General features: G+C 39.0%; 214 protein-coding genes, 2 tRNA genes and 1 pseudogene (2 of these 217 running past the window's edge). 115 read left to right on the top strand and 102 right to left on the bottom strand.

The genetic code is table 11. The annotated features are described in order from the left end of the window. Positions 1 to 665, top strand: partial view of a carbonic anhydrase family protein gene (locus AAY42_RS10920; RefSeq protein WP_055397888.1) — the 3' portion only. Its footprint begins 85 nt before the window's first position; 665 of the gene's 750 nt are visible here — the last part of the coding sequence; the start codon falls outside the window, past its left edge; it ends in the stop codon at positions 663 to 665. A gap of 108 nt (positions 666 to 773) precedes the next feature. Here the strand turns inward: AAY42_RS10920 and AAY42_RS10915 are convergent, their stop codons facing one another. Beyond that, positions 774 to 1,268 (bottom strand): DUF2391 family protein, encoded by a 495-nt coding sequence (locus AAY42_RS10915; protein ID WP_055395112.1) that lies wholly within the window; start codon positions 1,266 to 1,268, stop codon positions 774 to 776. Between the two features lie 580 nt (positions 1,269 to 1,848). Between AAY42_RS10915 and AAY42_RS10905 the strand changes: the two genes are divergently transcribed. Beyond that, complete coding sequence (locus AAY42_RS10905) at positions 1,849 to 2,124, top strand: hypothetical protein (RefSeq protein WP_055395108.1); 276 nt, start codon at positions 1,849 to 1,851, stop codon at positions 2,122 to 2,124. Positions 2,125 to 2,880: 756 nt separating this feature from the next. On the opposite strand, the gene AAY42_RS18315 is transcribed toward AAY42_RS10905, so the two are convergent. Further along, the gene (locus AAY42_RS18315) at positions 2,881 to 3,036 is read right to left on the bottom strand and encodes a hypothetical protein (protein ID WP_175288758.1); all 156 of its coding nucleotides are present in this window, start codon (positions 3,034 to 3,036) and stop codon (positions 2,881 to 2,883) included. 290 nt (positions 3,037 to 3,326) lie between these two features. Between AAY42_RS18315 and AAY42_RS10895 the strand changes: the two genes are divergently transcribed. The 4 genes from AAY42_RS10895 (at position 3,327) to AAY42_RS10880 (ending at position 5,576) form a co-directional block, all read left to right on the top strand. Then, positions 3,327 to 4,265 carry an IS1595 family transposase gene (locus AAY42_RS10895; RefSeq protein ID WP_055395104.1) on the top strand — a complete coding sequence of 313 codons (939 nt, stop codon included), beginning with the start codon at positions 3,327 to 3,329 and terminating at the stop codon, positions 4,263 to 4,265. A 181-nt stretch (positions 4,266 to 4,446) separates the two neighbouring features. Next, positions 4,447 to 4,764: a hypothetical protein gene (locus AAY42_RS10885; RefSeq protein WP_139063717.1), complete on the top strand. Its 318-nt coding sequence runs from the start codon at positions 4,447 to 4,449 to the stop codon at positions 4,762 to 4,764. A gap of 9 nt (positions 4,765 to 4,773) precedes the next feature. After that, complete coding sequence (locus AAY42_RS18570) at positions 4,774 to 4,902, top strand: hypothetical protein (RefSeq protein WP_262491954.1); 129 nt, start codon at positions 4,774 to 4,776, stop codon at positions 4,900 to 4,902. A 341-nt stretch (positions 4,903 to 5,243) separates the two neighbouring features. Then, on the top strand, positions 5,244 to 5,576 hold the full coding sequence (locus AAY42_RS10880) for a single-stranded DNA-binding protein (protein ID WP_055395097.1): 333 nt from the start codon (positions 5,244 to 5,246) through the stop codon (positions 5,574 to 5,576). Positions 5,577 to 5,848: 272 nt separating this feature from the next. Here the strand turns inward: AAY42_RS10880 and AAY42_RS10875 are convergent, their stop codons facing one another. From AAY42_RS10875 to AAY42_RS10855, 5 genes are all read right to left on the bottom strand, one after another. Continuing rightward, the gene (locus AAY42_RS10875; RefSeq protein WP_055395096.1) at positions 5,849 to 6,370 is read right to left on the bottom strand and encodes a ferritin; all 522 of its coding nucleotides are present in this window, start codon (positions 6,368 to 6,370) and stop codon (positions 5,849 to 5,851) included. 166 nt (positions 6,371 to 6,536) lie between these two features. Continuing rightward, entirely contained in the window at positions 6,537 to 7,439 is a 903-nt protein-coding gene (locus tag AAY42_RS10870; RefSeq protein ID WP_055397887.1) for a histone deacetylase family protein, read from the bottom strand. A gap of 7 nt (positions 7,440 to 7,446) precedes the next feature. After that, positions 7,447 to 9,576 (bottom strand): Tex family protein, encoded by a 2,130-nt coding sequence (locus AAY42_RS10865; protein ID WP_055397886.1) that lies wholly within the window; start codon positions 9,574 to 9,576, stop codon positions 7,447 to 7,449. A 64-nt stretch (positions 9,577 to 9,640) separates the two neighbouring features. Then, the gene (gene metG / locus AAY42_RS10860; RefSeq protein WP_055395094.1) at positions 9,641 to 11,719 is read right to left on the bottom strand and encodes a methionine--tRNA ligase; all 2,079 of its coding nucleotides are present in this window, start codon (positions 11,717 to 11,719) and stop codon (positions 9,641 to 9,643) included. A 78-nt stretch (positions 11,720 to 11,797) separates the two neighbouring features. After that, complete coding sequence (locus tag AAY42_RS10855; RefSeq protein ID WP_055395092.1) at positions 11,798 to 12,670, bottom strand: glycoside hydrolase family 16 protein; 873 nt, start codon at positions 12,668 to 12,670, stop codon at positions 11,798 to 11,800. A 152-nt stretch (positions 12,671 to 12,822) separates the two neighbouring features. On the opposite strand from AAY42_RS10855, the gene AAY42_RS18310 reads away from it, so the two are divergent. Continuing rightward, positions 12,823 to 12,987 (top strand): hypothetical protein, encoded by a 165-nt coding sequence (locus tag AAY42_RS18310; RefSeq protein WP_175288757.1) that lies wholly within the window; start codon positions 12,823 to 12,825, stop codon positions 12,985 to 12,987. 86 nt (positions 12,988 to 13,073) lie between these two features. Here the strand turns inward: AAY42_RS18310 and AAY42_RS10850 are convergent, their stop codons facing one another. Both AAY42_RS10850 and AAY42_RS10845 read right to left on the bottom strand, forming a co-directional pair. Next, positions 13,074 to 14,786, bottom strand: a complete 1,713-nt coding sequence (locus AAY42_RS10850; RefSeq protein WP_055395090.1) for a DUF1501 domain-containing protein — start codon at positions 14,784 to 14,786, stop codon at positions 13,074 to 13,076. Positions 14,787 to 14,797: 11 nt separating this feature from the next. Continuing rightward, on the bottom strand, positions 14,798 to 16,291 hold the full coding sequence (locus AAY42_RS10845) for a DUF1800 domain-containing protein (protein ID WP_055395088.1): 1,494 nt from the start codon (positions 16,289 to 16,291) through the stop codon (positions 14,798 to 14,800). A gap of 169 nt (positions 16,292 to 16,460) precedes the next feature. On the opposite strand from AAY42_RS10845, the gene AAY42_RS10840 reads away from it, so the two are divergent. From AAY42_RS10840 to AAY42_RS10830, 3 genes are all read left to right on the top strand, one after another. Beyond that, positions 16,461 to 16,820 (top strand): YraN family protein, encoded by a 360-nt coding sequence (locus AAY42_RS10840; RefSeq protein WP_055395086.1) that lies wholly within the window; start codon positions 16,461 to 16,463, stop codon positions 16,818 to 16,820. A gap of 52 nt (positions 16,821 to 16,872) precedes the next feature. Next, a complete protein-coding gene (locus AAY42_RS10835) occupies positions 16,873 to 17,532 on the top strand; it encodes an aspartate kinase (RefSeq protein WP_055395084.1) in 660 nt (219 codons plus the stop codon). Positions 17,533 to 17,594: 62 nt separating this feature from the next. Further along, on the top strand, positions 17,595 to 19,574 hold the full coding sequence (locus tag AAY42_RS10830) for a DUF3352 domain-containing protein (protein ID WP_245625615.1): 1,980 nt from the start codon (positions 17,595 to 17,597) through the stop codon (positions 19,572 to 19,574). On the opposite strand, the gene AAY42_RS10825 is transcribed toward AAY42_RS10830, so the two are convergent. Continuing rightward, complete coding sequence (locus tag AAY42_RS10825) at positions 19,555 to 20,271, bottom strand: Dph6-related ATP pyrophosphatase (protein ID WP_055395081.1); 717 nt, start codon at positions 20,269 to 20,271, stop codon at positions 19,555 to 19,557. The genes AAY42_RS10830 and AAY42_RS10825 overlap by 20 nt on opposite strands. Positions 20,272 to 20,489: 218 nt before the next feature. Between AAY42_RS10825 and AAY42_RS10820 the strand changes: the two genes are divergently transcribed. Beyond that, complete coding sequence (locus AAY42_RS10820; protein WP_055395079.1) at positions 20,490 to 21,914, top strand: hypothetical protein; 1,425 nt, start codon at positions 20,490 to 20,492, stop codon at positions 21,912 to 21,914. An 18-nt stretch (positions 21,915 to 21,932) separates the two neighbouring features. On the opposite strand, the gene mfd is transcribed toward AAY42_RS10820, so the two are convergent. Next, positions 21,933 to 25,301 carry a transcription-repair coupling factor gene (gene mfd, locus AAY42_RS10815; protein WP_055395077.1) on the bottom strand — a complete coding sequence of 1,123 codons (3,369 nt, stop codon included), beginning with the start codon at positions 25,299 to 25,301 and terminating at the stop codon, positions 21,933 to 21,935. Between the two features lie 91 nt (positions 25,302 to 25,392). Here mfd and AAY42_RS10810 point away from each other — a divergent pair, with 91 nt between their 5' ends. Next, complete coding sequence (locus AAY42_RS10810) at positions 25,393 to 25,809, top strand: hypothetical protein (protein ID WP_055395074.1); 417 nt, start codon at positions 25,393 to 25,395, stop codon at positions 25,807 to 25,809. Positions 25,810 to 25,826: 17 nt separating this feature from the next. Here AAY42_RS10810 and pdeM read toward each other — a convergent pair whose 3' ends face one another. Together pdeM and AAY42_RS10800 are read right to left on the bottom strand one after the other, a co-directional pair. Further along, entirely contained in the window at positions 25,827 to 26,459 is a 633-nt protein-coding gene (gene pdeM, locus AAY42_RS10805) for a ligase-associated DNA damage response endonuclease PdeM (protein ID WP_055395072.1), read from the bottom strand. Continuing rightward, the gene (locus AAY42_RS10800; RefSeq protein WP_055395070.1) at positions 26,456 to 28,918 is read right to left on the bottom strand and encodes a ligase-associated DNA damage response DEXH box helicase; all 2,463 of its coding nucleotides are present in this window, start codon (positions 28,916 to 28,918) and stop codon (positions 26,456 to 26,458) included. The genes pdeM and AAY42_RS10800 overlap by 4 nt, the downstream gene beginning before the upstream one ends. 107 nt (positions 28,919 to 29,025) lie before the next feature. Here AAY42_RS10800 and AAY42_RS10795 point away from each other — a divergent pair, with 107 nt between their 5' ends. Then, complete coding sequence (locus AAY42_RS10795; RefSeq protein ID WP_055395068.1) at positions 29,026 to 29,448, top strand: tellurite resistance TerB family protein; 423 nt, start codon at positions 29,026 to 29,028, stop codon at positions 29,446 to 29,448. Here AAY42_RS10795 and fbp read toward each other — a convergent pair whose 3' ends face one another. Then, a complete protein-coding gene (fbp, locus tag AAY42_RS10790; RefSeq protein WP_055395066.1) occupies positions 29,449 to 30,450 on the bottom strand; it encodes a class 1 fructose-bisphosphatase in 1,002 nt (333 codons plus the stop codon). A gap of 112 nt (positions 30,451 to 30,562) precedes the next feature. Between fbp and AAY42_RS10785 the strand changes: the two genes are divergently transcribed. The 4 genes from AAY42_RS10785 (at position 30,563) to AAY42_RS10770 (ending at position 35,201) form a co-directional block, all read left to right on the top strand. Continuing rightward, positions 30,563 to 31,045 carry a GNAT family N-acetyltransferase gene (locus tag AAY42_RS10785; RefSeq protein WP_055395064.1) on the top strand — a complete coding sequence of 161 codons (483 nt, stop codon included), beginning with the start codon at positions 30,563 to 30,565 and terminating at the stop codon, positions 31,043 to 31,045. Positions 31,046 to 31,056: 11 nt separating this feature from the next. Next, entirely contained in the window at positions 31,057 to 32,307 is a 1,251-nt protein-coding gene (locus AAY42_RS10780; protein ID WP_055395062.1) for an aspartate kinase, read from the top strand. Between the two features lie 80 nt (positions 32,308 to 32,387). After that, complete coding sequence (locus tag AAY42_RS10775; protein ID WP_055395060.1) at positions 32,388 to 34,190, top strand: GNAT family N-acyltransferase; 1,803 nt, start codon at positions 32,388 to 32,390, stop codon at positions 34,188 to 34,190. After that, on the top strand, positions 34,191 to 35,201 hold the full coding sequence (locus AAY42_RS10770; RefSeq protein WP_055395058.1) for a carboxypeptidase-like regulatory domain-containing protein: 1,011 nt from the start codon (positions 34,191 to 34,193) through the stop codon (positions 35,199 to 35,201). 91 nt (positions 35,202 to 35,292) lie between these two features. Here the strand turns inward: AAY42_RS10770 and AAY42_RS10765 are convergent, their stop codons facing one another. From AAY42_RS10765 to AAY42_RS10655, 23 genes are all read right to left on the bottom strand, one after another. Beyond that, entirely contained in the window at positions 35,293 to 35,928 is a 636-nt protein-coding gene (locus tag AAY42_RS10765) for a low molecular weight phosphatase family protein (protein WP_055395056.1), read from the bottom strand. Positions 35,929 to 35,931: 3 nt separating this feature from the next. Continuing rightward, the gene (locus AAY42_RS10760; RefSeq protein WP_055395054.1) at positions 35,932 to 36,423 is read right to left on the bottom strand and encodes a GNAT family N-acetyltransferase; all 492 of its coding nucleotides are present in this window, start codon (positions 36,421 to 36,423) and stop codon (positions 35,932 to 35,934) included. Between the two features lie 9 nt (positions 36,424 to 36,432). Next, complete coding sequence (locus AAY42_RS10755; RefSeq protein WP_055395052.1) at positions 36,433 to 36,930, bottom strand: DUF6428 family protein; 498 nt, start codon at positions 36,928 to 36,930, stop codon at positions 36,433 to 36,435. 2 nt (positions 36,931 to 36,932) lie between these two features. Continuing rightward, entirely contained in the window at positions 36,933 to 37,256 is a 324-nt protein-coding gene (locus tag AAY42_RS10750) for an ArsR/SmtB family transcription factor (RefSeq protein WP_055395050.1), read from the bottom strand. A gap of 92 nt (positions 37,257 to 37,348) precedes the next feature. Then, positions 37,349 to 37,750: an NINE protein gene (locus AAY42_RS10745; protein ID WP_055395048.1), complete on the bottom strand. Its 402-nt coding sequence runs from the start codon at positions 37,748 to 37,750 to the stop codon at positions 37,349 to 37,351. Positions 37,751 to 37,802: 52 nt separating this feature from the next. Beyond that, positions 37,803 to 38,189 carry a VOC family protein gene (locus AAY42_RS10740; protein WP_055395046.1) on the bottom strand — a complete coding sequence of 129 codons (387 nt, stop codon included), beginning with the start codon at positions 38,187 to 38,189 and terminating at the stop codon, positions 37,803 to 37,805. A 5-nt stretch (positions 38,190 to 38,194) separates the two neighbouring features. After that, entirely contained in the window at positions 38,195 to 38,653 is a 459-nt protein-coding gene (locus AAY42_RS10735) for a DUF1801 domain-containing protein (RefSeq protein ID WP_055395044.1), read from the bottom strand. A gap of 7 nt (positions 38,654 to 38,660) precedes the next feature. Continuing rightward, complete coding sequence (locus AAY42_RS10730; protein ID WP_055395042.1) at positions 38,661 to 39,167, bottom strand: DUF4199 domain-containing protein; 507 nt, start codon at positions 39,165 to 39,167, stop codon at positions 38,661 to 38,663. Positions 39,168 to 39,438: 271 nt separating this feature from the next. Continuing rightward, complete coding sequence (locus AAY42_RS10725) at positions 39,439 to 41,460, bottom strand: PepSY-associated TM helix domain-containing protein (protein WP_055395040.1); 2,022 nt, start codon at positions 41,458 to 41,460, stop codon at positions 39,439 to 39,441. Continuing rightward, complete coding sequence (locus tag AAY42_RS10720; RefSeq protein WP_055395038.1) at positions 41,457 to 41,768, bottom strand: hypothetical protein; 312 nt, start codon at positions 41,766 to 41,768, stop codon at positions 41,457 to 41,459. Before AAY42_RS10720 ends, AAY42_RS10725 begins: the two co-directional genes overlap by 4 nt. A gap of 3 nt (positions 41,769 to 41,771) precedes the next feature. After that, positions 41,772 to 42,086, bottom strand: a complete 315-nt coding sequence (locus tag AAY42_RS10715; RefSeq protein ID WP_139063716.1) for a hypothetical protein — start codon at positions 42,084 to 42,086, stop codon at positions 41,772 to 41,774. Between the two features lie 82 nt (positions 42,087 to 42,168). Next, complete coding sequence (locus AAY42_RS10710) at positions 42,169 to 44,592, bottom strand: TonB-dependent receptor (RefSeq protein ID WP_055395033.1); 2,424 nt, start codon at positions 44,590 to 44,592, stop codon at positions 42,169 to 42,171. Between the two features lie 174 nt (positions 44,593 to 44,766). Then, entirely contained in the window at positions 44,767 to 45,183 is a 417-nt protein-coding gene (locus tag AAY42_RS18605) for a response regulator transcription factor (RefSeq protein ID WP_055395031.1), read from the bottom strand. A 9-nt stretch (positions 45,184 to 45,192) separates the two neighbouring features. Next, positions 45,193 to 46,125 carry a 2-hydroxyacid dehydrogenase gene (locus AAY42_RS10700; protein WP_055395028.1) on the bottom strand — a complete coding sequence of 311 codons (933 nt, stop codon included), beginning with the start codon at positions 46,123 to 46,125 and terminating at the stop codon, positions 45,193 to 45,195. Between the two features lie 14 nt (positions 46,126 to 46,139). Further along, complete coding sequence (locus tag AAY42_RS10695; protein WP_055395026.1) at positions 46,140 to 46,505, bottom strand: cupin domain-containing protein; 366 nt, start codon at positions 46,503 to 46,505, stop codon at positions 46,140 to 46,142. 12 nt (positions 46,506 to 46,517) lie between these two features. Continuing rightward, on the bottom strand, positions 46,518 to 47,873 hold the full coding sequence (gene mgtE, locus AAY42_RS10690) for a magnesium transporter (protein WP_055395024.1): 1,356 nt from the start codon (positions 47,871 to 47,873) through the stop codon (positions 46,518 to 46,520). Continuing rightward, the gene (rsmA, locus tag AAY42_RS10685; RefSeq protein ID WP_055395022.1) at positions 47,860 to 48,732 is read right to left on the bottom strand and encodes a 16S rRNA (adenine(1518)-N(6)/adenine(1519)-N(6))-dimethyltransferase RsmA; all 873 of its coding nucleotides are present in this window, start codon (positions 48,730 to 48,732) and stop codon (positions 47,860 to 47,862) included. The genes mgtE and rsmA overlap by 14 nt, the downstream gene beginning before the upstream one ends. An 18-nt stretch (positions 48,733 to 48,750) precedes the next feature. Continuing rightward, the gene (locus tag AAY42_RS10680) at positions 48,751 to 49,059 is read right to left on the bottom strand and encodes a gamma-glutamylcyclotransferase family protein (protein ID WP_055395020.1); all 309 of its coding nucleotides are present in this window, start codon (positions 49,057 to 49,059) and stop codon (positions 48,751 to 48,753) included. Between the two features lie 4 nt (positions 49,060 to 49,063). Continuing rightward, positions 49,064 to 49,381, bottom strand: coding sequence for a DUF4286 family protein (locus AAY42_RS10675; RefSeq protein WP_055395018.1), 318 nt, complete (start codon positions 49,379 to 49,381; stop codon positions 49,064 to 49,066). Positions 49,382 to 49,417: 36 nt separating this feature from the next. Next, positions 49,418 to 51,202 (bottom strand): tetratricopeptide repeat protein, encoded by a 1,785-nt coding sequence (locus tag AAY42_RS10670; protein WP_055395016.1) that lies wholly within the window; start codon positions 51,200 to 51,202, stop codon positions 49,418 to 49,420. A 78-nt stretch (positions 51,203 to 51,280) separates the two neighbouring features. Beyond that, the gene (gene serS, locus AAY42_RS10665; RefSeq protein WP_055395014.1) at positions 51,281 to 52,552 is read right to left on the bottom strand and encodes a serine--tRNA ligase; all 1,272 of its coding nucleotides are present in this window, start codon (positions 52,550 to 52,552) and stop codon (positions 51,281 to 51,283) included. A 52-nt stretch (positions 52,553 to 52,604) separates the two neighbouring features. Further along, positions 52,605 to 53,921: an HTTM domain-containing protein gene (locus AAY42_RS10660; RefSeq protein ID WP_055395012.1), complete on the bottom strand. Its 1,317-nt coding sequence runs from the start codon at positions 53,919 to 53,921 to the stop codon at positions 52,605 to 52,607. 1 nt (position 53,922) lies between these two features. Continuing rightward, positions 53,923 to 54,852: a bifunctional riboflavin kinase/FAD synthetase gene (locus AAY42_RS10655; protein WP_055395010.1), complete on the bottom strand. Its 930-nt coding sequence runs from the start codon at positions 54,850 to 54,852 to the stop codon at positions 53,923 to 53,925. Positions 54,853 to 55,035: 183 nt separating this feature from the next. On the opposite strand from AAY42_RS10655, the gene AAY42_RS10650 reads away from it, so the two are divergent. Both AAY42_RS10650 and AAY42_RS10645 read left to right on the top strand, forming a co-directional pair. After that, positions 55,036 to 58,677 (top strand): reprolysin-like metallopeptidase, encoded by a 3,642-nt coding sequence (locus AAY42_RS10650; protein WP_245625614.1) that lies wholly within the window; start codon positions 55,036 to 55,038, stop codon positions 58,675 to 58,677. Next, positions 58,674 to 59,360, top strand: coding sequence for a hypothetical protein (locus AAY42_RS10645; RefSeq protein ID WP_055395007.1), 687 nt, complete (start codon positions 58,674 to 58,676; stop codon positions 59,358 to 59,360). The genes AAY42_RS10650 and AAY42_RS10645 overlap by 4 nt, the downstream gene beginning before the upstream one ends. Before the next feature lie 3 nt (positions 59,361 to 59,363). On the opposite strand, the gene pth is transcribed toward AAY42_RS10645, so the two are convergent. The 3 genes from pth to AAY42_RS10630 form a co-directional block, all read right to left on the bottom strand. After that, positions 59,364 to 59,993, bottom strand: a complete 630-nt coding sequence (gene pth, locus AAY42_RS10640) for an aminoacyl-tRNA hydrolase (protein WP_055395005.1) — start codon at positions 59,991 to 59,993, stop codon at positions 59,364 to 59,366. A gap of 90 nt (positions 59,994 to 60,083) precedes the next feature. After that, complete coding sequence (locus AAY42_RS10635; RefSeq protein WP_055395003.1) at positions 60,084 to 60,731, bottom strand: 50S ribosomal protein L25/general stress protein Ctc; 648 nt, start codon at positions 60,729 to 60,731, stop codon at positions 60,084 to 60,086. An 18-nt stretch (positions 60,732 to 60,749) separates the two neighbouring features. Then, positions 60,750 to 61,691: a ribose-phosphate pyrophosphokinase gene (locus tag AAY42_RS10630; protein WP_055395001.1), complete on the bottom strand. Its 942-nt coding sequence runs from the start codon at positions 61,689 to 61,691 to the stop codon at positions 60,750 to 60,752. Between the two features lie 152 nt (positions 61,692 to 61,843). Between AAY42_RS10630 and AAY42_RS10625 the strand changes: the two genes are divergently transcribed. The 12 genes from AAY42_RS10625 to AAY42_RS10575 all read left to right on the top strand — a co-directional run bounded on the left by AAY42_RS10625 (position 61,844) and on the right by AAY42_RS10575 (position 82,460). After that, a tRNA-Leu gene (locus AAY42_RS10625) sits at positions 61,844 to 61,924 on the top strand. A gap of 319 nt (positions 61,925 to 62,243) precedes the next feature. Next, complete coding sequence (locus tag AAY42_RS10620) at positions 62,244 to 72,803, top strand: PKD domain-containing protein (protein ID WP_082433399.1); 10,560 nt, start codon at positions 62,244 to 62,246, stop codon at positions 72,801 to 72,803. 37 nt (positions 72,804 to 72,840) lie between these two features. Continuing rightward, the gene (locus AAY42_RS10615) at positions 72,841 to 73,761 is read left to right on the top strand and encodes a PorP/SprF family type IX secretion system membrane protein (protein WP_055394997.1); all 921 of its coding nucleotides are present in this window, start codon (positions 72,841 to 72,843) and stop codon (positions 73,759 to 73,761) included. A 1-nt stretch (position 73,762) separates the two neighbouring features. Continuing rightward, on the top strand, positions 73,763 to 75,712 hold the full coding sequence (locus AAY42_RS10610; RefSeq protein ID WP_055394995.1) for an OmpA family protein: 1,950 nt from the start codon (positions 73,763 to 73,765) through the stop codon (positions 75,710 to 75,712). Positions 75,713 to 75,872: 160 nt separating this feature from the next. Continuing rightward, the gene (locus AAY42_RS10605) at positions 75,873 to 76,412 is read left to right on the top strand and encodes an RNA polymerase sigma factor (RefSeq protein ID WP_082433578.1); all 540 of its coding nucleotides are present in this window, start codon (positions 75,873 to 75,875) and stop codon (positions 76,410 to 76,412) included. Further along, the gene (locus AAY42_RS10600) at positions 76,412 to 76,954 is read left to right on the top strand and encodes a hypothetical protein (RefSeq protein WP_055394993.1); all 543 of its coding nucleotides are present in this window, start codon (positions 76,412 to 76,414) and stop codon (positions 76,952 to 76,954) included. The genes AAY42_RS10605 and AAY42_RS10600 overlap by 1 nt, the downstream gene beginning before the upstream one ends. Then, on the top strand, positions 76,923 to 78,023 hold the full coding sequence (locus AAY42_RS10595; protein WP_175288756.1) for a hypothetical protein: 1,101 nt from the start codon (positions 76,923 to 76,925) through the stop codon (positions 78,021 to 78,023). The genes AAY42_RS10600 and AAY42_RS10595 overlap by 32 nt, the downstream gene beginning before the upstream one ends. Positions 78,024 to 78,113: 90 nt before the next feature. Next, complete coding sequence (locus AAY42_RS10590; RefSeq protein WP_139063714.1) at positions 78,114 to 78,773, top strand: hypothetical protein; 660 nt, start codon at positions 78,114 to 78,116, stop codon at positions 78,771 to 78,773. Beyond that, entirely contained in the window at positions 78,766 to 78,927 is a 162-nt protein-coding gene (locus AAY42_RS18305) for a hypothetical protein (RefSeq protein WP_175288755.1), read from the top strand. Before AAY42_RS10590 ends, AAY42_RS18305 begins: the two co-directional genes overlap by 8 nt. Before the next feature lie 16 nt (positions 78,928 to 78,943). Beyond that, positions 78,944 to 81,286 (top strand): TonB-dependent receptor, encoded by a 2,343-nt coding sequence (locus tag AAY42_RS10585; protein ID WP_055394986.1) that lies wholly within the window; start codon positions 78,944 to 78,946, stop codon positions 81,284 to 81,286. A 16-nt stretch (positions 81,287 to 81,302) separates the two neighbouring features. Then, complete coding sequence (locus AAY42_RS10580) at positions 81,303 to 82,136, top strand: GIN domain-containing protein (RefSeq protein ID WP_139063713.1); 834 nt, start codon at positions 81,303 to 81,305, stop codon at positions 82,134 to 82,136. A gap of 36 nt (positions 82,137 to 82,172) precedes the next feature. Then, positions 82,173 to 82,460, top strand: coding sequence for a DUF6958 family protein (locus AAY42_RS10575; protein WP_055394982.1), 288 nt, complete (start codon positions 82,173 to 82,175; stop codon positions 82,458 to 82,460). Between the two features lie 5 nt (positions 82,461 to 82,465). On the opposite strand, the gene AAY42_RS10570 is transcribed toward AAY42_RS10575, so the two are convergent. The 11 genes from AAY42_RS10570 to cobA form a co-directional block, all read right to left on the bottom strand. Further along, positions 82,466 to 83,902 (bottom strand): rubredoxin, encoded by a 1,437-nt coding sequence (locus AAY42_RS10570; protein ID WP_055394980.1) that lies wholly within the window; start codon positions 83,900 to 83,902, stop codon positions 82,466 to 82,468. A gap of 11 nt (positions 83,903 to 83,913) precedes the next feature. Further along, complete coding sequence (locus tag AAY42_RS10565; protein WP_055394978.1) at positions 83,914 to 87,447, bottom strand: nitrate reductase; 3,534 nt, start codon at positions 87,445 to 87,447, stop codon at positions 83,914 to 83,916. A gap of 144 nt (positions 87,448 to 87,591) precedes the next feature. Then, positions 87,592 to 88,278: a response regulator transcription factor gene (locus tag AAY42_RS10560; protein WP_055394976.1), complete on the bottom strand. Its 687-nt coding sequence runs from the start codon at positions 88,276 to 88,278 to the stop codon at positions 87,592 to 87,594. A 104-nt stretch (positions 88,279 to 88,382) separates the two neighbouring features. Next, a complete protein-coding gene (locus tag AAY42_RS10555; RefSeq protein WP_055394973.1) occupies positions 88,383 to 89,666 on the bottom strand; it encodes an alginate export family protein in 1,284 nt (427 codons plus the stop codon). Between the two features lie 29 nt (positions 89,667 to 89,695). Then, a complete protein-coding gene (locus tag AAY42_RS10550; protein ID WP_055394971.1) occupies positions 89,696 to 90,520 on the bottom strand; it encodes an ABC transporter ATP-binding protein in 825 nt (274 codons plus the stop codon). A gap of 16 nt (positions 90,521 to 90,536) precedes the next feature. Continuing rightward, positions 90,537 to 91,376: an ABC transporter ATP-binding protein gene (locus AAY42_RS10545; protein WP_055394965.1), complete on the bottom strand. Its 840-nt coding sequence runs from the start codon at positions 91,374 to 91,376 to the stop codon at positions 90,537 to 90,539. Positions 91,377 to 91,386: 10 nt separating this feature from the next. Beyond that, a complete protein-coding gene (locus AAY42_RS10540; protein ID WP_055394964.1) occupies positions 91,387 to 92,496 on the bottom strand; it encodes an ABC transporter permease in 1,110 nt (369 codons plus the stop codon). Positions 92,497 to 92,508: 12 nt separating this feature from the next. Further along, the gene (locus AAY42_RS10535; protein WP_055394963.1) at positions 92,509 to 93,897 is read right to left on the bottom strand and encodes a CmpA/NrtA family ABC transporter substrate-binding protein; all 1,389 of its coding nucleotides are present in this window, start codon (positions 93,895 to 93,897) and stop codon (positions 92,509 to 92,511) included. Positions 93,898 to 94,172: 275 nt separating this feature from the next. After that, positions 94,173 to 94,943 (bottom strand): Crp/Fnr family transcriptional regulator, encoded by a 771-nt coding sequence (locus AAY42_RS10530; protein ID WP_082433397.1) that lies wholly within the window; start codon positions 94,941 to 94,943, stop codon positions 94,173 to 94,175. A gap of 329 nt (positions 94,944 to 95,272) precedes the next feature. Then, on the bottom strand, positions 95,273 to 95,638 hold the full coding sequence (locus AAY42_RS10525; protein WP_055394962.1) for a group I truncated hemoglobin: 366 nt from the start codon (positions 95,636 to 95,638) through the stop codon (positions 95,273 to 95,275). A gap of 195 nt (positions 95,639 to 95,833) precedes the next feature. Continuing rightward, positions 95,834 to 96,610 carry a uroporphyrinogen-III C-methyltransferase gene (gene cobA / locus AAY42_RS10520; RefSeq protein ID WP_055394961.1) on the bottom strand — a complete coding sequence of 259 codons (777 nt, stop codon included), beginning with the start codon at positions 96,608 to 96,610 and terminating at the stop codon, positions 95,834 to 95,836. Between the two features lie 121 nt (positions 96,611 to 96,731). Here cobA and nirB point away from each other — a divergent pair, with 121 nt between their 5' ends. Genes nirB through AAY42_RS10490 form a run of 6 tightly spaced genes read left to right on the top strand, consistent with a single transcriptional unit; the run spans position 96,732 to position 103,075 of the window. Continuing rightward, positions 96,732 to 99,233: a nitrite reductase large subunit NirB gene (nirB, locus tag AAY42_RS10515; protein WP_055394955.1), complete on the top strand. Its 2,502-nt coding sequence runs from the start codon at positions 96,732 to 96,734 to the stop codon at positions 99,231 to 99,233. Between the two features lie 25 nt (positions 99,234 to 99,258). After that, on the top strand, positions 99,259 to 99,639 hold the full coding sequence (nirD, locus tag AAY42_RS10510) for a nitrite reductase small subunit NirD (RefSeq protein WP_055394953.1): 381 nt from the start codon (positions 99,259 to 99,261) through the stop codon (positions 99,637 to 99,639). Positions 99,640 to 99,660: 21 nt separating this feature from the next. Next, on the top strand, positions 99,661 to 100,251 hold the full coding sequence (locus tag AAY42_RS10505) for a DUF4202 domain-containing protein (protein WP_055394950.1): 591 nt from the start codon (positions 99,661 to 99,663) through the stop codon (positions 100,249 to 100,251). A gap of 24 nt (positions 100,252 to 100,275) precedes the next feature. After that, positions 100,276 to 102,102, top strand: a complete 1,827-nt coding sequence (locus tag AAY42_RS10500; protein WP_055394948.1) for a sensor histidine kinase — start codon at positions 100,276 to 100,278, stop codon at positions 102,100 to 102,102. Positions 102,103 to 102,108: 6 nt separating this feature from the next. After that, on the top strand, positions 102,109 to 102,723 hold the full coding sequence (locus AAY42_RS10495; RefSeq protein WP_055394946.1) for a precorrin-2 dehydrogenase/sirohydrochlorin ferrochelatase family protein: 615 nt from the start codon (positions 102,109 to 102,111) through the stop codon (positions 102,721 to 102,723). Next, positions 102,713 to 103,075: a DUF7009 family protein gene (locus AAY42_RS10490; protein ID WP_055394944.1), complete on the top strand. Its 363-nt coding sequence runs from the start codon at positions 102,713 to 102,715 to the stop codon at positions 103,073 to 103,075. Before AAY42_RS10495 ends, AAY42_RS10490 begins: the two co-directional genes overlap by 11 nt. Positions 103,076 to 103,153: 78 nt before the next feature. On the opposite strand, the gene AAY42_RS10485 is transcribed toward AAY42_RS10490, so the two are convergent. The 13 genes from AAY42_RS10485 to AAY42_RS10430 all read right to left on the bottom strand — a co-directional run bounded on the left by AAY42_RS10485 (position 103,154) and on the right by AAY42_RS10430 (position 130,495). Then, a complete protein-coding gene (locus AAY42_RS10485; RefSeq protein ID WP_055394943.1) occupies positions 103,154 to 103,906 on the bottom strand; it encodes a LytR/AlgR family response regulator transcription factor in 753 nt (250 codons plus the stop codon). A gap of 802 nt (positions 103,907 to 104,708) precedes the next feature. Then, positions 104,709 to 104,840, bottom strand: coding sequence for a hypothetical protein (locus AAY42_RS18565; protein ID WP_262491953.1), 132 nt, complete (start codon positions 104,838 to 104,840; stop codon positions 104,709 to 104,711). 167 nt (positions 104,841 to 105,007) lie between these two features. Then, on the bottom strand, positions 105,008 to 105,673 hold the full coding sequence (locus AAY42_RS10480) for a hypothetical protein (protein ID WP_055394941.1): 666 nt from the start codon (positions 105,671 to 105,673) through the stop codon (positions 105,008 to 105,010). A 327-nt stretch (positions 105,674 to 106,000) separates the two neighbouring features. Next, positions 106,001 to 106,387 (bottom strand): hypothetical protein, encoded by a 387-nt coding sequence (locus tag AAY42_RS10475; protein ID WP_055394939.1) that lies wholly within the window; start codon positions 106,385 to 106,387, stop codon positions 106,001 to 106,003. Positions 106,388 to 106,586: 199 nt separating this feature from the next. Then, a complete protein-coding gene (locus tag AAY42_RS10470) occupies positions 106,587 to 107,597 on the bottom strand; it encodes a dienelactone hydrolase family protein (protein WP_055394937.1) in 1,011 nt (336 codons plus the stop codon). A 23-nt stretch (positions 107,598 to 107,620) separates the two neighbouring features. Beyond that, complete coding sequence (locus AAY42_RS10465) at positions 107,621 to 108,565, bottom strand: PorP/SprF family type IX secretion system membrane protein (protein ID WP_055394935.1); 945 nt, start codon at positions 108,563 to 108,565, stop codon at positions 107,621 to 107,623. A 12-nt stretch (positions 108,566 to 108,577) separates the two neighbouring features. Further along, a complete protein-coding gene (locus tag AAY42_RS10460; RefSeq protein WP_139063712.1) occupies positions 108,578 to 118,771 on the bottom strand; it encodes a T9SS type B sorting domain-containing protein in 10,194 nt (3,397 codons plus the stop codon). A 335-nt stretch (positions 118,772 to 119,106) separates the two neighbouring features. Then, positions 119,107 to 121,245: a DUF5723 family protein gene (locus tag AAY42_RS10455; protein ID WP_055394930.1), complete on the bottom strand. Its 2,139-nt coding sequence runs from the start codon at positions 121,243 to 121,245 to the stop codon at positions 119,107 to 119,109. Between the two features lie 703 nt (positions 121,246 to 121,948). Beyond that, entirely contained in the window at positions 121,949 to 125,170 is a 3,222-nt protein-coding gene (locus AAY42_RS10450) for a CHAT domain-containing protein (protein WP_055394928.1), read from the bottom strand. Next, positions 125,167 to 125,904 carry a tetratricopeptide repeat protein gene (locus AAY42_RS10445; protein ID WP_055394926.1) on the bottom strand — a complete coding sequence of 246 codons (738 nt, stop codon included), beginning with the start codon at positions 125,902 to 125,904 and terminating at the stop codon, positions 125,167 to 125,169. Before AAY42_RS10445 ends, AAY42_RS10450 begins: the two co-directional genes overlap by 4 nt. Further along, positions 125,897 to 126,469, bottom strand: coding sequence for an RNA polymerase sigma factor (locus AAY42_RS10440; RefSeq protein WP_055394924.1), 573 nt, complete (start codon positions 126,467 to 126,469; stop codon positions 125,897 to 125,899). Before AAY42_RS10440 ends, AAY42_RS10445 begins: the two co-directional genes overlap by 8 nt. A gap of 81 nt (positions 126,470 to 126,550) precedes the next feature. Further along, complete coding sequence (locus tag AAY42_RS10435) at positions 126,551 to 129,163, bottom strand: hypothetical protein (RefSeq protein WP_055394922.1); 2,613 nt, start codon at positions 129,161 to 129,163, stop codon at positions 126,551 to 126,553. Between the two features lie 66 nt (positions 129,164 to 129,229). Then, positions 129,230 to 130,495 (bottom strand): hypothetical protein, encoded by a 1,266-nt coding sequence (locus AAY42_RS10430; RefSeq protein ID WP_055394920.1) that lies wholly within the window; start codon positions 130,493 to 130,495, stop codon positions 129,230 to 129,232. 31 nt (positions 130,496 to 130,526) lie between these two features. On the opposite strand from AAY42_RS10430, the gene AAY42_RS10425 reads away from it, so the two are divergent. The 9 genes and pseudogenes from AAY42_RS10425 to AAY42_RS10390 all read left to right on the top strand — a co-directional run bounded on the left by AAY42_RS10425 (position 130,527) and on the right by AAY42_RS10390 (position 136,545). Further along, a complete protein-coding gene (locus AAY42_RS10425; protein ID WP_055394918.1) occupies positions 130,527 to 130,832 on the top strand; it encodes a hypothetical protein in 306 nt (101 codons plus the stop codon). A gap of 266 nt (positions 130,833 to 131,098) precedes the next feature. Continuing rightward, positions 131,099 to 131,182 (top strand): annotated as a pseudogene (locus AAY42_RS18485) (single-stranded DNA-binding protein); the annotation flags it as partial. A gap of 196 nt (positions 131,183 to 131,378) precedes the next feature. After that, positions 131,379 to 131,936, top strand: a complete 558-nt coding sequence (locus AAY42_RS10420) for a TetR/AcrR family transcriptional regulator (RefSeq protein WP_055394916.1) — start codon at positions 131,379 to 131,381, stop codon at positions 131,934 to 131,936. 1 nt (position 131,937) lies between these two features. Then, a complete protein-coding gene (locus AAY42_RS10415) occupies positions 131,938 to 132,366 on the top strand; it encodes a GNAT family N-acetyltransferase (RefSeq protein ID WP_055394914.1) in 429 nt (142 codons plus the stop codon). After that, a complete protein-coding gene (rsgA, locus tag AAY42_RS10410; protein WP_055394912.1) occupies positions 132,363 to 133,430 on the top strand; it encodes a ribosome small subunit-dependent GTPase A in 1,068 nt (355 codons plus the stop codon). The genes AAY42_RS10415 and rsgA overlap by 4 nt, the downstream gene beginning before the upstream one ends. Positions 133,431 to 133,454: 24 nt before the next feature. Beyond that, positions 133,455 to 134,204: an amidohydrolase family protein gene (locus tag AAY42_RS10405; RefSeq protein ID WP_055394910.1), complete on the top strand. Its 750-nt coding sequence runs from the start codon at positions 133,455 to 133,457 to the stop codon at positions 134,202 to 134,204. Further along, the gene (locus tag AAY42_RS10400) at positions 134,205 to 135,332 is read left to right on the top strand and encodes a helix-turn-helix domain-containing protein (RefSeq protein WP_055394908.1); all 1,128 of its coding nucleotides are present in this window, start codon (positions 134,205 to 134,207) and stop codon (positions 135,330 to 135,332) included. It abuts the gene before it with no gap. A gap of 107 nt (positions 135,333 to 135,439) precedes the next feature. After that, positions 135,440 to 136,009 carry a hypothetical protein gene (locus AAY42_RS10395; protein ID WP_055394906.1) on the top strand — a complete coding sequence of 190 codons (570 nt, stop codon included), beginning with the start codon at positions 135,440 to 135,442 and terminating at the stop codon, positions 136,007 to 136,009. A gap of 2 nt (positions 136,010 to 136,011) precedes the next feature. Further along, a complete protein-coding gene (locus AAY42_RS10390; RefSeq protein ID WP_055394904.1) occupies positions 136,012 to 136,545 on the top strand; it encodes a hypothetical protein in 534 nt (177 codons plus the stop codon). Between the two features lie 27 nt (positions 136,546 to 136,572). On the opposite strand, the gene AAY42_RS10385 is transcribed toward AAY42_RS10390, so the two are convergent. Further along, positions 136,573 to 137,001, bottom strand: a complete 429-nt coding sequence (locus AAY42_RS10385; protein ID WP_055394902.1) for a winged helix-turn-helix transcriptional regulator — start codon at positions 136,999 to 137,001, stop codon at positions 136,573 to 136,575. Positions 137,002 to 137,093: 92 nt separating this feature from the next. Between AAY42_RS10385 and AAY42_RS10380 the strand changes: the two genes are divergently transcribed. The 7 genes from AAY42_RS10380 (at position 137,094) to AAY42_RS10350 (ending at position 143,085) form a co-directional block, all read left to right on the top strand. Next, a complete protein-coding gene (locus AAY42_RS10380; protein ID WP_055394900.1) occupies positions 137,094 to 137,456 on the top strand; it encodes a nuclear transport factor 2 family protein in 363 nt (120 codons plus the stop codon). Between the two features lie 11 nt (positions 137,457 to 137,467). Next, a complete protein-coding gene (locus tag AAY42_RS10375; protein ID WP_055394898.1) occupies positions 137,468 to 137,929 on the top strand; it encodes a nuclear transport factor 2 family protein in 462 nt (153 codons plus the stop codon). 367 nt (positions 137,930 to 138,296) lie between these two features. Beyond that, the gene (locus tag AAY42_RS10370) at positions 138,297 to 139,334 is read left to right on the top strand and encodes a hypothetical protein (protein WP_055394896.1); all 1,038 of its coding nucleotides are present in this window, start codon (positions 138,297 to 138,299) and stop codon (positions 139,332 to 139,334) included. A gap of 97 nt (positions 139,335 to 139,431) precedes the next feature. Beyond that, entirely contained in the window at positions 139,432 to 140,382 is a 951-nt protein-coding gene (locus AAY42_RS10365; protein WP_139063711.1) for a hypothetical protein, read from the top strand. Between the two features lie 35 nt (positions 140,383 to 140,417). Continuing rightward, positions 140,418 to 141,260 (top strand): DJ-1/PfpI family protein, encoded by an 843-nt coding sequence (locus AAY42_RS10360; RefSeq protein ID WP_055394892.1) that lies wholly within the window; start codon positions 140,418 to 140,420, stop codon positions 141,258 to 141,260. Positions 141,261 to 141,368: 108 nt separating this feature from the next. Next, positions 141,369 to 142,130 (top strand): DUF2268 domain-containing putative Zn-dependent protease, encoded by a 762-nt coding sequence (locus AAY42_RS10355; RefSeq protein WP_055394890.1) that lies wholly within the window; start codon positions 141,369 to 141,371, stop codon positions 142,128 to 142,130. Between the two features lie 79 nt (positions 142,131 to 142,209). Then, positions 142,210 to 143,085 carry a TolB-like translocation protein gene (locus AAY42_RS10350; protein ID WP_055394888.1) on the top strand — a complete coding sequence of 292 codons (876 nt, stop codon included), beginning with the start codon at positions 142,210 to 142,212 and terminating at the stop codon, positions 143,083 to 143,085. 824 nt (positions 143,086 to 143,909) lie between these two features. Here the strand turns inward: AAY42_RS10350 and AAY42_RS10345 are convergent. Beyond that, positions 143,910 to 146,303 (bottom strand): PIG-L deacetylase family protein, encoded by a 2,394-nt coding sequence (locus AAY42_RS10345; RefSeq protein ID WP_055394886.1) that lies wholly within the window; start codon positions 146,301 to 146,303, stop codon positions 143,910 to 143,912. A gap of 184 nt (positions 146,304 to 146,487) precedes the next feature. Beyond that, on the bottom strand, positions 146,488 to 147,498 hold the full coding sequence (locus AAY42_RS10340) for an ATP-grasp domain-containing protein (RefSeq protein WP_055394884.1): 1,011 nt from the start codon (positions 147,496 to 147,498) through the stop codon (positions 146,488 to 146,490). 279 nt (positions 147,499 to 147,777) lie between these two features. On the opposite strand from AAY42_RS10340, the gene AAY42_RS10335 reads away from it, so the two are divergent. The 5 genes from AAY42_RS10335 to AAY42_RS10315 all read left to right on the top strand — a co-directional run bounded on the left by AAY42_RS10335 (position 147,778) and on the right by AAY42_RS10315 (position 152,055). Beyond that, complete coding sequence (locus tag AAY42_RS10335; protein WP_055394882.1) at positions 147,778 to 148,494, top strand: hypothetical protein; 717 nt, start codon at positions 147,778 to 147,780, stop codon at positions 148,492 to 148,494. Further along, complete coding sequence (locus tag AAY42_RS10330; RefSeq protein WP_055394880.1) at positions 148,491 to 149,303, top strand: hypothetical protein; 813 nt, start codon at positions 148,491 to 148,493, stop codon at positions 149,301 to 149,303. Before AAY42_RS10335 ends, AAY42_RS10330 begins: the two co-directional genes overlap by 4 nt. A 623-nt stretch (positions 149,304 to 149,926) precedes the next feature. After that, a complete protein-coding gene (locus AAY42_RS10325) occupies positions 149,927 to 150,763 on the top strand; it encodes a phospholipase D family protein (protein WP_055394877.1) in 837 nt (278 codons plus the stop codon). A 247-nt stretch (positions 150,764 to 151,010) separates the two neighbouring features. After that, positions 151,011 to 151,712: a hypothetical protein gene (locus AAY42_RS10320; protein WP_055394875.1), complete on the top strand. Its 702-nt coding sequence runs from the start codon at positions 151,011 to 151,013 to the stop codon at positions 151,710 to 151,712. 19 nt (positions 151,713 to 151,731) lie between these two features. Then, a complete protein-coding gene (locus tag AAY42_RS10315) occupies positions 151,732 to 152,055 on the top strand; it encodes a hypothetical protein (protein ID WP_055394873.1) in 324 nt (107 codons plus the stop codon). Between the two features lie 129 nt (positions 152,056 to 152,184). Here AAY42_RS10315 and AAY42_RS10310 read toward each other — a convergent pair whose 3' ends face one another. Both AAY42_RS10310 and AAY42_RS10305 read right to left on the bottom strand, forming a co-directional pair. Next, positions 152,185 to 152,481, bottom strand: coding sequence for a hypothetical protein (locus AAY42_RS10310; protein WP_055394871.1), 297 nt, complete (start codon positions 152,479 to 152,481; stop codon positions 152,185 to 152,187). Between the two features lie 172 nt (positions 152,482 to 152,653). Further along, positions 152,654 to 153,199: a hypothetical protein gene (locus AAY42_RS10305; RefSeq protein WP_139063710.1), complete on the bottom strand. Its 546-nt coding sequence runs from the start codon at positions 153,197 to 153,199 to the stop codon at positions 152,654 to 152,656. Positions 153,200 to 153,617: 418 nt separating this feature from the next. Between AAY42_RS10305 and AAY42_RS10295 the strand changes: the two genes are divergently transcribed. After that, a complete protein-coding gene (locus tag AAY42_RS10295) occupies positions 153,618 to 156,095 on the top strand; it encodes a P-loop NTPase family protein (protein WP_055394865.1) in 2,478 nt (825 codons plus the stop codon). Positions 156,096 to 156,440: 345 nt separating this feature from the next. On the opposite strand, the gene AAY42_RS10290 is transcribed toward AAY42_RS10295, so the two are convergent. The 9 genes from AAY42_RS10290 to dnaE all read right to left on the bottom strand — a co-directional run bounded on the left by AAY42_RS10290 (position 156,441) and on the right by dnaE (position 169,023). Next, positions 156,441 to 157,694, bottom strand: coding sequence for a site-specific integrase (locus tag AAY42_RS10290; protein ID WP_055394863.1), 1,254 nt, complete (start codon positions 157,692 to 157,694; stop codon positions 156,441 to 156,443). A gap of 81 nt (positions 157,695 to 157,775) precedes the next feature. Beyond that, complete coding sequence (locus AAY42_RS10285; protein ID WP_055394861.1) at positions 157,776 to 160,256, bottom strand: DUF3987 domain-containing protein; 2,481 nt, start codon at positions 160,254 to 160,256, stop codon at positions 157,776 to 157,778. Then, positions 160,253 to 160,558 carry a helix-turn-helix domain-containing protein gene (locus AAY42_RS10280; protein ID WP_055394859.1) on the bottom strand — a complete coding sequence of 102 codons (306 nt, stop codon included), beginning with the start codon at positions 160,556 to 160,558 and terminating at the stop codon, positions 160,253 to 160,255. The genes AAY42_RS10285 and AAY42_RS10280 overlap by 4 nt, the downstream gene beginning before the upstream one ends. A gap of 155 nt (positions 160,559 to 160,713) precedes the next feature. Beyond that, entirely contained in the window at positions 160,714 to 161,640 is a 927-nt protein-coding gene (locus tag AAY42_RS10275) for a hypothetical protein (protein ID WP_055394857.1), read from the bottom strand. A gap of 148 nt (positions 161,641 to 161,788) precedes the next feature. Continuing rightward, a tRNA-Asp gene (locus tag AAY42_RS10270) sits at positions 161,789 to 161,862 on the bottom strand. A gap of 118 nt (positions 161,863 to 161,980) precedes the next feature. Further along, entirely contained in the window at positions 161,981 to 162,910 is a 930-nt protein-coding gene (locus AAY42_RS10265; protein WP_055397883.1) for a DUF58 domain-containing protein, read from the bottom strand. Positions 162,911 to 162,984: 74 nt separating this feature from the next. Then, a complete protein-coding gene (gene trxA / locus AAY42_RS10260) occupies positions 162,985 to 163,302 on the bottom strand; it encodes a thioredoxin (protein WP_055394855.1) in 318 nt (105 codons plus the stop codon). Between the two features lie 94 nt (positions 163,303 to 163,396). After that, positions 163,397 to 164,623 (bottom strand): cytochrome c3 family protein, encoded by a 1,227-nt coding sequence (locus tag AAY42_RS10255; RefSeq protein ID WP_055394853.1) that lies wholly within the window; start codon positions 164,621 to 164,623, stop codon positions 163,397 to 163,399. 14 nt (positions 164,624 to 164,637) lie between these two features. Next, positions 164,638 to 169,023 carry a DNA polymerase III subunit alpha gene (gene dnaE, locus AAY42_RS10250; protein WP_055394851.1) on the bottom strand — a complete coding sequence of 1,462 codons (4,386 nt, stop codon included), beginning with the start codon at positions 169,021 to 169,023 and terminating at the stop codon, positions 164,638 to 164,640. Positions 169,024 to 169,233: 210 nt separating this feature from the next. Between dnaE and AAY42_RS10245 the strand changes: the two genes are divergently transcribed. Both AAY42_RS10245 and rimM read left to right on the top strand, forming a co-directional pair. After that, positions 169,234 to 169,875 carry a 30S ribosomal protein S16 gene (locus tag AAY42_RS10245; RefSeq protein ID WP_055394849.1) on the top strand — a complete coding sequence of 214 codons (642 nt, stop codon included), beginning with the start codon at positions 169,234 to 169,236 and terminating at the stop codon, positions 169,873 to 169,875. 11 nt (positions 169,876 to 169,886) lie between these two features. Further along, positions 169,887 to 170,414, top strand: a complete 528-nt coding sequence (gene rimM, locus AAY42_RS10240; RefSeq protein ID WP_055394847.1) for a ribosome maturation factor RimM — start codon at positions 169,887 to 169,889, stop codon at positions 170,412 to 170,414. A 57-nt stretch (positions 170,415 to 170,471) separates the two neighbouring features. Here the strand turns inward: rimM and AAY42_RS10235 are convergent, their stop codons facing one another. Both AAY42_RS10235 and AAY42_RS10230 read right to left on the bottom strand, forming a co-directional pair. After that, positions 170,472 to 170,684: a hypothetical protein gene (locus tag AAY42_RS10235; RefSeq protein WP_055394845.1), complete on the bottom strand. Its 213-nt coding sequence runs from the start codon at positions 170,682 to 170,684 to the stop codon at positions 170,472 to 170,474. A 52-nt stretch (positions 170,685 to 170,736) separates the two neighbouring features. Next, positions 170,737 to 171,009, bottom strand: coding sequence for a Bor family protein (locus AAY42_RS10230; protein WP_245625613.1), 273 nt, complete (start codon positions 171,007 to 171,009; stop codon positions 170,737 to 170,739). Positions 171,010 to 171,285: 276 nt separating this feature from the next. On the opposite strand from AAY42_RS10230, the gene AAY42_RS10225 reads away from it, so the two are divergent. Next, positions 171,286 to 171,996, top strand: coding sequence for a tRNA1(Val) (adenine(37)-N6)-methyltransferase (locus AAY42_RS10225; protein WP_055394841.1), 711 nt, complete (start codon positions 171,286 to 171,288; stop codon positions 171,994 to 171,996). A 55-nt stretch (positions 171,997 to 172,051) separates the two neighbouring features. Further along, the gene (locus AAY42_RS10220) at positions 172,052 to 173,230 is read left to right on the top strand and encodes an acyl-CoA dehydrogenase family protein (protein WP_055394839.1); all 1,179 of its coding nucleotides are present in this window, start codon (positions 172,052 to 172,054) and stop codon (positions 173,228 to 173,230) included. On the opposite strand, the gene AAY42_RS10215 is transcribed toward AAY42_RS10220, so the two are convergent. Further along, entirely contained in the window at positions 173,183 to 176,209 is a 3,027-nt protein-coding gene (locus AAY42_RS10215; RefSeq protein WP_055394837.1) for a DNA polymerase III subunit alpha, read from the bottom strand. The two genes, AAY42_RS10220 and AAY42_RS10215, sit on opposite strands and share 48 nt — an antisense overlap. Before the next feature lie 117 nt (positions 176,210 to 176,326). Further along, entirely contained in the window at positions 176,327 to 177,559 is a 1,233-nt protein-coding gene (gene dinB / locus AAY42_RS10210) for a DNA polymerase IV (RefSeq protein WP_055394836.1), read from the bottom strand. Between the two features lie 760 nt (positions 177,560 to 178,319). Between dinB and AAY42_RS18300 the strand changes: the two genes are divergently transcribed. Genes AAY42_RS18300 through AAY42_RS18295 form a run of 3 tightly spaced genes read left to right on the top strand, consistent with a single transcriptional unit; the run spans position 178,320 to position 178,988 of the window. Next, complete coding sequence (locus AAY42_RS18300) at positions 178,320 to 178,457, top strand: hypothetical protein (protein ID WP_175288754.1); 138 nt, start codon at positions 178,320 to 178,322, stop codon at positions 178,455 to 178,457. 7 nt (positions 178,458 to 178,464) lie between these two features. Further along, a complete protein-coding gene (locus AAY42_RS10205) occupies positions 178,465 to 178,821 on the top strand; it encodes a hypothetical protein (protein ID WP_139063709.1) in 357 nt (118 codons plus the stop codon). Continuing rightward, on the top strand, positions 178,818 to 178,988 hold the full coding sequence (locus tag AAY42_RS18295) for a hypothetical protein (RefSeq protein WP_175288753.1): 171 nt from the start codon (positions 178,818 to 178,820) through the stop codon (positions 178,986 to 178,988). The genes AAY42_RS10205 and AAY42_RS18295 overlap by 4 nt, the downstream gene beginning before the upstream one ends. On the opposite strand, the gene AAY42_RS10200 is transcribed toward AAY42_RS18295, so the two are convergent. Next, positions 178,989 to 179,456 (bottom strand): hypothetical protein, encoded by a 468-nt coding sequence (locus tag AAY42_RS10200; protein ID WP_055394832.1) that lies wholly within the window; start codon positions 179,454 to 179,456, stop codon positions 178,989 to 178,991. A gap of 80 nt (positions 179,457 to 179,536) precedes the next feature. On the opposite strand from AAY42_RS10200, the gene AAY42_RS10195 reads away from it, so the two are divergent. From AAY42_RS10195 to AAY42_RS10115, 21 genes are all read left to right on the top strand, one after another. Further along, on the top strand, positions 179,537 to 179,731 hold the full coding sequence (locus AAY42_RS10195; RefSeq protein WP_055394829.1) for a hypothetical protein: 195 nt from the start codon (positions 179,537 to 179,539) through the stop codon (positions 179,729 to 179,731). 4 nt (positions 179,732 to 179,735) lie between these two features. Then, entirely contained in the window at positions 179,736 to 181,727 is a 1,992-nt protein-coding gene (locus AAY42_RS10190) for a hypothetical protein (RefSeq protein ID WP_055394827.1), read from the top strand. 11 nt (positions 181,728 to 181,738) lie between these two features. Then, positions 181,739 to 182,635: an AAA family ATPase gene (locus AAY42_RS10185; RefSeq protein WP_055394825.1), complete on the top strand. Its 897-nt coding sequence runs from the start codon at positions 181,739 to 181,741 to the stop codon at positions 182,633 to 182,635. A gap of 183 nt (positions 182,636 to 182,818) precedes the next feature. Continuing rightward, positions 182,819 to 183,292: a hypothetical protein gene (locus AAY42_RS10180; protein ID WP_139063708.1), complete on the top strand. Its 474-nt coding sequence runs from the start codon at positions 182,819 to 182,821 to the stop codon at positions 183,290 to 183,292. A 12-nt stretch (positions 183,293 to 183,304) separates the two neighbouring features. Then, positions 183,305 to 183,436: a hypothetical protein gene (locus AAY42_RS18560; protein WP_262491952.1), complete on the top strand. Its 132-nt coding sequence runs from the start codon at positions 183,305 to 183,307 to the stop codon at positions 183,434 to 183,436. Positions 183,437 to 183,457: 21 nt separating this feature from the next. After that, the gene (locus AAY42_RS10175) at positions 183,458 to 183,856 is read left to right on the top strand and encodes a hypothetical protein (protein WP_055394821.1); all 399 of its coding nucleotides are present in this window, start codon (positions 183,458 to 183,460) and stop codon (positions 183,854 to 183,856) included. Continuing rightward, complete coding sequence (locus AAY42_RS10170; RefSeq protein ID WP_055394820.1) at positions 183,843 to 184,028, top strand: hypothetical protein; 186 nt, start codon at positions 183,843 to 183,845, stop codon at positions 184,026 to 184,028. Before AAY42_RS10175 ends, AAY42_RS10170 begins: the two co-directional genes overlap by 14 nt. A 62-nt stretch (positions 184,029 to 184,090) precedes the next feature. Beyond that, a complete protein-coding gene (locus AAY42_RS10165) occupies positions 184,091 to 184,735 on the top strand; it encodes a DUF3164 family protein (RefSeq protein ID WP_055394818.1) in 645 nt (214 codons plus the stop codon). Between the two features lies 1 nt (position 184,736). Continuing rightward, positions 184,737 to 184,964 (top strand): hypothetical protein, encoded by a 228-nt coding sequence (locus AAY42_RS10160; RefSeq protein ID WP_055394816.1) that lies wholly within the window; start codon positions 184,737 to 184,739, stop codon positions 184,962 to 184,964. Next, positions 184,951 to 185,106, top strand: coding sequence for a hypothetical protein (locus tag AAY42_RS18290; protein ID WP_175288752.1), 156 nt, complete (start codon positions 184,951 to 184,953; stop codon positions 185,104 to 185,106). The genes AAY42_RS10160 and AAY42_RS18290 overlap by 14 nt, the downstream gene beginning before the upstream one ends. Before the next feature lie 225 nt (positions 185,107 to 185,331). Then, positions 185,332 to 185,790, top strand: coding sequence for a hypothetical protein (locus AAY42_RS10155; RefSeq protein ID WP_055394814.1), 459 nt, complete (start codon positions 185,332 to 185,334; stop codon positions 185,788 to 185,790). Between the two features lie 311 nt (positions 185,791 to 186,101). Further along, positions 186,102 to 186,461 (top strand): hypothetical protein, encoded by a 360-nt coding sequence (locus AAY42_RS10150; protein WP_139063707.1) that lies wholly within the window; start codon positions 186,102 to 186,104, stop codon positions 186,459 to 186,461. Position 186,462: 1 nt separating this feature from the next. After that, positions 186,463 to 186,597: a hypothetical protein gene (locus AAY42_RS18555; protein WP_262491951.1), complete on the top strand. Its 135-nt coding sequence runs from the start codon at positions 186,463 to 186,465 to the stop codon at positions 186,595 to 186,597. A gap of 130 nt (positions 186,598 to 186,727) precedes the next feature. Next, on the top strand, positions 186,728 to 186,907 hold the full coding sequence (locus AAY42_RS18155) for a hypothetical protein (protein ID WP_139063706.1): 180 nt from the start codon (positions 186,728 to 186,730) through the stop codon (positions 186,905 to 186,907). Continuing rightward, positions 186,904 to 187,230 (top strand): hypothetical protein, encoded by a 327-nt coding sequence (locus AAY42_RS10145; protein ID WP_139063705.1) that lies wholly within the window; start codon positions 186,904 to 186,906, stop codon positions 187,228 to 187,230. Before AAY42_RS18155 ends, AAY42_RS10145 begins: the two co-directional genes overlap by 4 nt. After that, positions 187,218 to 187,538: a hypothetical protein gene (locus tag AAY42_RS10140; protein ID WP_055394808.1), complete on the top strand. Its 321-nt coding sequence runs from the start codon at positions 187,218 to 187,220 to the stop codon at positions 187,536 to 187,538. Before AAY42_RS10145 ends, AAY42_RS10140 begins: the two co-directional genes overlap by 13 nt. Then, positions 187,538 to 187,930: a hypothetical protein gene (locus AAY42_RS10135; RefSeq protein ID WP_055394806.1), complete on the top strand. Its 393-nt coding sequence runs from the start codon at positions 187,538 to 187,540 to the stop codon at positions 187,928 to 187,930. Before AAY42_RS10140 ends, AAY42_RS10135 begins: the two co-directional genes overlap by 1 nt. Before the next feature lies 1 nt (position 187,931). Next, positions 187,932 to 188,381 (top strand): hypothetical protein, encoded by a 450-nt coding sequence (locus AAY42_RS10130; protein ID WP_055394804.1) that lies wholly within the window; start codon positions 187,932 to 187,934, stop codon positions 188,379 to 188,381. Positions 188,382 to 188,385: 4 nt separating this feature from the next. Then, positions 188,386 to 189,120: a DNA cytosine methyltransferase gene (locus AAY42_RS10125; RefSeq protein WP_175288751.1), complete on the top strand. Its 735-nt coding sequence runs from the start codon at positions 188,386 to 188,388 to the stop codon at positions 189,118 to 189,120. A 5-nt stretch (positions 189,121 to 189,125) separates the two neighbouring features. Then, a complete protein-coding gene (locus AAY42_RS10120) occupies positions 189,126 to 189,317 on the top strand; it encodes a hypothetical protein (RefSeq protein ID WP_055394801.1) in 192 nt (63 codons plus the stop codon). A gap of 72 nt (positions 189,318 to 189,389) precedes the next feature. Next, complete coding sequence (locus AAY42_RS10115) at positions 189,390 to 189,821, top strand: tetratricopeptide repeat protein (RefSeq protein WP_055394799.1); 432 nt, start codon at positions 189,390 to 189,392, stop codon at positions 189,819 to 189,821. 268 nt (positions 189,822 to 190,089) lie between these two features. On the opposite strand, the gene AAY42_RS10110 is transcribed toward AAY42_RS10115, so the two are convergent. The 9 genes from AAY42_RS10110 to AAY42_RS10070 are packed head-to-tail and all read right to left on the bottom strand — an operon-like array spanning position 190,090 to position 196,179. Then, positions 190,090 to 190,635, bottom strand: coding sequence for a hypothetical protein (locus tag AAY42_RS10110; RefSeq protein ID WP_055394797.1), 546 nt, complete (start codon positions 190,633 to 190,635; stop codon positions 190,090 to 190,092). Beyond that, the gene (locus AAY42_RS10105; RefSeq protein ID WP_055394795.1) at positions 190,635 to 191,153 is read right to left on the bottom strand and encodes a phage virion morphogenesis family protein; all 519 of its coding nucleotides are present in this window, start codon (positions 191,151 to 191,153) and stop codon (positions 190,635 to 190,637) included. The genes AAY42_RS10110 and AAY42_RS10105 overlap by 1 nt, the downstream gene beginning before the upstream one ends. Next, positions 191,137 to 191,943 (bottom strand): phage head morphogenesis protein, encoded by an 807-nt coding sequence (locus tag AAY42_RS10100; RefSeq protein ID WP_082433394.1) that lies wholly within the window; start codon positions 191,941 to 191,943, stop codon positions 191,137 to 191,139. Before AAY42_RS10100 ends, AAY42_RS10105 begins: the two co-directional genes overlap by 17 nt. 8 nt (positions 191,944 to 191,951) lie before the next feature. Next, positions 191,952 to 193,223, bottom strand: a complete 1,272-nt coding sequence (locus AAY42_RS10095) for a phage portal protein family protein (RefSeq protein WP_055394790.1) — start codon at positions 193,221 to 193,223, stop codon at positions 191,952 to 191,954. A gap of 11 nt (positions 193,224 to 193,234) precedes the next feature. Next, a complete protein-coding gene (locus AAY42_RS10090) occupies positions 193,235 to 193,666 on the bottom strand; it encodes a phage protein Gp36 family protein (protein ID WP_055394788.1) in 432 nt (143 codons plus the stop codon). Next, on the bottom strand, positions 193,666 to 195,183 hold the full coding sequence (locus AAY42_RS10085; RefSeq protein WP_055394786.1) for a hypothetical protein: 1,518 nt from the start codon (positions 195,181 to 195,183) through the stop codon (positions 193,666 to 193,668). The genes AAY42_RS10090 and AAY42_RS10085 overlap by 1 nt, the downstream gene beginning before the upstream one ends. Then, a complete protein-coding gene (locus AAY42_RS10080) occupies positions 195,180 to 195,467 on the bottom strand; it encodes a hypothetical protein (RefSeq protein ID WP_055394783.1) in 288 nt (95 codons plus the stop codon). Before AAY42_RS10080 ends, AAY42_RS10085 begins: the two co-directional genes overlap by 4 nt. A gap of 2 nt (positions 195,468 to 195,469) precedes the next feature. After that, positions 195,470 to 195,685, bottom strand: a complete 216-nt coding sequence (locus tag AAY42_RS10075; protein WP_055394781.1) for a hypothetical protein — start codon at positions 195,683 to 195,685, stop codon at positions 195,470 to 195,472. Continuing rightward, positions 195,685 to 196,179 (bottom strand): terminase gpP N-terminus-related DNA-binding protein, encoded by a 495-nt coding sequence (locus AAY42_RS10070; protein WP_055394779.1) that lies wholly within the window; start codon positions 196,177 to 196,179, stop codon positions 195,685 to 195,687. Before AAY42_RS10070 ends, AAY42_RS10075 begins: the two co-directional genes overlap by 1 nt. A gap of 147 nt (positions 196,180 to 196,326) precedes the next feature. Between AAY42_RS10070 and AAY42_RS10065 the strand changes: the two genes are divergently transcribed. From AAY42_RS10065 to AAY42_RS09990, 16 genes are all read left to right on the top strand, one after another. After that, positions 196,327 to 197,508 (top strand): Clp protease ClpP, encoded by a 1,182-nt coding sequence (locus AAY42_RS10065; protein WP_175288750.1) that lies wholly within the window; start codon positions 196,327 to 196,329, stop codon positions 197,506 to 197,508. 85 nt (positions 197,509 to 197,593) lie between these two features. Then, the gene (locus AAY42_RS10060) at positions 197,594 to 198,571 is read left to right on the top strand and encodes a hypothetical protein (protein ID WP_055394775.1); all 978 of its coding nucleotides are present in this window, start codon (positions 197,594 to 197,596) and stop codon (positions 198,569 to 198,571) included. A gap of 63 nt (positions 198,572 to 198,634) precedes the next feature. Continuing rightward, positions 198,635 to 199,069: a TIGR02594 family protein gene (locus AAY42_RS10055; RefSeq protein WP_055394773.1), complete on the top strand. Its 435-nt coding sequence runs from the start codon at positions 198,635 to 198,637 to the stop codon at positions 199,067 to 199,069. Beyond that, entirely contained in the window at positions 199,054 to 199,365 is a 312-nt protein-coding gene (locus AAY42_RS10050; RefSeq protein ID WP_139063704.1) for a hypothetical protein, read from the top strand. The genes AAY42_RS10055 and AAY42_RS10050 overlap by 16 nt, the downstream gene beginning before the upstream one ends. A gap of 19 nt (positions 199,366 to 199,384) precedes the next feature. Beyond that, positions 199,385 to 199,735, top strand: coding sequence for a hypothetical protein (locus AAY42_RS10045; RefSeq protein ID WP_055394769.1), 351 nt, complete (start codon positions 199,385 to 199,387; stop codon positions 199,733 to 199,735). 11 nt (positions 199,736 to 199,746) lie between these two features. Beyond that, on the top strand, positions 199,747 to 200,964 hold the full coding sequence (locus AAY42_RS10040; protein ID WP_055394767.1) for a DUF2586 family protein: 1,218 nt from the start codon (positions 199,747 to 199,749) through the stop codon (positions 200,962 to 200,964). After that, complete coding sequence (locus AAY42_RS10035) at positions 200,965 to 201,396, top strand: hypothetical protein (protein ID WP_055394765.1); 432 nt, start codon at positions 200,965 to 200,967, stop codon at positions 201,394 to 201,396. An 18-nt stretch (positions 201,397 to 201,414) separates the two neighbouring features. Then, the gene (locus tag AAY42_RS10030) at positions 201,415 to 201,759 is read left to right on the top strand and encodes a hypothetical protein (protein WP_055394763.1); all 345 of its coding nucleotides are present in this window, start codon (positions 201,415 to 201,417) and stop codon (positions 201,757 to 201,759) included. 230 nt (positions 201,760 to 201,989) lie between these two features. Next, the gene (locus AAY42_RS10025; RefSeq protein ID WP_055394760.1) at positions 201,990 to 204,080 is read left to right on the top strand and encodes a phage tail tape measure protein; all 2,091 of its coding nucleotides are present in this window, start codon (positions 201,990 to 201,992) and stop codon (positions 204,078 to 204,080) included. 39 nt (positions 204,081 to 204,119) lie between these two features. Continuing rightward, positions 204,120 to 204,785, top strand: a complete 666-nt coding sequence (locus tag AAY42_RS10020; protein ID WP_055394758.1) for a DUF6046 domain-containing protein — start codon at positions 204,120 to 204,122, stop codon at positions 204,783 to 204,785. Continuing rightward, positions 204,782 to 205,750: a hypothetical protein gene (locus AAY42_RS10015; protein ID WP_055394756.1), complete on the top strand. Its 969-nt coding sequence runs from the start codon at positions 204,782 to 204,784 to the stop codon at positions 205,748 to 205,750. Before AAY42_RS10020 ends, AAY42_RS10015 begins: the two co-directional genes overlap by 4 nt. Then, on the top strand, positions 205,750 to 206,223 hold the full coding sequence (locus AAY42_RS10010; protein ID WP_055394754.1) for a hypothetical protein: 474 nt from the start codon (positions 205,750 to 205,752) through the stop codon (positions 206,221 to 206,223). The genes AAY42_RS10015 and AAY42_RS10010 overlap by 1 nt, the downstream gene beginning before the upstream one ends. A 5-nt stretch (positions 206,224 to 206,228) precedes the next feature. After that, positions 206,229 to 206,432: a hypothetical protein gene (locus AAY42_RS10005; RefSeq protein WP_055394753.1), complete on the top strand. Its 204-nt coding sequence runs from the start codon at positions 206,229 to 206,231 to the stop codon at positions 206,430 to 206,432. Between the two features lies 1 nt (position 206,433). Further along, positions 206,434 to 206,712, top strand: a complete 279-nt coding sequence (locus tag AAY42_RS10000; protein ID WP_055394750.1) for a hypothetical protein — start codon at positions 206,434 to 206,436, stop codon at positions 206,710 to 206,712. Continuing rightward, on the top strand, positions 206,705 to 206,992 hold the full coding sequence (locus tag AAY42_RS09995) for a hypothetical protein (RefSeq protein WP_055394748.1): 288 nt from the start codon (positions 206,705 to 206,707) through the stop codon (positions 206,990 to 206,992). The genes AAY42_RS10000 and AAY42_RS09995 overlap by 8 nt, the downstream gene beginning before the upstream one ends. Then, entirely contained in the window at positions 206,993 to 207,664 is a 672-nt protein-coding gene (locus AAY42_RS09990) for a hypothetical protein (protein ID WP_055394746.1), read from the top strand. On the opposite strand, the gene AAY42_RS18660 is transcribed toward AAY42_RS09990, so the two are convergent. Continuing rightward, positions 207,648 to 207,881, bottom strand: a complete 234-nt coding sequence (locus AAY42_RS18660) for a hypothetical protein (protein WP_417935085.1) — start codon at positions 207,879 to 207,881, stop codon at positions 207,648 to 207,650. The two genes, AAY42_RS09990 and AAY42_RS18660, sit on opposite strands and share 17 nt — an antisense overlap. Before the next feature lie 72 nt (positions 207,882 to 207,953). On the opposite strand from AAY42_RS18660, the gene AAY42_RS09980 reads away from it, so the two are divergent. The 7 genes from AAY42_RS09980 to AAY42_RS09950 are packed head-to-tail and all read left to right on the top strand — an operon-like array spanning position 207,954 to position 214,027. Continuing rightward, positions 207,954 to 209,882, top strand: a complete 1,929-nt coding sequence (locus AAY42_RS09980; protein WP_139063703.1) for a hypothetical protein — start codon at positions 207,954 to 207,956, stop codon at positions 209,880 to 209,882. Further along, positions 209,882 to 211,174, top strand: coding sequence for a hypothetical protein (locus AAY42_RS09975; RefSeq protein ID WP_055394740.1), 1,293 nt, complete (start codon positions 209,882 to 209,884; stop codon positions 211,172 to 211,174). The genes AAY42_RS09980 and AAY42_RS09975 overlap by 1 nt, the downstream gene beginning before the upstream one ends. Before the next feature lie 10 nt (positions 211,175 to 211,184). Next, complete coding sequence (locus AAY42_RS09970) at positions 211,185 to 211,598, top strand: hypothetical protein (RefSeq protein ID WP_175288749.1); 414 nt, start codon at positions 211,185 to 211,187, stop codon at positions 211,596 to 211,598. A gap of 10 nt (positions 211,599 to 211,608) precedes the next feature. Further along, on the top strand, positions 211,609 to 211,827 hold the full coding sequence (locus AAY42_RS09965; protein WP_055394736.1) for a hypothetical protein: 219 nt from the start codon (positions 211,609 to 211,611) through the stop codon (positions 211,825 to 211,827). Next, on the top strand, positions 211,808 to 212,677 hold the full coding sequence (locus tag AAY42_RS09960; RefSeq protein ID WP_055394734.1) for a hypothetical protein: 870 nt from the start codon (positions 211,808 to 211,810) through the stop codon (positions 212,675 to 212,677). Before AAY42_RS09965 ends, AAY42_RS09960 begins: the two co-directional genes overlap by 20 nt. Next, entirely contained in the window at positions 212,677 to 213,174 is a 498-nt protein-coding gene (locus tag AAY42_RS09955; RefSeq protein WP_055394732.1) for a hypothetical protein, read from the top strand. Before AAY42_RS09960 ends, AAY42_RS09955 begins: the two co-directional genes overlap by 1 nt. Continuing rightward, positions 213,167 to 214,027, top strand: a complete 861-nt coding sequence (locus tag AAY42_RS09950; protein WP_055394730.1) for a phage baseplate protein — start codon at positions 213,167 to 213,169, stop codon at positions 214,025 to 214,027. Before AAY42_RS09955 ends, AAY42_RS09950 begins: the two co-directional genes overlap by 8 nt. 209 nt (positions 214,028 to 214,236) lie before the next feature. On the opposite strand, the gene AAY42_RS09945 is transcribed toward AAY42_RS09950, so the two are convergent. The 8 genes from AAY42_RS09945 to hutH all read right to left on the bottom strand — a co-directional run bounded on the left by AAY42_RS09945 (position 214,237) and on the right by hutH (position 225,919). After that, entirely contained in the window at positions 214,237 to 215,259 is a 1,023-nt protein-coding gene (locus tag AAY42_RS09945) for a LacI family DNA-binding transcriptional regulator (protein ID WP_055394727.1), read from the bottom strand. A 41-nt stretch (positions 215,260 to 215,300) separates the two neighbouring features. Beyond that, the gene (locus tag AAY42_RS09940; protein ID WP_055394725.1) at positions 215,301 to 216,917 is read right to left on the bottom strand and encodes a sodium:solute symporter; all 1,617 of its coding nucleotides are present in this window, start codon (positions 216,915 to 216,917) and stop codon (positions 215,301 to 215,303) included. Positions 216,918 to 216,926: 9 nt separating this feature from the next. Then, positions 216,927 to 218,252 (bottom strand): xylose isomerase, encoded by a 1,326-nt coding sequence (gene xylA / locus AAY42_RS09935; protein ID WP_055394723.1) that lies wholly within the window; start codon positions 218,250 to 218,252, stop codon positions 216,927 to 216,929. 10 nt (positions 218,253 to 218,262) lie between these two features. Beyond that, a complete protein-coding gene (locus AAY42_RS09930) occupies positions 218,263 to 219,744 on the bottom strand; it encodes a xylulokinase (RefSeq protein WP_055394721.1) in 1,482 nt (493 codons plus the stop codon). Positions 219,745 to 220,116: 372 nt separating this feature from the next. After that, on the bottom strand, positions 220,117 to 221,082 hold the full coding sequence (hutG, locus tag AAY42_RS09925; RefSeq protein ID WP_055394719.1) for a formimidoylglutamase: 966 nt from the start codon (positions 221,080 to 221,082) through the stop codon (positions 220,117 to 220,119). Further along, positions 221,079 to 223,127 carry a urocanate hydratase gene (locus tag AAY42_RS09920; RefSeq protein ID WP_245625612.1) on the bottom strand — a complete coding sequence of 683 codons (2,049 nt, stop codon included), beginning with the start codon at positions 223,125 to 223,127 and terminating at the stop codon, positions 221,079 to 221,081. The genes hutG and AAY42_RS09920 overlap by 4 nt, the downstream gene beginning before the upstream one ends. After that, complete coding sequence (gene hutI / locus AAY42_RS09915; protein WP_055394715.1) at positions 223,099 to 224,334, bottom strand: imidazolonepropionase; 1,236 nt, start codon at positions 224,332 to 224,334, stop codon at positions 223,099 to 223,101. The genes AAY42_RS09920 and hutI overlap by 29 nt, the downstream gene beginning before the upstream one ends. A 7-nt stretch (positions 224,335 to 224,341) precedes the next feature. After that, complete coding sequence (gene hutH / locus AAY42_RS09910; protein WP_055394713.1) at positions 224,342 to 225,919, bottom strand: histidine ammonia-lyase; 1,578 nt, start codon at positions 225,917 to 225,919, stop codon at positions 224,342 to 224,344. A 78-nt stretch (positions 225,920 to 225,997) separates the two neighbouring features. Here hutH and AAY42_RS09905 point away from each other — a divergent pair, with 78 nt between their 5' ends. Together AAY42_RS09905 and AAY42_RS09900 are read left to right on the top strand one after the other, a co-directional pair. Next, entirely contained in the window at positions 225,998 to 226,885 is an 888-nt protein-coding gene (locus AAY42_RS09905) for a LysR family transcriptional regulator (protein ID WP_055394711.1), read from the top strand. Positions 226,886 to 226,935: 50 nt separating this feature from the next. Next, positions 226,936 to 227,490 (top strand): nitroreductase family protein, encoded by a 555-nt coding sequence (locus tag AAY42_RS09900; protein ID WP_055394709.1) that lies wholly within the window; start codon positions 226,936 to 226,938, stop codon positions 227,488 to 227,490. Here the strand turns inward: AAY42_RS09900 and AAY42_RS09895 are convergent. Then, entirely contained in the window at positions 227,487 to 227,999 is a 513-nt protein-coding gene (locus AAY42_RS09895) for a DUF456 domain-containing protein (protein WP_055394707.1), read from the bottom strand. The two genes, AAY42_RS09900 and AAY42_RS09895, sit on opposite strands and share 4 nt — an antisense overlap. A gap of 151 nt (positions 228,000 to 228,150) precedes the next feature. On the opposite strand from AAY42_RS09895, the gene AAY42_RS09890 reads away from it, so the two are divergent. The 3 genes in view from AAY42_RS09890 to AAY42_RS09880 are tightly spaced (at most 6 nt apart) and all read left to right on the top strand, a layout consistent with a single transcriptional unit that may run on beyond the window. Beyond that, a complete protein-coding gene (locus tag AAY42_RS09890) occupies positions 228,151 to 228,513 on the top strand; it encodes a BlaI/MecI/CopY family transcriptional regulator (RefSeq protein WP_055394705.1) in 363 nt (120 codons plus the stop codon). After that, on the top strand, positions 228,510 to 229,889 hold the full coding sequence (locus AAY42_RS09885; RefSeq protein WP_055394703.1) for a M56 family metallopeptidase: 1,380 nt from the start codon (positions 228,510 to 228,512) through the stop codon (positions 229,887 to 229,889). The genes AAY42_RS09890 and AAY42_RS09885 overlap by 4 nt, the downstream gene beginning before the upstream one ends. A gap of 6 nt (positions 229,890 to 229,895) precedes the next feature. Beyond that, a protein-coding gene (locus AAY42_RS09880; protein ID WP_055394701.1) for a tetratricopeptide repeat protein crosses the window boundary here: on the top strand, positions 229,896 to 230,686 show its 5' portion. Its footprint extends 349 nt past the window's final position; only the first 791 of its 1,140 coding nucleotides appear in the window; its start codon is at positions 229,896 to 229,898; its stop codon lies off the right edge, out of view.

The raw sequence follows: 230,686 nt of genomic DNA, 5'->3' as shown, positions 1-230,686 counted from the left end.
CCAATGAGACCATAGAAATTGATAGAAGCAGCATTTTAGTGGAGAATGTGTTGAGCAAGGAAGAGCAATCTGCGCTTACACCTGACGAGGTATACAATAGTTTGGCCGCAGGCAACGAAAGGTTTGTTAGAAGTGACCTTACGGCAAGGGATCATTCCATACAGATACGGGAAAGTGCCACAGGCCAATACCCCAAAGCTATCATACTTTCATGTGTTGACAGTAGAATTCCGGTAGAGGATGTATTTGATAAGGGAATAGGTGACATTTTCGTTGCAAGGGTTGCAGGTAATTTTATCAATGATGATATTCTTGGAAGCATGGAATTTGCCACCAAGGTTGCAGGAGCAAAACTTATTCTGGTAATGGGGCATGAGAATTGCGGGGCTATTCATGCGGCGATTGATGGTGCTGAATTGGGACATATCACTAAAATGCTCAAGAACATTCAACCGGCAATTGAACAATCTACTAAGTCTGAGGGTCCAAAATCATCTAAAAATAGATTGTTTGTTCATGAAGTGAGTGAAAACAATGTTCGCCATGCCATGGAAATGGTAGTAAAAGAAAGTGATTTATTAAGGACAATGGTAGAAAATGGGGAGATTGGGATTAAAGGCGCCGTTTATGATATGGATACCGGAGTAGTGAACTTTATTCATTAGTCCCTGTATTGGAATCATATTGAGAATAATTGAAGCATGGTCCGGGATAATTTCTTGGACCATGCTTTTAGGGTCATATTCCTATCCATATACATTCTGGAACAGAAACTATTTTAGCACATCACTTATGGTTGCGCTCATTGAAGCGGGAAAGGCAACTACGATTATGCGTTTTATTGCCAACATAAAATCTGTTTCCCAAGGGCATCTTTGTATTATGGTAAGTAAAACTGCCACAACCACTATTGAGATAAGGTAAGTTGCGATTACTCTTTTAATATAGTTGAAAACATGTCCCTTAATATTAAAGCGATAGAAGTTAAAGAAAACGAAAAGGGCAATGAAAACAAGTGATATCATGGAAAGAAACCCAACGTTCAATAGAGGCAATTCTTCTCCCAATTTCCAGGCTTCCTCTGTGTAAGCTACTGGAAGTGCCAAAATTGTAGATCCAATGATAATCTGCATTACATCCCTGGGTTTTAGTTCTACCATTAAAGGTTTTGTCACATAATGAAGTAGTTTTCCACTAGCGTCTGTAACGGGAGTCATTTTATGTAGATAGCCCCCAATTCGTTTTGTAAATGTTTTTTGGCTTTCCATTGTTTTAAAGATAATCAATAAACCCTCCAGAACCTGAAAAAGAATCTAAGGGCTACTCTGGAATGTAGCCTCAAAATAGTATCTTACAGAAGATAAAAGATAAGTATGGAAGCTGAAACGAAATAACAGCGATAATAACGAGTGTGGTTTTGATTGCATTGGTCTTTACTGCTCTTTGGCTATACAGAAACTACCAATCCAAGAAAGAGACCAAAGAATAATTTAGGGGTTGATAGGGCAACTATCTATGATATCGGACAAGAATCTAAAATATCGATGCAACCCCATATACAAACAATATAATCCCTATAATAAATCTAACGAAGTCTCTTGGGGTTTTATAATTCCATTCTTTACGAGATTTGAAGATATATAGATTCCACCAAATCAAGATTATTCCACCTACAATGAAAAAAAAATTATAGCCCGTATTGGAATACCACAGATTCTTTATACTTTCTAACATTAGATAAATTTACTCAAAACCCTCCTGAACCAGAAAAAGAATCTAAAGGGTAATATGGGGCATCTATATACAAAGTGGGACAAACACCAAAGAAGTTTTTTTGAATGATTGAAAATGGATATTTTTAGCAAAGTGTCCAAAAGCCGCAAAGTTTTATATAGAATAATTGCTGCATTGCTTATTCTTCTGAGCATTGCAATTGGTATTTATCTTATTCCAAGTTTGATGCCCTTGATAAAAAGGACACCTTATCAATTGCTCCATCCTGAAGTACGTGTCAGAAATGAGTTAGGACTTGATTGGTTTTGGCAATACGTTGGTTGGTTTATAGCTTATATGATATTTAGAATAGGGAAATCATTCTATAAAGACAGTAAGAAACCCTCCTGAACCTGAAAAAGAATCTATGATTGATAGGGTGTGCTAAATCAATCTTTGCAATGACCATTCGTGTTTGAATGTATCGGTATGGTATATGATTTTTTCCTTACGAAATTTCTTGTCGTAATAAGAGAGACTTTTCAAGTTATTGATATGTTCTCTTAAGCCAGTAATAAATGCCGATAAATTGGATTCAAAATACACAACTTTATTTCCACGGACTGCCACGAAAAACTTAGGGATGCTCTTGTTCATAAAAAAATAAAAGTACGATATAAAATCATATATCATACATATTACGATATAATTACATATATCGTAAATTTATTATACTAATATAACTTTAGTATAAAATTATTTTTATATTTTTAGTGCATAAAAAAACGCCAGTACCGTAAATACTGACGTTTAAAAATTGAAATCTAGGTTGAAGTTTATTACAACTCAGCTAAGTTGGGCTAATGAGACCCAGTAAACGGCTAATGAGACCGACTTCGCCCCTAGGCTTCGTTTTTAACCCTAAACAAAAAAGTTGTTTAATTGATTAGGGCTCTGTAGCTACCACTTATAGGTGGTGGTTGTGGTCTTAACCTTTACAGGGACACTTTTTGTGCCTCTCGAGGTTCGGACGTTAACCCGTACAGTTCTTGTGGATGTCCTGCTAGACTTTCTCATAATGAACTTGTATTTAATTAAACAATGTCGGACTAGGACTTTCCTAATCCCAAAAAGGCTACTTCGTCACAAGTAGCCTTTTGCTTTTATCTATATCAAACTTCTATAATCATCTGGTTCAAATTTTAATAAAATGGTTTCCACCATATTGTTGAACGTCCTGTTATTGTCCTCAGCCAATTTGGCTACTTTTTGTACTACATCAGGTTTTAACCTAAGCGTCTTAACTGTAATTTCATTTCGCATGGTTGTAGAGTTTTAAATGGGAACTATCTCAAAACTACAACATTAACAAATTGGAAGTTAAAAGAATGCATTAGATTACATGTGAAGTTTTTAACACAATATGTTGAAATCTAGGTTCGTAAGTGATGAACAAAGGGATGCAAAGAAATTGTTTGTTGGATAAATTCCAATAAAATTATGGAAATAATCCAAAATTCGCTTAAGAAACGTATTAAAATTGAAATAAATGTTAATTAATATTAGGTATTTAATGGGACAAATCGTATATTTAAATATCTAATCAAACACCGATGCAATTCAAGTCACTACCACAACTTTTAGATTACTTCAAGGACGAGGCCACAGGAATAGCGTACTACGAAAACATTCGCTGGGGAAATGAGCCTGCCTGTCCACATTGTGGCTGTACCAATCCATATAAGACCAATAGGGGTTGGAAATGTCGTGATAAGGATTGCCACAAAAAGTTTACCGTTAGGGTAGGGACTATTTTTGAAAACTCAAAGATTCCTTTCCGTATATGGTTCGCTGCAATCTGGTTGGCAACGGAACACAAAAAAGGAATCTCTAGCGTACAACTTGCAATTGACTTGGGAATTACCCAGAAAACTGGATGGTTCGTTTTGCACCGCATTAGGGAAATGTTGAGAGATAAAGCTCCGCAAATGTTGGGTGAAAATAAGATGGTAGAAACCGATGCCACATATATCGGTGGTAAGGAATCAAACAAGCATTTACGCAAAAGACGTTCACAGGATGATAAAAACTTAACTAATGAAGGTAAACCTTATAAAGCTAAGAAAGCTATCATAGGAATCATTGAGCGTGACGGCAAGGTAGCTTTAAAGCACGTTTCGGGAGAAACCACCAACAATATGGTAGATTTTGTCAAAACCCACGTGCCTGCCGATAGCACCATCTATTCAGATGAAGCAGCAGCCTACAAGCAGTTGAAGAAAACGTATAAGCACGATAATGTTAAGCACTCTTTGAATATCTATGTTGAAGGTCAAGTGCATACCAATACAATAGAAAACTTTTGGAGTGTTTTAAAGCGTGGTCTGTATGGGGTTTACCATCAAGTGAGCGATAAGCACATTAGCCGCTACCTTGATGAATATGCTGCTAGGTTCAATAACAGGACTTTGACCTCTAACGAGCGTTTTAATCAGTTTTTGGAGGATTCGGAGAGTGTTTTGAGCTATAAGGAACTTACGGCATTATCATAAAAGGGAAGCTTTTTGATTATCTTTACTTTATGCAGGATAACTTTGATACAATTAATCTTGAATATGTAGAAACAAGAAGGGTTTCCCTTTTTGCCAAATTGATCGCAATATGGTTATCATTCATGTTTGTATGTGTGCCAATGTACGAATTCATATCTGGCCTTAAACAGGAATCATTTGTATGCACTTATGGAATAGTGAGTACTTGCGGATGTATTATTGGGTTTTAATGATGAGTGAAAAGAAGAAAGCCCCTAAGAAAAAAGCCAAGACATGGGCCTTAACGGGTTTCTTCGTAATGATAGCAGCTATTATAGGCGCTTACAAGTTTGTTTATGGCTATTTGATACAAATGACATGGAACGAGGATGGAACTGGTAAAGGGACATCGAAACCCCCGGACGAATTGGATGTAATTATGTTTCTGGGTATAGTCGCATTAGGTTTGGCAGGATTTACAATTTTGTTGTTTAACATTGTAAGGTTATTAAAAAAATGAAGTTGAATCATGAGCGAAAAGAAAACAGATAGAAACAAAAAACCCCGTGCCACCGAGTACGAGAAGAAATTGAAGATAGAGGGAACGCTAGATGATGTTTTGAAGGTGTCGGTTCCCAAAAAGAAGGACGGCAACTGACCAATGTTGGTAGAATTGGAAAAGTACCGTAACGCTCTTTAATGTCCGGATAGTGTTTTGCGCTCTGGTTCTTTGAATTAGCGGAGAACTAACCAAGATTCACGACTCCCGAAAAAAAATACTTCCCCAGTATATCCCAGAAAAATCATCTAATCCTGTCCCACTTTGTATATAGATGCCTAATATGGGACATCTATATAAGTTTGTAAACGACTACATCCGTTTACAAACGAAAACAAACGTTTCAATACCGATTCATGATTTTTTGTGCTAGTATGTTTGCCCTGTCGAATGATAAGAGTTCGATAGCATTAACTGTTTAACACGTAAAATTAAAAATCATGAATTCACTTAGAAACAAAGTACAGTTGATTGGAAACTTAGGAAATGACCCGGAAATGGTAATCTTGGAAAACGGTAATAAACTTGCCAAGTTTTCCATTGCTACCAATGAGACCTACAAAAACTCAGATGGGGAGAAGGTAACGGACACACAATGGCATAATGTGGTAGCTTGGGGAAAGACTGCTGAGATTGTAGAAAACTATTTGGTAAAAGGTAAAGAAGTGGCTATTGAAGGGAAGCTTACATCGCTATCGTATGAAACCAAAGAAGGGGAAAAGCGATATATCACAGAAATAAAATGTAATGAGCTTTTAATGTTAGGAAAGTAAGCGGGATTCTTACAGATAAACAAAAAAGGGGCAAACTGCCCCTTTTTTTATGCTACTTTTTTCAGTAGGTCAAAACATGGGCAGCGTTTGCAACGCTTATTTTCTCCTTTGCTATATTTCTTACAGCATTTGGTCTTACAATTAGTTGGGGTCAGTTCCTTAAGTAAGGCCTTGTTTTTTTTCTTTGAATTCTTCTTTTTTCCCATTGCGAACATGCAGATGGGTCAAAAATAGTTATTTTAAATTAATCTAAATAAAAGAATTATCAACAATTATTCCCCAGCGGTATCCGAAGCAGCACTTTCAACAATAAGTTGCTGAATGTCGCGATCAAAAAGATAAAGCCCACCCTTATCATCACCGATTAGATTGATTTTATCCAATACTGTTCGTGCCAATGCCTCTTCTTCCAACTGTTCAGCAACATACCACTGTAAAAAATTATGGGTGGCATAATCTTTTTCTTCCAAGGTTACATGTACCAATTCATTAATACTTTGTGAAACAAAAACCTCATGATCATACAATCGCTGTAACATTTTGGGCAACGTGCCAAATTCTGTTTCCGGCGCTTTTAAATCCGAAACTATGGCATGTCCTCCTCGTTCATTTACATACTTTACCAATTTGAGCATATGCATACGCTCCTCATCCGAATGTCCATACATAAACCCTGCAACTCCTTCCAAGCCCTTTACCTCTGCCCATGAAGCCATAGAAAGATAGACTTGAGATGATTCAGCTTCAATTCGTATTTGGTTGTTCAGGGCCTCTTCTAATTTTTTTGATAACATAGCTTGATTTGTGTTTAAGACATAAAATTACAAAATGAGTATCTGTAATCTTGATTTTTATTGAATTATTAAAACTGGACCAATGATTGCTTTTTCAAAACCACAACCAATAGGAGAAAAAGGAGTTTGAATACTTGAAAAGTATTGCCTAAAAAAGCCAACAAAACTAAGCATAAATATCCTGGGCTAACCTGAAGGTATTTGCATGTGCTTCAACAATTATTTTGATATTTGGGGAATACCCACCACCCATGCTGCATTGGACAGGAATTTTGGCCTCAAAACACGTTTGAAGTACATACTGGTCACGTTCCTTGCACCCCTGTAAGGACATGCCCAAGGTTCCCAACTTATCCGTCTCAAGAACATCCACTCCACATAAATAAAAGACAAAGTCTGGTCGTACTTTTTCAAGTAGTTCAGGAAGGGTTCCTTTTAAAATGGAAAGATATTTCCCATCTGTTGTTCCCTTTTCCAAAGGAATATCTAAATCTGATACTTCTTTTTTGAAGGGATAATTGCCACTACCGTGCATTGAAAAGGTGAAAACTGAGTCATCTTTCTGGAAGATTTCGGCAGTTCCGTTACCTTGATGAACGTCCAGGTCTATAATAAGAATTTTTTTCGCCAGTCCGCAGTTTTGAAGATATCGTGCGCCAATCGCTTGGTCATTTAGCATACAAAAGGCCTCACCTCTGTTGGAGTAAGCATGATGCGTGCCTCCAGCAATGTTCATGGCAATACCATGTTTCAAAGCAAATTCACATCCTTTTATGGTGCCATCCGCAATAATGCGTTCTCGTTTTACCAAAACCTCACTTAACGGAAAACCAATTTTGCGTGCCGCACTTGGTTTGATTTTTAGATTGACCAATTCATGATAATATGTTGAATCATGTATGGCCAGAATAGGTGCATCGCTGGGGAGTTCAGGGCGAAAAAAATTTGCTTCAGTGCAGGTGCCTTCATGGAGCAACTGTTCGGGCAAAAGTTCATATTTGATCATGGGAAACCGATGCCCATCAGGCAGGGGATGTTTATAGATGGGGTGATAGGCAATTTTCAGCATTATCCTATCAATTTTTCTTGTGCAAAGCCAATTGAATGCGCTTTCTTGGTACATCAACATCCAAAACCTTAACCACAATTTGCTGGTGCAAGCTTACATGGGCATTGACATCCTTCACAAACGAATCCGATAGGTTTGAAACATGGATTAGTCCACTTTCTTTAATGCCAATATCCACAAAACATCCAAAATTGGTAATATTATTTACAATTCCGGGGAGCAGTTGACCCGGTTGTAGATCTGTAATTTGTTTAATGTTTTGGTTGAAGGTAAATACCTTGGCTTTTTCCCTGCGATCCAATCCTGGTTTTTCCAATTCCTCAAGAATATCTTTCAAGGTGGGCAGTCCTATGGTTTCTGTGCAGTATGATTTTAGGTCAATACGTTCCAATACCGTTTTGTTTCTGATGATATCTGATAAGGGGATGCTTTTATCTTTTGCCATTTTTGTTACTATGGGATAGCTTTCGGGATGTACAGCAGAATCATCCAACGGATTTTCAGCATCTTTAATTCGTAAAAAACCAGCTCCTTGCTCAAATGCCTTTCCTCCCAAGCGAGGTACTTTTTTTATCTCTGCCCTACTTTTAAAAGCGCCATTTTCATTCCTATATGCCACTATGTTTTCAGCTAGTTTGGGACCAATGCCCGAAACGTAACTTAACAAAGGAATGCTTGCTGTGTTGATATTGACACCTACAGAGTTTACGCAACTTTCCACAACGGTGTCCAAAGAAGTTTTTAGTTTGGTCTGGTCCACATCGTGTTGGTATTGCCCCACGCCTATGGATTTGGCATCTATTTTCACCAATTCTGCCAAGGGGTCGGCCAAACGGCGACCAATGGAAACTGCACCTCTAACGGTAACATCGTAATTGGGAAATTCATCACGAGCAATTTTAGATGCCGAATAGATGGAAGCGCCGGCTTCACTCACCACAAAAACTTCGATTGGATTCTTAAAATGAATGCGTTTTACCAGTCGCTCAGTTTCCCGTGATGCTGTTCCATTACCTATGGCGATGGCTTCAATTTTATGTGCATCCACCAAAGAACTTATCTTTTTAATAGCGCCGGAGCTATCATTTTGGGGCGCATGTGGATATATGGTCTCGTTGTGTTTTAAATCACTCTGAGCATCCAAGCAAACCACTTTACAGCCCGTTCTAAAACCAGGGTCAATAGCCAATATTCGTTTTTCACCTAAAGGTGCACCAAGCAACAACTGTTTTAGGTTTTTGGAGAACACTTGAATGGCATCGGTATCAGCCTTGTCCTTGGCATTTTTTAAAAGCTCGTTGGACAATGAGGGAAATAAAAGCCGTTTGTAGGCATCGGCAATGGCCAATTCTATTTGAGCGGTACAGGCATTGTTTGATTTTATGATGCGTCTTTCGATATTGTCAAGTGCCCTATCGGTATCAATTTCAATTTTTATGCGGATGAAACCTTCTTTTTCTGCTCTCATAATGGCCAAAAACCTGTGGGAAGGGCAACGATTTAACGGTTCGCTCCAATCAAAATAGTCGCGGAACTTCTGTGCTTTCTCCTCATCTTTTTTGGTTTTGACAACTTTTGAAGTGATTTGGGCATGGCGCTCCAACTGATTTCTAAGCTGATTTCGAATGTCGGAACGTTCATTGATCCATTCCGCAATAATATGACGTGCACCTTCAAGGGCATCATCTTCATTTACGATTTCATTGTTGAGGTATTTGGAGGCGATGAACTCAATCTCATCACTCCGTTGGGCCATAATGATTTTGGCTAAGGGCTCCAAACCATTTTTACGAGCGACCTCTGCTTTTGTTTTCTTGCTTTTTTTGAAAGGGAGATATAAATCTTCCAGGCTTGTTAAATCTGCGCAATTTTGAAACTTTGATTGTAGCTCTGGGGTTAGGAGCCCTTGTTCTTCAACTGCTTTTATAATGCCCAATTTTCTTTTTTCCAAAGCTTCAAACTCAGCTTTGAATTTTACAATTTCACCTACCTGGACTTCATCAAGATTCCCTGTGCGCTCTTTTCTATAACGTGAAATAAAAGGAATGGTGCAATCCTCATTTAATAACGCAACGGTATTTTCAATGCTCTTTTCAGAAAGTTGCGTGTGCTTTTTTATGTAGGGAATGAGTTGCATTTGATGGATTTTTTCAGGTCTCAACTTTGTTCGACCAGCATTCAAAATAAAACGGGAGAATCGGTTAACTTATCCCTTCCCCATTTCCAACGCCATCTTCATCTGGGTTTACAAACACCAATTTTCCTTCTTGGTTTTCGGTCATTAGAATCATCCCCTCACTTTCCACCCCACGGAGTTTCCTGGGAGCTAGATTTACGAGCACAGTCACTTTTTTGCCCACAATTTCTTCAGCGGAAAAGCTTTCGGCAATGCCGGAAACAATGGTTCGGGTGTCCAGCCCAGTATCCACCTTTAGCACCAAAAGCTTATTGGCCTTTGGCATTTTTTCTGCTTCAACGATAGTTCCAACACGCATGTCGAGTTTTGTGAAGTCATCAAAGGTTATGGTTTCTTTTTGGGGTGTGATTTCTTTCTCCATGTGTTGGTTGGCTTTTTTTGTGGCTTCCAATTTGGCCAGCTGTGCTTCAATTTCTTTATCCTCAACCTTACGGAATAGGAGTTCACTTTTATTGATTTGATGACCCATGGGAAGGAGGGTATCGGTGGTGCTTATATCTTCCCAACTAATGGTCTCGACTGTGCTCGACCTGATATTTAGGATATTTTTGAGTTTTTTGGAGGTGAATGGTAAAAATGGCTCGCTTAATATGGCCAAACCTGTTGCAATCTGAAGTGCCACATATAGTATTGTTTTTACACGTTCTTCATCAGTTTTTATCAACTTCCAAGGCTCTTCATCTGCCAAATATTTATTCCCCAACCGAGCAAGGTTCATTAACTCTTGACCAGCTTCCCTAAAACGATAGCGGTCCAAAGAATCAGAAATGATTGTGGGAAACTGTTTTAAGGTTTCCAAGGTTTGTTTGTCAACTTGGGAAAACTCATCTGGTGTTGGGACAATTCCGTTATAATATTTATGGGTAAGTACGGTTACCCGGTTTATAAAATTACCAAAAATGGCTACCAACTCATTGTTATTCCGTGCTTGGAAATCTTTCCAGGTAAAGTCATTGTCTTTGGTTTCAGGAGCATTTGCCGTCAATGTATATCTGAGTACATCTTCCATACCTGGAAATTCTTCCAAATATTCATGTAACCAAACCGCCCAATTTTTGGAGGTGGAAAGCTTGTTACCTTCCAAATTCAAAAATTCATTGGCAGGTACGTTTTCCGGTAGCACAAAATCGCCATGTGCCTTGAGCATGCTTGGAAAGATGATGCAATGGAAAACAATATTGTCCTTTCCAATAAAATGGAGCAATTTGGTGTCCTTATCCTTCCAGTAGGGCTCCCAATCTTTTCCTTCTCGTGCTGCCCACTCTTTGGTAGAAGAGATATAACCAATTGGGGCATCAAACCATACGTATAATACCTTGCCTTCACCGCCCTCAACCGGCACAGGAATTCCCCAGTCCAAATCGCGGGTAACGGCACGCGGTCGTAAACCATCATCAATCCAAGACTTACATTGACCATAAACATTGGGCTTCCAGTCGTTTTTATGGCCTTTTATGATCCATTCTTTAAGAAACTCTTCGTAGCGATCTAAGGGTAAAAACCAATGCTTGGTTTTCTTTAATGTGGGCACACCGCCGGTAATGGTAGATTTTGGATTGATCAAGTCCGTGGCATTTAAAGAGGAACCGCAATTTTCACATTGATCCCCGTAGGCTTCCTCATAACCACATTTTGGACAGGTGCCAATTACAAAACGATCAGCTAAAAACTGCTGGGCCTCTTCATCATACAATTGTTCGGTTACTTCTTCAATGAAATCTCCCTGATCATATAGTTTCTCAAAAAATTCCGAGGCTGTTTTATGATGTATTTCTGCTGAGGTTCTGGAATAATTATCAAATGAAATTCCAAAATCAGCAAAAGACTTTTTAATAATACTGTGGTATTTGTCAATAATCTCTTTTGGGGAAACTCCTTCTTTTTTGGCCTTCATTGGAATGGCAACACCATGTTCATCGCTACCGCCAATAAAAGCAACATCATGTCCTTTTAATCGCAAATAGCGGGAATAGATATCCGCAGGCACGTAGACACCTGCCAAATGACCAATATGAATAGGGCCATTGGTATACGGTAATGCTGCCGTAATGGTATATCTAGAAGGATAGGTATTATGAGACATCAACTAAATTTTAGTAAGCCTCAAAAATACAGAATTTAACACTAGTGATTTTATTCTTTGGATGAACTTCAGGTTGATTTATTGAAATATTCGTATGTAATCAACCACCATTGGACTTTCAATAAAGTTTTGGTCAATTTCAGACTCTACCGCTATATTTAATATTAAATAATAGTCAGTATCATAGGGCCAAGTTTCCGTATTTTTTATGGATGGATTGTATGTAAAATGTGCAATTCCATCAATACTAAAAATCATTTTCTCACTGGTCCATTCCAGAGCATAAATGTGAAATTCAGTTGAAGCGTTTTTAATGGTTTGGCCACCAAGATTTTTCACCTTGTCACCATAACTTGATCCATTATGCACGGCACTCGACACGTAGTCCTGATTCTTTCCCCAATGCTCAAGGATATCTATCTCCCCACAATATGGCCATTTCACGGTTCCTAAACCTTGATTATCCCAATAGGCGCCATCTTCGTTAATATTTGTGTTCAGCATCCAAATGGCAGGCCATGTTCCTATTCCTTCTGGCATTTTGGCCCTAACTTCAACTTTCCCATGGGTAAAGGCAAATTTGGAATTAAGCCTGGCTGATGTGTACTGTTTAATCTCTCCCTGATCTTCATATTCTTCTTTTTTGGCTACAAGGTTTAGGAAACCATCCTTAACATAAGAATTATCATTACGATTTGTATAATGTTGTACCAAACCTCCCCACCAACTGCCTCCAGGTGGAAGTTGTGTTTGGCGGAACCATTTTTCAGGATTAATTGCTCCTTCGCCATCAAACTCATCTGCCCAAACCAATGTATTGAATTTAGAATCCTGAATGCTACTTGTAATTTTAGGAAGCGTTTTAGTATCAGAGGATGTGGATTTGAAAAAGGAACTTGAAAGCAACATCAAGCTAATGGCAACAGTTATATAAATTAGTGCTTGTTTCATTTTGTTGGATTAGAATTTTAAGTTACATGTATTATCTGCAACAAATACTTTTAAATATACTTATTTGAGAACTGATACTGGCAAGAACTACTTTGATATAATAAGTTAGCGGCAAAACAGTTATTTTTATAGGAATTTAACTACAAAAAATCATGAGTACAGGAAACCCTAAAAAATTTGATAAGCTAAAAAAAATGAAGCAAGCCCTAACTAAAGAGCAGAAAAACGAAGTAACCCGAGTCTATAAGGATAAAAACAGTGAAGTAAAAAAAGCACTCAATTTTAAAACAGACAAAGACAAATCTAAATTGACCTAAAAAGGAAACCTCCGAATAATGCAGTCCATAATTGGGGTTGGGAGTTGCACCATCGGAGGATTCTGGAATGTATACCTTAGTTAAGTTTACATGATCATTACAGATTTGCTCATTTTCTCTTCCCCAACCTGAATTCTATAAATATATTTTCCAGTGGACAAGGTATCCCTCATTTGTTCCCTGATGTTTATCTCAGTAGAACCTTCCAACATCATCTCATTGAAAACAGTTCCTACATTCTGACCTAAAATGTTGTAGAGTTGAATATCAACATGGGCAGCGAAAGGCATCTCTAGATGAATATGAGGTGCATTCTCCGTTGGATAATAGGGAGTATGTACAACGGTATTCAATATTTCTGGATCTGTTGGGTCTTCGCTTTCGCTAGGGGGTGTTTCCGGCAAAGTTGGGGGGTCATTATCCATAGCAATATCATCAAACGTTTCACCACTACAGTTGAAGCCTAAATCTATTGCTTGATATTGATAACCCAATAAATGTGCTTCAACATCTGCTCTTGGAACGCACAGCCATTCCGCCAACACAGTACCATAAAGGTTTCTGAAGTCCATGGTATACTCAAGGTTACCTCTATTGTTGGGACTATTTAAATCTGGGTGTTCACCAACAAATGCGCTCCCACTTAAACCAGAACCAAAGAAAAGGGTCGGGGCCGCTTTACCATGATCGGTTCCGGTTGAACCATTTTCGTAAATTCTTCGCCCAAATTCTGAGAATGTCATACTTAACACCTTATCATCCTGCTCGGTAAAGGCAATATCCTCATAGAAATTGTTAAGTGCAATGGACAGGTTGGACATCAATCGTTCATGAGCCAGAGGTTGGTTACCATGGGTATCAAATCCACCCAATGAAATCATATATACCTTGGTGCCCAAGTTTCCTTTAATCAAACGGGCCAATAATGCCAATTGTCGTGCAAATCCATTGTCTTGGTATTCCACTTGGTTTTGCCCTCTTTCGTAGGCATCATGTATGATTCCTGCATACTCATAGGTTGTATTGGCCACTCCTCTTAAAAATTTAAGCTGGTCACCGTACATACAATCTCCAAAAGGCGCATTTTCAATATCATAAAAGACCCCAGTCTCGGCAATTTCCTCTAATTGGTCGATATTGTTGGTCACAAAGGCGTAATTAGTTTCCTCACCTTGGAAAACGAGATTGGATAGATTGCCAATTTGAATGGCAGCTGGAGATGCAGGGGGGGTAATTAGATAATCAGGATAGATGTTCTCAAAATGCCTTCCCATCCAGCCCGTATTTAGGCCTGAAAAACCAGTAGTAGTCAAATCGGTATTGGCAAAAATATCCGAACCCGTAAAATGAGATAGACTTTGACCTTCATATCCAACTCCATGCACAGCTTTAAACTGGCCTTCTCCCCACATGGGTTCTAAAGAACCCATATAGGTTGGAATTCCAAAATCGTCTGTAAGTTTTAAAACCTTACTTTCTGGGATATAAATGTTTGGTCTTGCGTTGGCATAGGTATCGTATTGCTGAATTGGGATTACGGTACTTAGTCCGTCGTTACCTCCAGACAATCTAATCAATATTAGAATATTATCTGTTTCAGCTGCTGCAATTGCAGAAGTCAAAGGTGAGGGAGCAGATGCTGAGACCATGCTACTTCCCAAGAGCATTGAGCCCGATCCAGCAATACCCAATGCTTGGATAAAGGAACGACGGCTCCATGTTTTATGTTCTAAATCATGACCTTCATGTTCTAGGCCTTTATGGGGTGATGTATCGTGGGTATGATGAGTATCGCACATAGTAGTAGGGGTTATTTAAGTTGAAATTCAGGTTCTCTAGAAAGATGTCTTAATAAAAGATAAACTTGTGCAGGTGCAACAGGCCATGTGGACAATGTCCAATCAGGAGTAGCTCCACCTTCATAATAGGTTTCATCTACATCACTTCGAAAAGCTACTAGCGCTTTTTCATAATCACTGTCTGTAAGCAGACCTTTTGGCAACATCTTATCTATTATTGGCCTTGCAATAATGTCGGGGTTATTGCTGGTCAAACCATCATTTCCTGTTACCGCTAATCCAAAATCTCTAAATTGCTCCGGGTCAGCTGTATATAATTGGCTCAAGTAATCTTCTAAAGTCAACCAGCGCCCTATCATAAGATTGGAATTGATCCACTGTCTATCTCGCTGCCAACCAGCCACATCAAAAGGGTCAAAAAGCTCCTGTCCAAGTAGCGCGGCATCATTTATATATCGGAGCACAGTGGAGTCATCATAGGTGAAGCCTGTTTCTTTTAGAAAACCCATATAAAGGTCAAAAGGACTTTTTATAATCACTCCTATGGCATCTTCGTCAAAAAAGTGCTGACTCTTAAATAGTTGTCTCAATACAGGGGCAATCTCAAAATTATTAGCAGTGAAAGTAGCAGCCAAGCCATTGATTATGGTTTGGGCGTTTCCATCATCGTCATTAGCATCAGGATGTACAAAGAAAGTGTACAATTTCTGGCAGATGAACCAAGCTATTTCGTTGGCCCTTTCATTAAACAGAATATCGATAGTATCGTCATATCCCCAATTTCCAGTCTGTCCAAGAATGGTCTTGTTGTCTGTGTTAAAATCTTCGGGATTAAAAGTTACCTGGGTACAGCCTTCTTCGCCGCGCTCTGTATAACCTGACAATGATTTAGAGGTTTCTATGATATCTTCTTCCGTGTACCCATTGCCTTCACCTAAGGTGAACAGTTCATAAAGTTCACGGGCATAGTTCTCATTTGGATTATTACCCCTATTACGTACACCATCCAAATAATATAGCATAGCACTGGTCAATCCAATTTCACTTACAAAAGTCTTGAAGTTGCCAAGGGCATTTCGTTGCAGACAATTTATGTAGTAGTATAAAAAGGAATTACAATCATAAACGTCTAGTTCGGTAACAAAATGGTTGCTCCAAAAGAAACTCATTCGATCCCTTAGTTCATTGTTCAAGATTTCATTACCGTAAGCAATTCTGAATTCATTCCGTTGCGTATTTCTTAACGTACGAGCTAATTCGTCATCTTCTGGATAATTTGCGTTTGTCCAATCTGCCCATTCTGGAGCAGGAATTGGAGGTAAGGCAAGCGCTTGATCTACTAAATTGTCCACAAGGGTTCCAGCTGTTTGTCCAACAGCGGCATTAATAGTCTGTACCGAGGCACTAAAACCAAGTCTCCGGTACAAATGGGCAGCACGTAGCTCATCCAGGGGATCAGTGTACGGCGCCAAAGTTGAGGTATTACAATTAATGAAGTACTCCATAGCAATGTCTGGCGTTAATTAGGTCCATAGTTTTGGGGCAACTATATGTTTAGTTAACGTTGGGTGTGGTTCAATTCAGCCAACAAATTACAATCTTAACGCAGTTTTCACTTTGAACTACCAAATTTTTCGATGAACTGCACGTATTTTTTAATATTTTTCAAGATCTATGGGAAATCATAATGAATTTGGAAAGCTTGGAGAGCAAATGGCAACCGATTTTTTACTCGAGCATGGATATAAGATTTGTGTTCGGAATTATCGCTATTTAAAAGCCGAATTAGATATTATTGCAAGAAAGGAGAGAATATTGGCAATAGTTGAGGTAAAGTCCAGAAATAATAGGTTTCTTGAAGATGTTTCAGATGCAATCAACCAAAAAAAGATTAAGCTTTTGGTAATGGCAGCTGATCAATATGTAGTAGAGAATAATCTGGATGTGGAAGTTCGCTTTGATATTATAACCGTGATAAAAAAGGGTGGAAAATTGTCCGTTGAGCACCTAAAAGATGCTTTTTATTATTTTTAACCATTTGTTTGTTTTGTAACAATATGTTATTTTTGTTCAAAATCAATCACCAATGAAAACAATATCCGCTGTAGTTGAACACTACATCAAAAAAAAACCATTCTTACAGAGCGCCCTTGCGCAAGGTATTATAAACCTTACCTCACTGTCCCGACAAATAAAACCTGAAATTTCAGATGCGCTTGGCAAAGATGTCAAGGATGGGGCCATTGTCATGGCTCTTAAAAGGCTTTCAGATGATTTAGAATTCAGGGCCACCCATAGAATTGTAAAAGTTCTGAAGAATATTGGCGAGATTACCGTTCGTTCTTCCTTAACAGATTATACTTTTTTGGCCTCTGATTCCATTTTACAACAACAGGCAAGACTGTTGGAGGAGGTAAATGCCAATCAAGATGTGTTTTATACTTCTTCCCGAGGGGTGAATGAAATCAATATTGTGATTAGCAATCTTATGGATGGGGTGGTGGAAAAATACTTTAAACATGAACGCTGTACCCAAAAGGCAGAGAACCTATCCTCAATAACGGTTAAGCTACCAGCAGAAAATGTTTCCGTACCAGGGATTTACTATTTTATCTTTCAGCGATTGGCATGGGAGGGGATTGTATTGTACGAGGTAATATCCACAACCAATGAGTTTACCATTTTGGTGAATGAGGAACAGGTTGACGTGGCCTTTAAGACCATAAAGGATTTAAAAATGTTATAATATTCACTACAAACTAAAAAGGTCATTTTTTCGTTGTTAAGACAGAGACTTCTTAACCGCTGATGAAAAAAAGATTTCTTTTTGGCCTGTTGGCCCTATTCCTTATTTATATAGGTTACCTCCTTTATATATTGGTTTTATCACCCAAGACCAATTTGCAATCCATTTATCTAATTCCAAAGGATGCGGTTTTTATCATTGAATCTGAAAAACCCATTGAAAGTTGGAAGAAAATCAGCAAGAGCAATGCGTGGAGCCATTTGAACAAAAATGGCTACTTCGCGGAACTAACAGAGAACATTCAAAAGTTTGATACCATTTTCAACAACAACCATAAGTTGTTCGAGTTTTTTGATGGACGTTCGTTGTTCATTTCCATTCATATGGTCACCCAAAAAGACTATGGTATCTTTTATGTATTGGACTTAAAACGAATTGCAAAACTTAATTTGTTAAAGACCTATTTGAACACACTGCTCAATGAAAATTATACGTTGAGCAAGCGCAGCTACCACAACTATGAAATTATAGAGGTGTACGACCACAAAAATAAAGAGACCATGTACCTCTCGTTTGTCAAAAACCAATTGGTGGCCTCCTATACCCATACTTTGGTTGAAGCTTCTATTGACCAATACAAAGAACCTATTTTGGGTCGTGATTTGAATTTTATTGAGGTCAACCAAAAAGTGGGTTATGAAGATTTGTTTCGGCTGTATCTGCAGTACGATTTTTTAGATGACTACTACAAACGGTTTTCAGATAAGCCCACGGATTGGATGACCAATGTGAGCCAGAATTTTTTGTTCTCTGGTTTTAGTTTTGATCTGGATAAAAACAGCACCATAACAGCCAACGGATATACCAACATCAGTTTTGAAAACGAAAATTATCTGGAAGCCCTTCAAAAATCAGGAACTGCAAAGCGAACAATTCCAAAGATTGCACCTAAGCGAACCGCTTTATATGTGAGTTATGGGTTTAATAGCTTTTCTGAGTTCTATGAAAATTTTGAATTGGTGCAGGAATCCAGTAATTCAGAAGATTTTGAAAGCTATAAGGCCGGAATTGCAAAAGTGGAGCAATTTCTGAAGATTGATGTTAAGGAAAATTTTGTGAACTGGATCGGGGATGAAATTGCATTGCTACAGATTAAATCTGAAATTTCAAAGGGGAAAAACGATTTGGCCTTGGTATTAAATACAACGGACATTGACGATGCCAAAACCCATCTGGAATTTCTTCTGAAACAAATCAAAAAGAAAACCCCGGTAAAGTTCAAGGCGGTTACGTATAAAGAACATGAAATTAATTTTTTGTCCATAAAAGGTTTTTTTAAAATGCTATTGGGCAAACGATTTCAAGAATTTGACAAACCCTATTTCACATTGATTGATGATTATGTAGTCTTCAGTAATAATCCCAATACACTAAAAAGTATCATCGATGATTTTGTCGCCAAGGAAACACTGTCAACTTCGGAGGACTTTATAGATTTTGATAAAAAATTTGAAAGCACCAGTAGTCTGTTTGCCTATAGCAACATTCCTGTTTTGTATGATAATATGTATGCTTTGGCAGATGCGAGTACTAAAATTCAATTGCGGAAGAATAAAAATTTTATCATTTGCTTTCCCCAAATTGGGCTACAACTGACCCCAGAGGAAAATCTGTTTGAAAGTCGATTGGTGGTCAGCTATCAAGATGTGGAAGATGTAAAGAAAAGCGCTCAATTTCAAGAGAAGCAGCTTCAAAATATCAAAAAACAAACTTCAAGCCCCAACAACGACCCAGATGCCGTTTTTAATCTGAAGACTATCTATCCAACAGATTTAAACGCTAAATCTTTCGCCAAAAAATACAGTTCTGGTGCTATACGTTTTAAAGTGGAACTAAAGGACGGTCTTAAGCATGGCAGTTATACCGAATACTATACAAATGGAGCTGAAAAAATCACAGGCCGTTTTCGCAAAGATGAGCAAGTGGGTACTTGGCGCTATTTTGACAATGATGGGAAATTAGTCAGGAAGAAGCGGTTTTAAGCACGATATCACAAAACCCAAAACGGATTGAATTTTCTTTGTCAGAAGGGTTATCATACGTTTTAAAAACTTTTTCTCCCAACTCAAAGGCAATGGGATGCTTAAAAATAGGCCCATCAAAACAGAAGGTATGGAATTCACCGTTCTCACCACAAGGGTCAACATCTTTTGGGAGTCTATCTAGTAGTTCTGGCGATAGTTCCTGTCCCAAAAAAGAAGCGTCTAGTTTTGAATTGTTAATGCAAACAATCACCGCCCGAAACCCCAGATGAAAGAACTCTTTAAGTAGTTCCGAAGTGTCTCTTTTCCAAATGGGAAAAATGGTTTCGATACCCACCGAGGCTAACATTTGTTCCCGATAGACCTTTAGGTCTTCCAGAAAAATATCGCCAAAGGCGGCATGGGTAAATCCTTCGGATTTTAGCTGTTCCATTTTGGTTCCCATTAAATTATTGTAGTCTTCCATGGATGGATTTTCAGGAACCTCAAGAATGTCCAAGGGAATTCCAATCGACTTGACTTGCGCCTCTAAAACGTTTCTAGGCAAACCATGCATGGATACCCGATTGTAATGGGCATTGATGGTGGTCAACAATAGGTCTACCGCAAATTCGTTTTGTTGCAATAGGTAATACAGCGCCAAAGCGGAATCTTTTCCGGAGCTCCAGTTAAAATATGTTTTGGATTTTTTAGCCATAAGCCGAAGGTATTACATTGTAGAGTGTAATAAAAAACAGGGAGGTATTTCAAAGTCATTTCGAATCCACTAAAGGTGGTGAGAAATCTTTTTTCAATCTGATTTTGAGATTCCTCGTCGCTACGCTCTGTCGGAATGACATTTGGGTGGTTTGGCATTCTGGAAATAAAAAAGGAAGCTTCTACAAAAAGAAGTAGGTTTATTCTTATATTTTACGCATGAATATTATAAATGCAATTGAGCAAAACCTAGGCCTTTTTATGAAAGGCGTAAAACCATTCATTTTAAAGGATAACGAAAATGAAATAACAGAATTCCATTTTTCCATTGATGAACTCGGCTTTGATTTTCAGTTTGTTCTCAAAAACGCAGCAAAACCAATTGTAATTGAAATAAGCATAAAACCAAAACATAACAGTTTAAATGACAACTCTTTAATACTGACAAATGGAAATGAATTAAGTGTTTTTCTAGAGAATACCCTAGGTAGAGAAGTTTGTATTGAAAAAATATCTATTGAAGGGTTTATTCAACCACGTTCGAATCTAACAAATATTACAGCAGAGGGTGATGGTTCCTTTAAAAACTTAAATATTGATAATACGGAATCTCATAGTGTTGAAATAAAAAACTTAGATAGGGTAAATATTAGACAAGGGATTTTTGCGGTTGTTGGGATTCAAAATGTAAACAATATTAACCTGGGAACTATCTCAGGAAGGTCCGATACAAACAAAATTTCAATCCAATCTGGAAAAGTTTCAGAATTAATAATAAATGAGCTCAAAGGAAAAATAGAACTTAATTTTATTGAATTACTTGATGGAAAGATTATGAATTCAAATATAAAATCCTTTAAATCTAATCTTACTTCTTTCGATACAATTGAATATTTCAATAATAAAATCGACGTGCTTGAAATTAAAGAGCCTAATACATCAGGTGGGAAAGGGGAAATAAAATTTCATAAAACTCAAGTGAAAGATTTAATTCTCTTCAATATGATAGTAGATGGATTACAAGAATTTAAAATTTTTAAATCAAGTTTTTTATCAAAAAAAAGGCAAGTAAAAAAGCAAGTTAGCTTTTATGTTGAAGATTCTAATTTCAGACCTGAAAAGATAGATGTCACTGAGGTGGAGTGGAACTATAGGGGGTTGAAAATGAGTCCTGATTATCCAGAAGGGAAAAGAAGATTCATAAATATGCTTAAAAATTACTATCAAGAAAATGATGATGTCCTCAATACCCAACTGATGAACTCCTTTGAGAGAAAATGGTATTTTCAAAATTACAAGAAAAGCTTTCCATTAAGAATGGCTTCAATATCTAATAATTTTGGTCTTTCTATAACAAAGCCATTGTTATGGATTCTATTCTTGATCTTAATACAGTGCATTATTCTTTTGAGTCTTTCGGGAGATTGCTATCCTCATTTAATCGAAAAATGGGGCGTTTTTTTCAACCTTATTAATCCAGCGCATAAGACTTCAGTTTTTTTAGATGTATTTGATGGCAGGTGTACTCCCAACCTACTATATGAAAACATATTATATGCATTAGATAATTTAAATCGAATCTTGATAGGATATTTTATTTTCCAATTTGCAAGTGCTTTTAGGTATAAATATCGATTGAAGTGAAAAATGCTACTCTTGCTTTTAAGAGATCAATGGCTCCAAAACTCCCAAAGCCTTCTCAACAGAATCAATCCCATCAAAAACCAACAACAAGCGTAATCCATTTCGGGTTTGCTTTTCCTTAAGCTGGCAGGTATTGGGATTGGCCTGAACATATTGTAACACCATAGTAAAAGCTGGGCTTTGATAAAAATCGGATTGTTGGTCCGCAATAAAATACCCTAAGAACTTTCCTTTCTTTAGAATCACACGTTCCAAACCAATACCGTTGGCAATCCATTTAATACGAACAGAGTTCAACAAGTCCACTGCTTGGGTAGGAAGTTCTCCAAAGCGGTCAATCAATTCCTTTTCAAACTTGATCAGTGCCTCCTCATCGTCAACTGTGTTGAGTTGGGTGTAAAGGTTTAAGCGTTCCGTAATATTGTTAATGTAATCATCAGGGAAGAGTAATTCAAAATCGGTATCCAGTTGGGTGTCTTTGACATATATTTTTTCCTGTTTGCCTTCAACTTCTTCGTAGAGTTCTTTAAACTCATTTTCCTTGAGTTCTTCAATCGCCTCAGCCAATATTTTTTGATAGGTCTCAAAACCAATTTCATTAATAAACCCGCTTTGCTCACCACCCAATAGATCTCCTGCACCACGAATCTCCAAATCTTTCATGGCGATATTAAAACCACTTCCAAGTTCTGTAAACTGCTCAAGGGCCTCAATGCGTTTTCGGGCATCTGGAGTCATGACTTCATACGGTGGGGTGATGAAGAAACAGAACGCTTTTTTATTGCTTCGCCCTACGCGACCACGCATTTGGTGTAAATCGCTCAAACCAAAGTTATTGGCATTGTGGATAAAAATAGTGTTGGCATTGGTAACATCAAGACCACTCTCGACAATAGTGGTCGAAACCAATACATCAAATTCACCATTCATAAAAGCAAGCATTAATTGCTCCAGTTTTTTGCCTTCCATTTGCCCATGGCCAATACCAACCTTTGCATCCGGTACCAGACGCTGGATCATACCTGCAACTTCCTTAATGTTTTCAATGCGATTGTGAATAAAAAAGACCTGTCCGCCTCTTTGAATTTCATAAGAAACCGCATCACGGATAATTTCTTCATTAAATCGGATAACCCGACTTTCAATAGGGTAACGATTTGGTGGCGGGGTATTGATTACGGAAAGGTCACGCGCGGCCATCAAACTAAATTGTAAGGTCCGTGGAATGGGCGTAGCGGTCAAGGTAAGCACATCTACATTTTCCTTGATGGATTTGAGTTTGTCCTTTACGGCAACGCCAAACTTTTGCTCCTCATCAACAATAAGCAATCCCAAATCCTTGAATTGCACACTTTTATTCACCAATTGATGGGTACCTATAATAATGTCGATTTTCCCAGTTGCCAATCGTTCATGGATTTCTCGTTTTTCCTTGGCTGTTCGAAATCGGTTGAGGTAATCTACCGTAACCGGCATATCTTTCAATCGTTCTTTAAAAGTTCTGCTATGCTGAAAGGCCAAAATGGTAGTGGGAACCAATATTGCGACTTGCTTACCATTGTCCACGGCCTTAAAAGCAGCACGAATGGCTACTTCGGTCTTACCAAAACCAACATCCCCGCAGATCAGACGATCCATGGGGCGTTCACTTTCCATATCCTTCTTTACATCTTGAGTGGATTTCTCCTGATCAGGAGTATCCTCATAAATAAAGGAAGCCTCAAGTTCGTGTTGCAGATAACTGTCCGGGGCATACTGGAATCCTTTTTCCAACCGGCGTTTTGCATATACTTTAATAAGATCAAAGGCAATTTTTTTGACCCTACTTTTGGTCTTTTGTTTGAGTTTCTTCCAAGCTGCCGAACCAAGCTTATAGATTTTTGGAGGTGCGCCGTCCTTCCCATTAAACTTGGAGATTTTATGAAGGGAGTGAATACTTACATAAAGAATATCGCGTTCGCCGTACATTAATTTAATGGCTTCCTGCTTTTTGCCTTCTACATCTATTTTTTGTAGCCCGCCAAACTTCCCAATACCGTGATCAATGTGCGTAACGTAATCACCTATCTCTAATTTGTTGAGTTCCTTGAGCGTAATGGCCTGTTTTTTGGCGTACCCATTCTTTAGTTGAAATTTATGATAGCGCTCAAAAATTTGATGATCGGTATAACAAGCCAGTTTTAAATCATGGTCCACAAACCCTTGATACAATGGAAAAACAATGGTTTTGTAGTGTACGGTTTCCTCAACCTCTTCAAAAATATCGTGAAAACGTTTGGCCTGTTGTTCCGTGGAACAGAAAATATAATTGGTAAAACCAGCGGAATGATTCTCATTCAGGTTTTCAATCAACAAATCAAACTTTTTGTTGAATGCAGGTTGTGGTTTGGTGTTGAATTGTATAGGCTTCTCGACTATGCTCGAAGTGACGGACGAGTCCAACTCCACAAAACAAAAACCTACTAATTGTGATTTCAACAAAGTTGAACTCACAAAAAGTTCCTCTGGTTTGGCGTGTTTTATTTCTTCACTGAGTTTGGTGAAGTTTTCCTTGGCCTTGGCAAAATTGGAGTCGATTCGGTCAAAGACCAAATCCAGATTTTTTGAAAAGATGACGGTCTTGGGAGAAATATATTTTAAGAAACTTTCCCGTGATTCCTGTAAGAACTTATTTTCCACATTGGGAATGATGGTAATCTTCTTTACTTTATCCGTTGACAGTTGAGTTTCCACATCAAAGGTTCTGATGCTTTCCACTTCATCTCCAAAAAACTCGATTCGATAGGGTTCGTCATGCGAGAATGAAAACACATCCACAATACCTCCCCGAACGGAAAACTCCCCCGGTTCGGTTACAAAATCCACCCGTTTAAACTGGTATTCAAACAGCACCTCATTTAAAAAATCAAGCGAGAGGGTATCTTCCAATTTAATTTTTAGGGTGTTCTTATCCAGTTCTTTTCTGGTGACTACTTTTTCAAAAAGTGCATCAGGGTAGGTAACGATTACTGCCGGTTTCTTCCGAGAATTTATTCTGTTTAAGACTTCGGCTCGCAGCAATACATTGGCGTTGTCTGTTTCTTCAATTTGGTAGGGTCTGCGATAACTCCCTGGGTAAAAAAGCACTTCATTTTCACCGATTAATTGCTCCAGGTCATTAAGATAGTAGGCAGCTTCTTCCTTATCGTTCAACAAAACCAAAAAAGGAACTTCATTTTGCTTAAAAGTAGACGAGATGACAAAGGAAAGTGAGGATCCTGTTAAGCCTTTTAGATTGATTTTTTTGATGTCACCTCGAGCGGAGTCGAGAGGTTGGGCAATAGCATTTTGCAGTTTCCCAAGTTGTGGAGACTGTACAAAAAGTTCTGAAATGGAGGTTTTGGTCAACCTATAAACTTTGTGGCAAATATAGATTGAATTACAAACTTATCGAAGATGTTTTTAAATGATTTGGAATGATTATTGGTAAACATGTTTTATGAACAAACTTTTGTGTTTATCTATTATATCAATAATTGCTACTTATTTTGCCTATGGGCAAGAAAAAACCAAAGAATCTACTTTTTTTCATGGTTGTTGGACTGGTGTTTTATTTGACCATATAGATATCAACGCTTTTAGAAGATGTGAGGGAGGAAGTGGACCATTAACAGCGAGATTTAAAGATGATGGCACTTACTGGATTTATTCTAGCAATCTTAATATGCCTCAAAGATGTGGAAACTACCTAGTAAAAAAAATAAATTATTCAGGTAAATACAAATATGATTCTCAAACTAGAGTTATGAAAATTTTTAATTCCCAGGGTCGCTTAAAACATGAATGGGAATTATATGAACTTGAAGGAGAGGAAATCGGGATAAGAAAGAAAGATAATTACAAAAAGCAAAATTAATCAACGCGAAAAAATGATTAGACTTTTACTACTTCACCCTCTACAATTATAAAAACCTCATATCCTTTTTTCGGTTTTAAAGTATGGGTGCCTGTAAATGTTCCAAAAGCGGGAAATATCAATTGATTTTCTTTCTTAAAAAAACACGATAATCGAAGTTGCTGTCTTCCAAAGCCTTTCAATGTAATGGCTGGGTGTATATGACCACAAAAGTTGAACAAGTCTTTCCGTTCCTCGGGGTGGTGTGTCAATAAAAAACGGTCTAGTATCAACTCCTGAAAAATGGAAATATCCAAACCCTCGAATTTTTCAGGCGCTATGATATCATGGTTTCCGGCGATAAGAATTATTTCTGAGGGAGTCTTTTTCACCCAATTTTCAAAAAGTTGCCATTCCTTGTTTAGGGATGAATGGAACAGATCGCCCAAAAAACAAATCTGGAAGGGTTGAAAGTGATTTACAATTTCATCAAGCAATATGAAATTCTTATGGACTGCTTTTTGCGGAACGGCGGCTCCAAATTTTCTAAAATGGGCAACCTTGCCCAAATGGACATCGCTGATTAAAAGCATGGATTTTTCTACCCAGAAAATTCCGCCTAGTGGGTGCAGGATGAATTCCTGGTTTTGAAGTTTGATGGTTTGCGTCATCGGGTCAAAATCTTGGTCATACGCTTTATTCGGTCCGCCAGTTTTTCATTGGACAGTTTTTCACGTAGCCTATCCGTAATAATAGGGAATGAAAATGGCGTGGGATTCTGGCATTTTTTCCATACAATTTCCTGTTGGGCAATACGCTCCAAGGCCAACCTAAGTCGCCCTTCCTCCAATTGATGTTCAAAGGTTTCCGTAAAGGCTTGTTGGTACATGAGATTATCAGGCTCAAAATCCTTGAATACATCAAAAAGGAGTTGGGAACTACTTTGTAGATGTTTCATTTTAATGCCTTTGTGTGGATAGCCGGTAAACACCATTCCGCTGATAACGGCCACGTCCCTAAACTTTCGCTTTGCCATTTCGTTGGAGTTTAAACTTTTTTGAAGGTCGCTCAGCATATATTCAGAAGTAAATAGATTGTTGTCCAGCACCTCTTGGATATCAATTTCCTTGTCTGATAATAGTTCAAACCCATAATCGTTAAAGGCCAAAGAACAAGTTATTGGCGTTAACAAACTTATCCGATACGCCAACAAACTGCTCATTCCTTCATGGATTGCCCTACCCTCAAAGGGATAGAAAATATGATGGTAACCATCGTCGGATTTAAAGGTTTCAATGAGGAATTCGTTGGGTTTTGGAATTATACTTTCTTCACGCTGTTTGGTAAACATGGGCGCTAAAGATTTTATTTCTTTCGATTGTTTTTTAAAATCCAATTCAGCGGTATATAATTCCTGACGAAGCAGCTCGGACATTTGTGCCGAAAAGCTTAATCTGCCTCCCATCCAACTTGGCACCTTACTGGTTCTTTTTGAAGAGTTACGTACATGGGCTTGCATTCCCTTTATGCGAATAAATTCTAAATTTCTTCCTGCAAAGGTGAAAACATCACCAGGAGTGAGTTTTGAAATAAAATATTCTTCGATAGATCCAATATAAACTCCCTTTTGGTAGCGAACTGAAATAACGGCATCACCCACAATGGTCCCAATTTGAAAGCGATGACGCATGGCAATGGCACGGTTGTTCACCTTGAATTTTCCATCTTCCTCCACTTCTACCTTTTTATATTCATCATAGGTTTTTAGGCTTTGGCTGCCCATCACAATAAAATTTAACAACCATTGCCACTGCTCGTCAGAAATGGCTTGGTAACAAAAGGTCTGTTTTATTTCAGGGTAAATGGCATCAGGATAAAAACCATCGGATACGGCCAAAGTGGTCAAATATTGGACTAGTACATCAAAACTGTTCAGGTACGGAATTCTATCTTCCACCGCAGCGTTCCTTACCGCTTTTTGCATGGCAGATGCCTCAATAAGTTCCATGGCATGGGTGGGAAGAAAATGGATGACACTTTCCTTTCCAGGGCGGTGGCCACTTCGCCCTGCTCGTTGCAAAAATCGGGCTACTCCTTTTGGCCCACCAATTTGGACCACCGTTTCTACAGGAGCAAAATCGACCCCCAAATCCAGACTAGAGGTGCAAACAACAGCTTTTAAACTTTCGTTGCGGATGGCTTGCTCCACCCAGAGGCGTGTTTCCTTGTTTATACTGCCGTGGTGCATGGCTATCTCACCAGCATACTCAGGATGCTTTTCCAATATTTTCTGAAACCAAATTTCGCATTGACTTCGCGTGTTGGTAAAAAGTAATGTGGTCTTACTTTTGTTGATTATGGGAATCACATCTTCTAATAAATGAAGTCCTAAATGTCCGCGCCAAGGAAAAGTTTCCATTTGTTTGGGAATGATACTTTTCACCGTAATTTTCTTGTTCAGTTTGGCTTTGATCAAAATCGAATTTTCATGAGCTTTGGAAGTAGGACCCAAAAGAACCGAACGGGCCTGTTCTAAATTACCAATAGTTGCAGAAATCCCCCATATTCTCAAATCTGTGCAAATTGTTTTCAAGCGTGATAGTCCAAGTTCCATTTGAACCCCTCTTTTGGTGCCAAGCAATTCGTGCCATTCGTCAATCACAATCGCCGAACAATCCTTGAACACCTTCGCGTATCCTTTTGACGAAAGTAAAAGTTGAAGACTTTCGGGTGTGGTAATCAATAAATCGGGCATGGTTGTTTTCTGTCTGGCCCGTTCTTTTGTGGATGTATCCCCTGTTCTAATCCCAACGGTCATTTTGGTTTCCAAATCTTGGGTAATTCGTTCTGCCGATTGCTTTATTTCTTGGGACAAGGCCCGCAAAGGGGTAATCCAAATGGCTTTAAGGCCCTTTTTATGTTTGGTTTTATACTCTGGGCTGTTCTTTATGTAGTTCAACACAATGGGAAACCACAATGCATATGTTTTTCCGCTACCCGTTGGTGCGTTCAATAATCCATGTTTACCTTGTAAAAATGCTTTCCATGTTTCTTTTTGAAAAGGAAATGGTTTCCATTCTTGTTGGTGAAACCAGCTTTCTGCGATATGGAATAGTTCGGATTGTTGCAGTGGATTTTTTTTAAATCAAAATGGAATGAAATTTACAAATTTCTTTTGGTGATAATTTTACGGTCTTTCTAGTTTAAGATTTATATTTGCGCAGGAAAAATTGAAACATGCCAATAATTGATCTTTACGAGCACAGTGAACAACGACATAACCTGGCTCATTTTGCCACTTTAGCCACTTTGGCCTCGGTTGATGGAGTAATAAACGCTGAAGAAAAAGCAGTACTTGATAAATTTGCCTTTAAATTGAACATTACCGATGAAGAGTATAAGGAGGTAATGAAAAAGGAAAATAAGTATCCTATTCAAACACCCCACAGCGGTGAAAAGCGATTAAAACGTCTTTTTGAATTCTTCCAAATGGCGTTTGCAGATCAGGTTATAGAGGCCGGTCAAGAGAGACTTATTGAACGATATGCCATCGGGTTGGGCTATGCCCCAGACGTAGCCAAGAAAATAATTGAAAAATCATATGATATTTTCTGTGGTAGAATTGCTTTTGAGGACTACCAATATTTAATGGACAAGTAATTAGGCGTTCATAAATTCCTCGGCCTTCTCTACCATTTTTTTACTTCCACAAAAGAAGGGAACACGCTCATGCAATTCTGTGGGTTCAATTTCCATAATGGGCTGATGCCCATTACTGGCTTTTCCTTTTGCTTGTTCCGCTAAAAAAGCCATTGGATTACATTCATAGAGTAATCTTAATTTACCATTGGAGGCCTTACTACTTTTAGGGTACATATATATACCACCCTTAATCATATTTCTATGAAAATCTGATACAAGGGAACCTATATAACGTGAAGTATAGGGTCTATCCCCCTCTTCTTCCTGACAGTATTTGATATAATCCTTAACCCCTTGAGGAAAATGTACATAATTGCCCTCATTAACAGAATAAATTTTACCTGTTTCAGGGAATTCCATATTTGGATGGGAAAGATAAAAAGTTCCCAAAGCTGGGTTCAGGGTGAATCCATTTACACCATCACCAGTTGTGTATACCAACATAGTTGAAGTTCCATAGATAATATAACCAGCCGCGACCTGATTTCTTCCAGGTTGTAAAAAATCTTCAATGGCAACAGGTGTTCCTACAGGCGTAATTCTTCGATATATTGAAAATATGGTACCTACAGAAACATTTACATCAATATTGGAGGACCCGTCCAAAGGATCAATTAGAACAATGTATTTATTTTGATGTTGTTTATCAAAGCTATTGATACTGATGAAGTCATCCTCTTCTTCGGAAGCTATACCACAAACAATTTCGCGTTTGGACAACGTTTGGATAAACTTTTCATTAGCTAAAACATCTAATTTTTGTTGATTTTCCCCTTGAATATTTGTGTCGCCAGCAGCGCCGATAATATCCACAAGTCCAGCCTTGTTCACTTCATGATTCACAACTTTGGCAGCTAACCTAAGTCCATTTAAAAGCCTGGATAGTTCCCCGGAAGTATATTGAAATGAATCTTGGTTTTCAATAATAAACTCTCCGAGAGTTAGGTTTTTTTTATCCATTGATGGTGAGTGTTTTATTTGCTGACAAATATCGGGTATTTTGTGAAACTACAAGGTTTTCGTCAAGTGAAAATTTTAGATATTTATAACTTTGTGTTTTATTTGTAACAACATGAATTATTCTATAAGAGATTCTCGGGCAGAAGACATGGAACAGGTCATAGGGCTTGTTCAAGAATTGGCATTATTTGAGAAAGAGCCCCAAGCTGTTGAGGTTACCAGAGAAGATTTGGTAAAGGATGGTTTTGGAGAAAAGAAGCTGTTTCATTGTTTTGTGGCGGAATTGGATAACCAAATAGTTGGAATTGCACTTGTGTACCCTAGATATTCTACATGGAAAGGACCCGTAATCCATTTAGAGGACTTAATTGTTTCCCAAAAAATGAGGGGAAGTGGTCTTGGTACTGCACTTTTAAATGAAGTTGTAAAGTACGGGCACAAATTGGGTGTGAAAAGGATTTCATGGGAGGTGCTGGATTGGAATGAACCGGCAATTGAGTTTTATGAGAAAAAAGGAGCTAATGTAATGCGCGATTGGGATGTTGTTCAGTTGAATGAAGAGGCAATTGCGAACTACATTGAAAATATAAAATAGAAGAGTTTTAAATGAGAGTTTTTAAATTCGGAGGGGCATCCGTTAAAGATGCAAATGGAGTTAGGAATGTTGTAAAGGTATTGCAAGAGGTGGGTCATGAAGACACTTTTGTAATTATTTCTGCCATGGGTAAGACCACAAATGCCATGGAAAAAGTGATAGCTGCATATTTTAAGGATAAACAGTCTGTTTCAACTTCACTGCAAGAGGTTATAGATTATCACCAGAGTATAATATCAGATTTATTCCAAAACAAAAACCATGTAGTATATGGCAAGGTAAAAGCCCTTTTTGAGGAAGCCAAAAGTTTTTTGTTGAGGAACAAGTCACCAAAGAATGCCTTTGTATATGATCAAGTGGTGGGCTATGGTGAATTGGTTTCTACTACGATTGTGAGTGAGTATTTAATGGTAGTTGGAATACCCAATGTTTGGCAAGATGTGCGCGGTCTAATTAAAACGAACAACAGCTATAGGGATGCAAGTGTGAATTGGGATCGCACCCAAAAAGAAGTTTCCACTAAGGTGGATATGACAAAATTGAATATTTCCCAAGGCTTTTTGGGAAGCGATGATAATAATTTTACCACTACATTGGGAAGGGAAGGGTCCGATTATACAGCTGCAATTTTGGGATATTGTCTCAATGCTGACTCAGTAACCATTTGGAAAGATGTTCCTGGAGTTTTAAATGCCGACCCAAGAAACTTTGAGGAAACTCAATTGTTAGATTATATTTCCTATCGAGAAGCCATAGAATTGGCCTTTTACGGAGCTTCGGTAATTCACCCAAAAACGCTTCAACCACTTCAACGAAAAGAAATACCATTGCATGTAAAATCATTTATCAACCCTACTGGAGAAGGTACTACTGTTGGAAAAGGCATAGGGATATCTCCTAAGGTTCCCTGCTTTATTGTAAAAAAGAACCAAGTGCTTTTAAAACTATCCTCATTGGATTTTTCATTTATTGTGGAAAACAATATTAGTGAGATCTTTAAGATGTTCCATGATCATCGAATGAAGGTTGATCTAATTCAAAACTCGGCGATTAGTTTTTCAGTTTGTTTGGACAATAAATTTAACGGCTTGGAGACGATGCTAAATGAGTTGAAACGAAAATTCAAGGTCGTTTGCCATGAAAACGTATCACTTTATACTATTAGACATTTTGATGATAAAGCGGTAAAATCACTTCAAAACGGTAGGTCGGTTCTTGTGGAACAACATGGAAAAGAGACCGTTCAATTGGTAGTGAAATAGAGTTGCTTTAACAACATTGGGAATTAATTTCCCAATACCCGTAATTTTCTATCTTTACATCTACCTAAAAAGTAAAGTATATGGGGTTGGTTTCCGCGAAAGAGGTAGCAAAAGTCATTAATCTTGACAAGTATGGCTTTTTAGGGACTTTTATAGCGTGGCTTTTAATGGTAGCTACCAAGATTACATCCATAAATAGATTTTACGATAAAAATAAGGAGCTTACCGGATTAGATTTTCTAAACACTATTTTGGCATATTATGAAATTGATTTTGATATTCCCGAAGAGGATTTTAAAAGGCTTCCAAAATCCGGACCATACATTACCATAAGTAATCACCCGCTTGGCGGAATAGATGGTGTATTGTTGTTAAAACTTATGCTTAAGGAGCGTGATGACTTTAAAATAATCGCCAACTTTCTGTTGAATCGGATTGAACCCATGAAACCCTACATTATGCCGGTAAATCCTTTTGAGAGTCATAAGGATGCCAAAAGCAGCATAATGGGATTTAAAAATGCACTCTTGCATCTCAGGAATGGACATCCTTTGGGAATTTTCCCGGCTGGGGAGGTTTCAACGTATAAAGACGGAAAATTGGTAGTGGACAAACCTTGGGAAGAAGCTGCTATCAAACTCATACGCAAGGCCGAGGTACCCGTTGTACCTATTTATTTTCATGCCCGAAACAGCCGATTGTTTTATAGATTGTCCAAAATCAGTGATGTTTTTAGAACAGCCAAGTTGCCCTCCGAGGTAACCACACAAAGAAAGAGGCCCATTAAAGTCCGTATTGGTCAGCCCATTTCTGTGAATACCCAAAAAGAAGAGGAGACTTTGGAATCCTTTTCCGAATTATTACGAAAAAAAACGTATCTCTTAGCCAACGCCTTTGAGAAAGAAAGGCTGATAGATAAGGTACCAACAACTTTAAAGATTCCTAAACCTCCAAAAAAAATTGCTACGGCAGTTGGCTCGGAAGTATTGGAAGGTGAAATTGAAAAGTTGAGGGAAAAAGATTGCCGCATGTTGCAGAGTAAAAACTACGAAGTCTATTTGGCGCAGCAAAAAGATATGCCCTTTATATTGAATGAGATAGGTAGGCAACGGGAAATTACCTTTCGCGAAGTAGGCGAGGGGACTAATAACGCCATTGATCTTGACAAATTTGATTCGTATTACCATCATCTTTTCCTTTGGGACGATGAAGAAAAATGCATTGTGGGCGCCTATCGAATGGGGTTGGGCTCACAGATTTTTCAAGAATACGGTATAGATGGTTTTTATCTACAGGATCTGTTTCGTTTTGAACCAGAATTATACGGTATGATGGAGCGATCTATTGAAATGGGAAGGGCATATATAGTGAAAGAGTATCAACAAAAACCCATGCCTTTGTTTCTATTATGGAAAGGTATTGTACATACCACATTAAGGCATCCAGAACATAAATATTTAATTGGCGGGGTTAGTATAAGCAACCAGTTCTCAAACTTTTCAAAATCCTTAATGATTGAATTTATGAAATCCAATTATTGGGATCCCTATGTGGCACAATATGTAAGGCCCAAAAAGGAATTCAAGGTTCAATTAAAAGACGCTGACAAGGAATTTATTTTTGATGACACCCAAGCGGATTTGAACAAGTTTGATAAATTAATCAATGAAGTGGAGCCTGGAAGTCTTCGGCTACCTGTATTGATTAAAAAATACATCAAACAAAATGCAAAAGTGGTTGCATTCAATGTTGATCCTTTATTCAACAATTCAGTGGATGGATTGATGTACATCAAAATTGCCGATTTACCGGAAAGTACCGTTAAGCCCGTTATGGAAGAGTTTCAGGCCGAGCTGGAGCGGAAACACCTAAATCTTGATTAAATGTCAAGACCATGTTATTCTTTTCTTTTTCTTGTTTTCTTTCCACTGTTTTGTTTTTCCCAAAGTTACGTCGTTCAAGGTAAGGTGGTTTCCAAAATCAATGACGAACCCATTGTTGGAGCAGATGTATTCTATGATGGAACTTCGATAGGCACCCTAACCGATACCAATGGTTTTTTTGAATTGGATAGTAAAACCCCAATAAATAGCCCTCTCGTAATTCAATATATGGGTTATAAGACCGTATTAATCCAGAGCACGGAGACCTCCTTTAACCAAGTTTATCTTGAGGAGGCCGTAACCCAGTTGGAAGGCGTAGTTCTAGAACCAGATACGTGGTCAAGAGCTAAAAAGATGCGTATTTTTAAGAAAGAGTTTTTGGGAAGGACCAACCATAGAAGCAGTATACTAAATCCTGAGGTTATCCGACTTTATTATAAGGCATCCAACAAAACATTGTATGCATATGCTGATGTCCCCATTGAAATCACTAACAAAAAACTTGGGTATAAAATAAAATTCCACCTTATCGATTTTGAGGTTACATTTCACAATAGTGAAGGAGCTTTGGATGCTGTGCACAAATCATATTATGCAGGAACATCACAGTTTACAGATTTGGAAAAGGACCCTGATAAGAGAATGATTAAATTAAGGAATGAAACTTATTTGGGTTCATTATTGCATTTTTTCCGGTCAATGTATGAATCAAGACTTACAGAGGAAGGTTATCAGTTGTTTCAAAGAGGAAGTATAATTTCAGAAAATGTTGCGTACTCATACCAATTGGAAGAAGGTATGTTGGTGGCCGAGCAGAAAATCGAAAATTTAGGGGTTTTATACGAGGGAAAATCGTCACTTATAAAAGTGATAACGAATCCCATCTTTGTAGATTCATATGGTATTTTCTTGCCTCCAGATAGCATAGAGATAGGTGGAGTCATGGGGGTTCATCGAGTGGGAAGTATGCTGCCATCAGATTATGCGTACGGCAACAACAATATGGACTAGGTGTTTTTTGGTTTACCTAGTACAATATTTTAAGGGAAGATGTAATTTGAATTCCCAATCAAGAGTTTTGTTGGATTGCTGTACAATCAGTTCAATTAGAGCCTACTTGGGAAAATACATAAAACAATTCCGTGGCAATCTGCAGGCTTCTTTCCTTATATTTTTCTGCTTGCTGGGGTGTCCCATCAAAAGCTTTGGGATCTTCATAAGTAATTGGAAATCGTTTTTCTGCACCCATGACCATTGGGCATGCCTCATTTGCTGAATCGCAGGTCATTATAGCTCCAAAACCAAATTTGGGATTAAAAACATCATCATAAGTTTTTGAGAACCCTATAATCGGATGTTCGGTTTCAGCATATTTGATACTGTAAACAGGATTTTCAGTTTCTGAAAGTTTTCTTATTCGAAAACCTGTGCTTTCAAGTGTTTCAGCTGCTATTGGAAATAAGGCTGTAGCTTCCGTTCCTCCGGAATAGCATGTTACGTTCCCAATATCATGATAACTGGCCATGGTTTGGGCCCAAACTTGTGATAAATGACTCCTTCTTGAATTATGCGTACAGATAAAGTTTAAATTGATGGGCTGTTGATGTACAACCTTATCCTTGATATATAGAACCAATGGTTGAAGGATTTCTCTTCTGTTTTCAGAAATGCTTCCCATATCGAGTGATTCGATAGTAAATTCTATTTCAGCGTATAGTACTGATTTTTTTGTTTCCATTTTTTAGGCTCCTATTGTTTTACTCCGCTTTTCAAATAGCAGATTGTCCTTCCAAACACCATCATTTGTTTTTCCAATTCGTTCACGTTTTCCAATAAAGCGAAAACCAACTTTTTTATGCAACTCGATGCTAGCTTGGTTTTCAGGAAAAATACCCGATTGGATGGTCCAAAGACCAGCTTTTTCGCTTTCAAGTATAAGTTGTTCCAAAAGCGACCTACCGATACCTTTCCCCCTACTATTGGATGCAATATAAACACTCACTTCTCCAACTCCTCCATAAACACATCGGCTTGATACAGGGGACAACGCTGCCCAGCCTAGAACCTTACCATCTTCTTCAGCAATCAATCTACATTGTTGCAGATGTGCGGCATCCCAATCTTCAAAATTAGGAATGTTTTGCTCAAAGGTTGCAAAACCTGTTGATACGCCTTCGGCATATATTTTGGAAACTTCGTCCCAATCTGAAGCTTTCATTTCACGGACATTCATATGAACTTGTTAGCAGCAGCCACTTTCTGGAGTACAACAGGCTGCGGGTTGATTAATAGTTTCTTTGGAAGTATCAGTTATTCCACACGTTTCCTTTGCCTTGCAATCTGTTTTTTCCACAGATAGTTTTATGACCAAAGCTTGTTCATCCATGGCATAATCATTTACAAAGAGCTGAGCAGTGTGAAAAGCTGAATTGCTATATTCAAACTTTATTTCGGCATCTCGTACCATAGGCTTTATTCCATCAACTTTGTTTAGAATTGCCAAAGCTTTATAGGCAGACATAAATTCTCTTTTATCTTTTTCCGTTGGACTTTCCCATAATTGTACGATGGTTTCTTTCCAAAAATCAGTTCCAGCACCACAGTCAACAGAATCGACAATAATATTTTTAATTTCAGTGATATGATAATTTGCGCCTACAAATTTTCCGTCAGTATATTCAAAAAGCAAACTTTTGTTTTGATGCTGTTTTAAAAGTGATAAAAATTCTGAAGTATTCATGATTAACAACAATTATAATTAATATTAGTAAAAAAGGCATTGAAAGAATGTTGTAATTCTTCCCAACGTTCTTGATTTATACAATAGCAGAGGTTTTTGCCTTCAAAGGTTCCCTTTAGAAGACCTATTTTTTTTATTTCGTTTAAGTGTTGGGATATAGTAGGCTGCGCAAGACCAATTACATCCACTAAATCATTACAGATGCAGTTTTCTTGCCTACTTATATATTCCAGAATGGCAACTCGAGCGGGATGGGCCAAAACTTTGGCGATTTGTGCCAACTCATTATGAGTTGTAGAGAAGATATGTGTTTTGGATGCTCCCATTGTATGAACTAAACGTCATTTTAATTTTATATTGCAATATTACGATAATAATAGTAAATAAAAAAGCCAGAGCGAATTTCTCTGGCATTTTTTTAGAACCAAGGCTTTTTTCCTACTTGGTATGTGTTGTAAAATTCCTCGTCTGACTTGGTTAAATAGATAATACCTTCTATTAATCCTATTAAACCTGGAATCCAAACCAAAAAGGCTCCAATTACTAGACAAACCAGGATATATGCAACAATGGAAAACCCTAAGAGGATAAATCCTTCTTTATTATACCCTAAAATAAATTTATGCACGCCTAGAGAGCCCAATAAAATGGCAAGGACACCAGCAAGTACTTTTTTGTTGTCACCTCCTGCATTTTTGATTCCCTCGGCAAATTCATTGGCAGTTTTTTTGGCTTCATCAGCGAAATCGCCCGCTGCTTCTTTGGCATTGTCAAAGGCATCTTCCGCCTTATCTCCTAAGTCTTTGTTTTCTTCAGACATTGTTTTAATATGTTGGTTAAACTAGTCTTAAATGTAACAAATAATTTAATACCTAAAGAAAAGCTTTATCAACAGGTTCCCAAAGTTCCAATTTATTCCCTTCGGGGTCCAAGATCCAACCAAATTTCCCGTAGTCATATTCCTCTATTTCACCCACTACGGTTACTCCTTCTTTTTTGAGTACCTCTAAAAGTTCCACCAAATTTTCCACCCTAAAATTCATCATGAACTGCTTTTCGCTGGGTTTAAAATATTCGGTATCCTCTTTAAAAGGGCTCCATTGTGTCATACAATCGTTGCCGTCCTTATCTTTCCACCAAAAACTCCATCCATATTGATCCGTTGGTATTCCCAGTCGCTCCTTATACCATTTTTTAATGGCATCTGGATCTTTTGTTTTAAAGAAAAAACCGCCCAATCCTGTTACCCTGTTTTTCATGTAATCTATTTTCGTTTTATATTTTTCTCGTACAGTTCAACCCATGCTTGGGGTGTCATTTTTTGACATAGCTTAGCAATAAGGTCGTAAGGGATATGTTCCATTTTTTTAAACCGAATACAGCTTTTTCCCATATCCAATTTAGTTTTTACATGCTTGGAGTACTCTCCAACAAACCAATCATACAATGTTTTATCCGCATAAATACCTGAATGGTACAATGCCACAAAATTCTTTTGCGAAGCTATGTTTATAAAGGGAAGGGGTAATTTGGGGTCGCAGTGATATCCCTTTGGATAAAATGAGTGGGGAACAACATAGCCTATCATTTTATAGCTAATACATTCCTCAAACCCAGCTGGCAGATTCGATATGATAGTTTGTCGCAAATTAGCAACCGCAGCTTTTCGGTCTTCGGGTAGTTTGCTTATATATTCATCTGGAGTTTTGGCGTCAATTGTCATAACTAAACTATTTTCGTTGCAGAATTAGTGCTGAAATTAAGGAAATGATAAATCCGATTACGAAAACTGTCATTGCCATCAAAGCAAAAGAGAAAAGAGGGTTGGAAAACATTTCTTTTTGGGATTCAATCGTTGCCAATTGTTCTTCAAATTCATTGGGAGGTAATGAATTCCTCATATTCTCAACGGTAGCATTATAATATTCCACCATAAAATCTGGGTTAATTACCTCAGTATAGAAAACATCAAGTACTCCAAACGCAACAGCGGTGATGAGGCTGATGAGAATTCCAATGATTAAAGCTTTTTTAAAATTTACCTTTCCTCCGTTTTCTTTGTCCCTAAAATGCTTGATTCCAAAATAAACAAAACCCAAGGATAAAATCATGGATAAATAACCTAGAATTTCTTGGGTTGAAAATGGTAGGTCTGCCAATAGGAACCAACTGATTAGGAAGAGAATGCAAATGGTGATGGCACCATAAATTCCGAAACGAAATACTGTTTTTTTCATGACCGTTCGCTTTTTGATTGTTGTTCAAAATTAGAGAATGACCTAAAAATGGTAATCATACTAAAGTACCAAATCACCAGTATAAGATAGTCAAAAAGGAATAATTTGGAATTCTTTGGCCTTTTGAATGGGTTTTTATAGCTGTGGTTTGATGGTAGTTAGTGACAAAAGGAAATATTTAGAAAAACAAAAAGCCCAACTCTATTTAAGTAGATTGGACTTTAAAGTCAAACTTAGAAACTTGTTTACTAAACTCTATTGAACAATAGTATCACTCCAATTCTTTAATCCATTTATTGATGCTCATAATCAAAAATGTGTTTGCCACAACCATCATTAAGAGAATAAGCAACTCTGAAATGTTAGAAATCTCATAGAATAAAGAGGCTATAAAATGATACACATTAAAAAGACCTGCCAACAACGCCCAGGTAAAAGCTGTCCATTTAAACCAGTTTTTGGATACCTCCAAAGTCAACAAAGAAAATAGTAGTGCCAGTCCTTCAAGGATGATTCGCCAGATATGATGATTCAAGGGAACAACCCCATCGGAACCTTCTATCATAAGGCTTTCATTATAGTAGATACCAAAGAGTCCGTAAATATGGTGAACGATGTATCCAACTGCCAAAAACAGCCATAAAATTGAAATTTTTGTTCTCATAAACTTGATAGTATTAGTTGTTGTTAAATTGTTTTTTTGATATTCTTTAATCGCCTCTTCTTTAAGTGTGTCATGGTGTATTTTGGGGACAGGTCGTTTGATTTTTCTAACAATGAGCGCAGAAACTAGTCCCGAAATAATCCAAAACAAGTCAATACTCAAAATAGAATATTGTCCATCTTGATACATTTTCCAAAACCAATTTCCAGAAGCAATTCCATTGGCAATTGGAATTAACAAGGCAAAAATGCTTCCCAATACAAGACTGTACTTATTTATTTTATAATTGTCCCTTAGAAACCTGAAAAGAAGAGAGAGCAATATCCAGCTCAAAAAGAAAATACTGTATAAAATGGTTTGTCTAGAGGAATCCAAACTTCTGGGGATCAATTTGGCAATTATAAAGGTAAATGCCGTTATTGGGTACATGCTCAGGCATATGGCAAGATAGATATGACCTACTTTTCGATTGTAGAGCTTTTGTGAAGCCGGAATATTTTTCTTATTTCTAGCTTCAAGCCAAATTAATACTCCAGAGATAATGACAAAACAGGTGATAAACGCTAAAATAAGATAGACGAATTTTAAAGGCAGTCCGCCATAATCACCAAAATGCAAACGTCTTATGGTAAGCTCTACATCTTCCAAATAATCGTTTTTATATGGGTCTTTCTCTTCAATCAACTTTTTGGACAGTACATCGTAAACCAACCTACCATTACCTAAAAACTTTTTCTTGGTATCCAAGAGCCCATCTACTTGAAACTTCATATTGATAGCCCCGTAGTTTCTAATGTATACTTGAGCAGGCATAAAAGTTTCCCATTTTTCCAAGGCTTTATCTATAAAGGGGTTAATGGAAGGAATACTATCTGCTTCAGATTCCATGACGTAGGTCTTGGTCATAGGGCGTAATTCTTCCGATAGCTGCTTTGTATTATTGTTATATAAATAGTTTGCTGGCAGTAGTACCAATGCGGACAGGCATAGAAAACAACTTGTAACTGCAAATACGAACTGAAAGGGTAGCCCAATGATTCCCAAGGCAGTATGTGCATCAGTCCAAACTGTTTTTAATTTCTCTTTTGGACGGAAAACATAAAAATTACTGATTATTTTTTTCCAATGGACTATAACTCCCGTTACAATGGCAAAAAGAAAAAACAGTGCTATAAAACCAGCTAGATAAATCCCAAATGTGGGAATCTGACTAAAAAAGTGCAGTCGATACAGCAATTCCCCCAAACTGTAAAAGGCATAATATTCAGAACGCTTATATGTGTTGGCATTGATATTAAAATAATAATTCTTGTCAGGTTTATTTACAATGGTAGTATCTTGTGATTTGCTTAAAAGCACATAGATTTCCTGTTTTGCATCAGGCATTATCATCCGAATGTCCCTACCATGTAAATTGTATCCCTCTGCTTTAATTGAAGAAATCAACCTATCATAATCAATGTTCCCATTTTGTTCAATCTTTAGAGAATCCCCTTTCTCCCAAGCCGTGATTTCATCTTTTATCAATGCAAAGGCACCAGCAAAAAAAATAATATAAAGCGCAACACTTATGACTATGCCACTTACGGTATGCGTATGAAAAAAAACATTATAGTTTCTTTTGCTCATTGTACGGGATTTATAGGATAATAAACAGTACCATAATGAACCGCAATACCGAGAAGAAAAATAATAGCTACATAAATCAACCAAACCTTCCATCCGTTTTTTGCCAAGAACGGAAGTAGTATAAACACCATCCAAACTATAAAAATGCCGTAAGCCGATGTGATAAGAACTGTTTTATAGCCAGGCAGCCATAATGCAAGCATCATATGTATAAGAGCAGCAATGAGGTATCCGCCCAAAATGCCAGATGATAGCTTTGCAAAACGCTGCCAGCCAGAATGTGTTAAATATTTTTGGTTTGCTGGCATACTTTATAGTGTTAATTCAAGAATCCATAAACAGATAAAAACTAAAAGCATTCCCTTATAGCCAATCAGCTTTAAAGGGTTTAGTAAAACAACCAAACTTGCGATGGTCATAAGAAATATAACCCCCAAAAACATACCGGTACCAAAACCTTCAAAAATTCCGAGTAACACAAAGGCGCCAATTATAAGTACAGAACCGATTATTTTTAAGATAGTCCCTTTCTCTTCAATTGTGTCTTTAAAAAACTTCGGGTTATTCGACTTATTCCTTTTCGATGTAAGAGTTAGCAAAAAGAAACCTAAAAAGAAAAACGCCATTGTCATTGTTAGCATAGTGCAATGTTTTAAGCAACAGCCTTGAACTATTTGCCAAGGCTGTTGAAATTATTCAGATAATAAACTAGAACATGTAGGTGAAATTGGCATAAAGTGCTCTTGGAGTTTGTGGGGTAATTGTTGTCCAACCTTTGTAATATTCTTTGTTAAACGCATTGTTCAATTTCAAAGTGATTCTATATTTATCCACTTGATAAAAAATAGAGGCATTGGCTACTGTATAGCTAGGAAGAATAAACTCTCCTGTAGATAGATAGTTAATGGCGAAACGCTCACTGGCTCCGTTAAAGCCAAGACCAAAACCGAAACCATCTAATTTTCCTTGTTGAAATTCATAATTTGCCCATAGGTTGTACAAAGTTTCAGGGCCCGCCTCTAAGGGCCTTCTATTCAAAATTTCGGGATTATCGGATTCTGTAGTCTCACTATCATTATTACTGTAACCCGCTCTAATGTTTAATCCTTTAATCGGGTTGGCATTGATTTCAATTTCAAAACCACTACTTTCCACTTCTCCCCCCTGAATTCTATTAAATGGTGAAGCTGGGTCGGTAATTACACGGTCTTTTACCGTAATATCATAATAACTTATTGTGGCGTTGAGGCGATTATTGAATAGATTGGTCTTCATTCCGAACTCCAGCTGATTTGCTTGTTCAGGGTCAAAAGTCTTTAAAGTTTGGACACCGTTGCTTGGGTCTCCAACCAATTCAGGTGCCACATTGGTAAATCCATTCTGGTAGTTGGCAAAAACAGATAATTTATCTTGTATGGGTTGGTATAAGACCCCAAATTTAGGAGAGAAGGCAGTCTGGTCATAATCGTCTTCCTCATTAGCCAAATCCCCTTCATTGTCAAAAATGTCCATGCGAATTCCTGCCATTACGGAAAGCGAAGAAGTAATATTCAATACATCGGAAATGTAAGCACTATAGATATGGTTTTTTGATTTTACATTGGCCACTCCTTGAGATTCCAACACTGCGTCTACGGCTGAGGTAGATAATGGATACGTGTCGGTTTCCACATCTGCTGTAAAAGGATTGTCGCCACTGCTGCCCCCTTCAGGAGTTATATTTCCATAAAAGGCATAACCACTATCATTACTTGTCAATGTTGAATTGAAATAATCTATTCCAACAACAATTCTGTTTCGTAATGTTCCTAACTTAAAATCGCCAATAAAGTTCTGTTGAATATCCGTTGTTTGTGTGTTAGAGTTCTGCTTGCTTATAAAACGGGAAAAGGTATCATTGCCAAAGACACCAAAATCAAATAAATAGGAATAATATCCTTTGGTAGAAGTTGAGCTTTTTGAAAGTATAGTTTGAGATTGCCATGTATCGGAAAGCTTATAATCCATTTCCATGCGATAATTTTGGGTAGGATTTTCCAAAGTCAATTCATTGCTAGTAAAAGACAACTTGTTATTATAATTCAATTCATCCAAATTTGTTGATTGGGTGGGTGCACTTCTATTTAAGAACAAAAACATGGGATTGGTCTGTTCTGCCTGAGAAATTTCACCATAAAATGAAAAAGAAAGTTTATTGTTTACACGATACGAAAGAGATGGTGCAACAAAAAAAGATTTTCTAAAACCCGCATCTTGAAAGCTTTGTTCAGTTGCATAAGAGGTGTTTAATCTAAAATAGATATTATTATCCTTGTCCAACGAAGTGTTAAAGTCACCGCTTATTTGGTTAAAACCATAGGTGCCGGAAGTAAAAGATAGTTCGCCTCCTGAGCCAACATATGGTTTTTTCGTGACCACGTTGATAAGACCACCATAAGAAGTAACCGCACTTCCAAAGAGTGTGGCAGAGGGGCCTTTAATGACTTCAATACGTTCAATATTGGCGGCATTGATGGTTCCATTTGTTAAACCAGGAATGCCATTAACCAATTGAGGTTGAACAGAAAAACCACGAAGCGAGTAGTAACCAGCTCCATCGCCTCCACGTCCTGTTGACGACCATAATTTTTCTACACCAACAGCATTCTTAAGAGCATCCTCAAAATTTGTCACTACTTGTGATTCCAATAAATCAGAGGTTATAGTGCTATACACCTGCGTATTCTCCAAATCTTTAAGGGGTAATTTTGCTACATAAGCTGTTTTCTTTCTTGAAAATTTGTTTCTGCGTTCTCCTTCCACCACAACTTCTCTCAAAATTTCGTTCCCTTCATACAGAATAATAGGAGCTATTTTATTAGCCTTGCCATTGGCTATTGTAATTGCAATTTCCTTTGTCTTAAAACCAATGTAAGAAACTACCAAGTCATAATCTCCGTTTGAAATATTGGAAATTTCAAAATTTCCATTTTCATCGGTTTGTGTTCCTTGGCTTGTGTTTTTAATTAAAATATTAACGCCCATTAATGGGGTTTGGGCATTATCGGTGATTGTTCCTGAAACACTTCCAATCTGAGAAAAAGAGAATGAAAATGATGCTAAAATTAAGATTAAGGTTAATTGGCTCTTCATTTATTTTTATTTAGACTTAATTTAAATAATTTAATTGCAACAAAAATATATTTCGTATTTCACATGACAAAAATTATTTAGAATTATTTTAAATAATAATTTTTGAGTTGATTTAAGACCTAATAATTGGGAAATAAAAATGCATGATTTTAAAACACCTTGGGCTTAGATTTACTAAGCGGAAAGAATTTGATGGTCCTTGGCTTTTTGGATAGCCTGGGTACGTCTTTTTGCGTCCAATTTTACAAGTAGATTGGATACATGGGTCTTAATGGTACTTTCTGATATAAAAAGTGTATCCGCAATTTCCTTGTTGGATAATCCTTTTGAAATTTGAACCAGTACTTCGTATTCCCGTTTACTGATACCAAGCTGTTCTACCTTGTCAAAATCTATGGGATTAGAGGAATGCTTCTTTTTCCGGAGCGTTCTTTTGTTAATGTAAAGACCAATTATAAAAAATACAATAGCAATGATGGCTATTACTATTTCAATTGAAATATCCCCTGAAACGTAGGTGTATTTACTTAATTGAAAAAGCACAAGTAGTGCTACAATGAGTGCAGAAAAAACAAAGATGGTCTTTTTCACCTGCCTAAATTAGCAAAATCTAGCTTGGATTTTATCCACAATGGTCTGTGCCAATTTTTCCTTGCTTTCAACGGTCCAACCGGCCACATGCGGTGTTAGCAAAACGTTTTTGGCTTTTCGAAGGTATTTGAACGCCTTGGGTTTTTGGGCAAACATGTTTTCGAACGATTTTTTTTCATATTCCAACACATCCAATCCGGCGCCAAGAATTTTTTTAGCTTTCAAACCACTTACCAAATCTTTTGTTACCACACATTTTCCACGTGCAGTATTTAAAAGCCAAATAGGCTTGTGAAATGCGTTGATGAATTCTTCGTTTACCATTTCTGTGGTCAATTCGGTTTGAGGTACATGAAGGCTCACAATATCTGACCTTTGTTGAAATTCCATTATTCCCACTTGCCTTGCGCTATCATCACCCACGCCCCCAACAATATCATAACAAATTATTTCTACATCAAAACCCTTTAGTTTTTTTGCAAAGGCCTTGCCCATGTTTCCATAACCAATAATACCAACGGTTTTTCCGTCCAATTCTACACCTCTGTTACCTTCGCGATCCCATTTTCCCTTTTTTACTTCCTTATTGGCTTTTGTCATTTTATTGAGCAAAGACAATAACATTCCCAAAGTATGCTCTCCAACAGCGTTTCTGTTCCCTTCTGGAGCTGAAGCCAAGAAAATATCCTTTTGTTTGGCATATTGGGTATCTATGTTTTCTAAGCCAGCGCCAAGTCTGCCTATGAATTTTAGATTTTTTGCTTTGTCTAAAAACTGTTGGTCCAAGGTAAACCTGCTTCGAATAATGACCCCGTCGTACAAATGGATTTTTTTCTCTACCTCCTCTTTTGAGGAAGTATAATCTTCATGATTTTCAAAACCCAATTGGGTAAATTGTTCTAGAAGTAATGGATGGTTGGTATCAAGGTGGAGAACTTTCATGGGCTAAATATATCCTAAATTTTAGGGTACTCGGTTTGGGTCAATTCATGTTGCACAGTTCCAGTATGGGCCGTGTTTTGTTTTTCGAAAAGCAATAGATGGACTTCTTCACCATTCTTTGTCATGGGATTATGTTCAACGCCCTTTGGAACGACAATAATTTCACCCTCGTTAACCACTTCTGTTCTATCTCTAAACTGCATGTAAAGGGTTCCTTTGATAACCTGAAAGAGTTCGTCTTCATTTTCATGCGAATGCCAAACAAATTCACCTTGAATTTTAGCTAAAATTACTTGCATATCATCTACCGTAGCTATTTGATGTGGGTGCCATTGCCTGCTAAACTTGGTATGTTTTTGTTTTATGTTGATAGACTTCATAAGTAAATGAATTTAAATTCCTAAAACCAACTTAGCGATCCAAAAGTAAATTAAGATACCAAAAATGTCATTACTTGTAGTGATGAACGGACCGGTTGCAATCGCAGGGTCAATACCTCTTTTATCAAGGAAGAGAGGCACGAAAGTGCCTATGAGACCAGCAACTATAATCACCGCAACCAGTGATATGGAAATGGCCAGTGCCAATTGAGGTTCTTTGGTCCATAACCAAACAAATAGCAAGAGAAACATGGCAAGGACAATCCCATTTAAAGTGGCTAAGAGCATCTCCTTTACCAATCGCTTGTTAATACTCCCTTTTAAGTCGTCGTTTGCCAATCCTTGAACAATGATTGCGCTGGATTGTACACCAACATTCCCAGCCATGGCCGCAATAAGCGGAGTAAACAAAAATAATATGGCATAGCCTTGCGCAAGTATTTTTTCAAAACCTTCCATAATGATAAAAGCGCCGATACCGCCAATAAGCCCTAAAAAAAGCCAAGGGAGCCTTGCCCTTGTAAGCTCTATTATACTATCATCCGCTTCTACATCTTGTGTAATACCAGCAGCAAGTTGATAATCCTTATCCGCTTCTTCACGAATAACATCAACAATATCATCAATGGTAATCCGTCCAACCAATCTGCCAATCTCATCAACCACGGGAATTGCTTCCAAATCATATTTGGACATGATTTTGGCGACTTCTTCAGATTTCTCATTTACGGTTACGTAATCTACTTTTGAAATGTAGACATCCTTTATATGGGTCTTTGTGGAAGTGGTCAATAAATCTTTTAATGAAAGCCTGCCCTTTAATTTATCTTCATCATCAACTACATAAATGGAATGGACTCTTGTCACGTTCTCGGCTTGGGCCCGCATTTCTTTTACACAGGTAAGCACATTCCAATTTTCCTTGACTTTGACCAATTCCTTTGCCATAAGCCCACCAGCAGTATCCTCATCATAACGTAAAAGATCAACTATGTCCTTGGCATGTTCTTTATCCTCTATTTCTGAAATTACCTCTTGAACAATGTCTTTTGGAAGTTCACTTACAATATCCGCAGCATCATCTGTATCAAGTTCTTCCAGCTCCCCAGCAATCTCTTTGGCAGAAAGGTTCTTGAGTATGGATTCCCGTAAATCCTCGTCCATCTCGGCAAGAATATCTGAGGTCTTTTCACTATCCAGAAGTTTAATGAGATATGTGGCCTCATCTTTAGTGAGTTCTTCTGCGATTTCTGCAATATCAGCATAATGAAACTCCTTCATCATCAACCTAAGATCAGCGTTCTTTTTATCCGCTATCAGTTGTTGAATCTGTTCTAGTAGCTCGTCTGTGAGTTTAAACGGGATCATTGGCAATCTTCTGCGTTAACGCTATAAAATCAGATACACCCAGCTGTTCTGGGCGCAGGTCAAAGATAGTATCTTCTTTTAGATTATCTGACAGGCCAAAAGTCTTAAGGCTATTGCGAATGGTCTTTCTTCTTTGATTAAAGGCAGTTTTTACAACTTTGAAAAACAAATGTTCGTCACAGGGCAGTTTTAAGTTATCCCTTCTAGTTAATTTCAGTACTCCGGAATGTACTTTTGGAGGAGGGTCAAATACCTGGGGAGGTACGGTGAACAAATATTCTGCTTCATAAAATGCCTGAACCAACACGGATAAGATTCCATAGGTTTTATTTCCAGGTTTTCCACAAATGCGCTGTGCTACTTCTTTTTGGAACATCCCCGAAAACTCAGGAACCTGTTGCCGCATTTCAAGCATTTTAAAAACAATCTGGGTGGAGATATTATAAGGGAAATTTCCAGTTATGGCAAACTGCTCATCACCATATAATTGCTTTAAATCAAATTTTAAAAAATCTGCTTCTATAATGTTTAAGCGGCTGTTTTTTTCAAATATTTTTGGGTGTTCCAGACGAAAACTATGGTTAAGATACACTATGGACTCTTCATCCAGATCCATCGCAACCAAATCCATGTCTTTAAGTAATAGATATTTGGTGAGAACTCCCATGCCTGGGCCAATCTCTATAACATTGGTGTAGTTTTGAAGGGAAAGTGTGTCCGCAATTTGTTTTGCAATGTCTTCATCCTTGAGAAAGTGTTGCCCTAAATGCTTTTTGGCCTTAACAGCACTTTCTTCCTGCCCATGATTAAATTTCTTTGGCTTACCATTACCAAACTTCCTTTTATTTTTCTTAGACATGGGACGTTTTTTTGCAAGTTAATGTGAATTTTCGATATATAGCCAAGCTTCAATACCAGATTCTAACTTCACTTTTTTACGTCTATAGGCATCGGTTTCATATGCATCGGCCTTTTGTAAATCCAAGGTAGTCACTTCAAAGACTTTTCCCTGAACCATATGTTCAGGGTCTTGGGTTTGTACGACTAAGGGATATTTTTCATAAACTGCATTGTCCAATCGTTTGAATCCGGATAAAAAATCAATTTTCCCGTCTAGAATGCGGCCAAAAATAGATTGCTGCACATATAAATCTTGCAGTGTGCCATAGGTAAATAGATACTCCAAAATCTTAGGGAATCTGTTGACTTATTATTTCCAATTCTGTTCTAAAGGCAACAAATTTGTTGGGAAACAGCTTTGTTGCATCCGCTCTAAGCCGTTCGGCATATTCCTTATAATACAATTCCAAGGTTTGTCGGTCTTTGGTTGTGTATTGAACGGAATAAGTGACTCCACCCATATCTTCTTCAACCAATACCTTGGCCATTTTTGCATGCGAAAATTTTCCTGTGGCCAACATATCCGGTACATGTTTGTCCCGCATCCAAATTAGCCATTTGTCATGGGCACTTTCATCTATGTTTATGGTAACATTGTATATGAGCATTTATGCTAAGTTTTAATAGCCCAAATGTAGATAAGTTTAATTTATTGCATCGCCCCGAAGCTGTCGAAATTGTTTTCTGGCTTTTGGAAAGTAATAACTGTCCTGATAATTATAAATGATTTTTTCGTAGTGGTTCTTTGCCTTTTCTGGTTCGTTTAAAATGGACCTATACAATTCGCCCAATGCAAAATAGGCATCGTCCGCCAAAATACCATCGGCATAAAACTCTACTATTTTTTTATAATTAAATTCTGCGCTCTCATAAGATTTTTGGGCTTCCAAAAGCTGTGCTTGTTTTAGCAAAGCCTCATCTTCAATTTTCTCCCCTTTATGGTTCTGCAAAATATCTTCCAAAACTTCAATGGCCTGTTTATTTTTGTTTTGATAGGCTAGAAGGTCAGCCCTTGCATATTTTTTTAATGCAGTTTGGGTGGAATCTTCCAAGGAGTTATCAGAAATTAAGAGGCTCAATTGCATGGCATCGTTTGCAATAAGTTGCGATGTGGAACCCCTAAGTACTTTTAATTGCGTCAACGCCCAATCAAAATCACCTTTGTAAAAACTGGTCTGTGCCACCTTAAAACGAGCATCTTGACCTAAAACATCATTCTTTAGACTTTTCTGTATCTGTGTGAAATAGATTAAGGCCTGATTAAACTGTTGGTCGTAGACCAAAATATCGCCTAAGGCCAATTTTACATAGGCAATTCCCATGCGCCCCAAAGGCAACTCAAGACTTTCCTTAAGCATTGCAATTGCCGGTGCTGGATTTTCCTTTTTAAAAGTCAAAAAGTTTGCATAGGCAATTTGAAGCTGCAAAGTGCGACTTTGGTTTCCATATTCACCAACTAGTGCTTGAAACTTTTTTTCCACTGCATCCAGTTTTTTCCCATTAGCATTAACAAGCTCGATGTCTATCAAATGAAGCTCAGCGTTCAACTTGGAAACCGGGTTATTGCTATGGGCAACAATGTATTCAAAAACTGTAGTGGCGTTTTCGTAATCTTTGTCCTCCAAAGTAATCTGTCCAAGATTTTCCATCCGGTCCAGCGAGGTTTCATCGGTTCTTTTAAAAATTGCCTTTTCCTGGTTGAAAGCGCTGTTATATTGTTTTTGCTGAATAAAGAGCCAGCTCAATAACTCATTCCAAAGGATATCAGGGTTTTTTTGTGCATTTTTAAGAAGCACCTTTCTCAACAGAACATTATTTGGGTTTGAAGAATCTTCAGAAATAAAATCATCAATGTTTCTAAGAATATTGGAACGGGAAGTTTTTCCTTCATAAATCAGATTTAGGTAGGATTGATACATTTTTTCAATATCACCTTGTTCTCCGTAGATTCGGGCTAATTGAAAATCATAATTCAATTCTGGTTTAAGCACCATTGCCCGTTTGTAGGCTAAAATTGCTTGTTCTAATAGCGCGTATTTTTGAAACCTATAGCCTACACTATATCCAAAATTAGGATTCTCATCAATTTTTTGAATGGCCTTGTCATAATAGTCCGTTGCTTTTTCAGGCTGATTTTGCAACGTATAATTGTAGCCCAATTCGATAAAAAAAGTTGGGAAAGCATAGGAATCCTCAATCTTTGCCAGCAAAAATTTCTCTGCGTCCCCATAACGTTCCAATTGTTGGTAGCAGGCAACCAAACCTTCTGAATAATCTGTGCGTCTTGGGTTTTTCTTGACCAATTTTTCATAAAAAACCAAGGCTTTATCATAATCGCCATCATTGAAATACTGCTTTGCCAAGAAATCCTCTTGTGATTGCACAGAGGACAGGAATAGAAAAGAAATAAAAAATAAAATGTATCGCAATACCTTGTTTTATTTCAAATATAACGCAGAAAAATGCTGAAATCTGTTAAGTGATTCCAAATTAATGTTTGAATACGATTAATCAATCATATCAAACCCACAATACGGAACTAGAACTTCAGGTATTTTAATACCGATCTCGGTTTGATAGTTTTCCAAGATTCCAGCCAAAACTCTGGGCAATGCCAATGAACTACCATTTAAGGTATGCGCCAACTGACTTTTCCCATTTTCATCCTTAAAACGAAGTTTTAATCGATTTGCTTGAAAAGTTTCAAAATTGGATACGGAACTAATTTCCAACCATCTATCCTGAGCCGTTGAAAAAACTTCAAAATCAAACGTTAGGGCAGAGGTAAAGCCTAAATCTCCGCCACAAAGACGAAGCACTCGGTAGGGCAATTTCAGTTCTCGAAGAATATCCTTAACATGTTCTACCATCTCATCCAAAGCTTGGTATGAAGTGCTGGGATGTTCAATGCGGACCAATTCAACCTTATCAAACTGATGGAGCCTGTTCAATCCCCTAACATGTGCACCATAACTTCCGGCCTCTCTTCTAAAGCAGGGTGTATATCCGGTGTATTTGATTGGAAAATTTTCTTGCGGCACAATATCACCTCTGTGCAAATTCGTAATTGGCACTTCGGCGGTTGGAATAAGATATAGGTCATCTGTTTGAACATGATACATTTGTCCTTCCTTATCCGGTAATTGACCGGTACCATATCCTGAAGCTTCATTTACCAAATGGGGAGGCTGTACTTCAGTATATCCAGCATCGGTGTTCTTGTCCAGAAAATATGAGATTAAAGCGCGTTGTAGACGAGCTCCCTTACCTTTATAAATTGGAAACCCGGCACCTGTGACCTTTACTCCCAGTTCAAAATCGATGATGTCATACTTTTTGGCAAGTTCCCAATGGGGCAAAGCACCCTCAATAAGTGTTGGAATGTCTCCTTCACTAAAAATTTCTTCATTGTCGGCATCTGAATTTCCAGTAGGAACTGATGCATGTGGAATATTGGGTAATTGATACAATTGCTCCTGTAGGGCGGCACTTGTTGCGTTCAAATCCTCTCCCAATTGTTTTGATGCTTCTTTTAGACCGGAAGTTTGCTCTTTTAGTTGGTTAGCCTCTTGTGCCTTTCCAGATTTAAAAAGCATGCCAATTTCCTTGGAAAGCTTGTTGGATTCTGCCAAGGTTCCATCCAATTCAGTCTGGATGGAACGCCTTTTTTCATCCAAATCCAATATGGCGGATAAAATAGGTTCGGCATCAACATTTCGCTTTTTCAATGCGGTAATGATACTTTCCTTATTCTCCCTAATAGTCTGTAATTGAAGCATGACCTTGTTTTGAGCGGCAAATTTAAGCCAATCTACGGAAGTGAACCAACAATTATTCTTTTTGTGAGGGCCTTATCCATTCATTATGCGAAAAATGTTTCCAAGGAACGCTGGCTAAGTCTATTTTTGGGTCTATAAATTCATGGTACTTGCCTTTGTTTACTTTGACCTTATTTTGAACAAAAACTTGAATGTCTTCCCCATTTTTAGCGTATTCTTTTTTAAGGTGCTGGGCAAATTGCCATATAAAATCTGGATAACAGGCTACTTTTCTTCGTTGCTTTTTTGTGAGATAATCGTTTAGTTTAATATTGGTTATGGAATCAGTTTGTGTATTTACAACTTTATAGCGTATGGTGCCTGAGCGACTTCGCAACATCATTCGCCAACTCAATCGATGCCCTTCCTCGGTCCATAGTACATCATCTTTAAACGCATGATGTCTTAGCGGGAGTACTAGTTGAACTATAAAATAAATACCAAGAACAATGATAATCAGGTTTTGATTTTTAGGTGGACTTTGTGCGTTTTGTGATGGAATGCTCTTGGTTCTCAAAAAGATATTTCGAATGGTCTTTGGTTCAAAGAAAAATACAATGAAGGCCAATGAGAGGTATGGGAAGATTCCTATTTGAAAAACGATGCTGTTGAAAAGGTGAAAGAATATTGAAAAGATAAAACCCACTTTTCTGGTTGGTTTCCAGAGCAATGCTGGAACAATCAGCAAATCAAAGACAATCCCAAAAACCCCAACTATTTTATGAACCCATTTTTGCTGGAGGATTTCACCAATCAAGAAATAATCTTTTTTGGATTTCATCAATATTTCAATAATGCTAAAATCTAACCAATCACCATATAATTTTGCTACGGAAGCATAGGTGTATACAATGAACAACTGAAGAATAATGATCCATCGAATCCAATTGAACATTGTATGGGAACGAGACTTTGGATTTAATTTGGCATCTATTGAGAAATCTTTGGCTGCAGGTAAAAAGGCCATTATAAAAGCCAATAACATTAACAAATAGTAGTGGTTATTGTATGATGTTTTCTGCATTAAATACACTCCTGCCCACATGATGGCAAAAGCAAAAGCACTAAATCTATATTTATAGCCTAGAGTAATTAATATGCCAAGAGTTCCCATGATGGCAAAATAAATGTACATTCCATTTCCTGGGAGGGGCTGCAGCCATTCAAAACCTATAAATGAAAAAGTAAACTGGGGCTCTATTAAGGTTCTTCGTACCCAGCCAGTAGCAATTGCGCCATAACATTCCGCGCTTACTAAAAGGCCATAAAAAACCCTGAAAACAATGAGCTGGGCATTGTCTATTTTTTTAAAAAGAAATTGACGTAACATTTTACCCGGAAATTAATTCAAGTGATTGTTCCCTGTCTTTTTTCAGTTGCTTTTTTAGATCTTGAACAGAATCAAATTTATGTTCATCCCTAATACGGTGCAAAATACCAACCTGCACTTTTTTATTGTAAAGATTCCCTTCAAATTTAAAAAAGTTGACCTCTATACTTTTTTCGGTACCTGACACTGTTGGATTAAATCCAATGTTCATCATTCCATGATACTCCTTACCATTAATGATGCTTTTAACCACGTAAACTCCATTTTTTGGAATTAGTTTGTATCCTTCAGCTATATGTAGGTTTGCAGTTGGAAAGCCAAACTCTTTGCCCAAACCCTTACCTTTTTTAATGATTCCGGTAAGCATGTATGGGTAATTTAAATAGGTATTTGCGGTAATAATATCTCCATCCAACAATGCATTTCTAATTTTTGTGGAACTTACGGATACCTCATCTATTTCTTGTGCCGGAATTTCTTCAACCTCAAAATCCAATGTATTTCCAAAGGCAATCAAATCTTGAATATTGGCATTTCTATTTCTTCCAAATCGATGATCATACCCAATAATCACTTTTTTACTTTTTAAACTATTCACGAGGATGTCGCGCACAAATTCTGTTGCTGAAAGCCTTGAAAAGTCTTTTGTGAAGGGGTGTACAATAAGATAGTCCAACCCTAATGATTCTAAAATTTGTATTTTTTCCTCCAATGTGTTCAGCAATTTAATATCGGTGTCCTTTTGCAAAACCATCCTCGGATGGGGGAAAAATGTAAGCACTGTAGGTTTTAAATCGCCATTTTTGGCATTATTTATGAGGCGTTCCAATATTTTGCGGTGACCAAGATGTACTCCATCAAAAGTGCCAATGGTTATGGCTGTTTGAAAAGTTGTCTTGGTAAACTGTGTAATGCCTTGGATTGTTTCCACCTAATCAAGAAAATAAAAAAGGCTATTTTTGATAACGACTTATGCCCCTTTTGAATGAGAGCTAAATTACATCTTGTTTTTTCAATAACCATATTTTTTGTTTGCTTTTATGCTTCTGGACAGCAGGGTTATTGGAAATCTATTTCCGCAAAATCTAATTTTAAAAGTGCCTCGGTCAAAAATATGTCCAAAGCCAAAGCAGTTTTTTCTTTGGATAAAGAAGGTTTTTCAAAAGCGCTTGAATCTTCATCAGATTCCAAAAATGAAACACAACTTATTTACCTACCTAATTCTAATGGAAATATAACCGCCTTTTCAATAAAGGAAACTTCTGTTTTCCATCCAGATTTGGCTAATAAATACCCTAACATAAAATCATTTTCAGGTACAAGCTTAGATGGAAAGTACAAATTGAAACTCAGTAGCTCCCATAAGGGACTTCAGAGCATGATTGTTAATGTTCAAGACCAAAAAACTGCATTTATGGAGCAGTTGTCCAATAAGGAAAATTCATATGTGGTTTATGAAAAAGCTGATGGGGATTCCGGAAAAGATAGTTTTATATGTGATACTGATAAATTACAACAAACAGTTTCCAAAACAATCGTACCCCTGGTAGATGATCAACTCTTACGAAAGTTTAGAATAGCAATTTCGGTTTCTGGAGAATACACCGCTTTTCATGGAGGTACCGTTGCCGATGCGCTGGCTGCAATAAATGCTACCTTGACGAGGGTCAATGAAGTTTTTGAAACAGATTTAGGAGTTACTTTAGAACTTGTTGCCAACAATGACTTGGTCATATTTACAGATGAGGCTACCGATCCTTATGGAAACAATTTAAACAGTGAGGTGCAAAATACCTTGACGTCTACAATTGGTGAGGAAAATTATGATGTTGGTCACCTTCTAAACAAGGTCGATGAGGGTCAGGATAATGGAAATGCAGGTTTTATTGGATCAGTTTGTTCAGACAACAGAAAGGGTAGTGCCTTTTCATCTGCATTTGTTCCGGAAGGAGATGTATTTGATCTTGACTTTGTTTCCCATGAATTGGGCCATCAATTTGGAGCAAACCATACATGGTCCTTTGAATCTGAAGGAACCGGAGTACAGGCAGAACCAGCCAGCGGAACCACAATTATGGGTTATGCAGGTATTGTGCCAGGGAATAACGTTGCCGGCAATGGCGATGATTACTTTCATTACAATAGCATTCTTCAAATCTCAGATTACTTACAAACGGTTTCTTGTGCCCAGACCACTGCTTTAACCAATTCTCCACCAGTTTTAACCCCAATGGGAGATTATATTATTCCAAAAGGGACCGCTTTTGCTTTGGAAGGTATGGCTACTGATAGTGATGTTGGAGATGTATTGACCTATGCATGGGAACAAATTGACAATGGAGTGGTTACTACAAGTACTTTTGGCCCTGAAAATCCTAGTGGTGCTAATTTTAGATCATTGCCCCCAACTACGGATCCTACTCGATATTTTCCAAAACTGTCCAGTGTCGCTCTCGGAAATTTAACCCAGACCAGCCCTCCGTTCAATAGTGCTTGGGAAACAGTGTCTACGATAGAACGAGATTTGAAATTTGCCCTTACTGTAAGGGACAATGCCCTAGGAGGTGGACAAGTGGTTTCAGATGTTCTGGATGTGCAGGTTATAAATGCAGCCGGGCCGTTCGTTGTTACCTCTCAGGCTTCTAATGAGACTTATGCAGCCGGTTCTGTTCAACAGGTCACATGGGATGTGGCCAATACCAATATTTTACCGGTTGATGCCAAGACGGTGGATATTTTCTTATCCCTGGATGGTGGAAACAGCTTTCCCATTACTTTGGCAGAGGATGTTTTGAACTACGGTAGTGCAGATGTACAAATTCCAGGAAATGTTACCGGTGAAGCCCGAATAATGATAAAGGCCAGCAACAATATCTTTTTTGCAGTTAATTCCACAAATTTTTCCATTGAAGAATCGCAAGTAGTTTTAAGTTTTGAAGACTTGTCTTTTGATGTATGCCAGCCGAATGATATTGTAATTCCATTTACATACCAAGCTTTTTCCGGATTTAGTGAAACATCAACTTTTTCAGCAAATTTACCTGCTGGGTTAATAGCATCCTTTGCCCCAACACAAGCTGATGCCAATGATACCGATGTATTACTTACTATTTCCAATACCAATGGTGTGGCAACTGGGGAATACACAATTACTATCATATCTACGGCTACCTCAGAAACTAAAAATGTCCCATTGTCACTTACAATCAATGATGGAACATTTGTAGATGTAGTTTTAACATCGCCCTTGGACCTAGAATTAAATACACCTGTAAACCCCGAACTGAATTGGGAGGCTAACGAACTATATACTTCATATGATGTTGAGATTGCAACGGATTCAGGATTTACAACTATTGTGGAATCAGAAACTACACCCTATAACTTTTATCAACCAACAGGCCTAGCGCCTGAAATAGAATATTTTTGGAGGGTGAGACCGCAGAACAATTGTGGAGTTGGCACTTTTGGAACACCTTTTAGTTTTACTACCATACAAGTAGATTGTAAAAATGCGGAATCCAACGGGCTTCCTTTAGCCATTTCCAGTATAGGGACGCCAACAATTACGACAACGGTGCAGTTTTTTGAGGATTTACCCATTTCAGATATCAATGTGAGCTTAGAACTAACACATACGTATTTGGAAGACTTGACCATAAGTTTAATTTCACCATCAGGAACCAAGGTAGCCTTGATTTCCAATACATGTTCAGATTTAAATAACCTAAATGCTATTTTTGATGATGATGGGTCAACCATAGTATGCTCAGGAAACCCTGCAATTTCAGGAACGGTAAGCCCCTTAGGTTCCTTGGCGTCCTTAAATGGCGAATCTGTTTTGGGTGAGTGGACATTGGAAGTTCAGGATATTGCGAATGGAGATGGAGGGTCATTGGTGGCGTTTTCAATGGAAGTGTGTGTAGAAGGAATGTTTAGACCAGATGAAGATGAAGATGGGGTTTTTGATGATGGTGATGATCTATGCTTAGGAACTCCAAAAGGAGTTGAAGTTGATACAAACGGCTGTCCAATCAATAGATTTCCTTCGGACAATTTTACAGTACAAATACAGAGTGAAGCCTGCAGAAATAACAATGATGGATCCGTAGCGATAACTGCTGCCGATACTTCATTGACCTATACCGCTGTTTTGGATGGCGGGGGAACCCCCGTGAACGTGGATTTCACCGACACCCATACTTTTGAGAATTTAACGGCAGGAAATTATTCCTTGTGTATTACAGGAACAGATGGATCTATAACCTACCAAGAGGTATGTTTTAATATTATAATATCAGAACCAGCATTGTTAACGACAATTGCAGTCGCAAATGGGACCACATTGGAACTTTTATTGGATGGTAGTGATTTTTATAATGTGGAATTGAATGGGTTGGTTACACAAACCCAAGAATCGGAAATTAATCTAGAACTAAAAAACGGACTCAATTCGTTAAAAGTGTATACTGATTTGCCTTGTCAAGGAAGTTATGAGGAGACATTTTTTATATCCTCAAAACCCATAGTCTATCCTAACCCCATTGGTAGTGATACAAAAATCTTTCTAAATGGTTTAGTCGGAGAGGTAGATGTTCAAGTTTTTTCGGCTGATGGACGTTTGATCCTTAAAACTAACAGGAGGGTGAATGGAAATGAGCTTGAGATGGATTTTTCGTTATTGCCAATAGGAATATACTATTTGAATATTCAAGGTGCGGAAATACAGGAAGTATTTAAATTGATTAAAGAATGAAGCAATTTTTTCTAAGCTTAATAGCGCTCGCCCTGTTTTCTTCTTGTGGTGGAAATGATGACCCACCACCAGCTCCTGAAGGCGCAGATTTGATTTTTCCTTTGGAAAATTCTGAATGCACTACCGGAGTCAGCGTGAATGAAACTTTAAGCCAAGTTACGTTTGAGTGGCAGTCTTCGGCAAATACGGAGACCTATTCCCTAAACGTTGTGAATTTGGATACTAATATGCCACAGACAATTTCTACCGCTGCAACCTCCGCGAGTTTATCCATAGCCAAGGGAGCACCTTTTTCGTGGTCAGTCACATCAATCAATTCAGATTCCGATCAGATAGCTAGCAGTGAGACATGGCTATTTTACAATTCGGGAGCTCAAACCACATATGCCCCGTTTCCTGCACAATTGGTTAGTCCAATTTCTGGTTCAACGGTTCAAAAAAGCATTGCGAATGAGGTTGATTTAATATGGATTGGTGCAGATGTTGAAAATGATATTGAATCCTTCGAAGTGTTTTTCGCGGATCAAAACCCACCTCTCACATCACTTGGAACAACCAACTCTAGTATAATGGAGCTTGCCGCAAGTGTTGAATCCAATACCGTTTACTTTTGGAGAGTAATAACAACAGATTCCGAAGGAAATACATCAGATTCCGGAGTTTTTGAATTTAAAGTATTCTGATTATTAAGTGCCGTTAAATTGGTTCATGGTGTTTTTTATGCCTGAAAATACAAATGAGCGAACCAAGTTAGTAGATTGTTGTAAACGTTCTTTAAGTTGTTCCACCTCATCTGCATTCCATTTGCCCAGTACATAATCAACCTGTTTACCTTTACTGAACTCTGAACCAACTCCAAACCTAAAGCGATTGTATTTAGAAGTTTGTAGTACGGTTTGAATGTCTTTTAGACCATTATGTCCGCCATCACTACCCTTTGATTTAAGACGAATCGTGCCAAAAGGGAGGTTAAGGTCATCTGTAATGACCAGGATGTTTTCTAGGGGAATTTTTTCTTTTTCCATCCAGTATTTTAAGGCCTTGCCACTTAAGTTCATATATGTGGATGGCTTTAGGCACAAAATGCTCTTGCCTTTATGTTTAAATGTGGCAACAGTGCCCAGTTTTGCACTTTCAAAAACAAAACCTTCTTGTTCAGATAGGTAATCTAATATTTTAAAACCAATATTGTGTCTGGTCTCTTCATATTCAGATCCTATGTTTCCAAGACCGACAATAAGGAATTTTTTCATGATATCAGTATCTTCTAATAACGATTTTGGAGTGCTAAAAAGTGTTTTAATAAACTGGAACATAAAGAAGTTTCCGTTTTATCCAAAAATACAAAAGCATCCCAAAACTCTACAAGAATGTAAAGTAGGGATGCTTTAAGATTTATTGTGAAACTACTCAGTAGCTTCTGCGGCTGGCGCTTCAGCACCTTCAGCAGCACCTTCAACACCTTCAGCCCCTTCAGTTTCTTCTTCTTCCTCCTCATCATCAACAGATGTTCTGGAAGCTTTCACCTGTACAACAGCTGTACTGTCTGGGTGTAGAATCGTATAATCATCACTTAATAGTGTTTCCACGGCAATCGTGCCCCCAATTCTTAGATTTGAAATATCTATGGTGATAAAATCGGGAAGCAAATCTGGCAATGCCTTAATGGAAAGCTTTCTTTTTCTAAAAAGTAGACGACCACCATTACGTACACCAGGGGAATTTCCTTCCAAACGAATAGGGATATTTATGGTAACAGGCTTGTCCTTGAACAATTGATAAAAATCTATGTGAAGAATTTTATCCGTTACAGGATGAAATTGAATGTCCTGTAAAACAGCTTCCAATTTTTGTCCATCTTCCAACTCAATCACAGCCGTGTGTGCGTTAGGAGTGTGCACTAAATGTCTGAATGCTAGTTCATCAGCTGAAAAGTGCAATGGTTTATCCCCTCCGTACAGTACGCAAGGGACCTTTCCAGCATTACGTAAGGCCTTGGTCGATGCCTTGCCTACGCTTTCTCTTTGAGATCCTTTGATAGTAATTGACTTCATTATATATATTAAATTGATTTACATTAAAAATTTTGATGATATTGATGTGTTGTGATGAACCCTGTGCATAACATCTGCAAAAAGGTCGGCACATCCCAATACTTTTATTTTTTTTCGGTCCTGTTGAACTGGGATGGAATCAGTAACTATAAGCTCTGAAAGCTTTGATTTTTCTATTTTTTCATAGGCGTTCCCAGACAACAATCCATGTGTTGTGATGGCACGTACACTTTTTGCACCCCGTTCCATCATAAGATCAGCAGCTTTGGTCAGCGTTCCGGCAGTATCTACCATATCATCAACCAATACCACATTTTTACCATTTACATCACCAATTAGTTCCATATGTGAAATTACATTGGCCTTTGCGCGTTGTTTGTAGCAGATGACCACATCACTCTCCAATGCCTTGGAATATGCATAGGCTCTCTTAGACCCTCCCATATCTGGTGATGCAATACAAAGGTTGTCCAGATTTAGTTTTTTCAGATAGGGTAGAAATAGGGTAGAAGCGAACAGATGATCAACTGGTTTTTCAAAAAAACCTTGAATTTGATCTGCATGCAAATCCATGGTAATAATTCTTGTAGCTCCTGCGGTTTCCAACATCTTGGCAATTAGTTTTGCCGCTATAGGAACCCTTGGTTTGTCTTTTCTATCTTGTCTGGCCCAACCAAAGTAGGGCATAACTGCGGTAATATGTCTTGCCGATGCTCTTTTTGCAGCATCGATCATCAACAACATTTCCATCAGGTTCTCTGAACTTGGATTGGTAGATCCAATGATAAAAATACGTGCACCCCTTATGGATTCCTCAAAGGAAGGCTGAAACTCCCCATCGCTATATCTTGAAAAAAGAACTTTTCCCAAGTCCGCACCATACGAAGCTGCGATTTTCTCACCAAGTACCGTACTTTGGGTACAAGCGAAAATTTTTGGCTCTGGAACTTGGTATGACATTGCAATCTATTGTTAACTAGCTTTTTAAAGTGCCTTTTTATAAAAGAGGTGCAAATTTAAAAATTAATTCGGGTTGCTAAAGGATTAATGCAGGTATTTTTGGTGGTAAATGAAATTATTTTTTAGCTTTGCAGTCCTTTTGAAAAATTAATGCTCGAGTGGCGGAACTGGTAGACGCGCTGGATTCAAAATCCAGTTCCTTTGGAGTGTGGGTTCGATTCCCACCTCGAGTACTTCAACTAAAAGCCGAGATTTTAGATCTTGGCTTTTTTTGTTGACATAACCTGGCTATAATTTTCTTTGGTTTTAATCTTTTCATTTTCCAACTAACCTCCTTGTAATCAATACGTTTTGAATATATGTTTTACCTGATTTATGCAGGTTCATTGATTTTATTATTCGGAAAATGTTGATAATTGAGCTGAGCTTTCATCTATTATCCCATGTTTCACAACAAATGATCGTTTAAATACAACATATTTTCCCTTTAGTCGATGGTAGTAGATATGTTTGAATATTCTTACATCTTAAGAAAACCTCATTTTCTCGACTATGAATATGTTTTTACAAAACCTCAACAAGCATAAAAATCTTCTTTTCTTTTTCCTTTTATGCACTTCTTTTCAATTTGGTAAGGCACAGTGTACTATTAATGCGGGTATACCAGAAACTATTTGTAGTAACATAGGCACATTTAATTTATCAGGTACTGCAGGAGGTTCTATCTTGAGCGGTCCAACATGGTCACAAGTAGGAGGTCCATCGGTTTTGATCGATGATCCATCTGACCTTACAACAGAAATAACTGGATTGGTAGGAGGTAATACTTATATATTTAGGTTGACAGGTACTTGTTCTGACGGAAGTACACCATTTCAGGATGTTGAGATTACTGTAGAACCAATTACTATATCAAATGCAGGTAACGATATAGCATCCTGCCCAGACAATTCTGGAGCAATTGTAACCAATGCCAACACTCCCCTTAATGGAGGAGAGACTGGGCAGTGGAGTATAATAGGGAGCAATAATGCAGGTGTAACCATTAATTCACCTACATCACCTGCAACAAGCTTGACTTTACCAGAAAACAGTGCAGGAGTTACGACTTTACAATGGACAATTACAGGGCCTGATTACGCTCCTGGTCAGTTCTGTGAATCTTCATCTACAATAACCGTTACCAATTATGGAGGCGCATCAATTGTAAATGCTGGGGGAGATCAAAATTTGGACAATTGTTATGCTGTAACACAGTCCACAAACATGGGAGCAAGCTTTGGGGGTAATAATATTAATGGGCAAGTTGGAACATGGTCTTTTGTTAGTGGTCCAAGCGCACCCACAATCGCAAATGTTAACAACAACACTACCGGTGTTTCTGACCTTATTCAAGGAACCTATGTTTTTAGATGGTCAGTTAGCGGTCCTTGCGCCAATGGAGAAGATACAGTAACTATAACTGTAGATGAGGCCACACAAGATATATCCACAGCTTCTATAGAAGATAATAACATACGTTTTTGTGATACAGGTATTACTACGATCACATTGGTTGGTTCTGTACCTCAATTTACTGGAGAAACCGTTGCATGGACACAAACTGGAGGTTCTACTACTGGTATAAATATACTTAACCCAAACTCTAGTACCACTCAGATTAGTGGTTTGGATTCAAATGAGAGTTATGAGTTTACCTATACTATAGAAAACACAACAACATTATGTAGTGATGTAGCAACTGCCACTGTTCAATATTCCACGACTCCTACAATTACTGCAAATCCGGCCGAAGGAGGTGCAGATATAATTGCTGATTGTGGAATAACTAGTGTAGATATACCATTCAGTTCAACAGGAGATGGAACAAATGCCTATAGCATTGTAAGTGGCCCAAGTGGTTCTACTTTAATTGATGCCAGTACTTTTTTAAATACCGGGAGTACTCCTTTAAACATAGACTTTGATATAGAGGGAACATATACCATACTTTTTAGGAGTGCTTTGGATGGAACTATTCAAACTGGTTGTGATGTTGCCACTGATGCTATTAATGTTACCGTTGCTCTAACACCTACGGCTGCAAATGCAGGAACCGACATTCCCTTGAATTGTAACGATACGGATACAAGTTTGGCAGGGAATCCAGTAACTATAGGTAGTTCACTATGGTCGCAAATAAGTGGCCCTAATACAGCTAGTATAGATGATCCATATGCTCAAAATATTATGGTTTCGGGGCTTGTACCTGGAACTTATGTCTTTCAATATGCAATTTCGGGCGGGAATGCCTGCTCTCCTTCCTCCGAAGATACAGTCACTGTTAGTGTGGCATCAGATACAGCAGTAACAACGGATGCAGGTCTTGACCAATCAATATGTTATGGAGCACCCACACAATTGGACGCAAATACTCCGCCAACTTCGAATCTGGTAGGAACATGGACAGTAGATACTGCACCTGTAGGATCTACTATTGTATTTGAAGATGAAAATGACCCAAAAACTTTGGTATCTGGATTGGATGATCCAAACGAAACGTATATTTTCTTATGGACGATTGCAAACCCCAATAATGCCACTTGTCCATTGCCAGGTACAGATACCGTTACTATTTCGACTAATGCGAATCAAGGACCAACATTGGCAGATGCAGGTCCAGATCAATGCCTTGCCTCAGGATTAACTTCATCAACCTTAGCAGGAAATGAACCAGCAGTAGATGAAAATGGAACCTGGACAGCAGTTCCCGCTACGGGAATAACATTTGATGATGTAAACCAGGCTGATACTGATATAACCATAGCAATCGAACAGAGTTATCTGCTTACATGGACCATAGCGAAAAATGCTCCTGGATGTCAATCTACTTCGGATGAGGTTGAGATTACTATTGGTGACAATGCTGTTGCTAATGCAGGTCCAGATCAAACTGAATGTCAATCTGTGTTTACAATGGATGCAACTGCATCGGTAGGAAGTAGTGGCATATGGACCCAAGTCTCTGGACCGGGAGGGTATACTTTTGACGATGAAACCAGTCCTACTGCCCAAGTTACTTTTACATTTTCAGGACAATATATTTTTGAATGGACTGCAAACAATGGCAGTTGTTCCACAGATACGGACCAAGTAGTTTTAAATGTAGGTATTCCGCCAACCACGGCTTCTGTTACAACAGCTACAGAAACTATTTGTTCTGCAACTACTATAACGCTGGATGGTAATCCTTTTAACAGTGATATTGAAACCGGATATTGGACCCTGCTTTCTGGGGCGCCCAATACACCAACTTTTTCAGATATCAATGACCCAAATGCCATGATTGCCGGAATGGTATCAGGGACGTATACGTTTAGATGGACCATAGCTGGGGATAGCAATTGTCCTACTACTTTTGCCGATAAAACTGTTAATGTTTTTGTTCCAGCGGACGCTGGCGATGACTTAGAATTATGCCAAGTTCAAAACTTCTTACTGGAAGCCACTTTTGGCTCTACAGGAACATGGACACAAGTATTTGGACCCGGAGTACTAGGTGCTCCTGGAACACCAGCAACCATATCCCAAAACCCAGTGGGGAGTAATGTTGCTGAAGTAAGCGATATTGTATTTGGTAGTTTTTATATTTTTGAATTTACCACAAATTATCCAGGTTCAACTGGCTGTGGAAACACCTCAGATCAAGTACGTGTAGAATCAAGCGGACTGCCCACAGTATTACCTGATGCAGGTCCCGATCAAATCTTGTGTAGAGGGGATTTAGCCATTGCCAATCAAACCACTTTAGCTGGAAACACCCCTCCAGATGATGTGGACGAAGCTACATGGAGTTTCACGGAACAACCTGCAGGAAGTACAGCGGTAATTACCGATGTTAATGACCCTACATCAACACTTACAGGATTGACCATACCTGGCACCTATATCTTAGAATGGAATTTTGAATCAGGATTCTGTTTTAACACTTCCGATGTAGTCCGTATTGAAGTATATGATGTTCCAGTGGCCAATGCAGGTCTTAATCAGAACAATGCATGTGAACTAGATGCACAACTTGCGGCGGATCCACCATCAGGTATAGCCGTTGGTACATGGACACTTACTGGTTCACCCGTAGGTGAAACGTTAACAATAGACGATCCTAACTCTCCAACTTCAACCCTATCAAATGTAACCGCATTGGGAACATATGAATTAACATGGACTGTTGGATATGATGGAGTTACTTTCCCTTCACCACCTTCACCTTCAGCCTGTGAACCCGTTTCGGATACAATGGAAATAATATTTACCGCAAATCCTCCTTCCAATGCTGAAGCTGGACCGGATCAAGAATTTTGTGCTGCTACTCAAACCAATATGGCAGCATCAGTTATCGCTGTGGGTACAGGAACCTGGACACAGACTGCCGGACCTGGTTTTGGAGGTGCCCTAGGAACATTGGCCAATATCGTCACGCCAAATAGCGAAACAACTTTAATCGATACTTTAGAACCTGGAACATACGAATTCACATGGACCGTTATTAGTGGTGGATGTTCTGAAACTGATACAATGGAAGTGGTCATTTATGCCGACCCCATAAGCACAGATGCAGGACCTAATCAGTCATTAAATCAATTTTCAACAATTACTCTAGCTGCAGATGCCCCAATAGCTGGGATTGGTGTATGGACTCAGGTTTCTGGACCAACTACAGTTGGCTTTGTCAATGAAAATGATCCAAATACTGAAGTCTTTGGAGCAAATTCAGGTACTTATGTTTTTCAATGGACAGTTTCCAATGGTACCTGTACTCCAGTATCCGATACCGTTCAAATCTCCTTGATAGGGGTTGACTTAGAGCTAACTAAATCAGTTTTACCTACATCTGCCAATCCTGGAGATATAGTAACTTTTACTTTAGATGTGTTCAATAATGATGGCTCCAGTGCAGCGGATGCAACTGGGGTTGCGGTAAGAGATGTAATCCCATCTGGTTATACATTGGTGCCAGGGACCGTAAGTAACGCAGGAGTGTTTAATCCGGGAGATTTGTCAATCACATGGTCTAATCTTTCTATTTTAAACGGAGCAACAACAAGTTTGACTTTTGATGTCACTGTAAATATACCAACAGGCACAACCGATGAATATGTAAACATAGCTGAAATAACGGCTAATGATACTTTTGATATTGATTCAACAATTAACAATGGTTTGACTGGAGAAGATGATCAAGATTCTGCAGAAGTAAATGTGAACACTTCGGATTTGCGTCTTAGAAAAAGGGTAAGCTCTGCGTCCAGCACAACACCAAATGTGGGCGATACTGTGGTTTTTGAGTTAACAGTCTTTAATGCTGGTCCAGATGCAGCTACTAACATCACAGTGGAAGATATAGTACCTTCTGGATATACCATTACCACTATAAATGATGGAGGAATCGAATCCGGTGGAACAATTAGCTGGGATATTGCCTCGCTGATTAGTGGAAATACTACAGTGACCTATGAAGTTACAGTTGATGCCCCAACAGGAGCCTTAAATGAGTATGTAAATACAGCACAGATTACCTCATCTGATCAATATGATCCAGATAGTGAACCAAATAATGATGATGGAGATCAGAGTGAAGATGATGAAGCTTCAGTTACTATAACTACCCCGGAAACAACAGATGTTGAATTGGAATTTTTGGTAAGTGATACTTCGCCCAAAGTAGATGATGTAGTCACATTTACCATTAATTTAAGCAATCAACAAGGAGTTGATGCTACGGGAATTTCAGTCGTAAATACCTTACCCATAGGTTATGGAAGTATTACTGCAATAGACAATAGTGGAGTTTACAATGCTGGTAGTGGGACAATTACTTGGACTGGACTCGATGTAGATTTGGGAACCAATAGTACTGTGCTTACTTTTCAGGCTACCGTATTGGAACCTACTGGTGCCGCAGGGGAATATACCAATGTTTCTGAGGTAACTGCTAGTGACCAATTCGATATTGATAGTACACCAAATAACGATACAGGAAACCAGAGCGAGGATGATGAAGATGCTGTATCCATTGCCATTCCTGAAGTGGCTGATTTGAGCATTTCTAAAAGTATTATTGTGGGCACTGCCTCGCCAAACGTAGGAGATGTTTTAACTTTTGAACTTATTATTTCCAATTCCGGTACGGACAATGCCACAGGTGTTTCTGTTGAAGATATTTTGCCTGTAGGTTTTACCCTTACAACTGTTAATAGCGGCGGTTCAATCATTGGCAATAATGCTACTTGGTCAGGATTGTTTGTTCCTTCTTCCGGGAATATTGCTTTAACTTATCAGGCTTCAGTGAATACTCCAACGGGTGCTTCGGGAGAATACACTAACAGTGCCCAAATTACGGCAAGTGAACAGTTTGACCCGGACAGTGATCCAACAGTTGGTACAGGAACTGATGATTTAGGTGATACCATTGCTGATGATGATGAAACGAGTTTGACGATAACACCACAAATTGCCAACCTTTCAGTAGATAAATCGGTAAGTGATACAACTCCGGATGTAGGTGATACGGTTACGTTTACGGTTCAGGTCGATAATGCAGGACCGAGCATTGCAACCAATGTAAGTATTGAAGATCAGGTTCCATCTGGCTATACCATAGTTGGTGGCTCAGTATCCAATGGAGGGATATTTAATTTAGGAGGCTCTGAAGTTATCTGGAATTTAGCAAGTGTACCTTTGACCGGAACAACACTTACCTATCAAGTAACTGTAAATGCACCAACGGGGACAGTAGGAGAATATGAAAATGTTGCCCAAATTACGGCTGCGGATCAATACGATTCCAATAGTACGCCCAACAATGACGATGGAGATCAAAGTGAAGATGATGAAGATGTACAGACAGTTACACCTACTGTTTCAGACTTAAGTTTAGTAAAGGATATTAGTGCAGCTTCAAGTGCAACACCAAATGTTGGTGATACAGTTGTATTCGAATTGACTGTTACTAATGCAGGGCCTGATACCGCTACTAATATAGTTTTGGAAGACATTGTTCCTTCTGGTTATACTTTGGGTACAATCAATAACGGAGGATCTGCGATTGCAGGTACTTTTTTAACATGGAATATTACTTCATTGGCTGTAGGTTCAACAACCGTTTCTTATGAAGTAACAGTAAATGCACCAACGGGAACAACAGATGAATATCTGAATACAGCTGAGATAGCGGTAGTAGACCAATATGACCCAGATAGTGACCCAGGGAACGATGATGGTGACCAAGATGAAGATGATGAAGACTTTTTTGTTGTAATTCCCCAAGTTGCTGACTTAGAATTGGAAATATTGGCTAGCAATACAACACCAGAAGTTGGCGATGTAGTAACCTTTACAATTAATTTAAGCAATTTAGGAGATGATGCTGCCTCTGGAATCTCTATCGAAAACCTGGTACCTCCAGGATATGGAAACATCTCTGGAATAAGTAATGGAGGAACTTTTAGTTTAATTTCTGATATAATAACATGGTCAGGACTTACTGTTCCTTTGGGTACAAATACTACAATACTTACATTTAACGCAGAAGTATTGACCCCCACAGGTGCTTCAGGGGAGTTTACCCATATTGCTGAAGTAACGGCTAGTGACCAGTTTGATGTCGACAGTACGCCAAATAATGATGATGGCGACCAAAGTGAAGATGACGAGGATGCCATTACTGCAGCACCGATACAAGCAGACCTTTCCTTAACAAAAATAGTGGTCGATAATGATCTCACCCCTAGTGTGGGAGAAGAAATAAGTTTTGAAATAACCGTTTCCAATAGTGGCCCGGCTGATGCAACCAATGTAGTTGTAACTGACCAATTGCCAACTGGATTTGATTATGTATTGTATAGCGCAACGGAAGGGACTTATAATGAAACTACTGGGGCATGGCAAGTTGGAACGCTAGCAGGAGGTGCATCAGAAACCATAATTATTGATGCATTGGTAAATGATTCTGGCGTTTATACCAACACTGCCCAGATTACAGCATCTGATGCTTTTGATATTGATTCTACCCCAAGCAATGGAGTTTCTGCAGAGGATGATCAAGATGAGGTTACAATAACACCAGTAGCTTTAGTGGATATTTCTTTGACCAAGGATGTAGATAATTCAAATCCAGATGTAAATACCAATATAGTATTTACACTTACAGTTTCCAATGCGGGACCTAGTAATGCTACCTCTGTTCAAGTAACGGATTTACTTCCATCAGGATTTACCTATGTTTCCGATGATAGCGGGGGAGATTATACAAGCGGTACGGGAATTTGGGATGTAGGAGCCTTGGCAAGCGGAGTTATAGAAACATTGAACATTACAGCGACGGTGAATGTTACTGGTAGCTATATCAATGTCGCAGAAGTAACCGCTCAAGACCAAACAGATAGTGACTCTACGCCAAATAATAATGTGGCAGGGGAAGACGACCAAGATGAAATCATGGTCAATCCAAGACCTTTAGTTGATATTTCCGTTACCAAAACAGCCGATAATTTAACTCCAAATGTTGGAGAACAAATTGTGTTTACGGTTTCTGTATTCAATGATGGGCCAAGTGACGCTACCAATGTAGTAGTAACAGATTTCTTGGAATCTGGATACGAATTTGTAAGTGCTGTTCCATCCAATGGAGTATATGAGCCTTTAAATGGTTCTTGGACAATTGGAAATTTGGACAATGCAACCTCAGAAAACATTATAATCACGGCTAACGTTCTTCCCAATGGGGACTATACCAATATTGCTGAATTAACGGATTTAACAGAAACCGATATTGATTCGGAGCCAGCAAATAATGACGATACGGAGGATGATCAACAAACTATTGAACCTGTTCCAGTACTGGTTTCAGATCTTGTATTGCGAAAATCAGTGGATATTTTAAGTCCATTGGTAGGAGAAGAGGTCATTTTCAATATCAGCATTACCAATGAAGGGCCTAACGATGTCACTGGAGTGGAAGTTTTAGATTTATTGCCGGATGGGTATACCTATGTATCAAATAATAGAACAGCAGGAGTTTATACCCCAGGAACCGGTATTTGGGAATTGAATGGCGTAATTCCAAATGGAACTACGGAAACTATGAATATAGTGGCCATGGTTAATCCATCTGGAGATTACTTTAATGTTGTAGAAGTTCTCTCTTCCAGTAATTTTGATCCTAACTCAATCCCAAACAATAACAATGTATTTGAAAATGACCAAGATAGTGCCGGTACAACCCCTATTCCAGCAGCAGATTTGGCATTGGATAAAACCGTGGATAATGAATCTCCTGATGTTGGCTCAAATGTAACATTTACGGTGACCTTGACCAATGAGGGGCCAAGTGATGCAACAAGCGTTGTGGTTTCAGATGTATTGCCATCAGGATATACCTATCTATCGGATGATTCTGGAGGTACCTATTCAGATGCTAGCGGACTTTGGAATGTTGGAACTATTGTTGGCGGAAGCAGCATTGATTTAAATATTACTGCCCAGGTAAATGCAACTGGAGATTATGTAAATGTTGCGGAGGTAATTACATCCATTCAGCAAGACCCAGATTCAACACCTGGAAATAATATTCTTACTGAAGATGACCAAGACGAACAATCGGTCATACCTAGGTCTGTTACTGATATTTCAATTTCAAAGACAGCAGATAACTTGAGTCCATCAGTGGGTGATCAAATCGTATTTACCATAACTGTGAATAATGCTGGTCCTAATGATGCTTCAGGATTGGTCATAGAAGATCTATTGGCATCTGGATATAACTTTGTTTCAGCTATCACTTCTTCTGGGGTCTATGATAACATTACAGGAGCTTGGGCGTTGCCAACAATAACAAACGGAGCCTCAGAAACGTTACAAATAACCGCTTTGGTTTTATCAAGCGGAGATTACAGAAATACAGCGGAGTTGACAGCTTTGGACACTTTTGATCCAGACTCAACACCAGATAATAATTTAAATTCTGAAGATGATCAAGATACTATCGTTCCAGTACCTGATGGATTGTCAGACCTTTCACTGACCAAAACCGTGGACAACCCAACTCCTAATATTGGTGATGTAGTTGAGTTTACGGTCAGTGTTAGTAACGATGGTTTCAGTGATGCAACCGGAGTTGTAATTACCGACTTATTGCCATCAGGCTACACTTACCAATCCCATATAACCACAGCGGGGATTTATAGTTCCTCTACAGGCGTTTGGAGCATTAACGGAGCTATTTTTAATCAGACTACAGAAACATTGGTTGTCCTGGCCACGGTTAATGAACCAACAGGAACTACAGATGAATATTTAAACATAGCAGTCATATCCGCAAGTGATTTAGCTGATCCAGACAGTAATCCAAATCAAGGAGTTGATGTAGATGACCTCTCAGATGGGTTGGATGATGATGATGAGGCCATTGCCTTTGTAACTCCACAAACAACGGATATTGCTTTAACCAAGAATGTGGATAATACCTCTCCAAATATTGGCGATCAGGTTAATTTCACCATAACGGTAATCAACCAAGGTAATGTAACAGCAACCAACATAGGAATTGAAGAACAACTGCCACAAGGATATCGATTGATTACTTCCCAAGCTTCAATTGGGGTTTATGATGAGATTTCCGGTTTTTGGGAGCTTGATACCTTAGATGCTTTGGGAACAGCTAGTTTACAACTCACTGTTGAAGTTTTGGATATTAACGATTATACAAACACAGCTAGCTTGGCCTATGTGGATCAATTGGATACGGATAGTTCCAATGACTCGGATCAAGCATCGGTTGAACCTTCTTGTTTGATAATTTATAATGAGTTTTCACCCAATGGAGATGGTGTAAACGAGTTCTTTAAAATTGACTGTATTTCCAGATACCCTAACAATTTGCTTCAGGTCTATAATAGATGGGGCAATATTGTATACGAACAACGCTCCTACAATAATGATTGGGACGGAACATCTAATGGTCGCGCCACTGTACAAAAAGGAGATTTATTGCCAGTGGGTACCTATTATTATGTGCTGGATCTTGGAGATGGCTCAGAGCCAAGAACGGATTGGTTATATATAAATCGATAGTAAGATGGGTATTAGAAAAGTCAAAAAAATACAACGAATGAAAAAGCAATTACGATATACCTGTCTTGCAGCACTTGTACTAGGGACCTTTATGGTTTCTGGCCAGCAAGACCCTCAGTTTACACAGTACATGTACAATACCTTGAATGTAAACCCAGCTTATGCAGGTTCTCGTGGACATCTTACGGCGCTTTTAATGCATCGTTCCCAATGGGTGGGCGTGAATGGAGCACCAACTTCCCAAGTCTTGGCTGTTGATGGCCCAATGGGAAATAATGTTGGTTTGGGGCTTGTACTCTCCCACGATGCCCTTGGGCCATCTTCAGAGGTTTTTGTGGATGGAAATTTTTCATATACCGTAAAACTGGATGATGTAGACAAAAAACTATCCTTTGGTCTTAAGGCAGGAGGCAGACTGTTCAATGTTGACTTCACCAAAGGCTTATTTGAGAATCCAGATGTGGCTTTTCAGAGTAATATAGAGAACAAATTTTTTCCAACAATTGGTGCAGGAGTATACTACCATACCGCTAAGGGGTATCTAGGGCTTGCAGTTCCCAACTTTTTCTCCGAGGACCATTATGATGGACAGGAGCAGGAAATAGCCTCAGAACGTTTGCACTATTTTTTAATAGGTGGAAGGATTATTGATTTGACACCTGATATTAAGTTCAAACCAGCCTTTTTTGTAAAATGGGTGCCAGGTGCGCCGGTGATTGCAGATATTTCGGCAAATACCATGATTATGGAAACATTTACCGCTGGATTGGCATACCGCTGGGACGATTCCTTTTCTGCCCTTTTAGGATTACAGATATCACCAGATTTAAGCGTTGGGTATGCCTATGACCTTACCACATCAGATTTAAGAAGTTATACAAGTGGCACGCACGAAATATTCCTACGATACGAATTCAAAACCGTGGAAAAGCGACTTAAATCCCCAAGATTTTACTAAGATGAGAGCAATAAAAACAAACATAATCGTACTTTTTTCACTTTTGGCCTGTATAGCACAAGCCCAATTAAAGTACAATGATGCAGATATCAATTTTGAAAATCTACTTTATGTAAGGGCGGCAAAACAATATGAAACCATTGTTCAAAAAGGGGACGATTCACAACATGTGTTGGAACGCCTCGGAGATTGTTATTTCCTTAATACGGATATGGAAAACGCTGCCAAATGGTACGGACAGTTATTTTCCAAGTATGAAAAAGTGTTGGAACCTAAATATGCTTTCAGATATGTGCACTCCTTAAAAGGAATTGGAAATTACAAACTGGCAAAGGCTATTATGAAAATTTATAGTCAAAAACGCGATATGTCAGAGTATGAGGTAGCGCAATTGAAGAACAATGACGAAGCATTGGATGAGTTGTTGAACAGGCAACCCCAATTCTATATCTCAAATTTAGCTATCAATACGCCCGTAGCAGATTTTGGTCCGATGTATTACAAGGATAAAATTGTGTTCTCATCAAGTCGTGATTCATTACGATTTGAAACTAGTGTCTATGAATGGAATAAGCAACCTTATTTGGATTTCTTTATGGCGGACACCAATGATTTGGGTTCAGATTTAGCTGAAGTTGTCCAATTTTCCGAAATCTTGAATACAAGATATCATGAGGCAGTGGCCGCATTTATTCCAGAAGGAAATAAAATTTATTTTACAAGAAACAATTATTCCAATCAAAATTTAGGAAGGGATGGTGAAGGTACCAACCATTTGAAAATGTATACATCCCAACTTCAAGGAGGTGAGTGGACAGCTGCAACAGAGGTCTCTTTTAACAGTGAAGAATATTCCGTGGGTCAGCCCGCTTTAAGTCCAGATGGGCAATTCCTTTTCTTCGTTTCCGATATGCCGGGAAGTATAGGGAACACCGATATCTTTATGGTTGAAATCTACAAGGATGGAAGCTTTTCACAACCAAAGAACCTTGGCCCAACTATAAACACCAGTGGAAGGGAAATGTTCCCCTATGTAACAGATGAAAAACTATACTTTGCTTCTGATGGACATTTAGGACTGGGAGGTTTGGATGTTTTTGAAAGCGAATTGGGGCGAAACGGATTTGGTACACCAAATAATCTTGGGAAACCTTTGAACAGCAACCGGGACGACTTTGCATATATTGTAAATGAAGCTTCGGACAGAGGTTATTTCTCTTCCAATAGAGAAGGAGGCAAAGGAGATGATGATATTTATTCGTTCCAACGCTTGGAAGAAGCTTGCGAACAAACCGTAAAGGGTAGTGTTATTAGAAAGGCCAATGCGCAGCCCATAGTAAATGTAAATGTTGAACTTTTCTCGGTAGATGGAACGTCTTTGGGAAAAACAGCAACAGATCCATATGGAGCATTTAGTTTTGATGTGGTTTTGGATTGTGAGGCAGAGTACAACATCAAAATAAACAAACAAGGCTTTTTGCCAAATGAAAAAGCCTTTGGTACTACTACTGAAAAAGATTTTATAAATACAGTTCCTTTGGAGATTACAAAAGAATTGAATAAACTTATTGTTCGTGAAAATGGGGTGCTAAAAATTAAAATAGACAATATTTATTTTGATTTGAATAAGGCTGATATTCGTCCAGATGCTGCACAGGAGTTAAATAAGATTGTTGAGGTAATGAAGGAATACCCAAAAATGGTCATCAAAATTGAAGCGCATACGGACTCCAGAGGTAGTGATCGCTACAATGAAACCCTTTCCGATAAAAGAGCAAAGGCAACGGGAAATTATATTATCTCACAAGGTATTGAGTCAAACCGATTAGAAAGTGCAATTGGTTATGGAGAGAAGGTGTTATTGAACCAATGCGGCAATGGGGTTCGGTGCACCAATGAAGAGCACGATGTTAACCGAAGATCAGAATTTATCATAGTTAAAATGGAATAATAACCATCCAAAAACTAACTCAAGCTTAAAACCTTCAACGAAAGTTGAAGGTTTTTTTAGTTAAAATAAGTTTCAGTGCAACCTTTGCATTTTTCTATTGTCTTTGGAATAGATGAATAAGGATTATTTTTAGCCGTCATTGAATAACCGTCCAGAATTTTTGGAAGCAAACGTACGTTTTACGCATCAAGCTTTAATAGAGCAAAGCAAACAGGGAGACCGCAATGCCCAATATCAGTTGTATGGGCTCTATGTGGATGCTATGTTCAATGTTGCTATGCGTTTATTGACCATACGGGAAGATGCGGAGGACGTGTTGCAGGAGAGTTTTGTTGAGGCCTTTAAAAAAATGGATACGTTCAGGTTTGAAAGCACTTTCGGTGCCTGGTTAAAACGAATTGTAATCAATCGGAGCATCAACCATCTAAAAACAAAGCGATTGTTATTGTCTTCCTTGGAAAGTGAGGGAGAAGTTATAGAAGATGATGAGGTGAATGCAATTGAACCTTTGGAAATAGAGAAAATAAAAATTGGATTGGGTCAATTACCAGAGGGATATAGACAAATTATTACTCTCTATCTCATAGAGGGGTATGACCATGCGGAAATTGGAGAAATTTTGAGGATATCAACCTCAACCTCCAAGTCGCAATACCACAGGGCAAAAAAGAAACTAGTTAAAATTGTAAATGAGTTGTAATGGACAATTTTGAAAAACACATTAGGGAAAACAAAGAGGCATTTAATGTTCACAAAGTGGATAAGGATAAGCTATGGAAAGAAATAGCACCTCAATTGGATGATGAAAAGGGTAAGGTAATTCCTTTATGGAAATCTCGTAAACTTCGAGTGGCTGCCTCCATTATCCTGTTAATGGGATTATCATTAACGGCCTTTTTGTTAGTCGGCAATCCAGCTTCTCAAGTGGGTGAAGGTTATGCAAGCGAAGAGCTATTGGATATTGATATGTACTACAAGAACTTGGTACATCAACAGGTTCAATTGGTGAAAAATCATCCTGCCCTTGCCGCAAATGATAAAGAAGAGTTTTTGTCTTTTATGGATGAGTTAGATGATGAATATGAACAATTAAAACTGGAAATGCAGAACAATTTGGACAATGAGCTGGTATTGGAGGCCATTGTGAACAATTATAAAAAGCGTATTGAATTGATTGAGAATTTACTTAAACAGATCAATGCTTCTAAAAATGAAACGGATTATGAAGGCTACATACTATAAAAAAATAGTGCTCAGTGCACTACTATGCTTCAGCGCTTTTATGGCTATGGCTCAGAGCGAGCGTTCCAAACAATGGGAAAAGACGCATGAACTGCCCTCTACGGGAACATTGCAGATAGAGAATAAGTATGGCGATGTGGTTGTCAATGGATGGGCCAAAAACCAAATGAAGGTAGAGATTGCTATAAAAGTGACCCACAGAAAGGACGAAAATGCCAAGAAGTTATTGGATAGGATTCAGCCTAAAATTACAGCGGCAGGAGATTTTATTCGGGTTACGTCAGAAATAGCGGATCGCAGTACCAGTGTATTTTCTAGATATTTTAACAAGGCCAATCCGTTTGATTTTGATAAATCCAATATCCAAATTGATTATAAGGTTTACCTGCCCGTAAATGCAGAACTCGATATTACAAACAGGTTTGGAGATGTAATTATAGCCAACTGGAATGGAGATTTGGAAGCCAATGTACAACATGGTGATATCTGGATTAATGAAGATGTTTCAACCATAAAAATTGATATGCGCTTTGGAAAATTGAACTGTGGCAAAATAGGCTATGGAAATATTAAAATGAGCAATGGGAGTATTGATATAGAAGATGCCCAAAAATTGAAAATAATCAGTAATGGGAGCGATGTGAAATTGGATGAAGTAGCAAACCTAGAGCTGTATTCGAGTAAAGATGAGGTGAACCTGTTTAAAATTGGAAGTATGCGGGGCGACTTTAAATTTTCCAATGTTGATATTAATACCATTGGAGATGAAATGTTTTTAACCCTTCGAATTGCCGAAGTGGAAATTCATCATTTCCTTGATTCTAAACCAGAAATAGACATTGTTCAAGAATCCTCAGATATAAACATGAACATTTCAGGTCTTGCATTTAACTTTAAAGCAACCCTGGAGCAGGGACTCCTAAGAGTTCCAAAGTCTTTTGCCAATATTAGAACAAATGTTACCAATGCCGGAAAAAAGATTAGGGATATTTCGGCGTCCTATGGTTCCGGAGAACGTGGCGATTTCTCTTTAAATGGGATAAAAGGAGTTATTGTCCTAACAGATTAAAAAATAGTATTCATCAAATCAAAAAAATCAAAAACCATGCAACTTTTAAAAACTATGATTGTCTTTAATACGACAGCCTTGACAAGAAAAATGAAACAGAATAAATTCCTGCTTCCAATACTGCTTTTAAGCTTTATCTCTTGGGCACAAACAGAAGAAGATGATAACTATATCGAGTTTAATGACAGAAGCAATGTGGTTCATGGAGTTTACTTCGGACTAGGAACCTATTTAGGTGAAATTGACGGAGAAAGCACCTATAATGGAGTTTTTAAAGTTGCCTATGTTGCAAATAGACAATTTGAAGTTGGTTTTGCCGCCGTTGGTTTTTATTCGCAGCAAGATTTGAGGATTGATACTTTTGAAACCTTGGACTTTGCCGGGGGGTATGCAGGGCTCCATGTTGAACCTATATTATTTGGACGCTCAAAGGTTAACCTTTCATTTCCCATACTTGTTGGGGCTGGGGCAGTGGTCTATGTTGAGGATAACAATCGAGATATTGATATCGATTTTGATAGAAATGATTGGGATGAGGTATTTGTAGTGGAGCCAGGAATAAATGTTTTGTATAATATTTCTAGATATGTACAATTGGAAATTGGGGCACGATACAGGTTCTCAAGTAAAATAGATTTGGCACCAAATAGAATAAAAAACATCAATGGATTTTCTGCTGGTTTCGGTATAAAAGTGGGCATTTTCAATATGGGGAGAAATCGTTATAAAAAGCATTTACGTGATGAATAACGAACCAAAAACCAAAGGCCTTTCCTCCAGACATGTGTTTACTGAAAATGGGTCAGTATTTGTGCGAAGTTCACAAAACGTTGAAGCTGATGAATGGTCCGTAATAAACTTCTATTGGATTCCAGTATTGCAATTGGAAAAAGAACTTCGCTAACTTTTTAGATGAACCAATGAAAAAATCAAAAATTAATGCCTTTTTGTTCTTGGGTTTATTTTTTACATCTGTACTTCTTGGATATGGTCAAGATCTAAAGCAAACTGTTAAAGGAAAAGTGACCGATATTGTAACAGGAAGTCCTTTAATGGGAGCCACAATTATTCTCATTGATTCAGAACCACAACTAGGTGTAATAACAAATGCCCAAGGATTTTTCACAATGGAGAATGTCCCTGTAGGCCGACAATCTTTCAGTTGTAGTTATTTGGGATATGAAGATGCTCTGGTTTCACAAGTTTTAGTTGGTTCTGCCAAAGAAATCAATCTAAGTATACGACTCACGGAATCCTTGAATCAGTTAGGGGAAATTGTTGTCTCAGCACGCAAAGATCAAATTAAGCCCAATAATAAATTGGCAACGGTAAGTGCACGGTCATTTGGTGTAGAAGAGACCAAACGCTTTCCTGCAAGTATTAGCGATCCTGCAAGAATGGCACTTTCTTTCGCAGGTGTTACCAATTCTGATGACACCACCAATGAAATTGTGATCAGGGGTAATGCGCCAAACCAACTACTGTGGAAAATTGAAGGGGTAGAGGTTCCTGAACCCAATCATTTTTCTGAGGAAGGCTATTCGCCTGGAGCAATAAGTCTGTTGAGCACCAATATGCTGGGCAATTCCGATTTTTTTACCGGAGCTTTCCCAGCGGAATATGGTAATGCAACCTCAGGAGTTTTTGATATCAAGCTGCGAAACGGAAATGCTGAAAAAGCGGAGTATGCGTTTCAATTTGGTGTTTTGGGGACTGACTTGGCCATTGAAGGGCCTTTCTCCAAAAATTACAAAGGATCTTATTTGGTCAACTACAGATATTCTACCTTGACCATCTTGAACAACATTATAGAAGTCTCAGAAGGCTCAGTGCCCACCTTTCAGGATCTTGCGCTTAAGCTAAACCTGCCAATAGGAGAAAAAACAAACTTGTCGTTTTGGGGAATTGGTGGATTTAGTGAGGATAATCAGGATAATGCGGAGCAGATAAGTCCGGTTTTGGTGGAAGATGAATTCTTTGAGTCAAAAACCTATATGGGCGGCCTTAACCTCAAGCATTTTTTTAGCACCAATACTTCATTGGACGGGGCCCTGTCCTTTTCTGGAAACCAAAGTGATTATGTTTTTTCGTTGGACAATACGACAAACGATGATTTTTTGCAGGAACGCGATATTTTAAGAAACAATGCGCTTCGTTTGAGCGTAAACCTAAATCAAAAGTTCAATGCAAGAACAACTCTAAAGACAGGACTTGTGTATAGTAGATTGTCCTATGATGTTTTAACGGACGAAATACTGAATGACAATGCCATAACTTTAGTTGACTCGGAAGGCAATGGTACATTTCTCCAATTTTTCTCCCAAGCCAAATACCGATTTACTGAAAAACTCTCCACAACCTTTGGACTTCATGCCTCGTCATTTTCTGTGAACAATGATTTTGTGCTTGAACCACGGGGTGGAATTGAATATCAAATTTCTCCAAAACATACGCTGAGTGCTGGAATTGGATTGCACTCCAGGCGAATGCCATTAAATCAATACTTTATTGAAATTGGTGATGGACAGGGAAATGCTAGCACGCCAAATACGAATCTGGATTTAATGAGGGCCATGCACTATGTATTAGGTTATGACTGGCGAATTCTTAAAAACGGTCATCTAAAGCTAGAAGTCTATTACCAAGACTTGAACAAAGTTGCTGTGGCAGCAGATTCAAATTTTACAGATTCCTTTTTAAATGGTCAATTTATAGAAAGAGAACTCACGGACTCGGGGAAAGCCAGAAATTATGGATTGGAACTGACCTTGGAGAAATTCTTTTCAAACCAATATTATTTTTTGGTTACGAGCTCACTTTTTGATTCACAATACCGTGCTGCTGATGGCAATTGGTATGACAGTCGTTACAATGCCAACTATACCTTCAATGTTGTTGGAGGTAAGGAGTTTAAGGCAGGAAAGAATGGGAACAACATTTTTGGGGTCAATGCAAAGGTTTTATGGAATGGTGGTAAAAGAGGCACCCCTGTCGATTTGGATTATTTTGATGATACGGGCTTTGTGCGATTACTTCAAGATCAAAGAAACGCATTGCAGTTTGATGACTATTGGAGAATTGATGCCAGTTTCTCGTATAGGATAAACCGACCCAAAGTTGCCCATATCATTTCATTGGATATTCAAAATGTGACCAACAGACTTAACGTTGACGAAGAATTTTTCAACACCCAAACAAGGATGATTGAAACGGAATATCAATTGGAACTCCTGCCATTACTCAATTACAGAATTGAATTTTAATCAAAAAACAAACATCATGATAGTAATCAAAAAAATCACTTTTATTTTGGCGACATGCCTATTTGTGACTTCCTGTTCTTACGAAACCATAAGAGTTTCAGATGAAGTATCCACACGGGAATACGACTTTGATGATATTACGGCCTTATCGATAGCTACAGATTTTAAAGCTTATGTTACTTTTTCTGAAACCGAGGAAAGTGTAAGCATAGAAGCTAATGATAATCTTTTTGAAAAGATCAATGTGTATAAGGAGGGTGGAAAACTAACGGTTAAATTGGATAATAATTTGAATGTGAAAGGGAAGGAAACCTTAAACTTGTTTATTACAACGCGGAATATTACCAGTTTTAAGGCATCATCGGATGCTGCCATATTTTTAGACTCACCTCTTGAAACACAAAATGTGTCCATTGACCTTAGTTCCGATGCCTATTTTGAAGGGGACATCACCACTGACAATTTTGACTTCATAGCATCATCTGATAGCAAGGCACTTATTTATATAAAAGCAACTGAGGCGCACATGAGTCTATCTTCAGGTGCAGCTTTGGATGGTGAAGTAGAAATAGATGAAACTACGATAAAGCTGTCTTCAGATGCTTCTGTTGATGTAGATGGGGTCATCGAAAATCTGGACGCAACACTATCTTCTGATAGTAATCTAGAGGATTATGGGTTGTATATAACTGATTTAAAAATTAAATTATCGGCAGATAGTGATGCCTATCTTACGGTTTCAAATACTATAGATGTTGAGGCGAATTCGGATAGTAGACTGTATTACAAGGGAGATGCCGAAATTATAAGACAACTAGTATCTAGTGATGGAAGAGTCATTAAAAAATAGAGGTATTTTTTTACCTTGTTGATTAAATAAGACAAGATGTCCAAAGAAGAAAAAATAATGACCTTACATCCGCAGGGGAAGGCAGGGGTCAATATTCTTAAAAGGCGGTATGATTTTATTAAAGACTTTTTCCTAAAGATTGTACAGGAACATGGAACCATCACTTTTGAAAAATTAGGGGATATGGCGGTTGACCAATTGACCGAAAGTTTTGATGGGAAGGTACTCTGGTATATTGTGACGGTAAAATTGGATTTGGAGGTAAGAGGAATAATAGAACGTATTCCCAAGACAAGCCCCCATCAATTGCGCATGAAAAACTAATTTAACTATAGCAAGTGCATTTCGGTTTTTGAAAATTCCACTTTTGACGATTCGCATACCGAACATTGATAGGTTTCAGGCAATTTTTCAAATGATGTTCCTGCCGCTATGTTGGCTTTGTTATCTCCAATAATCTCATCATAAATGGTAAAACAACTATTACATTGATACACCTGGCGCGTGTTTTCTAATACAGGTTTTTTCTTATTTTCCGTTTTCTTTTTTTCTTCACCCAATTGTTTGAAATATTTTTTACTCAGTTCCATCAATAATCCCGGAAGCTCAATTTTATCCACATCTTGCGCATACGCAATATAGGAATTGGTATTTGGGTTGAAATTCTCAAAGTGAAGCACGTTGTAAGTAGGTCTCACATCAAAGTTTTTCACAATTTCGGGGGGCGAATTCTTTTCAATGATTACCGAAGAAAAATGGGATCTTTTTCCCACATCATTGCTTATGCCAAATGTTAGTCCATAGGTGCTAATATCATTTTGGTCAAAACTTCTAACCAAGAATTTTTTTAGCTCCAAGGCGTCCAGATCATCTACAGGGAGATGCCAGTTCATTTCCAATTGGGAGTGTCTAACATTAATTCCCCAATGACCAAGAAAACGCTCAAGTTCTGCTCTACTTTCCGTTTTTATGCCTTTTACTATGAAGGATTTCCATGGTGTAATGCAAATTTTGCCAATACTATTGTCCAAACAAAAACCACAGAATTCTTTGAGGAATTTTAAGTCGTATCTATTATTTCGCCAATACAATCCTAACCAAAATTGATCTAACCCCATGCGGTTTACCCCTTCATAATACGGAAAAGTCAGGTATGGAATCTGAAGTTCCTTGTCCATGTTCTTGTTATTGGTATCCAGGGTTTTGCTGAGCAATGCAAACAAACCTTCTGCTGTATCAACAGTTTTGTATACTTCTTCAATAGCTTTTGAAATAGTAACAATATCCCAGCTATAAATCAATACAGGGTAATAGGATGTGGTTTCCCAATGAGGGAGATTCAAATGAAGATACCAATAATCCTCATTTTCTGAAGCAATAAAATTAAGGTTGCCATTGAATATAGGCACAAGCCGTTGCTTTGGGTCGGTAATATTGATTTTTAATTTGGGGAAGTAATCGAACTGTTCCAAAATATACAGATAGGTTGAGCCCTTCAACCAATAGGTCATATCAAAAATATCTGCGCAAACGTAGGACGAAACGATGTTTTGATAACTTCGTTCACTAATAATATCAGTATTGAATTTGGAAATACGTTCTAACGATTCCTCTTTGGCATCTGCCAAAGGAAAAAGCAAATCTTGGCGAGAGCCAAAATATACTTCGGATAGTCCAGCGGCTTCCAACATGGTAATGCTGTCTTTAAGTTCCCCTGGTGAGGTTACTCCCCCTTTAATGAGTATGCGATGTAAATCGTCGTTCATATTCAAAATAGTTAGGTTACTGCTGTTTGTAATTGCGCCAATAGCACTTCCTTAACTTCCGGTTTGCAGCTACCGCACCCCAGTCCAGCTCCTGTTTCTGCACATATTTTTGAAAATTCGGTGCATCCGCTTGCAATTGCATCCTTAATGTTGCCCTCGCCAACCTGACTACAGGAACAAACTAATTTACCTTTAAGTGGTGAGGTGTTGGATGCTCCGCGCAATAGTTCGTCGCGCTTTTCCGACAGTTCTATTTCTTCCTCAATCAATCTTTTAAATTCTGCAAACTCGTTTTTATCGCCCATTAGAATAGCCCCTTTTAGGGTGTCATCTTTCACGATGCATTTTTTGTAGAATCTTTTGCGGACATCCATCAAAATAACCTCTTCATACGTAGGGTCATTTAGAGGAGTATTTACCATTCCGATACTGCATAGGTCAAGGTTCTCAAACTTTAAAATGTTCATTAGGACAGAACCATTATAAATACTGCTTAAATCGCCCAAAATGTAGTTGGCTGCAATATCCGCTTGTTGCTCTGCTGCCGAAGTTATTCCAAAAAGACTGTTGTTGAACTCAGCAATTTCGCCCAAAGCAAAGATAGATGGGTCACTGGACTGTAAATATGAATTGACCAACACTCCTCGTCTGGTTTCAAGGTTGGCCTGTTTTGCCAGTTTAATATTTGGCCTCGTACCAATGGCATATACAATTGCATTGCAAGGTATGGTTCGTCCAGTTTTGAGATTGATTAATAGGGAATGACGTCCTTCCTGTTCCTCAAATACAGTACTTACCTCATTATCAAAGTAGATTTGAATACCTCGTTCAGTGACATCTTCGGCCAACAAACGACTTGCTACAGCATCCAATTGGCGTTCCATAAGTCTTGGTGCCCGTTGGATGATACTAATATTAATATTGATTTTTTTAAGTGCAGCTGCTAATTCCAATCCTAAAAGTCCCCCTCCAACAATAACTACATGCTGTTCTGCGGTAGGCAATCCAGTTTTTTGGAGATATCGCTTTAATCGGTCGGCATCGCTGCGTTCACGCATGGTGAATCTGCCTGGTAGGTCCATCCGAACATCATTGGGTACAAAAGCGCTACTTCCAGTTGCCATGACCAATAAATCATAGGAATGAACATTTCCTAAATCATCGATTACGGTTTTATCCACTGCATTCACTTTTTGTATTCCATTTGAAGGATATAATGAGACGTTGAGTTTTTCAAGCTCGCCTTCTTTTATTTTTTTTAGCGCTTCCCATGGGAGCTCTTCGTTTACATATTCAGGCAATAAAACCCTGTTGTAAAAGGGATGTTCTTCTTTTGAAAATACGCAAAGTTCATCGTCTTCATTTTTCTCCCGGTAAGTTTGTATAAATCGATATGCTGCGGCACCAGCTCCAACAACAATAACTTTCTGTTTTGGTTTGATGTATTTTGACACCTGTACAGCACAGTATTTAAAATCAGGTTCCTTGGAAACGGGATCTACCAAGTCATTTGTAATGTTGTTTGCCCTGCTAAAATCGTTGTTCAAAATTTTCCCCCAGTGCATGGGAAGGAAAACTACTTTTTCCCTAATATCGAAATTGATTTGCACTTTTACCTGCACAGTTCCACGCCTACTTTTTATAATCGCAATATCACCATCTCTTAATCCCCTTAAATAAGCATCCACTTTGTTCATTTCTAAATATGGGGTTGGAATATGGGTCGATAAACGTTTTACCTTTCCTGTTTTGGTGCGTGTATGCCATTGATCCCGTACTCGTCCGGTGTTTAAAATCAATGGAAAATCCAAATCGGTTTCTTCAGACTGGTTATAGATATTTTGTGGTGCGTTAAAATGAGCTTTAGAATCCGAAGTGTGAAATCTTTGGTCTTGAAAGAGCCTAGGGGTTCCTTTATGTTCTTTGTGCGGAACGGGCCATTGAAAACTACCTTCTTTTTTCAATCGGTCATAAGACAATCCTGAAATATCAATGTTGGTTCCCTTCGTCATCAGACAATATTCATCATAGACATCACTGGCGTTTGAATAATTGAAGCCTGAATACCCCATTTTTTGTGCAAACTCCCAAAGAATTTCAGCATCAGGCTTTGCTTCACCCGGAGAATCGATTACTTTGGGCAGATAACTTATCCTACGTTCAGAATTGGTCATGGTGCCCTCTTTTTCCAACCATCCGGCAGCAGGCAACAGTAAGTCGGCATATTTGGAGGTTTCAGAATTATGTGAAATATCTTGAACAATTACAAAACTGGCATTTTGTAAGGCCTTCTCTATTTTATGGGCATTTGGCATACTAACCACCGGATTAGTACAAATAATCCAAACTGCTTTGAGTTTTCCATTTTCCAAGGCATTGAACATTTCTGTGGCGGTTAATCCCGGTTTGGGTTGAATTTCCTTTCCACCCCAAAAATCCGAAACTTCTTTTCGGTGTTCTGGATTATTCAAATCTTTATGGGCTGCCAATAAATTGGCCATGCCACCAACCTCGCGCCCACCCATGGCATTGGGTTGCCCGGTAAGGGAAAATGGTCCGGACCCTGGCTTGCCAATATGTCCTGTAAGCAAGGAGATATTTAAGAGCGACACGTTTTTATCCACCCCAATAACACTCTGATTGAGCCCCATGGTCCACATACTTATGAATCCTTTGGCATCTGCAATATATTTAGCAGCTTTTCGGATTTGTTCTGGTGGAATACCACACCTATCAGCAGCCTGCCCAATGGTTAATTGAAAGGCACTTTGTTTACATTCTTCAAAGTTTACAGTATGTTTTTTGATAAATGCTTTGTCCAATTTTTTACGTTCTATCAACCATCTAGCGATTGCATTGAACAGGATGACATCAGTACCGGGTAGTATTTGTAAGTGAATATCTGCCAAAGCGCAAGATTGCGTTTTTCGTGGATCAACGACAATCACTTTTACTTTGGGATTTTCCTCTTTATGCTTTTCCAATCTTCTGAATAGGATTGGGTGGCACCAGGCTGGATTTGCCCCAGCGATTAAAAAGCAGTCGGCCAGCTCAATATCGGCATAGGCGATGGGAACGGCATCTTCTCCAACTGTTTTTTTATAGCCCACTACTGCGGAACTCATGCAAAGTCTTGAATTGGTATCTATGTTATTGGTTCCAATAAACCCTTTGGTAAGTTTATTGGCCAGATAATACTCTTCCGTAAGACATTGTCCAGATACATAAAAGCCAACACTATCTGGTCCATGCTTATCAATGATGCTTTGAAAAACTGAGGCAGCCCTTGTTAAGGCAGTATCCCAATTGACTCTCTGCAAAGGATGATTTCTACTCCATCGCATTTCCGGATGTAGAATTCTATCGCTGGTATCTTGGGCAACGTAGTTTAGGTTTTTTCCCTTGGAACAAAGCATTCCCTTGTTTACGGGATAAGAATCATTGCCAATTACGGATAAGGTCCCTCTAGAGTCTTTATTGACCGTTATGCCACAACCTACACCACAGTAGGAGCAAATAGTATCATATGAATCTTTTTTTTGCATTGTAGGGACACTCTTAAAACAAGTACAATTTTAAAACCGAAAAATATGAATTTACGTATAAATACGTAGTATGTATTTGATAAAAGTTGGACGTTTAATTGGAAGATTGATAAATAAACAGTGCATTGATCAGCATAAACATGGTTAAACCAGATTATGCTCTTGCGCTTTTTTGGAGAGATCAATAAGGTTCTTTACCTCCATTTTTTTCATAAGATTGAACCTGTGCGTCTCAATGGTTCGCTTACTGTTCTGTAGTTTTTCCGATATCTCTTTGTTGGTCAGTCCGGATAAAACCAATTGTAACACCTTAAGTTCTTTGTTGGTCAAATCAAATGGAATATCTTTTTCTTTTTTTGAAGCTTGAGGGGCCTCCGAAGTTTTATCTGGATTTAAAAGATTGTTAACCAAGACATTGGAAATATCACCGCTAAAATATTTACCGCCTTCATTTACCGTATGTATGGCCTTGATAAACTCAGTTTTATCTGTATCCTTAAGTAAATACCCATTGGCACCTGCCTTAACGGACTTTAAAATATACTCTTCAGAATCATGCATGGAAAGTATAATGCACTTAATGGGAATTTGTTCTTGGTTTAGGAGTTGAACCGTTTCTATACCTCCCATTTTGGGCATTCTGATATCGATAATCAGAATATCTGGAAATTTATCCTTGACTATTGAAATAGCTTCTTTTCCATTGGAGACTTCTCCAACTACTTCCAAATCAGATTCTTCTTCCAACAAGGCGCGTATACCATCCCTTACCAATGAATGGTCATCAGCAAGGATAATACTAATAGTTTGTTTTTCGATGGCTGATTGCATGGGCACAAATGTAAATGAAAAAAATAATGGTCACAAAAAGAAGGGCTACCACAATACAAACTGATCATGATAGCCCTCAACGAAGCAAAGTTTTTCACTTAAACCTAATTTGCTTTTGCCGTGTTCAAAAATTTCGGTTTTATGATGAGCATGGCCCACGCCCAGTTTTGGGAGCTGGCGGCAGCATCTTCCGTAACACCTTTTAGTTCGTACATTCCATCTGCAGGGAAGAGATGGGAATATCCAATTTTCAGTGCATATCCTTTAAAGCCTTGTGTAAAGACAAGGTCAATTTCTGTACCCAAACTGTTTTCCCCACTTGGTAAATCTTGTTCTCCCTTAAAGTTCAACACTTTGGCCATTAAGCTTGATTTTTCACCCAGTTTAAAGTTGGCGCTGGCATGAATATCAAACAATCCTATTGAGTTTGCATGATTCCCCACATAGAAATAGTCCATTAGGCCATTAAATTTATGGTTGGTACCATACAAAGGGAAGAAAGCACTTGTTCCTTCTTCATCAACATCGTTTCCACTTATAATTTCAAGGCCCAATCCCAATCCTACTTTGCTTGATGCTTTGTAGCTTAAATCCAATCCTAGGAGATAGGCTCCTTTAACATCTACTTCGCCCTGTCTTTCGCCTGTTTGAATAAATGCATTAGCGGCCAAACCAAAGTTTCCTTTTTTGTAGTTTAAATGGGTTCCAATAGTCTGTAGATTACTTAAACCGTCTCCAGCCCCTGCGTCGTCAAAGTTTTGGAAGCCATTGTTCAAAAGTAAAAGACTACCTGCAAAGTTTTCCCATTTTTGATTTAGGTACAACATCTGCATGGTCTTATAGGAGAAAAATCCAGTTGTATTGTATGTGGTGCCAACGGATTGAAACCCTGTAGGATTATCAAAATCTTGATTAAAGGCAAAGGCAAAATCAAGGATAAATTTGTCTTTTGAGTATTTGATCATGGCGGCATCATGGTTACGGCCTTGTTGTGCCCAATCCAATCCTCCTAAAATACGTTGGTCGTCATATGAAAGTACCTGTCTACCAAGTTTTGTAGACCACCCAGAGCCTAGGTTCAGTTCCGCCCATGCTTCAAAAATTGCGAATGAGTCGTTTTGGTCATCTGGTAGAATCTGTCTGTTTTCGCCCCACACCATTACGTCTTGTAGACTTAAATAAACTTTAAAGGTCTCGGCAGCATAACCAGCATTGAGCCTTGCTCTGGTGGTGACGGCAAAACCGGGATCCGCGGCATCTGGGATTAAGCTTCCAAATCCATTTCGATATTCTGTTCGTGGCCTAAATTGCCCGTCAAGCGTAAACTGTGCACTTATCGATTCAATCGATAGGCAAACTAGGATAATTAAAATATAACCTCTTTTCATAATCTTCAATTTTAAGTTGAGTTTGTTATTTAATGTTCTAAAAAGTCAATGAGATGTTTTCTGTATTTGTAGTAATCATCATGTTCCAATACCGATTTTCTTGTTCTGGGCCGATTAAAATCAATCTCTAAAATATCACCGATTTTTGCACTTGGCCCACTGGTCATCATGACCACACGATCCGCTAGAAAAATGGCTTCATCCACATCGTGGGTAATCATTACAGCAGTAATTTTTTCTTTGTTCCAGATTTCAATCAAAATGTCCTGAAGCTCTCCTCGCGTAAGAGAATCCAGCATGCCAAAAGGTTCATCCAACAGTAACACCTTGGGCTTAATAGCAAAAGCTCGAGCGATACCAACTCTTTGCTGTTCACCCTGGGAAAGCTCGGTAGCCTTTTTATTGAAAGCAGATTCAAGACCAACTTTGTGCAGATAGTATTTGGCTATTTCTTTACGCTGCGCTTTTGAGGCGTGTGGAAAAACCCGGTTAACTCCCAAAAGCACATTTTGTAATGCAGTCATCCAGGGCATTAGACTTGGAGCCTGAAAAATAACCCCTCTATCTGGGCCTGGTCCTTTAACCGGGTTGCCGAGTACTGCAATATTCCCTCCGGATATGGGGTTCAATCCTGCAATCATGGACAACATTGTTGTCTTCCCGCAACCAGAATGCCCAATAATGGTTACAAATTCTTCCTTCATTATTTGGAGGTTGAGGTTTTCAAGCACCACATAATCTCCTTTTGGTGTTGGATATACCTTCTTTAAATCCTTTAAATCCAACATAATATTTGAAGGAAATACAATTCCATTCTCAACAGATAAATTTTTTTCCAATACTTCTGTGCTCATTTTCTTTGTTTAAGGGTTATGCAACAAAACTTTTGGGACTAATATCCGGTAGTTCGTATGTGGTTTTTGAAATGGTCTTGCGTTCTTCACCAATCCCCATCAAGTATTCAATGATGGCATTTCTGGTCTCCTTGTAAGCGGCATTGTCATTTAATGCCGTCTTGTCCCTCGGACGGTCTATGTCTATTTTAAATTCTGGTCCTAATGTTGCTTTTGGTCCGGGACGCAGGGGAATGATTCTGTCTGCCATGTAAATTCCTTCATCAACATCATTGGTAATCAATAGGGCGGTACGTCTGTCCTTAGTCCAGATATTTAAAATTTCATCTTGCAGATTTCCCCTAGTAAGGGCATCCAATGCTCCTAGGGGCTCGTCCATAATTATCATCTCTGGCTTCATGGCCAAAGCTCTTGCCACGGCAACCCGTTGACGCATTCCTCCTGAGAGTTCCTTCGGCCTTTTGTTCATTGCTGGGGTAAGGTTTACCATTTCAACATAGTCAGCAACCCTTTTATTGATTTCAGCTTTGCTTTCCTTTGGAAAAGCTTCCTTTACAGCCATTGCAACATTCTGTCCAACACTTAACCAGGGCAGTAAAGAATAATTCTGAAAAATTACCCCTCGTTCATGACTGGTATCCGTAACTGGTTTTCCCTTAAAAAGAACCTCACCACAAGTTGGTTTTAACAATCCGTTGATGAGATTTACCAAGGTTGTTTTTCCACTTCCTGTAAACCCAACGATAGCAACAAACTCACCTTCTTCAATGGATAAATTGATATCTGTTAACACCTCCGTGGCATTAGTACCTTCACCATAGGTCTTTCCTATATTTTTTAATTCCAAATAGGCCATAGTTATCAGTTTATGCTGTTGCGTTTTTATTGAATGACACTGCGTTCTGTATAATCAACATAATTCTGTCCAACAAGAACCCGATAATACCTATAACAAACATGGCCACAATGATTTTTGAGTTGGAATCATTTGCGCCATTTTGGAATTCTTCCCAAACAAACAGTCCTAGTCCTGGGCTTTGTGCCAAAAGCTCAATGGCAATCAAAACCATCCAGGCCACTGAAAGCGTAATTCGTAAACCGGTAAATATCAGCGGGAGCGATGAGGGCAAAATAACCTTGAACACCTTTTGAAGGGCTCCCAATTTCAATACTTTGGCCACATTGATATAATCTTTGTCAACGGATGATACACCCATGGCCGTATTCACTAAAGTTGCCCACATGGCGCATAATCCCACGCTTATAAAGGAAATCACAAATGAGTTATCCGAACTGGAACCAATCAATAAGGTTTTTACGATCATAAAAACCAATAAATACCAAACTACGGGAGATACGGGTTTGAATACCTGGATAAACCAGTTTATGGCATTGCGCAATGTATCGCTTAAACCTACCACAATACCAATGGGAACTGCAATAAAAAGTGCCAATAAGAACCCCGCGAAAACCGTTTTTAAACTTGTTAAGACAATATCAATGAATGAAGGTCTTCCTGTATAAATAATAGGTTCTTGACCAGCCTGGACCCGTTTTGCATTTACTGCGGCAGTCTTATTGATAAAATCCAGTTTATCCTGTTTAATAACGTAGTGGTCATCTATTAATGTGGATACAGAGGACCATACTTGACTTGGCGAAGGCAAGGTGTTTGTCTGACAGCTAGCTGTTTTAGCTGCAAAACATGCCTTTAACTCATCTGCTGCGGCCTGTCCCTGATCCGTAAGCGCTTTTTCAACGCGGAAATCTATTTCTCTTTGGCGCAGTGCATTTGCACCCACATGCCAAATTCCGATGAAGGCAGCTATTGAAAGGATAGGTACAATGAGCTTTTTTAGAATTGTGTTGAATTCTAGCTTTATTGGTTTGATCTTAAATTTGGATAAAAGGGCCTTTAGGCCCTCCGTCCATTTTACGTGTTGCTCTGCTTTATTTACTGCTACGCTTTGCTTCATGACATACAGTATTTAAAGTGAAGAATCTTCTTTATTTCCTATTTCGAAACTATTGATATAACCAATTGGGTCTTTGGCATCATAGGTGGTACCATCAATAAAATCTGATGTTGCAGGCTTATAACCATCCGTGCTTGGAATGTCCGTTGCGGGAATATGACCTTCGGCCACTAAAAGCTCCGCTGCTTTTTTCCAAATATCAGGACGGTAAATGTCTTTAATGGTCTCACCATACCAAGTGGCTGGCTTGGATTCTGGAATTTGTCCCCATCTTCTCATTTGCGTCAAGAACCAAATACCATCGGAGTAGAAGGGATACGTAGCGTTGTACTTGTAGAATACATTAAAATCGGGCATTGAGCGCTTGTCTCCTTTTTCAAATTCGAAAGTACCTGTCATTGAATTGGCCAAAACCTCTTCGGGCGCACCAACATACTGGGACATGGATAATATTTTAACAGCTTCAGCCCTATTTGATGGCTCATCCAACCATTTTCCTGCTCTTATCAAGGCTTTGGTTACTGCAACGGCTGTATTTGGATTTTCGTCAATGAATTTTTTTGTCATTACAAAGACTTTTTCAGGATTGTTTTTCCAGATATCATAGTTGGTGGTTACTGGAACACCGATACCTTTAAATACCGCTTGCTGATTCCAAGGCTCACCTACACAATACCCATATATGGTGCCGGCCTCGAGTGTTGCTGGCATTTGTGGTGGTGGGGTAACTGAAAGCAAAACTTCGGCATCTATCTGACCTTGAACATTGTCAGCAGTATACATACCAGGATGGATGCCGGCTGCTGCAAGCCAATAGCGAATTTCATAATTGTGGGTTGAAACGGGAAATACCATTCCCATTTTAAAAGGCTTACCATTGTTTTTGTAGTCAGTAATTACAGGTTTAAGTGCATCTGCCTTGATTGGATGAATGGGTTTGCCATCTTCACCAGTAGGCACATTGGGTTTCATTTTGGACCAAACATCGTTGGATACGGTAATTCCATTCCCATTTAAATCCATTGAGAATGGTGTTACTAGGTCGGCCTGTCTTCCAAAACCTGCTCCAGCGGCAATAGGTTGCCCTGCCAACATATGAGATCCATCCAATTGGCCGTCTATCACACGATCGAGTACGTTTTTCCAGTTGGATTGTGCTTCTACAGAAACAAAAAGACCTTCATCTTCAAAGAATCCTTTTTCTTTGGCAATGGCCAAAGGAGCCATATCCGTTAATTTTATAAATCCAAAAGTTAACTGTGGTTTTTCAATTTCCAATGTGCTGGCGCTTACTTTAGCTTCGGCAACTTCGGCTGTTTCTTTTTTTGCTTTTCCACCACAAGCCATTACGACCAATGCGATTAGTGTTAAGCTGATTGAGTTCTTAAATATTGATTTCATAATGAAGAATTTAGATTCTACGTATTTATACTTATTTCGATACAAATGTATGAGTCGTATCTAAGCTTTTATATGACAATCACCATAAGAAACACTCTTTTTTATCCATAAAAATTTATGACAAATACTATTTTAAAAACTGTATAAAAACAGGTTTTGAGTATAATTAGCTAAATTTCAACATATTGTAATTTTAAATTAATTGAATGAGAATTCTATACGTAACTGTACGTATATTTCTAAAAGGTCTAAGAAAAAAAGGGTGCTTTGAGAGCTTAACTATCCAAGTAGAAGTTGTGCTCGGCAATCTCTTGTTGAAGTATAGCTATATCGGGGATACTAATAAACTTACCTTTTGTAACTATTAGCCCTTCTTTTTTAAGTTGGGATAGTATACGGATTACCTGTTCTTCAGTAGTTCCAGCATAATCTGAATATTCCCTTCTGCTAAGTAAAATATTCATATATCCATTGTGGTGTTGACCAAACTTTCTGTTTACATAGAGAAGGGTGTCAATGACACGTTCTCTTACCGTCATTTGGGACAATGTTTTTACTTTGGCTTCACTTTTATTCAACTCATTGGCATAAAAAAGCATGAGATCATAGGTGAATTTTGGATCAGAGTGAAGGACTTCCTGTAAAAGATTTTTTGAAAAGTAACAAAGCACTGTATTTTCTAGTGCAATGGCTCCAATTGGGTAATGCTCTTCAGTGCCAAAACCTCTATGCCCTATAATTTCGCCCTCTTTTGCAAAGCGGACAATTTGTTCCTTTCCATTAAGACCGGTTCTAACAACTTTTACTTTGCCTTTTAAAACAAAAAAGAGGCCATTTACAGGAGCACCTTCCATTATAAATTGTTGCCCCTTTTTACAATGTAATTCGTTTTTGCTTATGGAGAATGCTGCAACAAGTTCTGATTTTAAGTTCCTTTTTATCAGGCATCTTTCATTTGTACAGCTCTGGCAGTTAATGCCCAAAAACTTTGTGCTTTTTGGCTGTGCTTTTCTGTTGTTAAAAGATATGTTTGAAGTTCTCTCCATTTAGGGGGCTATTTGTCTGCCATTAAATTCAATGCGATTGAAGCAATCAAAAATGGTTTTGTAGAAGTGCTTTTATAATGGAACAGTTGTAAAGCCGTTGCCTTTTGAGTTTGCCTAGAATTCATAAAATTTGCTTAGAGAAGCAAAATTATTCAATTAATACGTATTAATACTTATTTTCAATATTTAAAAGTATCTCGATACGTGTTTTTACGATGATTTACTTTGTAGGAGCAAAAAAATCAAGAATTTTGAAAAAGAAGAGCTTAATTTTAATGAATCCTCTGTCTTAACATGAGGGTTATTTGTTTTCCTTTTAATGAATACTACTATCTATTAAGGACATCATCTTTTACGCTTAGGGCTATTTTTACAACTTCATCTATCAAACTTCCAGGAACGTTCAATTCTTCCAATGTGTCCACCAAATGACCTGCAACGGAGTTAAAGTGGGATTCCGTTAAATTCATACCTGAATGGGCATCCCGCATACTTTTTCCTGTATATCCCATTGGACACCCAAAGGCATAGGCCAAAAACGCCTTTTGCTTACCCGCTTGCTTTTTCATATCTGTATTTGTAAAGAAGTGCTTTATAGTTTCATCTGCTAGAACTTTGTCATAAAAAATATCCACTGCAGAATTTACGGCATCCATACCACCTATGCGATTAAAAAGAGTTTCTTGTTGTTCCATTTTATAAATAATTAGTTGTAGTTAACAAAACCAATTTTAAGTATTATTACGTAAAAAACAAGAAACGGACTTAAATCGGTAGTACTTTTAAGGATTTGAAAAATTGAGACTGTTCAAAATAGTACTTCGAGAAAATAGGGATGTGAATTTTAAAGATTTGGGTAAAGGATTTTTTAGAGATACCCATGAATAGAGTCATAATTGTGAAGAAAGAACACGTTGTACTTCTTCTTCAAAGAAAGAAGGATGGTCAGCAACCACGTTACCAATTACAATTATGCCTGGCTTTGTGTTGTCCACAGATTCTAAAATGGTTTCAATGGTGTTTAGTGTTGCAACTTGACAGGTTTCATCATGCATCGTTCCATTTTGAATAAAAGCAATAGGCATTAATCCACCGCGGTATTCTTTTATTTTTACTGATATTTCTTTAATTTTTCTAACGCCCATAAGAATAACTATAGTTGCGGAAGATTTGGCAGCATGAATGAGGTCATCTGAAAAAGACCCGTTTTTCTTTGTAGCGGTAATAACCCAAAAACTGCTACTAACATCTCTTTTTGTAAGTGGTATTCCTTGGCTTTCAGGTACCGCAATGGCGCTTGTGACTCCTGGTACAACTGTTACGGGAATTCCAAAAGACTCCAGATGTTCAATTTCTTCAGATGCCCTGCCAAATACAAAAGGATCACCGCCTTTTAGCCGAACCACGTGCCCATGGGCAAACGCGCTTGTAACCAATAATTCGTTTATGTCTTCTTGCGAAGTGTGATGTTTTCCAAATCGTTTTCCTACGTATATTTTTTGGATGCCTTGTGCAGCTTCTTTTAATAAATCGATATCAACTAAGGCATCATATAAAATTACATTAGCACTTTGCAATGCTTTCAATCCCCTAATTGTTATAAGGTCTTTACTGCCAGGGCCTGCGCCAACTAATGTTACTCTAGGCTGTGTTTGTGATTGATCCATTACAATTTTTTAGGGATAGATTTTACTGATTCAACAACAAGAATACGTAATTATTTCGATATAAATATATAAAAAATACGTAATAATACGTAATATTGTTTCTGCAATACAATCAAAACATATGAAAACTATTCTTGTAATCGGAAATGGGATGGTGGGTTATAAATTCTGCGAGAAATTTATAGCTCAAGAACGAAAATCAGAATTCAATGTTATTGTTTTTGGGGAAGAGCCTCGTGTGGCATATGACCGTGTGCATTTAAGTGAATACTTTGAGAATGAGGATGAGGAAAAATTGATGCTAGCACCGCGTTCTTGGTATGAAGAGAATAACATTACCATATATACTAATGAGCGTGTTACCGATATACACAAGGTAAATAAGACCATTACAACACTTAGTGAGAAAACATTTTCGTACGATTACCTTGTTTTGGCTACAGGTTCTACCCCTTTTGTGCCGCCTATAAAAGGAGTGGACAAAAAAGGGGTCTTTGTATATAGGACTATTGAAGATTTGGAAGAGACTATGGCCTTTGCAAAAAAGATCAAAGGTGGTAAAGCGGCAGTTCTAGGCGGCGGCCTTTTAGGTTTGGAAGCGGCGAAAGCAGTTAAGGATATGGGCTTGGAACCTCATGTTGTGGAGTTTGCTCCACGATTGATGCCTAGGCAATTGGATGATGATGGAAGTGCTGCCTTGGAAAGTAAAATGAAGGAACTGGGAATAACAGTCCATTTAAATAAAGCAACCCAGCAGATTTTAGGCAATGGAAGTATTGAGGGAATGGAGTTCTTGGAAAATGAAAAGCTGGATGTTGAAATGCTCATTATTTCCGCAGGTATTCGTCCGCGTGATGAGTTGGCCAAAACCTGCAATTTAGAAATGGGTATTCGTGGAGGAATTGTTGTGGATAATACAATGCGCACATCGGATCCCAGTATTTTTGCCATTGGTGAAGTGGCACTTTACAATCAAATGATTTATGGATTGGTGGCCCCTGGCTATGAAATGGCGCAGGTGGCTGTTGATCAAATTCTTGGTAATGAAACCAAAATGAGCGCATCAATAGATATGTCTACCAAATTGAAATTGATAGGTGTTGATGTGGCCAGCTTTGGAAATCCATTTGCTACTGAAGAGGAGGCCCATGCTATAGTTTTTGAAAATAAATTAGAGGGACTTTACAAGCGTATCAATGTATCAAAAGATGGAAAAACCTTACTTGGGGGTATTTTGGTTGGTGATGCTGGTGACTATAATATGCTTTTACAACTGTATCAAAATAAAATGGCACTGCCTGAAAATCCAGAGGATTTAATTCTAGGTGCACGGGGAGGAGAAGGTACGGCAATGGGTAATGTAATGGATTTGCCAGATGAAGCTGTAGTGTGTTCCTGTGAGTCTGTGACAAAAGGAGCTATTTGTTGTTCCGTAATTGATGATGGGAATGAAAGTGTAAAATCGGTGGCAAAGGTAACCAAAGCAACAACCGGATGTGGAGGATGCAAACCCATGGTGGCTGATTTGGTAACGGAGAGCTTAAAATCTTTGGGCAAAACTATAAAAGTCAGAATATGTGAGCACTTTGATTACTCCCGTCAAGAGCTTTATGATATTGTAAAACTAAGAGAGATAAAAGATTATGATGAACTACTGGATACGGTAGGAAACGGAAATGGATGCGAAGTTTGTAAACCAGCAACTGCGGCCATTTTTGCAAGCGTATATAACGAAACGGCAAATAAACAAGAAACCATACAAGATTCCAATGACCGTTATTTGGCAAATATTCAGCGCAACGGTACGTATTCAGTTGTTCCCAGAGTAGCTGGAGGTGAAATTACGCCCAAACAATTGATGGCCATGGGCAGAATTGCCCAAAAATATGACTTGTATACCAAAATCACCGGTGGACAACGTATCGATATGTTTGGGGCCAAACTTCATGAACTTCCATTAATTTGGGAAGAACTCATTGCTGAGGGGTTTGAAACAGGTCAGGCCTATGGGAAATCATTGCGAACGGTTAAAAGCTGTGTAGGCTCCACTTGGTGCCGTTACGGAATGGATGAAAGTGTCAGCTTCGCTATAGAAATTGAAAATAGATATAAAGGAATACGATCTCCACATAAAATGAAAGGTGGTGTTTCCGGATGCATTAGAGAATGTGCGGAAGCTCGATGCAAGGATTTCGGGTTCATTGCGGTAGAAGGAGGATGGAATGTGTATGTCTGTGGAAATGGCGGCGCCAACCCAAAACACGCAGAGCTTTTTGCGGAGAAAGTTGACAAGGAAACCGCAGTTAAGTATGTAGACCGATTTTTAATGTACTACATCAAAACTGCCCCACCGTTGATTAGAACTGCAGCTTGGCTGGAAAAATTGGAAGGGGGAATTACCTATCTTAAAAATGTGGTCATCAATGACTCTTTGGGTATTGCAGAAGAATTGGACAAGGAAATGCAAAATTATGCTGACACCTATAAATGTGAATGGAAGGAAGCCGTTGAAACCCCAGAAATTAGATCTAGGTATACGCACTTTATTAACTCAGATGAAACGGACAGTAATATTGAATATGTAGACTTAAGAGGCCAAAAAATGCCTAAGGCCTGGGCATAATTCAAAACACTAAAAAAATTCAACTATGACATTTGCAGATTTAGGCACCTATCAGGCCACCAAGCCAGAAGATGTGAAAATATGGTTTAAGGCATGCGAAGTTTCAAGGTTTCCTAAGAACGGAGGTGCATGTATTAAATATAAAGACAAACAGATTGCAGTGTTCAATTTTACGCGAATTGGTAAATGGTATGCTTGCCAAAATTTGTGTCCCCATAAAATGGAAATGGTATTATCACGAGGTATGATCGGTGAAGAAGGGGGAAATCCCAAAATCGCTTGTCCGTTGCATAAAAACACCTTTTCTCTGGAAACAGGTGAAAACTTAAATGGAAATTTAGAAGCAATCGCTACCTATCCTGTAAAAATAGAGGACAACTTTGTGTATGTTGGGTTTTCTGAATAGTTTTAGAAAAAATCCAATACTATGGTAACATCTCCGAAGCTTTTAGAGGCCTTTCGTCTTTTTGATGAAGCCAATAGTAATGACCCCAATGTAGAATTTCATGAAGGCAAAACGTATCCAAAAGAATTGTTGTACGCTAAACGTATGACAGATACTTTAAATGATTTTTTGCCAGACGCTTCCGAGGCCCTACAATTAACCGCACGCTGCCAGCACATTCGTCGTTGGGAAATTCCAAGGGAAAGCTATGAAATGAATAGGGTTGGATATTTGAAATGGAGACAGGATTTAAAAAAGTACCACGCCCAAAAAGCATCAGAGATTTTAAAACAGGTTGGTTATGGGGAAGAGCTGATTGCCAAAGTGGAATTTTTGTTGTTGAAAAAGCAGCTTAAAAAAAGTGAAGAAACCCAAACGTTGGAAGATGTAATATGTTTGGTTTTCTTAAAATTTTATTTTGAGTCTTTTGCTCAAAAACATGAAAACGATAAGCTCATAGATATTTTACAAAAAACTTGGAGAAAAATGTCTTCAAAAGGACAGGAAGCTGCCTTGGAGCTGCCACTTTCAATGGCATCTTTGGAACTTGTGAAAAAAGCAATTTCAGCATAAGAACTATTTTTACATTTTCAAAAAATGAAAAGTCGCGGCTCACAATACTCTTTGGACACCTCTACTTTTTTGCGGATTCGCAAATGGTATGTATTCGCATTGGCCGCTATTGCCTTGACCATTATCATTGCCCAAATATTGATTCAACAGCATCTAAACTCCCAATTGGATGATTCAAGGGTTATCAATGTTGCAGGAAGACAAAGAGCCTTTAGTCAAAAATTGGTAAAGGAATCGTTGTTGTTAAACCTTAAAAACAAGGATTCCGATTCCCGTAAAGAGTTGCTTGAGGAACTAAAACACACACTTTGGGTTTGGGAGACATCTCATCATGGCCTTCAACATGGTAATGATAGTCTTGGACTTTCCGTGGAAACAGATACTGAAATACTACAGTTATTTAAGGAGTTGACCCCGCATCATGATGCTATGGTGATGGCGGCACAAACGATAATAGATCTAGATTTCAGCAGTACCTCAATGTCTGAATATGGCAGGCAGCTCGATATTTTGCTGAGTAATGAACGTCCATTTTTACAGAAAATGGACGCCATCGTAAATGAATATGATGAGCGTAGCAAAGCTCAGTTACAAAAACTGAAGTTGAAAGAGTATTTGCTGCTTGGGGTGTCTTTATTGATTCTGCTTTTGGAAGTGGTATTCATATTTAGACCATTGTCAATTCAAATTAGGGAGACAATAAAGGACCTTGTACAAAGTCAAATTAAATCAGATAAGAGCACCAAGGAAATTCAAAAGCTCTTTTTAGAGAAGGAAAAGTCGCTTCAAGAACTACAAGAATTAAATTTTGTGATTGATAATGCTGCATTGTTTGCCAGTGCCCGTAGCGATGGTAGTATAGCGTTTATGAGCAAAAAGTTTTTGGACCTTTTGGAGTTATCAAAGGAAAATCTGAATAAACCCTTATCCGAAATCCTTACGGAGGATGATGGTCAAAAACAATATTTACGGGAGATTTTTAAAGGCAAACGAAAGAATATTAGAACAGAGGAAATAGAAATAAAGACGAAAACTGGTAAAAACCTTTGGTTGGATGTGTCCATAATCCCCATGCACCAATCAAGTTTGGAGCAGAGTATACTTATTTTATGTTCTGATATTACCGAGCGTAAAAAAAATCAGTTTAAAGTAGAACAGTTGACCAAACAAAGCTATGAGGAAAGCATACGTCAAAAACAGCTTCAGGCTATTCAAATTGTAGAAGGGCAGGAGGAAGAACGAAAGCGAATTGCCAAGGATATTCATGACGGTATTGGTCAAATGCTCACAGCATTAAAATTCAATATTGAATCAATTAATTTAAGTCAAAAGGAAAAATCAGTTGAAAAAATCGCTTACCTGAAACAGTTGGCATCTGAGTTAATCAAGGGAGTGCGCACCGCAACGTTTAACCTTACTCCACCAGAGTTAAGCGATTATGGCATTTTTCCAGCACTTCAAAAAATGACTGTAGAATTATCCAAGCTAACGGGAGAAAATATTCTTTTTGAAAACAAGGCGGATGAAAACATTCGTTTTGATTCATTGGCAGAGACCAATGTTTATCGAGTAACCCAGGAAGCGGTCAATAATGCCATTAAATATGCTGGTGCCAATTATATTTTGGTCACCATTGATTATAAAGATGACATGTTGAGTGTTGTTGTAGATGATGACGGTAAGGGTTTCGACCCTTCTAAGCTTGATAAGGTGCCCAAGAATAATAGTGAAGGCGGTATGGGCCTTTTTTTTATGAAAGAGCGGGTCAGTTATATCAATGGCCGATTATTTATTAACTCTATTCCCGGTGAGGGAACCCGGGTTACCATTAATTATAATTTAAAAAGATAACAGCAGATGGAGCGGAATGAACTTTACCCAGTTTTTTTAAAAGTTGCCAACCTGAATATTCTTATTGTTGGTGGAGGTAATGTGGGGTTGGAGAAACTAACCTTTCTATTAAAATCCAGTCCAAATGCTAAAGTGCAAATGGTGGCACCAGAGTTTTTAGCTAATACGTTGGAGTTGGCAGGAAAACATCAAGTAGAAATAGTAAGAGATTCCTATGATAAGAAGTTTTTAAAAGGAAAGCATATTGTTGTTGCATGTACAGATAAAGTTGAAATTAATAAGGAGGTTTATCGTGATTGTAGGGAACGAAGTATTTTGGTCAATGTAGCCGATAATCCACCTTTTTGTGATTTTTATATGGGTGGAATAGTCACTAAGGGCAATGTGAAAGTCGCTATTTCCACAAATGGCAAATCTCCAACTACAGCGAAAAGGCTTCGTCAATTTTTTGAAGATGTATTGCCAGAAGATATTGATGATTTGGTAAAGAACTTAAATGAATATCGCAAAACCCTGAAAGGAGATTTTGAGGAAAAAGTAGAAGCCCTTAACGAGTTTACAAAGGGATTGGTAGAGAAGAAACCTTCAAAAAAGAAGCAAAATCAAAAGGATGAAGATTAGAATAAAAGGCAACTCGGTTCGATATAGATTAACAAAAACTGAGGTAGCCACTTTTTGTAAAAAGGGAAGTTTTATGGAGCAAACCAATTTTGATCAAAATACATTTACCTATGGTCTTATAGCCAAAGAAGATATTTTGAATCTAGAAGCGGAGTTTGCAAACAATACCATTATATTGGCTTTACCCAAGAAAGAAGCAGATGTTTGGGCAACAAGCAGTAGAGTAGGTTACAACAATACTATGGTTTTGCAAAATGGACAGGAACTACATCTTTTATTGGAAAAAGACTTTGTCTGTATGGACGAAACTATTGAGGACCAGTCAGATAATTACCCCAATCCCAAGATGTGAATATGGGAGAAAACTAGAAGAAATTATGGTTCAATTTTCCTCTGATTTAGAAAACTAACTTTAGCTTCTCTAGGCTACTTACATTCGCCTCATAACATCTAAGAGTTCGTCTTTTTTTCTGGGAGATAGACTAACGTGCATATCATTGCTCATAATTATATATCCGCCATCAGATTTAATATATTTTTTAACCTCTTTTAGGTTGATTAGATAGCTGTTGTGAACTCTCATAAATTGTTGGTCAACCAGCAAATTCTCATACTCCTTAAGATGTTTACTTACTAATAAGGATTTTTTATTTTTAAGAATAAAGGATGTATAGGAACCGTCAGCTTTACAAAGAATAATATCTTCAATTGCAATAAACTCCATACCGGCCGTTGTGGCAAGACATATTTTTTCCTGCCTATTTGATTCTCGTGTTAAGCTATGCATAAGATTATCAATTTGCTGTCTGTATACGCTCGTATCCATACGATTTCTTGCTTTCTCTACAGCGAGCTGTAGCTCATCTAAATCAATAGGTTTTAATAAATAGTCTAATGAACTAAACTTTATTGCTTTTATCGCATATTTTTCAAAGGCAGTAGTGAAAATGACTTCAAAATTTGGCTCCTTTATTTGCTCTAATACATCAAAACCAACTCCGGATTGTAGTTCAATATCCAAAAAAACCACATCAGGGCTAAAAATGGAAAGAACTTTAACTGCTTCGTCAACATTGGATGCGGTAGCTATTACCTGTACTTCTTTACAGAATTCCTCAAGAAGAGACTTTAAAGTTTCTCTACTATGTTTTTCATCTTCTACTATAACTACTTTTAAAATCATAAGGTTGTTTTTAGTATTTCAATAATCTTTTATTGTTTTTTATTTTGCGTAGTTTTTTTCTTATTCTATTTTGAAAGAATAGTATTATTTTTTATATTAGTATAATGTAGTTTATGGTTTTTCCTTTTGATTAGAACAGGTATATTAAATGGTTTAAAAACCTTTTTTAATTTATTATGTATTGACAATTTATTTTATAAATAACAGACCTCATTTTTATATCTAATTTTAATTAAAATAATCGGAGAACTTCTTACCAAATGATTTACAATTAAAAATAACACCAATTTTTTTATTAGTAGAGCTTAATTTTGAGCAATAAGTCAATTTACTTTTTTAGACTGATCGAAAAAGGGGGAGATAGTTCGGGTGTTGTCTGGTAGAATATTAAGCTAGGTAAAATATAAAGAGCACTATTAAAGACAGACTTTTAATTCATACGATGCTATTATAATTGATGAGTTTAATAACTAGCTTAAATATATTTACTTGCCTGTTTTTTGACTAGATAAATTTTTCACAAGATTACTTTCACAATATAAAAAGTAAACTCACCGCGTTCTTTCCAATATATTGCAAAAGCGCAGCATAACCCCATACTTGCTTGTAGCATCTATTAAGGAATTACTAATGGTGAGTTTGTCCATGTAAAATGTATTGGGTTTTATAAATATGTATGGTTATACGGTATATAATTTTTCAAGTCTTTTTTAGCACAAAACATAAGCATGCTTATCAGCATCTTACATTTTAACAATTGGGTTTTAATTACATTCATTTATTAGAGGTTTATTCCATAAAATTAGGAGGGTTTGGTATAATCTTTCTTTCTAAGTTGACGGACATTGGGTATGGATTGATATTTTGCATGTATGGATTTATGGTGGTGAAAAATAGCTTCCTTAATGTTCACTTCAATATGGTTTAGTATCAATTACTACTTTTTTTAAATCCAAATAATTTTTTTTCAACCAGTTATATTTGTTTATAATAAGTTGAGAAAAGTGAATAAAAGTAAAGTGGGTTTCTTTTTAAGGAAATCCCACTTAACAGGTATGAATGAACACTAATCTTTAAAAGCTATTTAGCTACATAAGTAGGCTAACCCGTTGAAGAAAGTTTCATGTATTCTTTGGCTAAGAGAGGTGATTTTACGCGAGCCTGAATACTTGGTTTTGTAGATGAAAAATGACCTTTAAATTCAATCGTTGCTATGTTGCTAAAATATCCCAACATATCTTCATAGTCATTTATATTGACTCCAGCTTTTATAAGTTGTTTATGAATGGTCGATTTACCTGGTTTAGTTACCCAATCTTCATAAATTTTAATATCTCTGGATTTTATGATTAAAACTTTTAACTTATTTAAATGCCAAGCAGGAACATAAAAGTTGGAAACACCATCGGATAATGATTTAAAAGTCACGTAAACCTTTCCGGTATTCTTGTAGACACATGCCGTATACCCTAAAGTTCCATTATTTAGAGGTAGTTTTAGACAGGTACTTTCGGATTCTAAATAGAAAAGAATGGGGTTATTATATAGAACTTCCTCCGTTATCTGAGGAATATCTAGTGTAAAGGACCAGCCAGGTAACTGATTTTTGAGATCAAATGATAGTAACTCTACGGTATTGTTTGCAAGTAAATTGGATCGTTCTTTGAAAGGTGTATCCAAAGAAGAAGATTTGTTGAACAAATATATTGTATACCCTACAATTATTGTTGCACAAACCAACGTCCAAATGATAGTTATTAAATGCATAAGAATTGATAGTTAGATTAAAAAATTTGGGAACATTTTTAAAACTTTAACTAAGTAACAAATTAGATTAGAACCCAAAGATTTGTAATAGACAAATGGTCTTTTCTATTTGACGGATGTAATCATATCGATTAAAGGACACTTTTTTTCGATAAGGTGGGTGCACATAAGCATCTTATCATGTTGGATTTACAAATAATTCTTAATGTTTCAGCGATTACCATTAACATTGTTGACTTGTTTTCCCCATTGCTATACAGTCAATACTGTATAGCATTTTAACAAACAGTAAAATCTGTATATGATAGATTGAAACTAGCTAAAGCACTAAGGTTTAAAATCTTTCATCTCATTCATGTAATCCAGCTGTCCTATTACATTCATAACATCATAATTTGCAATTTTTCTGGTACTATAACTTCTTTTAATATGGTTTACATAATTGTGTATTTCCAGTGTATAGTAGTTTTCCAGTTCAAATATGGAATTGTCTATCACCTCGGCACGCTCGCTTATCTTTCTCTTCCCATAAGATCTTGCATGATATACAATTTTAAAACTATTATTTTCACTATCCATCCATTCAATGGTTACTTCAATAAAATCGTCCATACGTTCCCTTAACCTATAGGTCGCTCGTTTAGGAATTTTTCCAAATTCATATTCAGATTTTACTAGATTTAAAATCCATTTTTCAAGAAAATTGTCTTTCATTTTAATTCAATTTGTTTAAGGTGTTTTGATTTGGGCTCTATAAAAGCTTTTCTTCACTTTTTTGGTATTATAGGTTTGGAAATTTCAGGAGGTTTATGGGTGCCTGTGGTAGTCAGGAACTTTGGTTTTGAATGTTGGGACGTATTTCCAAAGGTTCAATATTTGTAAATGTACATTTCCATTTTTTTGGTTCATGACATCAATTTATCTTAAGTATGTTTTTAAACCAATCAATTGTACTTGCACGTCCCAACGGACTATGAGTATCATCTGTATGATCAAAACTGTGATCGGCATCGTAAAGGTTTAACTTGACAGAATGTCCTTTACTTTGAAGAAGTTCTACGGTACACAATGTGTTTTCGGTAAGTTCGTCATTCAATGGTATTTGAAAAAGCATTGGAGCATAAGGCTCATAAATGTTATCAGAGATTGCATTATCACTACAAGGGTTATTTCCCCAATAGCTATAACCAACAGTGCCGCCGTAATAGAATACTCCGCCAGAAAAACCACCATTTAAAGGCACACTTTGTGGGGCAAGTACTCCATCGGAGGAATCATATTCAATACCATCAGATTTTTGTGTCCACTCCCAATTGATAGGTGTTGATTTTGCATCATACAAAGTTGCTGCAAGAGCTGTGGCTCCATCAGAAAAACCAAGCAAACCTATATCTTTGGGCCTTACCAAGGGGTTTCCATTACTAAATTTTATCCTTCTAAGCAATTCCAAAGCAGCGTTGGCATCTTTTGGGCGCACAAACTGTGCACTAATTTTAAAATTTTCAGGTGGAATTCTTAAATCTCCAGTTCTTGCTGTAACACCTCTTGCAGAATAACTGTCAACATAAGCACCCACTATACAATTGGCATCAAAGATTTCTCGCCATTCATTATTCTGTCTGGACATAACCCCACTTTCAAAGTCATTATCTTTCCACATACCATTCGAACCATGTAAAAGAACAATGGCAGGATAATCTGTATTGCTGCAGTTTTGGGGAATTGACAAGTATATAGGGATTTGTATATTATCAACTTCTGCATAAAGGATAATATCCTTGGTGGTAGGGGAGAGGATAATTTCCCCAGTATCAGCACCCGTGGATAAACTGTCCTTGTCTTTGCTACAGGACGAATAAAAAATTAAAATACCAAAAACTAAAAGTAGGCTAAGTTTTCTGGATTTTTTGGGACATAACTTCATAATCAAATAGTATTTATGGTTTATTAATAAGTGCACGTGCAATTTGAAATACCTTGAAAAAGGTCTATTCCAAGAGTCAACACATGGGTTCCACTGGAATACCCCAATATGTTGTTCATGATAACTTGGTACGAATAACCAAAGTAAAAATCACCTTTTTTAAGTCCCATTATAGGAGCTAAGTAAAGAGGGGCTCCAAGTTGGTCATTTAAAAAGCGATAAGTAAAACCGGCATAATAGTAATCTAGGAAATCATACCACCTAAACTTTATGTTCATGTCTGTGACTGAACGCTTGTCGTTTTCAAAATATTGAAAGAAGACAGAAGGTTCAATCTCAAAATCATCCCTTTTATTTCTTTTGTATCTATAACCTGAATACAGATAATAGTTCCGCAAGATGTTGGGCTCAAAAATGGGATCAAACTTTTGAAGGTTTTTATTCAGGATATTTGAAACATTGAGGCTCAGATAAAACCCTCCTTTTCTATATAAAGTGCCAAGATCAAAATTGGGACTGCTTGATGCACGATCGTCAACAACGGCTGGATCATTATTGTCTACAAAATTTTCAATATCTATTCGGAATTGGTTTAAGCTAAAGGATAAGGCCATAGAAAAATAATTATCTTCATATTTGTCAATGGTTAAGTGATGCGCAAAGGATACTTTGCCCCCACGTTGTTTGGTTTCCCCATTTGCATCATTATAGAGGACCATTCCAATACCGGATCGATTGCCCAAGCGAACATCCGCTGATAAAGACTGTGTGCCTGGTGCATCCTGGACTCCCACCCATTGTGTTAGTCCATTCATTCTTACCTTTACATAATTACCAATACCTGCATAAGATGGAGACATCAAAAAAGGATTGTCAGATAAATATTGTGAGAGTTGTGGAATGGTCAATTCTTGGCCTCTAACCGATGTAAAACTTATCATTAGTAAAAAAAGGAGCTTCTTTTTCATATATATTTTATTTTACCTGTAAAGGGTGAAGTGTCCAACAAATTCGCGGCTGCTGCCATCATTCAACTCAATGATGTACCAGTAGTCACCTGAGGGCATGGCTTTGGATTCATAGAGACCATCCCATCCTGTATCCAAAGGTCCCATAAGTTTAATCTGTCTTCCGTAACGATCATAAATGATGGTAAACATATTTGGAAAACCTTCCGTGTTTTTTGCTTTCCATACATCATTTTGCCCATCATTGTTAGGAGTGAAAAAGTTGGGGATTTCTAAATCAAGGAAATTTATTGTGATGGTTGCCTGTGTTTCACAACCTTGACTGTCGACCACTCGAACTGTAAAAGTTCCATTACCTGATACTGTAAAGATGTTGTTTTGACTACCAGGAAAATCTTCAAAGAAATAGGTATACGGAGAAATTCCTCCGGATACAATCGCAGTAATCTCATTAATGTTGGTATTTGATAAATCAAGCTCTAGAGAATCTCTGTCTTCTATTGTAAAAGGAATGATCTGCATACAACCATCAATATGTAAAATTGAAAGTGTGTGGTTGCCTGGAGAAATATCTGTAAAGTTTGAATTGATTACAAAATCATCTGGATTAGTGGAATCTAAAGCATATAGCACATCAGAAGCTATTGAAGGGTCAATTAATGAAACTTGTATTGAGTTAGTTGGAAATCCAGAATCACAGGAATAAATGGTTTCAACAGTGGCATCAAGATTTGGCCCTTCAGGAAGTATATTGAAACTTGAATCAATCTGACATCCGTTGGAGTCAGTAATGTTTAAGTTATAGCTTCCTGGGGTTAATCCGTTTATTGAAAAAGAATTATCTGAAAAAATCATCGTTTGCATTGTGTTTAACTCCACAGTGTAAGGGGCTATTCCATTATCTATTGTTATATCAATTGAACCATCTGCACTTCGCCAACAAGACTCATGATTTGTACTTGATGAAATAGACAAGTCGTTTATGGTCACGTTAAAGCTCGACTCGTCGGAGCAGTTGGAGGCGATTCCTGTCTCGGCGTAGATGAACAAGGTCTGTGATGTTGTGATGTGGTCCCCAGCCATTAGTGCGGCACCCGTTCCACCTGTCCCTCTGAAATAGCCTCCGTTGGTAAGCACTGGCAGCTCAAAGGAGTCGCATACGGTGACATCTGGCAGTACGTCCACGGTGGGTGTTGTGTTGACGGTCACGGCCACTGTGGTTGCGGTGCTCTCACACCCGTCCGTTGTCTGTGTGACGAAATAGTTGCGTGTGCTCAGGGGGTCGGTCGAGAGCACCGGTGTGGTCAGTGCGTTGTCCTCGTACCAGGTGATGTTGGCGGATATGGCGGGCACCAGGTCGGCCCCCCTCGGGCTGTCGGCGGAGCAGAAGTCCTGGTCGTTGGCATTGGGCGCTACCGGTGTTGTGTTGACGGTCACGGCCACTGTGGTTGCGGTGCTCTCACACCCGTCCGTTGTCTGTGTGACGAAATAGTTGCGTGTGCTCAGGGGGTCGGTCGAGAGCACCGGTGTGGTCAGTGCGTTGTCCTCGTACCAGGTGATGTTGGCGGATATGGCGGGCACCAGGTCGGCCCCCCTCGGGCTGTCGGCGGAGCAGAAGTCCTGGTCGTTGGCATTGGGCGCTACCGGTGTTGTGTTGACGGTCACGGCCACTGTGGTTGCGGTGCTCTCACACCCGTCCGTTGTCTGTGTGACGAAATAGTTGCGTGTGCTCAGGGGGTCGGTCGAGAGCACCGGTGTGGTCAGTGCGTTGTCCTCGTACCAGGTGATGTTGGCGGATATGGCGGGCACCAGGTCGGCCCCCCTCGGGCTGTCGGCGGAGCAGAAGTCCTGGTCGTTGGCATTGGGCGCTACCGGTGTTGTGTTGACGGTCACGGCCACTGTGGTTGCGGTGCTCTCACACCCGTCCGTTGTCTGTGTGACGAAATAGTTGCGTGTGCTCAGGGGGTCGGTCGAGAGCACCGGTGTGGTCAGTGCGTTGTCCTCGTACCAGGTGATGTTGGCGGATATGGCGGGCACCAGGTCGGCCCCCCTCGGGCTGTCGGCGGAGCAGAAGTCCTGGTCGTTGGCATTGGGCGCTACCGGTGTTGTGTTGACGGTCACGGCCACTGTGGTTGCGGTGCTCTCACACCCGTCCGTTGTCTGTGTGACGAAATAGTTGCGTGTGCTCAGGGGGTCGGTCGAGAGCACCGGTGTGGTCAGTGCGTTGTCCTCGTACCAGGTGATGTTGGCGGATATGGCGGGCACCAGGTCGGCCCCCCTCGGGCTGTCGGCGGAGCAGAAGTCCTGGTCGTTGGCATTGGGCGCTACCGGTGTTGTGTTGACGGTCACGGCCACTGTGGTTGCGGTGCTCTCACACCCGTCCGTTGTCTGTGTGACGAAATAGTTGCGTGTGCTCAGGGGGTCGGTCGAGAGCACCGGTGTGGTCAGTGCGTTGTCCTCGTACCAGGTGATGTTGGCGGATATGGCGGGCACCAGGTCGGCCCCCCTCGGGCTGTCGGCGGAGCAGAAGTCCTGGTCGTTGGCATTGGGCGCTACCGGTGTTGTGTTGACGGTCACGGCCACTGTGGTTGCGGTGCTCTCACACCCGTCCGTTGTCTGTGTGACGAAATAGTTGCGTGTGCTCAGGGGGTCGGTCGAGAGCACCGGTGTGGTCAGTGCGTTGTCCTCGTACCAGGTGATGTTGGCGGATATGGCGGGCACCAGGTCGGCCCCCCTCGGGCTGTCGGCGGAGCAGAAGTCCTGGTCGTTGGCATTGGGCGCTACCGGTGTTGTGTTGACGGTCACGGCCACTGTGGTTGCGGTGCTCTCACACCCGTCCGTTGTCTGTGTGACGAAATAGTTGCGTGTGCTCAGGGGGTCGGTCGAGAGCACCGGTGTGGTCAGTGCGTTGTCCTCGTACCAGGTGATGTTGGCGGATATGGCGGGCACCAGGTCGGCCCCCCTCGGGCTGTCGGCGGAGCAGAAGTCCTGGTCGTTGGCATTGGGCGCTACCGGTGTTGTGTTGACGGTCACGGCCACTGTGGTTGCGGTGCTCTCACACCCGTCCGTTGTCTGTGTGACGAAATAGTTGCGTGTGCTCAGGGGGTCGGTCGAGAGCACCGGTGTGGTCAGTGCGTTGTCCTCGTACCAGGTGATGTTGGCGGATATGGCGGGCACCAGGTCGGCCCCCCTCGGGCTGTCGGCGGAGCAGAAGTCCTGGTCGTTGGCATTGGGCGCTACCGGTGTTGTGTTGACGGTCACGGCCACTGTGGTTGCGGTGCTCTCACACCCGTCCGTTGTCTGTGTGACGAAATAGTTGCGTGTGCTCAGGGGGTCGGTCGAGAGCACCGGTGTGGTCAGTGCGTTGTCCTCGTACCAGGTGATGTTGGCGGATATGGCGGGCACCAGGTCGGCCCCCCTCGGGCTGTCGGCGGAGCAGAAGTCCTGGTCGTTGGCATTGGGCGCTACCGGTGTTGTGTTGACGGTCACGGCCACTGTGGTTGCGGTGCTCTCACACCCGTCCGTTGTCTGTGTGACGAAATAGTTGCGTGTGCTCAGGGGGTCGGTCGAGAGCACCGGTGTGGTCAGTGCGTTGTCCTCGTACCAGGTGATGTTGGCGGATATGGCGGGCACCAGGTCGGCCCCCCTCGGGCTGTCGGCGGAGCAGAAGTCCTGGTCGTTGGCATTGGGCGCTACCGGTGTTGTGTTGACGGTCACGGCCACTGTGGTTGCGGTGCTCTCACACCCGTCCGTTGTCTGTGTGACGAAATAGTTGCGTGTGCTCAGGGGGTCGGTCGAGAGCACCGGTGTGGTCAGTGCGTTGTCCTCGTACCAGGTGATGTTGGCGGATATGGCGGGCACCAGGTCGGCCCCCCTCGGGCTGTCGGCGGAGCAGAAGTCCTGGTCGTTGGCATTGGGCGCTACCGGTGTTGTGTTGACGGTCACGGCCACTGTGGTTGCGGTGCTCTCACACCCGTCCGTTGTCTGTGTGACGAAATAGTTGCGTGTGCTCAGGGGGTCGGTCGAGAGCACCGGTGTGGTCAGTGCGTTGTCCTCGTACCAGGTGATGTTGGCGGATATGGCGGGCACCAGGTCGGCCCCCCTCGGGCTGTCGGCGGAGCAGAAGTCCTGGTCGTTGGCATTGGGCGCTACCGGTGTTGTGTTGACGGTCACGGCCACTGTGGTTGCGGTGCTCTCACACCCGTCCGTTGTCTGTGTGACGAAATAGTTGCGTGTGCTCAGGGGGTCGGTCGAGAGCACCGGTGTGGTCAGTGCGTTGTCCTCGTACCAGGTGATGTTGGCGGATATGGCGGGCACCAGGTCGGCCCCCCTCGGGCTGTCGGCGGAGCAGAAGTCCTGGTCGTTGGCATTGGGCGCTACCGGTGTTGTGTTGACGGTCACGGCCACTGTGGTTGCGGTGCTCTCACACCCGTCCGTTGTCTGTGTGACGAAATAGTTGCGTGTGCTCAGGGGGTCGGTCGAGAGCACCGGTGTGGTCAGTGCGTTGTCCTCGTACCAGGTGATGTTGGCGGATATGGCGGGCACCAGGTCGGCCCCCCTCGGGCTGTCGGCGGAGCAGAAGTCCTGGTCGTTGGCATTGGGCGCTACCGGTGTTGTGTTGACGGTCACGGCCACTGTGGTTGCGGTGCTCTCACACCCGTCCGTTGTCTGTGTGACGAAATAGTTGCGTGTGCTCAGGGGGTCGGTCGAGAGCACCGGTGTGGTCAGTGCGTTGTCCTCGTACCAGGTGATGTTGGCGGATATGGCGGGCACCAGGTCGGCCCCCCTCGGGCTGTCGGCGGAGCAGAAGTCCTGGTCGTTGGCATTGGGCGCTACCGGTGTTGTGTTGACGGTCACGGCCACTGTGGTTGCGGTGCTCTCACACCCGTCCGTTGTCTGTGTGACGAAATAGTTGCGTGTGCTCAGGGGGTCGGTCGAGAGCACCGGTGTGGTCAGTGCGTTGTCCTCGTACCAGGTGATGTTGGCGGATATGGCGGGCACCAGGTCGGCCCCCCTCGGGCTGTCGGCGGAGCAGAAGTCCTGGTCGTTGGCATTGGGCGCTACCGGTGTTGTGTTGACGGTCACGGCCACTGTGGTTGCGGTGCTCTCACACCCGTCCGTTGTCTGTGTGACGAAATAGTTGCGTGTGCTCAGGGGGTCGGTCGAGAGCACCGGTGTGGTCAGTGCGTTGTCCTCGTACCAGGTGATGTTGGCGGATATGGCGGGCACCAGGTCGGCCCCCCTCGGGCTGTCGGCGGAGCAGAAGTCCTGGTCGTTGGCATTGGGCGCTACCGGTGTTGTGTTGACGGTCACGGCCACTGTGGTTGCGGTGCTCTCACACCCGTCCGTTGTCTGTGTGACGAAATAGTTGCGTGTGCTCAGGGGGTCGGTCGAGAGCACCGGTGTGGTCAGTGCGTTGTCCTCGTACCAGGTGATGTTGGCGGATATGGCGGGCACCAGGTCGGCCCCCCTCGGGCTGTCGGCGGAGCAGAAGTCCTGGTCGTTGGCATTGGGCGCTACCGGTGTTGTGTTGACGGTCACGGCCACTGTGGTTGCGGTGCTCTCACACCCGTCCGTTGTCTGTGTGACGAAATAGTTGCGTGTGCTCAGGGGGTCGGTCGAGAGCACCGGTGTGGTCAGTGCGTTGTCCTCGTACCAGGTGATGTTGGCGGATATGGCGGGCACCAGGTCGGCCCCCCTCGGGCTGTCGGCGGAGCAGAAGTCCTGGTCGTTGGCATTGGGCGCTACCGGTGTTGTGTTGACGGTCACGGCCACTGTGGTTGCGGTGCTCTCACACCCGTCCGTTGTCTGTGTGACGAAATAGTTGCGTGTGCTCAGGGGGTCGGTCGAGAGCACCGGTGTGGTCAGTGCGTTGTCCTCGTACCAGGTGATGTTGGCGGATATGGCGGGCACCAGGTCGGCCCCCCTCGGGCTGTCGGCGGAGCAGAAGTCCTGGTCGTTGGCATTGGGCGCTACCGGTGTTGTGTTGACGGTCACGGCCACTGTGGTTGCGGTGCTCTCACACCCGTCCGTTGTCTGTGTGACGAAATAGTTGCGTGTGCTCAGGGGGTCGGTCGAGAGCACCGGTGTGGTCAGTGCGTTGTCCTCGTACCAGGTGATGTTGGCGGATATGGCGGGCACCAGGTCGGCCCCCCTCGGGCTGTCGGCGGAGCAGAAGTCCTGGTCGTTGGCATTGGGCGCTACCGGTGTTGTGTTGACGGTCACGGCCACTGTGGTTGCGGTGCTCTCACACCCGTCCGTTGTCTGTGTGACGAAATAGTTGCGTGTGCTCAGGGGGTCGGTCGAGAGCACCGGTGTGGTCAGTGCGTTGTCCTCGTACCAGGTGATGTTGGCGGATATGGCGGGCACCAGGTCGGCCCCCCTCGGGCTGTCGGCGGAGCAGAAGTCCTGGTCGTTGGCATTGGGCGCTACCGGTGTTGTGTTGACGGTCACGGCCACTGTGGTTGCGGTGCTCTCACACCCGTCCGTTGTCTGTGTGACGAAATAGTTGCGTGTGCTCAGGGGGTCGGTCGAGAGCACCGGTGTGGTCAGTGCGTTGTCCTCGTACCAGGTGATGTTGGCGGATATGGCGGGCACCAGGTCGGCCCCCCTCGGGCTGTCGGCGGAGCAGAAGTCCTGGTCGTTGGCATTGGGCGCTACCGGTGTTGTGTTGACGGTCACGGCCACTGTGGTTGCGGTGCTCTCACACCCGTCCGTTGTCTGTGTGACGAAATAGTTGCGTGTGCTCAGGGGGTCGGTCGAGAGCACCGGTGTGGTCAGTGCGTTGTCCTCGTACCAGGTGATGTTGGCGGATATGGCGGGCACCAGGTCGGCCCCCCTCGGGCTGTCGGCGGAGCAGAAGTCCTGGTCGTTGGCATTGGGCGCTACCGGTGTTGTGTTGACGGTCACGGCCACTGTGGTTGCGGTGCTCTCACACCCGTCCGTTGTCTGTGTGACGAAATAGTTGCGTGTGCTCAGGGGGTCGGTCGAGAGCACCGGTGTGGTCAGTGCGTTGTCCTCGTACCAGGTGATGTTGGCGGATATGGCGGGCACCAGGTCGGCCCCCCTCGGGCTGTCGGCGGAGCAGAAGTCCTGGTCGTTGGCATTGGGCGCTACCGGTGTTGTGTTGACGGTCACGGCCACTGTGGTTGCGGTGCTCTCACACCCGTCCGTTGTCTGTGTGACGAAATAGTTGCGTGTGCTCAGGGGGTCGGTCGAGAGCACCGGTGTGGTCAGTGCGTTGTCCTCGTACCAGGTGATGTTGGCGGATATGGCGGGCACCAGGTCGGCCCCCCTCGGGCTGTCGGCGGAGCAGAAGTCCTGGTCGTTGGCATTGGGCGCTACCGGTGTTGTGTTGACGGTCACGGCCACTGTGGTTGCGGTGCTCTCACACCCGTCCGTTGTCTGTGTGACGAAATAGTTGCGTGTGCTCAGGGGGTCGGTCGAGAGCACCGGTGTGGTCAGTGCGTTGTCCTCGTACCAGGTGATGTTGGCGGATATGGCGGGCACCAGGTCGGCCCCCCTCGGGCTGTCGGCGGAGCAGAAGTCCTGGTCGTTGGCATTGGGCGCTACCGGTGTTGTGTTGACGGTCACGGCCACTGTGGTTGCGGTGCTCTCACACCCGTCCGTTGTCTGTGTGACGAAATAGTTGCGTGTGCTCAGGGGGTCGGTCGAGAGCACCGGTGTGGTCAGTGCGTTGTCCTCGTACCAGGTGATGTTGGCGGATATGGCGGGCACCAGGTCGGCCCCCCTCGGGCTGTCGGCGGAGCAGAAGTCCTGGTCGTTGGCATTGGGCGCTACCGGTGTTGTGTTGACGGTCACGGCCACTGTGGTTGCGGTGCTCTCACACCCGTCCGTTGTCTGTGTGACGAAATAGTTGCGTGTGCTCAGGGGGTCGGTCGAGAGCACCGGTGTGGTCAGTGCGTTGTCCTCGTACCAGGTGATGTTGGCGGATATGGCGGGCACCAGGTCGGCCCCCCTCGGGCTGTCGGCGGAGCAGAAGTCCTGGTCGTTGGCATTGGGCGCTACCGGTGTTGTGTTGACGGTCACAGTGAAGCTTTTCTCGTCAAAGCAGTTGGGCGTTGTGCCTGTCTGTTGGTATATGAACACGGTCTGCGTGCTGGTGATGTTGCTTGGGTAGGGGATTAGGGAACCTGCTCCACCGGGGCCTCCCGTTGCGTCGTAGTACTGTGCGCTTCCCGGGTCGGGCAGGGCGTAGGAGTCACATACGGTGATATCGTTGACCACTGGCAGCACGGGGGTGGTATAAATGTTTATTGTCTGTTGAATATCTGCGGTATTGCTTGAGGTATCAGTTATTCTGTAGGTACGCGTTAAGATTGTGGGATTAACTCCCAAACCATACACATCACTGAAGAATGCTATTGATTGAACAGCGCAATTATCATCTGCAGTAACCAAATTTGGGTCTGGAACGGGGGGAACATCACATACATTTAGAGGTGATGAGACACTTCCAGTGGGAGGTTCAGTATCTTCGAGAAAAGCAAATGTAAACATGTCTGTACCATTAAAGTTCACATTGTCAAAAAATACATGTGGATCTGCTTTGCTAGATGCTTCTATAAATGTTATTGAACCATCTGTAAAATCCCCATTACCATCTTCGTCTATTATCAAAAAAAGCTCACAAGCCTCATAGTTCAGTAAATCTGAATGTGTAAGATCTACCCGGACGCTTACATTAGCAATAGGGTTTGCGCCTATAGAACGACTTTCAATGATTCTCCACTCTCTTTCAATTCTTCCATCAACACCTGCCGGAGCATCTACATTTGTAGGAAAAGCTGTATCCCCATGATCGTTTCCCCAAACCAGATAATTGTTCAATGTTGAGAAAGGAGAATTTCCTGTATCAATAGGAGTTCTACCGTCATTCAAATTATCCGTGCCGAAATCTGCATTTGTGGATATGGTAACCCTTGCTTCTGTGTTAACACTTTTTGAAATACGTTGGTGTAGGTTATATCTTAATCTATTAGCCCCGCTATCATTAAACCTATCCTTGCCAATACCCGCAATATCAAATTGGTATAAGGCATCGAAAGGCCATATGATTGTGCCATCGGCTGCAAGATAATTGTACGAATCATTGCCGCTTATGCTGCCCAAGGTTCCACTAGCATTAAGTGTGATTCCATATTTAATGGCCAAATAACTTTCCATTCTTTGAATGTGATTGGCATCTGCTAGACCATCCATCAACAATACTTCTGCAATCTGTCCTGAGAGATTGCTTGGATCCGCAACACCTCCCGGATCGGTATCGTTAAAGTGTTTTCCCATCCGATTATACCAGAATAAGGATTCGTCTGCTGTTGGGTCATTTCTAACTACACCTACAATATCGTGGACACCATTTACCCAAGTATCCAGCGTTTCTCTATCTACAGCGGTATCTCTTACAAAGGTGCCTATGGTAGGACGCCCCATTAAATCAATGCCTCCTTGTTGGAAGAATGTATTAGGGGCATCATTCCAAGTCCTGCCCACAGAAAAGCGGTTGCCATTGGACACCCCCAACGAAAGGTTGGTTAGTGTAAATCGATATGTATCTATGTCCCCCCCAAACAACAAACTTTGTGTATTTGCTGAATTACCGGCCCCGGTGGCTGAAAAGACAATAAAGATGATAACTTCATCTCTTGCATGTGAACGGAAATAGAGGGCGTCGCCCGCTCCTGAGCTATCAAATTCCACTGCGGGGTTAAAGTTCATGGCATTCCTGCGTAGTGTAGGTAGTCCAGGAATCGCTCCAATTGGGTTTAAATTCCCAAGCATAGCAGGGTACTCAAAGCCAGGGTTCAGGTTAAAATCTGGATCCATGGGATCGGTTATCAATCTCCAATCATTAGGATAAAAAGCAGGGTTTGGTGGGTGCTGTCTTGCATTTTGTGTAAAATCAAAATTGTAATCCACCAACTCATACCATACGTTGACCGGTGTGCCATCGGCTGGGGCATAAGGAGTAAATAAATGTAACTGACCAACAGGAGAAGCAACGTTAATTGCTCTGTCGGCAGAGTACCAATTATCGATTTCTTGGCCTGACAGATTGAATACTGAGATAAGGAACAGTAAAAATAGTGTTGATTTGTTTCTTTGAATGTATAAGGAATGGAAATTGCTATCCGTAAAAACATTCATAGGAAATATGGACGAGAATGAATGTAAAAATTTAATCATAAGCAAGTAGGATTACTCATGCTTTTCCACAGAAGAAAAAAACAGGACATTCTTGATAGTTATAAAGTAAATTACTTAATGGTAATGAAGAGGTATATAATTAACCTATACGTGTTTACAATTGACGAAAGGCTAAAATGAATAGATTTCCAAAACCTAAATTCACAACAATTTGAGAATTGTCTGGCCATGTGATATAACAGATATTGGAACTAAATGCCGCCGGGAGGAAATTTCCCGGGGGCATAGCTATTCCTGTACTAAAAATAATTAATTGAGAGTTTTACCAAAACCTATTATATGCTTAATCAATCATAACTCTAAGTACAAGACTGTTATTTAATTAGGTTTATTTCTACTCTTCTGTTTTGTTTTCTTCCAGCTCTTGTAGCGTTTGAAGCTATTGGTTTATCTTCACCCAAACCTTGGGCGGAAAGCCTATTTGGTTTAATGCCTTCATTTATAAGGAAATCTCTAACAGCGTTTGCACGGGCTTCAGATAATCTTTGGTTGCTGATGGAACTTCCCACGCTGTCGGTATGACCTTCCACAGTGAAATTTGCATTTGGATATTTCCTCAAAATCTGGATGATATCAACCATTACTGAAAGTGATTCTACCTTAATAGTAGACTTCCCGGTATCAAACAAGATGGTCTTGGCATAAGCATTCAATTGTTTTTGTACTTCCACTGTAACCTCTGGGCATCCTCTATTACTTATGGGTCCGGCAAGTGTTGGGCAAGAATCGTCTATATCTACCAGTGTATCTCCATCTCTGTCTGGACATCCTTTATTTTCAATAGGTCCTGGGGTATTGGGACAGCGGTCCTCTTTATCCACAATTCCATCTGAGTCGCTGTCTGGACATCCATTATGTTCTTTTGCTCCAGCTGTGTTTGGACAATGGTCATCTTTATCTATTATACCATCACCATCAGAATCTTTCCATGAACATCCATTGTTTTCTTGCGGGCCTGCCTTCTGGGGGCAATCGTCATCTTTATCCAGAATTCCATCGCCATCGGAATCTTTCCAAGGGCATCCTTGGTTTTCAGCTGGACCGGGCTTTTCTGGACAATTATCCAATTTGTCTTGGATGCTGTCTCCATCCTTATCTTTTAATTTATTCTGATAAAATGGTATTTTGAGACCTGCATATAGGTCAATGGATTTTGTGTTTTTGCCAACTATAGCTGACATAATTGACCCTGACCCCATATAAATAGGTCCGAACCTTAACCCAGCTCCCCATTGCAAACCTACATATTGCACTACGCTTATAGGGGAGTATAGGCTGAACAAGGTGCTTTCGTATCTGGGAGTCAACGAAACCTGACTCATGCTTCTATTGGCATTTATCTTATTTCTTGCTGTCAACGGCATATCTAAATTGGTGTTCAGATAAAATTTCGAATTGATATTCCAATCCATATTGGTATGAAGAGCGGCAGGCATAATTGAGTTTAAGGATGGAGTAGTGGATATAAGGTCAAAATTTTGTTCTAGGGCTTCCTCTAAGTCTGTGCCATCAAAATTGTCAATATCTTGGGTTGTGTTAAGGTCATAAGTGCTTTCCCTTCCATTGGAGTTTTTTATTTGTCCAATGTCGGTAACTGAAACACCAAATTTTAATTTATACTTGTTCTTGCCTTTATTAATTATGGAATTTCCATTGGCGTCCAGTTTAGCATAATTTGCGTGGTCTGGTCTCCATTCGTATGTGAATCCAATGTCTACAGCAAATCCATTTCCATTGTTTATGTCAAAATTACCTCCCTCATCGGAGGTGGAAGAGTTTGCAAAAATCAATTCGCCCGAAGTTTCCGCTAATCTACTGTCCGCGTCATAGTTTACTGATAAACCATCGGAAAATATGTATGCGTGTCCTGCACTTTGGAGGTATTTTACAGAAATACCACCTTTTAAAAAATGCTGTTCCCTGTTCAATAGTACGCGGGCATATGTTACCCCTATTTCGGCCCATAGGTTGAAGGAACCTGAGATAACTCCTTCATTAATCAAGAAATCTTCATTTTCATCAAAGCCTCCCTCTTTCTCTAATATATTTCCATCAATATCATTGGCATTGAAAAAAGCCCTACCTCTGGTAAAGAAGGCAAGCGAGTTGTTCTCATCTAGATTGAACATTACGGCAGGTCCTAATACATCTATATTCCAGGCCAGAGAATTGTTGGCTGAAGGAAATGTTGCCGCTTCATCAAAAGTTTTGTTGAAATCACTAAAAGCGTTATTGAGGTTAAAACCTATATAATCGTTTCCAAAGAAGGCGCTTGCCCCAATTAGGTTTATATCTATTTTTAACCTGGAGTCAACAATATTTGAAGGGTTGGAAATAACACCATGTATTCCACTATAATTATCAGTTAAAAAACCAACATAGGATTGGGCATTACTAATGTTTGTGATACTGATAAATATTACAAACAGCATTAATCTTTTTATTAAATACATTTCTGGGTTTTTGAGGTCTTACTATTTTTTGGTAAGTATTTGTTAATAAATAATTTAATAGCAGAACAAAGGGATGATAAATATGTGGTTTTAAATTGGAGGAATGAATGGAAACACTATTTCAATTGATAGATTTAGAAGTTCAGTTTATAATCGGTTTAAAGCCGCTTGTTGAAAGTCATTGAATGTAATCAGTTAATAATTAGATAATTGATGATTTTTGGAAATATAAAAGAGCCACTTTATAATAGTGACTCTTTTTTAATGGATGATTAAATCAATAAACTGTATTGGAGAATAGGTTTTAATCCATTACCACCAGGAGTCTTTTAAAGACTCCTTGGCGTAATGGAATCCTCAACTAAACTAAACACTTTAATAGGACCAAAAGTTCAAAAAAGTGAATTGCTATGTGTTTACAATAAGATGATTGAATTGAACCTGACACCTTAATGCATTGCATACTACAATAATAGTTAGGAATTGATTCTCAAAAAACCCTAAGCTCACGAATGGGTAGTTTCCTTTAATGAATGAGCCATTTGACTTTGTGGTTCGTATAAATCGCTAACCAATAAAGGCATTTCCAAAGGTGCTTTTTAGGCTCGCATTTTAACAAAATCTTAACATTTTTAAACTTTACTGATAAATTTGAAGGATGGTATGTAAAATTGATTTACGTTAAATCACTCTATAAAGGTCTTTAATTTTTATTGAAGGCTTTTCTCTTTAAAAACATTACCAAAAGAAAGAGAAGAATGATCCCTCCAATAACCCATAACCATGGAAAGGGTTGAGATATTTCAATAGGAGATGTATTTCCCATTAAAACAAGACCCGCCCAATATTGTGGATGAAGTGTTCTGCCTTCAGCGGTTTTCAAGTAGTCTAATTTGGCAAGTCGCAGTGCCTCATCTTTGGGTTGTCCGTTTTCGAGATAGCTATAAAAGAAACCTAGAATTTGAGTGCTTGATTGCTCATCAATCTGCCACAAACTGGTCAAGATACTTTCACTACCTGCATAATTAAAGGCGTGTGCTAGAGAAATCATACCCTCTCCTGGTTGATAGGCGGGTTTTCCTGTATCGCAAGCGGTTAGAATAGCCAAGTTTGAGTTCAGGTTTTGATTATATATCTCATAGGCGTACAGGTAATTATCATTAATATTGGTTGAATCAGAAACATTTTTTGCGAATACCAACCGTGAGAGTTCAGGACTTGTATTGTTTGATTCTGCATGCGTGCCAATGTGAATGATTTTATGTTCATTTGCAGTACTACTAAATACAGTTTTTGAGGCATTTTCATTTAAAAAAGACTCTCCACCAAACCGTTTTGATAATCTTTTTGCAATATCGGTACTAAATGGTTGTGGTAATAAGGTTAGGTAGGTTTTGTCTAGATGGATTGAATCGTTAATGGCTAGCTGATATTCTTCCTTCATACTTTCATTAAAAGTAGGGGAATAGGCAACAAAATTATCTTCAAATTCAAGTGTGCGATGATTCTTTTCAAGTAACAAAAGGCTATAATTGTATGCAATGTTATGTTTGTTTAAAAGACTATTGTTGGCCAATTCTCCAAAAGAATTAATTTTTTTAGGTGTCAAAAGCTCAAAACTTAAATTGAACAATTCCCGATCTGGAAAAATGATAATGTTTTTTGTATTGATATTATTTTCAATTGGTTTCCAAAGCCGCAAGTACAATTTATGGAGGCATTCGGAAACATCGTCAATATTTTTTTGATAGTTGGACACGATATTGATGCAATCAAAGGAGAAGCCCATAGAAATTGGAACAATTTTCATGGTGTCATTTGTAATTATAAATGCTATAAGATTGTTCTCTAAAAACAAATACCGAACTAATGTTGTATTATGGGCAATGTTATGCTGTAAGTCACTCAAGGGAGTCACAACAGATTGGTATCTCATTTCATAGTATCTGGGATATTTCTCTTTTATCTTGGAGAGATATTTTTGCCAAGCAGCCAACGTATTTTCCCATTCATCAACATCGAATTGGGTTTCTTCATCTATATCAAAAAATGAGTTTAAGGCCTCTCTATTTTCGTTTTCTTCTTGTCGAATATTTTCAGGTGCTAGCTGATTCTTGGACAGGTTTAGTCTTGTGCGAATTCGGTGATAAATTGCTGACTCGTGCAACTCAATGAGCTTGTTAAGATATTTTTCACTCTTTGTTTTGTCATAAAGACGGTAATATAATTCTTTTCCAAAATCGAATAATTCTTGGCTATTTTCTAAAAGCACGTTTGCATCTTCATCGCTAGTGACCAAGGATTTTCTTTTTTCAATGCTTTGTAGGGCTTTATTCATGATAGCAATTGTGCTGTTCAAACTTTTGGCGGATTGAACCGAATCTGTTTCATATTTAGCTTTTATAAGATAGAGCAATAGCTTAAGTTGGTTTGGACTAAAAAACTCTTTGGAGATTGCATTGTTAAAAGTTACAGATTCGTATGAGTTCAAGATTTGATTGCTCAGCTTGATAGTGCCTTTGTAATCTTTTTTATCAAATACTATTTTCACTTTGGCTATTTTCACCTCATTCGCCAAATAACTGTCATCACCATAGACTGCAATCACTTTTGATAACGTAGTGTTGATGATACTTTCAGCCTTATCGTAATTTTCGAGATTTGCATACGATCTTGCAAGATTGATAGTAGCGTAAACCTCATTTTGAGAAAAACCTTGTTCATTACTTTTTCTATAGGCGTCAATGGTACGTTTAAAGTTTGTTACGGCCTCAGAATACGTGCCTTTTCGGTAGGCTAAATCTCCTAAAGCTCCATGGAGGTTAGCTCTGTATGAATAATTGTTGCCTGGAATTGAATTTAAAGAAGCCCTTGCCTCTTCTAAAAACTTTTCCGCTTCATCTAAATCAGTATTGTACAGTAAAGATTCACCAACCATCAAAGCCGTTCCAAAATATTGTATGGTATTCTTTAAAAAGTGCTTTTTTGCATGTTTGTATCCCAGGATTGCAATTTGCTTTGCCTTCTCTTTTTGTCCCAAATCATAATATAGACTTCCTAAATTTCTATAAGAAATAGTCAAGTTACCATGAACTTTTTCTGTGAGGGGATGATTATTGGTTTTCTTCAAAAATGAATTATAATGATTGATTGAGTTTAAAGTAAACTGCATGGCATCATCAAACATTCCAGAAGATTGTTTTACCATAAACCAATTTCCATATATGGTTCCAGGGAGATAATCAGTCTGCTCGGGATCAGGATTGGTTTTGTCCACAGCTTTAATGGCCATTTCGAAAAAATAATTTGCACTGTCTGGTAGAGCACTAAAGTGCATAAGAGCACCTTTGTAATTATAGATCCTAGGTGCCAACTTAAAATCGATATTTTTGTTATTACGAATTAATTTGATAGCATTATCAGTACGTGTTACCAATTCTCCAAAATCACCCAATTTTAAACCTAGCTCACTTAGATGGTACTCAGATTCAACCATTCGGGTAACATCGCTCAATTTTTTAGCTAAAGCATTTGCGGTTTCTAAATAATTCTGGGCATTTGAAACTGTACCTTGGTCTATGTAAAGCAAGCCCATGCCCAAATTCGCCTGATATAGAACAGAATCACTTGATTTGAAAGAATCAATTTGAGAAAATAATTTTAAGGCTTTCTCAAATTTTGTTTCAGGATTTTGAAAAAACTCGATTTTGCCTGTAGGATATACCAAATGCCCCAAAATCGTACTATCAATATTCCGAAGCTCTTCTTGAATTATTTTTTGTGCTTCTACGAACTCATTTAAAGCAATGAGGCTATCTATTTCTTTTAAAGTATTGTTAGTCTGGGCATTTATATAAAATGAAAAGAAAATACAGACTATTGAAATCAGTGATTTTGATTCAAGAAAAAAACCTCGAAATTTCATTCTCGAATATTTTTGAGCAGTGCTTCACTTTTTTCATCTGAAATCTTTTTTAGGTTTTCGATGGCTTTTTTCTCATCTCCATTTTTTAATTGCCCTAAAGCTATAAAGTATAGTGCCTCTTTATTGAATACTGACTGCGGTGAAGACTTTAGTGTAGTTTTTAAAAAGACCAACCCCTCTTTGGTATTGTCGTTCGCAAAATGGGCGGCACCCAAAAAATAATTCAGCGTATCATTTTCTGGTTTTTGTACTAACAATTTCTCCCACTTTTGAATAGCTACATCGTAATGTCCTTGCTTGTAGTCAACCATGGCTTCGTAAAAATCATAATTGTCGTTAGAACTCATTACAGTAGGTAATCCTGGATCTGGGCTAAAATATTCCTTAAATAGTTTTTCACCCTGCGTAGGTTGATTCAAAAAGAGTGAAACTCCCAAAGCAACAAAAGCAGTTATAGAGGCCGCAATTAAAATTTTTTTGCGTTTTTCGTTAGAAGATTTGGTACCATGGTTCGATTCAAATTTTTGATGAAAGACATTAAGCGCAGTGCGCATCCCTTCTTCTTCTACTGCATGAAATAAGCTTTTGAATTCGTCAAATTGTACTCTCAGTTCTGCATTTTCATTTAGTTGTTCTTTGAAATCAGCCTCTTGGTTGTAGGTCATACTGCCCAAAAGAAAATGTTCAAATTCTTCTTGCTGTTCAGGAGATATGTATTTGAGGTTCTTATCCATTGTTTTTCAATTCATGGCTCAATGCGCGTAGTTTTTCCATACAACGGTACTTTTGATTTCTGGTCGAAGCAGGAGTCAATTGTAATTCCATAGAAATTGAATCCATCGACTTCCGTTCAAAATAAAAAAGATGCAGCAGTTTTTTACAGTTGTTTCCTAATTTTTGCAGGGCATTTTGTAAGATATCATACTGTTTTTCCAAGACTTCTTCATCAGAATCGTTTTCTTCATACACTAATTTTAAATGGGGAATTGTACTCGATGCCATGGTCTTTTTAAATGTTGATGAGCGTAAATGATCAGTCCATTTGTTTTTGGCAATGGTAAATAGATATCCCGCTACATTACTGTTTTTTTGCAGCTTATTATCCTTGATGTTTTTCCAACAGGCAATAAATGCTTCTTGAAACACATCTTTTGCCTGTGTTTCATCACCACTGTTTTTCAATACATGATTCTTGAATTTAGGGAATGTGTTTTGATACACCATTTGCATCACTTTTTGATCATTGTTTTTAAAAGCGGTGGTCAGTTGGTAGTTGGTCTCTTGTAATGTATTCCCCATACCTTTTTGAAAGTACGGGGAATTTAATAATTTTCTTTAGAACGGTTGTAAATAAATGGACAAGGTTAAAGTTTACACGTTCTATTGCTTATCTCTTAAATAAACCGTTACCTGTGCATAACCTTTGGTTGCTTTCATTCTTGCAAGTAATTCAGCATATCCAGCCTGAATAGCAGCTTGATTAGATTCCCAAGTATCTCTATGGCCTCCGGCGCTGCCAGTGCCGCAGACAATGAAATACTGATTAGAATCTGCAAGGTCTTCCGCTGCATTCTCAGGATACCATGTCTTAGAATTGTTCGCACAGTCAGGTATAAGCGAGGGGATTCTTTCAATTATATCCATATGATATCGTTCAACTTCTTTACCTTCTGGAATTTTATCTTCTTTAGTTGTTGGGTCAAACCCCCAATAAGTACCTGCTCCATAACCCCACCAATCACCATCTAGAGCAGGCTGAGAATTATAAACAGCAATATCAACTTGAAAGGTAAACTTGTTCTCATCATTTTCTATTTTAATCGTGGCTTCTGCCTCATCTAATAGTTTAAATGATTCGCTACTATTTTTTGGTTTACCATAAATTTTTGCTGTTATTTTATCACTGCCCTGAGGAATTTCGGTGTCAAATGCTACATATTTAGTGTCTCTTTCATTAAAATTAGTTTCGGTGATGTTGTATCCTCTTATTAGGCCATAGTCCCCTGTGGTTGTCCATACTACTTCGTAGTCTGTTTCATCGTTGGGGATGGTTGTTGTACCATCATTGTGAAAAAGTACTAATTTCACTTCTTCATCACCGCTTATGGTAATATTATCAGGTCTAATCACAAATTTTTGCTTTTTCACATCTACAGTCATGGTAGCTTCACCAATTTCATCTCTAGTATTACCATTTATAACAAAGACTTTTACGGTCACTGTCTCCAAATTTTGATTTTCGCCAAGTTGTGCACTTGAAGCATTACTAATAAAGCTAACTTTACTATTAGATGTTGTAAAAGATGAACCGTTGATGTCGTTGTCCAAATCATAGAGTACACCACCAAATTGCGTTGTGGTACTCCATTCATATTCAAATTCATCACCACTTTGTAAATCAAAAAATGCAAGGGCATTAATTTCCTTTGCATCCGTAAAAGGAATGGTTATCATTTTTTCTGGCGTCAACTTTACAATTCCTTCAGAGATGGTGACATCCCATTTTTCTAATTTGGCAGAGGATCCTAATCTTTGATTGATACAAGAAATACCGACAGATTCATTTAGAGATCTGAGAATGGACGATGAAATTTTCAGATACCGTTGTTCACCTTCTTGAATTAATTCATTGTTTTGGATAAAGGTATTTGACGAATTACCATCCGAAATGATACTATAAAGACTGGTCATAATATTTCTTAGATCATTGGACAATCTTATGTCATCGTATAAAAAGGGAATGAACTCTTTAATGGCGGTCTCATAATCATTGTCGAGCACTGCTGTTATAGAAGGTTCGTGGGCGCGTAAAATGGGTTCTACTGATGCTGTTAAGCTGGTAGCGCTTTGCAGTATTTTTGCCGAGTATACGTCTCGATTACCACCAATATCCATTAATATGGGAATAAAATAATCCAACACAAAAGTTTGTACGGATAGCTCTTCAAATTTTTCTTGTTCCTTATTGGTCATCTCTCGTTCAGCAGCAGTACCCTTTCCCGGACCGATAACCGAAAGTTCAAATGTTTCCGAACTACGGCCCTCCGGAAGTTCTAAATTAAGTGCTTCGGAGGTTTTACCAACATATCTTGCTCCTTGCGAACAAAGGGTAAAATTGGTGACCTGTCCCTGAAAGTTTTCGTCATTTTCATCAGCAAGTGAAATAAATGGGATATCCAATTCACGGTCTGCGGTATCATTACCTTCAATTTCAGAATTGATTACTGTTTCTTCCCCCAAAAGGTTTTTAAATGATTTTTTATATAAATAGGCATGGGTTCTTCTAGGATAACTGTTGGTCACGTTAAATGATTTATCGCTTACCTCGTTCAAAGCCAGACCGCTGCTTTGAATAGTGCCAAGATCTATCTTGTATTCAATATCAATAACCTCTTTTTCAGACAAGGCAGATATGGTGTTATTGAGTTCGCTCATATAGCCTCCTTCTTCAATTACTTTACTGTTTTGAACAATTAGGTTTTCTAAAGTAGCAACAAACTGTTGAAACGTTTCTTGCTGGCCAATATTTTGAACAAAAAAGTTTTTGTATGCGGTGCCGCGTAAAGAGGATGCCATACCAAAGTATACTAAAACACCAGCAGTTGTCTCAATTGAAATCTCCTTGGTTTCATCGGACACAAAGCCTGCCAGCAATACATTGTCATTGGAATCCAATAAATACGCCAATTCTATGGAACCCGAGTTAAAAGGAATATCGGAAGCTGTGTTGTTTTCCACAGAGACCAATTGTCCCAAGGATACCACTTTGGTATTGGCAAGGTTGAGATTACTTCCTTCCGGAATGGTTATTGCTACATCCACGAGTTCAAATTCGTCCGAACCAGTTGGGTCGTCATCGGTGGGGTCTACGTCATCGCTTATGGAGACGTCATCATCCATCATCATTTCTTCTATATTGTCCTTGGAGCTGCAAGCCCAGATAAAAAGGGCCGTTACAGTTATTAGCATTAAAAATTTCAATGAGGTTTTCATAATTGTTTCTTTTTAGATTGTAAAATTGGTTTTATAGTATATCGAGATGGTTGAAAAATGTCATCATTAATTGCCATTTACGTTTACCCACTCCCTATTATTTAGATTAATATCGCCATTAGGGGTATAGAACAAATCATCATTTTGAATAAGGTTACCATCACTATCCATCCAGTTTTGTGTTGAAAAAGCATTCACTTGATAATTCTTACCGTCCAAGGGGTTATAAACAGTTTCTTCTTCATTTATCATATTGACAAAATCGCGTTGCGAAGTACTACTTCCAGAACCAAAGTTTCGGTTCATAAATGAAGTATGGTTAGCATCTTGTGCTGCCCATATGCCTTTCATTTTACGTTGGTGTGCGGCAAATGCACGCTCTCTGTTAATTCTTCCTGTCCGAGCTTTCTGTGCTGCAATTTGGGTACGTTGTTGTGATAGTTGAGCAACGTATTGTTTCCATTTGGGATTTTCTTTTGAATTTATCAGCGCATTTTCAAAAGCGGCAATGGTTTCATCAAAATGACCAGCATCAATAAAAGTGTAATCTGTGCTGTACATCCACATGGTCATGGTGTCAATAAAGCTTAGTGGTTGCTGCATGTAAATTTTGCCTACAGATACCAATGCTTTTTGGCCCTTGTTGTTTTCCCAAACGGTAGCAAGAAGATCCACTTGTACTTGGCCATTGCTTTCAGTTCTAATTTTTCCTTTGAGATAATTCTCAGTTTTGTAAAGCCTTATGTTTTTTACAAACTTGAATCCGGTTTTCTGCATTCTTGTGGCTACTTCTTCCTTTAAGATTTGTTGGTTGCTAACCATGGAGCGATGCAGTCTGGCAACGCTGGAATTTTGCATAAACTGATAAGTCTGTGGATTTTGATAGGAGATATGAACCTTCATGGGCGTATTGAACGATTTAAGGTTATTGGGACCAGTTGTCTGAATCAGAAAAACCGGAAGTTTTTGATCGATGATATACGTTGGTTTGGAAATTACTTTCCATGAGACAGGATATTCGGTGCTATTAACAACAAGTCCTGTTCTGGCATCACGGAATTCATGTATTTTCATGCCTCTTTCTCCAAAGTCGTCAAAGAAGCCATTTTTTTTAGGGTTATGTTGATGAATTTCTTCGTCAAAACCTTCTTCGTTTTCAAAATTTGGTTCTTCAAAAGGCTCGTTCTCATTGATTATATCATATTCTTCATCTAGATATCGCTCTTCTTCTTCATAGTACGGTTTATTCTCATTCTCAGGGTCTTTATTGATGGTAATACATGAATTAAATAGTGTTAGGCCAAGGAAAAAGGTGAAAAGAGTTGTTCTCATAAGAGTAAGTGGTTTTGTTTATTGGATATCGTTGAAAAAAGAAAATGTCATCACAAATTTTGAAGATAGATTGATTAATAGAAGATTGAGCCAAATAAGAATTCTAGTTGGTTCATGTGATACAATTGGCAACAAAAAGACTGGCCGTATTTTCAATGTCAAATTGCGGGTAAACTACTTTGTCAAAACGGTTTTGGGTGTCCAAATCGATGCAGAACAAGAAATCGAGTTTACCCTAAAGAAAACTAAGTTTTTTAATCAATATAAAGCTGAACTGAATGATTGTCAACAACAAGTTGTTCGTAGAAATGTTGGAGGAAGTCCATCAGGGTTTTAAAGGTGGTATGAACTCTCACAAATGTGTATCCTTAACAAGTCCCCGCCATCACACTTTTTTTATACGTCTTTTGAAATCTAAATATTGAATCACACAAGGCATCAAAAAAGGGTAACAGCGAAGGCTCTATGGGAAATAAATCAAAACATTGAACCATGAAATCATCTCAAAATATCCAAATAGGAAGTGAAACTAAAAAATCAAAAAAGGAAAACACTCTGGATATATTAGGTAAATCATTTTTTTAATCCTTTAAATCTATAATTATAAGTGCTATCAAAAATCATGTGCAGTTGATTGGAAACGTTGGTATTGAGCCAACCATTACAACTCTTGAAAGTGGTAAAAAAAGTATGGTTTAGATTACCAAAAATAGAAAAGAGACTTCCGGAAAAAAAGAGCCATTTTCTCAAAAAGAATTAGATGATAATTTTGAGAGAATATACAAAGACGTAAAATCGATATTCAAGTGATTCTTAATGCAATATTTGACTTGAATATTATTTATTATATTTATAGACCGAACGGTCGGTTTTTTTATAAAATATGAGTGATAAAAAAAGTAAAGCAATAGAAGCTGCAACTAAACTATTTGCTGAATTGGGGTTTGAGAAAACATCAATGACAGCAATTTGTAAAGAAGCTAATGTGTCTAAAGGATTAGTATACCATCACTTTAAATCAAAAGAGTCCATTCTGATAGAAATATTTGCTTCTAGCACCAAAAAAATGCTTGAGTTGAGTCTTATTCAAGATAGTTCTTTGGAGCCTCAGGAAGAGTTAAATGAACTCATAAATAACATATTTCATCAATTAGATAACAATAAACTATTTTTTCAATTGAATTTAAACCTAATGTTTCAGCCTTCAACAAACGCCTTACTTAAAGAAAAAATTCTGAAAAGAGCAGACATTCTATTTAATTCAGTAAAGAGAATTTTTGATAAGGTTGAGTTAGAGAAAAGTGAAATTCTTGCATATACTTTTATTGCAGAAATTGATGGAATCGCTCTAAACTATCTCTCAGTTTTTGAAAATTATCCTCTTGCCAAAATGAAAGAAGAAATGATTAATAAATACAGCTCAATAACGAATAAAAAATAAAATGATAAGAAAATACAAAAAAGAAGAAATCTCGATACTTATCGATATTTGGGAAAAATCATCAGCTGTAGCACACCCTTTTTTGGATGATGAATTCACCAAAATGGTAAAAACAGCAATGAAGGAAACGTACCTTCCTAATTCAGACACTTGGGTGTTTGAAGAAAAAAATGAAATCGTTGGGTTTATCTCAATGTTGGATAATGAGATAGGTGGATTATTTATTTTACCTACACATCAGTCAAAGGGAATAGGGAGTTTATTACTTGAACACATCAGTCAATTTCATACTGAGTTGGAAGTAGAAGTTTTTGATGAGAACGAAATAGGAAAGCCTTTTTACATTAAAAAAGGATTCTCTCTAATAAAAGAATACATTCAAGATGCTACTAATCAAAAAGTATTTAGGATGAAAAAAACACTTGAATGAAAATGGAAGTATTAGGGTATAATGACACTCTAGAAAAATATAGAAAAAATCAGAATTTAGATTCATTTGAAGTTGGTAGAGTCATATTGGAACATAAAGAAAGGTATGTGGTAAAGACTCATGAAAACGAATTTGATTCGGAGCTCATAGGTAATTTAAGGTTTACAGCAGAAAATAGATATGACTTTCCTGCTGTAGGAGATTGGGTTGCTTTTTCCAGTTATGACGATAATAAAGCATTAATACATGCAATATATCCTCGAAAATCGATTATTGAAAGAAAAGCTGTTGGCAAATCTAGTCAAGTACAAATTATAGCGACAAATGTCGATTTTGGTTTAATTGTTCAAGCTGTTGACCGGGACTTTAATTTGAACAGGTTGGAAAGATATTTAACTATCTGTAATACTTCTAAAGTTATGCCTATAATAGTTTTGAGCAAAACAGACTTAATAGCCGAATCTGTCCTAGACACTATAACTAATCAAATTACTCAGCGAATCACAGACGTTCCAATATTAAATATTAGTAATCAAGGGGTAAAAAAATATCAAGAACTAGAAGCTGTAATAAAGAATGGGAAAACATACTGTTTGCTCGGTTCTTCAGGAGTTGGAAAATCTACGCTTCTAAATGGTCTTTCAGGTAAATTATTGATGAAAACGAATGAAATAAGTTCGAGTGTAAATAAAGGCAAGCATACGACAAGCCATCGAGAATTAATCGTGTTAAATAATGGAGGAATCATGATAGATAATCCTGGAATGCGAGAAATTGGAATTACTAATGCTACAGATGGCTTAGAAATCACTTTTGAATCTATCTTTGACTATTCTAGGGAATGCAGGTTCAATGATTGTACCCATGTACATGAAAATGGATGTGCCATCCTAAAAGCTGTTGAAAATGGAGAAATTGATGAAGAAGCCTATATCAATTTTCAGAAAATGGAGAAAGAAAAAACACATTTCGAGTCTGGTTCTTTGGATAGAAAGATGAAGGACAAAAATTTAGGAAAAATGATTAAGAATATTAAGAAGCAAAGAAGAAGCAATAAGTATTAATGAAGATATTAGAACAAATGAAAGATGAAAATATTTGATGCACATTTCCATATTATCAACCCCAAGTTTCCTTTAGTAGAAAACAATGGGTATTTACCCCCAGAATTTACAGTTAAAGACTATCAAGATAAAGTTGAAAGTTATGGAATTTCTGGTGGGGCTATAGTTTCAGGGTCGTTTCAAAAATTTGATCAAAACTACTTGTTGGACGCTCTAAAAGTTTTTGGAAAAAACTATGTTGGTGTTGCCAATATTCCAATTACAATGGAAAGTAAAGAGTTGGAAAAGCTGAATCAATCTAACATTCAAGCGGTTAGATTCAATCTTAAAAGAGGAGGTTCGGAAAGTCTAAAAAATTTGGTAGAATTATCAAATAGATTATTCAATGACTATGGTTGGCATACAGAACTATATGTGGATAGCAAGAACTTAAAGGAGCTAAAAACTACTCTTGAACAGATTCCAAAGTTTTCAATTGACCATTTAGGACTTTCAAATGATGGACTTAATGATTTATGTTTTTGGGCAGAAAAAGGAGTGAAAATAAAAGCAACTGGGTTCGGTAGGTTAGATTTTAACCCAATTACTGCTATGAAGAGAATTTATTCTATCAACCCTGATGCATTGATGTTTGGGACAGACTTGCCTTCAACACGAGCCAAAACACCTTTTACATTTGAACATTTAAAAATGATAAAAGATAATTTTTCTGATAAAGCTCAAGAAAAAATATTGTATCAAAATGCAATTAAATGGTATTCAAAGGTTTTTTAGATGGAGTTGATTTTAGATTTCATACTTGTAAGCGGTATTACAGTAATACTAATAATTATTGGTTTATTAGTTAAGTCCAAGAAAAAGCAATTGTCACAAAGTGTATTGATTGTTTTCTTCTCACTTCTTTTGACGGTTTCAATATTTACATATGCGAATTTGCATAATTTAAAATGGCTATTACAGATAACATTTATTCCAAATGATATTACTGCTGTAATGATTGGACCACTGTTGTATTTGTATGTAAAATCATTATTCTTGGAGGAAAAAAATCTAGTTAAAAACACACTAAAACATTTTATTCCAGCAGGACTATATTTAATAGGTATAGCAATACCTACGTTAATATATAGCGCATTTAGGTTAGACGAACTGTCTTACGTAATTTCTAATTTTACTATATTAATTATCAAACTAGAGGATGTTTACTTAATGCTGTACCTCGTTCTTTCTCTGCAATTATTATCGAAATATAGAGGTGCATTAAGAAACAACTATTCAAACTTGTCTCATTATCATTTCAACTGGATAAAAATAATGCTGTCGGGTGCATTATTTATTATCAGCATTAATTTGATTATTAGAATCTACGAACTTGTAACTAAAAACACTATTTGGTATCAAGAGTATTTAATCATAATGGTAATGATTCTTCTAATAATATACTTAGGATACTATGGAGTAAATCAGTCAAAAGTGTTATTGCCCGATTTTTTATTGAAAGAGGACAAGCCAATTATTAATGAGTCAAAAAATAAATTCTTATCTAATACTCTGAAAGAGGAATTGGAATTATTAAAGCAAAATCTAGAATTCATTCTAGATAGCCAAAAACCATATTTAGACGAAGATTTAACTCTGGGTAAGTTGGCTAAGCAACTTTCAACCACTGATAAAAAATTATCTATCCTTCTTAATCAATATCTTAATACCACATTTTACGATTTAATCAACAGTTACAGGGTAACCACTGTAATCGAAAAAATGAAGCAAGATGAATACAAAAGCTATAATCTATTCGGTATTGCATGCGATTCTGGCTTTAAGTCAAGAACTAGCTTCAATAGAATTTTTAAAAAAGAGACAGGTTTGTCACCTTCTGCTTACAAAGCAAAACTGTCTTAAAATTTCAGACTTTCTTTAACATACTCTAACGCACCATTGCTTCCATTGGTCAATAAATTCATTTTAAAATTATTTGGTTTGTGGTCAATCTAAAATCATGAACGAACATGAAAAAAAGAGTTTTAGTAACATTTTTTTGTGCATTTGCACTAATAGTAAAATCACAAAACTCAAGTGTTGAAAAATCAACATTTGGAATTCAAACGGGGTTCGCTGGACTATGGGCATATAATGAATTAAAGCTTTCGAATCAATTTGCTTTACGAAGCGAAATAGGGTTTGATGCCTATTATGGTAATGATGATTTTTATCCAGACACGGACTTTTTATTAACGACTGTAGTAACTTTAGAACCTCGATGGTATTACAATTTGAACAAACGAGAAAGCAACTCAAAACAAATAAAGGGTAATAGCGGAAACTTCTTCTCTATAAAAACAAGTTTACATCATTCAGACTTATTAATAGTTTTTGGAGATGACGAAGAAGCAAAAATTGTAACTGACTTATCTATAGTTCCTACTTGGGGAATACGAAGAAATCTTGGAAATCATTTTAATTATGAAGCAGGAATTGGTGCAGGCTATATCCATTTTTTTGGAAAGAATGCCGGATTCACAGCGGATAAAGGAGACCTTGCCATAAACCTTCATTTAAGAATAGGCTACAGATTTTAATTATGAATTCTATTAAAAAAAATAATTGCATCAAATTAATTGGAGTTCTAAAAACTTTTTTGGTAAAGGCGGTTATTTTTTTATCTGGAATTGTAATGTATGGACAAGAAATTGATATTTTAACCCCAACATCAAAACTTACAATTGATGATTTTGCTGTACCAAAAGTTTGGTGGAGTTCCGAGCAACATGCTAACTTTATATTTAGTTATGAAATGAGTTCAAGTTTTTTCTTGGAACTTCAGGGATTTTACGATAGCTTTTTATTAGCAGACGTTTTCAAAATGCCAATAACATCTAAGCTTTATATTTCCGATAAATTCTATTTTTTCTCAGGTGTAGAAATAGAATTAGAAAGAGATAAAATGCAATTAAATTTACCCCCTCCTCAATTGAAATTTAAAAATGGTTTTGGGTATGACGTCCAAAGAAACTTTATGCTTCAATTTGAACACGACTTGCATTTCAATAAATCAATCATTGGTGCTTATGGCACTCCTAGTCTTTTCTCTTTAAGTGGAAAGTATAAGTTCTAAATTAAGGATAGAGATACGTTTTAATCTCTAACAAAAGTTCTTATGCATACCTTCTTCTAAAGAAGTCATAACTTCTTTCAATAAACTCTCTTTGTCATTTAAAAACCGTTCGTAGAACTCGGGTACAACAATTGTCGAATCATCAAAATTCACTCCCCAAACTAACATTTCCAATATAATAGGAACAGTATTAATTCCTATTTTGGTAAGCCCATACTGCTTCCTTGTCTTGAGTTTCTCATATTTTTTACTGATAATAATTCCTTTATCTTCCAACATTTTTAGTCTATCAGATAATACATTCGTTGCTATTCCTTCTCCAGAATCTAAAAACTCATTATAAAATTGAAACCCCCTAAAGGCTAAATCTCTCATAATCAAAAGCGTCCATTTGTCACCAAAAATATCTAATGTCCTGCTAATTGGACAATCAGATCTTTTTTCTGTTTTTCTCATTTCATTTACTTGTTTTTAACAAGTTAATAAATATATTTGCATCGCTTGCTTTTTACAAGTAAGTAAATTTAAACATTTTAAATTAAAAGAAAATGAATGATACAAACAAATCTTTACAAGTGGTTCAAGAGTTTTTCAATGCTATAAACATGGGAAATATGGAAAAGGCGGCTAGTTATATGGCAGAAAATCATCAATATACTGGTCCTATGTTTTCAACAGATAATCCAGAAGATTATTTTAAAGCATTAGGGAATTTTGAAATGCAGTTTAATGTAGAAACGCAAGATTTAATTGGTTATGAAAACTCTGTAACCCATGTTTCTATTTTAAATGTGGTGTCTCCTGTTCAAGCTAGTATTCCTTGTTGTGAGGTTTTTGATATTGTAAATGACAAAATCGTAAGACAACGTTTCTTTTTTGACACGGCATTATTTCCAAAACCTTCAGTATAATTAAATTAATTATGAAAACAATAAATCTTAGTGGGCTTACAAAGTCCAATTGGCTATTTATAGTAATGGCCTTATTATCAATAAACACAACATTTTCTCAAACTTCTAAGAAAGCCAAGGCTGGTACAAAAGAGTCATTAGCAGTTGTCAGAGGATTCTTCGAAGCCATTAATTCTGGTGACATGAAAAAGGCGCGCACCTACATGGCAGACAATCACCAATATGTTGGTCCGATGTTCTCTACGAGTAATCCGGAAGATTTCTTTAAAGCATTAGGTGAATTTGAGATGGAATTCGCAGTAGAAACTCAAGATTTAATTGGTTACAAGAACTCTGTAACTCATGTTTCTATTTTGAAGGTCGTGTCTCCCGTACAAGCAAGTATACCATGCTGTGAGGTTTTTGATATAGAAAATGGGAAAATAGTAAGACAGCGTTTCTTTTTTGATACAGCATTATTTCCTAAACCATAAAATATAATAACTACTCTAGATTGATTAATGCAAATATACCCTAACAGGGTAATTTTTTAACTCAATTCAATACACTTGCTAAAAGCAAGTGTTTATTAAAACCGAACAGTGATTATGTGTGCTCTAAAAAAAGTAGAAAAGAGAGTTGATGCTATCACCAATTTTAAACGCGTAAGAGGCTATGGTGATGATTTATATGTAGAAGATTTATCCTATTAAACAGCATTAAAAACTAAAGAAGACAGTTTTTTAAGGTTAAGCGTTCTCAAATATTTTTAACAAACATTAACGTACCAATTCATCCATTGGTCAGCCCAATTAGCAACATTTTCTTTTATTTAAAATTTGTCCAAATCTTATATCTAATATGAAAAACTTAATTAAAGCTAGCATTGTATTATCTATTGTTCTTTTGGCTTGCAATAGTGATGATGATAACACTATAAATCCAAACAATGCGAAATATGACTTAGGGGAACTTCCCACTATCGTTACTGACATTCAATGGCCACTTGAACCAGAAATCACAGAGCAAAGAGTAATAACTAACAATACGGAACTGCAAGAGGCGAGGGCAATCAATGGTATATCTGCTAAAGTACTAGGTGGAATATACAGCAGTGTCAATATCACTTGTAATGATTGCGAATTCATTCTTGAAAATACAGCTGAGATTCAAGGTGGATTGACTTTTACTGGCACTCGTATACATTGGAAAGGCGGTTTAGTGAACACTGGTCCAGTTATAATGGATAGTGAACAAGGAGATATTTTGATTAACAACTTACACTCGATTACTCAAGGAGGAGAGCTAAACAATTTCTCTGGTCCAGCAACAGAGTGGAATCGTGTAGCTATTATTAATTCTACTTTGGAAGTGATAAATGGTAACGACAATGGTGATTGGGCAATTTTTATACAAGGCAAACAAGGAACTGATTTTAGAGGAAAAAACTTAATCCTTGCTAATGTACGTCTTGAGTCTGATGCGCAAAACAATCGATTTCAGTCAATTCAGAATCTAGTTATTGTGGACTCTTATTTTAATTCCAATATAACATCGAAGAATGGATTACGCATACACCAAGGTTGCGAAGATGTTTATATGCGAGATGTGGTTATAGTTGGAGCTAATACAAACTCAGGTGAAGAAACTCAAATAACAAATGGTGTCTTTGAACGAATTACCAGATACAATGATGTAAACAATCACTTTTCTATTGGCATAGGTGTTAATACAGTTAATGTAACCATAAATGATTCTCAATGTTATACATCTTCATCAAATAGCAATAGTATTGGAGTACCACCTGAACTTGGTGTGGCCACTGGTGATAATCCTGGTTTGTTGACTTGGGATGGGGTAACTGTTCCGGATGTTACCAATGTTGGTGCAGACCATTAATCTAAAAAATAATGAGAGGATGAAAAAGTTTTTTCTTTTAATAGTGCTACTTGCATTTTCATGCCAACGAAATAACGATTCACTTAAACATTCTTTAATGAATCAAGATTGGGAGTTCAAAATGATAAGTTCTGGTGATAATAGACCCAATTTTGGGCCAACCAATGACTCAATCCACTTCATTCCCATTTTATTAAACCAAGGATTTGAACTTGAAGAAATTAGAGAACATTTCAATTGGACAAAGAAGAGTTTTGATGAAAAAGTAGAAACTTTGTATGAATCTGAATTTCTTAAAAAAGATGAACGCGGAATTGTCAAGGCCAATGTTCTGATTTTCACAATAGAGGACGGTATAACTATTAGAAAATCAATCCTTCCTGTAGTACAGGAAATCACTGAAAGTATTATAGCAAGATATAAATTCATTGTATCTAAAACTAAACAAATAGATTGCCTAAAGGACTTTGATTTTGAAGCAATTTCGTTGTATATGCTTAGCAATATTCTTCTTGATGATGGTCAAATTGAGAATGTAGAGCGGGAATATCTAAAGGTAGAAAGGCCACTGAGAGGGGGAAAAAGATACTATGCTGCTTATCTAGGAAAAGAAAAAGGTTCGCTTTATGAATCCTTCGGAATTTATGGAAATCAAATGGAGGGTTATGAAGGGTTTTCTCTCTGTCGTTATGGAAATCAAAGGTGGTTACCTGAAGTTATGAAAACCAACGAATCATTGAAGTGGCAATATAAAGATTCCTTAAAAAGAAAGGAATTAAATATACCTGTGATTACTGAAGCTTGCAACCAAGAATTGTTGTGGGTTGCAAATGATTTCAAACCAGAACTACTAAGGCTCCTTAGAAAATATGATAGCACTTTGAGAAAAGGTTATTTGGAATTTACCAATTCTAGTCAGCTAAACTATGAGGAATACTTTATTTGGCTATATCACATTTTATATACGGAAATAACGGAAAATTTGATTGACCGCGAATTAATAGAAATTCCAGAAGATAAGGTGAGTTTTTATATTCTTCAATTTTAACACGAGCGCACTTCAAAGAGGTAATATCAATTATTATGGAAGAATCAAGAAAGCAAATATTAATAATATCTACATTGTTTCTTATACTAAGTTGTGGCAAGCAAAATGCTAGTTATGAAGCCAATATAAAGGAGAATATAGAGCTTGAGCAAGTGCAAATGAGTCATGAAGAACTAATACAAGCAATGAAACCCAAACAACATAACATTGAGAAAGTGGGCATTTTGGTTTACAATGGAGTAAATAGTCTCGACGTATTTGGACCACGTTATGTTTTATGTCAAATCATGGGAGTAGATATGAAACTGATTGCTTTAAAATCAGGTAATGTAAAGACGGTAACTGGAATTGAGTTTGTACCTGACACAACGATTGACAAAGTAGATAGTTTAGATGTGTTAGTTATACCCGGAGGATTCAGAGGAACAATTGAAGCTTCCTATAATAAAGATGTCCAAGAATGGATTCGGAAAATAGACCTAACAAGTACTTATACAACTAGCGTCTGCACGGGAGGTTGGATTTTAGGAAGCAGTGGATTATTAAGAGGTAAAAAAGCGACTACAAACTGGTTTAATGCCGAGGAGATGATGACAAAATATGGTGCAGAATTTACTAATGAACGCTTCTCAAAAGATGGTAAATATTGGACTTCGGCAGGAGTTACCGCAGGTATGGATATGTCCTTGGCGTTGTTAGAGGAAATAGCAGGAAAAAATTATGCTCAAGGCGTTATGCTAGATATGGAATATGACCCATCACCCCCTTTCGAAGGTGGCAGCCCTGAAAAGACAACTCCTCATGTATTACAATTTATGACAGCAATGTATAAATCTGGTATAGACCCTATAATCGAAGAGATGGAAAAAAGAGAATAAGAATATTATCTGGGAATAAGAAGTCTTGTATTTCAATTTTCTTGAGTTTGAGAACTCATTTTTGACTATCTATCCCAAAATCAATTTGAACAATTAAAAATAAATGAAATGATAAAAATAAAAACAGTAACACAAATTTTCCTATTTATTGTTCTACTGATTTCAAGTTGTAAAAACAATGCTAATCACAAACAGATTACCGATGAAGAATCGTATTTAAAAATAGTTTTTGAAGATTCAGAAGACTATCAATTTAATAATTCTGAAAAAGAGTTGATAAAAAAAACAGCAATACTTTCAGACCAAGAAATCAGAAAACTATTGCCTAGTTTAACCAAAAACCTGACTCTGAGAATAATTCCTGTCGATTATGATTTAAATATAGTGGGAGGAGTAACGGGAAGAACCAATACACCACATGAGGTTACGGCCGAAATATCATATACATACAAAGGTGGAATTAGTGCAGTAGTAAAGAAGTCACTTTCAGGTCATATCTATCATGAATTTCATCATGTTTGGCGTGGTTGGACTTTATCAAAAAATGAGTTTGAAAAGGGAATTTCTACTGCAGCTATAAATGAAGGTCTGGCAGATGTATTCAGCAAAACGTATACAGGTGTCTATTTAAAAGTAGGAAACCCATCAGATGATATTAGGGGCTGGACACAAGAAGTATTAAATCTTCCAAAAGATGCTGATTACAACCAATGGATGAACCAACACAGTGACGGAAGGTTTGCCATTGGATATAGAGTAGGTACCTATATAGTAGAACAAGCGCTAAAAAACACCAATATGACTATTGTTGAATTGAGTAACTATAAACCTGAAGAAATTTTAAAAAAATCAGGTTTAAAGAAATACTAAACGTAATACAGACTTTAGCTTTAAATCAAAAGGTCTGACTATATTTAAGATGCCCCAAAATCTTATAAAGATTTAAAAAATGAAAAGATTCTACTTCATATTTTTGCTACTTGCATTCGTGTTACTTTTCAATGCTTGTAACATTAAAAAACAGAACTCAAAAGAAAATGAATCAATAACTATAGATAACCCATACCTTGGTCAAAAGCCGCCTGGTTCAACCCCAGAAGTTTTTGCACCTGGCATGGTTTCAACAGAACATAGAGACCTTAGTGGTTTCTTCACACCCGATATGAAAGAATTCTATTTTACCAGGAAAGACCTTGAAACTGGAAAATGGTCGCTAATTGTTTTTAAATACGAAAATAGTCAATGGCAAAAGTCAGTTGTGGGGCCAAGGGTGGGTCGACCTATAATAGCTCCAGATGGCAAGACCATGCATTTGGGAAGGGATTATATGAAGCGTACTAATACTGGTTGGTCAGAGGTCAAAAGTCTTGGTCCAATGTTTAACCGAGAAGACTGGGGTATTATGCGCTTATCTTCATCAACCAAAGGCACCTATGTTTTTGATGACTATAAAAGTAATGACGTAATCCGAATATCAACGCTTAAGAATGGTAAGCGCGAAGAACCAAGACTTCTCGGAAAGGAAATTAATACAGGAAAATACACTGCTCACCCCTTCATCGCTCCAGATGAGTCCTATTTAATCTGGGATAGTGAAAGAGACGGCGGATATGGCAAGTCTGACCTATACATCAGTTTTCGACAAAATGATGGTTCTTGGGGTGCTGCCATTAATATGGGAGATAAAATAAACACAACCTTCGGGGAAAGTGGCGGGTACGTAACGCCAGATGGAAAATATCTTTTCTACAATTCAGGAGACTTAGAAAATAAGGATATATTTTGGGTGGATGCTCAGGTTATTGAGAATCTCAAGCACAAATAATTTATCAAATGAAGAATTCCTCACTATAAGCTCACCTTGGGGAATCATATTGGTTAAGTTGGCTACATACAATTTACTTCAAATTGACAAAAGAGTAATCCTTTCAATTTAACAAATAAAATCAATACAACTCATTGAAAATGAAATGTTAAAATGAACCCACATTGGGTTTATCCATTGAATAAAGTGTATCAATACTTACCAAATTTATAGGACGAAAGTCAAATCAACTATACAATATGTTATTGAAGTTTAAGGGCTCGGAAATGTGTTGACGATTAAAAAACACGTTGACACTTTGTGAACGTTTAAATTTAAAAAAATAATTTTTAAACTTACCTCTTAAAGTAACAAACCTCCCTAAATCATATGTTTAGCGAGGTTTTGTTTTAATTTACTTTTCTTAAAAGCGGTCTGGACGGGAATTAATTAAAGGTTTTTCTACACTTCTAAAGATATTTAGAAACACTGATTTGCAATAGCCAGACCACTTTTTGCATACAGGAACACAATAAAACATCTACAGACGTTGTACTGATTTTGTTACTTATTTAAATAGTATTCGAAAACTTATGCGAAAATTGGACATATCAATAATAAGGATTTGTAATACCAGAAGTGTCCCACTTGACAATCGCTATTTTATCTGTGTTATAACTGCTCGCGAGAAAAAGAAAAACTTCACTATAATGGACAAAAGTGAATCACACTAAATATAGATAACCCCGTGCAGTTTAAAAGTATCTAAAATCTCCTCACTTAAAGGATAATCTAAATAAGTAAAACCAAATTTAGAAATTATACTTGATATGCCTTTTCAAGAATCATTCATTAAAAATATTCGTTTCTTCAAAACTAATTTTCTTTAATGTATCGATATTTGTTAAAACTAAATCACTAACACTTTTCGGTTCTTGATAACTTTTTAGTTTAAAATTCACTTGAATTCCTGCTTCATTTTCTTTTTTAGCTTTTAACAGAGCCTCATAAATTTCAATTAATGGATTCTGCAATAGTAAATACGCTCCATATGTTGCCTCACGAGAAACCCCTGCAGCATATATTGTAGTAGGTTCTTTTTTATTATAAATGCACCAACCCCACATAATCACAACGACTCCCCATGTTTTTTTCTCTTTTGAGTTTGTTATGCCCTTATCAAACTCTTCTTCATATACAGGCCTATCGGCGGCAAGAGTTGAATGCCTCATAAATTGATTCTCTCTATATATGAAAGAAGGATATCCAAATAAAAAGCGAAATGTCCATGGATTTGATAGTGCTCCACCACTAAATAAACTATTCTGTTGATAGAATTTTTTCCTAAAGTCAAAAACCTTTTCGTGTCCGCCAATAAGTTCTTCTATACTTAGTTTTGGAAAAAAAGAATGCAATTTAGATGTTAACTGGGATCTGCCTTTACCTTCAAGTGTGGCTCCTTTATTCGAAACATGGACGGGAATCATATTCAAACTAACATTTCTCTTGCTTTCTATTCCAAGAGCCAATGACCATAGCATCCCAAAAGTGTCATTATTTATTTCATTAACTTTTGCATAAAAACTTTCAATATCATAACCAGTTGGCTCTGCAATTCCAAAATACTCATAATAATCCATACCATTTTGGGACGAAAAACCCTTTAAATAATCTAATTTTTTTTCTGTTATACTATGTCTTTGGACTTCGGTTTTATGAGCTAAACAAGATTTTACTTTTTGATTCCAAAACTGGGAAACGTTAATTGATACTTGCTTGCTAATTTTTTTTTCTTGGATATGATGTAAAACATAATACATCAAAAATCCACGACTTTTAGCTGCAAACTTTAGTGATTTATTAACTTCTATATGATCTTTATGTAAATCCTCATTGCATGGACCAAAAATCAAATCAGGACTGATTTTGTCAATAATATCATAAAGTGTTTGATCTAAATTATTCTTTTCAAGAAGATGCAATTCTCCATCAGGGTAGTCAAGAAAAATTATATTTTCAGGAAAAGTTTTTAAAATCCTTGCTGCTTCCAAAGCTTCTGTTTTTCTGGAATTAGCAACTTTTTTCTCCTTAGATTTTGTTACAATAACAAAAAAAGTGTTCCACTTTAAATGATTCAATTTTGCTACTGTAGCACCGGCGCCTAGTTCAATGTCATCTGGATGGGGTCCTACAAATATTGCACTTCTTTTTGATTTTAAGTATTTTAAATCGTTGTAATTAACTCTAGGTCTTTTGTCTTTAATTGACACACCCTTTAATCTAACATGTGTATTGGGAAAGGATAATTTATCACCTGTTTCCGTTTTGACCTTCACTTTGTAGCTTTTCCAAGCCTTAATGAACCCATTCGTTGCCATTGGTTCTACTAAAACAGTATTTTCCCCAATATGGTTTTCTACTATTCTTCTCATTTCATTTGGATTCACACTAGTTAGTTGTTCGCCCAACTCATAGATGAAGTTTTCTGCATTGTTAGATCTTATAACTTTATGTAAAACTTCAAGACATAAAACAGAATCAATATTTATAAAATTGTTAGCAACCTCTATAACTTCTTTTTTGGTAATTGACAATTTTTCATTTACAATATCCGCAATCTTCTTTAAATTCTCAGAACTTGTATTACCAATTGCCAATTCCAATGTTTCGGGCCACCTTTCAGGTCTCATCGGTTCTCTTCCGTAAAATATGTTGTTTTTGTAAACAGAGAAAAGCTGTCCAAAAAAGACTGATAGCCTAAATCCGGGACTTCTTTTTGGCAATTCATGTATGACTGCTTGAGTTGAAAGAATCATGCCATATAGCTTTCTATCTGATTTAAATTCTTTCATCATTTTTATTAAGTCGTTCATTCTTTGAGTAATATCGCCTTGAACAACTAATAACTCTTTTCCAAGTTCTGATCTTAACTTGTCTCCTCTTTTCCTAGCTAAGGAAGATGCTTCGTCACTGATTTCAACTAAAATTGCATAAGAAATATTAGTTTTTCTAAAAATATATTCAATTTCCGATCCATCCGAACCTCCTATGCTCAAATAAAGATATTTTGAAAAATCCTCATTTACGAGTTCATCATCATTGGACAAATGTTTAACTATATATTCGGCTTTCTTTTTTCCTTCTTCTTTAAATATTTTTTGATATTCCTTGTCGGTGATTGTTTCATTTTGAGGATTATTGTAATTTATTAAGTCTGCTATTATTTGATTGACATCCATACCGTAAAATTAGTGGTTAAACTAAAATAAATTCGTTTTGAGAATGATTCAAAATCATTCAAAATTATAGTATTTCTTACCTGAATATTGATTGGTTGACAAAAACCTAAACTTTCTTAAAACCCCCTATTGTTTTGATGATTTGAATAGTATAAATCTCTTTGTGGTTTAATATAACTTATTGTTATTTAGGAGAAATTACAAAGTCATTGTAGGATCGAGTTAGAATATAATCACTTTCACATACCTTGTATTTATCATCAACCACTATTTCTTTCCCTAAAATTAAATTTAGGTAAGCCAAAGGGAAATTGAACCCCGCTTTTGTAAACAAATCAATTCCTGAAGACATTCTAGGATTTATTTCATTTAAGAACAATTTCCCTTCTGGATCTCTCTTGAAGTCAATACAGGAAATCCCTACATAACCTAATTTTTTAATCGCTTTTTCTGCCATTTCGAACATCGAAAAATCATAAATGGTTCGTGCCACTTGTGAGTTTCCACATCGATAAATAACTTTTTCATATCCGGCAATAGCCAGTGCTTCACCATTATAATTGGTTAACACAGTTACCTGATATTCCTCATTGGGTAGATATTCACAAACAATCGCCTGATAACTACCTTCTTTATTTTTTTCTTTATTAATTGCATATTTATAATCGATTTCAGAATCTACTTTATAAACACCTCTCCCTCCTCTAGAGACCATTCTTTTGACAATCATAGGATAGTCAAATATATTTTCAATTACCAGCTCTTTGGTAATATATGAAAAACGTGGAGTGTTAATTTCGCTGAAGGATGGTTGTGAAAAAAATTCGTATGTTTTTGCTTTATTATTTACTATTTCTGCAGCATCTAATGAGGGTAGAAACATATTGACTAAATCATTAAGTCTATTTATTGATTTTAAAACTGAAACAACTTCTTCATCTGTATTTGGGATTAGTACATCAACACTTTCGGCTTTAATAATCTCTATAATTTCATCAATATAAGTTGGATCATTAGCATAAGGAACTACATAGGCTTCATTTGAAATATTGAACCCATAAGCATATGGATTTGCATCAACGCCTATAATATGAAGTTGTTGATTTGAAGCTTGTAAAGAGCTTATAGCTCCAATGGAAGCAGGTCCACCAACTCCTGTTATTAGAATATTTTTCTTCATAAATACTTTTGTCATATTTTTATTAAAAGGAAAATTTCATTTTGCGTAAAATACTATTAAGGAAGGTGTTAAGATGCAATTTAAGAGAAAATCTTAATTTTCTATTGAACAGGAACCTTAATAATTTACCTTTTTTCTATAGTCATCATTATATACTTTCCGTATATATTCTGGGGGTTTTCCACATCGAAATACAATCGTCTGCCATATTAGGCCGTTCGTCGTATTTTTTTACTTTTCGTCTTGATTGACAATATCTTATATGCTCTCTTTTTGCATGCAAACCAACTGATAATGAAACCTTTATTTATTCTTGCGCTAATTATGATGTGTTCTTGCCGTTCCACTAAACATATGGTTTCCGCAAATCCTGAAATAACAGCGGTTCCTGACCCTATATCTGATGAAGTTTATGAGAATTACAATTTAGAAGCAGAGCCTTTTGAGGCGGACTATGCCCTGATATTGGCAGAAGCAGTTGAAATTGAATCAGATGTCGTCACCATGGTAGAAAGTTCAATGGCAAATATGAGCGAACTTACTGAGTTTGATGTCCACAACATGAAAGTGATGGAACTGGGCAAGATGATGGACAGCATTGCCTATGATGAGGCCTATGATGGGTTCAAAATCAAAATACGAAGCAATTTTTATTCCTTTCAAGCTATTGAAAATTACAGTAGTGCCAATTTTCTCAAACTTTACGATAAACCCGCTCTAACAGCAAAGGCATTCAATCCAATCTTGTCCCAGATACGATTTCACATTGAAAAGATTAAATCAGTGTTAAAGGCAATTGAAGACGGTTATGGTAATTATGAATTTGTCAAACAGGTCAATTTTATAGATGCTAAAACCTCTTTTGAGTCCTTTGTGTTCCAATGGTCAAGGGATATAACCAAACCCTGCAGATTCTCTGACGTTTGTACTGAAAACAAAGATATTCTATCCAATTTGAATCCCTTAATAAAAGAATGCATAACCAATCTCGAAACAATCCTTAAATTATGAAAAATTCAATTTTAGCAGTATTCACATTATTAATCTTAACGCCCTGTTTAGGGCAAGAAAATAGCGATGAGAGTAAGCCAAATGCCGCAATCGGTGTTGTAGAGGCATTGACCAACACTTTTCTGCCAGGTGTTTTCAGTGGTGTTAAAGGTTTGCTTGAACAGTTTGGGAACAGAGCGGATAGAGAAGAGATGGAAGATCTCAATGCCAAGGTCACAGAGTTAGAGGATCAGTCAATAGAGCAAAAGCAAGAAGCTAAAGAAATTTTTGAAGACCTTAACAAATACTACGAATCAGAAGTGCTCGATTTTGAGTCGCTTAACCTTGTTTTCCTAAAGGTTAGTATTTTTTCAACTAAAGTTGGTACGCTGACCATGGCATCAGACCTTCTCACCGACGATAACGTGGCATTCACGGATGGGGAAGCGGAAATCGCTGTTATCAACCTAATTAAGGATGCTTCGAATTCGGTAGTTTCGAATTTTGATGTAGATGAAACCATGCTCAAGTCAAGAAACCCACTACTAAACACAATTATTACAGGACATATAAGAACTATAAAGGCCGTAATCCTAAGAATGGAAAATAGCGGTCTTACCGCAACAAGTACGACTAATATGACTTCAGATGATATTGACAATTACTTTGAAATGGTAAGAAACCTTAAAAACAATGGTAATAGGAGGTTTGCTGACATGGAGAACAGTGTTACAGCTATCCAAGAAGCACTGGCAACCTACTTACAAAGTTTCCAAACCAAAACCGAAAAAATCAATACCAAGGTGACCGAGACCTTAAAGAAACTCTAAGACAGGTACTCTTACGCTTTCATTTAAGTTAAACGGACATTGCAAAGCTTTAATTTTAGGGCCTTATTTTAATGTACACGGGCAAAGAGCATAAAAACAGACCTTAGGGTTTTATTCAAAAGTCATTTAAAGTGTAATAATTGATTTGGTGAATCATCTCAAAAAATCATAATTAACTACCAAGATGAGTGGTTTAAAGGGTGCTCAAATTTGGATATTTCGCACTCACCTCCTTTTGAAGATTAAATATTGTAAAACGAGGTTGAAATAAATTTAGCGTACGTAAATCATACATTAATCAAAACGTAAAACCACAAAACATTGATTAACAATGAATTGGAATTTAACCCTAGAATCTGGATGGAAAAACCTTTCGAAGCCTATAAACACTTACGAATACCTTTACATACTTAATCTGTGAATCTTTTTAAAGTTTAAACTACTGTGTGCTTACCTAAACATTTGTGGATATTGCACTGACTTCGATATCAAAACTTCATCACTTATTTTTTGCTAAATGCGAAATTTAACTTGCGGATGATTTCAGTGAAGTTGGCGAAAATCAATAATTTTAAACTATCTAAATTAAGAGTCTATATTTTAACGAAAACCAACTAGTTTATATGGCTAAATTTATTAAAGGAAATCAACTTAATGCGGAACTTGAAAGAATTTTTGATGAAGCGGAGCAGCAACTAATCATCGTGTCTCCCTACATAAAGCTTCATGCGAGGATTCTTGACGTGCTTAAATCAAAAAAACAAAATGATAAACTAAGAATTGTGATAATCTTTGGTAAGAATGAGGACAACATTGCGAATAGTTTTAGAAAGAATGATTTTGAGTTTCTCAAAGATTTTCCAAATATTGAAATTAGATATGAGTCACGTCTTCATGCCAAATATTATGCAAATGAATCTTCCGCTTTGTTGAGTTCAATGAATCTCTATGATTATTCTCAAAATAATAACATTGAGTTTGGTATTTTAACCAAGGTTACTTTGTTTGGAGAATTAACAGGAAACTTTTTCAGCGATACATTGGATGAGGAGGCATTTAAATACTTTGAACAGGTAGCCATTAACAGCGAATGTTTATACAAAAGAACCCCTGAATACGATGAATCATTAATGGGGCTTAAAAGAAAATATACCGAGTCTCATACAGAAGATCAATTGTCGGAATTACTCAATTCAAGTGTTCAAACTCAAAGCCCATATAAAAGTATTGGCACTAAGAAAAAAAAACATGGATATTGCATAAGAACCGGGGTTGAAATACCATTTAATTCTGAAAAGCCCTTTTGTGACAAAGCTTACAAGTCATGGTTGAGATACAAAGATAAAAGTTACCAAGAAAAGTATTGTCATTACTCGGGTGAAGAGTCAAATGGAGAAACTTCTTTTTCAAGACCTATACTAAGAAAGAACTGGCACCAAGCAAAAAGTAAGATCAGGTAATTACGGTGAAAATATATTGCTCTTTCGACAAAACAGAATTAGTCTCATTTTTAGTTTGAAGCGTAAACAGACATATCATAAGTTGTTGGAAATGGCCTTAAGTAAATCGGTTGATTATTGATAAAGTAGTGTTAATTTTAGTGAATCACCATTTGTTCCAATACATAACATATTCTTACCTCCGAATTCGGTGTTAAAGAATTTTGTAGACGGACTTCCAGCATTTGATATTTCAATAAACTAAAAAATGGAGGTAGAACTAAAAGAAATTGAGTTATGGAAACGTATCCGTCCGAATGTCAAAGACAATTTTAACTATGATGAAGAATGGGAAAAAGCAATTCAGCTCTTTTCTCAGAGATACGATAGAAAGTTTTTCAACCCTATTATAGAAATACTTAAATCACAAAAAAGTCAAGGTGAAGGCTTTGCCATTTTAACAATCCAATGTGCTTTAAATGAATCATTAGCATCATTTAGGCAAGGGAGAATTTTTAATCATAGATCAAACAAAAATTCACCGACCTATGAATATAGAAATAGTTCTAACTTGTTTATTTGGTTTTTGTTGAATGAATCCATTTTTAAGAATAACTTTTGGAAATTGGAAAAAGGTGTAAAATTAGTTAACTCCCCCTTTAGCGCTGAGGACTTTTATGCGGATGTTCGTTGTGGTCTTATACACGAAGCGAGAACTAAAAACGATTGGCATGTTAATACAACAAAGAATTCAGTAAAAACTAGCAAAGTATTTCTTGATAAAAGGGGAAATAAAATCAGTATTTACCGTACTATTTTACATTATAGATTAAAACAATTGATGCAGGATTATTGCAATGAACTTCGTGCTACGGATCAAAATGGTGCAATCTTAAGAAAGAATTTTGGAAGAAAAATGGATCACTTATTCTATATGCCCATTGATTTAAATTGTCAATGGTGGAGATAATTTTAATATAGAAAACCTTATGATAAGTGACCATTTACCAAGAGCTTTAATTCAGCAAATTGCAGAATACCTTAGAAATCAATGTACAGACTCAATTCGTAGGTCATTTACACAAAACCAATTTGACAAAAATTCTGTAACTGCATCATTCTTTAGTAAAATTGAAAAGAAACCTGATAAATTTAAGGGGTATATATATGGTGAAGAAAATCTTTATTATGATTACGGCAATCAGGCAGCCACATTTATGGATATAGACGGAAGTTCTATGTTGATAAATCAAAGAGGTGTGTCGAGACTTAATATTTCACAAATTATACCGACCAATAAATCCAACATTTGAATCTTTTGGAGTCTTTGCAGAACTGAGTCAATTTGAATTTAAACCGCTGGTATTAGTATGTTTACACTCTAATGCTTCTTAAGAGGTGGCAATATAGGCTTAGAAATAGCCGAATTTTTCAAAATAAGCTCACTTCATTTCAAGTCTTTTTCTGCTATTGTATATAGCTTTCTCAGTAAATAATGACTTGAACTTGGGATCAATAACCATGTTTTCAACTGCTAAGTCAGCCCTTCCTTCCATAAGCAATCTTGTGAAACCTTCGGTTTGTTTTTCGTCTTCAACAACTCTTTTAGTTGCTTCAATGGCCCCGTGCTTATCTACCATTTGAATAAAGGTAAGAGGCTTATATACTTCTTTTATAATTTTGGAAATCTGCTCTTTCAATTCTTTTTCAAATTCCTTTTTTAGTGAAGTGCTCGGCATGTTTAGTGTTTTTTGCTAAGATAGAAAATAGGCGAATACTATATTTAGGCTTAGGGAACTATGCCAATAAGATAGTTAAGGAGTGTTTAAAACGACATTAATTAGAACTGTCACATGGATTCGGTTATGCGGTTCTACTTACCGAACCCAATAAAAATATCGGAAAACATACCTAATCTTCCGAATGCTCTTTTTTATATTTTTCCTGCATCTGCAACACTTCCCCCCATCTATATCTTCCAACATTGGACGGATTAGATTCCCATCTTGTGGTTGAAGCCATTCCTTTTTCCAATGTTACTGTTGTGAAGTGTTGAAAATCCACCGAGAAATATAATCCTTCCCAGTTTCTATCTCCATAGATTTCTTCAAATTTCTTTTCGATATGTTCCAAGGGCAAGTCCTTGAAGTGAGTTGTTACATTGAAGATTTTACCATCTTGTATGTAGAAGTCAATAATTATGTCAGATATAGCTTGAAGATTTACGTATAACTGTCGATTCCTATATACTAGTACATTGGTAATCATTCCATTCTCTTTGATTACTTCGTATTCTATAGGAATTCTTTGGTTTCCTGCGGAATCGGGCTTTTTAGAATCCCTTGCCTGTAATTCCAACATATATAAAAATCGGCTAACAGGTGTTCCGATTTCAAATTGAGAAAAAACGGTAAAGGATGACAATATTATTAAAGTAGAAAGGACTGTTTTCTTCATTTTAAATCTATTGTGCGCCAGCCCCGAACACCGATTACTAAAAACAACAAGCGTGGAACTGTAGCTTACTGTTTCAGAGGCACCGCCAAGCGCCCACAATCCAAATAAACAAACAGCCCACGCCAAGCATGGGCGTCAGGTCTATTCATCTTAGATTGCTTTTTTGAAATTGGCGGTTTCCTGAAACAAGAATAAATAGCTAACGCTATGTCAATATGTTGATGTTATGTTTTTCTAATACATTTTGTTTAATTGTTAAAGATAATGCTTCAGTATAAAACCAGTAATGGAAATAATGGGATTAGAGAAAAAATTGAGCGCGCCTGTTTTAAACAAAAATCACACAGAACATTTACTTCCTATGCAATTGGAATCATTATCTTAGTATTAAAGGATCCTCAAAGTCCAATTTCAAAAGATGACAATCGACAGCGCATTAAACGTTTTTAATTCTTACAAAGAAGAGTTTGAAGCTCTCAAGAAACAGAGTATTTCTGAAACAGATACTAGATGTAAAATACTAGATCGGATTTTAATTGGAGTGTTAGGCTGGGAAGAAAAAAACATAACAAGAGAAGATTATGTTCAAAGTATGGGTTTTTATGATTATATGGTCTCTACTGGGTTGGCATCATTTGTTGTGGAGGCAAAAAAAACCTTGGCCGGACTGGTTTTACCTAAAAGTAAAAAGGCAAAGCTAAAAACATTATTATCGGACCCTTCCAATAAGGAGGTCATTCATCAAATAAGGGGTTACTTAATTGAAAAAGGATTAACACATGGAGTGATTTCAAATGGTCATCAATTCATAATAGCACGTTTTTTAAACACTAATGGCGAAGATTGGAAAAATAATTCAGCTATTATTTTCAATGGTTTTGATGATATCGAAAAGCGATTTATTGAATTTTATGAAGTTTTTTCAAGAGAATCTATTTTGCAAAAAGGCAGAATTGAGATACGTGAAGAAACTAAATTCGATAAAAAGTTAATTGGTCTATCAAGGCTTCTTAGAAAAAATGAAAAGCTAGTAAGGAATGAACTTAGCGATAAATTAATTAAAATAATTGATATAATATTTAGGGAAATAGACAATACCTCATCCTTAGATAAAATAGAAACTCTGAAAAAATGCTATGTGTTCAATGATGATGTTAGGAAGCATCAATCTGAAATGAGTCTAATGTTTCAGGATTCACCTCCTAAATTTGATGAAAAGGTTTTTGGTGTTCGCAACACTATACATACACAAGAAGCTATTGAAGAAAAACTGTTAGATGGCTCTTTCAGTTTGCCAAATCCTATAGTTCTTATTGGTGGAAAAGGTGCAGGGAAGACCACATTTATAAAGTACTTTTTCAAAGTTTCGATTAAGGATACTACCAGAAAGAAAATCCCTAATGTTTACATTGATTTTAGAGCAATCTATTCACATTTAGATAACCCTGAGATTATATATCAAAAAATTCTAGATGAGCTTTATCGTGAGCATTCTTATCTGAATTTGAAAAACTACGCTATACTAAAAAGAATTTATCGTGATGAAATAAAACATGAAACCAATAATGGGCTTTGGTCAATTTTTAAAAACAAACCTGAGGAACTGGAACTTAAGATAAACAGCTTTATCGAACAAAAACTTGCTAATTCTCAAGACCACTTAGCAGCTGTTTCAAAATATCTTATTAACCCTTGTCACAAAAGATTGTGCGTTATTTTTGACAATGTGGATCAGCTTGATTTCGATGTGCAAAAAAATGCATTCCTTTTCGCCCAAAGTATTCATCTCTCCTTAAAATGCATTATAATTATTTCTTTGAGAGAAGGTTATTACTACCAATGGAAAGATAAGCCCCCTTTTGATGCATATCAGCCAAATATATTTCACCTTACAGCTCCTCCTTACAGGGATGTCCTTAAGAAACGAATACAATATGTTGTTGACGACCATACTTATTCAGACACGGAGGGAAGTATTGAAAATAAAATCTTCAAATTGTCCGATGTCACACAACAGACATTTTTTAAAAATTTGTATACAACCCTGTTTAGACGAAAAAACTCAGAAATCTTGGAGTTTTTGGAGCAAACTTCCTATCCAAACATTAGATTAGGTTTAGAAAAATTCAACAATTTTCTGATATCAGGTCATACGAAGGTAGAAGAGTATATGACCAAAGACGATTTCAATATCCCAATTTGGGAATTTGTAAAGTCAGTAGCATTGGAATCAAACTACTATTACTTCCATAATAAAAGTAAGATTTTCAATATTTTTTACCCCTCACAACCTGGGGGGAATCATTTTACAAAGCTCAGGATATTACATTATTTGATTAATGAGGCGGAACTAACATCTTATAAAGAGCATTATATCCCTTCTTTAAAACTGTTAGACTCTTTTGTTAAATGCGGATATAATAGAGATAATGTGCTTTCCGAACTTCAGGAGCTACTAAAATTTGGTCTAATTAATTGTGAAAGTTACGTATCCGATACCCATGAAGTTCCATTGGACATTACGGGATTTCAGATTTCGGTAACCCAATCTGGAATTTATTATTCCACACGTTTAGTGACCGAATTTTTCTATATGGATCTTGTATTACAGGATACTCCGATTTACGAACCTAGTTATTTTGACGACCTGTCACATCTATTTTGTTCTCCAAACCCGCATGGAAGTAGGCCAATAGATAGACGAATCCAATGTGTTGAAATTTTTGTTAAATATTTAATTAATCAAGAAACTCGGGACAGACTTGAAATGGCACAAACAGATAATAAGGCTTTAAGGATGAACATAATGGGATTTATTCTTGATTCAAATTTGAGAGCACGAATGAAGACTTTAAGTTTCAATCATTTAAAAGGGATAGTGGTAAATCTTGATTAGTAGGGAAGGAGACAGAATATCAGAAATTACCAACTCGCACAAAGTTTTCTATAGTACAGGTCTGGTGTGACAGTTTGTTATACTAAAGCACTGTCAATTTTTAATAGCAAAACCATTATTTTCCATTATTCAGCATATCAAACCATCACTAAAACTATATCAAACACAGAATAACCAAAAAATAAAGTCTAGTACTCAAAAGAAGTTATGATCTTCCCTACATGAAAAAACACCGTAAAAAACGCTTTACAATCACAACTCTGAAAGGGATAAAACTTGTAAAGAAAAAAGCCAGTTTCTAAAAAAGGAACTGGTTAGGATTATTTAAGTCTTTATGTAAAACAACTATTCGGCTGTTATCAAAGACCAGTGTTTTTCTAACATATCTGCTGTTTCACTTTCCGTTACTTTAATGTACTTCATGAATGTTTTTTCCGATTTGTGTCCGGTGATTTTCATGATACTTATGGATGGGAAGCCCTGCTTAAAAAGGTTAGTGGCAAACGATCGCCTCGCACAATGGGACGAAAGAAGCTGCCATTTTTCAAAAACTTCTTCTTTTCGGTTGATTCCAAATGTCCTGACTTTTACAATTTGGGTTTTCAGACCTGCAAGTTTTCCAATTTGCTTCAATTCAGCATTTATTGTTTGGTTGCAGTAAATATTAGGCAGCATTCCATCATACTTTTTTAGAATGGTCTTTACAAAGGGATGAAAAGGAATCACAACAGTGCTTCCCGTTTTTTGCGTTTTGATTGTAAGCCTATCACCACTTATGTTCTTGGGTTCAATTTGCCTAAAGTCGCTGAATCTTAAACCTGTATAACATGCTATTACAAAAAGGTCACGGATTTGGATTTGTTTTTTGTTCAACCTATTAATCAAAAGAAGTCTGCGGATTTCACTCTCATCCAAATAAATGTTGGAGACATCCTCTTGGTAAACTTTAAAGCGCTTGTTCCTGAATTGTAAATTTGAATTGTATCCTTGGTCAACTCCTGCATTAAGAATGGTTTTAAGAGTCTTAATAATTTTTCCAAAAGTGTTGTTACTCGAACCTCTTTCATGAACATAATACTCCATGAAATCATAATACCAGTTTAATGTAAACGAATTCCAATCCAGCCATTTTAATTTACGCGCTTTGCGGTATTGGTGAAGAATATGAAGAAAATCTTGATAGCTCCTAACCGTTGAGGGCTTTTTGATTAGCTTGGATTCTTCAATGAAACTTTCGGCGAACTTTTGGAAGCTCATTACTTTCAGCCGTTTCCTCTGTTTCCCACTTGTAGTATTGTTTTCGGCATATTTACTTTTAAGGTAACCTACTGTTGGCTCAGTACCATCCAATAGAGCAATGTTTATGTGGTTTTCCATCTGCTGCCTAAACTTGGATAGGTACAAATTGATGGTTGAATAACCTTGGTGGCTTCTTTTTACTTTCTGTGTGACTGTATCCCAATCTTTAACAGGTATTTTTTTCTTTGTAGTAAAATAAACGGTTTCACCCCGATGAACATACCTTAGAAAAATAAGTGTGGTACCATCTTTGGATATTGCTGATTTGTTTTTGCGTATGATGTATTTAAACGTTGGCATAATTACGATTTTGTGGTTAATAATAGTAATGGGAAGGTCCCTATCAAATGCCACCTTAGACAACGGATAGGGACCTTATGGTTAACCTACTTTTTTGAAGTGACCCTTCTTTGGATTGACCAAGAATGCTTTATCCCTTAGTAGATAAATCCATTTTTCTGCTGTTTTGGGCTTTATACACATGTCCTCAGCAATCTGTTGGGATTCTGCAAAGGTGAACTGTGATGGAAGGGCATAGTAGTAATCCAATTTGATACCTCTAAATAGGTTTTCAGCTCGTTCCTCATTCATCTGCCTTAAAACATCAATGGCATTATTGAGTATCAGTTCGCTGATTGCCATTGCTGAATTAAAGTCTTCTGGAGTGCATTGGAAACTGTTATGCATGCTATCTGTTTCCAGTCTCCTAAGTGTTGTGAGTATCATTGCAATTTTAAAAGTAATTGCCCCTAGCCTATTGACCGTAGCCCTACCGTCGAATCCAGCAATGGTCTTTATCCATTCAATCCTTTTTTCAAATACTTGATCTAGCTTGATTTTTTGGGAATCACTGAACAGAAATGTTACAGGTTCAGGAAGCGATTCAAGGTTGAGGAAGTATTCCAAAATCTGTTCACTTAAGGTCTCAAAGTGTTTGGTAAAATCAAATTCTTCATCCTTGAAGACACTTAACCATCGGTCGAGACCATTGAATCTAAATGGGATTACACGGCTGAACAAGCCATTTTCTCCATCTGGTATTAACCTATAGAATTGTTGTGGGGTTCCAGAGATTAGTAATGACAACTTTCCCTTTTCAACTCTTATGTGCTCCCTGTCCTTTTTGCGCATCACACTAAGAGGTTCACCTTCGTAGGATTTCCGTAAATAATCACTAAAAGATCTTAAGTTGCCACTATTGGACTGAACCAAGCCATCAATTTCGGTGTCATACATTAGGCCATAACCATTATTGTCACTCATCTGTTTAATCCAAGCAGCTGAAGTAATATCACACGGAATTAATTTTACCTCATAAGCAGGTTCAGGACCAAGTTCACTGGAATCCATATCACCATTTTTTACAAGCTCTTGTTGTTCCCTGAATTGACTTATAGCCTGTTTGGAGTTTTCTATTAAGAATTCATCAATAGGCAAGATTAAATTTCTAGCCCATTTAATCTGGCTTTTACCCGAAGCGGGTGGAGCTATAATTATGGTAAACAGGTTTGGGTAAATATAGTCGTCTCTAAAGCGACCAATTACCTTGTGCATTGTACTTCCAATAGTTGTTAAAAATGATAACAGCATCATCAATTTAATTTCACCGTCAAATGGCACAAGGCATTCTCCTAAAAATGTAGGTAGGGTTTCATAGGATATTTGGAGGGCATCTTCATTGTCCATTACAGGTGAAGAGTCTGTACTCTCTTCTTCCTCTACTGGGTCTAAATTATCTTCTTGAGGGGAAACAGAGGATTCAGGGGAGAAAGGCTTTGCACCAATCAGTTCAATTAGATCCTCTTTCGGGAAACCCAGTGAAATGAAGTCAGACACATCTTTACCTCCCTTTTGAACTAATGTGTCAGGTAGTTCAACTATCCTAATGTTGTATTCGTGTTTACTTTGGTACTCAACAATTTTCTCGGCACATTTTTTTCCTGTCTCATCCTTGTCGTATAAAATCACAAGTTCAAATTTGTCGTTCAGAGCATCATGGAAATCTAGAATGTAGCACAACAATGTTTCGGGAAAGTAAGTGTTGGTTTCTGAAGACAGACAGAATGCTTTATATCCCATGGATTGCAGTACCAATGCATCTTTTTCCCCAGCACAGCAGACTAATGATAAAGGTTGATTTTTGTGTTCACCATCCTGAATATCTTTGAAAGACTTTTTTAAGAGGTGAATCCCATAAACATATTCTTTTGGCATACCTCCTCGCCATGTGAACTTAAACTCCTTTTTATAAGGCTGGTAAATCTTTGCCGATTCCGCTACCTTATGGGCAATCATCACTTCTTTTGGCTTTTTGTTCAACCTTAATGCCTCACCGTTGTCCCTTCTGAAGGTTTGTGATTGGATAAAGTAAGAGCTATTGCTCTTCATGACTTCCGGATCAATATGATATTTTGCCAAGAAGTTTTTTTCATCTTTACCTAAACTTTCAAAAGGAATATCCTCTATTAGGTAATCCACACCTTCTGGCAACTCAGCTGTTTCAAATTTTGGAGCGGTTCCTTTCAATAAAGGAGGTTCCTTTCCAGTAACTTCTTTGTAGATGCCATTCATTATTTGGATAAAGTTTCCCTTAACCTCATTCAAACCTTCTACAGCAGCATAGAATTTAAACATGTCGCCATTATAATCTGGATCAGCAAAATCAATAGCCTTCCAAACTCCATTTTTACAATATATCCTCAGCGAAGGATTCTCTTCGTCTCTGAATCTGTTTATTATGTTTTTGCAGTTTTGACCTTTGTTGGCGGGCTTTTCCAATTCTGGGAATAGTTTGGAAAAATAAAGCCAACCATTTTCTGTAACGGACATAAGATCCGTTTTTGATATATATGAACTACTCATAATTTACTTTTTAATTTTGTTATAAAATCATTGACCTCTCCCATTTCGAAGCGTACCGAGTCACCAATTTTTATAACAGGCATACCCTGTTTACGCAATTTGATAATGGAGCTCTTTGAAATTGAAAGCTGTCTACATAATTCTTCGGTATCGACCAACAGCTTTTGACCCTGCGGAGTAGCAACCGGTTTTTTTATAAGCTCCTCTTTAATGGTAGATACAACCCTCTCGGAAACCTCCTTAGCCAATTGATCGATGAGAAGGTTTACAACTGAGTTGATGTCATTTTTGCTGTGGTCCATACCTTGAATTTTGGCGCAAATTAGGATTGGACTTTGGCAGAATTAGTACGGTTATTCGGTAATGCCGTGTACTAGAATTGAAGGGTAGTTGGTTTTTTCAAGGATTGGCACTTGAAAATAATTGAAGTATTTAGAAAAATGTCGTGCAGTGATCTTTAGGAGGTCAAATGGTCAATTTGTGCCTTTTCTATAGGGTATTTATCGATGTGGGTAGCTTTTCGCAGTGTCTCTTGGTTAATATCACTTCCATTGGAGGAAAAACAATTGCAGACCGTTCCCCATTTTTTGTATTCTTTTGGAAACTTTACTTCTTTAGTTTTTTCCAAACTAACTATAAAATAGTTCAAACAATCCAATGGCTTCAACCATTTGATTTTTTCGTGCTTCATGAGATAATATCCTGTAAAGGCCTTTACAAACAATTCTTTGCTGTAATCGTATTTGATAAAGCCTGCCTCCCTAAGTTTGACTCGGATAGCATAAAGATCAAAGGTATCCGAATCACTTATAAATGTGTTGACAATTATACCGCTGTACTGCCTTAACCTAAAAGCAAAATCATGATAAGTTTTTGCCAATACACAGTGTCTATACTCAACATTATTGGAAAGTTGTTCCATTATTGGGGTTTCTACAACTTCAGTATTCCATGTACCCCTCATAAGAAATTGTTGATATTGCTTTTGAATACCTTTTATATCCTGTTCAGTATAATCAACCCATCCTAATGGCAGGATTTTTTTCATTTTATATTCTATGGGGATTAATTGTGTGTATGCTTCTTCCTCATCGAGGATTGTTACGTCTTTGAATTTTTCGGGAGATGAGGTAAGTAGATTTTGAATGGTGTCCAAGAGCATCTTTATTGCGCTGCCTCTATTGGTATCTGCCCTCAATTTGAGGTTGTAATTGGAAATAAGGTTCTCAAGTATTTTTTTGGATTCAGCTTCAAGGATGTCTTTTTGATGTATTTGGATTTTGTCAAGGCATTCTTTGGAGATAAGATTTTCTTCGTACTTCTTGGATTCGAGGGTCATCCAATTGATATTGCCATTTTTCCAATCTTGGTATGTATAACGCATACCCAAATTTAAAATATTGAAAGGAAAGATTGTGGTTCAAGTGGAGCACAATCAGGGATTTGAGATGAATTGTTACCGAAATCGATACCTGTAAAAGAAAAAAGCCCAATAATCTTTTGATTATCAGGCTTTTAATAATGCATTTCTGCGGTCTGGACGGGACTCGAACCCGCGACCCCCTGCGTGACAGGCAGGTATTCTAACCAACTGAACTACCAGACCAATGATTTTATCTCTAAAGACCCTGACAACAGTCAGGTTCAAATCTTGTTACATGCTTTTGGTTAAGCGAGGGCAAATATACATCCCCTTTTTCTTATGAACAAACATATTTTTTAAATCAGCTAAATTTTTGTCGCTCGGTCATGAACGTATTCAAAACTTTGGAAAAATTCGAGCGAACATCAACATCAACATATTTAATTCTATATTGGGCGCACTTCAATTTCAAATCCTCTTGATATTGCCCAATTTTTTCATTGTAAGCGTTTCTAATGTTATCTGCGTATAAATCTATATGTGTTCCAGTCTCAACATCAACAAAGCGCTTAGGGGTATTTTCAAAATTAAAATTTAGCTCATGTTTGTGGTCTAAAAGATGAAAAAGTACTACAGCATGTTTATTATATTTTAAATGGCGAAGCGCCTCAAAAAGTTGTGCTTCTTCCTTTTCGGTCTGGAACATATCCGAAAACAAAAAAATAAGACTCCGACGATGTATCTTTTCTGCAATCTGATGTAAGTAGGTATATGTTTCGGTTGTTGATGAAGAATGGGCTGCTCCAGAAACGTCATTCAACTTGGAAAATAGCATTTGAAAATGTCGTTCACTACTTTTTTCAGCAGCATGAAAATTGTAGGAATCAGAATAAATACTTAAACCAACTGCATCACGTTGCTTTTTTAATACGTTCATTAAGGCGGCGATGGCCAAAACCCCAAAACCTATTTTATTCAGATTGTCAATGGCAAGTTGTTTTACTTCTGGATAATACATGGAAGCCGAATTGTCCAGAATCATGTGACATCTTAAGTTGGTTTCATCTTCATATCTTTTGGTGTACAATCTATCCGTTTTGGCAAATAGCTTCCAATCAATATGTTTTGTGCTCTCTCCGGGATTGTAAATCTTGTGCTCAGCAAATTCTGCAGAGAATCCATGAAATGGACTCTTATGAATGCCACTTATAAAACCCTCGACAATTTGGTTTGCCAAAAGTTCAAGGTTTTGAAAGAGTTGGGCTTTATGAAGTTCTGACCTAATATCCATTATGGGTTCAATATAAAACAAAAAAGGTTTGGCAATTGCCAAACCTTTTTTAAAACTTCTTTTATTTACAAAGCTTACAATAAAGCTTCTATAGCATCAGTATATACTTTCTTTGGAGACACTCCAACTTGACGGTTAACGATTTCACCATCTTTGAAAACAAGTACAGTGGGAATGTTACGTACACCATATTTAGCGGCAAATTGCTGATTGGCATCAACATCTACCTTACCAACCACGGCTTTTCCTTCATATTCAGAACTAACTTCCTCTATGATAGGTCCTACCATTCTACAAGGCCCGCACCATGCTGCCCAAAAGTCCACAACGACAGGCTTGTCGCTTTTAAGTACTACTTCATCAAAAGTTGCATCTGTTATTTCTAGTGCCATTTTATTTGTTTTATTATTCGCAAAGTTAGTCAAATATCATACAGTTTCCTTACGGTATCTAGATTCCTTTTACCTATGGTGTCATTGTTCAATTCTATGGTTGTTTACTTGTATCTTCAGGATAAATGGAAATTAAATGTGTTCTAACTTTTACGGCAGTTTCCATTGTGTCCAGTTGAATTTTCATCGATTTGGAAGAAATTAGGGGCATATGGCAAGAAATACAATTATTATCTTTCATACGCTGCACGTCCTTGGTAGCCATACAAACTGTTTTACCCTTGGAGTGACATTGTATACATTTTTGGATGAATGTAGAAGTTTGATTTCTTTGATTTTTATGTGGATTATGACAACTGGTACAATCCATGTTCTTTGATTTTGTAAAACACTTACTCGCCGTTAATAAGCCATATTGGTTGCCATGCACATCCAATGAGATGTTATTTTCTTTGGTTTCAGATGTTGAGAATTTGCTTAGATCATCACCAATTGTGAAGCTAAAAGGAGGTTGAATTGGTTTCCTGTCTCCAGAGTGGCATAAGGCACATGCATCTAATTTTTGCTGCTTTGACAGTGCTGAATGTTTTATAACGTATTTAGAAACTTTGGCATCGGGGTTTTTTATGTGATACCCAACGTGTTTTGCTGAAGCTCCATGACAGCGTTCGCAATCTATCCCGTAAATAATTTGACTTTTATCAAAATGATTTCCCTTTTTGTCTGGAGTTGTGTTTTTTGCATAGGTGGAGTGGCACTCAAAGCAGCGCGCAATAACTGGTCGTGGTGAAATAAGTTCTTTTAGCCCCGGGCTACTGGTCCAACGGTCAGTTGGTGTAAAATAAGAGGTTTGTAATTGAAAAAGCGCATCTTCTTCCCAACTTAAATAGGATTGCCCTTTTGTGCCAGACCCAACAACAATATCTACTTGTAGATTAAATAATTCCAGTTCGTTGTGGATGAAATTAGCTCGTTGATAAAATCCTGAATCTGTTGCCATCATCGTAAACAATACACGGTCGTTTAGCGTGAATGTATTTTTCCCGAATTCAAAATTACCTTTGATTTTTGAAGAATCTGCAAGAGCCGAGGTTTTGAAATGTGCAGTGCCTATATGCGAATTATAGATATCGGTATGACAAGGGATGCAACTGGTAGAACCTGCAAAAGCTTTTCCATTTTCATGAATGGCGATAGGTTCAATAATTAGATAATCAGAAGCTATCTCTGGGTTTTTACAATTGTAAATGGCTAATGCAACAAAAAAAAGTCCAGCACCAATCAAAAAACTCTTTAAAATAGTTGATTGATGGGTATCCATAAACTTATCAAAGTTTAGTTCAATTTGTAGTGTATCTCATTCTCTTCCAGTGCAGAAAGAAGTTCACTGTTTATTTTCACCTTTTGCTTTCTACTGGATAGATTTAATTTTATTTCATCCTGCATTTCATACACAATAAAATTGAGCGGATGGTCACCTTTGTATGACCGTAATGTATCCTTTAAAGTTTGAATGCGTTTTTCTTGTAAACGGGCAATGTCCAATTTGATGGTCAATTTTTTGGCATAGGCGTCCATTACGTCTTGAAGCTGTTTAAAATCATTGAACTGTAATCTTGGGTCACCTTTTTTACCCGTATCCCGATTTACCCAACCTTCACGAACAAAAGCTTTTACATGAACAAAGGAATTGATCATTAGAAAATGCCTGAACTTTAGGTATTCCTCCCCAAAAATCCGGAATTCATGAGTATCTGTATAATCTTCCAAGGTAAAAAGTCCCCAGCCCTTTCCATTTTTTGAAATTCGGTGTTGCACATCTGTAATCACACCCGCAACCGTTAGTTCTCTATTCACATAATTTTCCAAACTGGTAAAGGCAGATACACTGCTGTTGCAAAATGCAGTTATCTCTTTTTTAAAGTCATCCAAAGGATGTCCCGAAATATAGATGCCAACAACTTCCTTTTCGCGACGGAGTTTTTCCATAGTGCCCCAATCTTCACAGGGAGGAACAACAGGTTCGGCAATTTGCGCCTCGCTCATTCCTCCAAACATATCCATTTGTGAGGAGTTTTGGTTTTCCTGATATTTTGCTGCCGATTTTATTACTTTTTCCAGAAAAGTTATGCCATCTCCCTCATCATGAAAGTATTGAGATCTATGAGTATCCCCAAAAGAATCGAATCCTCCAGCTAGAGCAAGATTTTCAAAAGATTTTTTGTTGGCAGAACGGAGTTCTACGCGTTTGGCCAAATCGAATACCGATTTATAAGGGCCGTCTTCTTTTCTATTTTCCACTATGGTTTCTACCGCAGAACGTCCAACACCCTTAATCGCGCCCATGCCAAAACGAACTGCGTTACTCTTATTCACGGCAAACTTGTAATAGGACTCATTTACATCTGGCCCAAGTACTTCCAGCCCCATACGTTTGCATTCCTCCATAAAGAAGGTGACCTGTTTTATGTCGTTCATATTGTTTGACAATACCGCTGCCATATATTCAGCAGGGTAGTGGGCCTTCAAATAGGCGGTTTGGTAGGCGATAAACGCATAGCAGGTAGAGTGACTTTTATTGAAAGCATATGATGCAAAGGCTTCCCAATCTTTCCATATCTTTTCTAGAACATCCCTTGGATGACCGTTCTTTTCGCCCCCATCCAAAAACTGTGGTTTCAATTTTTGAAGCAGGGCAAAAATCTTTTTACCCATTGCTTTTCGCAAAACATCGGCATCACCCTTCGAAAAGCCCGCAAGCTTTTGCGAAAGTAACATCACCTGCTCCTGATATACCGTAATTCCATACGTTTCCTTTAGGTATTCCTCCATATCGGGAAGGTCATAGGTAATCTCTTCATCCCCATGTTTACGCGAAATAAAGCTGGGAATATATTCCATCGGCCCAGGGCGGTATAGCGCATTCATGGCAATAAGATCATCAAAAACCGTTGGTTTCAGGTTTTTCATGTGTTTTTGCATCCCCGGGGATTCATATTGAAATATTCCTACGGTATCCCCACGTTGGAATAACTCATATGTCTTTTCGTCATCCAATGGAAAATCATCTGGGACCAATTCAACCCCAGTTCTTGCCTTGACAATTTTCACTGTATCCTTAATCAGCGTCAATGTTTTCAATCCAAGGAAATCCATTTTAAGAAGACCGGCACTCTCCACAACAGAGTTATCAAACTGGGTCACATACAAGTCTGAATCCTTTGCTGTGGCTACGGGGACAAAATTGGTAATGTCATCTGGAGTGATTATGACCCCACAAGCATGTATTCCAGTATTTCTGAGTGACCCCTCAAGCACGCGAGCCATTTTAACTGTTTGCCCTTCTAAATCATCACCCTCAGAAATATTCAAGAGCTCATGAACTTTTTCCAAATCGTCTGAACGGAATTTTTTCTTTAGTTCTGATTCCTCAACTCCAAAGATTTTGTTCAGTTTGGACATGTTGGGAATAAGCTTTGCAATACGATCTGCATCGTTAAGGGGCAAATCTAATACCCGGGCAGTATCCCTAATGGAAGATTTGGCCGCCATGGTACCGTAGGTGATAATTTGTGCAACTTGATTGGCGCCATATTTATTGATTACGTAGTCCATGACCCTACCTCTGCCTTCATCATCAAAGTCAATATCAATATCGGGCATGGATACCCTATCCGGATTTAGGAACCGCTCAAAAAGAAGGTCATACTTTAATGGGTCAATGTTGGTGATCCATAAACAATAGGCAACCACCGAACCTGCTGCTGAACCCCTACCAGGTCCTACGGACACATCCATGTTTCGAGCTTCTCGGATGAAATCTTCGACAATAAGAAAATATCCAGGGTATCCAGAATTTTCTATGGTTTTTAGCTCAAAATCAATACGCTCCGTGATTTCCTCGGTGATTTCACCATAGCGTTTTTTAGCACCTTCGTAAGTGATATGTTTTAAATAAGAATTTTCACCACGCTTTCCACCATCAACTTCATCGTCCTGTACTTTGAATTCTTCTGGAATATCAAATTTTGGAAGTAATACATCCCTTGCCAAATCAAAGGGCTTCACCTTGTCGACTATCTCCTGCACATTTAAAATGGCTTCTGGAATATCTTTGAACAAGGTCTTCATTTCATCCGAAGACTTATAATAATATTCTTGATTGGGCAACCCATAACGATACCCCCGGCCTCGGCCTATAGGGGTGGTTTGTTTTTCACCATCTTTTACACAAAGCAAAATATCGTGTGCTTCGGCGTCTTTTTTATCACAATAATAGGTGTTGTTGGTAGCGACCAGCTTTACTTGATGCTTTTTGGCCAATGGCACTAAAACTTGATTTACCCGGTCTTCATCTTCTTGACCGTGGCGCATTATTTCCATGTACAGATCGTCGCCAAACTGTTCCTTCCACCAAAGCAAAGCTTCTTCCGCCTGCTTTTCACCTACATTCAATATTTTGTTGGGTACTTCCCCATAAAGATTTCCGGTAAGGGCAATTACATCTTCTTTATATTGTTCAATAATTTTCCGGTCGATTCTGGGCACATAGTAAAACCCATCCGTATAGGCAATGGAAGACATTTTGGCCAGGTTTAGGTAGCCATTTTTATTTTTGGCAAGTAGGACTATCTGATACCCATAATCTTTTACATTTTTATTGGTGTGGTCATCGCAAACAAAAAATTCACAGCCTAGAATTGGGGTAATTTCTTTTTCTGTTGGAACCTCTCCATTAGTGGTTAGTTCAGCATTTTTCTCTTTTACATTTTTATTGTGGGCTTTTACTTCTTTTACAAAATGAAAAGCGCCCATCATATTGGCATGATCTGTTAGGGCAACAGCGGACATTCCATTTTTAGCGGTTGATTTTACTAAATCTTTAATGTTTATGGTGGACTGAAGCACCGAAAATTGGGAATGGTTGTGTAAATGAGCAAAAGATGCATCTGCTAGGCTTTCAACATTTTCGTTGATTTCTGCCTCTGAGATTTCACCAGTATCTTCTGCCCAAAGGGCATCTGAAATAGCTTTGGATGCTTTTTTAAGATTGATGTGCTTTAATCCAATAAGCTCAATGGTCTGTGGATTGGCTTCTGAGAAATGTTCAAAATAATCAGGTTGAACATCCAGCTCGCTGATAGAGAAATGCTTTTTTCGAACAAGTTCTAAAAAGCATCTAGTGGTAGCTTCCACATCTGCAGTGGCATTATGTGCTTCTGCAAAAGGTTCCCCAAAAAGGTATTCATGCAATTCGGTAAGCGTGGGTAATTTGAACTTTCCCCCACGACCTCCAGGAATTCTGCAAAGTTCGGCCGTAGCCTCGGTACAAGTATCTAAAACTGGAAGTTCGGCCAGAGAGTTTTCAACACCCAAACGATGGAATTCGCATCCCATGATATTGACATCAAAATCCACATTTTGTCCCACAACAAATTTTGCTTTGGAAAGCGCATCATTAAAAAGTTCCAAGGCTTCACTTAAGGGCACTCCATCTTCCTCTGCCAAAGCTGTGGAAATACCATGTATTTGTTCCGCTTCATAGGGAATATTAAAACCATCTGGTTGTATCAACATATCCTGATGCTCCACTAAATTGCCCAATTCATCATGTAGCTGCCATGCAATCTGTATGCATCGGGGCCAATTATCCGTATCAGTGATTGGCGCGTTCCATCTCTTGGGCAAGCCTGTGGTTTCAGTATCGAAGATTAGGTACATAAATCTCTTTATCAGTCAAAAAATAGTAATGAATAAAAATAAGCAAGAAGAGAGGTTTCAGAAAAAAGAGTTGTAAAGATTTATCAACCAATAAAAAACACAAAACATATTGACTGTTAAGGGAATTGAATTATATTTGCACCCGCTTAAGTAGAAAGCGAAAAAAAAGAATTAATAATCAGGGTCGGGCACCCTACAAATTAATGTGATATGCCAGTAAAGATTAGACTACAAAGACACGGTAAAAAAGGTAAACCATTCTATTGGGTGGTTGCTGCAGATTCCAGAGCAAAAAGAGATGGTAAATTTTTGGAGAAATTAGGAACATACAATCCTAATACAAATCCAGCCACTATTAATTTAGATATTGATGGATCTGTGAAATGGTTGAGCAATGGAGCACAGCCTACCGATACTGCAAGAGCTATTTTATCTTATAAAGGTGTTATGATGAAGCACCATTTATTAGGTGGGGTTCGCAAAGGAGCTTTAACCGAAGAACAAGCAGAGGAGAAGTTCAAAGCCTGGGTTGAAGAAAAAGAAAAAGCTGTAGCTGCTAAAGTTGGTGGTTTGGATAAAGCAAAAGCTGAGGCCAAAGCAAAAGCATTGGAAGCTGAAAAAGAAGTTAGCGACAAAAGAGCTGCTGCTGCATTGCCAGAAGTAGAAGAAGAAGTGATTGAAGAAAGTGCGCCTGTTATTGAGGAAGCCGCTCCTTCAGAAGATGTAGCTGAAACTACAGAAGAGGCTCCAGCGGTTGAAGAACCAGCTAAAGAAGAAGCTGCTAAGCCGGAAGCTAAAGCTGAGGAAGCTGCTCCTGCTGAAGAGGCCGAAGCTAGCAAAGAAGAAGAGTAAATACTCAGACGATGCGCAAGGAAGATTGCTTCTACCTGGGCAAAGTCGTTTCAAAATATAGTTTTAAGGGTGAATTATTGGTAAAATTAGACACCGATGAACCCGATATTTACGAAAACATGGAATCAGTATTTGTTTCAATTGGGAACAATCTGATTCCATTTTTTATTGACCGTTGCCGATTACATAAATCTGCATTGCTTCGTATTGATTTTGAAGAAGTAAAAGATGAACCTACCGCAGATAAAATGATTGGAGCGGAATTGTACTTGCCACTTGAGATGCTCCCACCGTTAACAGGAGACAAATTTTATTTTCATGAAGTCATTGGGTTTACTCTTATGGATGAGGTCCATGGGGATATTGGAATCATCAAAGCAGTAAACGACAGTGCCTCCCAAGAACTTTTTGAAGCTGAAAAGGATGGGAAAGAACTATTGATTCCAATTACCGATGACATTATCAAAAAGGTGGATCGCCAGAACAAACAGATTCATGTAAAGACACCAGAAGGGTTGGTGGAATTATATCTTACCTAGAAAATTAGCCTTTGTTTTTTACTATTTCATCCATGGATGTAGATACTGGGTTATTGCCTATGGTTTTTGTTGTAAAGAATGTTTTTCATTTTTGCGTTTTCTGGTCAATACTGCTATTCCAATAGAAGTTATCAATAGAATTATTTTTCCAACCAAATAGCCATATCCATAGTCAGTGAGTCGATTTAGATCGGTGATTAAGATATCTGCAATATTAAAAAGCACAACTATAGCAATTCCTGTAGATATATAAAATAGCACTCTTTTCATTACATCAATTAAAGGAGAACCTGATACGTATCAGGTTCTCCTTTTTTAAATTTTATTTTGTTACCGTGGTTGTAGATGGAGCGTAAATTCCAAATGTCAATGCTGAAACCAGTCCGTTCACAAAGGTCTGTCTAGTGTGTACAGTATAGTTTTCGGCACCTTTAGCCATTGCTTTTGAATCGGAAACTCCAATAGGTGCCAGGCCAGAAATTAGATAGTGATTCCATTTTGTTGTTTTATTGTTTCCCTGGGCTCCATTTCCTACTACACTAGTGTAAGAATAACAAGAAGTTAATAACATCGATGCAGCGAATACGACAGCCATCGTTTTCATTGTTTTTTTAATCATTTTTTAAATTTAGGATTAAACATTTATATTACTCGCTTTGAGTCCGGTTGGATAATAATTCTAACATAACAACAACAGCATAAAAGATTTTTCATAGTTATGTTTAAAATTTGGTTTCGAATTATTCAAAGCGACCAATGTACTTGGAATACAAGAGGTGGAGACTTCTAATCTAACGGATAACAGTTTTGACTTTATAAAAGCATGAATTGAGTTTGTGGGATACATGTTTTTACGATTACATTTGGAGCAATGAAACCATTTCAATTCAAAGAATTTACTATTAGTCAGGATCGCTGTGCCATGCAAATTGGCACGGACGGCGTGTTACTTGGAGCTTGGACATCTTTGGTTTCGGAGCCTGACTCCATTTTAGACATTGGTTCAGGAACTGGGATAATTGCCTTACAATTGGCGCAACGTTCCAATGCGGAGGTAATCGATGCCATTGAATTGGATGAGAATGCATACGAACAATGTGTTGAAAATTTTGAAGCTACGCCCTGGGCAGACCGATTGTTTTGTTATCATGCAGGGTTGGATGAATTCACAGATGAAATTGAAGACACCTACGATTTGATAGTTTCCAACCCGCCTTTTTACGCTGAGAAAGTTACAAGCGGAGACAGTTCAAGAGACAAAGCGCGTCAAACAAGTTCGTTACCTTTTCACGAACTTTTAGAGGGTGTTTCAAAGTTACTTTCCGAAACCGGAATATTCTCTGTAATCCTTCCATTTAAAGAGGAAAGCAACTTTGTTGCTTTAGCTCAAAAGCAGGGTCTTTTTCCAAATCGAATTACAAGGGTCAAGGGGAATCCGAGCACAGAGGTAAAACGCAGCTTATTGGAATTTAGCTTTTCAAGTGAGCACGTTAAAACGAATGAATTAATAATCGAGTTGGAGCGTCATCAGTACACTGATGAATATATCAACCTTACCAAAGCGTTCTATTTAAAAATGTAACAATATGCGATTACATTGTTACATTTCATTAGTATCTTTAAACAAATTTTTTTGAATGAAACCAGATTTGTTTGAAGCTCCTGATTACTACAATCTTGATGATTTACTTTCTGAAGAGCATAAATTGGTGCGCGATGCAGCCCGTCAATGGGTGAGGCGGGATATTTCACCTATTATAGAAGAGTATGCCCAAAAAGCAGAGTTTCCCGATCAAATTATTGGGGGATTGGCAGAGATTGGCGCTTTCGGACCTTACATTCCTGAGGAATATGGTGGAGCCGGGCTTGACCAAATCAGCTATGGGTTGATTATGCAGGAAATTGAGAGAGGGGATAGTGGAGTACGTTCTACGGCTTCGGTGCAATCTTCTTTGGTCATGTATCCCATTTTTGCTTACGGAACGGAGGAACAACGAAAAAAATACCTGCCAAAACTCGCAACTGGAGAGTGGATGGGCTGTTTTGGACTTACGGAACCCAATCATGGTTCTAACCCTAGTGGAATGGAAACCAAATACAAAGACATGGGAGACCATTTTCTATTAAATGGAGCTAAACTTTGGATTTCCAATTCACCTTTTGCAGATGTTGCCGTAGTCTGGGCAAAAAATGAAGATGGAAGAATCCACGGCCTTATCGTGGAACGTGGCATGGAAGGTTTTTCAACCCCTGAAACCCATAACAAATGGTCTTTGCGTGCCTCTGCGACAGGGGAACTTATTTTTGATAATGTAAAAGTGCCCAAGGAAAATTTATTGCCCAATAAATCTGGATTGGGAGCTCCACTGGGTTGTTTGGATTCAGCTCGTTACGGGATTGCTTGGGGAGCCATTGGCGCTGCTATGGATTGTTATGATACGGCCTTGCGCTATGCCAAGGAACGAATCCAATTTGGAAAACCCATTGCGGCTACCCAATTACAGCAAAAAAAGTTGGCCGAAATGATTACAGAAATCACCAAAGCGCAATTGTTGGCATTCCGATTGGGACAGCTTAAAAATGAAGGGAGAGCTACAACTGCCCAAATCTCTATGGCCAAACGAAACAATGTGGATATGGCAATCAAGATTGCCCGCGAAGCGCGACAGGTTTTGGGTGGAATGGGAATTACCGGTGAGTATAGTATCATGCGTCATATGATGAATTTGGAAAGTGTGATTACCTATGAGGGTACACATGATATCCATTTATTGATTACCGGAGCTGATATTACGGGACACCCTGCTTTCAAATAGCTTTTTACTTGTTTTCATATCGGCATATCTGGGATCGGAGATATAATCCTGTTTTTGGATTTTGATGACTTCAATGCTTAAAAAACCAAATTCCTCCACAACTTTTCCATAAAATCGATAAATGCCTTTACCCCTAAAATGATATTTGGCAGCTACCGATGGGAATAACACCGTGTCGAATACCTCCCCGTGTTGATCTACCATAGTGGCAAAATGCATACGTTTTCCAGTATGGGTGCTGGTGTTTTTTACTGTAATCAGATAACCATAAATATCAATATGTTTGTTCAAATAGCGATGCAAATTCCGTTGTCCGTGAGTATTTTTAGGAGGCTCTGCCAATAACTCAAAAGGACTGCAGAGGGCAAAACCCAAGAGCTCCAATTCTTCAAAAGCAGTTTCCAAATCTGTGGTATGTAGTTTAGGAATCTGAAATTTTTGGTGACGTGGAGGAAAGAGTTTCGGATGTTCCAAGCGGTCATTTTTTGATAGCATCAAATGTGCTTTCCAAAGCAGTTCATGTTTGTTGATTCTGGTAAAACGGAACGCATCAATACGAATCAGGATGGCAAGTTGTTCAACCGAAATCATCACTCTGTCCAAAAAACCTTCCAAAGAAACAAAGTGTCCGTTTAGGGTTCTTTCCTTAACAATACGCTCCATGACCCTGCTTTCCAAATCCCGTAGGTATAGCATCCCTAGATAAATATGGCTACCACAAATACGGTTGGCTATATTACTGTTGTTTACACAGGGAGGATGAATGGTGGCACCCATCATACGGGCATCGTGAATATAGAATTCGGAACGATAAAATCCACCTCCATTATTTAGGACTGCTACTAAGTATTCCAAAGGAAAATAAGCTCTTAGAAAAAGGCTTTGATAACTTTCTACCGCATAGGAGGCCGAATGCCCCTTGGCAAAGGCATAGCCTGCAAAACTAGCGACTTGATTCCATACCTCATATATTAAGGTGTCCGAATAGCCTTTTTTACGACAGTTGGAAATGAATTTGTCCTTTACCTTTTGAAATTCTTCCCGCGATCGGAACTTACCGCTCATACCCCTACGGAGCACATCGGCCTCGCCCAAATCCAAACCTGCAAAATGGTGCGCTACTTTGATTACATCTTCTTGGTAGACCATTACGCCATAGGTGTCCGGCATAATATCCAGCATTACAGGATGTGCTTTTTCTTTGGCTCTTCCTTTATGGCGATGACGAAGAATATATTCCCGCATCATACCGCTTTTGGCCACTCCGGGACGAATAATGGAACTGGCGGCCACCAATCCCAAATAATTATCCACTTCCAATTTTTTGAGCAGCATTCGCATAGCAGGTGATTCCACATAAAAGCACCCCATGCACTGTGCAGTTTTGATGAGGTTGTTTATGGTATCGTCCGTTTTGAAACCTTGGATGTCGTGAATGTCAATATTCTGATGTTTTTCAGGTTGATTATAGGCTACAATTTCCAAGGCCTCCTTTATTTTTCCCAATCCGCGTTGGCCCAAGATGTCAAATTTGTAAAGTCCAACATCTTCTGCAATGACCATGTCGTACTGGGTAGTGGAGAATCCTTTTGGAGGAAGATGGGTAGCTGAGAACCAATGCAACGGTTTTTCACTGATTAAAATTCCGCCTGCGTGAATGCTGAGGTAATTGGGTTTTCCCTTCAGTAATTTACCATATTTAAGGACAAGCTTGGACATACTGTCCAGTTGATTTGGATTGTACCTTCCTGTAGACAAAAAATCGATTTCCTGCTTGGGGAGCCCAAAGACTTTTCCCAGTTCCCGGATAATACCACGCTCCTTAAAAGTAACATAGGTGCCCAAAAGGGCAACGTGTTCAAAACGTTCAAAAATGTATTGGGTCATAGCCGGCCTGTCTCGCCAGGAAAAATCAATGTCAAAATCTGGCGGATTAGCACGGTATAAATTGATAAATCGTTCAAAATAGAGGTCGAGTTCCATGGGGTCCACATCGGTAATGCGAAGCAGGTAGGCCACAATGCTATTGGCACCACTACCTCGCCCCACATAATAAAAACCCCTTCGGGATGCTTCGGAAACAATATCCCAATTGATCAAAAAATAGGAGACGAACCCCATTTTTTTAATGAGATCCAACTCCTTGTCCAATCGTTTCTTGATGGATGTGTCAATTTTTTTATAACGATAGGGGAGACCTTCACGACATAATTTTTCAATGAGTTGTTCATCTTCTTTTATACTACCTGTGTAGTTTTGAAGGTTTTGTGGCTTTCGCCCCTTTGAAAAATCAAAATGTATAGTACACTGGTTTAGTAGCTTTTCAGTGTTCTCCAAAATAAAAGGATATTCTGAAAAGGCGGTGGCCAGGTTTTGGATGGGAAACATTTTTTCGGCTTCGTTGGCCTCTTCTTCCTGTGGAAGTTTACTCAACAACACGTTATTGTCAATAGCTCGTAGCAAGCGATGGGCATTAAAATCGGCCTTGTTCCTAAAAGTGACCGGTTGCTGCACGACCAATTTCTTTTTTAGCTTGACCAATCTGGAAAAGGGCAATCTTCTTAAATCGGTGATGGAAACTCCAATAAATTCATGTTCCGAAAAATTCTCGAGTTCATTTAACAAGACTTGCTCAAACGGATAGACTATAAATGCATTTTTAAAAGCGGGAGCCCGTTGTGGAATTTCCAAAGTTTCGTGAAGATGGTGCGACAAAAAGTTGTTCAATTCCAGGTAGCCTTCGTTGTTTTTGGCAATTCCCAAGAAACAAGGTTTTACCCCATTTCTAAAATCAATTCCTAAAAGGGGGGTGATACTGTATTCCGAAGCCTTTCTCACAAAATTGAGTCCTGCAGAAGTGTTATTGATATCAGTCAGTACCAAACGGGTTACGTGGTTTTGTTGGGCAAGCTCCAAGAGTTCCAGCTCTGAGAAGGTGCCGTAGCGTATACTATAATATGTGTGACAGTTTAGGTACAATGTTTAGTAATCAGTAATCAGTTGTCTGGATTTTATAGTTTTACAGCCTACAGCCTACAGCCTACAGCCTACAGCCTACAGCCTACAGCCTACAGCCTACAGCCTACAGCCTACAGCCTATTGTTTTCTATGCGCCAACACCACCGGAGGTTGTCCGTTAAAAGGGTTGTACATGCTGCCTATAGTTTTTGCTCCCATGGCAGAGGCTCGTATAACACTTCGTCCACCAAACCTATTTCGCACATAATCCATGGCCTGATATAGGTTCAAGGCTTCTTCAGTATCTTCAAAAAGATTGATTTGATAATTGCCCGAGACCAAATGACTGAATCGAATCCCGATTAGGCGTACCAACATTCGCTTGCTATATAGCGTATTGAACAGTCCCAGGATTTTTGGAATAAGAATATGATCAGCACTGGTATAGGGAATCCGTAATTGTTTGGAATAGGTATTAAAATCTGAATATCGAATTTTCACCGTGATGCATGCGGTCAGTTTATCGCCCCGTCGCAATTGATAGGCCAAATTCTCGGTCATGGCAAGTAAAATTCCTTTGAGCTTGGTAACATCAATGGTATCCCTGTCAAAGGTACGTTCCGTAGAAATGGACTTACGGTCATGAAAGGGGATTACAGGAGTGTTGTCCATGCCATTGGCGCGTTTCCAGATGATTCTCCCGTTGGACCCCAGTACCCGTTGCATAATATCCATGGGCATTTTCTGTACCGTTTTCACTTTCCGAATACCCAAATTTCTTAGGGTTTGATAGGTTTTGTCGCCCACCATAGGGATTTTTTTGATGGACAAAGGAGCCAAAAATGGTTTTTCCAGGCCAAAATCTATTTTAAGCTGGTTGTTAGGTTTGGCCTCATTGGTGGCTACTTTAGAAACGACCTTGTTTACGGAAAGTCCAAATGAGATAGGCAATCCGGTTTCTTTTATGATTTTTTGTCGCATTTCTGAGGCGTATTTATAACAACCAAAAAAACGATCCATACCCGAAAGGTCGGCATAGAATTCATCAATACTCGATTTTTCAAAAAGAGGTACATGTTCTTTGATGATTTCCGTGACCACATCGGAATATTTGCTATATGTGCCGGCATTGCCGCGAATTACGACGGCTTCCGGGCAAAGCTCCTTGGCCATTTTCATGGGCATGCCTGAATGTACTCCAAACCCTCGTGTCTCATAACTGCATGCTGCCACTACACCACGATCGCTGGTACCACCTACCAATAGTGGCTTGCTTTGAAGCTCCGTATTAATGATACGCTCTACGGATACATAGAAAGTATCCAGATCAAGATGTAATAGGGCTAAGAAAACAAATAATACATAAAAAATAAGTTCAAAAATCGTTCAAATAATAGATGTTTATTGGGGTTGCCCGCGTTTTTAGGGTGTGCCTCCAACTTTAAACGAATTATACATAAACTACCATTGACTTCCTTTTGTCTACAACCAATTGATTTTAATTTACAATTGTTTTACAACCGAATACGTGCTAAAACCTAAAATAACCTATGTATTACTGTTTAAAGGCGTTTAAAGGTATTTATAATTGAGAAAATGCAATAGTTTCTTCATGTATATATGCTAAATAAAACGAATTTATAAAAGTTTGAAAATGTATGCATTTAAGGTTGGGGATAGTGTTGGGGATAGTGTTGGGGATAGTATTTTATTGATTTTAATCACTTATAAATGGAGTTTTTGGCTTAAAATATGTTAAAATTTACATTAAACACGGCTAAAATTCACTAAAAGCAACATATAAATATTACTTATAACACCTGACAATGCACCTAAAATAAGTTATAATTATTCTTATTAAACTGATAAACAGATATTTACATGTTATTATAATTAGATTCTATAAAATAAAACTGGTATTATTTGTTTATATTAGTGTTAAGCATGGGTAAAAACCACAGTATTTTTAAGGTTTTTCTATAACTACCGCAACAAATTAATACCTAAATTGCCCTTCCCCTTAGATTACCTTTTATCTTAATATCTTTTTGATAAATTAAAAAGTAATTTCCTACATAACAGTCATTTGGAGATAATTTTATGACATTATTAATCATAAAAATTTCTTCACATGAAAAGAGTAGTATTTGTTTTGGCGTTGGCGTTTGCGGTATCATCAATCTCCATCGCCTGTGAAAATGAAAGCACAGATGAAATCATCGATCAAAACACAATCGAAAACGAAGAAGTCAAGGAATCGGATATATAAGGACTTTATGGTGGCATTGCTCATTCTAGCCATGTCATTTTTACCTTATTTGCACGATTTTGAGATTTTTAAAGGGATGGAAGGTTTTAGTGGCTTTTCATCCCTTCGTGTTGGTATATGGGTAGTATCATTGTTTATAGTAGGCTTAACTGGATGGATTTTTGCGTTTTTGAATGCAAGGGGTAAATCCTATAGACTGGCAATGTTTGCACCTATATTTATGCTGTTCTTCCAACTTAACATTTACTTATGGGATGCAAGGAACACCACTACAAATGAATTCACTACAAAAGTATTGTACAACTTGGGTTTTGCACTTGTATTGATTGCATATTATTTTATCAATAAATCCAGAAATAAATGAAGAAGAGTTTGTTGGAGCAAGCACTGGATTTAGAAGAGAACAAGAATCTTTACAGTGCGACTGAGAGGGCAGCGATAAGAAATAGATTAAGACAAAATCTTAAGCAAAATCTTAATAAATTGAACGAAGCTTTATATGGCGCATTGGATGACCTAACCAAAATTTAATTACTTTTTTCTTTGTTTTTCCTCTTTAAGTTCATTCATATCTACTACCAACGTACCCATCAGCGTTTCTAGCCTCTCCATTTTCATCGCCATAATGTTCTGATTGGCTATGGCCTTTTTTTCGTTGATACGTTCAAAAAGTTCGATTAACTCTCTTTTTGAGCCTAAACCAAAAAAAGAAACAACCTCATTTATAAGATTTACATCTTCACCTTTAGAGATTATTCTTTCATTTAGCAAACCACTTTGGTCGATATTTAACTCCATTTCACCGATACCAGTAAAAAGCCAATTTGCATTTAATTGAGGAAATTTCAGTAAAATTTTTTCTACCACCTTAGACCCAATACTTCTGTCATGCAAAATAGCCCCAGAAATACTACCATTACTGACTTTAAGGTCTTTTTCTAACCTCGAAGGAGTAATACCTTTTCGGGTTAAATAATCGTTTAAATTCGACGTAATCATAAAATTTTTTCGATTCCAGTTTGGAATATTAGATTATATTCTAATATATTTGTTTCCACATCGGAAAGTAATATTTTTTTATGAAAGCGGAATTAACAGAATCAGAAAAAGAGATACTTATGGGTAAAGTTCGCGCCATAGCTCGTAAACATAAGGTAAGTCATACTTATATCAATAACATTATTTCCAATGATGTTGATATTGACAGTAACAAGGCGTCGAAAATATTCGAAGATTTAAAAAGAACTATCGAATTTTTTCAACCTATTCCCTGATAGTATGTACCAAACTTACCAAAATACTATAGCGGTTCCGGCAGTTGTTCTTTATGAAGATATGTGCTTGATGTCATATCCAAACTATAAATATTACTGTAGGTCTGGAAAGATAAACAAAATAAGAAACGGTGGAAATGGAAGACAGGCTTTAATTGAATTTTCAAGTCTTCCACAAACTTTCAAAGAAGCTGTAAAAAATGCATATGGAGACCCATACAGCCAAGACGACGTAAAAAGGTTCACGGATAGGTTGGAAAACAATATAGAGGCTTCAAGGTATTTTGATGAGTACATTGATGAAGATGGCCGTGGACTTCTTCCCGAACGCATTGCACAGTATTATGCCGAAGCTCAGATTTTAGACTTGTACGACAAGCTAATTTATGACATCAAGGTAAAACAGCGCACTGGTATGCGAATAAAGATTGGCCCGGCAAAAAAAGAAATCTGTGAGGTGATAACCAAACTTCAGGCATTCACCCGACCCGGCACTTCCATAAGACCCTATCCGCACAACCTTCCCAAGAATTATAGGGCATTGGACAATAAATTGAAAAAATACAAATCTGAAGGCCTTCAGTCGCTCATACACAGCGCCATCGGCAATACCAACAGCAAAAAGATAAAGGGTGCAGTGGCCGAATGGATATTGGGTTTTTATATGCTTCCCAATAAACCAGTGGTTCCGGTATTGCATACGGAATATATGAAGGTGAGGACGGCCAACGGTTGGCCGATATTATCCGAATCGGCCATAAACAAATGGCTAAAGGAACCGAGACAGGAAAAATTATGGTGCTATGCCCGTCATGGTGAAGATTACTTCAGGAACAAATTTGGGCATAAGATGCGCCGTGACAAGAACAAAATGTTTCCGAATGCCTATTGGGCCATCGATGGTTCCAAGTTGGATTGGGTGCATTTCAAGGACAATGCGCAGGGAATGGGTGCTGACATCAAGATAGATTTGGTCTTCGATGTTTACAGTGAGCGGATATTAGGGTTTAGCTTTTCCCAAACAGAGACCCATGGCGACCACTTTAAGGCCATTAAAATGGCGGTTAACAACACTTTAAGGCGTCCTTTTGAATTTTCCTATGACGGTCAGAGCGGACACACCACCAAGGAAATGCAGAACCTATATGGTAAACTCGTCGCCAACAACGGCGGCAAGCACTATAAGCACGCTGCTCGACGTCATGGTTCACCAGTGGAAGGCCTTTTCAGTAGGTTCCAACAGCAAGTATTGAACACTAAATGGTTCTCTGACAAGCAGGGTGTCCGAAGCAAAAAGATGGACAGCCATGTCAATGTGGATTTCATCAAATCGTTCAAGCACAAACTCAAGCCGTGGCAGGAACTGGAAAGGGCATTCAATCAATGTGTGGAGCAGTGGAACAGATCAAAGCACCCCAACCATCCTGAGACCCGAATGGAGGTATACCAGAACCATATAGAGGTATTAAAGGAGGAAATCACCGTGTTCGATGCCATGGATATGTTTTGGGTCTCCACAAAGGATTCAAGGAAGTACACCCGTGAGGGTATTCGGCCTATCATTTCAGGCAAGGAATACCACTACGAAGTATACGATGCCGACGGGAACATAGATATCGATTTCAGGGACAAATGGACAAACTGCAAGTTCTTTGTTCAGTACGACCCTGACCAAATGGACAACTATGTTAGGTTACATGTGGAACTTCCCAATGGTAACCGTCAGTTCATAGCGGATGCGCAGCCAAAGAGACTGGCCAACCCCATCGGTGCTACAAGAACCAAGGAGGAAAGCGTAATCATGCGTAAGGACATGAAGGTCAAAATCACCGAGGAAGAACGAATCAAAAAACGTGTGGAGCAGATTAGGAAACGCACGGGACTTACCCCTGAAAAACTGGTCGAAGACCAAGAACTGGATATGAAATTGGGTGGCAGCCTTCCCAAAGAAAGGCGCAGCGAAGTCGAATCGCTAAGTTTTCTCGATAGAATGTAACACTATAAACTATGGATTTTTCAGTAGCACAAATGCACCGTATCGCAGATGAAGTCGCCAGACAGGCCAAGAAGACATCACAGGCCAAGGTGGCTAACAGGGCCAGGGTATCGGCCGCCATAATCAACCAGATAATCAACAAAAAATGGAGTACCATAAGCGTTGATATGTTCAAGTCCATTGAAGTCAACCTTCGTATGGATTTTTCTTGGAAATCCGCACCTACCTCAAATTTACTTCTCCTTACCCAACTCATCAAGAACGCCCATGACAACAGTATCAGTATCGCGATAAGCGAAAATGCAGGACGCGGAAAGACCCATGCATACCGTCAGTATGTGAAGAACCACGATAACGTGATTCACCTTGAATGCGCAAACTCATGGACAAAGAAAAGCTACATGAAGCATCTTATGGCCGCTGCTGGCCTTAATAATAGCGGAACGTTGGAATTCCTTGTTGAGACCTTTATAAAAAAATTGAAGGGAATGCACAGGCCCATAGTAATCATTGACCAGTTTGATAAGCTAAAGGATTCACAGATGGACTTGTTCATGGATTTTTACAACGAGCTTGATGGATACTGTGCCTTTGTTCTAAGCGGTGTAAAGGCACTTGAAAAACGGGTGATGAACGGTGTTAACCGTGATAAGATAGGATATGCAGAAATGTACAGCCGTATAGGTAGAAAGTTCATTGGTCTTGACCCAATTTCAAAATCCGATGTTCGAAAGGTTTGTAACGCCAATGACATATTTGACGCTGAGACAATCGGGTATATCTATGCCAATTCCGATGGTGATATGAGACGTGTGAAGCGAGACATAGAGATACAGCAACAAATCATGGCAAAGGCCATAAACGAAATAACTGTACAGGAATTTCAAGAAGTAGGAGAACCTGCTTAACGCATACCGTAGAACACTATGCGAAAAATGAAACGGCGGGCAATCAGTCCGCAGAAAATGAAAAGCCAGAAAGTGGAGACCATACCGTTGATAGGAAATTTCAAGAACCTGATTGGAACGCCCGAATGCCGGGGCAGTTGGTTTCTTATGGGTGATTCCGGCATGGGTAAATCTACTTTCCTGATGCAACTGGCCAAAGAGCTTACGAAATACTATAAAGTCGATTATAACGCACTGGAAGAAGAAGACCGTGGCAGTATGCGGTCTTTGATGGAAGAAAACAAGATGACAGAGTGCCGAAAGGGTTCTTTTATGTTGTTGAACGGTTGGCCCATAGAAGACCACCGTGAAAGATTGATGCAAAAGCGAAGCGCCAAAATCATCATAATCGATTCGGTGCAGTACCTAAAAATGAACATCAGGGAGTACAAGCAACTATTGGCCGACTTCCCTACCAAGTTGTTCATATTCAACAGCCATGCCGATGGCAAACAAGCTGTTGGGGCATTGGCCAAGAAGATTCGTTTCGATGCCGACGTAAAACTGTTCGCCGAAGGATTCAAGGTGACCAGCCGAAGTAGAATGAGCCGTGGCAAACTGCCTGATGAATACATCGTATGGCAAGAAGGTGCGGACAAATATTGGAAGAACATTTAAAATAAAAATATCATGGACAAAACTTTTCTAAGATTAAAAGAAAACAGGGAATACATAATAGAATTGATAATAGCTGCACTGTTTGGGGTAGCATTTGGTTTGTGTTTGGGGTTTATTGCCACGATAGCTATGTACGGTATTTAAAATTGAATAAAACCAAAAAAAATGACTGAAGAACAACAAATAAAGGTGGTTTTAGGGTTTGATGACCAGCAGATGGAAGAACGTATCATGGAGGATTGGCTTAGATGGTGCGAAAACAAGAGCTATAGTAACCAATATTCAATACCAACCCAAAACGGCCACGTGATATTCGCTGAAAGGGACGATAAAGACCTTCAAAATTTGGTAGCTGACAATTCACTGTTCAAGTTTTGGTTGGATGCTTATTTGGACTGTCTATTGGATTTTCTGGACCATGTAACGGATATGAAACCATTGCCAAGCCCGGAGGAAGCACTCCAGATATTGAACAGGTCTGTAGTGGATACGCACAGGCTTTTCAGTAAACGCCTTTTAAATCATGCAAGGTCTAAGAAAATCGTGGAATATGTCGGAAGCTGAGATAAAGAAAAGGGCGGACTCAATGAAAAATTATCTGTTCAATTCAGTGGAAGGATATGCTAACCCACACTTTGAGAAGATTTACAACTATACAATGAAGCTATATGAACTTATCGAAAAACCCAAAACAAACGAAAGACAAAGACCTGTTCCCGTCACTGCAAGTGAGTAGGGAAGAACTCATGGAAATTGAGGTGATTGACCCTGAAATAGTAGAACCTTAATAATTGAAATATGAAAAAAAACGAGAACCAAGAGCCAACAATCGAGGAATTGGAGGAAATGTTGGCCAAGAAGAAAGCTGATAAGCGAAATGCCCAAGAGAGGGAAAGGAAGCGCTATGAAAAGGAAAAGGACTATGTGGCAAACAATATTTTCAGTTTGGCAAAACAGGCGTCGGAATTTATGGCCGATGTAAAGAAGACCTGCGGTGTCGAAATGAACAAGATGGCCGCTGAGCTTGAGAATTATGGAAAGTTTCCGGTAAAGAGCAAAGGTGGTTTCAGTATTGATAACGCTGCTAAGACCGTTAGGATAACCCGTACCAGGGACACCCAGCCACATTGGGATGAACGGAGTGAGAAGGGCGCACAGCTTATCAAGGACTTCTTGGCCGATTCCATCAAGAAAAAGGATAAGGACGGCTATGAAATGTTAATGGAACTTCTCACCAAAAACGAGGCCGGACAATTGGAATACAGCCGTGTGATGGTAATTCTCCAAAGCGAGGATAGATTTTCAGACGCAAGGTGGCATGAGGGCATCAAGCTATTAAAGGAAAGCTACAGCATTCACATGAAGGGATTTGGGTATAGGTTCAAGTTCAAGAATGCCAATGGCAATTGGGAAACGTTGGATATGAACTTCAGCAGTCTTTGATATGGCATTTGATGTAAAGGCAACTACGGTTAAACATGCCAACCTAGACACGGAAAAATTGGTCTATGAATTAGAGCGAATCATCGAGGATTTTGACTATGACCTTAGTAGGGCAAAAAGTCCCAAAGTAAAACGAAGGCTAAAGACCAACTTGGTTTTCTTTTCAAGTATCTATAGAGATATTACAAATTATGCCCAAAACAAAAATACATCCGATGCAACACACTGAATTAGAGAACAATCCAAATTTTTTGAGAAGACAGGCAATCAAAGCTTTGAAGATTGCCAAAAAAATAGAAGCAGAACAAATAAGTAACGGTGCTGTCTGGTATGAAGGTGATTACCGAAGCCGGGTACTGGCAAAGAGGTAAAGCGAGGGAATTGGCTATAAACGGTCTCGGATTTCTTCGGGCAAAAAGCTGTGTTTTAAAGCCCTTTTCCGGCCCTAACGGTTCCGGTTCCCGCCGGAAAGAGTATTAAACGGAATTGAGGATAAACGGGGTGCCGATTCGAAAGCATATTTGCCCCAAAGCACAGAAAGAATGACAGCCGGGAAAGACGGGCATTTTTAAAGAGTATAAACAAAAACAAATATCATGGCAAAAATTTATATAGCTAGTAGCTGGAAAAATCAGCATGGAGTCGAAATGTTAACAGAAGAACTACGTGACCACGGTCATAATGTGGTTAGTTGGATTGAAAACAACTATGGGGAGAATCACAACCACGTTACCAAAAAATTTGATTTCGAAACATGGGTCAATTCTGCTGAATCTGACCAAAGTTTTGATTTTGATGTTAATGGCGCCGCCACTTGTAACATATTCATTTATTATGCGCCATCTGGAAAGGATGCCGCAGCTGAATGTGGAATATGTTATGGACAAAGGTTCTTTTCGAAAACAATTCCAATGATCGCACTTTGGTCAAAAGGGGAAGATTTTGGGCTAATGAGAAAGATGTTTGATTATTTCTGTCAAAGGCATTATGAGGTTGTCCCTCTTGTTAATCAGATAGAAAAAGAATTTCTAAACCCATCAAAAGTAAAAAAGTAGCCCATGGAAAATCAAGAAACATATAACTACATTTTTGTATGCATCCTTTTTATCCAAACTCTATTGATTATAAGGATTCAATACTATTTAGGACTGCTTAGACGGCTCCACCTTTTTTTTGAGTATATGGGCAGGTCAATTGCTGTCATCGTCTTTATAGCGATTGTCGTGACCTGCCTTGTGCTTGCCATACATACAGTAATCGACCCGCACATGTGGGACGTATTGAACTGATTGTTATGAAAGCAACAAAGGCCCAGAAACAATACATACATGTCAATACGCCCAACCGCGACATCAAAGAGGAATTTGTGCAGTGGGCAACCCGTGATGTGGCTAAAATAAGCTGTAACGACCTGACTTTCGACGAGGCGAACCGCATCATTGAAAAACTCGGTGGCACACCGCACAAGCACGCATCCTATGGTTGGGGCATGTTCGACAAGAACAACCATCAGCATAAGACCATATTGGCCCTTTGCATGAACTACGGATGGAAGAAATTAAACCCGAAGTCCGGGCGGGACATTGCGGACATTGCGGCCCTTGGAAATTGGCTGCACAATGACCCTAGATGTCCTGTCAGAAAACCATTGAAACAGATGGAGCCAAAAGAGACCAGTAAAATAATAGCTGCCCTTGAAAACATGGTGGCCAGAAAATACAAGTGATATGAAGTTGTATAGAGTCATATACGATGGACGGGTTGAATGGGTGGTGGCCAAGGATATGAATACGGTTTTACAGTCGATAAAATTTGAACCCACAAAAATTGAAAAAACCCAAAACAATGTAAAGGTATTATGAAAAGAGCATTTGTAACCCTTTGTTTGGCCATTAACATGATAATCTATTTTCCCATTTGGCTGATTTTGGCCCTTTTCCTATTAGTCGAATCATTTTCAGATGAACATTTTAACTATTTAAAGGACTAGATATGCAAATAATCCACATACACCCATCCCCGATTCCATGGTACATACGTCAGTTGCAGGAGGCCTGTACACATCCACAGACCAAAATGCATATCAAATCTGCATCTGTAGGCTGTGAGGAAGAACACTATACCTGTACGTATTGCGAAAAGAAGGTTGCTATAATAACCGATTGCGGATGAAGTACAGATACAAACTTTTGGAGTTGAGGCGCAATCGGGACGGCCTCATGCGTTTTCTGGAATTATGTGACATAGACCCAAAAGAAAACTTTGACAATCCACAGAACTTTCTTAGGATGGACGAAAAACTGGCATTGTGCGCGGAGATAACCCGGATACAGAAGCGGATAAACAGGATTGAGGCTATGCCCCACGGAAATATTGATAATGATTGCGGTGATTTTGAAATCATGGTGCCTTCAAGAATGAATCCTCCAACAGAAAAGCTTCCCAGAAAGAAAAAGACCCAAGTACCCTACACATTCAACACATGGAACCTATAAAGATAGAATTGAACTTGGAAAAATTAAAGGCCATCAATGGAGAATTGGCCGAACTGAACTTTGAGCCTTCAAGCATAAGGCTTATCAATGTTAAACGCTCGATATTGAGACAGGTTGGCAAGAAACTCATGAAGAAACAGATAGATGTTTATCCTAGTAACAAAACGTTCAAATTCAAATTGGAATACTATGAGGCCGACCAACTGGAAAGCTGTTTAAGAATGTCGATTGTTGACCTTGGCCATCGGGAAGAACACTACCATACCCTTCGGATGGTAGCTGATGAAATCAACCAAAAACTGGCATAATGGACAGAATAACTCTTACATATCTAGGAAGGACTTTAAGTAGGGACAAGAAAATTAGATATAGATACAGGAACTCTAAGACAGGTAAGGTTGATTGGTATGGGAAAAAATTAATGGGTGAATCAATAGGTTCAATTATTGAATGCACACCAACTGATAAGGGAGTTAAGAAACCTTATGAATTCAAGGGCCGACTTGAGCAAAAGGAACTGGACGAATTGACAGAAAAAGATTGGGCCGTTCAAAAAGAGTACGAATTGCTTAGAGAAATAAAAAAAGTTCCTAAATCTAAATACAACAAACTTGTTGGTGAAATCAATGGTTTAATGTGGAATCTGACACCTAACCAAAAAAAGCTGTTTAAGATGAAATTATTAATGGATTTAAAATAGCATGGAACAATTGACAACTTATACCGTAAAGGCCAAGAATCGTGAAGATGTATGGGTATTTAAATATCATTTAAACGGTGTTTTAAGGTCGTTTGAGGTGCTGGAGGGAATATTGGGGGAACAACAAATTAAATGGCTGTTCAGGGCAGGAAATTTTCCCTATATAGAAACGCAGGTAAAGAACTTCATGACCAACAAGAATCTAAAGCCATTTTTTGAGGTGACCATAGGTCTTCCCGATACAAGTTTTGAGGCGTTTTGGTCTTTATTCGGAAAAAAGCAAAAGCGAATAGACAGTGAAAGGCTCTGGAAAAAACTTTCATTGGCAGACCGAATCAAAGCGCTTGAGGGTGTCAGACGATATGACAATTGGCTTAGATTGAACAATGGTATCGCCAAGTGTCTTCCTGATAGTTATTTGAGGAAGAAAAGATGGTTAGATGAGTTTTAAAAAAATGAAGCAGTTAAGTGTTTTTTCAGGTGGATGTGATGGCTTTAGTCTTGCCGGTAAATGGCTTGGATGGGAAACTATTGGATTAGTTGAAAATGACCCATCCAGAATTAAAAGACTAAAAAAGAACTTTCCCAAGGCCCCAATATTTGAAGATATAAAAATCAACAATGAATATGGAGAATTTGACATTATTTCAGGAGGAGACCCTTGCCAACCTCACAGCAATTCAGGTAACCGAAAAGGAAAATCAGACCCCCGTTATCTATGGCCTGAGAAGTTTGCAATTATTAGAAAATACAACCCAAGATACGTGGTTAATGAAAATGTTTTTGGAACAGTTTCCAACGGTGTACTCGACCAAAAAATCAACGATCTTGAAAGTGTCGGCTACACCTGCTGGCCGCCTATTGTTATCCCTGCAAGTTACGTGGGCGCATGGCATACCAGAAAAAGAGTTTGGTTGGTTGCCTACTCCCCTGAAGAACGACGGAAAATCATATTATGTCGTAACTCATCAAGCCGCTTTAAAGCGAATAAGCCGCCAATTACATTGGATACACAAAGCAATCCTTTTTTACAGTTTGAAAAAAGCATGGGCCAACCCCCAATTTTCGGAATGGATGATGGGATACCCGATAGGGTGGACAGACTTGGAATGATAGGAGATTCAATTGTTCCACAAATTGCCTATAAACTATTCAGTGTTATTGATTTTATCAATAAATCTAATTTATAATCGAAATGCCAAAGGACAGCGATAACACCAAGAGAAAATATGAGGACATCCGGGCGGCCTATCAAGAGTGGACGGCAAAGGCCTACAAGGGCGTAAGGATGTACACCGATGAATATATCTATGTGAGGCTTGAAGAACAGTTTTATCTGAAGCCCAAGACCATTGAGAACATATTATACTACCGTACAACGTATTAGGTTGCAATTTGTCCCGGACACCCTAGTTTTGGCCCGGAATTTGATACTTTAATTGAACCAAAACCTGAAACAATGAAATATCTGATATTTACACCCCTATTCTTAATCGGTCTTTTATCCTTTGGACAGACGGCGGACGAATATCTTGAATTGGCCCTTCAACAACATAAAGAAAACCCTATTACTGCCACTGCAAGAACGTATTTTCATAAGGCATTAAAATTGGAACCTAATAATGAAAAGGTGTTGTATGAATTTGCAATGTATAACATTGATAAAAAGGCATATGATAAAGCACAGGATTTGTTGACCAAGTTATTGGATATAGCAGAAGATAACCCAAACTATTATTGGCAAAGGATTCGAGTTTTAGTACGTCCTAACTCTTTGGACGAAGAACTTTTATTGGCTCGACGCGACCTGGAAAAGGCCATTTCCTTGGGATACAACGATAAGGCAAAAATCAAACAGGCGAGAGAACTTATCGACAAGTACTTGAATTGAATAAATCAACCCCATTACGGAAACCTGCAATGTCCCTTGGAAATCTCGCGTTATTTTTGACACAAACAAGGCATTATGGCATATTTACCGGAAGTTTATAAAGGGCAAAAATACTTGGTGGACAATGAGGTGTTCAAGGTCACAAGTATTAGGGCGACAAACGTATGTTCAAACCGTAACTACATAATAGCTGTCGGCTTCAAGAGCAAGAAAACCTACTTTCAGGAGCGTATCCAAAATGTTATCGACAACCCTGATTTCAAGCTTCTCAGGGAATCAAGAATTTCTTTTCTTTTTCGACAGTTTGGCCACTTCCTTTTTCGATTACAACGTCGCCGGGCGAAGCTTCTGTCAAAGGCGGTGAAGCGCTTGCGTCTTCGACGAGCATCGTAAAGCTCTGTCTGTAAAGATTTCCTGCACTTCCAGTATCCACGGCCCCAAATCCAACCCTTTTGCACTCACTGTAACAATCACCGCTGCTTCCATGTAGAACGGCGTGGATTTCGCTTATGCAATTAAGGAATGTAAGCGCATCGGTCTGGTTGTATGCGCCGTTATAGGTGTCCTCAAATGTCTCATAATAGTAATAAACGTCTACCTGTACCCGGATGCGCTGTGCATGAACGCCAAGGTCTTCTGGTTCTCCAAGTATACTGAACGCCAAGAATACGGCGGGTGTTGTAAAATTGTGTTCGTCCTCCAAGAACCCCACTTGGTTGTGCCATAAGTCCAACCATTCCACTTCACTTATGGCGTCCGACAATTTAGTGGCAATTTCCCTGTACAATAATGCCCAAATCTTTAAATCTTCCATTAGATTGCTTTAAATCGTTTGTTAAGTTCCTTTAATAGCCAATCGTTCAACTGTTCCATGAATATTTGGCTTTCGCCCAAGAATTGACGTTTGGGCATCATTATCACAAGTTTTTGCTTCTTGGTAAGTGCCAGGCCTTTCCACATTTCCTTTCCTGTGGCCCTGTACATGAACCAAAAGTACTTCCTGCTTTTTTCCGTTATCGGTATAACCACCTTTCCGCCCTCATTGTGCAACTCGGCATATTCCGCCCGGCTTCCAAATTCAATACGCTGTTCGCTGGCAGTGAAAACCTCAATGCTGTTCATTAGAAATGCGGATTTTATCAGGATTTTTCGCCCAGGGTCTATATCGTTGCTTCGCTTCGCCCATGGCTCCAGAACCGTATCTGTGAACCCTTGGTTTAAAAAGCTGTCCTGAAAGAAGTTGACCCCGGCCCTGCTGGCATACCTCACAGCATCCTTCTTCAGCTTTTGGAACATAGCTTCAAAATCCGGAATGTCATTTACCCTGCCCATCAAGATATTCTTTATAGGCTTTATTTGCCTTTTTGTCCATTGTGAAATAGGGATGTCCGTTTTCGGCGAATACCACACCTGTCTTTCCTACATTGTTCCTGAAGGCCGGGTGTATGTCAATCTTTGGTCTTCTGCCATTGGCTTTCTTGTCGGTTGGGCGTGCGCTGCACCTGCACTGATGCCCATTTGGTGGATAGTTGTCATTCCAGAAAAAATCATCCAACGGTAATATTATTCCACTCAATTTTTCATGTTCTTCGCGCACCTTGTCATCGCCCACGATGATGTACTCTAGGTTCGGGAAAATATCTTTGTCCGATTGGTACTGCGCCCATTGTCTAGCGGCCTGGCTTGAGCGTTTTACAGTCCTGTGTTCGGATTGCAGATAGGTTCTGTTGAAGGTTTCGTGTACTTGTTGAACCTTTTTTTCAAACTGCGGATAACTTACCAGTTTTCCATTCTTGTCAACCAAGAAACCGTGCATCTGCTCAAGCTGCTGATAGGTCTTGGCCACCGAGAAACGGAAAAGGTGCTGTTGCATCTTTATCCCTGTGGCATCGGTTGCGTACTTAGCGCCGAAACCTGCCTTTGCCGCCGTGTTCAGTTCCTTGAAAGTACGGTCGATAAGACCTTTGTGCAGGTCGGTCGGCTTCAGTTTGTTGTTGAACAGGTCTTTTGCAATCTTGGTAATCATTGCCTGCCATGGTTTTAAATTTATTGCCTCTATGGTCGGTTCGGGGCTATCATGGCCGCACCCCTCTCCCCCTGTATAGAACAGGCCTATGTCCATAGAGGCGTTTACTTTGCTGGAGGCTCCTCCTTAGTGGACGCTATCGCCCCGTTTTGGGAAAAACCTGTTATCGGAATCCCTGTTTTTTGTGACACCGCCTCATGGTCTATCACGTATCCTGCCTGTGTGAGCGAAACGACCTTATCTATATACTCTGAATTCGGCATGTCATAGCTTTCGTCCCATTCCAATCGATGGCCACTAAGGCCGCTGTAAAAACTACTTATCTCAATAAGCCTAGGTATAAGGTGCTTGTTCACTATGACCTTTACAAACAGCTTGTCACTCTCATGCCTGTCATTGGCCACTTCAGCCAACACCTTCAGGCTTCCATAGGTTCCTGTGCTGTCCTTTTGGTCGGTGGTTCCGTCCTGCCCCAAAATAAGTTTTGAAATCTCACTATTGATGACGCTTATAAGCTCTTGGAAGGTCTTATGGGCATCGGTCTTGGGCAATTCCCCTAGGGCTATGGTCTCATTCCCTTTTATTACTCCAACATGGTTGCTTATCATCTGAAGCCCCATTTCCAATAGTTCATCTGCCCGTTCTTGGGTCATATTGTCGGTGGTGATCCACACACCTGGGATTCCGTACTTCTCAATATAGTCCAGCCAGCTTCCCATGGCCAGTTTTTTGGCCAATATCAATGGGGTAAGTTGGTTCAAAAGACCCAATTCGTCATCTTCACCCACCTGTAGATAGTACCGAGAAAGGTTCCCGTCCTTGTACGGCCATCCAGTTTCATCGCCCGGTTCCTTTAGGATAAAACCCTTTTTTGGATTGGTGTGTTCCATTGGAATCAATGTTGCCTTGGTAAGTTCCAAAAGCTCGTCAACCTCAAAAAGCTCGATGACCTTTGGCCCGGTGTACATCGACCAAAGTGAGTGCCTTAAGAACTGTTCGAACCAAGGGCTTTCAAAAAGCACCTTAAGTTCTTCGTTCTCACCACCGGATTCATTGACCAACTTGAACTTAGAGCGCAGTACCCTATAAATCCTTGTTTCAATGGTATTGTGCGTATGGGCGTCCAACAAAAGATTTTCGTAAAGCTCTGCCAAGAACAACAAATTTGGGTTTTCAGGGTCGGTGGCAAGTGCCACGGCATCCTTCCAATCCTTCAGGGTCTTTACCTGAAATGCCTTGGGCTGTCTCTTTATCTCCGTCGGCCTATTTTTTGTGCCACCCTTTCGGGACTTATCATTTTTGGCCATCTGTACCCTAATCTTATCTTCGGGCAACCATCCCAAAATCCTGTCCTGTAGTTTCTCCTTAAAGCTCATTTAAAAGGTGTTTAAATGTAAAAATCATTGTTCTTTCTGTTGGCGATTATGGGCTTTGCCACTTCATCCCCGTTATCATCCGTAATCTTTGGCAAGCCTTCGGGAACCAACTTCCCGGCCTCAATCTTCATCAGCATCTTCATTACACGGTCGTATTCATCCTTAAAATCTGATGGAACCTTGCGTGCGGCGTTCCTACGGACAAATTTGTATATGATTATAGTGCAGATGATGTCCACGATAAGATGGTGCCTTTCTAGCTCGATGGCGGCAAAGATGGCGTCAAGGTCGAACCGTCCGTTCAGCTTTGAGCGAACCAAAGCGATGGCCTTAAGCTCCAAATCCTCCAAAATAGCATCAAGGTTCTGTGCTTTTGGGTCGCGTAGAAGCTGTGATTGTATATAAGAGTCAAAATCCTCGTCAACAATAAATTGGTATGCCATTAAAATCTTCTTTTACGTTCATATTTGCCCACTTTGGGCTTTTGTCCCTTGCCTCCCCTGTAGATATACTTGCTACATTCGGATATTGCGGATTGGTCGGCATCTGGGCCATCATCCTTGGTCTTGTATCCTGGTTCTATCCCGTAGAGCTGGGTAAGGCCAACAGCGGTGTCGTTGTGGCTCTTTAATTTGTCATTGTAATATATTCGGCCATTTTGGTAATAGGATTGAAGGGTGATTATCCTATCATATTTATTTGCCCCAGATGTCTCAATCTCGGAAAGGTTCAGACTGATGCCATAATCATCTTCAACTTCCTCAATCGTGCGCCTCACCTCGTCGTTCCAGAACTGTGATTCAAAGCCCCAATGGACGATGACACTTTTTGGTAGTCCCATTTGGAAGTCGGCCATCCATTCCAGAGGTGACCGCATCTTGCACTGTTTTACAAAATTGTCGATGTTCCAAAAATTACGCCCGTGCAGCCCCCAGACCTTTACTGCATTGAAGTCGCTCGTAGGTGTCCCGGCATAGGCAACGTCCCAACGCCCTATGATTATCTTAAAATGGTTCAGTGATGGCATCTTGCCCCACTGTATCTGTTCTTCCTTGAATATCTCACCCTCAATATGCGGTTCCCCGTTGTACTCGGCCTTTGCTGCCAAGGTGCCAATTTCCTGTTCCACTTCTTTATAGTACCACCTGGGGTACTTTTGGTGCCAGGTGGGTTCATAGGTAACGGGATTGTATGCTTTGACGTGGAACACCTTCCAATCCGGGTGCCTTTCCTGTAGAATGGTCTGAATCATCATAGGGGCAAACCTGTTGTTTGCATATAGGAACCTACGTATTGGCCCGTCCATGGTGGGCAATAAGTCCCGTTCTATCCAATTGGCCAGTTTCTTTTGGCGCTTTGGGTTGGCTATGGTCTCTTTGGTCTCCAAGTCGTCCACTGTAATCAGGTCGGGCCTTTGGTCTTTTACCCTAAGTCCCCTAACCGACTGCCCTGCTCCCAATGCCTTACAGATAAAACCACTCTTTGTGATGTAGAAACCGCTTTCCCATTGTCCGGTTCCCTTCTGTTCGCCAAAATCGTTTATAATTCGGGGGTTTGCCTCCCATTCCGCTTTGAGGTCATCGGCAAGTTCACAGGCCCGGTCGAAACTCGTCGTCACAATTACATGATAGTGCGCTTCGTCGTTCATCCATAACCAGAACGGCTTTATCACATTGTCCCATACGGACTTGGCCAATCCCCGGCCCCATTCATCGAATTGCTTTCCAGTTCGGTGCTTTTTGGTGTATTTGGCGGATTTTACATGAAAGTCTGCACACTCGGATGTTGCGTAATGCGGAAAATAGTATTCCACCATAAACTTGACATCCTTTTTGGCGCGGTCGATACGGGCCTTCTTTTCGTCCTTTGGTTCATCGGGATTGACAGCGGCGCCGGAAGACCTGACAAACTTTAGTTTATCCCGATACTTTTCTAACGCAATTTTTTCCGCCTTTGTCATGCAGCTTTGTTCTTTTTGGCTTCAATGAAAGGTTCCGAATGCCCTTTGATGGGTGTTTTGGAAAGGGTATGGGTCACTGTGTTCAACTTAAAGTTATAGTATAGGTTTTCCACCCACATCTGTCTTTTGGGCCTTTTGCCCGTAGCCCTGAGCTTTATGGGTTGACCGACCTGCACCCCTGCACCCCTCTTTAGATAGAATGCGCCTATGCGCAACCTTAATTTGTTCTTTGTCTCTGTCTTTCTTGCAAATGCAAGCCATATCAATAACAATTGTACGGGCATATCTATAGTTTTTGGGTTCTTAAAAAATCCAGGTAGGCATCGAGGTTTTCATAATCCCCGCCTACGACGCTCTCGTATTCCTCCAATAGCTTTTGGGCAAAGTGCCTTGAAATTAAGGTAAGTGCGTCCAATATTTCTATATCGGAAACATTGCCTGTCTGGCAGTCCAATTGTTTTTTCCCGTCGTCGGGCGTTATTGTTATTACAGCCTTTCGCATCACCCAAGTTTTAATGATACCTCGGTCAAATGTTCCTCTTGGAAATCCAGCATATCCATGTAGAGTTTGGGACTGTATTGGCGTACGGACTCAAAAATCTGGTCCATGACCTGTATGTAGGTCACCAACGATATGTTGTTTTCCTTGGCTATCGCCTCCAATTGTTTGTTCCACTTGCTGGCGGCGTCCGTCACTCGGTTAAGCTCGTTCTGAAGCTCAAGGAACTTATTGGTCTCCCCACGCGTCCGAGCCATTTCCATTTCCGATTCGATACGTATGGCCTTGGCTGCTAGGTCGCTTATCAGCTTGCGCAGATTTTCCTCTTGTGTGCGCCTTCCGATAAACCGGGCCTCGCGTTCCTGTTTCCATCCAAATTTCCTTACCCATACCCCGATGGTCTTCTCGGTAGTGTCCGTTAATTGGGCAATTTCCTTTTGGTTCTTCCCCTTTAAAAAAAGTTCCTTGGCTACCGCCTGTGCTTTGCTTTTTCCCATAGTGATGGTACAAAATTGTACTATTTATCCATGTCTTTTGAATGCATTTTTTAAAATAGAAGAATACAGACACTATGACAGTTTTTGTATGACACTATGGCAGAATTGCTATTTTTTGCACTTTGGATTTTGCTGCACATTTGTCACATGAGATTACCCGAATATTACAATTTCCAGTGGTTGAGGATGGGGCCGGAACCTACCGATGAAAGGGTGCCGCTCAGCATTACCGTTGAGGCAAAATCCAAGGTTGCCGTTATTGCCATTACGGGTTATATATCTGAATATTCAAAGAACAACAGCGGGCAGGTCATCAAGGATATTGCCGATGCCAAAGATAAAGGCATAAAAGAAGCTGAAATATACATCAATAGTCAGGGAGGAAGTGTTTTTGAGGCAAATGAAATCCTGAACCTCATTGATGACAATTTTGATAAAATAACGGTTAAGGTCGGGGCTTTGGCAGCTTCGGCGGCCACCATATTCCCAGCCAAATACCCAACAACCGTAAAGGCGAACAGCCAAATAATGATACACAAGCCCATGATGGGCGTAGGTGGCAATGAAGACGAGATCGAGGCCCGTTTAAAACTTCTCAAAAACCTTACCTCACAGTACCGTAAGATGTATGCCAAAAAGATGGGCATTACTGAAAAGGCATTGGAAGCACTATGGAAGACTGATTTTTGGATGACGGCAGACGAGGCCAAGAAAAGGGGCTTTGTTGATACCGTCGAGGGAAGTGATGAAAAAATTGATGCGAACACTAGGCTCCAACTTGTGGCCTGTGGCGCACCGAACATACCAAATCCTAATTCAGGGAAACAACAAATTTCAAATAAAAACAAGATACCACGTATGGAGTTATCAGTATTAGCAGTACAGTTGGGGCTACCATCTACTGCAACACAGGAACAGGTAGATGCCAAGATAAAGGAGCTTAATGAAAAGGCTGCTAAAGTGGAGGCATTGCAGAATGCAGCCGACAATAAGGAAAAGGCTGAAAAGGCCGAAAAAATCAAGGCCATTTTGGACAAGGCCGAGACGGAAAAGAAAATCGATGCTACGATGCGCAGCAATTATGAAGCCATCGGAGAGAACAATTTGGAGCAATTGGAGGCCATACTTGAAAACGCAAAGCCTATCGAGGCGGTATCTGGCCAGTTGAACAAGAAGAATGATGGTGGTGCCACTGCTTCAGGGAAAGACCGAAGCGGATGGACCTATAAAGACTATCAGGAAAAAGACCCCGAAGCGCTCATTGAGATGAATGAGAAGGAGCCTGAAAAGTTTGAGGCACTGTATAAAGAATTTTACAAAGAAGACTAGGCCAAAGGCCACGACAAGATAGTTCCCAAATCCAAGTCCGACTTGACCCAAAAGGTGCATAAAAAAGAAAAAAACAAATCCAAAAATGAAAGCAAAAACAATTCTTAGAACCATCATGGCCGTATTGGCCATCATAGTGGCTACATTCTCATATGCGCACGATACCCCAGAGGTATCCGTTGCAATGGCCGTGGCCCTAAACGAAATGGCGGAAAAAGAGCTAATAAAGCATTTCCGGCACAAAGGCACGTGGTTGGAGCGTGTCCCATCCAAGAACAAATGGGTGAACAACGATGTCATAAAATTGACAGAAATAGGGGCTGACCCAGATGTGTTGATAAACAATAACACCTATCCAATTCCCATTAGTAGCAGAACGGACGATAGTGTTGCCATTTCCTTGTACAAGTATGATACGGAGAATACCCGAATCACTGATGATGAAGTCTATGCACTACCTTACGACAAGGCTGGAAGCGTACAGGAACAGCACCGTGAGACCTTGGAGGAAAAGACAGAGGAACATGCGCTGCATTCATTGGCGCCATCCGCCAACACTGCGGACACCCCAATAATTGAGACCACCGGGGATGATGACGGCAATGGAAGATTGAGACTGAGAAGCCAAGACCTTATCAACTACAAAAAGACCTTGGACGACCTAAAGATTCCAAAGGCCGGAAGGATATTGGTATTGAGTTCGGAGCATGTTGCCGATTTGTTAATCGAGGACAAGGCCTTGGAAAGACAGTACCAGAACCATACAGATGGTATGATAGCCAAAAACTACTATGGCTTCGAAATTTATGAAAGCAACTACAGTCCTGTCTATGATGGTTCCCTGAACAAGATAGCATTTGATAGTGTTACCCCTGGTAGTTCAGCTTCAGTGCTGTTCCATACCAAGACTACTGGAAAGGCAAGGGGTTCTGTTAAAAGATATTTGGCCAAATCGGATGATGACCCACAGAACCGTGAAACGGTCGTAGGCTTCAGATTGTACTTTTTGGCAATCCCGTTGAGGGCCAAGGGACAGGGTGCAATCGTATCCGGGACACCTTAATAAAACATAAAAGGCGGGCCAGCACCCTTCATCAGAACTGGTGCGGCCTGCAACCCCTAGGGCATGAAATGCAAGATTATTGAAATAGCGCTCAGCCAGTTCGGAATCCGCGAGATCGTTGGTGAGGAAGATAACCCCGAAGTTTTAAAATACTTCGATGACCTTGGATGGGACGGAAAAGACCTGAAGGATGAAACAGCATGGTGCGCCGCTTTAGTGTACTGGGTGCTTCTTAAGGCCGGATATAAAGTTTCCGGGAAGCTGAACGCTCGCAGCTTGCTTAGGGTGGGTGTCAAGACCGAAGCCCCAGAGATGGGGGACATTGTTGTCCTGTGGCGTAAAAGCCCTGATGATTGGAGGGGCCACACCGGGTTCTTTATTAGGGAGACCGAAGACCTGATTTTTATACTTGGCGGAAACCAAGGTAATAGGGTTAGTATACAACAATACCCAAAAACAAGATTGCTGGAATATCGTAGCGTATGTCAAACTGGTTGAAGAATATATTGGAAAACTCTATTTATATCGCCCTTATCGGTGTGATGTTGATATTTAACACGAAAATGGTCGTGTCACAGTTTGAAGGGATGGTGCAGAGCGCAATACAACAGGAGACCACCAAGATTGAGAACAGTTTTGAAACCAGGATAAACAAACTCAAGACACGGGACGGCGGCACTATAGACTTCTCTGTGGAACCACGGATTGACAATAAGGCGCAGACCAACGTAACAAAGGATTCCGTGCCTGAAAAAAGAGGTTTTTTCAAACGCCTTTTTGGTAATAAGCAATAACAAAACAATTCAAATCAAGATGAAAAAAGAAAAATTGGACAAAATAGCAAGTGAAGTTTTCAAGGCTCACCCTAATGCTGAAAAATGCTATGTGTCCTCTGATGGACAGGCGTTCATCAATAAGAACAGTGCAGACCTTCACAAGAATACCAATAAAGGTTCTAAAGACCTGAAGGTTTTCGAAGTGGCCAACACAAATGTAGACCAGTCCGGGGATGAAATCACCTTCCCTCTGAGCGATAAGGCCATAAAGGCATTGAAGTTGGACGACCTGAAAAAAATGGCCGAAGACCTTAAGATTGACCTTAAGGAATTGGATACAAAGGCCAAGATTGCCGAAGCCATCAATGATTTAAAATCTAACTCTTAAACACTGTTTAAATGGGATTTAAAGGCGCAACGGTTGATAGGTTACAAGGTGGCCTTGGTCGTACAAACCCGACAAATGATGGTATTTGCTTACTGATAATCGGTGGCGCTGTTGCTGCCACTGGCCTTGCGCTCAAGACCGCCAAGGAGTTCCTTACCGTCGAAAACGCTGAATCTGTTGGAATAACAGCTTCTTACGATGATACCAATGATATTTTGGCCCACCACCATATCGATGAGTTTTTCAGGCTTTCGCCAAACGGAAACCTATTCGTTGTGCTGGATGACGACACTATGACCGATACTGAGCTAAAGGACATCCTAAAGGCCAACAGTGAAATCAAGATGGTGGGTTTTGTCCGAAATGCCGCTGCCGCCTTGGCCGACTTCTCGGCTTATGTCGCTGGAAAGCAACAAGTGGTCAATGACCTGCGAACCGAGAACAGGAATGTAAGTTCGGTTCTTGTCGAGGGCAACGTTTTTGCTAGTGCCACATTGGTGGCTGCCTATGATGACAATCGTGAAGAGGAAGTGGAAAATGTAAGTGTTGTCATCGCACAAGACCCTATAATCGCTGCATTAAAGGCTGCATACGTGAACTACGCCGCCATAGGAACGGCATTGGGCGCACTATCGGTACGCGGTGTGCATGAGAACATGGGTTCCGTGGACATCGAGAACAAACCAAGCGCGTTCAAAGGCAATCGGGACTATCCATTGACCGACACGGCACGTAGCCGTTGGCTCAGTGCAAACCTTCAGAACGGTAACCCTTTCAGTGGGCTTTCCGCTACTGAGATTCAGGCGTTGAACGACAAGGGCTACATATTTGCGGGGAACTATAACGGTTATGCTGGAATCTTCTTTTCCGATTCCCACACGGCCACTGAATCGGCAAGCGATTACAGCCGTATCGAGAACAATAGGACTTGGGACAAAGGTGCAGACCTTTTGCGAACTGCGCTATTGCCCAGGGTAAAAGGAAACCTTGGAACCGACCCTGATACCGGAACAATATCCGCCGTTGAGGCCGGGGAACTTGAAAGGATTGGGCTTGACGCGCTAAATACCATGATTGCCGCTGGGGAAATAAGTGGGGCCGATGTCTATATCGACCCATCCCAAACATTGGCCGACGATACCCCATTACAGATAAAAGGGCAGTTGGTGAAGAACAATATCATCCACGAAATTACAGTGGAACTAGGTTTGACCAAAAAACTTTCATAGATGAACCATACAAGGATAATAAACCATTTTGGAAAGGTGGCCGGATGGAATTCGGTAACGTGTAGACTTCTTGGCCGTGATGTAATCGGTATAACCGAGCTTATGTACAAGGATTCAATGGAAATCGAGGGCGTAAAGGGAGCGGGGCCATTTGATATTGGTGTCGGAGAAGGCAACTACAATGCCGAGGCATCCATTACATTGACCCAAGAGGAAAGGCTTGCGCTTTTGGATTCCCTGCCACCGGGCAAGCGAATTCAAGATATTGATGCCTTCCCGATCATAGCGGCATATGACTACACTGGAACCATCTACAAAGATGTTATCCGTGCCTGTAGGTTCAAGAACAATGGTGTGGAGGTCAAACAGGGCGATAAGTCCATTGCTTTCAAGTTTGAGCTATATACCCCCGCAATCGATTATAACGTTTAAAAAATCAATCAATTTATCATGGCAGAGAAAAAGAACAAATACAAGGATATCACTAAAACTGATATATCTGAATGGAAAAAGACCAAGGGAAGGTTGAAGGAAATCAACATTCCCTTGGATGACAACATGGATGGCGAATGTGCAAAGTTTGTAATCTGTAAACCCACGAAAAACCTACTCCCTGCAATTACCCAATATGGTAAGGATGAGGACATCGATGCCCTTAACAAGCTGTTGATAACCAACTGTGTCCTTGGCGGGGATATGGAATACCTGGAATCCGATGTGGACATATACCTGGCGGTTATCGAGGAAGTGGGAAAGCTTATGCAAGCAAAACGGGTGACCTCAAAGAGCTTGTAGACCGCTTTGTTTTAGAGGTCAATGAGGAAGACGAGGCCAGTGACCAATGGATTGAACAGATAAATGCCATAATCCGCAGGTACTACGGAGAAGACCCGGATATGCTGACGGATGAGCAGTGGGCCTTGAGATACAACGAATTCCTGTACACCGAAAAATTACGTTTAACAAACCTTAAAGATGTATTCATAACGGCCTTGTCAAAGGTTGTCAATGAAGCTTTTGGATAAATGGGCGCTACCACAACATCATGGATTTTGGAACTGATAGACAAGGTCAGTTCTCCCTTGAAGGCCATCCAAAAATCGGGGGCTTCGGCCTACAATACCATTGACAAAATTAACGACCGTATAAAGGTTTTGGAAACTAGGTCTGGGAATCTCACCAAGCGTTTGAAAAAAATGACCGTTGCCGCAGGGGCCATTGCCCTACTGGGAGCGGGTGCCGTGCAATTTGAGAACGGTATGGCACGGGCCAATACCATGGCCGAGGTCGGGGAGGTGCAACTCGCGAAATACACCAAGCAGATTAAGGAGATATCCACCGTCGTCCCGATTGTCAAAACACAACTTTCAGATGGCCTTTACAATACGATAAGCGCAGGTGTCCCAAGGGACAATTGGATGGATTTCCTACGTGACAGCGCGAAGGCCTCAATTGCTGGCAACGCCGACCTTGCACTGGTCGTGGATGCCACGGCATCAACCATAAAGGCTTATGGGGATTCATGGGAAAACGCCAATACCGTACAGGATAGGTTCCAGAAAACGGTGCAATTGGGGCAGATACCATCCCTACAGGCTTTGGCAAGTGCTTTGCCCAGGGTGACGGCTGTTGCCTCCAAGCTCACAGTTTCCCAAGAGGAAATGCTAGGCGTGTTCGCCACAGCTTCCGGCGTGATGGGTGCGCCCGCCGAGGTTGCGACCCAGTTCAGTGCCATTCTATCGGCTCTTTTAAAGCCCGGTTCCGAGGCAACAAAGATGGCCAAGCAATTGGGAATCGCATTCAATGCAGAGAGTATTTCGCGTTCCGGCGGCCTTCAGAACTACATAAACGAACTGATGCCACGGATTCAGGCTTTTGCCGATAAGACCGGGACCACGCAGGAACAGATAATAGGAAGCCTTTTCGGTAGTCAAGAAGCTATCAAGCTCGTCATAGGGCTTGGTGGTGAACTATCACAATCTTGGAGCAAGAACACAGGGGAAATAGGTGTTGCCCTTGGCTCTGTAAACAAAGGTTTCGAGATAATGGAAAAGACCACCAGGTCACAGATGATTTTGATGAAGAACGCATGGAGCAACGTAATTGGTTCCGTATTCACGATTTTGGCACCCTTTATTAAGGTTATCATGCAGGTATCAGGGCGCATAGCGCAAATGGTCACCAGTTTTATGGAGTCCAACCCGGTGTTCTCAAAGTTCGTTGTAATTGGTGCCGGGGCCATTTTTCTGATAACGGGGCTTACGACCGCCGTGACCCTTGTAAGCGTCCGGTTGAACCTGATGCACATGAAATTGTTGCGTGCGGCACTTTCTTCAAATGCATTCACGTCGAGCATGGCCAAGGCCACATTGGCACTTTGGAACTTCATCAGGGCCGGGGCGAGACAAATTGCACTGTTGGCCGGACAGGCTACGGGATACCTACTTTCAGGCGCATATCTATTGGGTTCCTTTTTGGTCGGACTTATAAGCGCCACTGCTGCGCAATGGGGGCTTAACGTGGCAATGAACGCAAATCCAATAGGGCTTATAGTATTGGGAATCGCGGCTGTTATCGCCATAATAGTGCTAATGATTAAGTATTGGGACAAAATAAAGGCGGCCATTTCGAAGTTTGCCGCATGGTTGGCCAAGAACAATCCATTTGAATGGATGGTTACCTTAATCGATAAGGTTTTTCCGGGCTTCCGCGATAAGATTGAAAAGCTGAAGGAATGGGTGAAGAACCTGTTGTTGGGGGTTTGGGAGAGCATAAAGAAGGTGTGGAAAAGCATAAAGGAATTCTTTGGTTTTGGCGATGATGAGACCGATGTTGAAATAAAGGTCTCCACTAAGACCGACCCGGAAGGCTTGGATGTTCCAAACCCTACCGCTACTGTAACAAATCTTGGTTCCGTAACAGGGAATACTGACAACGATGCACAGGTGGTCAGTGGTGATTCAAAGGGCGCCAAGATACTCACGATGAACTTGGACATCATCAACAATTTCAATCTGAGTCCGGGCAACTGGAAGGGAAAGGTGGATGAAATGGCCGAGCAGATTATAGGAAAGGTAAACGACCGTCTCAGGGATGGCGCAATTGCGTTTGATTGATGGTAGTAAACATAAAACAACGTTCATTGAAATCCGGTCATGGCAAACAACTATAACACAGCTGAGATATTTGCACTGGCCTTTGGCATAAAGAATTTTGCGATTTATCAGGCCAACAGGGAATTGGTGACCTTCGACACGCAGGGCAACGCCGCGCCGACCAACAAAGCGTCATATAAAGGCGTGAATATCATAGAGGACGTGCAGGAGGCATCCCGTTTGAGCTATATGGGGACACCTATTATGTTCCCAATAAAGTTCAGGGGGGATAATTACAGGTTCTACGATTCGTCGGGCGATGTGATTGAATTTCCTGTAAAGGACTTTGAGCTTCCAGCGGCCACATTGGTGAATTTCCGTAGGGCCAAGATAATGGCCACTACCAACGCTTTGGCGAACAACGGAACCGTAAAGGAAATGTACGGTTTCGACGATTGGACAATTGACATCCGTGGCCTATGCCTACGTGACCCATCGCATCCGACCGCTAAAACAGCAATTGAGCAACATCGAAGGTTAGTTGAGTTTGAGAATATCATTGAATCAATTGCCGTAACAGGTGATTTGTTCTTAGACAAAGACATCCATCATTTGGTAATTAAAGAAGTGGATTTTAAACAGGTTCAGGGAAAGCCGGGCGTAATACCCTTCTACCTAAGATGTGTAAGCGACCAGTCCATTGAATTAAATCTAGGGCTATTATGACTTTAGCAATGGTAGCACGCATAACGTTCCCAGCCACCGATAACCGTGGCGAAGTGGTCTTGAAAAAGCCTACATCCGTAACGGTCGAAAGCAGTTGGAAGACCCTTACCGACATTGCGACAATAACGATGCCGCGAAATGTAAGGGACTTTGAAAAACAGAAGGTGGCCGAAATATTCAGGAAGGACGACCCTGTTACCATAGAGCTTGGCTACAATGGGGTTTACCAAAAGGAGTTCGAAGGATATATCCATAAGGTTTCCGCAGATGTTCCCATAAAGATCGAGTGTGAAGATGAAATGCGGATGATTCGTAAAGTCCCGGTCAATGCAAGTTTTCAAAAGACCACCCTTCAAGAGTTGTTTGACCGACTGTTGCCGGGTTACGAGGTTGATGCCCTTGAGGTAGAGATAGGAGCGGTAAGATTTGCCAAAACGAACATGGGCAAGGTGTTGGAGTTCCTTAAGAACGACTACAGCCTGAACAGCTACATAAAGGGAAAGACCCTGGTTTGCGGAAAGGTGTATTCGGATGACTCGGAAAGCAACCCCATCACCCTTCATTTGGAAAAGAACGTGGTCAACAATGCACTGAACTATAGGAACAGGGAAGATGTGCTGATTCGGATAAATGCCGTAAGCACACTTACCAACGGACAGAAGATTGAAGTAACGGTTGGGGATGAGCAGGGAGAGGAAAGACAATTGACCTATTACGGCATCGAAGTACGGGCCGAGCTTGAAAAGTTGGCCAATGAAGACCTAAAAAAATATAAGGTTGACGGGTTCGATGGCAGTGTTGCCACATTCGGAATACCCTTCATCCAACATGGTGACAAAGTGGATTTGCAAAGTGCCATTTATCCAGATAGGGAAGGAACCTACTATGTGGAACGCACAAAGGTTGTATTTGATGATTCCCCACAGTACAGAAGGACTAACGAATTGGGTGATAAGGTTGCGTAATGGGAAAGGAACTGGATGAGTTCACAAGGCTGTTGGGCGAAGCGCAGAAAAGCGCTGTAAAGCCACAAATGGTATGGGCCAATGTCAAGGAGGTGGATTGGGACAATAAGAGGATGGTGGCCATAGGCCTTATCGATGAACTGGAATATTATGATGTGCTTCTTGGATTGGGGCATATCGATAAAAGACCCAAAGTTGGCAGCAAGTGCCTGTTGGGCATCATAGGGAACCATTCGGCGTTCACATTTTTGATTGAGGCCGAGCATGTTGAGGAAATGACAGTGGTTTCAAATGAAACGGAACTAACGGTAAAAGAGGATGGTCTGGTGGTGAGGAAGGCAAATGAGAGCCTTAAGGATGTTCTGAACGATTTTATTGACGAAGTGAACAAAATAATAGTAATCAACGGAACCACTATCAATAAGGTAGCTGTGACAGAGATTAAACAACGGTTAAACACCATTTTAAAGTGATTTGAATGCCAGATAGCAAGGAGCAATTGAAAAGCAACATTGAGGCCGCATTTGATGATGAGGCAGACCAGCAGGTGACCGTTGCAGATGCGAGGGAAAGGATTGCCCAAAAAATAGCGGATGCGGTTGAGGGATATGTTGTGGGCAGGTCTGTGCAGGTGAACGGGGTACAGACTGGAAGTGGAAGTGTAACGGGAACGATACAGTGATATGGAACAGGATTTTCTTTTGGGCGAAGACGGTGACCTTCTCATTGAGAACGGTGATTTTGTAGTGGGCGATAGCCTTGACCAAGAGGTGCAGGCCATTTTGGAAATGGCCCAAGGCGAACTGAAAGAAGACCCCATCTTGGGAGTTGATATTTTCAGATTGGTTCACTCGAATGTTACCGAAGCCGATTTGAAACAGCGCGTAAAGCTTCATTTGGCCAGGGATGGAAAGGATTATGATGAACTTAAGGAACGGATAAGATTGAAAACGAATGAGTGATACAACCGTCATAGGGGAACAGTCATTATTGGATTTGGCCATTCAGGGATATGGAACCGTCGAGGCGGTCGTGCAATTGGCCCTTGAAAACGATTTGTCGGTAACCGATGAACTTTCCGTTGGTTTTGAATTGAAAGCGATAGAATATGAGGACACGGATACCGGGGTTTCCGATTATTTCAGTAAAAAAGGGATTCTGCCCGCGACGGCACTTAGTAATGAAGCGGATGACATTGTGGACAATATAGACCCGTGCGATATATGTAAATATTTCAAATAGATGAAGCAAAGTTTATCAATATTATTAGCGTACTTGACCTGTACCGACCCTGTTATAATTACCAAATGGCAGAACATATTGGCCAGTTTTTGGCACAAGGATGAAGGCAACTTGGTCGTTGGGATTCAAGCCAACGGAACTGACTTGGAAATTACATTGAAGGACGGCGAGGGCAATGAAGCTGCAACGACCATAAAGCAGTACCAAGAACCTACCAATTTCACCATAGCAAAGATTTCAGGACTACAAAGTGCGTTGGATGCAAAAGTGGATAAGGTCACTGGAAAACAATTGTCCACGGAGGATTTCACTACGGCATTGTTGGCTAAACTAAACAGTCTCAACAATTACGTTCACCCTCCCGAGCATACCATAGGTGAGATTACGGACTTGGGAACGACCTTGACGGGCCTACAAGACCAATTGAATGCGTTAAATGACCTGTTAACGGACTTGGCATCTACCCAATTCCTAAAATGGAACGGTTACAGGTGGTATAAAAATACCACCAACACCAACAATTATCCAATTGCTGGTGAGGAATTTCAAGGACGTGGTGATGGAAGATATGAAAATGGTGAATGGTGCCATGGAGAATTTAAGCGGGACATGCCCGACGGGCAGGCCACCGACCAAGAGTTAGATATTAACCTTTTTACATCATACCCATGATAATAGCACTTTGGATTTTTGGATTTGTAATCGCAGCATTGGTTGTGTCATTGTTTTTGCTTTGGAAAAAGCAGGTTGATGTCGAGGCTGATATGGCCCTGAATTTGATTGATGCGCAAAACCACAATGAAAAGAAAAGAAAACAGTTGATTGATGCCCTCTTATTACAAGATGAGGCTATGGCCAAGATTAGGGACGAAACCCCAAGGCTTGAAATAAATGAAAATAATGAGGCCGTTATGTATACGAGAAAAGGCCAAGAAATCTATAACTGGAAACTCGATAAAAAATGAAAAATCTATTATTGTTATTGTCCTTATTGGGCATCTTCTTTGGCTATGGCCAAGCTAAACAAAAATATATTAGGCTAGGAAAGCTGACAACAACCGAAATATCACAGATTGATGTTTCTGATACAAATGTTGTGTATACTGCCTATGATGTGACGTTAGGTTTGGAAGTTATTAATATTGGTGCTGGATGGGTTCCCAGAATGTCAGCTAGTTCTTCGGTTGATTGGACAAATATTACCAACATACCAGTAAATCTTGATATTGATGGTTCTGGAACTATTGTTAATGCAACTTCACCGATAACAATATCTGGTTCTGGTACGATTGGGAGTCCTTATCAGATTGGTATCGACAATTCCCTTTATTTGACACAAGGTTCAAATATACTTACATCTGATTTCTCTTTACTTCATTCTTCTGGGAATGGTCTTATATCAGATAACGATACCAGAACAATTCAGCTTCTTGGTGGGGTGGATGGTTTGGATTTGGTCATTTTTTGGTTAGGAAGTGATTTAGCTGGAATTGATTTTGAATCAAATGGAGTGGGGTATGATTATACTTTTAATAGTTCCGGAGCACCAACAATTAGTACAGATGTGGCAACTAAAGATTATGTAGATAATGCCGGAGGCGGCGGGGGTTCAGATGACCAAACAGCATCGGAAGTTCCATACACTAATAATAGTCAAACCACAGTCGAAGGAGCTTTGGATGATTTGTATTTAAATGGTTCAGGTTCTGGCATAGCTAATGTTGTGGAAGACACGACCCCAGAATTAGGCGGCACATTGGATGCCAACGGAAATGAAATCAACAGCCTGACCAGTTTAACAGGAATTGGAACAGTTAACTTCCCCTTTATACACGCCAGCGTTCGCATGAAATTGCAACCGACAAATGTTGGAACTGACGGTACGGGAACGGTCAGAATGAACAATTCAGATAATTCATTTGAGGTTGACAGGGGTAGCGGTTTTGAAAAAGTTCTATTTGAAGGAGAAGGAGGAAGCCTTTCCACAGATGACCAAAACCGATTATCAAACGCCAACAAATCCCCTGTTTCTGTTGAACTGTCCGCAGATGTCAATTTATCGACACTTGACCAAAATGTGACCTCTGGGGCTGATATAGGTAGGAAGATTGTAAATGCTGAAAGTGGTGCAAACGAAATATCCATTACCGTTGATGATACCGGAAACGTAGACGATGTATGGCCTTTTAGAACGGACAATGCTGGAGCCATAATAAATCTTATAAGTGACACTGGGGTGACCATCAATTTCATAGGCTCCCAAGGAGAAGGAGGTGTTAAACTCGAAGGGTATGACCAATATGTAATTTTAAGAAAAACAGCAACAAACACCTATACCGCTTCCGGTAATATGGTAGGGTATGATGCTACCGCAGTTGCCACAGCTTCGGTTGACGAAAGTTTGGGCGATGGGGAAGAAACAACCTCAAGTGGCAGTGTTGCCAATGGTTCGGGCGCGTTGAACTTCAATGATGCACAAGCAGTGTTGACAGTATTTCCTGGACTTAGCATTCCCGCTGGAGCAACAATCGTAAGTGCAGTGGTAACTTTTGAGGCCAGCGCAACGGATTCTGATGCCATTAGCCAGAACATCAATGTTGAAAGTGCGGATGCTGCCTTATCCAATACAAACAATTCAAGTATAACCAACAGGACAACAACGGCAACAACAATAGCGTGGAGCAGTATTGAATCGTGGACGGATGGAAGTACATACGACACCGTGGATATTTCTTCTGCTGTACAGGAGTGGGTAAACAGGGGCGGATATGATTCGTCCGATAACCTTGGGGTAATATTCACGCACTTGTCAGGTTCTGGTGAGAGAGTAGCTATATCTTGGAACGGCACCGGGGTGGCGCCATCCATTTCCATAACATACACAAATTGATGAAAAATATTTTATACATATTGTTCTTTGTATTGTCCACTTCATTTGGACAACAGTCCCTAGTGGAGTTAAAGGACTTGTATGACAGGGAATACAATGGTTCAACTACAGGGAGCGATGGTAATGATGTAAATATAAATCCAAACTTAGGGTTTGACTCCGCAAATCCCAACCAAGAATTTTATAGGAGCGCTGACTCGTTTATGGCTGAACTTTTGATGTGGCGTTCCACAGGAAGCATTGTTCACTTCAACCGGATGAAAGGTTGGATAGACAACATGGAGTCTGATGCTGTAGACGTACAATCTGGGGGGCAGACTTATAAAGGATGGCCTTCTACTAGTCAATGCGGCCAATCCAATCCAAGTGTTACAGAAATAGATAGATGCGCAAATGGAACGCCCTTATGGGAGTTTTTTATAGGCCGTTTTGTAATGGAGTTCTTGAAGGACATCCACCACAGTCCTACATTCAAGGCTCAATTGAATTTAGATTATCCGAACTGGTGGCAGGGCCGTGTGGACTGGTGGGAAGAAAACGTTTTTGAAAAATGGTACAATAACACAGAGCAAAACGGGGGTGCTTTAGCGGACAACGCTTATAGAAATCGAACACATATGGCAACAGAGGTTGCGCAAATGGCAGCTTGTATTTACGCCATTAACGGGAACACCACAGCTAAAGATGTATACGATAATATCATGTTCAATGGTATGCCGGGCAGTTCAAACCATAGCGGTGAGAGCATGGCCGGGCAGTTGGAATATGACTCAGGAAACGACCTATACGAATGGTCTTCGATATGGGGAAATTCCGCCTCCATCGGCCCGCAAGACGTTAATCATAATGGGCACATGATACCAGCTGTGGTGACAGGCTATGAAGTAGGTGAACATTGGACGGTAACCGATTTAATACGCTTTGCAAATACCACGAATAGGACTGTTTCAAATTTTAATAACTACAACTTTTACAGAAATGTAGATTTATCTGGTGGTACGGGGTCTAATGGCGATTTATCCGATGCATTGATGTTGAGGATAACCCAATGGAACGAATCGATGCATGACAACTTTGCGGACAATGCAGATGCAAATGATGCTAACCGAGCGCCCTTTGCCGGGACCCTCTATTACAACGAATATATGTTACAGAACGGAAGGCCAATCTATCCAGAACATTGGGTGCCGGTAGATGGGGTATTTGGGGGAACGAGCAATCCAAACCCAACACCTGGGAACAATGATAATGCAACATTGATAAACTCACTGAGATGGTTTTATGATCATTGAAAAAATACAAATGGACATGGATATTACAACAACATTGTTAAGTTCGGGAGTTTTCAGTCAGACATTTTGGGAGCTTTTTGGAAAGAACCTGGGACTGTCGTTTCTAGGACTGGTAATTTTGGGTCTAGCCGTTTATGGCACGGACCTCTCAAAAAATAGACCTGGTAAATTTTGGGTAAGACACAAACATTTTGCAATATGGGCTATTTTGTTTCAGGCCGTGTACAGTTTAGTACTTGCGCTTATCCCAGGTTTGGAGCCATGGATTGCCAAAAGGGTGGTGGCAACGGTTGAAGCTCTATTGCAAATGGAATTGAATATTCCACAAGAACATGTTGTTACGCTGGTTTACCTGTCTGGGGCGTGGCTGTTGAGTCTATGGGCAAAAAGAAAAGGAAAGAAAGGAGGTCAAAATGCTACATAAGTTATTTCACATGGGAAACTTTATATCAAGCTTGTTTCAAGCTGTTAACTGGAAACTGATTCTACCTACAATAGCGTTGAGCATTACCATTCCAATGGATATGGTATTAAGGTTCTTCCTCCCTATTATTTCAGGTATTGTTTGGGTCTTTTTAAAGCCGATTGTCGAGAAATGGAGAAAGGATATTAAAAAAGAAAAAACCAAGGACAATGGCCACACCGACTATTGATGAAATAAAGCAAGAAATCCTTGCCAAAAAGGCGGAGTTTTCCAGTTTGGACGAACTTGATAGCACCAGTAAGGTTGCTCTTTATAATCTATGGGCATACGTAGTAGCAGCTTCTATATGGGTATTGTATCAATTCCATGATACCTATACACAAGAGACCGACCAGAAAATAGCAGAGCAGAAACTGTTTACTTTGGATTGGTTTAGAGAGGCTACGTTATCATTTCGATATGGCCACCCTCTTGTTGCTTCAGGCGCCCAATTAGTTTACTCGGACGATGGATATACCGATGAGGAAATAGAAGACGCACAAATCATTAAAAGGGCTTCTGTTGAAAACAAGGAACTTGATGGGCGAAGGTTTGTTTTTATAAAGGCGGCTTCAGAGGATTCAGACGGAAACCTTCAAAAATTGACCGACGACCAAAAAAATAGTTTGATTGATTACTGGAACCGACTTTCACCCGCTGGAACTAAGTTTCAAGTATTTAGTGATGACCCGGATAAATTACGTCTGACCATGGATTTTTACTATGACCCACTTGTCCTTACGGAGACAGGAGGCAGGATAGACGGAGCCAATAACCAGCCTGTGCAAGATGCATTGCGTGCATACCTAAAAAACCTACCTTTCAATGGCGAGTTCAGCATTGCTGAATTGGTTGATGCGCTTCAAGAGGTTGAAGGTTGCAGTGAAAGGGAAGTTTCGGTAAAACAAGCTGAACATAGTTTTACCAATCCGGTGAACTATGTTGCGATTGAGGATTTTGCAATAGCCAACAGCGGTTACATGGAAATATCTGATAGTGACTTAACCATAAACTTTATACCCAAAACAGTGCAGGCTTAATGTACGATAGTATATTCAATATCGATTTTAACCGCTTTGTTGGTTCTTTGGTCCCAATTAAGAGAAGAACGACCAAGATGTTGCATTGGTTGGTATGCTTGGTTCATCCTATAGCTGAGCTTCATATCCAGTTTTTACAATATAGGGACAGAACCAACTATAAGTTAGAACATACCGCTCAAGTGTTTTCTATAGAAAAGGTCTTGAACGATACATTTGATACAGTACAACGAAGAATTGTAATTGAAGATGGTGTTTACACCTTGCCAGTGTGGTTTTATGATAGAAACGATGATAAACCTGTTCGTTTTGATGACCGGGCCAACAATCAACCTGTCAGATTTTATGATAGGGCCAGCCTTGCACAGTTTGACGAAGATTTCAAGGTTGTTCTTCCCAATGGATTGAATTTAAGTAATCCTGAAATGATTCGATTGAAAGCTTTGGTGGATTTTTACAAATTACCTGATAAAACATATACAGTGAGTTATGGATAAATTTATAGCACAAGGGGATGGTTTCCCGGGGGATAATGAATTTTTGATGTTAATACAGTCCATGATAGGAACCGTTGCTCAATTGGCATCCGTTGGGGGCGAAAATTATATCCTAAAGGGATGTGTCGATACCGCAGGTGTGGTTTCAGATGGTTGGATGGTACTTAATGGAGAAATAGTTCGTTTTATCGGTGGCCCAGTCGGTGCAGAGGTGACCATTATAGAAACTATTGAACAGGCCACCTATTTAGAAGATGTAAGCCCGGTTGATGGCCAAGGCGATTCTAAAGACACGTATTTTACCAGAACAGCCCAATTTGGAAATACTGGTGAAGCCACAATGGATTGGGCAGATTTAAAAAGGCTGGAAACCATTTTGGAGCTTCAATCCGCAAAAATGCCTATAGGCGGAATAATAATGTGGGCTGGTGCTATAGCCGATATTCCTGATGGATGGGCTTTGTGTGATGGCAGTAATGGAACCCCCGACCTATCCGGCAGGTTTATTGTTGGCTATGATAGCGGTGATGACGACTATGATATTGGGGATACCGGAGGTGAAAAAGAGCATACATTGACTGAAAGCGAAATGCCTGCGCACAACCATGACGGAAGCACCAATTCCGCTGGTTCCCATTCCCATAATGCCACTGTATACAGAACCAACGGAAGTAATACCACTCAAAGCGGAATTGGTGGCGCCACTGACTTGGATACACCACGAACAGGAACTACTAACAGCGCCGGAGCGCATACACATTCAATAACCACAAACAATAAAGGTGGTGGTCAGCCCCATGAAAACAGGCCGCCTTTCTTTACTTTGGCTATGATACAGTTTAAGGGCGTTTAAACTGTGTTTAAATAGCGTTTAACAAAATAGACTATACTGTTTGGAAGTATTGTAAAAACCCTCACCATCAAGGTTTTTGCGTACAATTTGTTTTACTTTTATGTATAATTTGATTTCCCGATTATAGTAAAATGGTTTTATTCATTGTTTAGCTGAGAGAACAGCTAATATATGGAAATAATCCAAAAAATAGGAAATAATCCTTATAATTATTTGATTGACCTTGTGGATTCGCGTTCAATCAAACTGGTTTTTACAATCTTGGTGGTATAGGGAATAAAATCACCCTTATTTTCGATACGATCAATTAAAATGTTGGCGGTCAATTCTCCAATGTATTTTCCATGTTGACTTACCATGGTCAACGAGGGAGAAACATATTTTGAAAGTCGACCATTTGTAAAGCCAATAATGGAAATTTCCTCTGGAACCTTGATGTTTTTGGATTTAAGGATGTAAAGTACATCCGCAGCCATCATTTCATCCAGAGCTATTATGGCATCTATTTTTTTATAATCCAATAGAAAAGTAATCAGGAGTTCCAGGTCATCATCCTTTTTAACTTTCAGTAAAAGTTTGCTATCAAAGGGTATATTCCTTTCCTTAAGGGCATTTTGATAACCGGAAACCCTTAGTTTTCCAACACTTGAATTGTAGATTTCGGAAACTAGGGCAATATTTTTGCAACCAGCATTCAACAGGTGTTTTGTTGTGTTATAGCCAGCTTGCAAATCATCGACAATAACTTTATCACACTCAATTTTATCGGAGACACGGTCAAATAACACCAACGGTATTTGGGCATCAATGAAATTGGAAATGTGTTCAATATTTGCTTTGGCCTGGGTTTCATGTGATAGGGACAATATCAGCCCATCTACAATACCAGCACTTAAAAGTCCAACTGTATGAACCTCTTTTGGATAGGATTCATCCGAAGTACAACTAATGATATTGTAACCCCTGGCATTTGCGGTTTTTTCTATTCCAAAGAATACCTGTGTAAAAAAATAATTTAAAATGGTAGGAACAATTACCCCAATGGTCTTAGTACTTTTTTTAAGCAGACTAAGTGCAACTCTATTGGGCCTGTAATGATGTTCCTTGGCGTACTTTTGAATTTTATCCCTTACTTCCTTACTTATTTCAGCATTGTCGTTGACAGCTTTTGAAACGGTAGAAATGGATACTCCAAAATGCTTTGCAATGTCATTTAAAGTCAGTTTTTTCATTTATTTGGCTTCCACATACGTCGTTAAAAAGGCAATTTGCTTTACCCTGTAAAGTAAGCAAGTACGGCAATGACAACGATTATTAAAAATACAGAAAGTACAATGTCGATAACTGAAATACTTTCTTTGTTCAATTGTTTATCCTCAACGGTCAATGTTCCAAAGGAAAGCCCTTTTATGGCTGAATAATTGGGTGGAGCAGTGGCTAAAGTAACCGAAATACATACAATTATGGAAAATATGAACATAAAAATGGCCATATGCGCAAAGTTGATCGTGGCAAATGATAAGAGCACACCTGACAAATAGGGTTGATAAATTTCAGCAAGGATACGGAATGCCGCTACCAGTAAACCTGAAAACAAAGTAACTATTGCTGCTTTGGAATTAACTCTTTTCCAAATAATGCCCAGCAAAAATACCGCTGTTATTGGTGGTGCAATATAGGATTGTACACTCTGCAGATATTGATAAAGTACACCGCCTCCAATTTTCTCCATAATGGGAATCCAGATGATGCCGAGAACAACAACAATAGATGTTGCTAGTTTTCCAACACGAAGCAATTTCTTTTCTTCGGTGAGTGGCTTAAGTTTTTTATAGATATCAATGGTAAAAATGGTAGAGCACGAATTGAATACGGAAGCCAACGAACTCATCAAAGCTGCCATCAATCCTCCTGCTACCAGACCTTTTAGGCCAACCGGGAGCAAAGTTTTTACCAGTACAGGAAAAACCTCATCGCTTTTTTCATAGGTAAGTACACCTTGTTTTGCCAAAGCAAATGCAATGATGCCTGGAATCAAAAAGATAAAAATGGGAAGTAATTTTAAGTACGCCCCAAAGATGGCACCGCGGCGCCCTATCTTAATATTATTTGCCGCCAAAGTACGTTGCACAATATATTGGTCTGTGCACCAATACCATATCCCAACAATGGTACCACCAATCAACATTCCTGTCCATGGAAAATCAGGATCCGAGATGGGGCGCCACATATTAAAATGTTCACTTCCGGCAACAAGTTTAAGTTCTTCCCATCCACCAACTTTTTCCAACCCTAAATAGGTGATGATCAATGAACCGGCTATCAAAATAACCGTTTGAAGTGTTTCCGTATAAATAACGGCCTTCATTCCTCCGATTACGGTATAGGCCCCGGTAAAAACAACAATACCAATGGCACCATACCAAAAAGGTATTCCCAACAATTCTGAAACAACAATTCCACCGGCATAAATGGTTACCGATACTTTGGTAATGACATATCCCACCAGTGAAAAAACGGAGAGAAACCATCTTGAACGGCTATCAAAACGTTTCTCCAAAAATTCGGGCATCGTAAACGCATTGCTTCTGAAATAAAATGGGAGAAAGAGCCATCCCAATAGTAAAACTATCCATGCATGCAGTTCGTAATGTGCCATGGGCATGCCAGATTCTGCACCTGTTCCGGCAAGTCCTACTACGTGTTCAGAACCAATATTAGAGGCAAAGATTGATGCTCCAATAACAAACCAGCCTACATTTCTTCCCGCTAAAAAGTAATCTTCGGTGTTTTTGTTTTTTTGAAGTACGACCCAGACAGCAACTGCAATAAGTGCAGCCAAATAGCCTCCAAGTACCCACCAATCCGCTGTTTCTAAAATTGATTCCATGGTAAGATTTTAAATATATTGGTTGATGATGTTCTCAAACAACTCTTGTTTACCACTGATTTGCTCAGGTTCGTTTTTCGAATGTGCATAATCAGATAAATCTGTAAGCGAGAGATTGCCTTTCACAAAATCGGCACCTTTTCCAGAATCAAAAGAAGCATAACGTTTCCCCAATAAATCCTCATATGGGGATTTTTGAATCACTGCATCAGCAACCAAAAGCGCTCTTGCAAAAGTGTCGGCTCCACCAATATGTGCCAAGAAAATATCTTCCAGATCAGTGGAATTACGTCTTGTTTTGGCATCAAAGTTTATTCCTCCGCCTTGAAGTCCACCTGATTTTAACAACACCAACATGGCTTCGGCAGTCTCCAGAACATTGTTTGGAAATTGATCGGTATCCCAACCATTCTGATAATCTCCGCGGTTAGCATCAACACTGCCCAACATTCCTGCATTGGCAGCAACCTGTAACTCATGTTGAAAAGTATGTTGCGCAAGGGTAGCATGATTCACCTCAATATTTAATTTAAAGTCATTTTCAAGACCATATTCCCGAATGGAATTAATTGAAGTGGCGGCATCAAAATCGTACTGATGTTTGGATGGTTCCATGGGTTTAGGTTCAATAAAGAACGTTCCATTGAACCCCTGGCTTCGAGCATAATCTTTGGCCATATTTAAAAATCGGCCAATGTTGTCCTGTTCCAATTTCATATTAGTGTTCAAGAGCGACATATAACCCTCACGACCGCCCCAGAACACATAATTTTCACCTCCAAGGGCAATGGTGGCATCCAGGGCAATTTTAACTTGTGCCCCTGCGTGGGCAACAACATCAAAATTTGGATTAGATGCTGCGCCATTCATATATCTTGGATTTGAAAAACAATTTGCCGTTCCCCAAAGTAATTTTACCCCTGAAGCTTCTTGTTTTTGTTTGAGGTATTCAACCGTTTTTTGTACTCTTTTTTCGGACTCGGCAAGAGTTGCTGCTTCATCAACCAAATCAAAATCGTGAAAGCAATAATAATCAAAGCCCATTTTTGTGATGAATTCAAAAGCGGCATCCGCTTTATCTTTGGCAGCTTTAATGGGGTCATTGGCCGTTATCCAAGGAAAATTTTTGGTTCCTGGGCCAAAGGGATCCCCGCCGGTACCACACAGTGTGTGCCAATAGGCCATGGCAAATTTGAAGTGTTCGTTCATGGTTTTACCAGCTACAACTTGATCTGAATTGTAAAATTTAAATGCCATTGGGTTATCGGATTCCTTGCCTTCGTATTTTATTTCCCCGATACCTTTAAAATATTCTTTATCGCCTATAAGTGCCATTTTTAAAATGTTATTTGTTTAGTATTAAATTCAGTTCTTTTTTCCAGTTTTGATATGCAGTTTGGTAGTGTTCAGTGTCCTTGAAAGGAACATATGTCAGCACATGGTCGTTTTTCATGAACTCAGAAAAGGTATCATAGTCATTTTTTGAAAGTGTACATGCTCTTGCGGCTCCAATGGCGCCCGTTGTATTATAAATCTCAATTTCTTGTTCAATCAACGTGGCAATGGTGTTTGAAAATATTTCAGAACGAAATAGATTATCATTGCCAGCCCGCATTACCTTGGCATCAATTCCATCAGATTTCATGATTTCTATTCCATATACAAATGAAAATGCAATACCTTCCAACGTAGCTCTACAGAGGTGTGTTTTTGAGTGGCGGTTGAGGTCCAGGTTTACTATACGTGTGCCTATGGTTTGATTTTCGAGCATTCGCTCTGCTCCATTCCCAAAGGGAATTACACAAATTCCGTCAGAACCAACTTCAACCTCTGCGGCCAATTCGTTCATTTCCGCATAAGAAGAAACATCTAAATTGTTCAATAACCAGCGGTACTGAATGCCAGCACCATTGATACAGAGTAATTTGCCAATATTTTTCTCAGCTCCTTTTTTGTAATTGACATGGGCAAAATTGTTGACCCTTGAACTTTCCTTTACAGAAAGGTTGTCTGTAATAGCATAAACCACTCCAGATGTGCCCCCTGTAGCCGCAACCTCACCAGGGTGAAACACATTTAAAGAAAGTGCGTTATTGGGTTGGTCACCGGCGCGGTATAAAATAGGCGTACCTTCCAACAGACCACTTTCTTTGGCCCCTTTGGCGGAAATTTTTCCCTGAGGTCCAAAAGTGTCCACAATTTCAGGAACAAATGCAGATGGAATTTCATAATAATCCAAAATACTCTTTGAAACCTCATCTAATTTAAAATCCCAAAATACACCTTCCGATAAACCGGAAATTGTGGTATTGATGGTATTGGAAAACCGATAAGCAATATAATCACCAGGTAGCATGAATTTGTAAACTCGGTTATAGGTGTCAGGTTCATTTTCCCTAACCCATCGTAATTTTGATGCAGTGAAATTTGCAGGAGAGTTCAATAAATGGGAATCACAGGTATCTTCCCCAACTTCTTGATACGCTTTATTGCCAATATTGACGGCTCTACTATCACACCAAATAATAGAATCTCTTAGCGGCTCACCTTTTTCATCAACAATGACTAGACCATGCATCTGATAGGCAATTCCAATTCCTTCAATACTATTTTCTGAAATATTGTGAGCTTTCTTGATTTTGGTAATTCCATCACAAATATGGCCCCACCAATCTTTAGGGTTTTGTTCTGCCCATCCTTTTTTAGGTGAATGTATGGACATTTCCTCTTCAGGTGACTGAATAACTCCAATATTTTTGCCAGTGGAAGTATCTACAATGGCTATTTTAACTGATGAACTTCCTAAGTCAATTCCCAGATAATACATACTTTGTTTAGTTAGAGCGCAATCAAAAGTAAAAAATGTTATCGCTCAAAAAGACTTTGAAATATCAATTTGAAAATTTTGAAGCTATAAAATTATGTAATCGATGTTTTTTAAACTATTAACAATCAAATAATTAAATACGTTACATAAAATACGAAACTTTTCGAAAAGGTTTTCGTAAGATGATGTTTTTTAGTAGTTCGATTGCTTTGATTCAGGAATAGCATCGTTAATCATAATTCATTTTATATCTTTGCGGTGTTGTGTTGGATTCCAATCTGCAACTAGATTGGAATCAGGTTGAAGCATTAAAAATGATGCTCACCAATGAAAGGCTTTCCATATGGAAGGCTTTTTTTGTTGGAATCAGTTCTAGTAGATAGTATGTATAATGTGGTGAAGTAATGATGCGGCCAGTTTTGCCGTCTGTCCATCGATATCAAATTTTGGGTTCATCTCGGCAATATCCAAACTGATTAATTTCCCAGAGCCAATAGTGGTTTTGAGGCATTCTAGAACAATTTCAGGGGTAAACCCCATTGGAGAAGGAGCACTTACCCCAGGTGCGTAAGCAGATGAAAATCCATCCAAATCTATGGTTACATAAACCTTATCCACAGTTTTAATAAAGGCATTGATCCATGTATTGATTTCATCCAGAAATTGCATCTGAAAAGTATCGGATAACACGTATTTAACATCTAATTCTTTGGCTGCCTCAAAAAGTGTCCGGTCATTGGCATCTTTCCGAATACCAAGGCATAAATAGTTAAAGGTATTATCTTCTTTTTTAGATTCCATTGCTATTTGATAGAAAGGGGTTCCGGAATTATTGCCATTCGTGTTCTGACGAAGATCAAAATGGGCATCAAAATTTATAATACCAATAGTCTGTTTATTCTTTTTCGAATCTAGATAAGTTTTAATTCCGTTGTAGTGACCATAGGTCATATCGTGACCACCACCCAAAACAATGGGGAACTGTTTTTTTTCTAGAAGGATGGTAACAGCTTTGGAAAGCTCCTTTTGTGCAGCCTCCATATCTCCATTTTTGCAAACTATAGCACCTGTATCGTGTAGCAATACGGTATTGGCAAGATGGTTAGGGAATTTTGCAAGACTATTTTTAATGGTTTTAGGACCTTTTACTGCTCCAATCCTACCTTGATTCCGTTTTACCCCTTCATCACAGGCATATCCCAATAGAGCAATTGATTTTTTCGGAGGTTCAGAAATTTCACTTAAAGGGATACATCGTACTTTTTCATGGAGGTACAGGTACTTATTGCTGACTCTTCCATGCCAAATAGTTGTATCTGGATTTGTGTAGTGTTTCATGTCGCATCAAAAAGATGATCCAATATATCTGTTTCAACTAGATTGGGTAAAGTTACCTTTAAATTGGGAGTTCGTTCCATTTCACGTTTTATGGCAAATAAAGCCTCTTTATTTCGCGCCCAACTTCTTCTGGAAATACCATTGTTTACATCATAGAGCAGCATGCTTTTCAATTTTCGGGACGCTTCTTCAGAGCCATCCAAGACCATTCCAAAGCCCCCATTGATGACCTCTCCCCAGCCTACACCGCCGCCATTGTGTATAGAAACCCAAGTAGCACCTCTAAAACTATCACCTATCACATTATGGATGGCCATATCTGCGGTAAACTTGCTGCCATCATAAATATTGCTGGTCTCCCTAAAGGGAGAATCGGTACCGCTGACATCATGATGGTCTCTGCCCAGTACTACCGGAGCAGTAATCTCTCCTTGGGCTATGGCATTGTTAAAAGCTTCTGCAATTTTTGCACGTCCTTCAGCATCTGCATACAGAATCCTTGCTTGGGAACCTACTACCAATTTATTCTGTTCTGCCTCACTAATCCATGTAATATTATCTTGCATTTGCTGCTGAATTTCTTCAGGAGCATTGGCTTTGATTTTTTTCATGACTTCTAAAGCAATAGCATCTGTCCATTGCAAATCCTTGGGATTTCCAGAAGTACATACCCATCTGAATGGCCCAAAACCATAATCAAAACACATGGGTCCCAAAATATCTTGAACATAGGATGGGTATCTGAAGTCAATATTGTTTTTAGCCATTACATCTCCCCCGGCACGGGAAACTTCCAATAAAAAAGCATTTCCATAATCAAAAAAGTAAGAGCCTTTTGCTGTGTGCTTGTTGATGGCATCTATTTGTCTTCGTAAAGATTCCTGCACTTGATTTTTAAATTCGGATGGATTTTCGGCCATCATTTCATTGGCCTTTTCAAAGGGTAGGCCAACCGGATAATACCCTCCAGCCCATGGATTGTGCAAGGAAGTTTGGTCTGATCCCAAGTGAACAAAAATATCCTCTTCGTAAAATTGTTCCCAAACTTCAACAATATTACCTATATATGCTAAAGACACAACTTCTTGTTTTGCAATGGCTTCCTTGGTTCTTTTAACTAGTCCAGATATATCGGTCAACAACTCATCCACCCAACCTTGTTGGTGTCTTTTTTTTGCAGCTTCGGGATTAACTTCTGCACAAACAGTAATACAGCCTGCAATGTTGCCAGCTTTTGGCTGTGCGCCACTCATGCCACCTAAGCCAGCGGTTAAAAACACCTTTCCATTAGGGTATTCGTCTTTTTTCAACACTTTTCTAAAAGCGTTCATTACGGTTATAGCTGTGCCGTGAACAATGCCTTGCGGCCCAATGTACATATAAGAACCTGCTGTCATTTGTCCATATTGAGTAACCCCAAGCGCATTGAATTTTTCCCAATCGTCAGGTTTGGAGTAATTGGGAATCATCATGCCATTGGTAACGATGACTCTTGGAGCTTCTTTGGAAGACGGGAAGAGTCCCATAGGATGCCCGGAATACATATGAAGCGTCTGTTGCTCGGTCATTTCGGCCAAATACTTCATGGTCAATAGATACTGTGCCCAGTTTTGAAATACGGCTCCGTTGCCACCATAGGTAATAAGTTCTTCAGGATGTTGGGCTACGACAGGGTCAAGATTGTTTTGAATCATCAGCATAATTGCAGCGGCCTGTTTTGTTTTTGCTGGATATTCAGAAATAGGCCTAGCGTATAGTTCATAGTTTGGTTTAAATCGATGCATATAGATTCTTCCATAACTATTAAGTTCACTGACAAACTCTTTAGCCAGTTCTTTATGCCAATCCTTTGGAAAGTAGCGCAACGCGTTTTGAACGGCCAGTTTTTTCTCTTCTTTTGATAAAATATCCTTTCGTTTGGGAGCTGGATTGCCGTTTTTGGGATAGGGCCTTGGCGTTGGAAGCTGTTCAGGTATTCCCTGAAGGACTTGCGATTTGAATTCTTGAAGTTCCATATTAATTTCTTTCAAAAACTTGTTTCCCATTTTTCCAGACCATACTGGGTTTTAGCTGTCCTTGATGATAGGTTATTTCTTGATAGTTATCGGTTGGAAAAGCAACAAGATCAGCAAGCTTGCCTACTTCCAACGTACCTCGGTCTGCCAAATTCAAAGCAGCACTTGCCCTAAAAGTGATTCCGGCCAAAACTTCGGCATTTGAGAGTTTTTCAAAGGTTCCGAGAATACTTGCTTGAGTAAGCAAATGTCCCATAGGTGCCGAACCAGGATTGTGGTCACTGGCAATGGCCAATGCCCCACCGGCATCTAAAATTTTACGGGCAGGAGCAAAGTCGCAACCTATGCCTAAAGAAGCTCCAGGTAATGCAGTGGAAATAACATTGCTATTGGCTAATAATTGAATTTCATTCTCGGTGCTGGCTTCCAAGTGATCTGCGCTTATGGCACCAAAATGTATGGCCACTTCACTTCCGCTAGTCGTAAATTGGTCGGCATGCACGGTGATATCAAATCCCATTGCCTTTGCTTTCTTAAAATAAGGAGCTATCTCCAATGCTGAAAATGCACTTTCCTCAATAAAGGCGTCAATACGATTGCTAAGTCCTTCAGATTTTAAAATGGGGAACAGCTGTGAGGCGATTTCTTCTAGATAATTTTTGTGGCTGACCCAATCTTTTGGTTTCATATGGGCGGCCAAGCATGTTGCCACTAAATCTGCTTGTGTTTTTTTGCCTGCTTGTTTGATGGCCCTTAGCATTTTGAGTTCCTCATCAATAGAAAGGCCATAACCACTTTTTACCTCTATAGTAGTGGTGCCATTTTCTATATGAGTTTTACTTCTTGAGATAATGCCTTCAACTAAATCTTCTTGAGAAGCTTGGCGAGTTTGTGTCACGGTATCCCAGATACCGCCTCCTGCCTTGGCGATTTCCAAATAGGTTTTACCAGAATTCCTGTAAGCGTAATCCTTGGCCCGCGAGCCACCAAAACAGATATGGGTATGGGAATCCACAAACCCAGGAAGACAAACATGCTGTCCTTCAATATGGTGTATATCGACTGCATCGGACTTTAAATCTTCAAAAACACCAACTTCCACGACTTTTCCTTCGGAAACAAGGATGCCTCCTTGCTCAATGATTACCAATTGCTCATCCGATAGAGCTCCTTTAAGCGGTAAACCTGACATTGGGAGCAGTTGCGTAAATGGACCTATTAATAGTGATTTGCTCATAGTAGTACTAATATGTTTCAAATTCTTCAAGATGTGGAGTGTTCCACTTAAGGTTTTTTGCAGCCATTGTTTGTTCAACCAACGCAATTATTTCACCTTTTTGAATAGTTTCGATTCCTTTTTCAATATCATCGGCAAAAACGCGGTCACTATCTGCGAAGGAAACTTTGGTTCTTATGAATTTATGAATTTCATCCAATACAATACCTGATTTTAAAGGTTTTCTAAATTCGAAGGCTTGAGCTGCGGTTAACAGTTCTATGGCCAATATCTTTTCTACATTTTCTATAATCTGAAGTGCTTTTCTGCCACTTATGGATCCCATGCTCACATGATCTTCTTGCCCTAAAGAGGTTGGAATACTATCCGCACTTGCTGGAAAACACAGACTTTTATTTTCACTGGCCAATGCTGCTGTGGTATACTGTAAAATCATGTATCCAGAGTTGATTCCGGTATCCTCCATCAACAATTTTGGTACTCCTGGACTATTCCCTTCAAGTGCCAAATAAATTCTTCGGTCCGAAATGTTCCCTAGTTCTGAAGCTGCCAGCGCGGCGTAGTCCAAAGCCATGGCCAAGGGCTGTCCGTGAAAATTGCCACCGCTAATGGTGAGTTCATCATTAATGATTACCGGATTGTCCGTAACGGAATTTAGTTCCACTTCCAACAGTTCTTTTAAGTGCAACCATGTATTTCTGGATGCGCCATGTACTTGGGGCATACAACGAAGCGAGTAGGGATCTTGGACTCTTTCACAATCGATATGGTCTTCTAAAATTTCTGAACCTTGCAGTAGTGTTCGTATTCTTCCAGCTACATGCTGATTTCCTTTAAAAGGTCGAAGTGCATGCAATTCCTCATGGAAAGGTCTCATGGAACCTTGAAGTCCTTCCAACATCATAGCCCCAATAATATCGGCATGTCTAAGAGAATATTGCAATTTTTGCAACACCAATACACCATGCGCAGCAATGAATTGTGTGCCATTTATTAACGCCAAGCCCTCCTTTGGGCCAAGTTCCAAAGGTTGAAGTCCAGTTTTCTTGAATAATTGCTTGGTGGAGATGTTTTCACCTTTGTAGTTCACTTTGCCCAATCCTATGAGCGGAAGAAATAAATGGGAGAGCGGAGCCAAATCGCCAGAAGCCCCAACCGAACCTTGTGACGGAACTACAGGAATGGCATCATGCTCCAAATGCAAGAGCATTCTTTTAATTGTTGAAACAGCAATACCCGAATATCCTTTTGCTAGGGCGTGGATTTTTAAGATGAGCATTAGTTTGGCAAGTACTTTGGATATGGGCTTGCCAACTCCAACACTATGACTCTGCAAAATATTGGACTGAAGAATTTTAGTGTCCTCCTTGGAAATCTTGGTATTGCACAAAGGTCCAAAGCCCGTATTGATTCCGTAAACAGTGTCACCTTTGGCAACAATATTTTGAACCCGAAGATTACTCTCTTCTATTTTCTTGAGATAATCTGTGGATAGTATTCCTTTGACCGAACCTTTGGTAATACCCAAGGCAATGCTCGCTGTTAGATGATGTTCACCAAAATGAAATGTTTTGGGCAGTTGCATAAGCTTTACTTGAGATTTATAAAGGTATTGTCTATTATTAATAATCACCAATACTTATTTTTGTAGTATTTAATAACTATGAATTATCAAATAGAATTAAGACATTTTATTTACTTTTTGGCCGTGGCGGAAGAATTGCATTATCGTAAAGCAGCGGAAAAGCTTTATATATCCCAACCAGGATTGAGTACGCAAATCAAGCAAATGGAAGGAATCCTCCAGACGCAGCTATTCATTAGAGATAAGAAAAAAGTTAGGCTAACACCGGCAGGGGAATTTTTAAAAGGAGAAGTAGAGTTTATACTGAACCATTTGGAACAGACCAAAAAACAATTAAAACTTATTGGCGAAGGACATTTGGGTGAAGTCCGTATAGGATTTTTGGGTTCTGCAATGCAAAATGTCATTCCAAATTTACTGTTGGACTTAAAAGAAAAATTCCCGCTTATCCATACCAGCCTTGAAGAGCTCTCGAACAGGGCACAGATGCGTGCAATTCTTAGCGACAAATTGGATCTGGGGTTTGTACGATTGTCAAGAGTGCCAAAGGGGTTAAAACTGAAACCAGTTTTTGAAGATACTTTTTCGTTGGTTCTGCCTGAAGACCATTTAATTACCATCAATAATTTTAAAAGAATGAGTCAGGTGTCCGAAGATGACTTTATTCTTTTTTCGCAAGACTATAGTCCACAATATTATGATACAGTTTTGAGCATCTGCGAAGATGCCGGTTTTACACCCAATGTTTCCCATAAATCGGTACATGCGCAAACCGTTTTTAAATTGGTGGAAAATAAGTTGGGAATAGCCATAGTTCCTACGGCCTTGCAATATGGGTTTCAAATGAAAGTAAAATTCATCGAACTTAAAAAGATTAAACAACGGGCTATTTTATCCATGGTTTGGAAAGAGGATAATCGAAACCCGGCACTGAGAAATTGTATGGAATTACTTCTAAAGTTGTAGCAAGAAAACGTTTCAAGACTTAACTTTGAGAGAAGTATAAAAGTTGGAATATGATATTTGATATAATTAAGAAGAGACGAAGTGTTTTTCCTGTCCAATACAATGACAAGCCTATTTCAAAAGAAACAATTGAAAAGCTATTGGAAGCTGCCAACTATGCACCTACACATAGAAAGACAGAACCTTGGCGATTTAAGGTTCTAATGGGTGATAGCAGAGTGGCGCTAGGAGAATTTCTATCCAATAAATATCAAGAAATAGACCCTAAGCCAAAGCAAATAAAAATTAAGAAGCTACAAGACAATCCAATTAGGGCAGGAGCTATAATTGTAATCTGTATGCAACGTGACCCTAATGAAAGCTTGCCTGAATGGGAAGAACTGGCCGCTACTGCAATGGCAGTGCAAAACATTTGGCTTTGTTGTACAGAAATGGGAATTGGATGCTATTGGAGTTCTCCTGGTTTGATAAAATACATGGATGAGTTTTTCAATCTTAAGGAAGGAGAGAAATGTTTGGGATTTCTATATATGGGTTATACTGATGAAGAGATTTTAGAGGTGCCACGTGGACCTATTATGGAAAAAGTGGAGTGGTTTGATTAGCTGAAGGTGAACAGCTCTGAACCATATTCAATGGCTTTCCAAATAAAGATTCCGAAATAGATAACCCCTATCAAGAATTTCATAAACGTTCCTGTTAAAAAGCCCAAAAAGGATCCAAATGCAGCTTTCAACGCAGTTTTTTGATCTGCTTTGTTAATAAGCTCACCAACTAAAGCACCTACAAAAGGCCAAACTATAATCCCAAAAGGCCCAAGAATCGGGAAAAATATTGCTACCAGCAGACCCACAACAGTTCCCAACATACCGGCTTTACTACCACCAAATTTTTTGGTGCCCATCGCTGGAATCACATAATCCATTACTGTAATCAGCAAGGCAAAAAAAAGTGTTATGCCCAACATCCACCAATCTTCAGGTACGGCTTTGGTCAAATACAATAGTAACAGTCCTACCCAACTCACTGGGGGACCTGGTAATACGGGTAAAAAACTCCCTAAAATGCCGATTAGCATTAAAATAAATCCCAAAATAAGTAAGGCAATGTCCATTTTTTGGTTTTGACTATAAGACAAATTTAGTGATGAAATGTTACATGTGAAGGCGGAAAAGAGAATTGGTTTGTTTTTAAACTAAAAAATTAGTTTAAACTAAATATTTAGTTATATTTGTTTTGTAATTGAACTAAAAAATTAGTTGAACATGAAACAGTTGACCAAGGCAGAGGAGGAAGTAATGCAAATTCTCTGGAGATTAAAGAAAACCAATGTTGCTGCAATAATCAAAGAGCTGCCAGAACCAAAACCAGCTTATAACACAGTTTCTACAATAGTAAGAATCTTGGAAAGCAAAGGTTTTGTAGACCATGAACAGGAAGGCAAAGGATATCTCTATTTCCCTTTGATGAAGCAATCGGACTATAGCAACCAGTCCATAAACAAATTGGTGGATGGTTATTTTCAAGGGTCGTTTAAAAGTATGGTGTCGTTTTTTATGAAAAAAAATGACATCAATCTTAGTGAATTGGAAAGTATTATGGAACAAATTAAAGATGAGGAAGAATGATACGCTATCTCATAGAATGTCTGGTATTTCAGTTGGTTTTCTTAATGATTTATGACTTCTTTTTAAAAAAAGAGACTTTCTTCAAATGGAACCGAGCATATCTTTTGGGCACTTTTGCTTTATCCTTGGTTTTACCTTGGATAAAGATTGAAGCTTTAAAAACTACCGTTTCATCAGAATTTATTGGCTACCCAACCTTTTTAATACAATTGGATGAAGTGATGGTGTCACCTACAAATAAAGTTGGTTTTTTTGAAAACCTTTCAACTGTATATTTATTATTTGTTTCAGGTGCTTTGTTGGCAGCATTTTGGTTTGGGCACAAACTTTTCTCACTATTTAGATTAAGACAACAAGGAACCGTACATGATTGCAATGATTTTACCAAAGTTGTTATAAGACAAAGTGAAATAGCTTTTTCTTTTTTCAGGACCGTTTTTTTAGGGGATAGAATATCTGAAGAGAAAGAGAGGAATATTGTGGAGCATGAGTTAGTGCATATTAAGCAGTGGCATTCTCTTGATCTGCTATTCTTTGAATTGATGCGAATTCTATTTTGGTTTAATCCGCTAGTGTATATCTATCAAAATCGGGTTTCAGAATTGCATGAATTTATTGCTGATTCTAAGGTTGGAAAAGAAAATAAAAAGGAACAATATCAATTGCTATTGTCAGAAGTGTTTCAAACTCAAAACATAAGCTTTGTAAATCAATTTTTTAAAAAATCATTAATCAAAAAACGAATAGTCATGTTACAAAAACAAAAATCAAAAGCCATTTGGCAATTAAAGTATACTGTAGTGTTACCATTAGTATTTGGTATTATAGTGTTTAACTCTTGTCAAGTTGAAGAGAGCAATGCTAAAAAGGCCGATTCACTAACTGAGAGAATCAGTCTGCTGGAAGAAGAAATTACAAGTTTAGATTCACTTACCCAAGAAGAAAAAGAGGCATTGGCGAAAATGATTTATAATGTGTATCCTAAAGAAACAAGGGGGATTTCTGGAAAATATGGAAATATTAATTACAGTGGTGTACCTTTTACCAGTGTAGATGAAGCTCCAATTTTTCCAGGTTGTGAAAATGCTGAGGATACTCAGGCTTGTTTTCAAGAAATGATGCAAAAACATATTAGAAAACATTTTAATTACCCTCAAGAAGCCCAAGAAAATGGTATTCAAGGACGGGTAAATATTATTTTTAAGATTTCTAGTGATGGGTCAATTACAGAACTTAGGCTGCGAGGTCCGGATGTGCTTTTGGAGGACGAAGCGAGACGTATTATTTCTAAATTGCCAAAAATGGTGCCAGGCAAACATAATGGAGAAGTAGTTGATGTGCCTTTTTCCATACCCATATCCTTTAAGTTAAGATAAGTTACGTTGAGAAAATATTGTTTTTATGCTCTGCTAATACTTTATACTATCCAAGGTTGGTCACAGAGCAGAAGTCAAATTAAGGCTGACAGTTTATATTTGATAGGCAATTATGCAGAGGCCATAAATGCATATTCCAAGGTAGGCAATGAAAAGTCAAGCATGCAAATTGCCAGGGCTTACAGTGCCATTGGGAACAAAGAGAAAGCAATTCTTCAATATTTGGATATTATCAAGAATAATGAAAGTCATGTTTTGGCGCGATTTGAGTTAGGAAAAATCTATGAGAAGACAGACTTGGATAAGGCTCAAGAGGTTTTTGAATCGTTGATTAATCCCAGAAGTGAAAACCCAGAGTTCTACTATTACTTGGGTAAAATTCTTCAATCAAAGTTGGATTACCAAAAAGGTAATAAGGCATTGAAGAAGGCTATTGATTTGGACAGTACGCATCTAAGAAGTATTTATCTTCTGGGCAAATATTATGTGAGTGTTGAAGAGCCGAGCAATGCACTGGAAACTATTGAGTTGGGGTTAAAGACGGCACCAAATGATGTAGCACTCCTTAACTTAAAAGCCTTGGCCCATTTTAATTCTGGATTTTACGATAAGTCAGCCCCATTGTTTCTAAGGCTTTTGGAACTGGGAGAAAAAAAACCATTTGTATATCGAAAATTGGGATATTCCCAGTTTAAGAACCATGATTTGGACAATGCAAAAGAAACCTATCAAACATTAGCAAAAATTAAGAATAATGAAGCTGACGCTTATTTTGGATTAGGGGAAGTCTATCTAGA

It is taken from the genome of Flagellimonas eckloniae, from assembly GCF_001413955.1.
Taxonomy (GTDB): Bacteria; Bacteroidota; Bacteroidia; order Flavobacteriales; family Flavobacteriaceae; genus Flagellimonas; species Flagellimonas eckloniae.
The sequence above is the reverse complement of the archived record's forward strand: the minus strand, read 5'-3'. Positions and strand labels throughout refer to the sequence as shown.

Coding starts and splice junctions, on each gene's coding strand:
- AAY42_RS10915 (WP_055395112.1), bottom strand. CDS start 1,268: ATGGAAAGCCAAAAAACATTTACAAAACGAATTGGGGGCTATCTACAT.
- AAY42_RS10905 (WP_055395108.1), top strand. CDS start 1,849: ATGGATATTTTTAGCAAAGTGTCCAAAAGCCGCAAAGTTTTATATAGA.
- AAY42_RS18315 (WP_175288758.1), bottom strand. CDS start 3,036: ATGCGAAATGAAATTACAGTTAAGACGCTTAGGTTAAAACCTGATGTA.
- AAY42_RS10895 (WP_055395104.1), top strand. CDS start 3,327: ATGCAATTCAAGTCACTACCACAACTTTTAGATTACTTCAAGGACGAG.
- AAY42_RS10885 (WP_139063717.1), top strand. CDS start 4,447: ATGCACTTATGGAATAGTGAGTACTTGCGGATGTATTATTGGGTTTTA.
- AAY42_RS18570 (WP_262491954.1), top strand. CDS start 4,774: ATGAGCGAAAAGAAAACAGATAGAAACAAAAAACCCCGTGCCACCGAG.
- AAY42_RS10880 (WP_055395097.1), top strand. CDS start 5,244: ATGAATTCACTTAGAAACAAAGTACAGTTGATTGGAAACTTAGGAAAT.
- AAY42_RS10875 (WP_055395096.1), bottom strand. CDS start 6,370: ATGTTATCAAAAAAATTAGAAGAGGCCCTGAACAACCAAATACGAATT.
- AAY42_RS10870 (WP_055397887.1), bottom strand. CDS start 7,439: ATGCTGAAAATTGCCTATCACCCCATCTATAAACATCCCCTGCCTGAT.
- AAY42_RS10865 (WP_055397886.1), bottom strand. CDS start 9,576: ATGCAACTCATTCCCTACATAAAAAAGCACACGCAACTTTCTGAAAAG.
- metG (WP_055395094.1), bottom strand. CDS start 11,719: ATGTCTCATAATACCTATCCTTCTAGATATACCATTACGGCAGCATTA.
- AAY42_RS10855 (WP_055395092.1), bottom strand. CDS start 12,670: ATGAAACAAGCACTAATTTATATAACTGTTGCCATTAGCTTGATGTTG.
- AAY42_RS18310 (WP_175288757.1), top strand. CDS start 12,823: ATGAGTACAGGAAACCCTAAAAAATTTGATAAGCTAAAAAAAATGAAG.
- AAY42_RS10850 (WP_055395090.1), bottom strand. CDS start 14,786: ATGTGCGATACTCATCATACCCACGATACATCACCCCATAAAGGCCTA.
- AAY42_RS10845 (WP_055395088.1), bottom strand. CDS start 16,291: ATGGAGTACTTCATTAATTGTAATACCTCAACTTTGGCGCCGTACACT.
- AAY42_RS10840 (WP_055395086.1), top strand. CDS start 16,461: ATGGGAAATCATAATGAATTTGGAAAGCTTGGAGAGCAAATGGCAACC.
- AAY42_RS10835 (WP_055395084.1), top strand. CDS start 16,873: ATGAAAACAATATCCGCTGTAGTTGAACACTACATCAAAAAAAAACCA.
- AAY42_RS10830 (WP_245625615.1), top strand. CDS start 17,595: ATGAAAAAAAGATTTCTTTTTGGCCTGTTGGCCCTATTCCTTATTTAT.
- AAY42_RS10825 (WP_055395081.1), bottom strand. CDS start 20,271: ATGGCTAAAAAATCCAAAACATATTTTAACTGGAGCTCCGGAAAAGAT.
- AAY42_RS10820 (WP_055395079.1), top strand. CDS start 20,490: ATGAATATTATAAATGCAATTGAGCAAAACCTAGGCCTTTTTATGAAA.
- AAY42_RS10810 (WP_055395074.1), top strand. CDS start 25,393: ATGAACAAACTTTTGTGTTTATCTATTATATCAATAATTGCTACTTAT.
- pdeM (WP_055395072.1), bottom strand. CDS start 26,459: ATGACGCAAACCATCAAACTTCAAAACCAGGAATTCATCCTGCACCCA.
- AAY42_RS10795 (WP_055395068.1), top strand. CDS start 29,026: ATGCCAATAATTGATCTTTACGAGCACAGTGAACAACGACATAACCTG.
- fbp (WP_055395066.1), bottom strand. CDS start 30,450: ATGGATAAAAAAAACCTAACTCTCGGAGAGTTTATTATTGAAAACCAA.
- AAY42_RS10785 (WP_055395064.1), top strand. CDS start 30,563: ATGAATTATTCTATAAGAGATTCTCGGGCAGAAGACATGGAACAGGTC.
- AAY42_RS10780 (WP_055395062.1), top strand. CDS start 31,057: ATGAGAGTTTTTAAATTCGGAGGGGCATCCGTTAAAGATGCAAATGGA.
- AAY42_RS10775 (WP_055395060.1), top strand. CDS start 32,388: ATGGGGTTGGTTTCCGCGAAAGAGGTAGCAAAAGTCATTAATCTTGAC.
- AAY42_RS10770 (WP_055395058.1), top strand. CDS start 34,191: ATGTCAAGACCATGTTATTCTTTTCTTTTTCTTGTTTTCTTTCCACTG.
- AAY42_RS10765 (WP_055395056.1), bottom strand. CDS start 35,928: ATGGAAACAAAAAAATCAGTACTATACGCTGAAATAGAATTTACTATC.
- AAY42_RS10760 (WP_055395054.1), bottom strand. CDS start 36,423: ATGAATGTCCGTGAAATGAAAGCTTCAGATTGGGACGAAGTTTCCAAA.
- AAY42_RS10755 (WP_055395052.1), bottom strand. CDS start 36,930: ATGAATACTTCAGAATTTTTATCACTTTTAAAACAGCATCAAAACAAA.
- AAY42_RS10750 (WP_055395050.1), bottom strand. CDS start 37,256: ATGGGAGCATCCAAAACACATATCTTCTCTACAACTCATAATGAGTTG.
- AAY42_RS10745 (WP_055395048.1), bottom strand. CDS start 37,750: ATGTCTGAAGAAAACAAAGACTTAGGAGATAAGGCGGAAGATGCCTTT.
- AAY42_RS10740 (WP_055395046.1), bottom strand. CDS start 38,189: ATGAAAAACAGGGTAACAGGATTGGGCGGTTTTTTCTTTAAAACAAAA.
- AAY42_RS10735 (WP_055395044.1), bottom strand. CDS start 38,653: ATGACAATTGACGCCAAAACTCCAGATGAATATATAAGCAAACTACCC.
- AAY42_RS10730 (WP_055395042.1), bottom strand. CDS start 39,167: ATGAAAAAAACAGTATTTCGTTTCGGAATTTATGGTGCCATCACCATT.
- AAY42_RS10725 (WP_055395040.1), bottom strand. CDS start 41,460: ATGAGCAAAAGAAACTATAATGTTTTTTTTCATACGCATACCGTAAGT.
- AAY42_RS10720 (WP_055395038.1), bottom strand. CDS start 41,768: ATGCCAGCAAACCAAAAATATTTAACACATTCTGGCTGGCAGCGTTTT.
- AAY42_RS10715 (WP_139063716.1), bottom strand. CDS start 42,086: ATGGCGTTTTTCTTTTTAGGTTTCTTTTTGCTAACTCTTACATCGAAA.
- AAY42_RS10710 (WP_055395033.1), bottom strand. CDS start 44,592: ATGAAGAGCCAATTAACCTTAATCTTAATTTTAGCATCATTTTCATTC.
- AAY42_RS10700 (WP_055395028.1), bottom strand. CDS start 46,125: ATGAAAGTTCTCCACCTTGATACCAACCATCCATTACTTCTAGAACAA.
- AAY42_RS10695 (WP_055395026.1), bottom strand. CDS start 46,505: ATGAAGTCTATCAACATAAAACAAAAACATACCAAGTTTAGCAGGCAA.
- mgtE (WP_055395024.1), bottom strand. CDS start 47,873: ATGATCCCGTTTAAACTCACAGACGAGCTACTAGAACAGATTCAACAA.
- rsmA (WP_055395022.1), bottom strand. CDS start 48,732: ATGTCTAAGAAAAATAAAAGGAAGTTTGGTAATGGTAAGCCAAAGAAA.
- AAY42_RS10675 (WP_055395018.1), bottom strand. CDS start 49,381: ATGCTCATATACAATGTTACCATAAACATAGATGAAAGTGCCCATGAC.
- serS (WP_055395014.1), bottom strand. CDS start 52,552: ATGCTTCAATTACAGACTATTAGGGAGAATAAGGAAAGTATCATTACC.
- AAY42_RS10660 (WP_055395012.1), bottom strand. CDS start 53,921: ATGTTACGTCAATTTCTTTTTAAAAAAATAGACAATGCCCAGCTCATT.
- AAY42_RS10650 (WP_245625614.1), top strand. CDS start 55,036: ATGTCCAAAGCCAAAGCAGTTTTTTCTTTGGATAAAGAAGGTTTTTCA.
- AAY42_RS10645 (WP_055395007.1), top strand. CDS start 58,674: ATGAAGCAATTTTTTCTAAGCTTAATAGCGCTCGCCCTGTTTTCTTCT.
- pth (WP_055395005.1), bottom strand. CDS start 59,993: ATGTTCCAGTTTATTAAAACACTTTTTAGCACTCCAAAATCGTTATTA.
- AAY42_RS10635 (WP_055395003.1), bottom strand. CDS start 60,731: ATGAAGTCAATTACTATCAAAGGATCTCAAAGAGAAAGCGTAGGCAAG.
- AAY42_RS10630 (WP_055395001.1), bottom strand. CDS start 61,691: ATGTCATACCAAGTTCCAGAGCCAAAAATTTTCGCTTGTACCCAAAGT.
- AAY42_RS10620 (WP_082433399.1), top strand. CDS start 62,244: ATGAATATGTTTTTACAAAACCTCAACAAGCATAAAAATCTTCTTTTC.
- AAY42_RS10615 (WP_055394997.1), top strand. CDS start 72,841: ATGAAAAAGCAATTACGATATACCTGTCTTGCAGCACTTGTACTAGGG.
- AAY42_RS10610 (WP_055394995.1), top strand. CDS start 73,763: ATGAGAGCAATAAAAACAAACATAATCGTACTTTTTTCACTTTTGGCC.
- AAY42_RS10600 (WP_055394993.1), top strand. CDS start 76,412: ATGGACAATTTTGAAAAACACATTAGGGAAAACAAAGAGGCATTTAAT.
- AAY42_RS10595 (WP_175288756.1), top strand. CDS start 76,923: ATGAAACGGATTATGAAGGCTACATACTATAAAAAAATAGTGCTCAGT.
- AAY42_RS10590 (WP_139063714.1), top strand. CDS start 78,114: ATGAAACAGAATAAATTCCTGCTTCCAATACTGCTTTTAAGCTTTATC.
- AAY42_RS18305 (WP_175288755.1), top strand. CDS start 78,766: ATGAATAACGAACCAAAAACCAAAGGCCTTTCCTCCAGACATGTGTTT.
- AAY42_RS10585 (WP_055394986.1), top strand. CDS start 78,944: ATGAAAAAATCAAAAATTAATGCCTTTTTGTTCTTGGGTTTATTTTTT.
- AAY42_RS10580 (WP_139063713.1), top strand. CDS start 81,303: ATGATAGTAATCAAAAAAATCACTTTTATTTTGGCGACATGCCTATTT.
- AAY42_RS10575 (WP_055394982.1), top strand. CDS start 82,173: ATGTCCAAAGAAGAAAAAATAATGACCTTACATCCGCAGGGGAAGGCA.
- AAY42_RS10570 (WP_055394980.1), bottom strand. CDS start 83,902: ATGAACGACGATTTACATCGCATACTCATTAAAGGGGGAGTAACCTCA.
- AAY42_RS10565 (WP_055394978.1), bottom strand. CDS start 87,447: ATGCAAAAAAAAGATTCATATGATACTATTTGCTCCTACTGTGGTGTA.
- AAY42_RS10560 (WP_055394976.1), bottom strand. CDS start 88,278: ATGCAATCAGCCATCGAAAAACAAACTATTAGTATTATCCTTGCTGAT.
- AAY42_RS10555 (WP_055394973.1), bottom strand. CDS start 89,666: ATGAAAAGAGGTTATATTTTAATTATCCTAGTTTGCCTATCGATTGAA.
- AAY42_RS10550 (WP_055394971.1), bottom strand. CDS start 90,520: ATGAGCACAGAAGTATTGGAAAAAAATTTATCTGTTGAGAATGGAATT.
- AAY42_RS10545 (WP_055394965.1), bottom strand. CDS start 91,376: ATGGCCTATTTGGAATTAAAAAATATAGGAAAGACCTATGGTGAAGGT.
- AAY42_RS10540 (WP_055394964.1), bottom strand. CDS start 92,496: ATGAAGCAAAGCGTAGCAGTAAATAAAGCAGAGCAACACGTAAAATGG.
- AAY42_RS10535 (WP_055394963.1), bottom strand. CDS start 93,897: ATGAAATCAATATTTAAGAACTCAATCAGCTTAACACTAATCGCATTG.
- AAY42_RS10530 (WP_082433397.1), bottom strand. CDS start 94,943: ATGGAGAGAACTTCAAACATATCTTTTAACAACAGAAAAGCACAGCCA.
- AAY42_RS10525 (WP_055394962.1), bottom strand. CDS start 95,638: ATGGAACAACAAGAAACTCTTTTTAATCGCATAGGTGGTATGGATGCC.
- cobA (WP_055394961.1), bottom strand. CDS start 96,610: ATGGATCAATCACAAACACAGCCTAGAGTAACATTAGTTGGCGCAGGC.
- nirB (WP_055394955.1), top strand. CDS start 96,732: ATGAAAACTATTCTTGTAATCGGAAATGGGATGGTGGGTTATAAATTC.
- nirD (WP_055394953.1), top strand. CDS start 99,259: ATGACATTTGCAGATTTAGGCACCTATCAGGCCACCAAGCCAGAAGAT.
- AAY42_RS10505 (WP_055394950.1), top strand. CDS start 99,661: ATGGTAACATCTCCGAAGCTTTTAGAGGCCTTTCGTCTTTTTGATGAA.
- AAY42_RS10500 (WP_055394948.1), top strand. CDS start 100,276: ATGAAAAGTCGCGGCTCACAATACTCTTTGGACACCTCTACTTTTTTG.
- AAY42_RS10495 (WP_055394946.1), top strand. CDS start 102,109: ATGGAGCGGAATGAACTTTACCCAGTTTTTTTAAAAGTTGCCAACCTG.
- AAY42_RS10490 (WP_055394944.1), top strand. CDS start 102,713: ATGAAGATTAGAATAAAAGGCAACTCGGTTCGATATAGATTAACAAAA.
- AAY42_RS10485 (WP_055394943.1), bottom strand. CDS start 103,906: ATGATTTTAAAAGTAGTTATAGTAGAAGATGAAAAACATAGTAGAGAA.
- AAY42_RS10480 (WP_055394941.1), bottom strand. CDS start 105,673: ATGCATTTAATAACTATCATTTGGACGTTGGTTTGTGCAACAATAATT.
- AAY42_RS10475 (WP_055394939.1), bottom strand. CDS start 106,387: ATGAAAGACAATTTTCTTGAAAAATGGATTTTAAATCTAGTAAAATCT.
- AAY42_RS10470 (WP_055394937.1), bottom strand. CDS start 107,597: ATGAAGTTATGTCCCAAAAAATCCAGAAAACTTAGCCTACTTTTAGTT.
- AAY42_RS10465 (WP_055394935.1), bottom strand. CDS start 108,565: ATGAAAAAGAAGCTCCTTTTTTTACTAATGATAAGTTTTACATCGGTT.
- AAY42_RS10460 (WP_139063712.1), bottom strand. CDS start 118,771: ATGATTAAATTTTTACATTCATTCTCGTCCATATTTCCTATGAATGTT.
- AAY42_RS10455 (WP_055394930.1), bottom strand. CDS start 121,245: ATGTATTTAATAAAAAGATTAATGCTGTTTGTAATATTTATCAGTATC.
- AAY42_RS10450 (WP_055394928.1), bottom strand. CDS start 125,170: ATGAAATTTCGAGGTTTTTTTCTTGAATCAAAATCACTGATTTCAATA.
- AAY42_RS10445 (WP_055394926.1), bottom strand. CDS start 125,904: ATGGATAAGAACCTCAAATACATATCTCCTGAACAGCAAGAAGAATTT.
- AAY42_RS10440 (WP_055394924.1), bottom strand. CDS start 126,469: ATGGGGAATACATTACAAGAGACCAACTACCAACTGACCACCGCTTTT.
- AAY42_RS10435 (WP_055394922.1), bottom strand. CDS start 129,163: ATGAAAACCTCATTGAAATTTTTAATGCTAATAACTGTAACGGCCCTT.
- AAY42_RS10430 (WP_055394920.1), bottom strand. CDS start 130,495: ATGAGAACAACTCTTTTCACCTTTTTCCTTGGCCTAACACTATTTAAT.
- AAY42_RS10420 (WP_055394916.1), top strand. CDS start 131,379: ATGAGTGATAAAAAAAGTAAAGCAATAGAAGCTGCAACTAAACTATTT.
- AAY42_RS10415 (WP_055394914.1), top strand. CDS start 131,938: ATGATAAGAAAATACAAAAAAGAAGAAATCTCGATACTTATCGATATT.
- rsgA (WP_055394912.1), top strand. CDS start 132,363: ATGAAAATGGAAGTATTAGGGTATAATGACACTCTAGAAAAATATAGA.
- AAY42_RS10405 (WP_055394910.1), top strand. CDS start 133,455: ATGAAAATATTTGATGCACATTTCCATATTATCAACCCCAAGTTTCCT.
- AAY42_RS10400 (WP_055394908.1), top strand. CDS start 134,205: ATGGAGTTGATTTTAGATTTCATACTTGTAAGCGGTATTACAGTAATA.
- AAY42_RS10395 (WP_055394906.1), top strand. CDS start 135,440: ATGAAAAAAAGAGTTTTAGTAACATTTTTTTGTGCATTTGCACTAATA.
- AAY42_RS10390 (WP_055394904.1), top strand. CDS start 136,012: ATGAATTCTATTAAAAAAAATAATTGCATCAAATTAATTGGAGTTCTA.
- AAY42_RS10385 (WP_055394902.1), bottom strand. CDS start 137,001: ATGAGAAAAACAGAAAAAAGATCTGATTGTCCAATTAGCAGGACATTA.
- AAY42_RS10380 (WP_055394900.1), top strand. CDS start 137,094: ATGAATGATACAAACAAATCTTTACAAGTGGTTCAAGAGTTTTTCAAT.
- AAY42_RS10375 (WP_055394898.1), top strand. CDS start 137,468: ATGAAAACAATAAATCTTAGTGGGCTTACAAAGTCCAATTGGCTATTT.
- AAY42_RS10370 (WP_055394896.1), top strand. CDS start 138,297: ATGAAAAACTTAATTAAAGCTAGCATTGTATTATCTATTGTTCTTTTG.
- AAY42_RS10365 (WP_139063711.1), top strand. CDS start 139,432: ATGAATCAAGATTGGGAGTTCAAAATGATAAGTTCTGGTGATAATAGA.
- AAY42_RS10360 (WP_055394892.1), top strand. CDS start 140,418: ATGGAAGAATCAAGAAAGCAAATATTAATAATATCTACATTGTTTCTT.
- AAY42_RS10355 (WP_055394890.1), top strand. CDS start 141,369: ATGATAAAAATAAAAACAGTAACACAAATTTTCCTATTTATTGTTCTA.
- AAY42_RS10350 (WP_055394888.1), top strand. CDS start 142,210: ATGAAAAGATTCTACTTCATATTTTTGCTACTTGCATTCGTGTTACTT.
- AAY42_RS10345 (WP_055394886.1), bottom strand. CDS start 146,303: ATGGATGTCAATCAAATAATAGCAGACTTAATAAATTACAATAATCCT.
- AAY42_RS10340 (WP_055394884.1), bottom strand. CDS start 147,498: ATGACAAAAGTATTTATGAAGAAAAATATTCTAATAACAGGAGTTGGT.
- AAY42_RS10335 (WP_055394882.1), top strand. CDS start 147,778: ATGAAACCTTTATTTATTCTTGCGCTAATTATGATGTGTTCTTGCCGT.
- AAY42_RS10330 (WP_055394880.1), top strand. CDS start 148,491: ATGAAAAATTCAATTTTAGCAGTATTCACATTATTAATCTTAACGCCC.
- AAY42_RS10325 (WP_055394877.1), top strand. CDS start 149,927: ATGGCTAAATTTATTAAAGGAAATCAACTTAATGCGGAACTTGAAAGA.
- AAY42_RS10320 (WP_055394875.1), top strand. CDS start 151,011: ATGGAGGTAGAACTAAAAGAAATTGAGTTATGGAAACGTATCCGTCCG.
- AAY42_RS10315 (WP_055394873.1), top strand. CDS start 151,732: ATGATAAGTGACCATTTACCAAGAGCTTTAATTCAGCAAATTGCAGAA.
- AAY42_RS10310 (WP_055394871.1), bottom strand. CDS start 152,481: ATGCCGAGCACTTCACTAAAAAAGGAATTTGAAAAAGAATTGAAAGAG.
- AAY42_RS10305 (WP_139063710.1), bottom strand. CDS start 153,199: ATGAAGAAAACAGTCCTTTCTACTTTAATAATATTGTCATCCTTTACC.
- AAY42_RS10295 (WP_055394865.1), top strand. CDS start 153,618: ATGACAATCGACAGCGCATTAAACGTTTTTAATTCTTACAAAGAAGAG.
- AAY42_RS10290 (WP_055394863.1), bottom strand. CDS start 157,694: ATGCCAACGTTTAAATACATCATACGCAAAAACAAATCAGCAATATCC.
- AAY42_RS10285 (WP_055394861.1), bottom strand. CDS start 160,256: ATGAGTAGTTCATATATATCAAAAACGGATCTTATGTCCGTTACAGAA.
- AAY42_RS10280 (WP_055394859.1), bottom strand. CDS start 160,558: ATGGACCACAGCAAAAATGACATCAACTCAGTTGTAAACCTTCTCATC.
- AAY42_RS10275 (WP_055394857.1), bottom strand. CDS start 161,640: ATGCGTTATACATACCAAGATTGGAAAAATGGCAATATCAATTGGATG.
- AAY42_RS10265 (WP_055397883.1), bottom strand. CDS start 162,910: ATGGATATTAGGTCAGAACTTCATAAAGCCCAACTCTTTCAAAACCTT.
- trxA (WP_055394855.1), bottom strand. CDS start 163,302: ATGGCACTAGAAATAACAGATGCAACTTTTGATGAAGTAGTACTTAAA.
- AAY42_RS10255 (WP_055394853.1), bottom strand. CDS start 164,623: ATGGATACCCATCAATCAACTATTTTAAAGAGTTTTTTGATTGGTGCT.
- dnaE (WP_055394851.1), bottom strand. CDS start 169,023: ATGTACCTAATCTTCGATACTGAAACCACAGGCTTGCCCAAGAGATGG.
- AAY42_RS10245 (WP_055394849.1), top strand. CDS start 169,234: ATGCCAGTAAAGATTAGACTACAAAGACACGGTAAAAAAGGTAAACCA.
- rimM (WP_055394847.1), top strand. CDS start 169,887: ATGCGCAAGGAAGATTGCTTCTACCTGGGCAAAGTCGTTTCAAAATAT.
- AAY42_RS10235 (WP_055394845.1), bottom strand. CDS start 170,684: ATGAAAAGAGTGCTATTTTATATATCTACAGGAATTGCTATAGTTGTG.
- AAY42_RS10230 (WP_245625613.1), bottom strand. CDS start 171,009: ATGGCTGTCGTATTCGCTGCATCGATGTTATTAACTTCTTGTTATTCT.
- AAY42_RS10225 (WP_055394841.1), top strand. CDS start 171,286: ATGAAACCATTTCAATTCAAAGAATTTACTATTAGTCAGGATCGCTGT.
- AAY42_RS10220 (WP_055394839.1), top strand. CDS start 172,052: ATGAAACCAGATTTGTTTGAAGCTCCTGATTACTACAATCTTGATGAT.
- AAY42_RS18300 (WP_175288754.1), top strand. CDS start 178,320: ATGAAAAGAGTAGTATTTGTTTTGGCGTTGGCGTTTGCGGTATCATCA.
- AAY42_RS10205 (WP_139063709.1), top strand. CDS start 178,465: ATGGTGGCATTGCTCATTCTAGCCATGTCATTTTTACCTTATTTGCAC.
- AAY42_RS18295 (WP_175288753.1), top strand. CDS start 178,818: ATGAAGAAGAGTTTGTTGGAGCAAGCACTGGATTTAGAAGAGAACAAG.
- AAY42_RS10200 (WP_055394832.1), bottom strand. CDS start 179,456: ATGATTACGTCGAATTTAAACGATTATTTAACCCGAAAAGGTATTACT.
- AAY42_RS10195 (WP_055394829.1), top strand. CDS start 179,537: ATGAAAGCGGAATTAACAGAATCAGAAAAAGAGATACTTATGGGTAAA.
- AAY42_RS10190 (WP_055394827.1), top strand. CDS start 179,736: ATGTACCAAACTTACCAAAATACTATAGCGGTTCCGGCAGTTGTTCTT.
- AAY42_RS10185 (WP_055394825.1), top strand. CDS start 181,739: ATGGATTTTTCAGTAGCACAAATGCACCGTATCGCAGATGAAGTCGCC.
- AAY42_RS10180 (WP_139063708.1), top strand. CDS start 182,819: ATGCAACTGGCCAAAGAGCTTACGAAATACTATAAAGTCGATTATAAC.
- AAY42_RS18560 (WP_262491952.1), top strand. CDS start 183,305: ATGGACAAAACTTTTCTAAGATTAAAAGAAAACAGGGAATACATAATA.
- AAY42_RS10175 (WP_055394821.1), top strand. CDS start 183,458: ATGACTGAAGAACAACAAATAAAGGTGGTTTTAGGGTTTGATGACCAG.
- AAY42_RS10170 (WP_055394820.1), top strand. CDS start 183,843: ATGTCGGAAGCTGAGATAAAGAAAAGGGCGGACTCAATGAAAAATTAT.
- AAY42_RS10165 (WP_055394818.1), top strand. CDS start 184,091: ATGAAAAAAAACGAGAACCAAGAGCCAACAATCGAGGAATTGGAGGAA.
- AAY42_RS10160 (WP_055394816.1), top strand. CDS start 184,737: ATGGCATTTGATGTAAAGGCAACTACGGTTAAACATGCCAACCTAGAC.
- AAY42_RS18290 (WP_175288752.1), top strand. CDS start 184,951: ATGCAACACACTGAATTAGAGAACAATCCAAATTTTTTGAGAAGACAG.
- AAY42_RS10155 (WP_055394814.1), top strand. CDS start 185,332: ATGGCAAAAATTTATATAGCTAGTAGCTGGAAAAATCAGCATGGAGTC.
- AAY42_RS18555 (WP_262491951.1), top strand. CDS start 186,463: ATGAAGTTGTATAGAGTCATATACGATGGACGGGTTGAATGGGTGGTG.
- AAY42_RS18155 (WP_139063706.1), top strand. CDS start 186,728: ATGCAAATAATCCACATACACCCATCCCCGATTCCATGGTACATACGT.
- AAY42_RS10145 (WP_139063705.1), top strand. CDS start 186,904: ATGAAGTACAGATACAAACTTTTGGAGTTGAGGCGCAATCGGGACGGC.
- AAY42_RS10140 (WP_055394808.1), top strand. CDS start 187,218: ATGGAACCTATAAAGATAGAATTGAACTTGGAAAAATTAAAGGCCATC.
- AAY42_RS10135 (WP_055394806.1), top strand. CDS start 187,538: ATGGACAGAATAACTCTTACATATCTAGGAAGGACTTTAAGTAGGGAC.
- AAY42_RS10130 (WP_055394804.1), top strand. CDS start 187,932: ATGGAACAATTGACAACTTATACCGTAAAGGCCAAGAATCGTGAAGAT.
- AAY42_RS10125 (WP_175288751.1), top strand. CDS start 188,386: ATGAAGCAGTTAAGTGTTTTTTCAGGTGGATGTGATGGCTTTAGTCTT.
- AAY42_RS10120 (WP_055394801.1), top strand. CDS start 189,126: ATGCCAAAGGACAGCGATAACACCAAGAGAAAATATGAGGACATCCGG.
- AAY42_RS10115 (WP_055394799.1), top strand. CDS start 189,390: ATGAAATATCTGATATTTACACCCCTATTCTTAATCGGTCTTTTATCC.
- AAY42_RS10110 (WP_055394797.1), bottom strand. CDS start 190,635: ATGGAAGATTTAAAGATTTGGGCATTATTGTACAGGGAAATTGCCACT.
- AAY42_RS10105 (WP_055394795.1), bottom strand. CDS start 191,153: ATGGGCAGGGTAAATGACATTCCGGATTTTGAAGCTATGTTCCAAAAG.
- AAY42_RS10100 (WP_082433394.1), bottom strand. CDS start 191,943: ATGGACATAGGCCTGTTCTATACAGGGGGAGAGGGGTGCGGCCATGAT.
- AAY42_RS10095 (WP_055394790.1), bottom strand. CDS start 193,223: ATGAGCTTTAAGGAGAAACTACAGGACAGGATTTTGGGATGGTTGCCC.
- AAY42_RS10090 (WP_055394788.1), bottom strand. CDS start 193,666: ATGGCATACCAATTTATTGTTGACGAGGATTTTGACTCTTATATACAA.
- AAY42_RS10085 (WP_055394786.1), bottom strand. CDS start 195,183: ATGACAAAGGCGGAAAAAATTGCGTTAGAAAAGTATCGGGATAAACTA.
- AAY42_RS10080 (WP_055394783.1), bottom strand. CDS start 195,467: ATGCCCGTACAATTGTTATTGATATGGCTTGCATTTGCAAGAAAGACA.
- AAY42_RS10075 (WP_055394781.1), bottom strand. CDS start 195,685: ATGCGAAAGGCTGTAATAACAATAACGCCCGACGACGGGAAAAAACAA.
- AAY42_RS10070 (WP_055394779.1), bottom strand. CDS start 196,179: ATGGGAAAAAGCAAAGCACAGGCGGTAGCCAAGGAACTTTTTTTAAAG.
- AAY42_RS10065 (WP_175288750.1), top strand. CDS start 196,327: ATGAGATTACCCGAATATTACAATTTCCAGTGGTTGAGGATGGGGCCG.
- AAY42_RS10060 (WP_055394775.1), top strand. CDS start 197,594: ATGAAAGCAAAAACAATTCTTAGAACCATCATGGCCGTATTGGCCATC.
- AAY42_RS10055 (WP_055394773.1), top strand. CDS start 198,635: ATGAAATGCAAGATTATTGAAATAGCGCTCAGCCAGTTCGGAATCCGC.
- AAY42_RS10050 (WP_139063704.1), top strand. CDS start 199,054: ATGTCAAACTGGTTGAAGAATATATTGGAAAACTCTATTTATATCGCC.
- AAY42_RS10045 (WP_055394769.1), top strand. CDS start 199,385: ATGAAAAAAGAAAAATTGGACAAAATAGCAAGTGAAGTTTTCAAGGCT.
- AAY42_RS10040 (WP_055394767.1), top strand. CDS start 199,747: ATGGGATTTAAAGGCGCAACGGTTGATAGGTTACAAGGTGGCCTTGGT.
- AAY42_RS10035 (WP_055394765.1), top strand. CDS start 200,965: ATGAACCATACAAGGATAATAAACCATTTTGGAAAGGTGGCCGGATGG.
- AAY42_RS10030 (WP_055394763.1), top strand. CDS start 201,415: ATGGCAGAGAAAAAGAACAAATACAAGGATATCACTAAAACTGATATA.
- AAY42_RS10025 (WP_055394760.1), top strand. CDS start 201,990: ATGGGCGCTACCACAACATCATGGATTTTGGAACTGATAGACAAGGTC.
- AAY42_RS10020 (WP_055394758.1), top strand. CDS start 204,120: ATGGCAAACAACTATAACACAGCTGAGATATTTGCACTGGCCTTTGGC.
- AAY42_RS10015 (WP_055394756.1), top strand. CDS start 204,782: ATGACTTTAGCAATGGTAGCACGCATAACGTTCCCAGCCACCGATAAC.
- AAY42_RS10010 (WP_055394754.1), top strand. CDS start 205,750: ATGGGAAAGGAACTGGATGAGTTCACAAGGCTGTTGGGCGAAGCGCAG.
- AAY42_RS10005 (WP_055394753.1), top strand. CDS start 206,229: ATGCCAGATAGCAAGGAGCAATTGAAAAGCAACATTGAGGCCGCATTT.
- AAY42_RS10000 (WP_055394750.1), top strand. CDS start 206,434: ATGGAACAGGATTTTCTTTTGGGCGAAGACGGTGACCTTCTCATTGAG.
- AAY42_RS09995 (WP_055394748.1), top strand. CDS start 206,705: ATGAGTGATACAACCGTCATAGGGGAACAGTCATTATTGGATTTGGCC.
- AAY42_RS09990 (WP_055394746.1), top strand. CDS start 206,993: ATGAAGCAAAGTTTATCAATATTATTAGCGTACTTGACCTGTACCGAC.
- AAY42_RS09980 (WP_139063703.1), top strand. CDS start 207,954: ATGAAAAATCTATTATTGTTATTGTCCTTATTGGGCATCTTCTTTGGC.
- AAY42_RS09975 (WP_055394740.1), top strand. CDS start 209,882: ATGAAAAATATTTTATACATATTGTTCTTTGTATTGTCCACTTCATTT.
- AAY42_RS09970 (WP_175288749.1), top strand. CDS start 211,185: ATGGACATGGATATTACAACAACATTGTTAAGTTCGGGAGTTTTCAGT.
- AAY42_RS09965 (WP_055394736.1), top strand. CDS start 211,609: ATGGGAAACTTTATATCAAGCTTGTTTCAAGCTGTTAACTGGAAACTG.
- AAY42_RS09960 (WP_055394734.1), top strand. CDS start 211,808: ATGGCCACACCGACTATTGATGAAATAAAGCAAGAAATCCTTGCCAAA.
- AAY42_RS09955 (WP_055394732.1), top strand. CDS start 212,677: ATGTACGATAGTATATTCAATATCGATTTTAACCGCTTTGTTGGTTCT.
- AAY42_RS09950 (WP_055394730.1), top strand. CDS start 213,167: ATGGATAAATTTATAGCACAAGGGGATGGTTTCCCGGGGGATAATGAA.
- AAY42_RS09945 (WP_055394727.1), bottom strand. CDS start 215,259: ATGAAAAAACTGACTTTAAATGACATTGCAAAGCATTTTGGAGTATCC.
- AAY42_RS09940 (WP_055394725.1), bottom strand. CDS start 216,917: ATGGAATCAATTTTAGAAACAGCGGATTGGTGGGTACTTGGAGGCTAT.
- xylA (WP_055394723.1), bottom strand. CDS start 218,252: ATGGCACTTATAGGCGATAAAGAATATTTTAAAGGTATCGGGGAAATA.
- AAY42_RS09930 (WP_055394721.1), bottom strand. CDS start 219,744: ATGTATTATCTGGGAATTGACTTAGGAAGTTCATCAGTTAAAATAGCC.
- hutG (WP_055394719.1), bottom strand. CDS start 221,082: ATGAAACACTACACAAATCCAGATACAACTATTTGGCATGGAAGAGTC.
- AAY42_RS09920 (WP_245625612.1), bottom strand. CDS start 223,127: ATGGGAAACAAGTTTTTGAAAGAAATTAATATGGAACTTCAAGAATTC.
- hutI (WP_055394715.1), bottom strand. CDS start 224,334: ATGAGCAAATCACTATTAATAGGTCCATTTACGCAACTGCTCCCAATG.
- hutH (WP_055394713.1), bottom strand. CDS start 225,919: ATGCAACTGCCCAAAACATTTCATTTTGGTGAACATCATCTAACAGCG.
- AAY42_RS09905 (WP_055394711.1), top strand. CDS start 225,998: ATGAATTATCAAATAGAATTAAGACATTTTATTTACTTTTTGGCCGTG.
- AAY42_RS09900 (WP_055394709.1), top strand. CDS start 226,936: ATGATATTTGATATAATTAAGAAGAGACGAAGTGTTTTTCCTGTCCAA.
- AAY42_RS09895 (WP_055394707.1), bottom strand. CDS start 227,999: ATGGACATTGCCTTACTTATTTTGGGATTTATTTTAATGCTAATCGGC.
- AAY42_RS09890 (WP_055394705.1), top strand. CDS start 228,151: ATGAAACAGTTGACCAAGGCAGAGGAGGAAGTAATGCAAATTCTCTGG.
- AAY42_RS09885 (WP_055394703.1), top strand. CDS start 228,510: ATGATACGCTATCTCATAGAATGTCTGGTATTTCAGTTGGTTTTCTTA.